Here is a 225615-nt window from a genome sequence, read left to right as displayed (position 1 = left end):
ATCGGTCTCGGCATGTGTATTCCCACCATGATGGCCTATGCGAAGCCGGAACAACTGGAACGTTTCGTACCGAAGGCGCTGCGTGGCGAGGAAGTATGGTGCCAGTTGTTCAGCGAGCCGGCCGGCGGATCGGACCTGGCGGCACTGCGCACCAGGGCCGAGAAGCAGGGTGATGAATGGGTCATCAACGGCCAGAAGATCTGGACCTCCGGCGCGCATCTGTCAGACTTCGGGATCATTGTCGTGCGCACCAACCCGAACGTCCCGAAACATGAAGGACTCAGCTTCTTCTTCCTGGACATGAAGTCTCCCGGCATCGAGATTCGGCCGATCCACCAGATGTCCGGCGCACGCCACTTCAACGAGGTGTTTTTCACTGATGTCCGCGTGCCGGACAGCCAGCGCCTGGGCGCGGTGGGGCAGGGGTGGCGGGTTTCCATCACCACGCTGATGAACGAACGCCTGGCCGTCGGCGACGTGCAGCGGCCGGATGTCGAGGACCTGGTGGAACTTGCCCGGCATCTGAAGATCGACGGCAAGCCGGCGATCCGCAGCGCGGCGGTGCGGGAGAAGATCGCGCATTGGTACGCCCAGCAGCAGGGGCTGAAATTCACCCGCTTCCGCACCATGACCGCGCTGTCTCGCGGTGAGACGCCGGGGCCGGAGAATTCCATCCACAAGCTGGTGAATGCTTCCAAGCTGCAGGACATTGCCAGTTACGGCCTCGATCTGATGGGCGACGGAGGGTTGGTGATGGATGAGGACCTCGCCGAGGCGTATGGCATGTTCCAATCGGCGCTGTTGTCCTCGCCCAGCTCCCGCATTGCCGGCGGATCGGACGAGATTCTGCGAAACATCATTGCAGAGCGGGTGCTGGGGCTGCCGGCGGATATCCGCGTGGACAAGAACGTGCCGTTCAATCAGGTGCCGACCGGCCAGCGGTCGTGACAAGGCTGGCCACCTCGATCGGTTCGTTTCCGCTGCGCAATCCGGTGATCTGCGCGTCGGGCGAACCGGTGATGACGGAGGCCGGGATCAGGGCGGCGTTGCGTGCCGGGGCGGCGGGCGTGATCGCCAAGTCGGTGAATGAGCAGCCGGCGGCGGCACGGCAGCTTGACAAGGCGGATTATGCGTTCCTGGACGCGGCAGGCATGGCGACGGCGGGACCGGCGGCCGTGTCGCTGTTCAACCGCTCCGGCCTGATCCAGCGGGATTGCGCCGACTGGTTCGCCGCCATCGCTGCGCTGGACCGGGAGGCGGCGCGGGAGGGCGCGTTTGTCGCGGCCAGCATCGTCTATGCCAGCACCGACGGAGCCGAAACGGTCGCGTCCCGGGCGCGGCGGGCCGGATTGCGTGTGTTCGAGCTGAATGTGGGCGCGCCGCATGCCTCCGAGGCAGCGGCCGGCGCCATCGTGCAGGAAACCGATCCGGACCGGCTGGAAGCGCTGGTGCGGCGAGTGCGCGGCGCGACCGAGGGAATGCAGCTCTGGGTCAAGCTGACCGGCCTGTCGTCGAACCTGCCGGCGCTGTCGATGGCGGCGCAACGGGGCGGCGCGGATGCGGTGGGAATGATGGGCCGCTTCATGGGTCTGGTGCCGGACCTGGAGACGTTCCGGCCGGTGTTGGGGACTTCGGCGGCCTATGGCGGCGGCTGGGCGCTACCGATCGTCTGCCGCTTCCTGGCGCTGACGCGGCGTGCCGCGGCTGGGTCGCTGCCGCTGATCGGCACCAACGGTGTGCGGTCGGGCGGAGACGTGGCGCGCATGGCGCTGTGCGGTGCCGGCGCGGTGGAGGTGCTGTCGGCGGTGATGCATGGCGGCTTCGGCGCGATCAGCCGGATCATCGCGGAGCTGGACACTTTCCTGGAACGGCGCGGCCTGGCGTTTTCCGACCTGGTCGGCGATCTTGCCGATCGGCTGGAAGGCTATGGCGACCAGTTGGAAACCCCGGGCCGCTGGCGCGATTTCGTGCCGCCCGAAACCTTGCAGTCGGAGTGATCCGGGATGGCCTGCTTCGTTCCGATTTGCGTGATGATCGAGCGGACCATGCCGGACGGATCGAAAACGTTCCTGCTGGCACCCGATCTGGACACGGCACTGGCCGATTGCGTGCAGGCTCAGGTCAGCGGGGAATGGACGGTGACGCGCCTGGTGCTGGGCCGTGAGTCGGTGCTGGAGGGTGACGCGCTGGCCCAGGCGCTGAAGGATGCGGGGTTGCCGGGGTTCTGAGTGCAGTGAGCGACAGGAACGCCGTCTTTCTGGCTTGGCTCGAACACTCCGAGCACACGCCTCATTGATGTTCAATAACCCAACCGTCTTTACAGGTCGCGATGGAACAGCAGAACTCATACCGGGCCCTTGTCAGAATCCCCGGGCTGACGCCGCTCATCGTTGCCGCGACCCTGTCGCGTCTGGCGGGTCGCATGTTCATTCTCACGTTGGTCCTGTTCGTGCTAGCGCAGTTCTCATCACCGGCACTGGCCGGCTGGCTGACTTTCGCAGCAATCGTCCCGGGCCTGCTGGTCAGCCCGGTCGCGGGTGTTCTGCTCGATCGCGTCGGGCCGACCATCGCCGTCAGGATCGACATGATTGCCAGTGCCATATTTATTGCCGCCATCGGCATTGTTGGCTGGCTCGACTGGACGACACCGCCGGTCCTGTTCTTCGTGGTAACACTGTTCTCGCTTGCCGGTCCATTGGGAGCGGCGGGTACGCGGACCCTGCTGCCTCGCCTGGTACCGTCCCATGACCTTGATCGTGCGAATGCGCTCGATACGGCGGTCTATGCCGTCGTTGATGTCGTCGGACCGGCGATGGCCGGCGTCATCGTCGCGTGGCTCGGGCCCGAAAGCGCGATGTCCATGATCGCCTTCTCCTACGCGACTGCCGCCATCTGCCTATCCTTCGTACCGCGTCTTCCCGGACTGGCGCCAAGACAGGCTTCGTTTCTGCATCAGATGATTGAAGGCATCCAGATCATGAGCCGGCAACCGACGCTGCGCGGTCTCGCTATCTCCTATTCGATGTACCAGATCACCTGGGGCGTGCTCTATGTCGCCGTTCCGGTTTTCGTGGCCAACCATTACGATACCGCTGTTGGCAGCTCCGTGACGGGATTTTTGTGGGCCGCGATGGGCATTGCCGGTGGCATAGGTGCGCTTTCCGCGGGACGCTTGCGGACGGCCGGGCGCGAGCGTCACGTCATGGCTATAGGCATGGTTGTCACCGCTTTGGCGGCTTGGCCTGTCGCAGCAGAATTCGGACTGGGTGGGCTGGCGATCGGGCTAATGCTTGCCGGCGTTATGTCTGGCCCGATCGACGTCGCCCTCCTGACGCTGCGCCAGCGCCGAACCGACACCCGACAACTCGGTCGCGTGATATCGATTTCAATGAGCCTGAACCTGGCCGGCTTCCCCCTTGGATCGGCCTTGGCGGGTATGGTGATTACGTCGTCTCTGTCGACCACATTCGTACTGGCGGGGATAGCCTCTGTGGTCGCTGCCATTGCAACCGTCTCAATTCCCTCTGATGCAAGAGCTGTTGCTTGACCCCCCGTTGCCAGTCGGAAACCAGCACGATGCCTTCTTATAGGTGAGGTTATTGCAGACATAACAGTGGTTGCCGATTTTGAATTGTCGGCAGAAGCAACCCTGCCATTCATGACGTTATCCACTGCCAGATACCAGACGCTCTCGTGTGGCAGGCTGGAGGACAAACGCTGTCATGGGGAACCGGTCGTAACGAGGCCGACCCGCGGCAGCTCAACCGCAGGCCGGCCAGCCGTCACCTGTTCACCTTCCGCATAAATTCCGCGATCTGATCCACCACCGGCAGCACCTTGTCAGCGGCCTCGGACTCCAGATTGAACACCACGCGTTCGACGCCCATATCCTCGTATCGTTTCATCAAATCCAGATCCTGCTTCGGGAACCAGACCGTGATGGCGATCTCATCCGGATTGCGCCCCGCTTGCGTACACATCTTCCGGAACTCGGGGATCAGCGCGCCGATCTCCTCGTAACTCGCGCGTCTCGCCTGCGGAATCCAACCGTCCCCGTACCGGATCGCCCGGCGGGCGGAGTAAGGGAAGGCACCGCCCACGATCACCGGGGGATGCGGCTTCTGCACCGGCTTCGGCCAGGTCATCATCGGATCGAAATTGACGAACTCGCCGTGATATTCCGGCTTCGACTTGGTCCAGATCACCTTCATCGCCTCTACCCGCTCCCGCGCGACCTTGTGGCGATCGGCGAATTTCACGCCGTGATCCTCCAGCTCATCCTGGTTCCAGCCATTGCCGATCCCAAACAGGAAGCGGCCACCGGAGACCTGGTCGATCGAGGCGACCAGCTTCGCCGTCTGGATCGGGTCGCGCTGCGCCACCAGGCAGACCCCGGTGCCGATCTTCAGCGTCCTGGTCGCCGCGGCGGCGGCTGTCAGGGTCACGAACGGGTCCATCGCGTCATAGTATTTTTTCGGCAGATCGCCACCGCCAGGGAAGGGCGATTTGCGCGTCAGCGGAATGTGCGAGTGCTCCGGTGCCCACACGGATTCGAAGCCACGCGCTTCCAGCGCCTGCCCCAGTTCGCCGGGCGCCATGGAATAGTCGGTGAAGAACATTGATACGCCGGCTTTCAGCACGGTATTTCCTCCTGTGGCTTGGACCCGCCGATGTTGCCCTGTTTCGGTACGCATGGCCAGGAACAGCGGTGACCGCGGCCGGGATCGCCGGCGCGATCCATATCGCGCGAGAGTTTATGAGATGCCTTCGTGACATCCCCTGGTCCTGGTGGAATGGGCAGGCTAGGCTCATGCAGGCCCATGAGAAGCAAAGCACCAGACCAGCCGGATCAACCGCCGGCAGACACCCCCCAGCCCAGGGCACCGGTCAAGATCACCGACGTTGCCGCCGCGGCCGGGGTGGCACCGATGACCGTATCCCGCGTCATCAATACCCCGGACCGTGTGTCGCCGGAAACGACGGCGCGCGTGCGCGCGGCCATCGACAAGCTGGGTTACGTGCCCAACCTGATCGCCGGCGGTCTGTCATCGCGAAAGTCCCGGATGGTGGCGGCCATCGTGCCGACCATTGCGCATCCGATGTTTTCTGGTGTGGTGCAGGCCTTCACCGACACGATGCGCCGTGCCGGGTATCAAGTGATGCTGTCCATCAGCGGCTATGAGGAGACGGACGATGAGACGCTGTTTCGGGCGATCCTGGGCCGGCGCCCGGATGCACTGCTGATCACCGGGTCCGCCTATACCCCCGGCGCGTTGCAAATGCTGATCGAAGCGCGCATCCCGGTGGTGGAGATCTGGGACGTCTCGGCGCGGCCGATCGACATGGTGATCGGCTTCGACCACCAGCGCGTCGGTGCCGATGTCGCGGCGTTCTTTCGGACCCGGGGCCACACGCGCTTCGCGGCGCTGATCGCCACCGATTCCCGCGCGGTAACACGAGGCCGTGGCTTCACCGTCGAGGCCGCGCGGGGTGGCGGCACGGTGGTGCTGGAGCAGGTGATGCCGGCCCCCAGCACGATCGCGGCGGGACGGGCGGGGCTCCGCGCGCTGCTGCCGCACCTGTCGGAGCCACTGGCCTTGTTCTGCAGTTCCGACTTGCTGGCCTTTGGCGCACTGACCGAGGCGCGGATGCATGGCATCGCTGTCCCCGACCGGCTCGCGGTCTGCGGCTTCGGCAATTTCGAACTCGGGGAGATGAACGAGCCATCGATCACCACGGTCAGCGTCGAGGGCGCGCAGACTGGTCGCAATGCCGCCTCGGTGCTGTTGCGTCGTCTCGCGGGCGAAAATGGCGGTCAGCCGGAACAGATCCAGGTACCCTACCGCATCATCGAGCGCGCTTCGACCTGATAGTCGGTACCGATCGCTGAATCAGGACCTTGCGGTCCGTTCCTGAGTCTTGACATCCTGCCAGCCGGCTTCCATCCGCTCCAGCGACAGCTCCGACAGACTTCTGCCCTCGGCCGTGAACTTTGCCTCCATCGCGTTGAAGCGGCGAGCGAATTTTTCGTTCGCATGGCGCAGGCAGGTTTCCGGGTCCAGCTTCAGTTTGCGGGCGAGATTGGCGAGCACGAACAGCAGGTCGCCGACCTCGTCCTGCAGCCTGGCCGGGTCGGCTGCCGGCAATTCGTCGCGCAATTCGCGTATCTCCTCATCCAGCTTGGCCAGCACCTGCTCCACGCTGTCCCAGTCGAAGCCGATATGGGCCGCGCGCCTGGTCAGTTTTACGGCGCGGATCAGGGCGGGCAGGGCGGTCGGAACACCATCCAGCGTCCCGGTCTGTTGTTTCGCGGCCCGTTCGGCGATTTTCTGCACCTCCCAGGCCGCTGTCTGGGTCTCGGCATCGCGCACCGCGGCGTCGCCAAACACATGGGGATGTCGACGGACCATCTTGTCGGCGATCTGCCGCGTGACCTCGGCAAAGTCGAAGCGGCCCTCTTCCTCGGCCATGCGCGCATGGAACACGACCTGGAACAACAGGTCGCCGAGCTCGTCAGGCAGCGCGGTGAAGTCGCGCGTCGCGATGGCGTCGGCCACCTCATAAGCCTCTTCTATGGTGTATGGCGCGATCGTATCGAAGGTCTGCACATGGTCCCAGGCGCAGCCGGTCACCGGATCGCGCAACCTGGCCATGATGTCGAGCAGGCGGCGGAGTTCGACTTCAGCCGGGGACGCGGCGGGATGGGGCATGACTCGCCGATAGTGAACCGGCGCTGATGGTGCAAGCGGGAAAGCGGCGGGGGCAGCCTGGTTTCACGGACGGTGGAGCGGTCCGACCTCGGACGAGTTCGGCGATGACGCTATAATTTTACCAAAAACAATTCCAAAATAGATATCCTGTCGACCAAATTGTCGCAGTTTTTTACACAATTTCTATTTTTGACATTATACCAGAATCCAGACCACTGGATTCATTGAAAAGACCATTTTGGCATTGTTCTTGCGTAGCGGGACGCGCAGATGCACGGATCTCCAAAAAGGGGGGTATAATGGTCCCACGTTTCGCATTGTCGGTATTGGCGGGCGTATCCGCTTGTGCGCTCATGGCCGCATCGTCGGCCAATGCGCACACCGTCACGATCTCTTCGATCACCGCCAGCTGGTTGAACGCGACGCCAACCGCCGTCGCTTCGTTCTACGGCAACACCACGGCGGACCCGTACGTGCGGTGGGGCACGGCGACGACCGGCAATGGCCGCAGCGGTTATGACTTCGACGCGACCACGTCAGCGATCGTCGCGAACGTGCCTCCAAGCCCTTCATCCAGCTTTACCCTCGGCACATTCACGCACGTGAACCAGCCGATCACCGGAAGCTCGATCACCGGCATTCAGCTGCAGGTGAATGCCCTGGTCTCGGTGGATGGCGGCACCGCGACGTCGCTGTCATTCCTGTTCGACTTCACCCACGATGAGACGTCCAACAGCGGCCCATGCCCGTACGGTGGCCAAAACAACCAGGGCGTGAACATCAACGGGTGCGCCGACCGGGTGACGGTATCCTATAATCTGGCGTCGCAGACCTTCATGGTCGGCTCCGACGAGTACACGCTGGCTCTGCAAGGCTTCCAGGTCGGCGGTGTGACTCAGACCCAGTTCCTCACGATCGAAAACCAGGACAACACCGCAAGCCTTGTTGGCGTGGTGGAGCTGCGCAGCATCGCGGCACCGGAACCCGTATCGATGGCATTGCTGGGCACCGGCCTGGTCGGGCTCGGCGCGTTACGCCGCCGCCGGTCGTAACCCGGGAGTCGCGTGCGCTGTTCTGGCGGCGCATGCATGGCCGGCACGGTATCCGCACGCCTGGTTGGGGGGAATACTGGCAGGCAAATAGGAGCGACCACATGGGCCCGCCGCCTGAAGCGGCACGGGCCCATGTGGTTATCGAACTGTGTGAAAATAGCGCTCATACGCCGAAGGACAGGGCCGCTGACAGTGGCCCAAGTGGAGTGGCGGATGCCACGCCAATTATCCGTATAATGAATATTATGTTAAAATAAGTGCCAGCCCGAGGATTTGTCCGCTTGAGATTTGCCGCCAAACTGTGGCAACGCACCAGCCGCAGCAACCCACGGCCGTCCCATGACCGACCGCTTCGTGATCGCCGCGCTGACGGACCGGTTGATCTACGATCACGACACCACCTTCAGTGCCGACGACGCTCGGCAGTTGCTGGCCGCGCTGCCGCGCAGACGCTCGCCATGGATCCAACTGGGTATCGCCGGCACGTTGTCCGGCGGCTCGACCCGAGGATATGCGCCGGGCGTTGGCGATGTCCGGATCAAGGACCCGAATGATCGCAGCTTCGAATACAACAGCGCCTCCGATGCCTTCACTCGCGCCGGCCAATGGAAGCTGCTGGTGCTGACGCGACGCGGCCGCTACTACGTGGAGATCGAACAGGTCATGGCGGACATGACCGACGAAGGCCGAGGAGCGCTGATCAGCTACGACAGCAGCGGGACACCGCTCGCCATGGATATCCGCATCAACCGGTCCTGGCGGCTGTTCTGGTCGCCGGTCGTCATCGTAATCCCGGGCTGGAAGCCTTGGAAAACGCCAGTCTGATACGAGGCGGCAGGCGACATCGGTACCGAGCGTTCCGTCGTCGATTCCCGCCATGATGACGCGGCCCGCGATGAGTCAACGCCGCGGCGGCCAGCATGCATCAATCCGAACTCCGACACGCCGCAAGCACCTCGCGGGCTGCGGCCTCCAGGTCCATCGCGTCCGTCAAACGCCAGTCTTGCGGGGGTTTTGACGTGTCCGCGGCTCGGCGCAGCACATCTATGGTGGCGTCGGAGGCATCATCGCGCCGCGCAGTGACGCGACGTTCGAGTTCTGCCAATGGCGCCTGCAGCCAGACGCCGACGAATGGCACCGAGGCCGCTTCCGCCGCGGCCCGGACTGCGTTCCGCAGGTCTGGATCGAGCAGCGTGGCATCGATAATGACCGAATGACCGCCGGCGATCGTCTCCTGCGCCAACGACACTAAGCCCGCATTGACCGCGCGGTTGGCATCCTCCGCATAGCCCTCGGGCGGCAGGCGATCCTCCGGCGCACGTCCGAACAGCCGCTTGCGGACCTCATCACTGCGCAGGATCACGGCGCCCGGCGAACAGCCAAGCGCCGGCGCCACGCGGCGGGCAAGGGTGGACTTGCCGGTGCCCTGCAAACCCCCGATCGCCAGCACGCGTGGTGGCGGTGGCGTCAGGTAGGCCTGGGCGGCCGCGAGGTAGGAGGCGGCATCCGCCCCCTTCCCCATGGCCGCGGCGATATGCGCTCGCACCATGGCCCGCAGCGAAAGGAACACGGGCAAACCGCGCATCATGCCGACATCTCCGGTGCGAGCCAATGCACGGTTCATGACCCGGTTGGCGGCGGGCCGGCTGACCCGATGTTCCAGATCCATCAGCAGAAAGGCGAGATCATAGCCGATATCGATGGTGGCCATCGCTTCGTCGAATTCCAGGGCGTCGAACGCGACCGGCTTTCCCTGCCATAGGCACAGATTACCCAGATGCAGGTCACCGTGGCAGCGGCGGACGCACCCCAGCGGCACCCGATCCGCCAGCCAACCCCGCAAGATGTCGATCGCCGCTTGAGTCCGGGTCAGCCAGACGGTTACCTCCGATCGCGGCAAGCCGGCGGACATGGCGGATTCAGCGTTTCCCGCGGCAATACGCGACAGCGCGGCCGCGCTGTCCCAGGTGGAGACGGCCGGCCGCAACGCCTGGTCTCGCACGACGGCATCCCCCAACGCATCGAGCAAGGCGGGCGTCAGGTCGCCGCGTGCGGCGATAGCTTCCAGGAAATCCGCGTCCGGCACGCGAGCCATGCGCAACACCCAGTCCACGGCGGGCTTCAGCCCCAGCGCGAGATGGCCATCAGGATCGCATCCAACTGGCACGACATCGCGGTACAGCCCGGGTGCCGCCGCGTGATTGATCTCCAGTTCGCGTCGCAGATAGTGTTCCCGGGCGGAAACTGTTGAAAAATCGAGAAAGGATAGCCGGACAGCCTTTTTCAGCTTCCATACCGTATCGGTGCCTATGAAGACCGCGGATATGTGCGTCTCATGCGCCGGTCGACCGGCAAGGCCGGCAAGGAATGCCGCAACATCAGCTTGTTCCGGCGGAATGCTCATTAATCGCTCCTACTCCGCCGAGTACCGCGGTCCAGCGGTGGTCTCCAGGCCGTCATCCGGCGACCGCAGCCCGCGCCGTCATTCGGTGACAATCAATTCCATGCCATCGTAACCGGCTTCGATCCCTGCCGGCAGGTTCGCCTGCAGCCAGGCCCAATCCATGTCGGTGCCCATGTGGGTCAGAATGGTGCGGCGCGGTTTCAACCTTGCGACCCAGGTCTGGACCGTATCAAGGTCGGCATGCGTCCAATGCGGTCCTTTGCGCAGGAAGCAACCGACCACCCAGGTGTTGACGCCCTCCAGCACCGCGAACGCCGCATCGTCCAGCTTCACCACATCGGTGGAGTAGCCGAAGCTGCCGATCCGCACGCCGAGCGTGTCGATGCGGCCGTGGTTCTGGTTGAAGAGTGACACCGCCATCCCGGCGATGGAGACGGTCTGATAGGGCTCGACGGCCTCTCCCACAAGAACAGGGCGGTAGAAGCCGGGCGGCGACCACGGTTTGAACGCATAGCCGAAGCGGCGACCCAGCTCCTCCAATGTCTGCCGCGTGGCATAGGCGGTCAGTGGGCGGTCGACGATGCGGTTCAGGATTCGCACGTCATCCATGCCGGTGATGTGGTCGGCATGCGAGTGGGTGAACAGGATCGCCTCGATGCTGGGGATACGGCAGGCCAGCAATTGGCTTCGCATGTCGGGTGACGTATCAACCAGAAGATGCTGATTATCATCGCTTTCGATCACGATGGACGACCGGCTGCGGCGGTTCCGAGGCTCATGCGGGTCGCATTCGCCCCAATCGCCGCTGCCATCGCGTCCGCCGATCATCGGCACGCCGGCCGAAGCACCGACCCCCAGCAGCGTGACTTTCATGCCGCCTTCCGGAACAGGCGGCGGAAATTCCCGGTGGTGAGGTCCGCCATCGCCTGCGGCGTCATGCCGCGCAGTTCAGCCAATACCTTGGCGGTGTGCGCGACCCAGGCCGGCTCGTTGCGCTTGCCACGATATGGCACGGGAGCGAGGTAGGGGGAGTCCGTCTCCACCAGCAGCCGATCGAGCGGCACATCGCACGCGATCTCCCGCAGCTCCGTTGAGCGTGGGAAGGTCACGATGCCGGAGAAGCTGACATAGCCGCCCATCGCCAGCGCCGCCTCGGCGAGTGCCCTGGTCGAGCTGAAGCAGTGCAGCAAGAAGGCGAAATCCCCTCCCCCTTCGCGTTCTTCCTGCAGAATCCGAGCGATATCGGCATCGGCGTCGCGGGCGTGAATGCAAAGCGGGACGCCGGCGAGCCGGGCACCGCGGATATGGGCGCGGAAATTCTCGGCCTGCACATCGCGCGGCGCCTTGTCGTAGAAATAGTCGAGGCCGGACTCGCCGATGCCGATCACGCGTGGGTTTCGCGTCATCGCCGCGAGTGTTTCCGGCGCCGGAACCGGTGCCTCGGCCGCGTGATGCGGGTGGACGCCGATCGTGCACCAGAGGTTCGGATGGTCCGCGATGAGTGCCGGCAGCTTTGCCGACTGGGCGACCGTGGTGCCGATCGTGACCATTTCGCCGACGCCAGCCTCCGCCGCCCGTTGCAGGATGGCGGGCAGTTCGTCGGGCGTGTAGTAGTCCAGGTGGCAGTGGCTATCGATCAGCATCAGGCCGCCGGCTCAACATAGCGGGGGAAGACGCCTTGCGGTGCGGGCAGAGGCGTGCCGTCGGAGAGCGGTGTGGCCAGTGCGGCAATGGTGCGGGCATCGGCGGGCACGCCGAGCTGATCCAGCATCTTCGCCATGCTGCCAGGCATGACCGGCTGCAGCAGCGTGGCAACCACGCGCACCGTGTCGGCCAGCACGCGCAAAACATGGCCCATGCGGACCTTGTCGGTCTTGTTCAGCGCCCAGGGAGCCTGGCGGTCGATATATCCGTTGGCCGCGCGCACCACCCTCCACACCTCCTCCAACGCATCGTGAAAGGTCTGACGTTCCATGTTGACGCGCACCAAATCGGGCAAAGCGGTGGCGCCATCCAGCAGGGCCGTATCGTCCTCGGTGCGCGGGCCGGTTGGCGGCAACGCTCCGCCACAATTGCGCGCGATCATCGACAGCGAGCGCTGCGCCAGGTTACCCAGATCGTTCGCCAGCTCAACGTTCATGCGGCTGATGATTGCCTGATGGCTGATCGAGCCATCCGCGCCGAACGGCTTCTCCCGCATCAGGAAGTAGCGGATCTGGTCCAGACCGAACGTCTCCACCAGCTTCCTGGGCTCGATGACGTTGCCAAGAGATTTCGACATCTTCTCTCCGTCGACCACCCACCAGCCGTTGGAGGTGATGCGCCTCGGCAGCGGCAGTCCCGCCGACATCAGGAATGCCGGCCAATAGACGGCGTGGAAGCGGATTATGTCCTTCCCGACGAAATGCACGTCCGCCGGCCAGTATTTCCAGCGCGGGGCGTTCGGATCAGGGAAGCCGCAACCGGTGACATAATTGGTCAGCGCGTCGAGCCACACATACATCACGTGACCGGGCGCATCCGGCACCGGGATGCCCCAGTTGAAGGTGGTGCGGCTGATCGACAGATCCATCAGCCCGCCCTTCACGAAACTGATGACCTCATTCCGGCGTGAGGTTGGGGCGATAAAGTCCGGATTCTTCTCGTAAAGCTGCAGCAGTCGATCCTGGAACGCGGACAGTCGGAAAAAATAGGATGGCTCCCTCACCCACTCCACCGGCGCTCCGCTCGGTGCGACGAAACTGCCATCCGGCTTCTTCGTCAGTTCCGACTCGTCGTAGAATGCCTCATCACGGACGGCGTACCAGCCCTCGTAATGGCCAAGGTACAGGTCGCCGGCCTTGTCGATCCGGCGCCACAGCTCCGCCGTCGAAAGCTTGTGCCGCGGTTCGGTTGTGCGGATGTAATCGTCGTACGAAATATCCATGGCGTCCGCCATCGCCTTGAAATCAGCGGAGACCTGGTCGGTGAAAGCCTGGGGATCGAGGCCGGCGTCGCGCGCCGCCTTCTCCACCTTCTGGCCATGCTCATCGGTACCGGTCAGGAAGAAGACGTCATACCCGTCCAGCCGCTTGAACCGCGCCATGACGTCGGCCGCGACCGAGGTATAGGCGTGGCCGATATGTGGCGCGCCATTCACATAGTAGATCGGGGTCGTGACGTAGTACGGTGTTTTCATGGAAAAGACTAACAAACTCCAGGCGGCTGCCCCTTCGCAGCGACGGACGGAAGGAGCTGAAAGGCTGCGGTAGATTTACCGCCGCGTCCGGTAAATCTACCGCGTCTGCGGCACGGACCATAGCCCGGCCTGGCAGATTGGTGGCCGGGACCCGTCGACGGAGGCAGATCTGCCGGTTTCCGCCATATTAAGGTCTTACCGCCCCCCCGTCAGCATCCCCACGGAAGTCACGATCGCCTGCCGCTTGTCCAGCGCGAACCGTTCCGTCTCGTCCTGCAACCGGGTCAGCCCGTGCCACAGCTCGCCCCAGGCATCCAGCGGGCGCAGCGCCACCAGCCGTTCCTGTTCCGGGTCCGCCTGCCCGCGTACGCTGTCCCGCACCGCCGCGGCAATTCCGGCGCGCACGAGATCCATGAACGTCGAGAAGCCGGTCTCACTGCGTCCCAGCACATCGGCGATTTCATAGCCGCGCAGCGGGCTTACCGCCGGCAACTCCCCCAGCAGCCGGTCCACCAGGGCCGCGATTGTCAAACCTTCCTCCCCGGCCAACCGCAGCGCATGGCCCGGGCACCCCTCGGCGATGGTCACCAGCCGGCCGCGCTCCGCCTCGGACAAGTCCGGCAGATAGTCGGCCAGCAGAAGGTGCATCGCCGCATCGGGAACTGGAGACAACCGCAGGCGCCGGCATCGGCTGCGGATGGTCGGCAACAGCCGGCCAGGCGCGGCACACACCAGCAGCAGGATTGCTCGCGGTGGCGGTTCCTCCAGGATTTTCAACAAGGCATTGGCGGAGTTCTGGTTCAGGTCCTCCGCTCCGTCGACAATCACCACCCGCCAGCCGCCCTCGGCCGGGGTCAGCGCCATGAAACCGGTGATGTCGCGCACGGCATCCACCGCGATCTGGGTGCGCATGCGGCCGGTCTTCTCGTTCCGTTCCCGTTCGATGGTCTTCAGATCGGCATGCGATCCCGCGGCGACGCGTCGGAAGATCGGGTGCGAGAGATCCATCGCCAGCGAATCGCCGGTTGGCACGCCCGCCAGCAGACGCCGGGCGAAACGGAAGGCCAGGGTTGCCTTTCCGACGCCCTCGGGGCCGGTGATCAGCCAGGCATGGTGCATCCGCCCCGCGCGAATGGCTTCCAGCAACGTCGCCTCGGCGGCTTCATGGCCGAGGAGGATGGGGTTGGCGCGAGGGTCTGGGGCGGACACGCGGCGAGTATAGAGGGCTGCTCCGCCGGAGCCAGGGGCTGGCGCCATTGCGCCTGGGACGGATGATGGCCCCCGGCTGGTGACCGCGCGGGTGTCGGCTGTCGCAGCGGCGCCGCACCCCCTAATGAATCTGCATCAGCGCCATGATCACCTCCGACAGGATCAGCAGCACCACGATCAGTTCAAGCACGGTCGCTCGGCTGTGCGATGCCTCGTCATACAGCGAGGTGTAAGTGTCGCGGATGATCGACAGCTTGCGGTCCACCGCCGCGCCCAGCACGCGCACACGGAACAGGTCCAGCGCGGCGGCGTAGACGCGGGCGAGGTAAACGTCGTCGATCACTTGCAGTGCGTTGTCCGCTTTCTCGGTCAGTTCCGTCACCTCGGCGACCAGCGTGTAGAGGCGGCGCGCGAGGTCGGCATACCGCCCTACTCCCGGCCAGAACCGCCTGCGGTGCATCGCCTGCACCAGATCGTACATGCGCGGCAGCTCCGCATCCAGCAGCTCGTCATAGTAGCGCATCTCCAGCAGCTGCGCGTTGGCGACCTCCAGGACGTCTACCACGTCCGTGTCGCCACGCGGCTCCAGGATGAAGGCGCGGTTCCAGGTCAGCGCCACCAGGTCGTCGGTGTAGTAGGAATAGTGATGCTGCAGCAGGTCGCGGCGCGCACCTTCGGACAGCGGGCGCTGTTCGCCGGACAGCAGGGTCACCAGATCCACCCGCTGCTGCAGGGCCTCGGCGGTCATCGGCTGGTCCAGGGCATGGACCAGGCCGATGAGGTAGTCTTCCTCCACGCAGTTTGTCGTCGGACGGATGATCGCCTCGGCGATGCCGTGCCGCACCTGCTCCAGCAGCTTGGCCCAGGGCGCGTTGGTGGCAATCCACTGGTCCACCGCGTTCATCCGGGTCACGAAGCCAGCCCAGCTCTGGTTCGCCACCGGTACCCTTAGTGCCAGGCTCACGACTCCAAAATCATACAGCCGCGCGACAACGCTCGCCTCGACCGGGCCGGTGGGCAGCATCACGGTCACCGGAGTCAGCGACAGCTGCACCGGAGGTACCCCGAAAGACATCGCCTTGGCCGGCGTCGCGGTCAGCCGCCCACGGGAAACGGCGGAGCGCACCGTGCGCGACCAGGCGACTTCGGCCTTGGTGAGGTCGATCTCATAGGCGATGTCGACCAGGCGATAGACCAGGATGGCGCCGGCGGTGACCGTCGGTTCCACACCCGTCATCGCATCAGCCTTGGTGTTTCAGAAAGGTCCGCGCCGCGTCCGGGTCGATCAGCGCATGCACGTCGAACCGTGCCGGAATGATGTCGGCCCAGGCATTCAGGTGCGCATGCAGCGCCTCATTGGACGGCACATCGAACAGCACGGCCGCGCCGCGGCCGACCTTCGCGTGAACCGAGCGGACCTCGCCACGGTCGATCAGCGGCTGGATCCATTGCCAGTAACGTTGACGCGACGCGACGACCGAGGATGGCGGCTCCGGCCGCGGCTCGCTGATGACCAGAAACAGCATGGAAGAACACTCCTAACGCCGGATGGCCGGCGGCCGGCGCAACGCCCAGAAGGCGACGGAGCCGCCGACATAGAACAGGATGGAAAGCCAGAACGCCACCCGGTAGCTGCCGGTCCAGTCGAACACGGCACCGGCGAGCCAGGATCCGCCGCCGGCGCCCAAGCCGGTGCCGATGGTGATCACGCCCAGGATCGCCCCCAGGTTCGGACCGGGGAACAGGTCGGCGGTCTTGGCGGTGATGGCCGGGCCGCGCGCGCCCCAGGTCAGGCCAAAGAAGCAGGAGTGCAGCCACAGCATCAGGTGCTGGTCCGGGCTATGGATCAGCAGCGCGCAGATCACGCCGATGATCGAGGTGCCATAGGTCACGATCGCCGACAACTCGCGGCCGACATAGTCGGACACCCAGCCGGTCAGGATGACGCCCGGCAGCGACAGAAACGCGCCCATCCCCAGCACATAGGCGGCATACAGCTTGTCGAACCCGATATCGACGGCAAACGCCAGTTGGTGCAGCGCCACCAGGAAGCTGCCCAGGCCGGTGAACATGTAGACGAGGAACAGCAGCCAGAAATGCGGCGTCCGGGTGGCCTGATGCAAAGTCCAACCCTCGCCGTGGACCGTTTCACCGCGCCGCCGCGGCGGCGGCTTGCCGACATTGCCGAACGATGCCGCCAGCGGCACCAGCACCGCTGCCATGAACACGCCTTGCCAGAGATAGGCGCCGCGCCAGCCCAGCCCGGCGATCATCATCGTCGCCACCGGTGCGGAAAACGCCCGCGCGAACCCGTTCGCGGACTGCACGACCGACACCGCCAGCCCTCGCTTCGTGGTGAACAGCCGCGACAGGAACGGCACAAAGACCACCAATCCCAGGCAGTTGGCGCCTATCGTCATCACCACGCCATAGACCAGGATCACCTGCCACAGCGCGTTCACATGGGCGCTGATCAGCAGGCCGGTCGTCAGAATGCAGCCGCCGATCAGGATCAGCCGCCGCGCGCCTAGGCGGTCCACCAACAAGCCGACCAGCGGTGAGGTAAGCCCGTTGACGAGCTGCGATACCGCATAGGCCACCGATACCTCGGCGCGGCTCCAGTTGAACACCGTCAGGAAGGTCACCAGGAAAACGGTGTAGCTGTGCATGAACGCCGCCCCGATCGAGAAGGTCAGGAACGCGGCCGCCAGCAGCAGCCAGGCGCGGCGGGGCGTGACTCGCGCCTCGGGAATGGCAATGTCAGACATGCGTGAAGCCTGCCCCGAGCGGCAGGGATTGACCAGGGTCAGGCCATCGGCGGCGAATGTAACGTCGGCGGGTTTACGGTAACTTCAGGTGAGTGTGCCTTGTCATGGCGCTAGCCTGCCCCTAATCGGCTTGCGACTCGCATGCACCATGAATGAAGGCGCCCAGCGGGTGCTGAAGGAAGACGACTGGAATGGATGAACAGGTCGAGCCGCTGGTCCGGACCGATCCTGCAGATCGGGCGTCCACGCCAGTCACGAAGCGTGGCACGCGGCTTGGCCGGGTGATTCTGCTGCTGGTTCTGGCTGCCGCTGCCGTGGGCGGTTGGTACTGGTGGACCCATCGGCACACCGACAGCAGCACGGCGGCGACGATCCAGGGGGGCAGCCGCCGCAGCGCGGCGGGACCGCAATCGGTCGGCGTCGCCACCGTGGGAAAGGGCGACATCCGCGTCGTGATCAATGCCTTGGGCACGGTGACGCCGCTGGCAACCGTCAATGTCAAGACCCAGTTGAACGGCTATCTGACCGAAGTCGGGTTCAAGGAAGGCCAGCTTGTCCAGAAGGGCGACTTCCTGGCGCAGATCGATCCACGCCCCTACCAGGTGGCGCTGGAGCAAGCCCAGGGTACATTGGCGCATGATACTGGCCTGCTGCAGCAGGCGCAGACCAACCTGAAACGATACCAGACGCTGGGTCGGCAGGACTCGATCGCGCAACAGCAGGTTGACGATCAGCGCTACCTGGTGGCGCAGTACACCGGCACCGTGCAGACCGATCAGGCAGCGATCGATGCTGCCAAGCTGAACCTGACCTATGCCCGCATCGTGGCACCCATCGCCGGGCGGGTCGGCCTGCGCAAGGTCGATCCGGGCAACTATGTCAGCACGAGTGACACCACGCCGATCGTCGTTATCACGCAGCTGCAGCCGATGTCCGTGCTGTTCGCCGTGCCTGAGGACAGCCTGCCGGCGATCCAGGCGGCCAGGAAGGATAGCGGCAAGCTGAGCGTGGACGCCTATGACCGCAACAATACCCGCCAGCTGGCGACAGGTGAGCTGACCACGCTGGACAACCAGATCGATACCACGACCGGAACAGTCACCTTGCGGGCGGTGTTCGATAATGGCGACACGGCACTGTATCCGAACCAGTTTGTCAATGTCCGCCTGCTGGTGAACACGCTGAAGGATGTCATCCGCGTTCCGGTCCAGGCGGTGCAGCGTGGTGAGCCGGGCACCTTCGTGTACGTGGTTGGGGCGGACAACAAGGTAACCGTCCGGAAGATCGTCGTCGGGCCGGTGGACGGCACCTATCAGCTGGTATCATCCGGCCTGGACGCCGGTGAGCGGGTCGTGACCGACGGCACCGACCGTCTACGGGACGGCGTCACGGTCACGGTCCCCGCGGCGGGCGGACGGGGACAAGGCCAGGGGGGACAAGGCCAGGGGGGACAGGGCCAGGCGTCGGACAAGGGCCAGAGGCAGCCACGCGGCACGCAGCATGCGCGCGACGGCGCGGCGCAGCCCTCCGACGCCGGTGACACCCGTCGGTCGAGCGTTGCCGGACAGGGTGGCGCGCCGGCGGCGGAACAGCGGCCGGCAGCACAGCAACCCGCGGCACAGCGGCCGAACGGGCAGTGACCGGCGCCATGAACCCGCACCGTCATCACGGCACGGCGTAACGGGATGGCGCGGCAGTGAACCCCTCCCGCATTTTCATCCTGCGCCCGGTGGCGACCACGCTGCTGATGTGCGCGATCATCCTGATTGGTATCGCCGCCTATCGGTTCCTGCCGATCTCCGCCCTTCCCGAGGTCGATTATCCCACCATCCAGGTGCAGACTTTTTACCCCGGTGCCAGCCCCGAGGTCATGACATCCTCCGTCACCTCGCCGCTGGAAGTGCAGTTTGGGCAGATGCCCAGCCTGAATCAGATGTTCTCGGTCAGCTCCGCCGGCGCCTCGCTGATCACCCTGCAGTTCAGTCTGGATGTCAGCCTGGATGTGGCGGAGCAGCAGGTGCAGGCGGCGATCAACGCGGCCGGCAATCTGCTGCCGTCGGACCTGCCGGCACCACCGATCTATGCCAAGGTGAACCCGGCAGACGCGCCGATCCTGACCCTGGCCTTGACGTCGAAGACGCTGAAGCTGACCGAACTGCACGACCTCGCGGAAACGCGGCTGGCGCAGAAGATCTCGCAGCAGCCGGGGGTCGGGCTGGTCAGCATCAGCGGCGGCCAGCGCCCGGCGGTGCGGGTGCAGGTCAATCCGATGGCGCTGGCGGCCCAGGGCCTGAATATCGACGACGTGCGCACCACGCTGGGCAATGCGAATGTCAATACACCGAAGGGATCGTTTGACGGGCCGCACCAGGCCAGCACGATCAACGCCAATGACCAGATCACCGACGCGTCGCAATACCTGGACCTGGTGATCGCCTACCGCAACGGTGCCCCGGTGCACCTGCGCGACGTTGCCAAGGTGGTGAACGGAGCCGAGAACAGCCGGCTGGCCGCCTGGGCGGATACCACGCCGGCGGTGATTCTGAACGTGCAGCGGCAGCCAGGCGCCAACGTCATCAAGGTGGTGGACGGCATCAAGGCCCTGCTGCCGCAATTGCAGACCTCCCTGCCCGCCGCTGTCGATGTCGCGGTGGTGACGGACCGCACGACGACGATCCGGGCATCGGTCGCGGATGTGACGTTTGAGCTGATGCTGGCGGTGGCGCTGGTCGTGCTGGTGATCTTCCTGTTCCTGCGCAACGTACCGGCAACGATCATCCCCAGCCTGTCGGTGCCGCTGTCGCTGGTCGGCACGCTGGCGGCCATGTACATGCTTGGTTTCAGCCTGAACAACCTGTCGCTGATGGCCCTTACTATCGCCACGGGCTTCGTGGTGGACGACGCCATCGTCGTGATCGAGAATATCGCCCGCTACATCGAGGCGGGCGAGGCGCCGCTGGCGGCGGCGCTGAAGGGCAGCCGGCAGATCGGCTTCACCATCATTTCGCTGACCGTCTCCCTGATCGCCGTGCTGATCCCGCTGCTGTTCATGAGCGACGTGGTCGGCCGTCTGTTCCATGAATTCGCCATTACCCTGGCGGTGACGATCATCATCTCCGCCTTCGTGTCGCTGACCCTGGTGCCGATGATGTGCGCCCGTCTGCTGCACCATCAGCCGGAGGCGACGCGGCCGCGCTGGGACCGCGCGGCCGAGCGCGGCTTCAACTGGGTGATCCACCGGTACGACAGGGCGCTGACCGTCGTGCTGGGCCATCAGGGGCTGACGCTGTTCGTGGCGGTGCTGACGCTGGCGGCCACCGTGGGGCTGTATTTCGTCGTGCCTAAGGGTTTCTTTCCGGTGCAGGATACCGGTCTGATCCAGGGCATTTCGGTCGCCGGGGAGACCGTGTCCTTTTCGGCCATGGCGGATAAGCAGCGTGCCCTGGCCGATGTGATCCTGAAGGATCCGGATGTCGAGAGCCTGAGTTCCTTCATCGGTGTCGACGGCAGCAACATGACGCTGAACACCGGCCGTTTCCTGATCAATCTAAAGCCGAAGAGCCGGCGCGGCCTGACCGCCACCGAAATCGGCCATCGGCTGCAACAGGAAGCGATGAAGGTGTCCGGCGTGACGTTATACCTGCAGCCGGTCCAGGACCTGACGGTCGATGCCGCGATCAGCCGCACGCAGTACCAACTCGTGCTGGAGAATCCTTACCAGACGGCATTGAACGAATGGGTGCCGAAGCTGGTCGCGGAGCTGGAAAAGCTTCCTGAACTGGCCAATGTCGCGAGCGATCTGCAGCAGCAGGGATTGACGGTCAATCTGGTGATCGATCGTTCCAACGCCGCGCGGTTCGGCATCACGCCGGCGACGGTGGACAATGCGTTGTATGACCTGTTCGGGCAACGCATCATCTCCACCATCTATTCACAGTCGAACCAGTACCGCGTCATCATGGAGGCGGACCCGTCGCTGGCCGCGTCGCTGGCAGTACTGAACACGATCTACCTGCCTTCCTCCTCATCCACCACCGGTCAGGTGCCATTGAGCGCGATCGTGCATGCCGAGCAGAAAGCCGGGCCGGTGCAGATCAGCCACCTGTCGCAGTTCCCGGCAACGACGATTTCATTTGATACCGCCCCTGGCTACTCGCTGGGCGCCGCGGTCACGGCCATCCGCCAGGCGGAGGTTCGGGTGGGCCTGCCGGACAGCTTTATCACCGCATTCCAGGGTGCGGCCGCGGCGCTGGAGAATTCGCTGTCGAATGAGCTGATGCTGGTGCTGGCGGCGATCGTCACCGTCTACATCGTGCTGGGCGTGCTGTACGAAAGCTTCATCCATCCGATCACCATCATCTCCACCCTGCCCTCGGCCGGTCTCGGTGCCCTGGCCGCGTTGTGGGTGACCGGGATGGAGATCGACGTGATTGCCATCATCGGTATCATCCTGCTGATCGGCATCGTGAAAAAGAATGCGATCATGATGATCGACTTCGCGCTGGAAGCGGAGCGTGAGGAAGGCAAATCGCCGCGGGAAGCCATTCATCAGGCCTGCCTGCTGCGGTTCCGGCCGATCATGATGACGACGATGGCGGCGCTGCTGGGCGCGGTGCCGCTGCTGATCGGCAGCGGCGTTGGGTCGGAACTGCGCCAGCCGCTGGGTGTGACGATCATTGGCGGCCTGCTGGTCAGCCAGGTGCTGACCCTGTTCACCACGCCGGTGGTCTATCTGTGGTTCGACCGCCTGGCCTGGCGCCTGCGCGGCAAGGACATCGCCGATCAGGGGGCGGCACCGTGAGCGCGAGGACGGGCCGGGCGGTCGCGATGACGGCTCGACCGCCCGGCTCTGTGCAGCAGCGGCCGGGCGGCCAAGCCGCGCAAAGAAGGGCCAGGTCGCCGGCTCGCCGATCGTGGCCGGGGACCGGCCGATGAACATCTCGGCTCCCTTCATCGCCCGGCCCGTTGCGACGACGCTGCTGACCATCGCCATAGCCCTGGCCGGCATCTTCGCCTTCTTCCAGCTTCCGGTGGCACCGCTGCCGCAGGTGGATTTTCCCACCATATCGATCAATGCCTCGCTGCCCGGCGCCAGCCCCGAGACGGTGGCGACATCCGTCGCGGCACCGCTGGAGCGGCATCTGGGCCAGATCGCCGATGTCACCGAAATGACTTCGATCAGCTCCTTGGGATCGGCACGGATCGTGATGCAGTTCGGGCTGAACCGCGATATCAACGGGGCGGCCCGCGACGTGCAAGCGGCGATCAACGCGGCCCGCGCCGACCTGCCGGCCAGCCTGCGCAGCAATCCGACCTACCGCAAGGTCAATCCCGCCGACGCGCCGATCCTGATCCTGGCCCTGACGTCGAAGACACTGACCAGAGCACAGATGTACGACGCGGCCACCAACGTGTTGTCGCAGAGCCTGTCGCAGATCCAGGGCATCGGCCAGGTCATCATCGGTGGCGCGGCGCTGCCCGCGGTCCGCGTCGACCTGAACCCGGATACATTGTTCAAGTACGGCATCGGCCTGGAAAGTGTGCGCGCCGCCCTTGCCTCGGCAAACGCCAACTCGCCCAAGGGTGCGATCGAAGCCAATGGCCTGCACTACCAGATCTACACCAATGACCAGGCTTCGAAGGCCGAGGACTACAAGCCGATCATCATCGCCTATCGCAATGGCGCGCCGGTAACGCTGTCCGACGTGGCCGATGTGACCAACTCGATGGAGAATGTTCGGAATCTCGCGCTGGCCAACGGCAAGCCGGCGGTGATCATGCTGCTGTTCCGTCAGCCCGGCGCCAACATCGTCTCCACGGTCGATTCAGTGAAGGCCGAAATTCCGCACCTGATGGCGGCGCTGCCCAGCGACATGGACCTGCTGGTTGCCAATGACCGATCGACCGAGATCAGACTGAGCCTGCAGGAAACCGAGACCACCCTGGTGATCTCGGTGGGACTGGTCACGCTGGTGGTGTTCGCTTTCCTGGGCAGCGCGCGGGCGACGCTGATCCCGGCGATCGCTGTTCCGGTCTCCATCATCGGCACCTTCGGTGCGATGTATCTGCTGGGCTACAGCCTGGACATGCTGTCCTTGATGGCACTGACCGTCGCCACCGGCTTCGTCGTGGACGATGCGATCGTGGTGCTGGAAAACATCTCGCGCCATCTGGAGGCCGGCAAGTCGCGGGTCGAGGCCGCGTTGATCGGCGCGCGGGAGGTCGGGTTCACCGTCATATCGATCAGCCTGTCGCTGATCGCCGTGTTCCTGCCCATCCTGATGATGGGCGGCATCGTGGGGCGCATCTTCCGCGAGTTCGGCATGACGTTGTCGCTGGCCATCCTGATTTCGATGGTGATCTCGCTGACCACGACACCCATGCTGTGCGCATTGTATCTGCGGTCGGAACCCCGCTCGGAGGAGGAGGAGCATGGTCGCCTGCTGAGGCGTATGGCCCGATGGTATGGCAAGACCCTGCACCTGGCGCTGCGCCATCCGCTGCTGGTGGTGATGGTGCTGCTGCTGACGATCGTGCTGAACGGCGTGCTGTACGTGGCGATACCGAAAGGATTTTTCCCGCAGCAGGACACTGGCCGCATGATGGGCGCGATCCAGGCGGATCAGAGTACCTCCTTCCAGGCGATGTCGCAGGTGCTGACGCAGATGATCGAGGCCATCCGGACGGATCCGGCAGTGGACTCGGTGGTCGGCTTCACCGGCCAGGGCGGCGGTGGCGGACCGGGCGGCGGCAGCAATAGCGCCCAGGTCTTCATCCAGCTGAAACCGCACGAGGACCGTGACGGCATAGAAACCGTACAGGGGCGGTTGCGGCGGAAACTGTCCTCGATCGCCGGCGCGCAGCTGTTCCTGATCCCGATCCAGGACTTCCGAGTCGGCGGCCGGCAAAGTAACGCCGCCTACCAGTACTCGTTGCAGGCGGATAGCAGCGCCCTATTGTACGAATGGCTGCCGAAGCTGGAGCGTGCCCTGCAGCAGAACCCGATATTGACCGATGTCAGCTCCGACGTTCAGCAAAAGGGCCTGGAAACCGATCTGGTCATCGACCGTCAGACCGCCAGCCGGCTGGGCATCACGCCGGCCATGATCGACAACACCCTGTACGACGCGTTCGGCCAACGTCAGGTCTCCACGATCTACAGCGCGCAGAACCAGTATCACGTCATCATGGGGGTGGCGCCCGAGTACTGGCAGTCTCCGCAGATCCTGAAGGACATCTATGTCAGCACCCAGGGCGGCGCGGCGTCGGGAACCCAGACGACAAACGCCGTGGTGGGGACGGTCGGCAGCGGTACCGCCGCGTCCAGCATTGCCACCAGTGCAGCGCGCAATGCAGCCACCAATGCCATCGCCAACAAGGGCAAGGGCAGCGCTTCCAGCGGTGCAGCCGTCTCTACCACAAAGGAAACGATGGTGCCGCTGGCGGCATTCTCCCATTTCCAGATGGGGAATACCCCGTTATCGGTCTCTCACCAGGGCTCCTTCGTTACGGGAACCATCTCCTTCAACCTGGCCGCCGGCAAGTCGCTCAGCGACGCGGCCGTGGCGGTCGACGATGCGATGCGGCAGATCGGCCTTCCCGCCTCCATCCACGGTACATTTGGCGGCACTGCCCAGGTCTTCCAGAGCACCACGTCCACCTTGCCGCTGTTGTTCCTGTCGGCGATCCTGGCGATCTACATCGTGCTGGGCATCCTTTATGAGAGCTATGTCCACCCGCTGACAATTCTGTCCACCCTGCCCTCGGCCGGCATCGGTGCGTTGCTGGCGCTGATGCTGTTTCATATCGAACTATCCCTGATCGCCTTTATCGGCATCGTCCTGCTGATCGGCATCGTGAAGAAGAACGCCATCCTGATGATTGATTTTGCCCTGGAGGCGGAGCGTGCCACCGGCATGAACCCGCGCGACGCCATTTACGAAGCCTGCCTGATGCGGTTCCGGCCGATCATGATGACCACGGTCGCGGCCATCCTGGGGGCAATGCCGTTGGCGCTGAGCTTCGGCGACGGCGCCGAGGTCCGCCGCCCGCTGGGTATCGCCATCGTTGGCGGCCTGGTGGTCAGCCAGATCCTGACCCTGTATACGACCCCGGTCGTCTATCTGTACCTGGATCGCTTCCGCCTGGCCGCACAGCGTGCCTGGGCCCACATTTTCCCCGGCCCCGCCGTTGCCCAAGGACCTGCCGCCAATGGAGCCGCAGAGTAATGCGGCGCCTGCTGCCGGGCCGCACTGGCCTGATTCTCGCTGGCCCAATTCTCGCTGGCCTCATTCTGGCCGGTTGCACCGTCGGACCGGACTATCAGCAACCCGCCGCCCCCGAGGCGCCGGCGTTTAAGGAGTTGCAAGGCTGGACACCGAGCCATCCGGCGGATGCGATCGACAAAGGTGCCTGGTGGTCCGTCTACAACGATCCGGAGCTGGATCGGCTGGAGCGGATGGTCGACATCTCCAACCAGACCATCAAATCCTACGAGGCGCAGTACCGCAACGCCGTCGCCCTGGTCGCCGAGGCTCGGGCCGGCCTGTTCCCCACCATCAGCGTCGGCGCGGACGCCACCCGCACGGGCTCCGGCGCGAAATACGGCGTCAATAGCAGCGGCAGCGGCAATGTCTCCCGCAACGGTGCCACTTACACGCTGTCCGGCAACGTGGACTGGGACCTGGACGTCTGGGGCCGCATTCGCCGGCAGATCGAAAGCAGCACGGCCTCGGCACAGGTCAGCGCCGCCGACCTGGCCAATGCCCGCCTATCGGCGCAGGCCACGCTGGCCGTGGATTATTTCAATCTGCGCGCGGAAGACGCATTGGCCAAACTGCTGACCGAGACCGTCGAGGCGTACAGGCAGTCGTTACGGATCACCGATAACCAATACAAGGCCGGAACGGCATCCAGCATCGATTACGTCACCGCGCTGACGCAGCTACAGTCCACGCAGGCGCAGTTGATCGCCGTCGGCGTGCAGCGGGCGCAGTATGAGCATGCGATCGCCGTGCTGACCGGCCAGCCGCCATCCAGCTTCTCTCTTTCGGTGGCGCCGCTGGCGACCGATGTACCCGTGGTGCCGGCTGGCATTCCCTCCACCCTGCTGCAGCGCCGCCCCGACATCGCGGCGGCGGAGCGGAACATGCAGGCGCTGAACGCGCAGATCGGCGTGGCGATCGCCGCCTATTACCCGGACATTTCGCTATCCGCCTTGGGCGAGGTCGCCGGTTCACCGGTCAGCCAGTTGTTCAACCTGGAGAACCGGTTCTGGTCGCTGGCCGCGACCGGAGCCGAGACGGTCTTCAATGGCGGGTTACGGTCGGCCGAGGTGGAAGCCGCCCGCACCAGCTATGAACAAGGCGTGGCGAATTATCGCCAGACCGTGCTGACCGCGTTCCAACAGGTGGAGGATGCGCTGTCCGCGCTGCGCGTGCTGCAGCTTCAGGCCGGCGCCCAGGACCTGGCCGTGGCGTCCGCCCGGCGGGCGGTGACGGCGACCCTGAACGCCTACAAGGCCGGAACCGTCGCCTACACCTCGGTGATCGTCGAGCAGGCGACGCTGCTGTCAAACGAGCAGTCGGCCCTGGCGGTACGGCAGAGCCGCTTGGTGCAGAGCGTCAACCTGATCCAGGCGCTGGGCGGCGGCTGGCAGGCCGGTGATCTGCCCAGCGTAGAACAGATGAACGTGCCCAGCCCGCTGCGGCCGTGACGCCGACGCACCGGTGACGATTGGCCGCCGGAAAACACGGCGCCGTCCCGGCGTACCGCCGCCTGGACCTATTTGATCAGCCCGGCGCTGCGCGGCAGCATCAGCGACAATTCGGGAATGCAGATGATCAGCATCAGCCCCACCAGCAGCGCCAGCATGTATGGTACATAGGCCCTGGCATGCTGGCCGACCGAGATATTCGCGAAGCGCAATGCCATCAGCAGGCCGACGCCCAACGGCGGAAGGAACAAGCCAATGCCCACGGCCGCGGTCTGCACGATGTCGAAATGCACGGGATGGATGCCGATCTTTGTCGCCAGCGGGAACACCACCGGGATTAGCACCACCGCTGCCGGCAGCCCTTCCAGCACCATGCCGAACATCATCGTCAGGATGGCGACGGCGGTCAGGAACAGCCAGGGGATTCCGGTCAGCGGACCCAAGGCCCAGCCCAGGAATTCCGGCGCGCCGGACAGGCCCATCAGGTACTGGAAGATCGTTGCCACTGCCAGCAGGAACACCACCACGCCGGTCATGACGCCGGCGTCGTAGGCCAGCAGGAACACCTCGGTCCAGCTGACGTTGCGGTAGTAGAATTTTGCCGCCAGCAACGAGTACAGGGCCACGATTGCGCCCGCCTCGGTCGCGGTGAAGGCGCCCATGTAGAAACCGCCCAGGATCACCACCGGGATCACCAGCGGCACCGCCGCGTTGCGCACCGCCCGTACCAGGCGCCCGAAGCTCGCGCGGGTGTCCTTGGGCCAGCCCAGCACATGCGCCTGGATCAGCACCAGCACGCACAGGCACACCGCCATCACCGCCGCCGGAATGAACCCGGCCAGGAACAGCGCCACCGCCGACTGGTTCGTCACCGCGCTGATCACGATCATGAAGATCGCCGGTGGTACCAGCATCCCCATCGCGGTGCCGGCGGCGATCAGCGACGCCCCATCCTCGGCGCGGTATCCGGCGCGCTTCAGCGATGGCATCAGCGCCGATCCCAGCGCCGATACCTCGGCCATTTTCGAACCGCAGATGTCGGAAAAGAAATACGATACCACGATCACCGACATGCCCAGCCCGCCGCGCAGCCAGCCGACCAAGGCTCGCGCCAGTTCCACCAGGGCGACCGACATGCCGGCACGCTCCATGAGGGAGCCGGCGAAGACGAAGGACGGGATCGCCAGCAGCACCCAGCTTTGAGAGGCCGCAACGATCGTCGAGCCGACCTGCTGTAGCGGCAGCCCATCGGCGGCCAGTCCGACAACCGCGGCGGCGCCCAGGCAAAATACGATCGGCAGGGATAGAACCAACAGCACCAGGAAGGTGATCAGCGTCGCCAGCAGCACCATGGCCGTTACTCCCGCACGTTGGCGAAGCTGTGTTCGGGACCATACGGCCGGCGCACTGCATCCAGCGCGTACAGCGCCATCAGAATGCCGCCTGCGACCAGGCATCCGTACAACCACCCCAGACTGATCTCGAGTGCCGGAGAGGTCAGGGAGATGTTCAGCTTCACCAGCCCCCAACCGACCCAGGCGATCAGGCCGCCGAACGCGGCGATGATGAGGTTATGCGCCGCGTGCAACACCGCGCGGGCATTCGCCGACATCCGGTGGGTCAGCACGTCCAGCGCGAAATGGCTGCGCTCCCGCACCGCGATCGCGGCACCGATCAGGGTCAGCCAGGCCAGCGTGGTTTCTCCTACCTCCTCCACCCAGAAGAAGTTGAACGGGTCCATGTCCAGCCAGTCGGTGATCGGCAGCATGATGTAGCGCATGAATACGCCCCACAGCATGACACCGATGGCGAACAGCACGAGGGCGCCCAACACCAGCTTGGGCAGCAAGCCAAGGATGCGCACGCGGTCAGACCTTGGTCGCGACGATCTGTTCCCAGAGGCCGCTGTATTGCTTTTCGTATTGCGGCCAGAGCTTCTTCCTGGCCAGGTCGATGAAGGGCGCGTGATCGGGCTGGTTCACCTCCATGCCGCGCGGCTCCAGCTGTTCCTTGGCGGTGGCCAATGTATCCACACTCTCGGTTACCTTGCGGGCGACGCCCTGTGCTTCCCGTCCGGCGTCCAGCACCAGCTTCTGTTGCGTGGGCGTCAGGTCGTTGAACATCCGCAGGTTCATGGCGATCAGCGTCGCGCCATAGTTATGGGCGGTCATCGAATAGTATTTCGACACCTCATAAGCCTTCAGAGGGACCATGTTGACGACCGGCAGGTCGGCGCCGTCTATCACACCCTGCTGCGCCGCCGTGATCACTTCGGCCCAGCCCATCGGCACCGCCACCCCGCCCAGGCTGTTGACGGTATCAGCGAACACTTTCGATGGCTGCGCGCGGATCTTCAGCCCGCGCAGGTCCTTGGGCACCGTGATCGGGTGCCGGTTGTTCCAGAAATGACGAAAGCCGTAGTCGAAGAAATACAGGACCTTGACGCCATATTTCTCCTGGAACGTCTTATCCAGCTGGTCGCCGACCGGGCCGTTCAGGATCTTGTAGGCCTGGTCGTAGCTGTTGATCAGATAGCCGGTCAGGAACACGCCCATTTCAGGGAACACGGTGGCCGAGGCGCCGCCAGGGTTGCCGATGGCGACGTTGCCCGCCTTCACCGCGTTCATGATATCGATTTCTTTGTTCAGCAGGGTGCCGCCGTGGAAGGTGACGTCCAGCTCGCCTCTGCTCCGTTCCGTCAGCGCCTTGGCGTACCAGGCCAGCGCGATGGCACCCGATTCCGGTTCCGGGTTGACCGCCGCGATCTGCAATTTCCGCGGCGTGGCCTGGGCAAAGGCAGGAGCCTTGCAGGTTGCCAAAATTCCGGCGAGCCCGCCGGCGGAACGCAGCAGAGTGCGGCGTGATGGTAGGATCGGCATGATGACGGCATCCCCTGGACGTTTGGTTTTGGTTGCCGACCTTGTACAGCAGTGGCAGGCTATGTCCAACCGCCAGGGAGGTACCGTTCCGATGCCGGACTTGATTCACAGTCACAGCCAGTGGGGCCCCGCCGACCAGATCGGTGCCGCCAATCTGCTGACCGTGGAAAAACGCCTGGCGGCGCTGGGATCGATCCGTAGCGGCCGTGTCTACGACGTCAGCTACGACGTGTATATGGGCGCGCCGTTCATGGCGCCGAACCAGACCCCGTTCCTGATGTCGATCTTCGGGTCCTGGCGCGACACCATCAAGCGCCGACGCAAGCTGGGCGCCACCAACGACGCCGGCACGAATCTGGAGCGGATCGAGATGACCGCCCATGTCGGCACCCATATCGATGCGCTGGGCCATTTCTCGAAGGGTGACATGCTGTACAATGGCACTCCCGCCGCCGATGTGGTCACCGATTGGGGGCTGGACCGGCTGGGGATCGAGCATGCGCCGCCGATGATCACCCGCGGCATCCTGTTCGACGTGGCGGGCATGACCGGCGGGGCGCACATGCTGCCGGGCCAGGCAGTGACGCCGGACCACCTGAAGCGTGCCGCCGACAGTGGCGGCTTTTCGGTCGAGCCCGGGGACATCGCCCTGATCCGCACCGGTTGGGGCCGCTATTTCGGCACCGACAACGCGAGATATCTGGAGGGCGAGCCCGGTCTGGACGTGCCGGCGGCGAAGTGGCTGATCGACCAGGGCATCACCGCCATCGGCGCCGACAACATGGCGGTGGAGGTACTGCCGAACCCGACAAAAGGCGTGCTGATGCCGGTACACCAATACAGCCTGGCGGAGTGCGGGGTGTATCTGATCGAGAACCTGGCGTTGGAGGAGCTGGCGGCGGACCGGGTCTATACGGCCTGTTTCATCCTGCTGGCGACCAAGATCCGCGGCGCCACGGGCGCACCGGTACGACCGGTCGCCATCGTCTGATATGATCGCTTGTGGCGCTGGCGCTCGATTTCGCGGAATGGTTGCATATTGGCGGCGGCCGCGACCAGGGCGGTCGTGTCACTGCGTTCGCCATCGCAAGTGCATCCATGACCGTATCGGCAGCCTCTCCTAACTTTCCTGTAACCTCCGACATCAAAACCACTGGCCGCCGCAACGTTTTCCAATCGCGGCGATCACCATGACCGGCTTTGTGCGGGGGAAAAGCCCAGCATAGCTCTTGACCTTCCCGACGCACGACTGCGCGGACCGGGCACCCTAGACGTCATCATCGCCGATGGGAGCTTCGGTCACCGGATGTGGCACGCACGTTACAGAAAGCGCCTGGCATGTTTCAGAAGGGGCTTTATCCACACGGCGAACCTCGCTAGCTTTGCCGCATCCCGTGAAAGAGACAGGCGGGAACAGGGAAGGAAGTCCAGATGCGTTTTAGATTCAGCAATATCCTGCTGTCGGTGCTGGCCGGCGGCGTCTTGTTGGGTGTTTCATTGGCTCACGCCGCCGACGCGACACAGGGCGTCAGCGACACGGAAATCGTCATCGGCAACATCACGGATCTGTCGGGCGTGACCGCCGTGCAGGGCGTAAACAACAGCGACGCCATTCGCATGGTGTTTGATGAAGTCAACGCCAAGGGCGGCATCAACGGCCGGAAGATCAAGTTCATTGCCGAGGACAGCCAGTACCAGGTTCCTCGCGCCGTGCAGGCGATGAACAAGCTGCTGAACAACGACCATGTTTTCCTGACAATCGGCAATGGTGGCACACCGATGAACGATGCCAACATGCCGGTCCAGTTCGCCAAGAACGTGCCGAACATGTTCCCGCTGACCGCGGCCCGTTCAATGTACGAACCCTACAATAAGCTGAAGTTCGCCCAGTTCGCCTCCTATTATGATCAGATGCGGGCTGCGGTGAAGTACTTCGCCGAAAAGCGCGGTCGTAAGAATTTCTGCGTGATGTACCAGGATTCGGACTTCGGCAAGGACGTGCTGGCCGGCGTCGTCGCCCAGACCCAGGCGATGGGCATGAAGGTCGTCGCAACCACGGCGCACCGTCCGACTGACACGGACTTCAACGCCAATGTCAACAAGCTGAAGGACGCCGGATGCGACGTCATCATGATGGGCACCATCGTCCGCGATACCAACATCATTATCCAGACGGTGCGCAAGCTGGGTTGGAACGTCGACCTCGTGGGCCAGTTCGCGTCCTATGACACCGCTGTTGCCTCGCTGGCCGGCGGTGCTACCGAAGGGTTCTTCTGCATGACCCCTGCCCTGTACGCCTATCCGGACGATCCGCGCCCAGAAGTCCAGGCGTTTGCCAAAAAGTACAAGGAACTTTACGGCCGCGATCCAAATTTCCACGGTGAGGTGGGCAATACCGCCGCCAAACTCGTCGTCCTGGGGCTGCAGCGTGCGGGCAAGGATCTAACGACGGAAAATTTCATCAAGGGCATGGAAAGCATCCATGGCTATAAGGACATCTTTGGTTCCGAACTGTCCTTCGGCCCGGACCAGCACCACGGTTCGACCAAGTCCTTCCTCACTGTCGTGAAGGATGGCCGTTGGGTTCCCGTGGAACAAGAAGCCCTGGGATACTGAGACGCGCAGGCCGGAGAGCGATCTCCGGCCTCACCCCGTCATAGCGGGTGATTTGCCCATCATCATTCCTCATGAACCCGCCACATGAACCGTGCCCGACCGCGGCCTTGCGGTCTTTTAATGCGTTCAACTCTGCCCAGGCAATTGATATCGCCGGTTATTTTGCCCACACTGCCGAGCATATTCTCATTCAAGGAGGGCGGTCATGCGAGCCATATTCAAAGCCATTCTCGCCGGTGCAGCCCTGATGACCGGTGTCGCGGCCCTTACCCCGGCCTTCGCTCAGGACAGCCAATCCCATGTCATGGACGTGCCCCTGCCGGATGGCAGCGTCGCGCGGATTCAATATTCGGGCAACGTGCCGCCGCGGGTTGCGGTTGAGCCTGGCTCGATGGCTTTCGTCGCGCCATCCCCCGTCTTTGACCAGAGCTTCGCGGCATTGGAGCAGGTGTCCGCAATGATGCAGCGGCAGGCCGCCGTGATGATGCATCAAATCGCCGAAATGCAGGCCGCGATGGCAGCCCCGATGGCTACAATGCCAGCCGGAGCCCGTATCTACGCGATGTCGTCGACACTAGGCGGCAATGGCGCCTGCATGCGCAGTGTTCAGGTTACCTATGACAGCTCCGGGAAGCCGAACGTGATCTCCCGGGTATCGGGCGATTGCAACCCATCCCACGGCTCGGCTGTCCCAATGGAGATGCGAGCCCCGGCACCGGCAGCGCACTCGCCTGGCCCCAGCGCCGGCCGCCTGATCGAGGCCCAGGCAGGGTCGCATCAGCCGGGGACCGCGCAGGATCCGCTCGTCGCGATGGCGGAACCGGTCAGCTTCCAACACTGACCGAGACGTTTCCGTCCGTCTGATCTGGAAACCCCTGCGCGGTACGTCCTCATGAGATGCATATCCACGTCACCCGCCCGCCTGGTTTCGTGCCAGGCGGGGTTCAGGTGACGCACCGAAGCGCGTCTGCCATGCCGGAGCTTTCGACGCAGGCGTGGATGCCGGCCTGCGTCCATCATGAGGGACACCAACGGCGGAGCCGCCACAATCGACGCCACCTGATATCACACTCCAGGCAATTAGAAGGCCAGCGGCGTGGCCTGCATGACAAGCGGCAGGGTTTGCACCATGTCCAGCACCGGCTGCGGGACCGGCTCATCCACCGACACCAGGCAGATGGCATCGCCACCCTGCTCCGCGCGGCCCAGGTGGAAGGTCGCGATGTTGATGCCGGCGCCGGCCAGGGTGGCGCCGAACCGGCCGATGAAGCCGGGTTTATCCTGATTGGTGACGTATAACATGTGCGGGGCGAAATCGGCCTCCACCTTGATGCCTTTGATCTCTACGATACGTGGCTTCGATCCGGCGAACAGCGTGCCCGAGACGCTGCGGACCATTTGATCCGTCTCGATCGTCAAACGGATCAGCGTCTGATACTCGGATGCCCGGTCATGCACCGTTTCGGCCACATCGATTCCGTGATCGCGGGCGATCACAGCGGCATTGACCATGTTCACGCCCTCCATCAACGGCGACATCAGCCCGGCCAGCGCAGCGGCGGTCAGCGGCCTGGTGTTCAATGCGGCAGCCTGGCCCTCGAACTCCACGGTCACCTTGCGCAGCATGCCTTCTCGTGCCTGGGTCAACTGGCCGGCGAAGGTGCCTAGCAGGCGGGCGAGTTCTAAATAGGGTTTCAGACGCGGCGCATCCTCGGCGGAGACGGACGCCATGTTGATTGCATTCGTCACCGCGCCGGTCAGCAGGAAGTCGCTCATCTGCTCCGCGACCTGCAGCGCCACATTCTCCTGCGCCTCGGCGGTGGAGGCACCCAGATGCGGCGTGCAGACCACGTTCTCCAGCGCGAACAGCGGGGATTCGATGGCCGGTTCGATCTCGAACACATCCAGCGCGGCGCCGGCGACGTGACCGGACTTGATCGCGTCGGCCAATGCCTTTTCATCCACCAGCCCGCCGCGGGCGCAGTTGATGACGCGGACACCCTTCTTGGTTTTGGCCAGCGCTGCAGCCGACAGGATGTTACGCGTGGCGTCCGTCAGCGGCGTGTGCAGGGTGATGAAATCGGCACGCGTCAGGACCGTATCCAGGTCGGCCTTTTCCACGCCCAGTTCCAGCGCCCGTTTCTCGGACAGGTACGGATCATAGGCCAGGACACGCATCTTCAGCCCGACCGCACGATCGGCGACAATGGAGCCGATATTGCCGCACCCGATCAGGCCCAGCGTCTTGGCGGTGACCTCCACCCCCATGAAGCGGTTCTTTTCCCACTTGCCGGCCTTGGTGGAAGCGGAGGCCTCCGGCAACTGGCGCGCCAGCGCGAACATCATGGCGATCGCATGTTCGGCCGTGGTGATGGTATTGCCGTGCGGCGTGTTCATCACGACCACACCGCGGGCGGTAGCGGATTTCACGTCGACATTGTCGACACCGATCCCGGCGCGGCCGACGACTTTCAGGTTGGTCGCGGCCTCCAGCAATTCTTTCGTCACCTTCGTGGCGGATCGGATGGCGAGCCCGTCATAGTCGGCGATGATGGCGCGCAGGTCGGCGGGCGACAGGCCCGGTTTCAGATCGACCTCGATACCGCGCTTGCGGAAGATCTCCACCGCGGCTGGGGACAGCTTGTCGCTGATCAAAACTTTCGGCATCTACAGAAACCCTGGGAGTGACGGAGCGGCGGGCCGCACCAGCGGCGCCATGCCGCTCCACAAAGAGAATGTCAGGCGTGGGCGAAGGATGCGGCGACCTGTGCCGCGGCCCAGTCGAGCCAGGGCAGCAGGGCCTGGATGTCGGACGGCTCCACCGTCGCGCCGGCCCAGACGCGGATGCCCGGCGGAGCGTCCCGATAGCTGCCGATATCATAGGCCACGTCTTGCTTTTCCAGCAGGGACGCGAGCTGCTTCGCCGCTTTCGCCTGGCCCTCGGCCGACAGGGCGGTGAACCAGGGCGCCACGATCTTCAAGCAGACAGAGGTGCAGGAGCGCGTGGCCGGCTCCTCCGCCAGGAAGGCTGCCCAATCGCTGCGTTCCACCCAGTCATTGATGAAGGCGAGGCTGGTCGAGCAGCGTTCCATCAGCGTCGGCAGGCCGCCAATGCGTTCCGCCCAGCGCAGGCCATCCAGCGCATCCTCGACGCACAGCATAGACGGCGTGTTGATCGTTTCGCCCTTGAACACGCCCTCGCTGAGCCTGCCCTTGGAGGTCAGGCGGAAGATCTTCGGCAACGGCCAGGGCGGCGTGTAGCTCTCCAGCCGCTCGACGGCGCGCGGCGACAGGGCCAGCATGCCGTGCGCGGCTTCCCCGCCCAACACTTTCTGCCAGGACCAGGTGACCACATCCAGCTTGTCCCAGGGCAGCGCCATGGCAAAGGCGGCCGAGGTAGCGTCGCAGATCATCAGCCCCTTGCGGTTGGCGGCGATCCAGTCGCCGTTGGGGATGCGCACGCCGGAGGTGGTGCCGTTCCAGGCGAACACGATGTCATTGTCGGCATTCACCGCGTTCAGGTCCGGCAGCCGGCCATAAGGCGCGGTCAACACGCGGGCATCCGGCAGCTTCAGGTGCTTGACGATGTCGGTCGCCCAGCCCTCGCTGAAACTTTCAAAGGCGAGGATATCGACGCCGCGGGCACCCAGCAGGGACCATAGCGCCATTTCCATGGCGCCGGTATCCGAAGCCGGAACGATGCCCAGGCGCCAGTCGGCGGGCATGCCCAGGATGGAACGCGATAGCGAAATGACTTCGGCCAGGCGTGCCTTGGGTTCCGCGGCGCGGTGGCTGCGGCCGAGCATGGCGTTCGCGAGGATGTCGGGGGTAAAGCCGGGGCGCTTGGCGCAGGGGCCGGACGAAAAGCACGGATTGACCGGACGCACATCCGGTGTGGCAACAGGCATGTTGCTCTCCCTCTCAGAAGAGAAGCGTCCCGGTGGGGGGACGTGACCCGCCGCGGGAGATAAGAGCGGGATCGAATGGCGTCAACAGAATTTCCGTCTACGGCGGGATGACAGGGATGTCGTGGACGCCGACACAAAGCAGGCGGATGCACCTAGCGAATGCACATCAATGAATGCCGGCTTGGCCGCTGCGGGGTCCGTTGACATGACGCGGAGCGAGGCGGACAAACCCTGGCCAACACGTCCCGGAAATCCAGATCATGGCGTCGCACGATACGATCCAGTCGATCCGCACGATCCCGGTGATCGCGCCTCTGCCGCGCCCGCTGCTGAACGCATCGGGTTGCATCAACGACTTCCCGCTCGTGCTCATCGATGTCCAAACGGGTGGCGGCGTCGTCGGACGGGCCTATTCGCATGTGTATTTTCCTGAACTCCTGCCGGCCCTCGATGCGACGATCCGCGGCATCGGCCGGATGATCGAGGGGCAGGCTCTGGCGCCGCGCGATGTCTACACGGTCCTGCAGCGCCGCCTGCGGTTGCTGGGTACGAAGAATCTGGTCGGGTCGGCACTGGGCGGACTCGACATGGCGCTCTGGGATGCCTTCGCGCGCGGCCGCAACGAACCGCTGGTGCGGGCACTGGGCTCGGTGCCACGACCGCTGCGCGCGTACTACAGCGTGGGGATGTATCGCGCCGATGAGGCCGAAGGCCTGGTTGAGGAGACGCTGTCCCAGGGCTTTACCGGCCTGAAAATCAAGCTGGGCTTTCCCACCTTGGCCGAAGACCTGGCGGTCGTGCGCGCTGTCCGGCGCGGCCTGGGGGACCGGTGCGCGCTGATGGTGGATTACAATCAAAGCCTGACCCCATCCGAGGGGCTGGCGCGCTGCCGCGCCCTGGATGACGAAGGACTTGTCTGGATCGAGGAACCGATCCCGGCCGACGATTTTCACGGCTGTGCGGCGATCGCGGCGGCTTGTAAAACTCCGATCCAGATCGGTGAGAACTTTCAGGGTCCCCCCGACATGCGGGCCGCCATCGCCGCCAAGGCGATGGACTACGTGATGCCGGACCCGCAATTCATCTGGGGTGTCAGCGGCTGGCTGGAAGCCGCCGCGCTGGCCGGGCAGGCCGGAATCGAGATGTCATCCCACGTCCATGTCGAAGCCAGCAGCCACCTGATGTGCGCCGCTCCGACCGCGCACTGGTTGGAATACATGGATGTGGCCGCCAAGCTGCGGCGCGAGCCGTATCCGCTGGAGAACGGCATGGTGACGCCGCCCGACCGTCCGGGGATCGGGCTGGAATGGGATGAAGCCGCGGTCGCACGCCACCGCGCCGGTTGAGCTACAGGCTCCGCAGCGCGGCACAGACCGCGTCTACCTGCTGATCCGTCAACTCGGGATACAGCGGCAGGCTGAGCACCTCGCGGCTGGCCCGCTCGGTTTCTGGACATCCGCCAGGTCCCAGGGCGATGCGGCCGGCATAGGCTGGCTGCAGGTGGACCGGCATCGGATAATGGATGCCAGTGCCGATACCTTTCTCCCGCAGCGCCGCCTGGACCGCGTCGCGGTCGGCGCTGCGCGTTACGTACAGGTGAAAGACATGATCGGCGTCCGGCCGCCGGCCGGGCGGCGTCAGGCGAGGGCTGAGCGCCCGATCATAGCGTCCGGCGATATCAGCCCGGCGCGCGTTCTGGGCATCCAGGTGCGGCAGCTTGGCACGCAGGATTGCGGCCTGCATCTCGTCCAGTCGGCTGTTCACGCCGATGAGGTCGCTGATGTAGTGGCGGTGCCAACCATATTGGCGCAGAGCGGCGATCCGGGCGGCACGATCGGCATCCGGAACGGCGACCGCGCCCCCGTCGCCCAGCCCACCCAGATTCTTGGTCGGATAGAAGCTGAAAGTCGCGGCGTCGCCGAAGCTGCCGACGCGCTGACCGTGCAGCCGCGCGCCGTGCGCCTGGGCACAGTCCTCGATGAGTGCCACGCCGTGCTTGCGACATAACGGAAGGATGCCGTCCAGGTCCGCCGGCTGTCCATATAGATGCACCACAATAACCGCCTTGATCGGCGGCAGACCAGGCGGCGGGTTCCGCAGCACAGTAGCCAGCGCGCCCGGGTCGAGTGTAAGATAGTCCGGCTCGATATCCACCAATAGCGGTGTGGCGCCCGCCATTTCGATGGCGGCGACGGTGGCAACGGCGGTATGGGAAACCGTAACGACCGTGCAACCAGGCCCGATATCCAGGCCGCGCAAGGCGAGCGCGAGGGCGTCGGTACCGTTGCCGCAGCCGATGACATGCGGCAGGCCGAGCCAGGCGGCGAACGCGGCTTCGAAGGCTTTGCCTTCGTTACCGAGGATGTACCAGCCGGATTGCAGCACGCGGGCGACGGCGGCGTCGATGTCTCCTTGCAGCGCCCGATAGCCGGCACCGGGATTGGCCTGTGGAATCATTACCAGCGTGCTCACAGATAGTCTTTCAAGCGCGGCCGGTACCAGTCCAGGGTCCGGCGAATCCCCTCCTCCAGCCCGACAAGCGGCTGCCAGCCGGAGGTTGCCCTGAACGCGCGGTCATCCGCGTGGTAGCTGCCGATGTCGATACGGGCGCGGTCGGCGGGAAACTCACGGGTCGTGTAGCGGGCGTTGCCGCCGGTGAGGCGCACCATCAGTTCGGCCAGGTCGTGCAGGGAAGCCGGAGGAAAGCCGCCGATATTATAGATCTGGCCATGGCATGCCGGGGTGGCCGCCGCGGCCAGGAATGCCTCGGTCACGTCATCCACATAGGTCAGGTCACGCAACTGCTCACCGCCCCAAACCTCGAACGGCTTTCCCTCCAGCACGCAACGAATCCAGATACCCAGGAAGGTCTGCCGGGCGTCACGGATGCGCAGCCGCGGACCGTAGCAGTTGGTCAGGCGCAAGGAGACGACCGGGCGCTGGCGGACGCGATGTTCCAGCATCCAATACTGCTCACCGGCGAACTTGGAGACGCCGTTGGCGTCGGGCGGAGCGACGGGCTGGGACTCATCGACTGGCAATTTATCGACACGGCCATAGAACTGGCGGGTGGAGGCATGCACGACGATGGCATCCGGCGCGGCTTCTCGTGCCGCCTGGATCAGGCGCACCTGGGCGACGGCGTTCACCGCGATGTCGGCCAGCGGGTCGGCCTGCCCGCCCATGTGGCTGGTCTGGGCGGCGAGGTTGAAGATGACCGAGGCACCCTCGCACACCGGACGCAGGTCGATATCGCGGATGTCACCGCGCACAAGTTCCACGTCGGCGCCGTCCAGGTTCCGAGGATTGGCGCCGCCGCCGAACAGGAAGCCGTCCAGCGCGATGACCTTTGCGCCGCGTTCGACCAATGCATGGCACAGATTGGCGCCGAGAAAGCCGGCGCCGCCTGTCACGAGAACTCTTTGTCCAGACCAGTCCATGGCTCCTCCTACGATGGTCCGGACTCTGACACCATATGGCGCCAGATTGAGCCAGCCTATTTGAGTATATTTTACTCATAAAATATGGTTAATGTACTGGCAAGTTAGGGTGGAAAGTGCTAAGACAAACTTGCCGCCGCCTGGTGATGATTTCTTAACCTCTCCGTCCGACAAACCCTGTGGGTCGGAGTAGATACGATGGACAAAGCGAACCGTGCCACACATCCCACTGATAAACCGTTCCAACCCGCGATCGGCCGCGACTTTGGATCGGTTGAGGAGGTGGATGCCAGAACGCGCGATTTCCTGGCGAAATCGATCACCGTCCTGGCGGGAACAGGCGTGTCGGTCGCCGGGATCTACGGCGTAGCTACGAAGGATTTCAGGCCACTGACCGCGGTCTGGTCGGTGATCGGGCCGGTGACCGGGGCGATCGTGGCGTATTACTTTGGACCCAGAAGGGATGGTGCAGGATGACCGCTCTGACAGTGGTGCCAGGCTTTGCCGGCACTGAATCCAAGACGGATGGCAAGACCAAACCGGTCAAGAAGGATCGCGTGCAACTCGATTTCGCGCCCCGCTCCATGGCCCGGTTGAATGAACTCAAGGCGAAGACCGAAGCCGCCTCCTATGCGGAAGTGGTGAAAAACGCGCTGCGCATCTACGAAGCACTGATCGAGGAAACCGAGGCCGGCAAGCAGTTCCTGATTCGCGACAAGGACGGCTCGATCGCGCCGTTTCGCTTGTTCCTTTAAGCGCGCCTATATGCTCGGCGCCGCGTGCCGCCACAGGCTGGCACGTGGGCCAGTTGCCATGCTGACGACCCATAAGGCCCCGGCAGTCAACACGATGGCGGGGCCGGCTGGCATGTTGACATAATAGGAGGCCATCAGCCCGCCATAAGACGATGCGACCGCGATCAACACTGCAGCCCGCGTCTGGCCGGCGAGCGATTCAGACCAATGCCGCGCGGCGATCGCCGGCACCATCATCAGTCCGACAGACATTAGTGTGCCGAGTGCGACGAAACCGGATACGACGCAAAGGACGACGAGGACGAGGAAGATCAGGTGCCAAAGGCCGCCGCGTCCGCCTGTCGCTGCCATGTAGCCCGGATCGAAGCTCTCCAGCACCAGCGGCCGCCAGATCACGGCGAGCGTCGGCAAGGTTACCGTGGCGACGCCGGCCATGCCGAACAAGGCCGGATCGTCCACCGCCAATACGTTGCCGAACAGGATATGCGTGAGGTCAATGCTGTGCTGGGCGGAGATCAGGGCGACGCCCGCCGCCAACGCCAGCAGGTACAGCCCAGCCAGCTGGCTGTCTTCCCGCCCGCCGGTGCGGCGCGACAGCCAGCCGGCGGTCAGCGCGATGGCCATGCCGGCGATCACCCCACCCAATCCCATTGTCCACAGTGACAAACCGGCAGCCATCGCGCCCAGGGCGATGCCGGGAAGGATGCCGTGCTGCAGCACATCGCTCATGAGGCTCATGCGCCGCAATACCAGGAACACGCCCAATGGCGGCCCGGCCACCGACAACGCCAGACATCCCGCCAGTGCACGGCGCATGAAGCCCATCGCGAAGGGCGATACCAACATGTCCAGCATGGAGTCAGGCAGCGAGGGATGGAGTGATTGAGGCGGTGGCGCCCCAGACGTTGCCGCCACCGCCGGTCAGCAGAAGAGTACGGGGGAAGTGGCGTCGCACGAGGTCCATGTCGTGCAGCACGACGATCAGGGTCCGGCCCTGCGCGTGCCACTCCTTGATCACCGACAGCAGTGTTTGGACGGTGGCAGTATCGACCGCGGTGAAGGGCTCGTCCAAAAGGATCATCGGCGCGTCACACAGCATGGCCCGGGCGAACAACAGGCGCTGGAACTGGCCGGCGGACAGGGCCTGGACCGGCCGTGCCTCCAGCCCCTCCAGCCCGACCCGGATCATCGCATCATGCGCCGCCTGGCGTTGCGCGGCGTCGGCCGGTCTGAACCAGCCCAGGCGTGGTGCTCCCAGCGCGACCACATCCTGGCAGCAAATGGGAAAACCGCGGTCCAGCTGGCTACCTTGCGGCAGCAGTGTCACGGCGCGCGGCCCGCCCCCCTGAATCCGGCCGCCGGCCAGCGGATGCAGGCCGGCGATCGCCCGCAGCAGCGTCGTTTTGCCGCTGCCGTTCGCGCCGATCAGCGCCGTCAAGCTGCCCGGCAGGAAAGCCCCGGACAGATCGTCGATCACCAGCCGGCCGCCCTGCAGCAGACGCACATGATCAAGCCGCACCTCCCGTCGCATCAGGGATGGCGCCAACGGCACGGTGCCAGTCACAGTGCCCATGCCACCGCCAGCCAGAGCATTGCGATCAACACCGCGGACAGAACGAGCCGCGCTGGAACGCCTGCGGTTGGAGCAAGGGGATCGAGCATAGATATAGTATAACATTACGACCGACCGGCGGGAAGCCTGATCACGGACCACGTATCCCGACTTCCCTTCACGCCGTCAGCGTCTAAACAGGCGGCAGCATGACAGACCCTGATCTTCTCGCTCGCCGAAGCCTTGCTCGGCATCGCCTGGTTGCTACTGGATTGCTGGTCCTGATGGCTGCTCTAACCTTGATCAGCTACCGTCTGCCTCCCGGATGGTGGAGCGCCTGCCTAGGCGCAGCGGCCAAAGCCGGTTTTGTCGGCGGCATCGCTGATTGGTTCGCCGTGACCGCCCTGTTCCGCCGCCCGCTGGGCCTGCCGATCCCGCATACCGCGATCATTCCGAACCAGCGGGAACGGCTGGGCCGTGCGCTGGGACGGTTCGTCGCAAATCACGTGGTGACGCCACAGGAAGTGGGATCGGTGCTCCGCCAGCTCGATCTGCCTGGCATCCTGCACCGCTTTCTTGCGGATCCCGCCTCTGCCCGGCCTGCCGCCCAAGCCTTGGCGAGCCTGCTACCACGACTGCTGGTCAGCCTGCAGGACGGCCGCGCCCGTCGGGTCGTCGCCCGGCTCGTACCGCGCGTCGTCGGTGGTCCGCAGGCCGGCGTGGTGGTCGCGCGGGCGCTGCACGGCATGGTGGATGGGGGGCGGCACCAGGACGTGTTCGGCTTCATCCTGGGGCAATTGCGCGCTGCCCTTGCCAGCCGGGAATCCGCTCTGCGCCAGGCGATCGAGGAGCGCGTGCGCGAACAGGGCGGCCGCCTGGTCGGCTGGGCGGTCGGCGCCGCGGTCGCGCGCCGGGTGCTCTCGGCGGTGAATGCTGAGCTGGACAAAATGAGCCCGGACGGGTCGGAACTGCGACTCGCCTTCGACGAGTGGATCCGGCGGGAAATCACCCGGATGGAAACGGAACCGCAGCGCGCGGCCGAGGTTGGTCAGGCGATCCGCCGGCTGGCGGCGCACGAGACGGTCCAGGCCTGGCTGTGGGATATCTGGGTGCGGCTGCGCCATTCGCTGGACGCCGATCTGGCACGTCCCAACAGCCGGACCGTGGCCGCGATCGAAGCCGCCTTGGCCAACCTGGGCGACGTTCTGGAAAATGACCCGGCGGCCCGCGCTCGCGTGGAGGCAGCGGCCGAAGCAATCATCGCCTCCATCCTGCCCAGCGCGCAGGTCCATATCGCCACCTTCATCGGCAACGTCGTCAGCCACTGGGACACGGCCACCATCGTGGACCGGCTGGAGCTGCGCGTCGGGCGGGACTTGCAATATATCCGCATGAACGGAACCATCGTCGGATTCCTGATCGGCGGCCTGCTCTACGCCGTGCTGGATACGGTGTTCGGCCAACCCGGCTTTTGAAGGAGGCGGCATGCTGCGCCTTTCCGTCCTGGACCAATCCACGGTCGTGACCGGGCGCTCCCCAGACACCTCGATCCGCGAGAGCATCCGCTTGGCCCAGCATTGCGAGGCACTGGGCTATCACCGCTACTGGTGCGCGGAGCACCACAACTCCGAAAGCCAGGCCGGCACCGCGCCGGAAATCCTGATCGCCGCCATCGCCGCGACAACGCGGTCGATCCGTGTCGGCTCCGCTGGAGTCATGCTGCCGCATTACGCGGCGTTGAAGGTGGCGGAACAGTTCCGCGTGCTGGACGCGATCGCGCCGGGGCGCATCGATCTGGGCCTGGGGCGCGCCCCTGGCTCCGACGGGCGCACCGCCTATGCGCTGAACCCGCGAGCCGACGCCGCGGCGGAGCAGTTTCCCGCTTCGGTGCGCGACCTGCTGGCCTGGGTATCCGGCATGCCGCTGGTCGAGGGGCACCCATTTCGAGAAATCCGAGCCCAGCCCGGCGGGCCGACGCAGCCCGAGGTGTGGATCCTGGGCAGCTCCGACTACGGCGCGCAGGTAGCGGCGTATTTCGGCCTGCCCTTCTGCTTCGCGCACTTCATCACTGACGGCCATGGAGCGGAGCAGGCGCTGGACATCTACCGGCAAGGTTATCGGCCGAGCGCAGCACACCCCGAACCGCATGCCGGCGTCTGCGTCTGGGCGATGGCCGCGCCCACGCAAGAGGAAGCCGCCTGGCTGTTCCGGTCCCGCGAACTTTGGCGATTGGGACGGGACCGCGGCGTGTTCAGTGCTCTGCCCTCGCCCGAGGAAGCCGCTGCCCGGACATACTCTGACGGTGAGACCGCCCGGATCGAACGGCTGCGGAGCAAGGCGCTGTTCGGCACACCAGAGGTCGTCGGCAGCAAGCTGCGGATGATGGCGGAAAGCTACGGCGTGCAGGAAATCGCCGTGTTGACGACGCTGCATGACCCGGAGGCACGGCGGCGATCCTATGCGCTGCTGGCAAAGGAATTCGGACTGGCGGCTCCGACGTAACCGGCGGCTCAGCGACCCGGCGGAGGTGTCCAGACCTGATATCGAGTTTGCCCCGGCTGACGCGCCCGCCACATCTTATAGCGAAACATGACATAGGCGACGATCGCCGCGCCGACTGCGATCGGCAGCACCAGCATCGCGATCCACAGCGCCAGGGCGGCGAACGTCAGGCCGCCGGCAATCAACGCGACGACCACAGACCAGAACAGGATTCGGCTGGACAGCGTGGGCGCCGGTGGCGAGGTGAACTCACCTTCCAGCGTCATGTCCAGTTGCGGCGGTTCCCGGCGTTTCATGCGCGTGATGTGGCCCATCGCCGTCCCTGGTTCAAGGATAAACCACCGTAACCCATACTGCGGTCGAGACGATAGGGGCGAACACCAGAGGCCGATTGTGGAAAGATCTGGACCGCTTCGGTGGATGACCGCTTCGGTGGACGAAAGAATCCCGAAGCATGATAGGCTCAGACGGTTTAGCCGCAGGAGGAAGCGCATGAAGGTCGGTCTTTTCATCAACACCCAGTACCCCGAAGGTACCGATGTACCGGCGCTGATCCCGGAACTGATCGAGCAGGTACGCGTATCGCGCGATGCCGGCTTCAAGTCGCTGTGGTTTCCACACCATTGGCTGACCGAACCGATGCAGATGTTGCAGATCATGCCTGCCATGGCATTCCTCGCGCATGAGGCGCAGGGGATGGCGATCGGGCCGAACATCCTGATCCTGCCGCTGCTGAATCCGATGCATGTCGCCGAGGAGGCCGCCACGCTGGATGTGTTGACAGGTGGCAACTACATCCTGGGCGCCGGACTGGGTTACCGAGAGCCTGAGTTCACCGCATTCGGCATTCCGCTATCCGAGCGCGCGGGCCGGTTCAGTGAGAGCGTGACGCTGATGCGGAAGCTGTGGGCCGGCGGCAAGATCACGCATGAAGGCAAGTTCTTTACCATCCGCGATGCCGGCATCAGCTTGAAGCCGGTTCGTCCTGGCGGACCGCCGATCTACATCGCCGGCCTGGTGGACTCAGCGGTGCGCCGAGCGGCGCGGATCGGCGACGCGTGGCTGATCGCGAACGCCTCGTCGATCCAGGAAATCTCCGGGCCGATGCAGGCCTATCGTTCGGCGCTGGCTGAATATTGCCGCACGCCGCTGGAATTCCCGATCGCGCGGGAATGCTATGTCGGCAGCAGCCACAAGACGGCATTCGAGGAATGCCGCGCGGCGATGATCTACAAGTATGAGGCCTACAAGGCCTGGGGAATGACCAGCCCGTTGGACGGCGTGTCATTCGATGATTTCGCTCGCGACCGTTTCATCATCGGCGACAAGGAATCAGTGAAGGATGAAATCCTGCGCTACAAGGAACTGCTGGGCGTGAACCACTTCATCATGCGCTGCCAATGGCCAGGGCTGGAGCAGGAGAAGGCGCTTGGCGCCATCCGCCGGTTGGGCGAGGTGTTCGCGACATTGCGGTAGGCGTGGCGTGCAGCGGGGGCCGCCGGTTTCGGCGGCCCCTGCCGTCTCTGCCGGTCATAGCAAATCCTTCACCGCGTCCTTGAACTTCGTGGCCGCGGCGATGTGATCGGCGACGGTGCGGCCGGCAATACGTTTATGGTGGGCCATTGCGTAAGTCGTGTGGCCGGTAATGTGCGTAACGCCGGCCTGCTTCCAGAACGTGAATTCCTTGCGCCACGCCTCCGGATCGTCGTTGCCCAGGGAGAGCCATACCTCCAGGCCGATCCTGGCCGGATCACGTCCCCCGGCCTTGGTCAGCACACGCAGCTTTTCAAACGCAGCCAGGGCGGAATCGTCGGCGGGATAGGCCAGCGGCATCCAGCCGTCGCCATATTTCGCTGTACGCTGTAAAGTCTGTTCCGCGTGGCCGCCGAACCAGACCGGGATGCGCCCGTTGGTGGGGCGCGGGTTGATGCCGGCATCATTGATCGTGTGATAGCGGCCTCTGAACGTGACATGAGGCGACGCCCACAGGGCCTGCATCACCTGCACCTGCTCCTCCGATCTGCGGCCGCGATTGGAAAACACCTCATTCAGGCCGTCGAATTCGATCTTGTTCCAGCCTACGCCAACGCCCAGGCGCAGCCTGCCGCCCGACAGGACATCCAGGCATGCCGCCTGCTTCGCCACCAGCGCCGCCTGGCGTTGTGCCAGGATCAGCACGCCGGGGGCAAAGCCCAGGCGCTGGGTAACCCCGGCCAGGAAGCCGAACAGCACGAACGGGTCGTGATAGGGGTTTTCGTTGGTGCCGACCCGCCCCTTGCCGGCCACAGTCGCCGGGTTGGCACCCAGCACATGATCGGGTGCCTGAAGATAGTCAAAGCCCAGACCTTCGATGGTCTGCGCGTACTCCTTGATGACGGATGGGTCCGGGCCGATATCGGCAACGGGAAGCGTAGCGCCGAGTTCCATGCGGGTCTCTCCGGGTCGCACTGTCACAGCAGATCGGCAATGGCGGCATGGTACCGCTTCAGCGCCGCCAGATGGTCGGCCAGCGTCTTGCCGGCAATACGCTTGTGGTGACGGCGGCCAAAGGTCGTCGTCACGCAGATATGGCTGACGCCGGCCTGTTTCCAGAATGCGGTTTCCTCGCGCCAGTCTGCTTCCTTGCCGTCGCCCAGGGATGTCCATACCTCGATGCCCACAGATGCGGGATCGCGTCCGGCCTCCTCGGTCATGCGGCGGAGCTGGCCAAAAATATCCAGCGCCGTCTGATCCGGCGGATAGGCATTTGGCATCCAGCCATCACCCCATTTGGCGATGCGCGGCAGTGTGTGCTCATGATGGCCGCCGAACCAGATCGGCACGGAACCGGATGCCGGGCGCGGATTGATGCCGGCATCGTCGATCGTGTGATACCGGCCCTTGAAGGTGATGTGCGGCTCCGCCCATAGCGCGCGCATGACCTGTACCTGCTCCTCCGACCGGCGCCCGCGATTATGAAAATCCTCGTTCAGGCCAACGAATTCCACCGGGTTCCAACCGACGCCGATACCCAGGCGGAAGCGGCCGCCACTCAGTACGTCGAGGCAGGCGGCCTGCTTCGCGACCAGCGCGGTCTGCCGCTGCGGCAGGATCAGCACGCCGGTGGAAAAACCCAGCGTCGTGGTGACGCCGGATAGATAGCCTAGAAGAACGAACGGATCATGGAACATCTCATCGGCGATCGTCTGGCCCGGCGTCGGTTTGCCGCCCAGGACATGATCGGGCGCTTCCAGAAAATCGTAGCCCACGGCTTCGATTGTCTGGGCAAAGTCGCGCACCAGCGATGGGTCGCCGCCAGTGTCGGTGAAGGGTACCAGGGCACCAAGTTCCATGCGCTTGCTCATGCTAACCGTCCTTTTCCATCACCGCCTTGATCTTGTCCGGCGCCACCTTGATGGGTTCGATGCCCGCCCGTTCCTGCTGCAGCAGCGCACCCACCCGGCTGTCACGTCCACCCCAGCCGCGATTCAGCGCCTCGGTCAGCTCCATCAGCGCCATGTTGGTCAGGCGCATGGGCACCTGGACCTCCCGCGCCAACTGGCAGGCCAGGGAGACATCCTTGTGCAGCAGGCGCAGGGCGAAATCCGGCGGATCATAGACGCCGGTCAGAAACTGGTTCGACAGGCGATCAAACATGCGTGCCCTGCCCGATGCGCCTTGGCGGATCGCCTGGAACAGCTGCAGCGGCTCGACGCCGGCCTTCACACCCATGGTGAACACCTCGGACAGCACGACATTCACCGCGGCCGAGGCGGCGTTGTGTGTCAGCTTGGCGATCGTTCCGGCGCCGATCGGGCCGATATAGGCGTTCTGGTCGCTGAACGAGTCCAGCACGGGCTTGTACTTATCATATACGGCCTTGTCGCCGCCCACCCAGACCGCGAGCTTGCCGCTGTTGGCGCCACGCGGGCCGCCGGAAACGGGCGCGTCCAGGAAGGATACGCCCTTGGCCTGGAACGCGTCGTGCAGCGCCCGCACGACATCAACGGCATTCGTGGACAGGTCGAAATAGGCTGATCCCGGCTTGAATCCCTCGATCAGCCCGTCCGGCCCGATGGCCACCTTCTGGACATCGGCCGGCGTCGGCAACGAGGTGAACACGATCTCGCATTGTTCCGCCACCGCTTTCGGACTGTTCGCCCATTCGGCGCCCGCCGCCAGGTGTTTCGAGGCCGCCTGCCGCGTCAGGTCATGCACGACGAGCTGATGACCGCCCTTCTGCAGGTTGGATGCCATGCCGGCGCCCATCATGCCCAGGCCGATAAATCCGACTTTCATGTCGTTTTCCTCCAATCCCCGGCACGACGATGCGCCGGGTCGGGCGTTTCCTCAAGCGATCGGGTTCGGCCAGTGTGGAGTCACCCAGTGTGGAGTTACCTAGTTCCCGGTGGGACCGCCTTGTGATCGAGCTGCCACTTCGGCTCCTTGGCGGGGATGCCGCCCGCGGGACACCGCCCATGGCGTTTCATCTCCTGCCTTGCGCCTTCGGTAGTCCGGATGCCGCGCGACAATGGTTCAGCGGTGCGGCCTTAAGGGTCGCGGACCCACGGTCTGTCGCAAAACTTTACATCTCAAATTTTCGATAGAGCCATTTCCACAACCATAACGTTGAGTGACAGAAGAGGCGCTCTATTTTTGGGAATATATACGGCGTGAATACCCGTTTGATAGAATTTATCACCGTACCATGTACCACAGATTGTATTCTTGCGGCAGTTCCTTCCATCCTCGACCGGCGGTGCAGAGAAGCGTCGGAGGATTTTACAATCGGACCCGCGTTTTGACATCGGACCATTCTAACGTTTGATTTATATCGCATTTTTATGTGGCATGGTAATTGCTTATCCTTGCCAGACGGCAATGAGAAAAGGTGTGTCAACCATGAAACTACTTCTCAGCACGGCCTCTACCCTGGCTTTGGCCATCGGCTTGACCGCCGCAGCCGGTAGCGCGCAGGCCGCGCCGGTTACGTTCTTCGGCGAGGATGGCAACCCGACCGGCAACGTCCCCATCGCGCATCCGAACTCGGACGCGGCGCAGGCCTCCTTCTTTACAAACCTGATCGGTATCGGCACCGACGGGTTCGACACCGTGGCAAACGGCACCGCCACCGTGCCGGTCACCTTCGGCAACGGGATTACCGCAACCCTGACCGGGGGAAACATCCAGAACACCGCCAGTGCCGGCCGGTTCGCGATCTCAAGCCCGAACTACTACAATACCTTCTCCTCGACGTTCGGGATCACCTTCAGCGGACCGATCGCCGCCTTCGGGTTCTACGCGACCGACATCGGTGACTTCGGCGGCCAGTTGACGGTGACCCTGACCGATACATCCAACGTCACCACCACGCTCACCGTCCCGAATCTGATCGGCAGCGGCGGATCGCAGCCGGAAAACGGCTCTGTACTGTATTTCGGATTCTACGATACGTCCGATACCTATACGTCGATCACGTTCGGTAACAGCAATACGAGCGATGGCTTCGGCTTCGACGATTTCTCCGTCGGCACCTTGGAGCAGGTGCAGCCTGCGCCGGAGCCGGGAACGTTGGCGTTGATCGGCAGCGGGCTTGCCGGCATGGCGGCATTGCGCCGTCAACGGAAGATGAAGCAATAGCCGTCCGGCACACGGCCGACAATAGAACGAGGCGGCGGGGTGAACATCCCGCCGCCTTTTCCGTTTCCTGACCACCCCGGACAGGCAGACGCACCCGGCGACCGGTCCGTCCGGCACGCCAATTTGCCAGAGCTACGCTGATCTTCCCATGGCCGCGTGCCGCGTAGTATCCGAAGATCCTCGGAAGGAAAGACGGTGGACGCATGGGCAGGGTTCCGACACGGACAATCGCCAGCACCGCGCGACAGGTCGCACCCGCGCTGCCTCGCCCCGAAATCGCTCGCGCCGGAAACCTGTTTCTTCAAAGACAGTTCGACGCAGCGGAAGGTATTCTGCAACCCGCGGTCGCGGCCGACCCGCGCGATCATGCCGCCCTTCACCTGTTGGGCGTCATAGCCCGGGAACGAGGCGACCACGCCCTTGCCGTCGAGTATCTGCGGCACGCAATTGCAATCAGCGGCAAGAACCCCGCCTATCATGGCAATCTGGGGCATGCATACCTCATGCTGGAGCGATTTGACGATGCCGCCGCCTGCTATCGTCGTGTCCTGGCACTTGAGCCCAGGATGCACCTCGCCCATTTCGGTCTCGGCATGGCTCGGCTGGGGCAGAAGAATTTTGCGGCTGCCGCCACCGAGCTGAAGAAGTTTGTCGCCATCGAACGCAACTCGGTTGATGGCCACGCCAACCTTGGCACGGCCCTGTCGGAAATGGACCGGCATGCCGAAGCCATACCGCATCTGGAACAGGCATTGGCATTGCGGCCGGGGCATGCGGTCATTCAGTTCAAATGCGGCATCGCGTATGCTCGAAAAGGCGACTATCTCGCGGCCGCGCGCCACTTGCAGCGCGCCGTGGCACTCGATCCCGCGATGGCTGATGCGTATTTCCAACTCGGGATCGTCCTTGGCCGGATCGATCGGCTCGACGAAGCCGTGCAGGCGCTTCGGGACGCGCTCAAGCTGCGGCCGGATATGGTTCCGGCACTCTACGAACTCGGACAGGCACTCAACAATTTGCAGGCGTTCGAGGAAGCGGAGCAGCAGTTCGAGAAAGGGCTGGCGCTGGATCCCGAATCTCCGGCGCTGTACCTGGGCTTAGCCCGGACCCGGCACCTGGAAGGCCGCTGCGCGGAAGCCCGAGCCCTGGTCGGGGAGGCTCTGGTTCGGAAGGCCGACGCAGCCGATTGCTACACCACGATTGGCCAGATTCATCAGTCGGAGGGTCATTTTGCAGAAGCAATAGCAGCCTTGCAGAAGGCGATCTCCATCCGGCCGACGCATGGGAACGCACAGCTCTGCCTGACGATGCTTCGCAAACCGGAAGGGCCGGAAGCACGTATTGCGGACTTACAACGAATCCGCCGCGCGGCATCGCTTGACAAGGATCAGCTTGCAACACTGAATTATGCTTTGGCGAAAGAGTACGAAAATCTGGGCGACCACGCGGCGGCATTTGAACACTACCGATCCGCCAACGACCTGCGGATGGCCATGTACCCGCCCGAGAGTTATTCATTCGATTGGATCGATGACCGTTTGATCAGGATGTTCGGCACGGCATTTCTGGCCGACAAGGCCGGCTGTGGAAATCCCTCCGAACGGCCGGTTTTCATTGTTGGCATGATGCGCTCCGGCACCACGCTCGTTGAACAGATCCTGTCCAGCCACCCGGCGGTGCATGGGCACGGCGAGCTGGACGATATCCGGCGGATCGTTCACGGACTGACGGCGAAGATGCCACCTTCTTCGGCGTATCCGGAAGGTCTGGCCGATCTGACCCCAGCCATGGCGCGGCCCCTTGCGGAAACGTATCTTGCCCGGCTGGAGCGGGAAGCACCATCCGCGACCCGCAGCATCGACAAGCGGCTGCATAATTTCGAATATCTCGGCATGATAGCGCTGCTTTTTCCGCACGCGCGAATCATCCATTGCACACGAGACCCGATCGACACATGCCTGTCGAATTACTTTCATGATTTCGGCTCACAGAACCGCGTGACCTGCGACCTGAAGAGTCTCGGACAATTCTTCCTGCATTATCAGAGACTGATGGCGCATTGGGAATCGGTGCTGCCCAATCCGATCCTCCGCATACCTTATGAAGACCTGATCGCCGACCAGGAGGGATGGAGCCGCAAAGCCATCGCATTCCTGGATCTGCCATGGGACGATCGCTGTCTTTCATTCTACGAGAATGACCGTCCGGTTTACACGTATAGTCTGTGGCAGGTGCGTCAGCCCATCTATCGGACATCGTTGCAGCGCTGGCGCCCCTATGCCCGATTTCTCGGACCGTTGTTCGATGCTTTGCAGCAAAACCCGACCTTGGAGCATTCAGACGCTGACTGTCTGTAACCGACATAGCGTTGCCGCACCTGTGGCGCGTGACTCGGTCGGCGGTGGCGCCGCGCCATGCTGACGCCTATCATCCTCCAGGCCGATCGATCCGGCTTTCGTGCCATTTTCTTCTGATCCCCATCGCGACGATGCACCGGGTCCGGCTTTCCTCAGGCGATCGGGTTCAGCCAGTGCTCCTCCACCACGAACAGCGCGCGGCTGGTCCCCACCCATGCGGTAGCGCTTTCCTCCATGTCGACGACGCTGTCGAACCAGGCCTGCGCCATGCGGCCGACCTGCACCGCCAGATGCGGCACCGTGCTGTTCGGCGCCGCGCCCTGGTCCCGCACGCGGTAGTGCACCAGGCCGCGCAAACGGGGTGCTGCCTCCAACCCCTCCGGATCGGCGGGGTCCATTACCAGCAGGCTGATGCGGCCGGCGGACGCGGCAGGAGGCATCACCTCCTCCACATCCGCCACGAGACGGGAAACGGCACCGACGAACAGGCGGGAGTCGATATTGCAGGCATCCATCTCGGGCGATCCCTGTGCCTTCGCCCGTTGCGCGTGGTCGTCGAAAAACAGGATTGGAAACCCATCGATCCGCAACGACCGCGCCGCGTCCGTGGTCAACGGCGAGTCCAGCACGTGGCATTGCACATAGCGGCGCAGTCCGGCAAACCGCTGGACCAGCGGGCCATGCACGTCCAGCCAGTGGCGGCGGAAGCGCGCCAGCGGCACCGCATCCTGCCGGCGCATCATGCTGATCGCGGCGATCATGCGCCTTCCCACTGCATGATATACAGCCCGGCGTCGTAGTCCGTTGCGTAGATCAAACCGTCGGCGGCGACGAACAGGTCGGCAGTGTGACGTATTTTGGCACGCCCTCGCATCGGCTCCATCCATTTTTTCGGCTGCGGCGGTACGAAAAAGCCGATCTCCTCGGGCCGGAAGGGGTTGGTGATGTCGAAGGCGCGCACGCCGGCACTTTGCCAGGTGGCGAAGATGATGCTGGAGCTTTGCCAGGATCCTGGCCGGTTCTCGTGCAGATTATGTGGGCCGAACTGGCCGCCCAGCTTGACGTAGTCCTGGTCGGATGGCGTCGGCATGGTGGCGATGCTGACCGGGTTTGATTTTTCGCGGATGTCGAAAACCCAGGTGTGCTTCATCTGCTGCTGGTCGATGTTCAGCGTGGCCTCATCCGCCACGACCAGCAGGTTACGGTCATGCAGTGGTACGGCATTGTGCGTGCCGCCGCCGAAGGGCGGGCACCAGTTGCGATGGGCGATCAGTTTCGGGGCGGACTTGTCCTTGACATCCAGGATCGTCAACCCGCCATCCCGCCAGGAGCCATACGCAAAATCATCCACAACGATGGCATGATGCAGCGCATAACGCTCCGTCCAGGTCGGCGTCTCCCCCGCGGCGGCGAACATGCCGGGAATCCACCAGCGCCCGACCTCGCGCGGTTGCGTCGGGTCCGCCATGTCGATGACGATCAGGATATGGTCGGTGAACCCGTCCAGCAGCGCCGAGGCGTAAGCGTAGCGCCCACCCACCCACCAGATGCGGTGGATACCCAGCCCTTCCACTTCCATGAAGCCGATCCGGCGGGGATTGGCGGGGTCCTTCACGTCGTAGACCGTCATGCCGGCGGCATAATCCTGCCCGCGCCTGCCGAAGCGCCGGCTGTCCACCTGGTTGGAGCCACCGTAGTACTCCTCGGCGGTCAACAAGGCTTTCTGATCCGCCTCCTGAATGTTCAGCAGCAGGTCTTCGGCAACCTGGAGGTGCATGCAGACCGAATTCGGGTGGGTCGGAACAAAATTCACCGGCTTCGGACTTCTCGGATCGCGGACATCGGTGACCATGATGCCGCGGCTGACATGGGTGCCGACATAGGCATGGCCGCGATGCACCATCACCTGCACGCCGTCGCCGCGCCCGCCCTGGTCGGTATGGCCGACGAAGCGGATGTTTCTGAACCCTTCCGGGACAATCATGACGCGGGCCTCCCCAGCCTGGTCCGACCAGCTTACCCCGCTCTGGAAAAAGAGGAAGCGTCACCGGTTTCGGATGAACTGATTGACAACAGCGAGGCCGATCGCCAGTCTTTTGCGCACTCTATTTGCTGCACTGCAATAGAAACATAACAAACAATGCACGACAACAAATGAAGGTGGGAGGTGTCATGTCTCAGAGTCGCCGGGTAACCCGTCGGGGCGCGCTGGCCCTTAGCGCGGGCGCCGCGGCGCTTCCGCTGGTCCATATCCGGACCGCGGGCGCCGCGGGCAAGATGACGGTCGGCCTGGTGGATCATTGGGTGCCGAACAGCAATGAGAAGATCAAGGAACAGGTCCTGTCCTGGGCCGACAAGAACAAGGTCGACGTGACCGTCGACCGTATCACCACGATCGGTGCCAAGCTGCAGATGACCGGCGTCGCCGAGGCCCAGGCGAAGACGGGCCATGACATGATGACATTCCTGGCTTGGGACGCGCATGCCAACGCGCCCTGGCTGGAGCGCATGGATGACGTAATGGGCCGGCTGGAAGCGAAATACGGGCCGCAGAACGAAGTCTGCCAGTACCTCGGCAGATCCGACGGGCATTGGGTCGTCATCCCGTCCAGCTTCAGCAGCCAGTACAAGGGTCCGTGCGGCCGGATCAGCCTGTTGAAGCAGCATGCCGGTCTCGATGTGGTCGAAATGTATCCCGCCGCGCCGGAACGCACCAAGCTGGCCGAGAACTGGACATACGACACCCATTTGAAGGCAGCCGAAGCCTGCCATAAGGCGGGCTATACCTTCGGTATCGGCTTGGGCACGACACCGGACTCGGTGGACACCGCCGGCGCGATTTTCCGTGCCTATGGCGCGGAGCTGGTGAATGCGAAGGGGGAGATCACCGTCAATTCGGATGCCACGCGGCAGGTGCTGGACTACGCGCAGCGTCTGGTCAAGGTTCTGCCCGCGCAGGCCACCAGCTATGACGACGCGTCCAACAACCGCGACCTGATCGGCGGCAAGTCTGCGCTGATCTGGAACCCGCCTTCGGCCTGGGCCGTCGCCAAGCACGACTCACCGGATGTCGCCAAGGATTGCTGGACCTTCCCGGCGCCGGCCGGTCCGAAGGGCAGCTTCACACCATTCCTGCCGTTCCATTGGGGTGTCTGGCAGTTCAGCCAGAACAAGGGCGCCGCCAAGGAGCTGGTGGAGTGGCTGATGCAGCGCGAGCAGATCGAGCCGCGCTGCTTCGCCGCCGAGGGGTATGACATCCCGCCCTTCCCCAGCATGTCGGACTTCAAGGTGTGGGAGGAGGTGTCGCCGCCGAAAGGCACCGTTTACAATTATATCCTGCGGCCGCATCACCATTCCGCGGCACATATCGCCGCCTTCCCCGCCCCGCCGGATATCGCGGTTCAGATCTATAATCGGGGCACGATGCCGACCATGTTCTCCAAGCTGCAAAGCGGCCAGTCGATCAACGACGTGATCGCCTGGGCGCAGGCAGAGCTTGAAGGTTTCGTCCGATAGCCTGGTGTCGGCTGTTTGCCGTCTGATGGCGGCCGCTGCTATCCTGGCTGGTAACGTCCAACCAGGGAAACGGTCGCCATGAACGACACTGCCTTCGACTACTCGCGTCTGTATAGCGCCGGGCTGCCGGACCCTGCGCCGAAATGGGCGCCGTTCCCCAAGTACTATTTCATCGGCGGCAACAACGACCCTGATCAGATTCCGATTCAGGGGCTGATAGACGCCGCGGCATCGGTGCTGCGGCGCGAAGGGGCGAAACTGGCGATCTACAATCTGGGCCTGGGTCCGCAGGGCTATCCCGGCCTGCGGCAGTTCGTCGCCGATAAATCGAAGCGGCACCGCGGGATCGAGGTGCCGATCGACGATGTGCTGATCACCACCGGATCAGGCCAGGGCCTGGACATGATCAGCAAGCTGCTGATCAATCCCGGCGACACGGTGCTGGCTGAGGAATATTGCTATCAGGGGGCGCTGAATCGCTTCCGGAAGCTGGGCGCGAAGATCGAGGGCATGAAGCTCGACGCCGATGGCATCGTCGTCGACGCGTTGGCGAAGCAACTCACTGAACTGAGAGCCAGGGGGATCACGCCGAAATTCATTTATACGATCCCGACGATCCAGAACCCCACCGCGTCGATCCTGCCGATGGACCGCCGCAAGGCGCTGATCCGGCTGGCGCGGGAATTCAACGTCGCGATCTTCGAGGATGAATGTTACGCCGATCTGATCTGGGAAGGGATCGAGGCGCCGCCGGCGCTGTATGCGCTGGCGCCAGACTGCGTGCTGCATATCGGGTCGTTCTCGAAGTGCCTCGCCCCTGCCCTGCGCCTGGGCTATCTGTTCGCACCCTGGGATCAGATGCGGCAGTTGCTGCCGCTGAAGGGCGACAGTGGCACCGGCGCCTTGGACCAGATGGTCGTCGCGGAATATTTCTCGAAGTCCTTCGATGGGCACCTCACGCACCTGAACACCGTGCTGCAGGAAAAGCTGCGGGTGATGACCGAAGCGGTGGAGAAGGAGTTCGGCGCGTCGGCGGAGTGCTGGACGCCGAAGGGTGGCATCTTCCTGTGGATCAAGCTACCCGAAGCGGTCGATGTACGGAAGCTGATCAAGCCCGCCGCCGATGCCGGCCTGGTATTCAATGCCGGCCCGGACTGGGCGGTCAGCGCGGACAATTCCTTCAACAGCCTGCGCCTGTGCTTCGCGATGCCGGACCACAAGACGATCCGTGACGGCGTCGCCGAGCTGGCTCGGATCTGTTACGAGCAGACCGGTATTCCGGTGCGCAGCGGGAACGTCCAACGCGGTTGAGGCTGGTATGGGACCGGCGGCCGCGCCGGTCCCTCGACCGCAGAGGTTGCCTTTCCCCGTGCTTTGCCGCAATCGAACCCCATGAACGCTCAGGCAAGCGACCAGGCAAAGGCTCGGGTAAACCGGATCCTCAACAGCGACGCGTTCCGCCAGGCAGCAGCCACGCTGGCAGCGGAGCATGACCGCACGGTCGAGGACATCATCACCCTGACCGAAATCCCTGCTCCGCCGTTCAAGGAGGCGGAGCGGGCGGCAAAATGGTTCGCCATGGCGCAGGCCCACGGCCTGACGGATATGACGATCGATGCCGAGGGCAATGTGACCGGCCTGCGTCGCGGCGCGGGCAACGGCAAGCTGATCTGCGTGGCCGCCCATCTGGATACGGTCTTCCCCGAAGGCACCGATGTAACCGTGCGGCGCGACGGCACCAAGCTGCTGGCGCCCGGCATCGGCGACGACACGCGCAGTCTGGCGGTGCTGCTGGCCTGGCTGCGCGCCCTGGACGCCGCCGCCATTCAAACACGGGCCGATATCCTGTTCGTCGCCGATGTCGGGGAAGAAGGGGCCGGCGACCTGCGAGGCATGCGCTATCTGTTCACCCAGGGCCGATACAAGGACCGGATCACCGCCTTCCTGACCATCGACAGCCCGGAGATGGAGCAGATCGTCACCGGCGGCGTGGGGTCGAAGCGCTATCGCGTCACCTTCCATGGACCGGGTGGCCATAGCTTCGGCGCATTCGGCGTCGTCAATCCGATGTTCGCCATGGCCGACGCGATCGCCAGGCTGGGCCGCATCAAGGTCCCCACCACGCCGAAGACGACCTTCAGCGCAAGCGTCACCGGTGGCGGCACCTCGATCAATGCCATCCCCAACGCGGTGTGGACCGAGTTTGACCTGCGATCGGAATCCGCTGCCTATCTGGACAATCTGGAGCAGGATTTCTTCGCCTTGTTGGCAGAGGCGACCGCGGCCGAAAATGCCGCCCGGTCAGTGGTCAACGGCAAGATCACTTACACCGTCACGCCGATCGGCAACCGGCCGGCCGGACAGACGGATCAGACCCAGGATGTGGTGCAGTCCGCTCGCGCGGCGATCGAGGCGCATGGCTATCGGGTGCATTACGACTATTCCTCGACGGACGCCAACATCCCCATGAGCCTGGGGATTCCGGCGATCCGCATCGGCTCCGGCGGGCGCGGCGGGCGGGCCCATTCGCTGGATGAATGGATCGATGTGGAACCGAGGGAGAGCATTCGCGGCATGACCGCCGGCCTGGCCGCCGTGCTGGCCGTGGCTGATATGATCTGACTGCGGATTCTCAGCAAAATCGGTGCTTGCGCGACGGGAGCTGCCGGCGTAAATGGGGCGACATGGTTGAGCAGTTGCCCACCTCGCGATTTTGGTACCGCTGGTACATCCCGGCGGCCTAGGATCGTGCATAGACGTTAAGGATCCCGAAGCCGCCCTCCCCGGCGGCTTTCGCGTTTCTGAACGACATTTCGTGAAATCCGCTGGTGAGACAAGGCCTCTCGGTATCCAAACCGACAGGAGCTTGCGATGCAACGTACCAGTTTCGATTTCGATGTGATCAGCGGTCCGGTGGAGCCGCGCCCGGCCCCGCGTCCCGCACCGAAACCGGCCTCTCAGCCCGCTTCGGCCGGCACGCAACGGCAGTCGCCGGCCAAATGACCGGCGGTTTGCGGCCTCGTTCCTGTTCGGTTAGCGTCTTCGGATACAGGAGCAGGGACGACGCCCATGAAATTGATGTGGTTCCATTTGATGCCGTACACGGAGCTGCCGGCGGACTTCAAGCAGAAGCATCCGTCGGTCTGGGTCGATATCCATTCCTCGCTGTTCGACCCGAAACGAGCGCACCTGATGTACAACGATTTCATGGACGAGTTGGAATTCGCGGCTGACTGCGGCTACGACGCCATCTGCGTCAACGAACATCATTCCAACGGCTATGGGCTGATGCCCTCACCGAACCTGATCGCCTCCTCGCTGGCGCGCCGGACGACGGATGCGACGATCTGCGTCATGGGCAATTCCATCGCGCTGTACAATCCGCCGACCCGCGTGGCGGAGGAATTCGCCATGCTGGACGTGATCTCCGGCGGCCGGCTGATCGCCGGCTTCCCGGTCGGCACGCCGATGGACGATTGCTACGCCTATGGAACGAATCCGAGCCAGCTGCGGGAACGCTATTATGAGGCGCACGACCTGGTGATGAAGGCCTGGCAGGAGAAGGAGACGTTCGCCTTCAACGGCCGCTACAACCAGCAGCGTTATGTGAATATCTGGCCGCGCCCGGTGCAGCAGCCGCATCCGCCGATCTGGATTCCCGGCGGCGGATCGGTGGAAACTTGGCAGTGGTGCGCCGAGATGGACTATGTCTACTGCTACCTGTCCTATTACGGTCACAAGGCCGGCAAGGTCACCATGGATGGATTCTGGGCGGAAATGGACCGGCTGGGCAAGGATCGCAATCCATACCGGGCGGGCTTCGCGCAGACAGTGGCTGTGGCCGAGAGCCACGACCAGGCGATGGAGATGTACACTGACGCCGCGGAATATTTCTTCGGCCGCTGCCTGCATATCGATCCGCGCTTTGCTGCGCCGCCCGGGTATTCGACGGAAGCCACCCAGCGGGCCGGCCTGTCCAGCCAGGTCAGTGCCGCCGCGCTGCGTTCCGTTGCGCGCCCGACCACGATGAAGGAGCTGGTCGATGCCGGCTATGTCGTGATCGGATCGCCCAAGGACGTCACGGAGCAGTTGATCGAGCTGGCCGAAAATCTGAACGTAGGCAACCTGATGCTGTTGATGCAGTTCGGCAACATGAACAAGGATCTGACTCGGTACAACACCAGGATGTTTGCCGAAAAAGTGATGCCGAAACTGAAGAAATTCTACGGGGAGTGGGAGCACCGGTGGTGGCCGAAGCCGATGGATACCACGCAGCGCGCGGATGTGCCGGCCTGGCAGCCGCAGGCGGCCGAATGATATCAGTCCGCTTCGTTTCGGTGGATGAAGGCTATTTTCCCTTGCCATGGCGGGTCACCACCCGCCGTGACCAGTGACACAATCAGGAAGGAGACCAAACCATGAAGCTGATGTGGTTCCATCTGATGCCTTATACCGAACTGCCGGAAAATTTCCGTGGCAAGCACCCGTCGGTCTGGGTGGATATCCACTCGTCGCTGTTCGATCCGAAGCGCGCGCATCTGATGTACAACGACTTCATGGACGAGCTGGAATACGCCGCCCAGGTCGGCTTCGACGCCGTCTGCGTCAATGAGCACCACTCCAACGGCTACGGCCTGATGCCGTCGCCGAACCTGATCGCCTCCTCCCTCGCCCGCCGCACCACGGACACCGCGCTGTGCGTGATGGGCAATTCGCTGGCGCTGTATAACCCGCCGACCCGCGTGGCCGAGGAATTCGCCATGATCGACGTGATTTCCGGCGGTCGGCTGATCGCCGGCTTTCCGGTCGGATCGCCGATGGACACGTGCTACGCCTATGGCCAGAACCCGTCGATGCTACGAGACCGGTATCATGAGGCGCATGACCTGATCGTGCGGGCCTGGACGGACAAGGAAACCTTCGCTTTCAACGGCCGCTACAACCAGCAGCGCTATGTGAATATCTGGCCGCGCCCGGTACAGCAGCCGCATCCGCCGATCTGGGTACCTGGCGGCGGATCGGTGGAGACGTGGCGCTGGTGCGCCGAGATGGACTATGTCTACTGCTACCTATCCTATTACGGCTACAAGATCGGCCAGGCCACGATGAACGGTTTCTGGGACGAAATGGCCAAGCTGGGCAAGGATCGCAACCCATATCGCGCCGGCTTCCTGCAATTCGTCGGTGTCGGCGAATCCCGTCAGCACGCCATGGACCTATACGCCGGAGCCGCGGAATATTTCTACGGCAACTGTCTGCATATCGATCCGCGCTTTGCCGCCCCGCCCGGCTACGCCACCGAAGCGACGCAACGCAAGGGACTGGAAAGCCAGGTCGTGAAAGCCTCGCAGTACAGCAACAAGTTCAATACGCTTGCTCGCGAGATGGATGCGATCGTGGATAATGGCTACGTCATCATCGGCTCACCGGATGAGGTCGCCGAACAGCTGCGCGAAGTGGCGACGGAGCTGAATGTCGGCAACCTGATGCTGCTGCTGCAGTTCGGCAACATGAGCAAGGACCTGACGAAGTACAACACGAAACTATTCGCGGAGCAGGTGAGGCCGAAGCTGGCGCAGCTGTTCAGCGAATGGGAGCATCGCTGGTGGCCCAGCCCCATGGATGCCACCCTCCGTGCCGACATCCCCGCTCGGATAGCCGCCGAGTAGTCGACAGGAACGTCATAACCGAATACCCGGCGGGGTGCTAGGCTGACATCATCATGGACGTCACAGCCTCACCCCGCCTGGTTCCGCCGGCTCCGCCCCGTCCCGCAGGGCAGTTGTCCCTGCTGCCCTTCCTGCGGGCGGTGCGGACCAACGCCATCACCATGTGGCCGGATGCGGCCTATGAGCAGCCGATATTGGTCGGCGGCATGGCCGGACGTACCAGCATCCTGCTGAACGCTCCGGATGCCATTCACCACGTGCTGGTGGCCAATCCGGGCAATTTTCGGCGTACCCCGGCATCCATCCGTATCCTGCGGCCGCTGACCGGCGAGGGATTGCTGCTGTCGGAGGGCGACACCTGGAAGCTGCAGCGCCGTACTGTCGCACCGGCTCTTGCGCCGCGGGTGATGCCGATGCTGGCCAGCCATATTGCCCGCAGCGCCGAAGCCACGCTGGACACCCTGCCGGCCGGTCGCCCGGTGAACCTGCTGGCCGCGATGCAGACCATGGCGCTGGACATCGCCGGGCGCTCGATGTTCTCGCTGGACATGCGGGGCCATCAGGACACGCTGCGCGAGCTGATGATGACCTTCGCGGAACGTCATGCGCATCCGCACATGATGGACATGGTGCTTCCCCCGTCGGTGCCGACCATGCGGGATATCGGACGGGCGCGATTTCGCAAGCGATGGACGCGGTTCGTCGACTTGCTGATCGCCAAGCGGCTGGCGGAGCCGCCGCCTGGGGCTCCGCGCGACCTGCTGGATCTGCTGCGGGCGGCACGCGATCCGGAAACCGGCATCGGCTTTACACCGGCACAGCTGCGCGATCAGGTAGCGACCCTGTTGCTGGCCGGGCATGAGACGACTGCGGTGACGTTGTTCTGGGCGCTGATCACCCTGGCCTCGGTGCCGGCGGAGCAGGACCGCATCGCCGCCGAGGCCGCGCCGCTGGACCTGTCGCCGGAAGGCGCGCACGCGGCGATGGCGTCGCTGGTACGGACCAAGGCTGTGGTGAATGAGACACTGCGCCTGTTCCCCGCTGCCTTCACCCTGGCACGCCAGGTCATTCACGCCGATCAGGCTGCGGGGATCGCCCTGCCCCGCGGCGCGCTGCTGCTGATCGCCCCCTGGGTGCTGCATCGCCACCGGACGCTGTGGGCCGATCCGGAGGTCTTCGATCCAGACCGGTTCATGCCGGAAGCCCCGACGCCGCCGCGTTTCGCCTTCATGCCCTTCGGCGCCGGCCCGCGAGTCTGTGTCGGCGCCCAGTTCGCGCTGGCCGAGGTGGTGCTGACCCTGGCCGCGCTGCTACGACGCTTCCAGGTGGAACGGGTGGACGACCGGCCGGTGATTCCGGTCGGGATTGTCACCACGCAGCCCGACCATCCGGCCGAGGTGCGGCTGGCCCCACGGTAGATTCAGAAAGGGCGAGAACGGTTCCCATCCGCGCCCTTGGCATCTGAAACAGCCGCCATTGAGTCTGACCGTCCCGCCTTGCCTGTCCCGTCACGGCGGGCGCAGGCCGGTCATCCTCACCCCGGGAAAAGACCCGCTCTCGGACCGGGACCTTTGCAACAAGGTGTCGGCGGTCGGCTTACCCGCCGACCATGACGAGCATGCTTGATCAGCTCTTTGATCCAAGGGCGCGATGCACGCCTTCCAACTGCCGGCTTCAGGCGATCGCACTCTAATATCCGGGGCGGCGGATATTACGCGCTCTTCTTCATGATCTCGTCCGCGACGTTGCGCGGCACCGGATCGTAGTGGTGGAACTGCATCGTGAAGGACGCGCGGCCCTTGGTCATGGACCGCAGGTGAGAGATGTAGCCGAACATCTCCTTCAGCGGCACATGCGCGCGCACGATCACGGTCGAGCCGGAGCTCTCCTGGTTCTGGATCATGCCGCGGCGACGGTTCAGGTCGCCAACGACATCACCCACGTGATCCTGCGGCGTGGTGATTTCCACGTCCATGATCGGCTCCAGGATGATCGGGCCGGCGTTCTTCATGCCCTCGCGGAAGCAGGCCTTGCCGGCGATTTCGAAGGCCAGCGCCGAGGAGTCGACGTCGTGGTACTTGCCGTCCACCAGGGTGTACTTGAAGTCCACCGTGGGGAAGCCAGCCAGCACGCCGGTGTCAGCCTGCACCCGGATGCCCTTCTCGACCGCGGGGATGTATTCCTTCGGCACCGCGCCGCCGACGATCTTGTTCTCGAACACGATGCCAGCGTTCCGCTCCAGCGGCTCGAAGATGATCCGCACCTCGGCGTACTGGCCCGACCCGCCGGACTGCTTCTTATGGGTATAGGTCTCGGTATGCGTGCGGCTGATCGTCTCGCGATAGGCAACCTGGGGCGCGCCGATATTGCAGTCCACGCCGTATTCGCGACGCAGCCGGTCGATGATGATCTCCAGGTGCAGCTCCCCCATGCCGGACAGGATCGTCTGGCCGGTTTCCTGGTCCGTGCGCAGACGCAGGGAGGGATCCTCGCCAGCCAGCTTCTGCAGGCCGATCGTCATCTTCTCGATGGCTTCCTTGGTGCGCGGCTCGACCGAGATGTCGATGACCGGCACCGGGAACGCCATGCGCTCCAGCACCACCTGATCGTCCTGAGCAGCGAGCGTGTCGCCCGTGCCGGTATCCTTCAGGCCGACGAAGGCGGCGATGTCGCCGGCCTCGACTTCCTTGATTTCCTCACGCTTGTCGGCGTGCATCTGGAACATCCGGCCGATGCGCTCGCGATGGCCCTTGGTCGTGTTCATCACCGTGTCGCCGGACTTCAACGTGCCGGAATAGACGCGCACGAAGGTCAGCGTGCCGTACTTGTCGTTGATGATCTTGAACGCGAGGCCGGCGAACGACCCCTTCGGATCGGCCTTGATGCGACGGCGTTTGGCGTGCACTTCCTTCAGCTGCTCATCGGTCAGCCCGTCTTCCTCGCCCTCTTCCGCGGCCACGGCGATGCCGGGCACGTCGACCGGCGAGGGCAGGTAATCGATGACCGCGTCCAGCAGCGGCTGCACGCCCTTGTTCTTGAACGCCGTGCCGCACAGCACCGGGCGGAATTCGCCGCTGATGGTACCCTTCTTGATGCAGCGCTTCAGGGTCTCGACCGAGACATCGCCCTTATCGAAATACTCCTCCATCGCCGTCTCATCGACCGACAGCGCGGTGTCCAGCAGGGCCTGGCGGTATTCGGCGGCCTTGTCGGCCAGGTCGGCGGGGATCGGCTCGTCGTGGTATTTCGCGCCCAATTCGCCGCCTTCCCAGACGATCGCCTTCATCTCCACCAGGTCGACGACGCCCAGGAACTGGTCCTCGATCCCGATCGGCAGCTGCAGCGGCAGCGCGACGATGTCGAGCTTCTCCTTCAGCGTGGCGAAGGCGCGATAGAAGTCGGCGCCCGTCCGGTCCAGCTTGTTGATGAAGATGATGCGCGGCACATTGTAGCGGTCGGCCAGGCGCCAGTTGGTCTCGGACTGCGGCTGCACGCCGGCCACACCCTCGATGATGAAGACCGCGCCGTCGAGCACACGCAGCGACCGGTTGACCTCGATGTTGAAGTCGATATGGCCGGGCGTGTCGATGATGTTGATGCGGTGGTCCTTCCACTCGCAGGTCACCGCCGCGGAGGTGATGGTGATCCCGCGTTCCCGCTCCTGCTCCATGTAGTCGGTCGTGGTGTTGCCGTCATGCACCTCGCCGATCTTATGTGACACACCCGTGTAGTACAGAATCCGCTCGGTCGTCGTCGTCTTGCCCGCGTCGATATGGGCGGTAATGCCGATATTCCTGATCTTCTCGAGCGCCTGACTGGCCACGGTCTGTCTCCTGCGTATTCGATTGTGCGGGCATATCAGAAAGGGCGCGTGATCCATCCCTGGATCCCAGAGGCGCCCTTCTCGGAACCACCTCTATCGCGCCCGCCCGCAGCCCAAGCCGAACCCTCGGCTGGTTATGGAGCACGGCATGTGCGCCACCATGTGCGGTTTTGCAAGTGCGAAAACCGAAAACCAGTATGCGTGCGCCGTTATGCCACCCGATAATTCCTTACGGTCAAGCACAATTTTTGCCGTTCGATAAGCGCTATGGACGCACACATGACACCGCGCCCTACCGAACAGACGGCGCGGCCAAGCCGCCAGCGTTCCGGCCGCGCCGGCACTGTCCCGAGAAAGGCCGGTCTGGTTCTGGGCGCCCCCACCAAGATCTTCCCGTGCCGCGATGCTTGCGCCGCGTTGCCGGCGCCGCCGTGGAAGAGGCGAATCCGTTCCTCCCGGACCGCCGCTTCCAGGACAAGCTGCTGGCGGCGATATGTCGATTCGGGCAGCCCTTGAAGATACCCGATGAAGATACCCGGTACGAAACCGGTGCGGACGGAAAGGCAGCCCTGCATCCCGGTCGCGACAGATACGTGGACTCCACAGCTTGTCTTGGCGTTCAGTTGCGAATAATTCTCATTCCACAGGCGCCGTATCAATAAAGGGTCTCCGGATGTTCAAGCTGACTGCCACTGCTGTTCTTCTCGCCGGGGTCATCGCCGCCGGTCCTGCCTCCGCGCGGGAGTATCCGATCGGCAAGCCCGTGCATCAGGCCGGAATGGAAATCGGCACCGTCTATCTGCAGCCGATCGAGATGGAGCCAGCTGGCATCATGCGCGCCGCAGCGGACAGCGATGTCCATCTGGAGGCCGATATCCACGGCGCCAAGGGTAACAAGAACGGCTTCGGTGAGGATGTGTGGATCCCGGCTCTGGTCGTCCATTATGAGGTCCAGAAGGTTGGCACCGATCAGAAGGTCGAGGGCATGATGATGCCGATGGTCGCCAATGACGGCCCGCATTACGGTGATAACGTCAAGCTGTTCGGTCCAGGCAAATACGTCCTGATCGTCGACATCGCCCCGCCGGGCCCCGACCAGCATTTCGGCCGCCACGTGGACAAGGAAACGGGTGTCGGTCCGTGGTTCAAACCATTCCAGGTGAAGCAGGAATTCACCTTCGCCGGCATCGGCAAGAAAGGCGCCTATTAGCCGCCATGATGGGGTTATCCTGCCAGACGCTGCCATGACCGGTATTGCCGTCCGCGCGCGCTGCCCATTGCGGCGTCTGGTGTGCGCTTTCGTGGTGGCGTTGCTGGTCTGCGTCCTGGTCGTCCGCAGCCCGGCCGCCGCGCCGGATGATGACATGCCGACCTTCCGTATCGAGATGAAGGACGGCGTCGTGAAGCCCGACCGGCTCAAGGTGCCGGCCAACAAGCCATTCCGGCTGGAGATCCACAACCAGGGCGAAACCCCTGCCGAGTTCGAAAGTCTCACCTTGCACAAGGAAAAGGTGCTGGCCGGCGGGGTCACGCTGAATATGGTGTTTCGCAGGCTCTCGCCCGGAGAATACGACTTCTTCGATGACTTCCATCCCGGCACCAAGGCAGTGCTGGTGGCGGAGTAGCCGATGCCGGATATCCTGACCCTGCCGGCGCTGAACAGACCGCCCAGCAAGGCGGCGCGGCGTGGTGCGCTGGCGGGTCTCGGGGACTGGATGGCGCGGCATCGCGGCGTGATCCAGGCAATCCAGTGGGTGGTCGTGCTGATCTACCTGGTGCTGGTGGCGATTCCGGCCTTCCTGCCGCTGCCGGACAATGCGGCGCATATCTGGACCAATCTGACATTGGCGGCCCAATTCGCCTTCTGGGGCGTCTGGTGGCCATTCGTGCTGCTCAGCATGGTGCTGATCGGGCGCACCTGGTGCGGGGTGTTTTGCCCTGAGGGTGCGTTGACCGAGTTCGCCAGTCGTAAAAGCCTGAACCGCGCGGTGCCGCGCTGGATCACGTGGCGAGGCTGGCCGTTCACCGCATTCGTCTGCACCACCGTCTATGGGCAGATGGTCAGCGTGTACCAGTACCCTGCGCCGGTGCTGGTGGTGCTTGGCGGCTCCACCATGGCCGCGATCGGCGTTGGTCTGGTGTACGGGCGCAATAAGCGCGTCTGGTGTCGCTATCTGTGCCCGGTGAACGGCGTGTTCAACCTGTTGTCGCGCCTGTCGCCGGTCCATTACCGCGTCGATCGGGACGCCTGGGCGGAATCGCAGCGCTTGGGTCAGCAGCCTGCCGCACCCGGCTGCGCGCCGCTGGTACCGATCCGCACCATGCGCGGCGCCGCCGAATGCCATATGTGTGGCCGCTGCAGCGGGTTCCGCGGCGCGATCAGCCTGGAACTGCGCCCGGCCGGCCAGGAAGTGGTGCATGAGCCAGTGCGGTCCAATCCTTGGGACACGGCGCTGATCTTGCTCGGCCTGTTGGGCGTCGCCTCCGGTGCGTTCCTCTGGTCCTCCAGCCCCTGGTATGTCGATATCAAGCAGGCATTGGCGACCTGGCTGATCGACCGGGGCTGGGATTGGCCGCTGAACCACTCGGCACCCTGGTTCGTCCTGACCAACTACCCGGCACAGAATGATGTGCTGACTTTGCTCGATGGCGCGCTGATGCTGGGTTTCATCGGCGCCGCGGCGGTGGGACTGGGGCTGGCCTTCTATGCCATTCTCGCCATCGGCGTCCGCCTCGCCGGCCCATGGTCCTCCGCTCGGTTTCACCATTTGGCGCTCAGCCTGATCCCGACGGCGGGGGCCGGGGTGTTTCTGGGGCTTTCCGCCAATACGGTGACCTTGCTGCACGCGGAACAGATCGATATCCCGATGCTGGTGCTGGCGGACCTGCGCGCGGCACTGATCGCAGGTGCCGCGGCGTGGTCGGTCGGTCTGGCCTGGCGGATTGCCGGGCGGTGGCAGGTGGGTCTCCGCCGGTTTTTCCCGCCCTTGTCGGTCGCCGCTTGCAGTGCCCTCGCCGCCTGCTGCTGGATACTGCTGTTCTGGCTCTGGTAGCACCGTCATCAGCAGCCCGAGCACGACCAAAGGCCTGTCAGGTCTCGACCGGGATCATGGCCAGGCTCATGACGTCATCTGGCCGGGCGGTGCGATCCGGCGGAGTGTCGGCCGGTCAGTGAGACTGATCGCCTGCTGTCAAGGAGCGAGCCTGCCCATGCGTCTCCCCAGCATGGCTGGCAGCGATAAAGTTCCGTGCCAGCGCGTGATACACCCCTTCCGGGCACACCAGCCGGGAAGCGCCGTAGGCGATCGCGGCCGCGACCATCAGCGGCAGGACCATCGCATGGTCGTTCGTCATCTCGGCCACGATGACCACCGCCGTGATCGGTGCCTGAACGACGCCGGTGAAGTAGGAGACCATGCCCAGCAGGATCAGCGCGTTCATCGGCACGCTGGTGAACAGCGACCCGAGGTTGAACCCGATCCCGGCGCCCACCGCCAGCGAGGGCGAGAAGATGCCGCCAGGCACGCCGCTGATAGACGCCAGCGTGGTGGCGGCGAACTTCAGAATGCTGAACGACTGGGGCAGCGAACGTCCGTAGTCCATCACGCCCCGCACCTGTGAGTAGCCGGTGCCGAATACGGTATTGCCGGACGCGATACCGGCAGTTGCGGCCAGCAGGCCGCATATCACGGCGAACCACACCGGATGACGTTTGATGGCCCGGCCGATCGTACCCGGCAGGCCTTTTCCGAAGATGATCAGGATCCGGCTGAACAGCCCTCCGGTCAGCCCACCCGTCACCGCGCACACCGGCAGCGCCATCCATCCCTCGATCCCGTGCAGCGCGACCGAGGTAGTGCCGAAATAGGTGTAGTCGCCGAGGAACATCACGGACGTCAGGCCCGCAACCACAATGCCGCCGATCATCAGGCCGGTGGCCTGCACCTCGAACGCCCGGCTCATTTCCTCGATACCGAAGATGATGCCGGCCAGCGGTGTGTTGAAGGCCGCCGCGATGCCGGCCGAAGCGCCGGCCAGGATCAGGCCTTTCTGCCGCCGTAACGACAAGCCCCCGATCGCGAACATGATGGAGGCGCCGACCTGCACGGTCGGTCCCTCGCGCCCGATCGACGCACCGCATAGCAGGCCGAACAGCGTCAGCAGGATCTTGCCGATGGCGATGCGGATCGAGACCAGTCGCCCGCGCGCCGCCTGGTTCTGCAGGTGCCGAGCGGCAATGGCCTGGGGAATGCCGCTGCCCTGGGAGTTGGGGAAGAACCGCCGGGTCATCCAGGCCGCGACACCCATGCCCAGAGGTGTCACGACAAGCGATGCGTAAGGCCACTGCGCGATCAGGCGGGCGAACAGACTTTGCGCCTGGTCTGCGAGGATCGCCAGGATCACCGCGGCGCCCCCGACCACCACGCCGCCCAGCAGAAAGATCACGCGCCGTTGTGTGCGGACGGACTGGATACGAAGATGCCGTCGGTTACCGAGAAATCGCTTCATCGCGTTCGCTGCCATGATCCTTGATGGCGGCGAGAGATACCGATCACAGATGGATCGGCAAAGGCTCCGGTCGGGAAGGTCAGGGCTGCTTCCCATTGGACGGCTCGTCCCGGATCACCGATGGTCTCGCTGCCGCCCGACCGCTGTCCGCCCCGTTGCGGGTTTCGCGTTGGCGGCGCAGTGTCCGCGCCGAAGCGAAAAGGGGAATTCGCATGCGGATAGCAGTAATCGGTGCCGGCGGCGTTGGTGGTGCATTCGGGGCTGCCCTGGCAAAGGCGGGCGCCGATGTCACCTTCGTGGCGCGCGGCGCGCATCTGGCCGCGATGCGGACGGCAGGATTGCGAATCGAGGGCGGGCGCGGCGAGACGATCATCAATCCCGCGCAGGCAACCGACGATCCTGCGGCGATCGGTGCCGTCGACGTGGTTATGTTCTGCGTCAAGCTATGGGATGTGGAAAGCGCGGGTGCGGCGATCCGCCCCCTCGTCGGTCCCAACACCGCAGTCATCCCGTTCCAAAACGGCATCGATGCGCCGGAGCGGCTGGTGCCGATCCTGGGCAAGCAGGCGGTCATGGGCGGTGTGGCGCAGATCAGCGCCACGATCACCGAACCGGGCGTGATCCGGCAGACCGGCACCTTCATGCGGCTGGTGTTTGGCGAATTGGACGGTGGCCTTAGCGCGCGCGGTGATGCCTTCCTGTCCCTGTGCAAGCAGGCCGGGTTCGACGCGACGCACAGCCCGCGTATCCAGACCGATCTGTGGCTGAAATTCATCCTGCTGGCGACCAATAGCGGCTTTACCGCGGCCACACGCTCCCCGCTTGGGAAGCTTCGCGATGATCCGGATATCGCACCGCTGATGCACCAGGCGATCGCCGAAGTGGCCGCCGTCGGCAAGGCACGCGGTGTGGCGCTGCCGGATGACGTGGTGGAGAGGACCATTGCCGGAACGGCCGCGCTGCCGCCACAGATGATGGCGTCCATGGCGCACGACCTGTTGCGCGGCGGCCGCCTGGAACTGCCCTGGCTGTCGGGCAAGGTCGCATCGCTGGGCCGTGCGCTGGGTGTCCCGACCCCGGTCCATGCGATGCTCTATGCAGTGCTGAAGCCATTCGCCGAGGGAAAGCCCGGTTAACAGTCGTTTGCCGCTATGGAAGCACCTGGCAGGTCAGTGGTGTGCCCGTCAGGAAGCGGTCCAGGTTGCCCCTCACCGTTTCGGCGATGCGCCGCCGGACCGCTTGGCTGCCGATACCGGCCACGTGCGGCGTGATGATGACGTTCGGGCAGGTCCATAGCGGGTGACCCGGCGGCAGTGGTTCCGGATCCGTGACGTCCAGACCCGCCCCGGCCAGGTGTCCGCTGTGCAGTGCCTGCATCAGCGCCCGCGTATCGACGAGGCCGCCGCGGGCGATGTTCACCAGCAGGCCGCCCGGCTTCATTGCCGCCAGCGCGGTGGCGTCGATCATGCCCCGGGTCTCCTCGGTCAGCGCCGCCGTGACGACCAGCGCATCCGCCCGCGCCAGCACGGCGTGCAGATCCGGTGACGCGACGACTGCATCGGCAAGGTCGTCCGCGCGAGCCGAGCGGGCTACGGCAATTACGCGGGCGCCGAAGGCCTTCAGGCGGCGAGCCGTTTCGCGGCCGATCCCGCCATAGCCCAGGACCACGACAGTGGCATCCTCCAGCGTCGCGAGCGGCTGCGGAATCTGCCGGTCGAAGGCATGCAAGATCTGCCGTTCCGCAAGCAGGTGCAAGCGCCGGGTCAGCGCACACAGCAACGTCACCGCATGTTCCGCCACCATCGGCGAGTGGCTGCGGCCGGCGTTGGTGACGACGACGCCGTCCGGCACGCCGTGGAATGAAAATCCGTCATAGCCGGCGGTTGTCAGCTGAATCCACCGCAGCCGCGTGGCCTTTTCCCGGACCAGGGCGGCGATATCGGCGGTGTAGAAGTGGCCGAGCATCACCATCCCGTCGGCCTCTGCCACCATCCCCGCCAAGTCCTGTTTCGAGGCGATGCGGCCGAAGCGGATGGCCGGAACCGCTGACAGCATCGCCGCCAGATAGTCGTCGAGCGGGCTCCACAGCAGGATCAAGGGCGGCATCGATGGACTCCCGGGTAAGGTTGGACGGACATTATGCCATCACGAGGAGGGACCGACATGACCCGGCAAGACCTGCGCGCCCGCGGCGAGGGAACGCTGCGCACGCTATTCGGCGACACGGCACAGACCAAAGGCTTCGCCAACCTGCTGACCGAGGCCGCGTATGGCGGCATCTGGACGCGCGGCGCGCTGGACATCCCCGACCGCCTGGTCTGCGCCATTGCGGCCCTGGCGACCGGCCCCCGGCTGAAGTCGCTGCGCCGGTACCTGAAAGCCGGGCTGGACCATGGCCTGACGACCGAGGCGATCCGCGAAATCCTGGTGCAGGCTTCGCTGTATGCGGGATTTTCAGCGGCCGAGGAGACGCTGGAACTCGCCGCCGAGGTCTTCAGCGCGCGCGGTCTGTCCTTTCCGCCCGATCCGCCCGAGGACGTCCCGCTGGAGGAATTGGACCGCCGCGGCGCGGCGCTGATGGCCCGCCTGCACGGCGCCAGGGCGACGCACGGCTACGCCGCGCCCGACAACAAGGTGACCGGCGCGCTGTATCCATCGGCGATCCGGTATGGCTATGGCGAAATCTGGTTCCGGCCCGGCCTGGATCACCGGCGGCGGGCCCTGGTCGCGGTCGCCGGCTTCACCGCCCTGCGCCTGCCTGAACAAGTCGCGAAGTTCGGCCAATCCGCCCTCAACATGGGCCTGACCACGGCGCAGGTGATCGAGGCCATCATCCAGACCGCTCCGCTGACCGGTTTTCCGCCGGCACTGAATGCGCTGGGGGCGATCGCGCCCCACTTCGGCCGAGGCCCATGAACGCGGAGGCACATGACCAGGGCCCTTGCGAACAAAGCGCCGGGCAGCGGGTGAAAAACCCGCCCGGTGCCGGCTTGTCGGCATTGCCAAGCCGCCGGCGGGTCGCCCATATGGGGGACGATGAACGAACGCCCCAAACGCAGCAGAGCCTACGCGCCGGACCCACGCGCACCCGGCCGCGCCTGCGATTCACCCGGCTGCACCGAGGCTGGCGAATATCGCGCGCCCAAGTCCCGCCGGAACCTGAACGACTATCATTGGTTCTGTCTGGAGCATGTCCGGGCCTACAACAGCGCCTGGGACTATTACAAAGGCATGTCGACGGCCGAGATGGAAGCGCAACTGCGTGCCGATACCTCCTGGCAGCGGCCCAGCTGGCCCCTGGGCCATCTGGGCGCGGCGGCCTGGGATGAGGATGTGCTGCGCGACCCGCTGCATATCCTGCGTGCCGGCCGGGTCAATCGGGCGAAGCAGGCGGAAGCGGAACGCCCGCCGCCCGACCTGCGCGAACCGTTGGCGACCTTGGGCTTGAGCTGGCCGACGACGATGGACGTGGTGAAAACCCGCTACAAGGAATTGGCGAAACGTCACCATCCTGATGCCAACGGGGGCAGCCGCGACGCCGAGGAACGCCTGAAAACCATCAACATCGCTTATGCCCGTGTGCGATCGAAGCTCGGCGCCGATGCGCGCGTCGCCGCCAGCGGATAGGTGACCCGCCTCCGCTCCCCTTGCGCGCTGCGGCGCGGCAGGTAGACTTTCCAGGAATTGTAACAGGAAACGCTGGACTATGAACACGGCCGTCGACATCGCCTCCCCGCGCCCGACCTCGGACATCAGCCTGCCCGACACGAAAGTTTCGGCTCGCGAGGTGTTCGAGCTCGATATCGACATGGAGGTGCCGGCCTTCTCGGTCCGCACGGAGCATGTGCCGGACCTTGATACGTCCTATAAGTTCGACCGGGAGACGACGCTCGCGATCCTGGCGGGGTTCGCATACAATCGCCGCGTGATGATCCAGGGCTACCACGGCACCGGCAAGTCCACGCATGTCGAGCAGGTGGCGTCGCGGCTGAACTGGCCTTGCATCCGCGTGAACCTGGACAGCCATATCAGCCGCATCGACCTGATCGGCAAGGATGCCATCGTTCTGAAGGACGGCAAGCAGGTCACCGAGTTCCGTGAGGGGATCCTGCCCTGGGCTCTGCAGCATGCCTGTGCGCTGGTGTTTGACGAATATGACGCCGGCCGCCCGGACGTGATGTTCGTGATCCAGCGCGTGTTGGAGGTCGAGGGCAAGCTGACCCTGCTGGACCAGAACCGCGTGATCCGTCCGCACCCGTCGTTCCGCCTGTTCTCGACGGCGAACACGGTCGGCCTGGGAGATACCACTGGTCTGTACCACGGCACGCAGCAGATCAATCAGGGCCAGATGGACCGCTGGAACATCGTCGCCACGTTGAACTACCTGCCGCACGCGACCGAAACGGCGATCGTGCTGGCGAAGATGGGTGTCGACGCGACCAAGGACGCGGCGACGAAGAAGCGTGTGGAGAGCATGGTGGCGCTCGCCGACCTGACCCGGGCAGGCTTCATCAACGGCGATATTTCCACCGTGATGTCGCCCCGCACCGTGATCACCTGGGCCGAGAATGCGCGCATCTTCGGCGATGTCGGTTTCGCCTTCCGTGTCACCTTCATGAACAAATGCGACGAGGCGGAACGCAGCACCGTGGCCGAGTATTATCAGCGCTGCTTCAACGAAGACATTCCGACCGGCGGGTTCACCACGCGGAAGTTCACCTGAGGCCGACATGAGCGGCAGCACCCAGAAGGACAACGCACGCGCCGAGGAGTTCAAGCGGGCAACCGCCGGCGTGCTGCGTGCGATCGCCGAACAGCCGGACGTCCAGGTCGCGTTCCAGCCCGGCCCATCCGGTGTGACCGGCAAGCGTGCCCGCCTGCCGCTGCCGACTCGCGCTCTCCCTGCTGCTGAGATGGCCAAGCTGCGCGGCCAATCGGATGCGATCGCCTTGCGCCTGCGCTACCACGACGATGCCGTGCATGCCCAGCGCATGCCGACGCGGCGAGAGGCGAAGGACGCCTACGATGCGCTGGAACAGGTCCGCGTCGAGGTCGTCGGCGCCCGGCACATGGCCGGTGTCAACGCCAACCTGCGCGCCAAGCTGTCCGAGGAGTGCGAGCAGGAAGGCTACGACCGCATGACGCGGAAGGACCAGTTGCCGATCGACAAGGCGCTGGCGCTGCTCGCGCGGGAGAAACTGTCGGGCGAGAAGCCGCCGGAAGCGGCGCAGCGCGTGCTGGACCTGTGGCGTGGCACGCTGGGCGATAATGCCGACCAGGCATTGGATGAGATGCTGGCGGCGCAGGAGGATCAGACCGCGTTTTCCCGTGCCGCCCGCAAGCTGTTGGCGGCGATGGATCTGGCGGAAGCCGAGGTCGATGCCGAACCGGATGACAATTCCGAGGACGGGGAGGACGGCAGCGAGCAATCCGGCCAGCAGGACAATTCTCAGGATGGTGAAGGCCAGTCCGACTCCGAACAGGAGTCCATGCTCGGCGCCCAGCCCGAGGAAATGGAAGGCGAAGCCGCCGACGATGATGGTGCCGACTCCGAGGATGAGGCGGCGGTGGCCGAGGGCGACGATCGTCCCGGCGGTCCGCAGCCGCGCCGCGAACGGCCGAACCCGGACAATGACGCGGTCTATCGCGCCTATACCCGCTCCTTCGATGAAGAGGTCGAGGCCGAGGATCTGTGCGATCCGGATGAGCTGACCCGGCTGCGTCAGCAACTCGATCAGCAGTTGCAACACCTGCAGGGCGTGATCTCCAAGTTGGCCAACCGGCTGCAGCGGCGCCTTTTGGCGCAGCAGACACGGTCCTGGGAGTTCGACCTGGAGGAAGGGCTGCTGGATGCCGGCCGCCTGTCGCGCGTCGTCGTCAACCCGATGCAGGCACTGTCCTACAAGCGGGAGCTGGATACCGAGTTCCGTGATACGGTGGTGACGCTGCTGATCGACAATTCCGGCTCGATGCGCGGCCGGCCGATCACCGTGGCGGCCATGTGCGGCGATATCCTGGCCCGCACCTTGGAACGCTGCGCGGTGAAGGTGGAGGTGCTGGGCTTCACGACGCGCGCCTGGAAAGGCGGCCAGAGCCGCGAAAAATGGGTGCAGGACGGCAAGCCCCGCAACCCAGGCCGGCTGAACGACTTGCGCCACATCGTCTATAAGGCAGCCGACGCACCCTGGCGGCGCGCGCGCAAGAACCTCGGACTGATGCTGCGCGAGGGACTGCTGAAGGAGAACATCGACGGCGAAGCGCTGCTATGGGCCTATCGCCGCCTGCTGGTCCGGCCGGAGCACCGGCGGATTCTGATGGTGATCTCCGACGGCGCGCCGGTGGATGATTCCACGCTGTCGGTGAACCCCGGCAACTACCTGGAGAAGCACCTGCGCGAGGTGATCCGGGATATCGAGAACCGGGACCAGGTCGAGTTGATCGCCATCGGCATCGGCCATGATGTCACCCGGTACTATCGCCGCGCCGTCACCATCGTGGATGCCGAGGAACTCGGCGGTACGATGATGAAGAAGCTGACCGAGCTGTTCGACGAGGATATGGAGGCGGCCTGGGTTCGCGCGGCGGGTGAGCGTGCGGCGCTGGTGATCTGATCGTTTCTTCTTTGTAGCGGGAGTCCGGACGGGCTTCCGCTATTTATTTCTTAGTCGGTCCATTTGACCCGCCCCTGCTGATTATCGCAATCATGTCAACGGTTCGGCCGCGGGCCCGAGGCATGACATTCCGAAAGACCTGTCCTACGCTTCTGTCCAGGCGGGCGCCATCGATCCGCCATGACAAACCGGAGGACACACAACTGTGACGGACCTGGAGAAAACCACGATCAGAAAGGTGGCAAAGCGCCTGCTGCCGTTCATCTTTCTGCTGTACGTCGTCTGCTTGATCGACCGCGTCAATCTCAGCTTCGCTGCTCTGACGATGAACCAGGATCTAGGCCTCAGCCCATACGCCTATGGTCTTGGAGCCTCCATCTTCTTCATTGGCTACTTCGTCTTCGAAGTTCCCAGCAACCTGCTTCTGGAGCGGTTCGGCGCGCGGATCTGGATCACCCGCATCATGATCTCCTGGGGCCTGGCTTCCGCCGCGATGGCGCTGGTCCGCGGCGAGACCAGCTTTCTGATCGTGCGTTTCCTGCTGGGCCTGTTCGAGGCCGGTTTCTTTCCCGGTATGATCCTGTACTTGACCTACTGGTTCCCGAACGCCTACCGGGCGCGGGTGATTGCCGCCTTCATGCTGGCCATTCCGGTTACTGGCGTCATTGGCGGTCCTCTGGCCACCAGCCTTCTTGAACTGCACGGATGGTTCGGACTCGCCGGCTGGCAGTGGATGTTCATCCTCGAAGGGCTGCCCTCGGTCGTTCTCGGCTTCGTCGTGCTCCGTCACATGACGGACCGGCCGTCCAAGGCAGCCTGGCTGACGGCCGAGGAGCGCGGCTGGCTGGAGTCCGTTCTTGAGAAGGAACGGCAGGAGGTGGAGGCCGCGCACAGCCGCCTGTCCCTGTGGCGGGCGCTGGTCGACCTGCGCGTCTTGACCCTGTCCGCCGTCTATATTGGCATCGGAACGGCAACCTATGGCGTGGTCTACTTCCTTCCGCAGATCGTCAAGGGTTGGGGCCTGACCAACCTGCAGACCGGCTTCGTGTCGTCGGTGCCAGATGTCGTTGGTACCGTCGGAATGCTCATCTGGGGTCATTTCTCTGACCGTTCCGCCGATCGGCGCTGGAATGCCGCGGCAGCACTGATGGTCTGCACCATCGGTTTGCTCGCATTGGCGATATTCAATGCGTCCCCCTGGTCGCTGCTGGCCTTGGCGGCCATCTCGGTGGGGCTGAACGCATCTCGGCCGTTGTTCTGGTCCCTGCCCTCGATGTTCCTGAGCCGCACGGCAGCGGCCGGCGGGATTGCGCTGATCAATGCCCTGGGCAATCTGGGCGGGATCGCCGGCCCGACGGCGCTGGGCTGGGTGAAGGAAGTTTCGGGCAGCTTCTCCGGCGGGCTCTATTTCCTGGGGGCCTGCACACTCGCCGCGTCGGTGCTGATCCCGCTGACATTAAGAAATCCCCGTCGAACGGCCCGCACCGTGCAACAGGACACCGTGCAACAGGACATGGCGTAGGCATCCGACACGACCCAGGATATTGCGAAAGGGGGCGTCGTTTCGCGGCGCCCCTTGACTTTTGGCGCATTCATGGCGAAATGCCCATCCATGAACGGGAAATCGCCACCACCTCTCACCGGCTTTCATGAGGCACAGGAGGTGTGGCTTGGCCCCGTACGCAAGGGCCTGCCGCTGGAAGTGGTGGACCGCGCCTTGGCCATGGGACGCGTGACGGTGGCGGAACTGGATCGCCTCGTGCTTCCCCGCAAGACCCTCGACTATCGCCGTAAGCTGGGTACCCTGACGCCGGACCAGTCCGACCGCGTCAGCCGCCTGCTGCGGGTGATCGAGGAAGCCGAGGAAACGTTCGGCGATCCGGCCAAGGCGCATCGCTGGCTACGCCGGCCAACACCGCTGCTGGACAATGAAACGCCTCTTGACCGGCTGGACACCGATATCGGGTCCCGGCAGGTGGAGACGATCCTCGGTCGCATCGCCCACGGCCTGGCGGCCTGATGCAGCTTTGGCGGCTGTGCCGCCGCCCTTACGCCGACCTGTCCGGCGAGGGCGCGCGCCGTTATGGCGGACGCTGGAACAGCCGCGGCCGTCCCGTGGTTTATCTGGCCGACCACCCGGCCCTGGCCGCGCTGGAAGTGCGCGTGCATCTGGACCTGCCCTATGAGCTGTTGCCGGACGACTACGCGCTGATGGGTGTTTCAATCCCGGACGCGCTGATCGAGGATGGCGTTCCCGGCGCCGATACCCAGGCCATCGGCGATGCCTGGCTGACCCAGATGCGCTCGGCGGCGCTACGGGTACCCTCGGTGCTGACGCCGAAGGCGTGGAACGTGCTGCTGAACCCGCGCCATGCCGATGCCGGGCAGGCTGTCGTTACCTCGGTCGAGCCCTTCGGCTTTGATCCGCGCTTATGGGGCCCTCTGGCGGGCAAGGGATAGAGCGCGATCCTCCACGGCGAACGGCGCGTCGACGTGAAATCATGCTCTCAACCGCGCCTAGTTCAGCAGTCTCCGCGCCTCCCGCGCATCCGCGGCGATCTGCGCCTTCAGCGCATCGAGACCGGAGAATTTCACCTCGGCGCGGATGTAGACGTGCAGTGCGACCGTAATCTCCTGGCCATACAGATCGCCGGAGAAATCGAACAGATTCACCTCAAGCCGGCTTTCCGGCCCGGCATTCACCGTGGGACGGCGGCCGATATTGGCGACGCCCTTGTGGTGCAGCCCGTCCTGTGTCCGCACCGTTACCGCGTAGACGCCGCGCGCCGGTTCCAGGTGGCGGCCCAGCGGGACATTCGCGGTCGGAAAGCCGATGGTGCGGCCGCGCTTGTCGCCATGCGTCACCGGTCCGCGGATCGTCCAGGGACGGCCCAACTCGGCGGTCGCCCGTTCCGGATAACCGTCCTGCAGCGCGCGGCGGATACGGGTGGAGGATAGTGGCCCTTGCGCGTCCGTCACCGGGGGCACCAGGGTGACGCCCATACCCAGCGCCTCGGCTCGCGCGGTCAGGAAGCCGGCATCGCCGCCGCGGCGATGACCGAAGGCAAAATCCTGCCCGGACGTCAGATGCCGAGCGCCAAGCCCCTCGTGCAGCACCCGGAATACGAAGTCTTCAGCGGTCATATGGCTGAAGGAGTCATCGAACGGCAGTTCGTAGAGCAGTCGGACACCCAGCGCGGCAAGGGCGTCGGCGCGTTCAGCGGAGAGAGTCAGGCGGAACGGCGGGTCGTCCGGCCGAAAGATCTCACGGGGATGCGGCTCGAAGGTCAGCACAGCCAGCGGCGCCTCCGGCCGGGCGACATGGGCGGCACGGATGACGCTGGCGTGGCCGAGATGGACGCCGTCGAAATTGCCCAGGGCGACGGTGGCGCCACGCGCGTCAGCCGGCAGATCCTGCCAGTGGCGGAAGATGCGCATCAGGCGTGGAACGGCGGCGGGACACAAGACGCGGCGTCGATCACCCGGATTCTCCCTTGCGATTCATCGGCGGCACAGAGTGGCGCGGTTTGGTACGGGCATCAATCGGGCGGGAAGACCGGCCCGGACGGCGCGGCCGAGCGCCGTCTTGGCATTCACGACCTCATGCTATCGAAATACGCCGCCTCTCGAAATGTGCCGCCAACCGCGAGCAGAGTCGGGCATTCAATCAGGCGATCATCCGCGCCGGGCTGGTCCCCGACCGGGAACGCGCCGCATTGCTGCGGACGATGCCGGTGGAGACGATGCCGGTAGAGATGAGACGAAACGCAACATCGCGGCGTGCGTCAAGGCAGCCTACGAGCGGCAGAAGTCCCTTCCCGCCGCCCGCGCAACAACCCCTAAGCCACCCGCACCAACCGCGGCGTGGCCCCCTTCCCCCGAACCTCGGCCTCCTCGTACTCGGCGGCGGCAATGGCGCGGTCGAGCGCCGTACGCAGTTCCTTCGCCGTCTCCAGCGTCAGCTCCACGCCCGCCCGTGCCCCGGCCCCCAGCGCCGTGTTCAGGAAATCCAGCGTGATCACATCCCCCAGCGGGGCGTGGCGTGCATGATCATAGGCCACCACGGTCTGCGTCAGCGGAAACCAATCGTCCCCGCGTTTCGCCATGCCCTCAGCCCGAGCGATCTCGATGATGGAGGTGCACATCGCTCAAATCCTCTCGTTATTTCGCCAGGGTCTTGCCGAAGAAGGCAAAGACCCTTGCCCAGCCATCCATCGCCTGCTCCGGCCGGTACAGCGGGCGATGCCAATAGAAGAAGCCATGGCCGGCCCCGTCATAGCGATGGAATTCATACGACTTGCCAGCCGCCTTCAACGCCGCCTCATGCTGGTTCACCTGTTCCGGGCTCGGCGCGCGGTCGTCATTGCCGAACAGGCCCAGCAGCGGGCAGCTCAGATCCTTCGTCATGTCGATCGGCGCGACGGGCTTCTTGGCGTTCAGCTCGTCCTTGCCCATCACCACGCCGCCGCCCCACAGTTCGACGCAGGCATCCACATCCTTCTTCTGGCAGGCGTAGAGGAAGGCATGCCGCCCACCGGAGCAGGAGCCGAACAGCCCGACCTTGCCGTTGCACTCCGGCTGCGCGCGCATCCATTTCACCGCCGCCTCGGTATCGCCCACCATCTGCGCGTCGGCGATGCCGCCCTCGCCCCGCACCTTGGCGGCGACGTCGTCGGGATTGGCATCGCTGCCGCCACCTTCGCGCTCATACAGGTTGGCGCAGATCGCCATATAGCCGTGATGGGCGAAACGGCGGGTCGTCTCGATGTAGAACTCGCTCCAGCCGGGCAGATGGTGAATCAGAACCACGCCGGGAAACGGGCCGGGTCCGGCGGGCTTTGCCGTGTAAGCCGTGATTTTGGCGCCACCGGCGCCGGTCAGGGTCACGTTCTCACAAGTCATGCCGCGATAGAATGACATGGGTCGTCCTCCAATTCCCTGCGTGTTGGGCCGTCACCGGCCGCCGGCGCCCTCTGGCCGGATACGGGGCCAGTATTGGCCGATCACGCGCCAGGTGCAACGCAGGGAGGGCCGAGCCGTCCTGGACGAGCGCTTCCATGCCGCGGCGGAGACCGGACTGCGGCCGGTCGAAACGATATCCGACGCAACCATGTCATCTGAAAATCAGGCGGCGCGGAAATTCATTCCGCCGCCAGCTTCACTGTCGCCGGGTTGGTCAGTTGCTCGCGCAACTGTACCCGCCGCGCCTCGGCTTTCTGGCGGTTCGCCTCCTTGATGTGCCCGAAGCCTCGGACCTGATCCGGCCATTCCGCCAGCGCGACCGCGGCCGAGACCGTCTCGGGCCGCAGCGCGGCCAGTGCAGCGCGCATATCGCCGATATAGGCGTCGATCATTGCACGCTCCTGCCGCCTCTCCTGCTGATAGCCGAACGGATCCAACGGCGTGCCCCGCAGTGCTTTGAGGCCGCGCAGCACACGGAACAGCGGAAGGGCAACAGAACCGGAGATCTCGATCTTGCCCCGCTGCCCGGTTGCCTTGTCGTGGCGCCAGATCAGCGGCGGAGACATATGGAAGACCGGCTTCGCCCCATATGTGGCGGCGGCGTGCAGGCGGGCGACCTCGTATTCGTCCTTGTAGGCCATTACCCGGAACAGGTTCTCCGCCACCGCGCGCGCGAATGGTCCGGGCTTGCCGAAAACAGCGGTCTCACGTTCGATCGCTTCCTGTACCATTGCCTGATAGCGCCTGGCATAGCGGGCGGACTGATACGCGGTCAGCGAGGCGACCCGGTCGGCGATCAGCGCGTCCAGCTCCTTCGGCTCACCCTCCACCACGCCGTCCAGAATTTGGGCCACCAGCTCCGGCTTCTCGGCCAGGATGCGACCCCACAGGAAGGCGCGCTTGTTCAGCCCGACCGAAGCGCCGTTCAGTTCGACGGCGCGCAGGATCGAGGCTTCCGACACCGGCACCAGCCCGCGCTGCCAGGCCAGGCCCAACATCATCGTGTTCATCGCCTGGGCGTTGCCGAACAGCCGCTCTGCCAGGCGCTGGCCGTGCAGCCAGACGGACCGGCCGGCATCGGTCACCTTCTCGATCGTGCGGCGGTGACGTTCGGCATCGATCGACAGCAGCGCGTTGCGCTTGAACTCGGCGGTGGCGGCCAGGTCCAGGTTGCCGATCACCACGGAGGTCTTGGCATTCCGCTCCAGCACGCCGGCCGAGCAGCTCACCGCCAGGTCCGCCGCCAGCATCAGGTCGGCGGTGCCTATCGGGATACGCACCACGTCCAGGTCGGTCTCTTCGGCGGCAATCTGCACATGGGCGACGACGGCGCCATTCTTTTGCGCCAGGCCGGTGAAGTCCAGCGTCTTGACCGCCCGGCCCTCCAGATGCGCCGCCATCGCCAAAACCGCGCCGGCGGTGACGATGCCGCCGCCACCGATGCCGGCGAACAGGCCGCGCCAGACGCCCAGCGGAGGCAGGAGCGGTTCCGGCAGACCGTTGCCCAATTCGGTTTCCCGCCCCTGCCACGTCATATCCGCGTCCGGCGCCGCCGGCGGTCCGTCGACCGTCACGAAGCTCGGACAGAATCCCTTCAGGCAGGACAGGTCGACATTGCAGCTGGTCGGGTTGATCCGGCGTTTGCGACCCAGCGTGGTCTCAACGGGCTCGATGGCGATGCAGTTGGATTTCGCGGAGCAATCGCCGCAATTTTCGCACACCGCCTCATTGATCACGACGTGACGCGTTGGCTGTGCCATGCTGCCCCGCTTGCGGCGGCGACGCTTTTCGGTGGCACAGACCTGATCGTAGATCAGCACCGAGGGACCTTCATAGGCCGCCAGGGACTTCTGTACCGTTTCCAGCTCATCGCGGGTATGCCGGGTTACCCCGGCGGGCAGCGCGGATGGCGCCGGCAGGCGATCTGCCTCATCGGCGACGATGGCGATACGCTTGACCCCTTCGGCGGCCAGCTGCGCTGCCAGCATCGGCACCGTGGCACCGCCCTCGGCGGGCTGGCCGCCGGTCATCGCCACCGCGTCATTATACAGCAGCTTATAAGTGATGCGGGTGCCCGCCGCGACGGCCTGGCGGATCGCCAGGCTGCCGGAATGCTGATAGGTGCCGTCGCCCAGATTGGCGAACATGTGCTTCATGTCGGTGAAGCTGGACAGGCCGACGAAGGGTGCGCCTTCCCCGCCCATATGGGTGAAGGTGCGCGTCTGCGGTCCGTCATCCATCGCCATGAAATGGCAACCGATGCCGGCACTGGCAAAGCTGCCCGCGGGCAGTTTTGTCGACGTGGCATGCGGGCAGCCGGCGCAGAAAGCAGGAATGCGGCGCAATAGCCCATCCGGGCGGTCGATCTTGACCGGTGCCGGGGGTGCCGGCAGGTTCAGACCGGCGCCACCCAGGAAAGTGGACAGCCCGCCGGCCACCGCCTCCGGTGACAGTTCCATCAGCGCCGATAGCAGGGGCGCGCCATTCGGCAGCGTCTTACCGCTGACCTCCGGCCGCTCATCCGCCGGCAAATGATACAGCGCGTCCCGGATCTGGCTTTCGACGAAGCCTCGCTTTTCCTCGATGACCAGGATCGCGCGCTTGCCGCGGGCAAACTCTTTCAGGCCCTGCGTTTCCAGCGGCCACGTCATGGCCACCTTGTAGACGCCGAGTTGCGGATGCCGTTCCAGCCCCAGCCGCCGCAGCGCGTGCAGCGTGTCCTCATGCGTCTTGCCGATGGTAATCAGGCCATACGGCGCATCGGGGGTGCCGCTGATCAGGCGATCCAGCCGGTTGGCGCGTGCCCACGCCAGGGCGGCGGGCATGCGCTCCTCGATCATCCGCCGCTCCAGCTCCGCGCGATCACCGGGGAAATGCAGCGTGGGGTCGAAATTCAGCCCGTGCGGCGGCAGCGGGAAATCCGGGAGCGCGAAATGCCGCTGGGAATGGACGACGGCGGTCGAAGCCTGCTCCATCGTCTCGGCGGTGGTCTTCATCGACACCCAAAGCCCGGAATAGCGCGACAACGCCCAGCCAGCGAGGCCGAGATCCAGCACATCCTGCACCGACGCCGGGTTCAGCACCGGGATGAAACAGTTCTGGAAGACGTATTCGGTCTGATGCGGATAGGTAGACGAATGCGCGCCGTGGTCATCACCGGCGATGGCGAGAACGCCGCCGTACTTGTGCGTGCCGCTCATATTGGCGCATTTCAACGCGTCACCACTGCGATCGACACCCGGCCCCTTGCCGTACCACATGCCGTAGACGCCATCGACTTTCTTGCCTGGGAACGCGTCGAGTTCCTGTGTGCCGTACAGCATGGTGGCGGCGAGGTCCTCGTTCAGACCAGGCTCGAACCGGACACCATGTGCGCTCATCAGCTTTGCGTGCGCCCACAGCTCTCTGTCCAGCATCCCCAGCGGGGAGCCCCGATAGCCGGACACCAGGGAGGCGGTGCTCAGGCCGGCGGCCTCGTCCAGCCGCTTCTGTTCCAGCAGCAACCGCAGCAGGGACTGGATTCCGGTCAGCAGGACAGGCTGATCCAGGTCGACGAAACGCGACTCCAACGTGACGGCGGTACGGCCGAGACCGATGTCCATGGGCGTTGTCCCTGTGCGGCAGATCGACAGTTAATAGGAGATTCGATCTGTTGGGGAAGTATTCCAGGGGTGCGCCGGTTGAGCGGTGACCAGGGCAAGACGGCTCGAACCCCATCCAGCATACATTTCATTGCGCCGGCCAACGTGATCAGACGTGTTTGGCCACGCATACCGATGAAAAAAAGACCGAAGATTAATGGTCAAAACTCTGATTCCCGGTTCATCGAGACCGCTGCAGATCGCCTGCAAACCGGCGCGCTTCCTTCCCTCATGTCAGCGGGCGAGCAGGCTCCGCCGGAGGCCAGGATCAGGCCCCGCGGTCGCGCGGCGGGACAGGCCGGTGCTCATGGGGGGCTGGTACGTGTCCGCTGCATCACCGGAGATGTCAGCGGGCCAGGGCCGAACGATAGCACCGGCCGTATTTGATAGCTGTATGTCGAAGCCGGCTTCAGGCCACTATCGCCGAAACTCAGGCCGGTGACGGTAGCGATGTTCACGGTCGCGGCATCGCCCGGCGCGCTCCGGAACACCTCATAGGCCTGGGCGTCCGGCACTCGCGTCCACGCCAGCGCGATAGCGGTATCCGAGGCATCGGTCGCCACCAGGGTCTGCGCGGCTGGCGCGGTGGCGCGCTCCGGCGGCTTGGCGGCGCTCGTCAGCCGGTCGATCATGCGTTTGAACGCGGCGATCTGCGGTCCTGTTTTGGTCAGGAAGCGCGGCGTCGTGGTCGGATCCGGATCCAGGTAGCCCCACCAATCCCAGCACCCGTCGGGGTTGGTGATGCCGAAGAAAGGCGCGATGCCGTTGCTGGGTGTGGTCTGCGGATACAGGACGACAATATGGTTCGTGTCGGCCCACTCGTTGTATCCAGCATGACGCACGAACGCATCGCCGATCGTGTCATAGGACTGCTTGCATCCATGCAGCGCCACATGCACGCGGCAGGCAGCACCGGCGGCGCAATCCGCCGGAACGAAGAGGAAGCCCTTGGCCCCCATGCTTTCATCCGCCGGTTTCGCCGGTGCGGTATAGGCGCCCTGGTCGAACGAGATCAGCGTGCCGATCAAGGTTCCCCGGTTCGGCGGGTTCAGAGCACCATAGATATGCTGCAAGAGGATGCCGGCCTGGTCGTAGTGGCATCTGTTGATATAGTCGCCGCCGTTCTCGGAGCAGGCACCGCCGAAATCCAGTGTGACCTGTGCATGTCCCGCACCGATCGCGGTCTGATAGAACAGATTTCCGGCATGGCCGGCGAGACGCTTCTCATAGAGCGCTTGCAGCCAATCGGTGACCGACCGATTTACAACCGCGTCGTTATAGCCGCTGAACAGGTAGATCTTCTGGGTGGCGATATGGGTGGGGCTGTCGATCTGGCCCTTGGCTGCCAGCCGGTCGGGCAGTTTCGACAAGGCGGACATGTTGGCGGCCGGCTGACCGTCCATGCACGTACTAAGCGCGGTCGCCGCCGATCCGCCAGAGCAGCCATACGGTCCGCCGGCGATCACGCCGACGCCCTTGACGAAGGAAGACCATGCGGTGGCGAATTGCACCGCCATATAGGCACCGGAGGAAATGCCGGAAATCGACGTCTCGGTCAGCGCCGCGTCATAGGCTCCAAGCGTCTGCGCCCGGACGGGTGCGGACAGCCAGACGATGATCGCCAGAGTCCAGGCCAGGATGGTTCGCGGGGATATGTCGCGTGCCTCGGTCGTCATGAGCGGCAGTCTGGCAGGGCGCCCGTACGGCAGCAGTGAAATCGTTCAGCTGGCGCGACGAGCCATCGATCAGGCGGCCGCGCCCAGGATCGCTTTCCCCATCGCGGCAAGGGGCTACGCGGTAAGTTGCGCATCCCCCTCCATCAGCGCCGCCACCACCGCATGCAGCAACGTCGGATCCCCGACCGCGATCACCCTTCCGTCCCCGTCGCTGCGCAAGGTCTGTCCCGACCAATCCGTAATCCGCCCGCCGGCGCCCTCGACGACGGGCACGAGCGCCGCCCAGTCCCAGGGTTTCAGGCCGCACTCCGCAACGACGTCGATATGCCCCAGCGCCAGCAGTCCATACGCGTAGCAGTCGCCGCCCCAGTAGTTGCGGCGGGTCTGCCCCGCCAGACGCTGAAAATGCGGCAGGGCGGCGCCGAACATTTCCGGACTGGTAGCGGACAATTCCGCCTGTGCCAGCGCGGGGCAGGCTCGCGTGCCGGACCGGCCACCCAGAAAACCGGTGAAAACGGTCGGTCGGCCACGCACGCCGACCCAGCGTTCCCCGGTGACCGGTTGGTCGATGATTCCCAGTACCGGTGTCTCCCCCTCAAGGAGGCCGATCAGTGAACCGAACGTCGGCCGCCCGGTGATGAATGCCCGCGTGCCGTCGATCGGGTCCAGCACCCAGCGCAGCGCCGCGCGGGGGCGTTCCAGCCCGAACTCCTCACCCAGGATGCCATGGCCGGGGCAGCGCTGGTTCAGCACCGCGCGCATCGCCATCTCGGCATTGCGATCGGCGATCGTCACCGGCGACTGGTCCGCCTTCTGGTCGGCTGGCACCGCGGTCCGGAAGAACGGGCGGATCACGTCCCGCGCGGCGTCCGCGGCGGCCAGCGCCGCCGCGAGCCAAATGTCGATATCGTCGTCCACAACCGTCCCTTTCCGCCACAAGGCCGGCCAGGCGGCGTTGCGCCCATGCGACCGCATTCGTAGACTGCGCCGACCATAGGGGCCGGTCACCCGCCCTTCAACCGCCGCTCGGCCTGCCACCGCCGCCCAGGAACCGTCCCCGTGAACCCGATCGTCGTCATTCCCGCCCGCATGGCTTCCACGCGGCTGCCGAACAAGCCGCTCGCCGATATCTGCGGCAAACCGATGGTCGTCCATATGCTGGATCGTGGCCGGGAGGCGGGTATCGGCCCCGTCGCCGTCGCCTGCGGCGATCCGGAGATCGCCGAGGCGGTTCGCGCCTATGGCGGCCGGGCCGTGCTGACCGATCCGGCGCTGCCGTCGGGGTCGGATCGCGTGCACGCGGCGCTGGCAGAGTTGGACCCCGATGGCAAACACGACGTCGTGGTCAACCTGCAGGGCGATTTCCCAACGCTCGACCCCGCCGGCCTGCGCCTTGTGGTGACGCCGCTGCACGATCCGGGCATCGATATCGGCACGCTGGTGGTGCCGATCCGTGACGAGATCGAGGCCACGACAGTCTCCTTCGTCAAGGCAGCCTGCGCGTTCAAGGAGGGCGAAACCGTCGCGCCGGCGCTGTATTTCTCCCGCGTCGCGATCCCCTGGGGCCTGGGCCCGCGCTGGCACCATGTCGGCATCTATGCCTATCGCCGTGCCGCACTGGATCGCTTCGTCTCGCTGCCGCCAAGCCCGCTGGAGCAACGCGAGAGCTTGGAACAGCTGCGGGCCCTGGAGAATGGCATGCGGATCGCCTGCGCGCGCATGGAGCACGGCCCGTTCGGGGTCGATACGGCCGAGGACCTGGAACGAGCGCGTGCCCTGATGGCGCCCGGCGCGGCGGTATCCCGCACATGAGCAAGGTGATCGCGTTCCAGGGCGTCCCTGGCGCTTATTCGGATCTGGCCTGCCGTGCCGCATATCCGGAAATGACCACCCTGCCCTGCGCCTCGTTCGAGGCGGCGATCGATGCCGTCCGAGACGGCACCGCCGCGTTGGGCATGCTGCCGTGTGAGAACAGCCTGGCCGGACGGGTCTCCGACATCCATTATCTGCTGCCGGGCTCCGGCCTGTACATCATCGGTGAATGGTTTCAGCGCGTGGAGCATTGCCTGCTGGGCGTACCCGGCGCCGTGATCCCCGATATCAAGCGCATCCACTCCCACCCCGTCGCCCTGGGGCAGGTCCGCCGGCTGCTGGCGGAACTGAATGTCTCCGCCGTGGTGGAGGCCGATACCGCCGGATCGGCACAGCTCGTGGCGCAATGGGGGAAGAAGGAGGATGCGGCGGTCGCCTCCGCCCTGGCCGCGGAAACCTATGGGCTGGATATCCTGCGCGAGAATGTCGAGGACGCGGCGCACAACACCACCCGTTTTTATGTGGTCGCGCCGAACCGGCAGGAGCCGAACCCGCGCATGCCGAACCTGATGACGACGTTTGTCTTTCGGGTCCGTAACGTTCCGGCCGCCCTGTACAAGGCGCTGGGCGGCTTCGCCACCAACGGCGTGAACATGACGAAGCTGGAAAGCTACATGATCAACGGTCATTTCGCCGCCACACAGTTCCTGTGTGACGTGGAAGGCCACCCGGAACAGCCGCCGCTGCGCCGCGCGCTGGAGGAGCTGTCGTTCTTCTCCACCGAGGTGAAGGTGTTGGGCGTCTATCCGCAGGCGGCGTTCCGACTGGCCCAGGGAAATGGCGACTGATGGACGATATTCTGGTCGAGACGCATGATGGCTGGCGCAAGATCGTCCTGAACCGGCCGGCGATGATGAATGCCCTGGCGCCGGCGATGATCGATCGCCTGATCTCCGCGATCGACGCCGCCGAGGCGGATTCGGCCATTCGCGCCGTGGTGCTCACGGGCGCCGGGCGAGGTTTCTGCGCGGGACAGGAGCTTGGCGCCGATGTGATGCCGACCGAGGCTGGGCCGCCTGATTTGCGGCAGCTGGCGGATACCTGGCATCACGAGGCGGTGCGGCGCATCCGCGCCTCCCGCCTGCCATTCATCGCGGCGGTGAATGGCGTGGCGGCGGGGGCCGGCGCGAGCTTCGCGCTGGCCTGTGATTTTGTGCTGGCGGCGAAGTCGGCCAGCTTCGTGCAGGCCTTCGTGCGGATCGGGCTGGTGCCGGACAGCGGCGCCAGCTGGTTCCTGTCGCGCAGCGTCGGCGATGTGCGCGGCCGGGCATTGGCGCTGCTGGGCGATGCGGTTCCGGCGGAGCAGGCCGCGGCGTGGGGAATGATCTGGCGAGCCGTCGATGACACGGACCTGATGGCGGAGGCCGAGGTGCTGGCGCTGCGGATGGTGGCCGCGCCGGCTGAAGCGATAGCCGGGATCAAGACGCTGTTCGCCGCCGCGCCCAGCAATACGTTGCATCAGCAACTGGACCTCGAGGCACGACTCCAGGGTGAAGCCGGGCGGTCGGCCGATTTCGCCGAGGGTGTCCAGGCGTTTCGGGAGAAACGGGTGCCACGCTATCGGCCGCATTGACCGGCGTTCTCACGTCAGCAGCCGGCGGTTGGCAAAGACGGCAAGATATCTGCGCCCTGACGCGTAGGCGGACGGCGAGGCATCGTGGATTTCGCAGCCGCGTCAAGCAGATCGCTCCACAAACCGCTTCTCCGATCGGCGCATTGCCGGCCGAGATCACACCTTTCCCGGCCCGTAGGCAGGCAGGTTGGCCGACCGGCGTCGGCTCGCTCTACCGCCCGCTCAAAATCGCCTTGCACGCGGCCGGCAGCGGCAGCGGTTTCGGCGGCCGGCCGGGCTTTGCAGGTGGCCGATCCAGTTGCGTGAACCACCAGGCCAAGGTCTCGTCGCACCCGTCGCCGGCCGGGATCGGGGTGATGTCCTGACACTCGGACTGGCCGGGCGGGCAGCGGAAATGAATATGCATATGGGCCGCGTGGCCCCACCAGGGGCGGATCATGCGCAGCCATGTCCGGTCCCCGCTGACATCGCGACACAACGCCTGCTTGATTGCCGGGTTGACAAGCACGCGGTCGACGCCTGGCACGGCCGTTGCCAACCGCAGCAACGTAATCACGCGCGCCGACCAGACCGACGGATCGATATCCCGTCCATCCGGTCGCACCATGCTGGCCAATTCGACGGTCTCCAGCTGCGCAGCCTGGATCGGCGGGCGCGGACGCATGTCCAGACCGACGTCGGCATCGACACCGATCTGGTGGCTGATATGGCCGCCCTGCATCGGTCCGCCTCGGGGATGGGAAATGTCCTCGATCAGCAAGCTGGGCAGCCCGGCCGCGCTTGCCTGCCGCGCCAGCATCTCCAGCCCAGCGATGGTGCCCGGCGCGCCCCAGAAGTCGCTGCGGCTCATGTGGATGGTCTGAAAGCCGGTGCCCTGCGCTGGAAGCTCGACAGCCCCCGCGATACAGCCGCCACCCTTGCCACCGCCGATGACGCGCAGCGGACCAGGCGCCGGCCCGTAGCCCGCCAGGGCCGAAACCGTGGACAACATCAGAACGAGGCAACCGGCAACCAGATGATGGATCAAAATCTGCGTTCCAGGACCGTGACCACGTCCCCAGGCTGGATGAAGCTTTGCCGGTAGGCCTTGCCTTCTATCGCGACTCCGTCCTGGGTGCGCACCACCGCAGCATAGTCGTCCACCGCCCGGTAGGTGAACCCGCCGGCGACGGCCGCCGCTGTCACCACGGTCATGCCGGGCTGGTAGGGATACTGGCCTGGCTTGCTGACCTCTCCGAGGATGAAGATCGGGCGATACGCGATGATCTCGACAGACACCGATGGCGACTTTAGCAGGTTGGCTTTCATCAACGCCTGGCTGACCTGCTGGCCGAGCTGGTCCGTGGACAGGCTGGCGGCGTGGACGGGGCCGAGCAGCGGCAGGGCGATGGTGCCGCTGTCGCTGACGCGGAATTCGCCGGTCAGCGAGTCCTCGCCGAAGGTGATCAGCCTCACCACGTCCCCGGGGCCCAGACGGTAGGCTCCCGGTTGCGTGGTTGGCAGGTCCGGCAGGCTGCCGCCTGGGGAACAGGCGGACAGCACCAGGCACAACAGCACGGCAGCGCGAACCAGCACCGGGGGCAAACCCTGTTTTAGGGTTGACGTCACGTCACCGGAATTCCCGGCGAGGTCCGAATACACGCAGCTCCTTAAGATTTGGTTAATCGGCGGACGTATCCCGCCTTTTTAGCAGGCGACTTTGGCTTAACTGATCCCAATGGGGCCGATCCTGACGGGGCCGATCCTGACGAGGCCGATGCAAGCGACACCGGGTGTTTAGTCACCGGCGCCACAGGTTCCGATCCGGGCTTGTGCAGCTGTTGCCAGATCGCCGCGTCCCGGCTGTAGAAATCCGGCCGGAACTGCAGCGTTCCGTCCGTGTCGGCAAACGCGGTCTGATAGACGACGAACACGGGCACCGGCTTCGGCAGTTCATGTCTCGTGGTGCTGGCCTTCGCGATCCCTTGCGCGATCCCTTGATTGACCGAGCCGATCGGCTGCCGCAGCAGCAATGCCGCGAACTGAAGCGGATTCTGCACCCGGATGCAGCCATGGCTGATGCGGCGGTTGTCGCGGTTGAAAATTTGTCGATCCGGTGTGTCGTGCAGGTAAACATCGAACCGGTTCGGCATGTCGAACATGACCAGTCCCAACCCCGCCTCGGGGCTCGGCAGCTGTTCAACCTCGCCGCTGGCCAGCATCACCATCCTGTTCCGGGTCAGGTAGTCCGGGTCGCTGCTGATCTTCGGCAGGATCTCGGCAATGACAATGTCGCGCGGTACGACCCATGGCGGGTTGAAGAAACTCGCGTCGATCGTCGCGCGGAACTCGGGGCTCTGATTGTGCCGGGAGTCCTGACCGACCACGACGCGGGATGAAAAGACCGGCTGGTCGTCGCGATACAGCACCAGCCGTTCATCGGCGATATTGACCCATGCACGATCGGGCGGCAGTGGTCGCGGCAGCCAACGTTGGCGTTCGAGGTTGACTTCTATCATGCGTACGCGGTCGATCGCGGCCTTGTCGCCGGCTAGGGCGGCCGGCCGGTATTTCTGCAAGGCCTGACGCAGCGCCTGGTAGGTCGGTGTGGTCGGCGCCAGCGCCTCGATCACAGACGCCGGATCGCGGCTGTCGATTGCATCGTCCAATACGGCCGCGACATTGATTGGTTCCGGGGCCAACGTCTCGTCGTCTCTGCGGCGTTCGACCGGCACAGCCCCCCGCGCAAGCGCATCCGCATAAGACAGGAAAGCATCCGACAACAACAATTCGCGATCGATCGGTGGCAAGGCTGCCCGGTGCTGCAACAAGGTTGCGTGAAACAATTCCGGATCGAGGCCCTGATCGCCAGCCCGGAGCACGGCGTCCACCAGCGCATTCGCCTGTGCTTGCCGGGTCGTCCAGACAGGCTCAAAGCCGTGGCGCGCGTAGAAGCGCTGGAGCAGCTCTGCGTGCAGGCGCTCACCGCCAATGACGGGTGCCGACCGGCCATAGGCCAAGGTGGCAAGCTGAGTTTTCGGATGCAGCGCCGGCATGGCGACCGCTTCCGGGGGATGGTTTGAGCCGCACCCGGCCAACGCGCACAGCGCGGCGAGCGCGACCGCGCCAATCACCGTTCTGGCGCACCGGAGCGATTGAGCCAGGGCGGGCATCAACGGCTTCCGACCATCCAAGCCCACCTCGCGCGCCGGCGTGGGCACCCGTACCACTCTTCGACTGCCACTGTTCGACCCTCGCCGGCTTACGCAACTTGCAGTTTGACTCTCCACCAAGAATTGGCCTTAAATTTTTCTCGTGTCTACGAGCAACTCGATAGAGGAGTACCGGATGGTTACCGCTTCCGAAACAGTGCGTCGTCACGGATTGATCCGCCGTGTAGCGATGGCTGCCGTTGTGATTCCTGCGGCACTCCTCGCCGCATGCTCGCACCCGGCACCTCCGCCGCCGCCCCCGCCGACCCCCGCCCCTGCCCCGGCGCCGCCGCCCCCGCCGCCGGTTCCGCCAGCCCGCGGCTAACAACCGATCACCGTGAAGCGTGAGTCATGGACGACCACGCTTCGCCGGTGATTGATGTGTTGTCCTTGAGCGGCCGAAAGGTTGTATTACGCGAAAGTGATGGGAAACCATCTGCGTCCAGGCCGCATGTGGACGCGATCCAACTGATGTCTGTTTCCTGTTCCGGCAGCTGGTCGGGGTTTCGGCCACGAAGCTGAACAGCAGACGATTTCGCCGTCTCCGGAACCCGGAGGCGGCGAAATCGTTTCCGCCCCTGTCCATCGTTGGGATTTTCGAACCGGACCATGATCCGAAGCCCGATCGCGTCCGGGCTCCTCGTTAGCCTTTTCTTAACAAATACGACCGTAAACCCATCCCCGACCAAAACGGCGCGCCCGACTTCCACGCGCAGGAGCAAGAGGCTCGCAGTCGCGGATGCTGGACAATCCGACCCGGTATCAAGGCCTGCCAGCAGGCGCTGACCCAGGCATCGTCCGGGACGCCGACAAGGCGCGGCTGACCATTCCCGCCTTTCTGGCGGCCCTGCGGCAGCGCCGCCCGATCCTGGCCGCGACCGTCATTCTGATCCCCCTTACCGCCTGGATCATGCTCCGCCAGGTGACGCCGCTCTACACCGCGTCCGGCTCGCTCATCTACGAACCGGCCGTGTTCACCCTGCGGGAGATGCAAAGCATCCTGCGCACCGATCCGACCACCGACGCGATCATGGCCAGCCAGGCGGAGTTGCTGCAAAGCCTGCACATCGCCCAAAGCGTCGCGGAGCGCGGCAATCTTTATACGTCGGCCGAATTCAACCCGGCTCTCCGCCGACCGGGCACGCTGGCCCGGTTGAAGCGAAGCCTAGGCGATCTGCTGGGCATGGACACCGAACCGATCCCAGAACAACCGGTCTATGGCCCGACCCTGGATCGCGCGCGGGAGCAGACGATGATGGCGGTTCGCACCGCTCTGCACGCCACGCCGATCCACGCCTCCCACGTCATCGAGGTCAGTTTCACCGCCCAGGATCCGCTAACGGCCGCCGCCGCGGTGAACAATGCGATGGACGTCTACATCAAGGATCAGTACCGCGCGAAACACATCCTGGTCGACCGGGCCAGCCGCCTGCTGGATGAGCAGGCCAGAATCCTGCGTGACAATGTGCAGAAGCTGGAAAGCGACGTTGCCGCCTACCGTAGCCGGCACGGGTTGTCACGCGGCATGCATGCCAGCTCCGATAGCGAGGAAATCACCCATCTGACGGAGGATCTGGTGAAGGCCCGCAGCGATCTGGCCAGCGCCAACGGCCGCCTGGATGCCGCTCGTGGCAACGCTGGCGCCGCCGCCCTCGCCGCCATCTCCCCTTCCGTCGTGTCGCTCCGGACGCAGCTCGAACGCCTCGCTGCCCAGATCCAGTCGCAGCAGACCCGGCTCGGCGGCGCGCATCCCGAAGCACAGGGTCTCAGCCGCCAATACGCGGAAGCGGATCGTGCCTTGAAAGCCGAGACGGCACGCGTCATCGCCGCAACAGAGGCGGAACAGCACACCGCGGCGGAGCGTGTCGCGGCCCTGGAAGCGCAGTTCCGCATGGCTCAGGAAGAAGAAGCACGAACCGCGCGCGAGGAGATTCCTCTCGACGCCATGAGCCGCGACCTCTCGGCAGAACGCGCACAGTTGCAGGCGGTATTAGAGCGGCAGCAGCAGACCGCGCAGCAGGCGGCCGTGGAAAGCTCCGAGGCCCATGAAATTTCCCAGGCACTGCCGCCGACCCAGCCCAGCTCCCCCCGTACGGTGCCGGTCATGGCGGCAGCGTCCGCAGGCGGGGTGTTCCTCGGCTTGATGCTGGTCTACGTGCTGCACCTGGCGGACAGCACGCTGCGCAGCGGCGACGAGATCCGGACCGTAACCGGGCTCCCCTGCTTCGCCCGTCTGCCGGAGGTCAGCCGGCGAGCACTGGGACATGTCACGATCCAGGACTATGCGGCGCGGCGGCCCTTGTCTCCGTTTGCAGAGCAGGTGCGCGCCTTGCGCGCCGGCCTGCGCTTCATGGGCGCCAACCCCGGGCGCGTGCAGCCGCGCATTCTGGCGGTTACCGCCGCGCGGCCGGCCGAAGGCAAATCCATCGTTACCCTGGCGCTGGGGCGGGAAGCGCAACTGCGTGGGGAACGGGTGCTCGCGATCGAGTGCGATCTGCGGCGGCCGTCCTTCATCCGCCGGCTCACCGGCCGGGTGGCGCCCTCACCGCCGCCTGGTCTGGCAGAAATCCTGCGTGGCGACGCGGATTGGCGCGACTGCGTGCAGGAGGATCCATTAACAGGGATGGGCTTCGTTCCCTCCGGCCGACCCAGCGGCGATGTGCTGGGCCTTTTCCTATCGGAGCGGTTCGGTGCCCTGTTATCCGGCGTCCGTGCCGAATACGACCTGGTGCTGCTGGACGCCCCACCGGCCCAGGCGATGACGGAAGCGCGGGTGGTGGCCGCAGCGGCGGATGCGACGCTGCTGTGCGTGCGCTGGCGGTCGACGCCGCGCGCCAGCCTGTTGAATGCGCTGGAGCTGCTGGCCGACGCGCACGCCAATGTCGTTGGCGCCGTGCTGACGCGGCTTGATCCACGGACGCACCGGCGTTCGGGCTATGCCGATGGCGAGGTATATCATCACCGCTACAAGGCTTATTATGAAGGATAGCGGTGCATGACCGGATCGATCCTGGTGACCGGAGGGGCCGGTTTCGTGGGCAGCCATCTGGTGAAGGAGCTGGTGCGCCAGGGATCGGCGGTCACGGTTCTGGACAACCTGCGAACCGGCCATCGTGCCGCCGTGCCGCCGCAGGTTCGGTTTGTTCAAGCGGATCTGGCCGATGTCGGCGTGCTGGAGGAGGTGTTCTCCCTCGGGCGGTTCGACGCGGTCTTCCATTTCGCCGCCCTGTCGCAGGTCGGCGAAAGCATGCGGATGCCGATGCGCTACCTGATCGACAATGTCGGCAACGGCATGCGCCTGATCGATGCCTGCCTCCGCCACGGCGTGCCACGTTTCGTGCTGTCCTCGACCGCTGCGCTGTTCAACGTCGTCGACGATGCGCCCATTCCCGAAACCGCGCCGATCGATCCGCAATCGGTTTACGGCGACACCAAATGGATGATCGAGCGCACATTGCGCTGGGCCGGCGAGGTGCATGGGCTGCGCCATGCCTGCCTGCGCTACTTCAACGCCGCCGGCGCCGACCCCGAAGGGGAACTGGGCGAGGATCATCGCCCGGAGTCGCATCTGATCCCGCTGGTGATTGATGCCGCGCTGGAACGGCGGCCTGCGCTGGATGTGTTCGGCGATGACTACGACACGCCGGACGGCACCTGCATTCGGGATTATGTGCATGTCTCGGATCTGGCACAGGCCCATCTGCTGGCCCTGCGGCAGCTTGATAATGGCTCCCTGGTCTGGAACCTGGGGAACGGCAATGGCCAGTCCGTTCGCGCGGTCATCGCGGCGGTCGAGCGGGCATCCGGCCTGCGCGTGCCTTATCGGATCGCACCGCGACGCAGCGGCGATGCCGCGGTGCTGGTGGCCGCATGCGACCGCGCCAAGGCGGCGGGCTGGCGACCGGCGCTGAGCGATCTGGATACGATCGTGCGAACCGCGCTCGCGTGGCGAAAAGCACATCCGGAGGGCTATGGCGACTGACCCCCCTGCCGCTGCGCGTCATCGTTGCGATCTCGCTTCGCCATTGCGAGGTGCCACACCGCCGTGGTGGGTCCTGACCGGCGCGGTGCTGCTCTGGCCGGCACTGTGGAACCGCTATCCGATCGTATTTGCCGACACGGGCACCTATCTGTCGCAAGCGGTCCATCACTATGCGGGATGGGACCGGCCGGTCTTCTACAGCCTGTTTATTCTGCCGCTGCATGCCACCGTCACGTTGTGGCCGGTCGTTGCGGTGCAGGCGCTTATCGCGGTCTATGTCCTGGCATTGACGTGCCGGGTTTTCCTGTGCGGGCCGCTATCGGCGGCCGATCCGGCTGAACCGCCACCGCCTTCCCCATTATGGCGGAAGCGGGCCCGCCATCCGCGCTTTCCGCTCGCGCATCCCTGTTCAACACATTGCTTTTTTAAAAAAGGCATCGGTCGCTGGCCGGCGCCTAGTACGCCGGCAGCGGATGACGATCCGCGCGGAAAGCACGATCGGCGGGTCTCCGCCGGCGGATATCCGTGCAGATCAGCGTATCTAAGCGGCCTTCTTGGCATCGCGCTCCTCACCGCACTCACATGGCTGCCCTTCCTGGTCAGCGAGGTGATGCCCGACCTCTTCACCCCTCTTCTGATATTGCTGATGACCGTCCTGGCCTGGACACCGGACCGGATCAGCGCGCGGGAGCGGTGGCTGCTGGTGCCGGTCGCCGCCTTCATGACCGCATCCCAGCAATCAAGCCTGCCGCTGGCGCTGGTGCTGGCCGCCGGTCTTGCCGCGCTTGCCGTGCGGTTGCGGCATCTGCGCCCCGCCTTGCTGCTGCCGGCGCTTCTCGTGCCGATGCTGGCCGCGCTGGCGCTATGCGGGATGAATCTGGCCGCCCATCACCGGTTTTCGCTGTCGCCTTATGGCAGCGTCTTCTACCTCGCTCGCCTGATCGCGGACGGGCCGGTCAGCACGGAACTGGCGCACGCCTGCCCCGAAGCGGGCTGGCGGCTTTGCGCATATCAAGATCGTCTGCCGATGGATTCGGACCGCTTTCTGTGGACATCGGACAGCCCACTGAACCAAGCCGGCGGCCCGAAAGCCATGGCCGCCGAAGCCGGTCGGATTCTTGCCGAAACCCTGCGGCACCAGCCGGGCCGGGTTCTCGCGGCGGCGCTGGCCGATACCGGGCGACAGCTTGGCCAGTTCGACAGCGGGGACGGTCTGGAACCGTGGGCGAAGCAGGTTACACCATGGATGACCGACGATTTTCCGGTGAGGGAGGTGGAGCGATACGACCGGGCGCGGCAGCAACAAGGACAATTGGCGTTGCCGGCCTGGCTGATGATCACGCACAGGATCACCGCGCTGGCCGGCGTGGCCGCGTGCGTGATCCTGCTGCCGATCGCCTGGCGACGACGCTCGCTGACGCTGGGACTGTTGATCGCCGTACTATGCGTGTTGCCTTTGTCGGCCGCCGTCACCGGTGTGCTGTCAGGTCCGCATGGCCGCTACCAGAGCCGGATCATGTGGCTGCCGGTGTTCGCCACTCTCCTGACGGTTGGATCAATGGCGCCCTTCCGCGCGATCCTGCCGCACCCCGCCGCCGGAAAGCACGCACCATGAGGCAAGGCGCCTACTGGTCCGGATTGGAAGCGGCCGTCTCCGGCGCCTTGTCCCTGCTGACCTCGATCCTGGTCGCTCGGATCATCGGACCGTCGGAAATGGGAATCGGCGCATCGGCCGTGGCCCTGCACGTTGTCTTGTGGGTCGTGGTCAATGCCCTGTTCGCCGATGCGGTCGTGCAACGCGCGTCGATCGACCAGGCGGTCCTGTCATCCGCGTTCTGGGCTTCCGTGGCGACCGGCTGTGCGGCGCTGATTCTACAGATGGCGGGTGGCTGGGGCCTCGCAAGTTTGCTCGACGACTCCCGCCTGGTGCCGATGGGCCTGGTGCTGGCGGTGCCGCTGCCGGTTGTCGGCGCGGCGGGCACGGTTCAAGGTCTGCTGACTCGGGAACGCGCCTATCGAAGCCTGGCACTGCGCACGCTGATCGGCCAGGGCCTTGGCACCTGCACGGGTATCGTGGCTGCGGCAGCCGGCGCGGGCGCCTGGGCAGTGGTCAGCCAACAGGCGATCGTATCCCTGGTCGGTGCGGTGACCTTGCTGATCGGACGCGGTTGGCGGCCGGACTGGATTTTACGTTGGACCGATGTGCGGCCGCTGCTGCGGGTCGGGCTCCCGCTGGCGGCCTCGACCATCGTGCTGATCGCGCGCTACAGGGTCTTTGCCGTTCTGATCGGGGGTACCGCGGGCGCGACCGTCCTTGGCCAGGTTCATATCGCGTTCCGGCTGGTGGATACGGTGCGGGAACTCGTTTTCACGGCAATGTGGCGGCTGATGCTGCCGGCCTTGTCGGAGCACCAGAACGACCGGCGCAGCATGCTGGCGCAGGTAGATCGCTGGCTGCGCTGGGCGGTGAGTTTCATGTTCCCGCTGTGTATCATTCTGGCCCTGATTCTGACCGAGGTGGTGGCCCTGCTGCTGGGACCGGACTGGGTGGCAGGCGGCCAGGCTGCCATGCCGCTGGTAGGCCTGATGGCGGTGTCGACGCTGGTGTTTCCGTCCGGCGTCGCCCTGGTCGCGTTGGGCCAGACGCGGTTCACGCTGTACAGCAACATTGCCAGCCTGATGCTGGTCTGCGGCGGGGTTCTGCTGGTCCGGCCAGCCGATCCCTGGCATGCCGTGGCAGTATGGACCGTGAGCCAGATGCTGATCCTGCCATACGTGATGTGGGTCAACGCCAGGGCGCTGGGTGTACCGATTGTCCGACCTGTCAGCGGCGGGCTGATCCGCGCGGATGGATAATGCCGCATTCGCGGCCGGAACTCCGCTTTCATGCCGCGTCGAGGGACGGTAGCGTCACCCGTGGACTCACGGAGGAAACAGCATGGCGCAACGCCGCCGCGTGTCGGTCAGGTACGGGACTGTCCGGATCGACGTGATCGGGGACAACCCGGCATCGCCCACCACCCTGGTCATGCTGCCATCCGCCGCCCGTGATTCCGAGGATTTCGACGACATAGCCGAGCGCTTCGCGGCGCAAGGGCTCCGGGTGCTGCGCCCGCAGCCGCGCGGTATGGGGGCCAGCGTCGGACCAATGGCAGGGCTGACGTTGCATGACTACGCCCGCGACGTTGCCGCAACGATCGAGCAATACGGCAGTGGTCCGGCCTTCGTACTGGGTCACGCCTTCGGCCAATGGGTTGCGCGCTGCCTGGCTGCCGATCATCCCCACCGGGTGCGTGGTGTGATCCTGGCCGCCGCCGCGGCTCGAACCCTGGCCCCGGATCTGCGGGAAGCGCTGGCGATCGCCGGCGACCCCACCCAACCGCGGCAGGCCCGATTATCGGCCTTGCGGAAGGCGTTCTTCGCGCCAGGCCATGATCCATCTCCCTGGCTGCACAACTGGCACCCGGCCGCCGCACGCAGCCAGCGCGCCGCCGGCGCCGCAACCCCCATCGAGGATTGGTGGCATGCCGGCACCGCACCGATCCTTGATCTGCAGGCGGAGCACGATCCCTGGCGGCCCCCGGAAACCCGCGATGACATCCGTGTCAAGCTGGGCGCCGATCGGGTGACGGTGGTGCTGATCGATGGCGCCAGCCACGCGCTGATTCCGGAGCAGCCGGCGGCGGTGGTAAAAGCCGTAACCGACTGGATGACCGCGTCGCGGCCCTGATGCCGCATGGGAGGCACCGATGTTTCACGCGAACGATACACCCCCCTTCCGGGCCGACCATGTCGGCAGCCTGCTGCGGCCGAAGGAGCTGCAGGTCGCCCGATCCGCCTGGAAGGCGGGGACGTTGTCCGCCCCGGCGCTGCGGGAGATCGAGGATCGCTGCATCACCGCGGCAATCGCCAGGCAGGAATCGATCGGCCTGCGCGCGGTAACGGACGGCGAATACCGGCGCGCCTATTGGCATTATGATTTCGTTTCAGGTCTGGATGGCGTCGAGATCTACGAGCCCGAGGAAAAGATTCAGTTCAAGGGCGGCATCCCGTTGACACACAAATTGCGGGTGGACGGGCGCATCGGGTGGTCGAAGCCCGTCATGATCGACGATTTCCGCTTCGTGGCCAGCCATGTCCGGAACGCCGTGCCCAAGCAGACCATTCCCTCCCCGTCCGTCGTACATTTCCGAGGCGGCCGTGATGCGATCGATCGCCAAGCCTATCCGACGCTGGAGCCATTCTTCGACGACCTGGGCGAAGCCTATCACGCCGCAGTGGCGGCCTTTGGCGCTGCGGGCTGCCGTTATCTGCAACTGGACGAGGTCAACATCGCCTATCTCTGCGACCCGGAGCAGATCGCAAACCTGCGCGCGCGGGGCGAGCATGTCGAGGGTCTGCTGAGCATTTACGCTCGGATGCTCAATCGGGCGATCGCCGGAAAACCACCGGGGATGACGATCTCCATGCACCTGTGCCGAGGCAATTTCCGGTCGACCTGGGTTGCCTCGGGTGGCTATGAGCCGGTAGCGGAGGTCTTGTTCAATCAAATCGATTCGGATGCGTATTTCATGGAATACGATTCCGATCGCGCCGGCGGGTTTGAACCGCTCCGCTTCGTGCCGCGCGGCCGGAAGATCGTCGTACTGGGTCTGGTGACCAGCAAGACCGGAACACTGGAGAGCAAGGACGACCTGAAACGCCGGATCGATGAGGCTGCGAAATATCTGCCGCTGGAACAGCTGGCCCTGTCGCCGCAATGCGGTTTCGCCTCCACCGAGGAAGGCAACACGCTGACCGAGGACGAACAATGGGCCAAGCTGGCCCTGTGCGTCGACGTGGCGCGGGAGGTCTGGGGCGGGATCTAGCGCGCGATCGCCTGAAGCCGGCGGTGAGAAGGCGTGAATCGCGCTCTTGGATCAAAGAGTTGATCAGGCATGCTAGGGCCAACCTGACCCTGGCATGCTTTCGCCGCCCCAGCGCGTCGTGGCACCAGATAGTCAACGCCGCCCCGCTGTCGCCCCGTCGCGATCAGGCCGGGATAGTCACGTCACCGGCGGCAGGCCGTAGAAGCGCTGCGCCGTACGATGGAACAGCGCCGCCTTTTCATCGGCGGAACAGCCAGCAGCCAGGCGCTTGAAGGCATTCCACAGTACCGGATAGCTGCACATCCCCTTGTCCACGGGGAAATTGCTTTCGAACATGCAGCGGTTCACCCCGAACAGCTCGATCGCCGTCTCGACGTAAGGGCGCCAGGCATTCGCTATTTCCCCTGACGATGGCGGCAGCATCTGATGGTGCCAGCCGAACCCGTTCACATTCATGGCAAGGCCGCCGAGTTTCACGTGCAGGTTCTGGAACCGCGCGAGATTCCGCAGGCTGTCCCGCCAGCGGTTCAGGATCTCGGCCCGCTTGTCTTCATAAGGGCCGACGCCCAACGGACCGCCCAGGTGGTTCAGCACGACCTTCTGATCGGGAAACGCGCGCATCAGGTCGATCAGGTCGCTCAACTGCGGGTGATAGAGCCAGGCCTCAAAGGTCAGGCCGAAGCGTGCGAGCCGGGCGAAACCCGCGCGAAACCCAGGTTCTCGATACAGGCCCGGCGGCGCACCCGGCGGTGCCGTCGGCTCGATCGCGGGATCGAAGGTGCCACTATGCCGGATGCCTTTGAAGCGGCCCTCCCCGGCAAGGATATGGGCCTCCAGAACGGCATCGATCCGCTCTCCCAGCCGGCAATCGGCGTGACCGACGATGCCGGCGCAAGCCCGTAGCGCACCAAAGCGGCCGGATTCGCAGACCCGCGCCGCCTCCGCAACAAAGACGGTTTCGCCGACCGGCCGCAGTTCCACCGGGCCGTGGGGGTAATAGTCGGAGCCGCATTGGATGAAAACAGTTGCTCGAACGTTGTGGCCGGTGCGCAGATCGGCGACGAGATCATCCAGCAAATATCGATCGGGCCGCGCGCGCCAGAGATGGTGGTGCGGATCGATGATCGGCAGGTCGGGCTCCAGCACCGCCTCGTTCAGTTTGGCCAGCCAATCGGGGCGTACGCGGGGGTGATGGAACGGCTTTCGCTCGACGGTCTGGCTGGCCATTGCGTTTCTCTCCCGCGCGACACATTGGCGCCATCCAGCCACGTGGTAGCGTTGCTGGCAAACCAGGCAGGACAGATGGTCAGTTCCGGGCCACGAGGCTGAAAGCATTCAATGTGCCCGGCAAAGGACGAACCCGCACAGCTCGGGCTTTTCGACGGTTGGCGGCTAGGCGGCCATCGTGCGGGCCGAACCGGCTGCATCCGCCAGGGCGGACAGCAACGATTCCGCCATCGCCGATTCGGTGAATCGGGCACAGGCGAAGTCCTGCTGCAGAATGGACCGGCGTGTCCATTCGGCGTCATCCGTCATCAGCCGTACCACGGCGGCGGCAAAGGCCTCAGCATCCGTTTCGATTGCCGCTACTTGCCATAAGCCGCTCAAACCCTGCGCGCCGGTGGGAGTCGTCACCAGCGGCAGTCCTTCCCGCAGCGCCTCCACCACCTTCATCTTCACACCGGCCCCGCAGCGCAGCGGCACGACGGCGACCCGCGCTCGCGCATAGACCGCGTCCAGCGCCGTGTCGGATAGATTGGCCTTGATGGTCACGGCCTCCTGCCGCGCCAGCGCCCGGACTGTCCCGGTCGGGTTGGAACCGACGATCGACAGATGTGCCTGCGGAACACGCTGACGCACCAGCGGCAGAACCTCGTGGACGAACCAGGCCGCGGCATCCGCGTTGGGCGGATGGGCAAAGCCGCCGACGAAGATGATCTCCTGACCCGGTGCCGGCTTCCGGCGGGGCCGGAACGTATCGAAGCCGTATGGGACCACCGCCCCGAACCGGCGGTCCGGCTGCAAGGCCCGGGCAATGTCCGCTTCCTCGGCCGAGGGATAGAGCGACAGATCGACCTGCTGCCACACGCGACGTTCACGTTCCTCCATGCGGTCCGCATCATCCGACAAGGCGGCGTCACCGCTGGCCCGCGCCTGAAGGCGCATGCGCCTGAAATGCAGATCGTGCCCGTAATAGACGACCGGTCCGGCATAGTACCGGCGAACCACGGGCACCGTCTCCTCCGCGAGGGTCGGCCGGCTCAGCAACACGCAGTCGATCTCGGCGCCATTCTCTCGCATCCAGGTTTCGAAACTGGGCAGGCCGGGACCATAAAGGATCTCGATGCCCATCTGCTGCAGTGGTCTCGCGTAGCCGCCGCTGTCACGGCCGTTTTGTGGCCAAAACTTTACCACCTTGCCGGCGGCGACCAGAATGCGCAGGAAGCCCATCATGGTGCGCGAACCGGCATCGCGATCTGGCTCCGGCAAAAGATGGTCGACGACCAGAACGACCTCGCGATGCATCGCCCGATCCCGAGCGCGCATCACGTGCTGTCCACTGGGATAATGGCCAGCAGCCAGCACGTCATGCCAGCGCTGCATGAACCGCACACGATTTCGCACCTGGCATGCCTTGATGCCGCTTGTGGTGTCGCGGCCATGCGACAGGCCCTCAAAATGGATGACGCGGGAGGCGGGCTGATACAGCGTCTTCAGTCCAAGCTCCCGCAGACGGAACGACAGATCGGAATCCTCGCAATAGGCCGGTGCATAGCGTTCGTCGTAGCCGCCCACCCGCAGGAACAGATCGCGCTCGATCAGAAGCGCGGCACCGGAACAGTAATCAACCTCCCGCACATAATTATAGACGGCCTGTACGGGATCCTCATGCCTGCCGTAGTTCCAACCGGAGGCGTCGCGCCAGAGAATGCCCCCCGCCTCCTGCAACGATCCGTCGGGGAACAGCAATTTGGCGCCGACCAGCCCCGCGTCGGGACGCGCGCATAGCAGGGTCAGCATCGGGTCGAGCCAGCCGGGCAGCACCTGCGTGTCATTGTTGAGCAGATACAGATATTGGCCTCGCGCGGCCCGGGCGGCATTATTGCAGCTTCGCAGATAGCCGAGATTCGTCTCATTGCGGATCAGGCGGATACCACGCACCGGATGCAGCGGCGTTGACGGCTCATCGCGCCGCGGTGGCGGAAACGGATAGGCGTCGTCGATCACCAGGACCTCGATCGGCACCTCCGGCAAGGCGGAGGCGATCGACGCCAGGCAACGCAGAGTATAGCCCACCTGCCCATAGGTCGGGATGATGACGGATACCACCGGCGTTTCGGACAGCGGCAGCGTCAGGGAGGCAGGATCGATAACACCCAGCACTGGATCGGACGGTATGGACGCGGCTTGTCGCCGGAGCCGCTGAGCGCGCAGCCAGTAGCGGGCGTGGGTGTGCAGTTGGAAGGTGACAGTCCACCACAGCACCATTGCGACGCGTCGTCCCTGCCGGCGCATCCATGGATGGCGCGTCCCACAGGCGGCCGCGGTGACCGATAGGCGCCACCACAACGATCCGATCAGTCCCGTCAACCGATCGGATGGACGTTGCAGCGCCTGGCTCATCGGAGGGGGCCTCCCAAGGGATGCCCCCCTCCTACGTGCGAATGCTTAAGAAGCGCTTAACGGCCCTGGAAGTTTGGCAACCGGCGTTCACCCATCGCCTTGATGCCCTCCCGGAAGTCAGCCGTGTCGCGAAGCCACGCCTGCTCCTCAAACTCGCGCTCCGTCGCGGCGGCTACGGCGTCCGCCAGGCCGCGCCGCATGGTCTCCCGCGTTGCGACGATGGCCAGCGGACCCGCCTCGGCGATCTCCTTCGCCAGTTCGATTGCCTTGGCGCGCACCTGATCCGACGGCACGCAGTCATCGACGAGGCCGATCGTCAATGCCTCATTGCCCGATAACCGTCGGCCGGTATACATCATCATGGTGGCCTGCTGCAGCCCGATCAGCCGCGGCAGAGTGCAGGTCAGGCCGAAACCGGGATGGTAGTTCATCCGTGTAAAATTGGCGGACAGCCGCGCCTCCGGACAGGCGACGCGGAAATCGGCCATGACGGCCAGTCCCAGGCCCGCGCCGATGGCGGCCCCATGCACCGCCGCGACGATCGGCTTGCCGGTCCGCCACAGACGCTGCGCCTCCTTATAGAGGTGCCGGCCGCGCTTGGCCGCTTTGGCCACACCATCGGGCCCGCGACTGCTGAAATCCGCCCCGGCGCAGAAATGCTTGCCTTCGGCACACAGCACGATCGAACGCACCGCGGGCGTGCGATCATAGACCTCCAGCGCGTCGGCGATCTCACCCACCATGTCGGTATCGACGAAATTGTTCGGCCCCCGCCGAACCTCGATAATCGCGACGTGACCCTGCGTGTCGACGCCAATATGCTCGTAATGACCGTGCTGCATTCTGCATTCCCTCCGTCGGACCCCTTTAGGCCATCCCCTGGCCTCGCGAAAGATGCACGCAACCCAGCTTCCCCTCAGGCCGGCTATCGACGCGAATCAGGGTGCGGTAAATGCCAGGCAATCGTTTGATGGGACGTGAGTTGGTGAGACGCAGGGGCGCCGCCCCTGCACCCCGCTAAGGGCGTAACGCCCTTAGAACCCATTTATTGGGGGGAAAGAGGGAGGGGCGACACGGACCTTGCAACCGGCACGGTCGCCCCTCCCTCTTTCCCCCCAATGGACGGGGATCCAAAGGGGCGTGCCCCTTTGCGGGGGTTCAGGGGGTAGCGCCCCCTGGAATGTCCCCTGGGGACCTCTCCACTCACCCCGCCAAACCATGGACTCGGAGTCTGCATGACCGCGCCGTTTTCAATGGCCTCGCTAGGGCCGGAGCTGACATCGCCGCTGATCCTGGCGCTGCCGAAAGGACGCATTCTGGCCGAATGCGGACCGCTGCTGGCCAGGGCTGGCGTGGTGCCGGCGGCGGATTATGAGGATGAGGACAGCCGCCGCCTGCGGTTCCCAACCGATGATCCGATGCTGGACGTGGTCCGCGTGCGGCCGTTCGATGTCGCCACCTTCGTGGCCTTCGGGGCTGCGCATATCGGCATATGCGGCGCCGACGTGCTGATGGAATTCGACTATCCCGAGGTGTACGCACCGCTGGACCTGGGCATCGGCAAGTGCCGCGTATCGGTCGCGGAGCCGCGGGAGACGGCAGGATCCGACGATCCGTCCCGCTGGTCGCGTGTGCGGGTGGCGACCAAATATCCGAATATCGCGCGGCGCCATTATGCCGGCCGCGGCATCCATGCCGAGGTCGTGCACCTGAACGGCGCCATGGAGTTGGCGCCAGGGCTAGGACTCTGCCGGCTGATCGTCGACCTGGTGCAGACAGGATCCACCTTGCGAGCGAATGGCCTCGTGGAAACCGAGGTGATCGCCGATGTCACCAGCCGACTGATCGTCAACCGGACGGCGCTGAAGACCCAACCTGAAGCCGTGGGGGCCTGGATCGCTCGGTTCCGCAAGGCGCTCGACAACGGCCCGGCCGCCTGACCCAATCACCCGCGACGGCACCGCCGCGGCGTGGAGACTAGAATCGATCCGGCCAGCACCGCCAGGATGGCCGCGAGCGGCGCGGCGGACCGTCCGTTCGTCCCGGATCGCTTTCCCACCCATCGCCTGGACAAGCCGTTTCGCTGCATGGCACCATCGCTGCCCTTGAGCGGAGAATGAGGATGCACCGGTGGGGAAGGCCGAGGATTTGGCGGCCCTGATCAGCCAGTCCACGCAACGCCTCGCCACCAGGGCCTCGACTGCCGGATGACCGGCCCTCACCCGCTGGATGAAATGGCCGATGGCAACGGCGGCGTGAAGCCGCATTGGCGCGGGTTGTTGTCATCGATGTTCAGCTTGGGACACGAAGTCCTGGCCCAGCGCGCGCGCCTGCTGGACGAGACCTTCGCCGAAGAGGGAATCACCGCGATCCTGCCCGGGGAACGCGCGGTGAATTGGCGGTGTGATCCGATCCCCCTCCCCTTGTCCGCCGCCGAGTTCAACGCGCTGGAAACCGGCCTGGCACAACGTGCCGCGTTGCTGGAGCTGATACTGGCCGACCTGTACGGCCCACGGACCCTGCTGACAGACGGGCGAATTCCGGTCGACATCGTCTACCCGAACCAGGACTTCCTGCGGGCTTGCTGCGACCTGACCGGCACGCGGCGCGACCGGTATCTGTTCTTCTACGCCGCCGACCTGCTACGCGGCGGCGACGGCATCTGGCGGGTCCTGGCCGACCGCACCGACGAGGCGCAAGGCATCGCCTATGCACTGGAAAACCGCCGCATCCTGGGGCGCGTGGTGCCGGAGCTGTTCCGCAACCAGCGCGTCCACCAGTTCCGCCCGTTCATGGACATTATCGGCGAATCGCTGCAGGCGCTGTTACCCGGCGATAGCGCGGCGGTGGCGCTGCTCAGCGCTGGGCACGCCGATCCGATGTGGTTCGAACATGTGCTGCTGGCACGGGAGCTGTCGATCAGCCTGGTGGAAAGCGGCGATCTGACGCTGCGCAACGGGCAGGTCTATCTGAAGACGCTGCGCGGCTTGCAGCGGATCGGCGTGCTGCTGCGGCGCAAGTCCGGCAGGCTGATCGATTCGCTGGAACTGGCGCCCGGCATCGGCGTGCCGGGCCTGATGGAGGCGATCCGCGGCGGTGCGCTGCGGATCATCAACGACCCGGGCTCCGCCGTGGTGGAGGCGCCGGGTCTGGCTGCCTTCCTGCCGCAGCTCGCCCGCCATCTGCTGGGCGAGGATCTGCTGGTGCCCAGCCAGGCGACGCTGTGGCTGGGCGAGCAGGCCATGGTGCGGACCGTGCTGCGTGACCTGGAAGGCTGGGTGATCCGTCCGGCGACCGAGGGCGATGCGGTTCCGGTGGTGCCGATGCAGTTACCAGCCGAGGAGCGAGAGAGGCTGGCCGCGCGGATCGCTGCCCGGCCGACGGAGTACGCCGCCTCGGTGGCGCCGCATCCGTCGGTGGCACCGTGCGCCGGGCCGAGCGGGCTGGAGCCAAGGCCGGTGGCGCTGCGGATGTTCCTGGCCTTCGACGGGCAGCGTTGGCGCGCCTTCCCGGGCGGCCTGGCACGCGCATTGTCCGAGGAGGACGGGCTGGCCGGGCGGCTACCGCGCAACGCCGTGTCCAAGGATGTGTGGGTGCTGGCCGATGACAGCGATGCCGTCGAGGGGGCGCTGGGCCTGTTCACGCCAACCCTGGCGATCCGCCGCACCTCGGGCGACCTCCCATCCCGCGTCGCCGACAATTTCTACTGGCTCGGCCGCTACCTGGAGCGGCTGGAGGAAGGGGCGCGCCTGCTGCGGGCGATGATCGCGCGGGTGTTGCGGCCGTCCCCCACCGCGCGCGAGATGGCCGAGATGCATGTGCTGATGGCCAGCCTGTCGAGCGTGGGCATGGCGGACCCCGAGGAAAACGGCGCCGTCGGCGTCGGCATGCTGGCCTCCGGCGTGCTACGCGCGTTCCGGGCGAATGGGCGCATGCGACTGCTGCTGGACAGCGTGGCCGGTCAGGTGGACCAACTGCGTGACCGGCTGACCGGGGAATTGTACTCCGTGCTGACCCGCTCGCTGCGCGACATGACCGATGCGATGCGCAGGCTGCCGGCGGATACCGATCCACGCGCGCTGGAACGCGCCGCCATGCTGACGACGGAGATTCTCGAATTCTCGGCAACGGTCGCGGGCCTGGCCGCCGAGAACATGGTCCGCGGCGGCGGCCGCCTGTTCCTGGATTTCGGCCGCCGGACGGAACGGGCACAGGCGATCGCGACGGAGCTGGCGGAAGTGCTGGACCAGCCGCAGGCGGCGACCCAACCCGGCCGGGTGGAGGCGGCGCTGCGGCTGGCGCTGGAACTGCGCGATTCAGTGATCACCTACCGCGCACGCTACCTGGCAGTGCTGCAGCCGGCACCGGCGCTGGACCTGATCCTGGCCGATGACGGCAATCCGCGCGGGCTAGCCTTCCAGCTGTCGGCGCTGCGGCTGCTGCTGCACCAGATCGTCGAAGAAGGCGACCCCCTGGTCCGGGCGATCGATCCGATGCTGCAGGAAACCAGCGATATCGTGCAGGACGTGATGCAGTCGCCCGACCAGATGGCGACGACGGCGCGGCTGCCGCCCCGCTTGCGCCAGCTGTCACAATCGATCAGCGAGGTGGCGGACCAGGTATCGCGACGCTATTTCACACTGTTGCCGATTGCACACAGCCTGGGGCTGGAAAATGAGGAATTCCGCGGCGCGGCCTGAACCGGTGCCATGGCCTCATGCAGATTCGGCGTCGCGGCACGTTCCGTGCCGAGCGGCCCTGCCCTATATCCGGCGGTCTCGGTGGACAGGTGGGATGCGATACCGCGTTCGTCATATCTCACGCTATGGCTATGGCACGCCGGTCGATCTGGCGGCGCACATGGTGCACCTGCGCCCCCGCCCGCGATCGTTCCAGTCCGTCGTCTCCGAGAAGCTGGTCACCTCGCCGATGGCCGCCCGGCGCCGCGACGGCGTGGACTATTTCGGCAACCCGGTGACATGGCTGTTCCTCGACCAGCCGCATGCGGATTTCGAGGTGACGGCGGAATCGGTGGTGGATGTGGAATTTCCAACGCCGCCCCCGTCGGGCGAGACCCTGCCGTGGGAGGATGTGGCGCAGGCTGCGCGCCTGCCCGTGGCCTGGCAGGAAGCGGAATTTCGCTTCGGCACGCCGATGGCGCCGCTGAACGACAGCACGCGGGATTTCGCGCGGCCCAGCTTCGCGCCTGGACGGCCGGTACTGGAGGCGCTGGTCGACCTGACGAGCCGGATTTTCAAGGAGTTCCGGTTCAAGGCCGGGGTGACGTCGATCTCCACGCCCGTATCGCAGGTGATGCACCGGCGCGAGGGGGTCTGCCAGGATTTCACCCATGTGATGATCAGCGCCTTGCGCGGATTGGGGCTGCCGGCACGCTATACATCCGGTTACATCCGCACGCGGCCACCACCGGGGCAGCCACGCCGGCAAGGCGCCGACCAGTCGCACGCCTGGGTCGGCGCATGGCTTGGACCGGCGCATGGCTGGGTGGACCTGGACCCAACCAACGGCGTGGTGGTGAAGGATGAGCACGTCCTGCTGGGCTGGGGCCGCGACTACAGCGATGTCAGCCCGGTGCGGGGCGTGATCCTCGGAGGCGGTGGCGACCACTGGTTGTCTGTCAGCGTCGATCTGGAACCCGAGCCGGTGGGCTGAGAGCGGAGCGGGCGGTAAGCCGGATGAGCCCGCCCGCGCGGAATTCCGCTCGGTGCCGCTTCATCCGCCGCTCTTGATCCTGCGAGCTCATGCTTCTGGCGAAGTGTCTTCCCATATGGGAAACTGCCAGCTCCGATCGCCGACAGGACCGAACGACCCATGGATCCGGACCAGATTGACGCCGCCGCCATGCTGCTGGCCGAGGCGCGACGCCAAGGCACCCGCATCAACCGCCTGCCGGAACCGTGCACCCCGCACAGCGTCGCCGACGCGCATGCCATCCAGGATGCAGTGACCGGCCTGCTGGGCCTCGCGGTCAGCGGCTACAAGGCGAACGGCCCACGGGCCGGCGGGACCAGCGCCCAGCCCTTCGCGGTCGAAGCGACCAGGGCACCGATCTATGCGCCGCTGACCTTCGCCTCACCCGTGCAGGTCACCGGCAAGGACGCGCCGCAGCGGGGTGTGGAGGCCGAGGTCGCCTTCATTTTCCACCGCGACCTCGGGCCCCGCGAGGAGCCGTACACCCGGCAGGAGGTCGCCGCCGCGGTCGATGCCTGCGCCGCCATCGAGCTGGTCAGCGACCGGTTCACCGACTCCGGCCTGGCGACCTTCTTCGAGCGTCTGGCCGACTGCGTCAGCAATGCCGGCTTCGTCCATGCCCCGGCGGTCACGGCGTGGCAGCACCTGGATTTCACGTCGATCCATGTGCGGCTGGCCGTCAACGACAAGGTGGTGGTCGATCAGAAAGGTGGCCATCCCACCGGTGACCCGCTGGGCGTCGCCGTCGAACTGGCCAACATGATGCGGACCAGCATCGGCGTGCGGGCCGGCCAATTCGTGACCTGCGGGTCTTATACTGGCCTGCGCTACCTGGACCCGGGCGACCGCTGCACCGTCAGCTTCGACGGGCTGGGCACCGTGAGCGTGACATTTGCCGGCGAAACATAAGGCCACCGCCCGGGAAGCGCCTTCAGACATTCGCCCCCTCGATGATCTCGCCGAACCGGTCCCATGTCTTGCCGTTCCATTTCATCAGCTGCAGCTGCCGCAGCGGCCGGTAGTTCGTCGGACTGGTCGACAGCGTGATTCCAGGCAGCAGGATCGGGTTCTTCACATGGTCCATGCTGGTGGCCTGCCGCATGATGTTGTCCCGCGACAGGTCGCTGCCGCAGGCGCGCAGCACATGCTCCATCGTCTTCGCCAGCCCGTAACCATACACATTGCCGGCGTCGTTCAGATCGCCATCAGGATAATATTTCGCCATGAACGCCCGCCATGTCACCATGTCCGGATCGCTGTTCCAGGCCGGATCGGTCGGATCCTTCATATAGGTGGAGCTGATCACGCCGACGCCGTTCTGCGGTCCGGCCGGGATCATCACGCCACCGACCGATACCGAGACATTGCTTTGCAGGTGCAGCGGATGCCAGTCCAGTTCGCGCACCTTGCGGATCACCAGCGCGCCGAACTTGATCGAGGCCGCGGCGATCAGCGTGTCCACGCCGGCGGCCTTCAGGCTGACCAGTTGTGAATCCACCGTCGGATCGGTCAGCTCATAGGACACTGTCTTCACCGACTTCATCGCCTCGGGCCCGATCACGTCCTGCAGGCCGTAGATATAGTCACGGCCGAAATCATCATTCTGATAGATGATGCCGATCCGGGCGTCCGGCTTGTTCTTCTGAATGTACTTTCCGTAGATCTGCGCCTCGGTCCGGTAGCTGGGCTGCCAGCCGATCGTCCACGGATGCTCCTTGTAGTTGCCCCACTGGTCGGCGCCGGTGGCCAGGAACAAATGCGGCACCTTCTTCATGTTCACATACTTCACGATCGCCGTGTTCGACGCGGTGCCCAGCGGGTTGAACAGGAAGGCCACCTGCTCCTGCTCGATCAGCCGGCGGGTCTGCTCCACCGTCTTCGGCGGGCTCGCCGCGTCATCCAGCGACAGGAAATTCAGTTTTCTGCCATTGATCCCGCCCTGGTCGTTCAGCATCCGGAAATACGCCGCTTCCGCCTTGGCATTGGTGGCGTAGCCCGAGGCCGGACCGCTATAGGGGTATGTGTTGCCGAAGGTGATCTCAGTATCGGTGATCCCTGGCGCCTGGGCGGCCTGAGCATGGATGGCGGGTGCGGTCAGCGCGGCGGCGATGCCGGACAGGACGGTTCTGCGGTGCAACATCGGTGGACTGCCTCCCTGATCTCATGGTTCTTCGACCATGTGCGGGCAGCCTAGCGCTGTTGGCCCCGTGCTGCGAAGCCCGAAGCGCCATCCCGCATCTCAACCGGTTTGACACCGGCGAGCGCCGATCCGCATAGTCCAGGGCGGAGACGCGCCAATGCAAACCGCGATCGATTGCGACATCCATCCGGGTGTGCCGGACATCCATGCCCTGCTGCCGTACATGGAGCCGTTCTGGCAGGACGCGTTCGTCCAGCGCGGGCTCGATGGATTCGACATGATGTCCTACCCGCTGAATGCCCCGCTCACCTGCCGGCCCGACTGGCGGGTGAAGGGCCAGCGGCCTGGCGCCAGCCTGGACGCGATGCGTGCGCAGGCGCTGGACGCGTTCGATATCGGCATCGCCATCTGCAACCCGCTGACCGGCGGCCAGGTCGCGCTGAGCGAAACCATGGGCGCGGCGATCTGCTCCGCCGTCAACGACTGGGTGCGGGACCATTGGCTGAACCAGGAGCCGAGGCTGCGCGCCTCCATCGTCGTGCCGGCCCAGGCGCCGCTGCTGGCCGCCGAGGAAATCCACCGCTGCGCCGCCGACCACCGGTTCGTCCAAATCCTCCTTCCGGTCGCGTGCGAAATGATGCTCGGCCGCTCCTATTACTGGCCGATCTATGAAGCCGCCGCGCGATACGACCTGCCGATCGGCATCCACGCCGGCAGCCTTTATCGCTATGCCCCCACCGCCACTGGCTGGCCGTCCCATTTCGTGCACGACTATGTGGCCCAGTCGCAAACCTTCGAGGCGCAGATCCTCAGCCTGATTTCCAACGGCGTGGTCAACAGATTCCCCACCCTGCGCTTCGTGCTGCTGGAATCCGGCGTGTCCTGGCTGCCTGGCTTCATCTGGCGCGCGATCAAGACCTGGCGCGGCGTGCGGGGCGAGGTGCCCTGGGTAAACCGTTCCCCTGGCGACATCATCCGCGACCATTTCCGCCTCAGCATCCAGCCCTTCGATGCCGCCGACACCCACGCCGTACAGCGCACGGTGGAGCAGATCGACGCCGACCATATGCTGCTGTTCGCCTCGGACTATCCGCACTGGCAGTTCGAGGGCGATGCCGTCATGCCCCCGGGCCTTCCGGAATCGTTACGGCGTCGCATCCGCCTGGACAACCCGCTGGCCACCTATCCCCGCTTGCAGGAGGAAGCCGCATGAACGCGCCCGTTTCCGTCGCCGCGCGCGACGCATCCAGCCTGCTGGGCCTGATCGACTGCGACATCCATCCCTACCCCAAGGCCGGTGCGCTGAACCGGTACCTGTCGGAACGCTGGCGCAACCACGTGTTCCAGTACGGAAAGTTCAACTGCGGGCCCTATGCCGATCGCGGCTCCTATCCGCGGTTTTCGCCCAATACATCGCGGCGGGACTCCTGGCCGCCGAATGGCGGGTTGCCGGGATCGGACGTGGATTTCATCCGCACTCAGCTGCTGGATCCCTACAACATCGAATACGGCGTACTGGAACCGCTGCTAGGCGGCAACACGTCCCGCAACCTCGATGAGGCGGCGGCGCTGTGCGCGGCGATGAATGACTGGCAGGCGCATGATTTCGTCGATGTCGACCGGCGGTTGCGTGCCTCCATCCTGGTGCCGCAGGACGATCCCGAAGCCTCGGTGAAGGAGATCGAGAAACGGGCCGGCGACTGGCGGTTCTGCCAGGTCCAGCTTGGCTCGAAGACGTCGGAGCCGCTGGGCCGCCGCCGCTACTGGCCGATCTTCGCTGCCGCGCAGGCGAACGGACTGTCGATCGGGCTGCATATCGGCGGTACCCAGGCCAATGCACCGTCCGCCAGCGGCTGGCCGCAATATTATATCGAGGACCACCAGGTCCTGTCGCACTCCATGCAGAACCAGGCGGCGAGCCTGATCCTGGAAGGCGTCTTCGATGCGTTTCCGAATTTGAAAATCGTGCTGATCGAGGGCGGCTTCGCCTGGGTGCCGCAGCTTGCCTGGCGGCTGGACGCGCACTGGATGAAGATGCGCGACGAGGCGCCGCTGAAGCAGAAGCCCTCGGACTACATGAAGACCAATCTGTGGTTCGCCACCCAGCCGGTGGAGGAGCCGGAACGGCCCGACGATCTGCGACAGGTCTTTGAATGGATCGGCTGGGACCGGATGGTCTATTCCAGCGACTATCCGCACTGGGATTTCGACGACCCGCACCTGGCCTTCCGCTTCCAGATGACGGAGCGGGAGAGGCGCATGCTGTTCCACGATAATGCGCTGGCGGTCTATACGTTCCGCTGACGGATTATCCCAAGCGGCATCGGCGCCGCATATTGGAATGTGGCGGACCAAGGTGTGATGGATCAGCGTGCCCGGCTGATCGCGAGGGCAATGTCCTGTCGGATCAGCGCCAGTTGCGCCGGCGTGATGCGCGAGGTGGGCGGCCTGACCCGGGACATTGCGGTTGCCGTCACCAGATGCGCGACCGTGCAGCACGGTTTGGAGCAGCCATTTTCGGCCGAGGGTCCGATCAGCACCGAAAGATCGGGAATGGCGAAAGCTTCGTCGGTGGTTGGCGGCACCAGGATGACATTTACGTGGCCTGGCGCGAATACGTGGCCTGGCGCGAACAGCCCGCCATCTCGATGACCACCGCGGGCCGGAGCGGGTTCGCCGCCTCCGGCAAGGGACAGCCCTGATCCGGGCGCATTTGCAATGCCACCCCTACCGGTCTGCTTCCACGCCGACGGCCGCCGTCTCCTCCTCCGCCAGCGCGGCCGGCACCCGCACGCCGGTTACCGCGACCAGTGCTACCAGGAAGGCTAGCGCCGAGACCAGGAACGGCGCCCCCGGCAACCGCACCATCGCGTCCGGTCCGGCGAAATGCGCGAACACCAGCCCCGCCACGACCGGTGAGATGATCGCCGTCAGTCCCTGCACCGAGGTCAGCGCCCCTTGTGTCTCTCCCTGCCGTTCCGGTCCTACGCTGGCCGAGACCATGCCCTGCACGGCCGGCCCGGTGAAGGCGCCGGCCGCCTGCAGCAGGATGCCCAGGATCACCACCCATGACACCGGCGCGAGGGCGATCAGGACATAAGCGGTGGCGGTCATCACCGTCCCGGTCATCGCCGCTCGGCGTTCGCTCAGCGCGGCAATGATCCGACGTACCAGCAGCCCCTGCACCAGCGCCGATCCCAGCCCGGCCACCGCCAAGGCCAACCCGTTGTGCCGCGTGTCCCAGCCGAAGCGAATCTCATTCGCCAGCACGAAGCTGGTCTGCAGCGCCCCCAGTGCGAACCAGGAACAGCCCCAGGCGATCGCCAGCCGTCCCAGGTTCGGGTTGTGCGTCAGCGCCCGCAGCGATCCAACAGGATTGGCCCGCTTCCAGTCGAAGCGGCGGCGCAGCGATGGCGGCAGGCTCTCGGGCAGGACGAAGGCGCCGTACAGCAGGTTACACCCTGCCAATACGGCGGCCGCCAGGAACGGCACGCGCAGGCCATAGGCCCCCAGCAGCCCACCGACCGCCGGCCCGATGACGAAGCCCAGGCCGAAGCTGGCCCCGACCAGCCCGAAGCTGGCGGCGCGTTTGTGCGGCGGTGTCACGTCGGCGATGTAGGCTGTGGCGGTCGAGGCGTTGGCTGCGGTCGCGCCCGCGATGCAGCGCCCCAGCATCAGCCAGGCCAGCGACGGTGCCCAGGCCAGAAGCAGGTAGTTCGTGCCAATCCCCGCCAGGGACAGCAGCAGCACCGGGCGCCGGCCGAAGCGGTCCGACAACCCGCCGATGATCGGCGCGCAGGCGAACTGCATCACCGCGAAGCCGGTCAAGGTCAGCCCGACCCACAGCGACGCCTCCGAGGGTGTCGACCCGGCAAGCTGCTGGATCAGCAGCGGCATGATCGGCACCACCAGGCCGAAGCCCAGCGCGTCGATCGCCAGGGTGACGACGATGAAGCCGACAGAGGCGGATCGGCGACGACGCCCACCCGGCCGCGATGGCGGGCCGCTCAGGCTGGGGGTGGGGTCGGTCATCCCCGCAGATGTGCACCGGCGGCGGCAAATGCCAAGTCCGGCCAGCCGAGGCGGACGCGCGGCGGTCTGCCTCATCCCGCGCAGCGAGCAGAAGACAAACGCCTACTGGACGAGATTCAGAGGATGAATTTTCCCGCATAAGCCCCACCTTGCCAGCACGGAAAAACTTTGCCTTCAATGGCGCGATGACAGCGCCTGGCGCCCCCATCCGCATCGAGGCAAGAGAGAACACGTCATGGCAACCGAACAGAAGCCGCTGACCCTGGACCGCCCCCTGCGCGGTCGCATCTATGACAACATCGCCGAGACCATCGGCAACACCCCCCTGGTCCGCATCCCCAAGATCACCGCCGAGGAAGGCATCACCGCCGACATCGTCCTGAAGCTGGAGTTCTTCAATCCGCTGGGCAGCGTGAAGGACCGGATCGGCGTCAACATGATCCTCGACCTGGAGGAATCCGGCAAATTGAAGCCCGGCGGCACGATCATCGAACCGACTTCGGGCAATACCGGCATCGGCCTGGCCTTCGTCGCCGCCGCGCGCGGCTACCGGCTGATCCTGACGATGCCGGAATCGGTGTCGATCGAGCGGCGGAAGATGCTGGCTTATCTGGGCGCGGAACTGGAACTGACTCCGCGCGAAAAGGGCATGGGCGGCGCCGTGGCCAGAGCGAAGGAGTTGCTGGCATCGACGCCCGGATCGGTCGCCGCCAACCAGTTCGGCAGCCCGGCCAACCCGGCGATCCATGTGAAGACCACGGCCGAGGAAATCTGGTACGATACCGCCGGGGAAGTAGATGCGATCATCTCCGGTGTCGGCACCGGCGGCACGCTGACCGGCGTTTCCCATGCCCTGAAACCCCGTCGTCCCAGCCTGCGCATCTTCGCGGTGGAGCCGGAAGTCAGCGCGGTGCTGTCCGGTGGCCCCCCCGGCCCGCACCCGATCCAGGGCCTCGGCGCCGGCTTCGTGCCGGAAGTGCTGGACACCAAGGCCTATGACGAGGTCATCAAGGTCGGTAACGAGGAAACCTTGACCTGGTCGCGCAAGCTCGCGCGGGTGGAAGGCATTCCGGGCGGCATCTCCTCGGGCGCGGCATTGGCGGCGGCCATCAAGGTCGCCAAGCGGCCGGACTTCGCCGGCAAGCGGATCGTGGTGATCATCCCGTCCTTCGCGGAACGCTATATCAGTACCGTGCTGTTCGAAGGGGTCTGATACCGGGCACCGTTGATGCCGGCGGTTTCACTGTCCCTTCCCGTGTCGGGGCAGGCGCGTCGTTGACATCTGTGTCGAACGCGCGCGGTCGCGCACGGGGCTGCCGCACGGGGCTGCCACATGGGGCTGCCCACGGGGCAGGCGGCGGCGAGGCGTGGGTGCCCTGCCTCCATCCAGGATGGCGGATCGGCATTCCCTACGGGTTGACAGGTCTGCCTGGCACAAGCCGGTCGTCAGGCGGCATCGTGGAAGATGATGCCCAGCGTGTGGCGCCGGCCGCTGTGGATGCGGCTGACGCCATGCCGCATGGTCAGGCGATACGGCCCGCGTGAGCCCATGCCCGGCCGGTGGTGGCAGGGGAACATGATCACCTGCCCCTGCCCGACCGGTACCACCGCGGCGCGGGACTGGGCACGCGGACGTTGCTCGACCAGGACGAACTCGCCGCCGGTAAAATCCTCGCCAGGCGCATCCAGCAGGACCACCGCCTGCAGCGGAAAGACCAGGTCGCCATACAGATCCTGGTGCAGGCAGTTATAGTCGCCCGGCTCATAGCGCAGCAGCAATGGCGTCGGCCGTGTCTGGCCGGCGGCATGACAGTGCGCCAGATAGGCCTCCAGCGTGTCCGGAAACGGCTCTCCGCCCAGCAGGCGGCGCCATTCGTTGGCGACGGCGGCCAGCGGGGGATACAGGGCCGCCCGCAAGGACCCGATCAGTGATGGCAGCGGATAGCGGAAATACTGGTATTCGCCGCGGCCATAGGCGTGCTTCTCCATCACGATACGCTTACGGAACAGGTCCGGCTGCCCGTACAGTGCCGCCAGATCGCGGCAGGTCCCTGGCGGCAGCAGGTCCCGCACGGCATAGCCGTCTTCGGTCAGATCCCGCAGAAGCGTCGCCGAATCCAGAGCTGGAATGGTTTCAGGCTGCATGGGGTTCCTGATCTCTTGTGGCGGCATCCCTTGTGACCGCGTCCTACAGGGCGCAGCGGTGTGCGGCCTTCCGGTTGTTGCGGCCGTCACCGGTCATCCCGCGGGTTTCGCGGCGCCATATTGCGCGCGCAGATAATGCACCAGCGGGTTATGCTGCTCCGGCCGCAGCAGCCTGGCAAACCCCCGGCTGGGACGGCCCATATGCGTGCGTCGGTACAGGGCTGCGTTGAAACCGGGGCTGGGATCGATGTTCTGCGTCATCCCCGCCTGCAGGTAATGCGCGAACGGATCGCGGCTGGGACCAAGCGCCGCACCGAACCGGCTGACATACCATGCCACGTCGAACAGCGGCGTCGGACTGACGGTCTGGCTGCGGCGATGAGCCAGGAAATGCGCCAAGGCCACCTGACCGTCGGGGACTGCATATTGCGCCCGATACCAGCCCGGATCGAAGAACGGCACCGGCCGGCGATCCGCGGCTTCGCCCAGGACGATATAATGAAGCAGCGGATTGATACCGATCCGCGTCACCTCGGGGTTGGTCTGCTCATACCAGACTGGGTCGAAATAGAGATTCGGCTTGCGATGCTCCCGCCAGCCATAGCGGCAGTAGTGATCGACCGGATCGACCTTCGCCTCATGCACGTCGGCAGCATTGATCAGGTAGTAATTATCCTCCACGAGGCCCGAGGCGGCGACGATATCGGGATCGGGAAACGGTTCCAGCCCCCGTGCTTCCCGGTCATCCAGATAATGCTCGACCGGATCACGCCTGCTGGCGAGCGCGTCGCGCCAGGGCGGGATGAGCGGGACCGCCCACAGCGCGGCGCCGGGTGAGGCAGGCTGGCGGGTGCGGTGCGCCAGGAAATGCGTCAGCACGCCGATTTCCGGCGGCACCGCATAGGCGGCGCGATACCAGGCCGGATCGAAGGCCGGATGCGGCGGCCGCTCCTCGGCCTGGCCGTGGCGCAGATAATGCAGCAGCGGATCAATCCCGGCGGCGGCTAGGTCGGCATTGGCGAGTCGATACCAGGCGGGATCAAAATAGCGGTTGGGCCACCGTCCCTCCTGCCATCCCCAGCGGACGAAGTGCTCCAGCGGGTCCAGCCCGGCGGCGGTGACGTCGCTGTTCCGACGTGCGTAGAAGTCGCGATCGAACAGGCCGGAGCGTGACAGCTCCAACGCAAGATCGGCCTCTTCCCGCGTGTCAGCCGCCGACATCGGCGGTGATCGGGAGCGGCATGGCCGCCACGAGATCCTGCCGAAGCGCCGTGACCAGGCGATCCAGGGGCTCTTCCCACGCGCCGGGCTTTTGCTGGCGGAACAGCCGAGCGGTAGGATACCAGGGACTGTCCTCGCGATCGAGCAGCCAGCGCCAGTCGGCGGCTTTCGGGATCAGGATCCAGACCGGCTTGCCCAGCGCGCCGGCCAGGTGGCCCATCGAGGTGTCGACGGTCACCACCAGGTCCAGATTCTCGATCAGCGCGGCTGTCTCACCAAAATCGGTCAGGTCCGCCGAGATGTCGGTCAGGTAGGGGAACAGGCCCATCGCCTCGACATCCCCCGCGGGAAACGGTTTCTGTAGCGAGACGAAGGCGGCAGGCCCCGCCTGGCCGATCGGCGCCAGAGTGGAGAGCGGCATGGAGCGGCGGCGATCGTTCGGATGGGTGGGGCGGCCGGTCCAGGCGACGCCGATACGCTTCAACCCGGGCGGCAGCATCGCGTCCAGCCGCTCGCGCCAATGGGCGATGCGGGCGGGATCGGCCTTCAGGTAGGGAATCCGGGCCGGAATGGTGTCCATCCGGGTGCGGAACAGGTACGGCAGGCTGGACAGCCGGACATGGGCGGCGTGGCCAGGCACGTCGTTCCAGCGGTGGCAGTATTGCGTCACGCCCGGAATGGTCGACAGCAGCGGACCCATTTCGGCGCTGCAACCCAGGATCAGCTCCTGGCAGCGATCGACCACCATGGGGATATAGCGGGCGAACTGGATCGTATCGCCGTAACCCTGGTCGCCGACCAGCAGCAGCCGCCCGTTCGGGATGCGCATGCCGTTCCACGGCGCCGAGGTCATCGGCGGCATCGTCGCCTTGCCGGCCTCGGTCAAGTTGCGCCACTCATATTCCATCCAGCCGGCATCGAAATCACCCTGGGCCAGCAGGGTCTGCGCCATCGCCAGGTGGCCGTCGGCATGGTCATGCTTCAGGCCGAGTGCGCGCAGCAGGCAGGCGGTCGCCCGTTCCCGATCATCGGCATCGACGAAGATCAACGACAGGTTGACCAGGTGTTCCGCATTGTTGGGATCCAGCCGGATCGCTTCCTGGCCCATGGCCAGACCTTCCTCGATCCGGTAGGTCATGCGGCATAGCGAGCTGAGATGCGCGTACCAGGAGGCATTGCCCGGCCGCAGACTGATCGCCTTGCGCAACAGCACGACGCCTTTTTCCGGATCGCCGGCCATGGCCGAGACAATGCCCTGCAGCGCCAGGGCCGCCGGATGATCAGGTGCGGTGGCCAGGACGTCCTGGCAGATACCCAGCGCCTCATTCAGCCGCTTCGCCTGCGCAGCAGCTTGCGCTCGGGTCAGCGCCTGTTCCGGCGTTTCCCCGCTGGCGGTCAGGGGTTGTGCCGCCTGCTGAGCCGATGGGGCGGCCATTGGGGCAAGCGGTGTGCCGGCTGCGGCCGCTTGTTGCGGTTGCTGGGCGGGGATGGTCGCGCTCATGGCCGCGAAGGTGCCTTTTGGCAGCGGCGGGAGCAAGCGGGATCTCTATCGCATGACAACCTGCCCACGCTCCTGGTAACCTGCGGCGGCCATGGCACGCATCCTGGTCCAAACCGAGGATTTCGACATTGGCGCGGAGATTGCCGCGCTGACCGCCGGCCGGCCGGATATCGGCGGCATCGGCTGCTTCATCGGCACCGTGCGGAACCATGCCTCCGGCCACGCGGAGCAGGTCACCGGGATGACGCTGGAGCACTATCCCGGCATGACCGAACGTGCGATCGCCCGCATCGTCGCGGAGGCAGAGGCGCGCTGGCCATTGAAGGGCGTCACCGTGATCCACCGGGTCGGGCCGTTGCGGACCGGGGACAATATCGTGCTGGTCATCGCCGCCTCGGCGCATCGGCAGGCAGCGCTGGATGCCACATCCTTCCTGATCGACTGGCTGAAGACCAAGGCACCGTTCTGGAAGCGCGAGGATCTGGCCGGCGGCGCCGGCGCCTGGGTCGACGCTCGAGAGGAAGATGACACGGCTGCCGCGCGGTGGGGCAACAGCGCGTGACCTTCGCGCCTACCATGCTCCCGGCAGTTTCACCGCCAACCATTTCGCCAGCGCCGCATTGACCTCCAACGGCCGCTCCTGCGCCATCCAATGGCCAGAGCGCACCACCACCTCGGTCAGGTCGGAACAGGCGGCGCGCATCGGTTCCGCCAGCCGGGACTCCACCGTTTCACACGTGTAGTCGAAGGCGCCGTGCAGGAACAGTACCGGCATGTCCAGCCTGCCGCCGTTCGCCGCCTGGCTCGCGTATGCCCGATTCCACTCCCCGTTCATGTACCAGGAATCGGGCCCGAAGAACCCGTTTCGCTTCAGGGACGCGACATAGGCGCACAGATCCGCCTCGCTCAGCACATCGGTATCGGCCGGTACGTCCGGCGCCACGCCGGCGCCGCCGAACCAGCCGCCATCACGGCGCACCAAGGCGGTGCGTGACGGCTGTCCCTTCGCCGCGGCGTTTCCTTTTCGGAACAGCGCCTTTACCGTCGCGTCCACGTTCGCCTCGAAGGCGGACCGGGCGGCATCAAAATTCTCCCGGTAGAACAGTTGGTATTCCCACTGACCGGCGGGGAACTGGTCTTCCGGGTAGATATCGCGGTCCACCAGAGGCAGCAACGATTCAACGGCGAATCCATCCGGGATATAGGGCACGCATAGATTGGCGACGCCCAGGCAGTGTGCCGGATGGTGGCTGGCAATGGACCACGCCACCGGGCTGCCCCAGTCATGGCCGATCCATATCGCCTTGTCATGCGGCACCGCCTCTTCCAGCAGCTCCAGCATGTCGCGGACCATATGCTCCACCGCATAGTCGCGGTGCGTGGTATAGAGGCTGGATCGGCCGTAGCCGCGCATGTCGGGCGCCAGGCAGTAGAAACCCAGCGCGGCGAAGACCGGCAACTGGTGGCGCCAGCTGATCGACAGCTCCGGCCAGCCATGCAGGAAGATCAGTGGCGTGGCGTCCGGCCGCCCGCACGCCAGATAGAATGTGGTGTGGCGGCTGGTCCTGACGACGTGTTCTGTGATGGGGAACGGCATGGCTCACGCGCCTCCAAGCTGCATCCGCAGTGTCGGCTTATGCACCTTGCCCGCCGCGTTACGCGGCAGCGCCTCGGTGAACACCACGGAATGAGGCAGTTTGTACCGAGCGAGTTTGCCGGCGCAATGCGCGACGACGTCATCCTCGGTCAGCGTTCTCCCGCTCTTGACGACCACCACCGCTCGGCCCACCTCGCCCCAGCGTGTGTCGCTGACGCCGATCACGGCGGCCTCGGCGATGGCGTCATGCTGGTACAGCACGTTCTCCACCTCGGCCGGATAGACGTTCTCCCCGCCCGAGATATACCTGTCCATCCAGCGGTCGACGATGTAGTAGAAACCTTCGTCATCGACGCGGGCGGCATCGCCGGTGCGCAGCCAGCCATCGGTGATGGTGGCGGCCGTGGTCTCGGGCTGGTTTCCGTCATGCCGGATGCCTGCTGCAGCACCAGGCCGCCCGCTTCCCTGGCGCCCAGGCGAACTGCACATCGAACGTATCGGTGCCGTTCGGCGCCAACACCGCCACGCGGTCGCCACGCGCGATCCCAAAACGGGCACGCAACGTCCCCGCCAGCCCATTGATGCGGTCGTGGAACACCCGGTAGCTATGGCGCCGCCCGGTTGCCAGGTCTCGGGTGGCCAGCGCATCGGGCTGGCGCATCGCGTGGTGCGGGATGGCGTCGAAATACGGGATCGCCATGAGCTGCCTCCGCGTCAGGCCGGGATGCGCACAGGCAGGCTGGAGATCGAGCGCAGGAGGTTGGAATAGGTCCGCACCGGCGGCCCCATCACTTCGATCATCTTCCAGTCGCGCCGCAGAATCTCTTCCCACAGGATCATCAGCTGCATCTCGGCCAGGCGATTGCCGACACAGCGATGGATACCGAACCCGAACGACAGATGCTGGCGCGGGCGTGGCCGGTCGATGATGAAATCATCCGGCCGCTCGATCGCGTCCTCATCGCGGTTGCCCGAGATGTACCACATCGCCACCTTGTCACCCGCGCGGATGGTCTTGCCGGCCAGCTCCACGTCGCGTGTGGCGGTGCGGCGCATATGGATCACCGGGGTCTGCCAGCGGATGACTTCGGGCACCATGCTGGGAATCAGCCCCGGATTGTCCTTCAACTTTCGGAACTCGTCGGGAAACTGGTTCATCGCCAGCAGGCTGCCGGACATCGAGTTGCGGGTGGTGTCGTTGCCGCCGACGACCAGCAGCAGCAAGTTGCCCATGAACTCATGCGGGCGGGTCGGCAGGTCGCGCGTCGCCTCTCCGTGCGCAAGCATGGAGATCAGGTCGGGCCGCGGGTCCTGCTTCGCCCGCTCCTCCCACAGCGCCCGAAATTCGGCCATCGCGACATCGAGGATCTCGTTACGCTTCTCCTCGGAGTCCACCTCGGTGCCGGCACGCGTGTTCACCGTGGCGACGTTGGACCAATAGGTGAGTTTCCGCCGTTCCTCGAACGGGAAGTCGAACAGCGTGGCCAGCATCATCGTGGTCAGCTCGACCGCAACGAGGTCTACCCAATCGAAAGTCTCACCGCGCGGCAAGGAGTCCAGCACTTTGTTGGTGCGCTCCCGGATCGTGTCCGCCATGCGGGCCAGGTTGCCCGGCGCGACGATGGGGGAGACGGTCTTGCGCTGCTCGTCATGCTTCGGCGGATCCATCGAGATAAAGCTGGGCCGCCTTTTGTCCACCGGCAGGTCCCGCAGGACGATGCCGCCCATGTAGGCGTCAGAGGAAAACGCCTCATGATTCGTGTCCACCGCCATGATGTCGCGGTAGCGGGTGACGGACCAGTAGGCGCCGTACATGCCGTTTTCGCAGCGATGTACCGGGTCTTCCCGCCGCAGGCGTTCGAACCATGGGCGCCAGGTATCGTCCTGGTACAGGTGCGGATCGCTGACATCGATCTGGCTCAGTGGAACGGACTGCGCGTCGGCGCGCGGGTCCGCCTGGACCGGAGCATTCATGGTTCGCCTCCCTCGCGTCGCTGACGCGCGACACGTCGTTCTTGTTTGGTCGTGTCGACCTTGATCGTGCCTGGTTTGGTCATATCCGGGACCGGCCGCCTTCGGCCAGCTCCGCGTTGAACCATTATAACGCAGATCAAACGCGCTTGGGGAAGAACCGGTTCAATGCCGGCGGGGCAGCAACGGCACCGCCGCCAGGGAGGGCGCGGCGACGACGCGCCAGGCGGTGAACGGCGCCGGGGCGCCGGGCCGGTCGATCTCGCCCAGCTTCTCGGCACGGTTCCATAGCGCCGGGTCCGGCGGCCCGGCGCGGCGGGCATCGCGCAGCAACAGGCCGATACGGCCGGCGATGTCGGTGCGCCGCAGGTCGAACAGCACCCAGCGCGGGTCGACGCCGACCATCGGCACCGTGGCGGACAGGGTCCAGGCGAGCTGGGAATCGGTGTCATAGCCGTCCGCCGCCACGAAGCTGGCGCGCATGGCCGCCGCCTCGACCGCGGCATCCCGCGCCAGCACGTCCCAGCCGCGCAGCCGCATGGCGATCGGGTCCAGGCGGGGCGGCAGTGGGACAAGCCCAAACACTGCCTGCAGATAGACAGCCGCGGTGATCGCGAAGCCCAGCGCGCTGGCACCGACCCAGTCGCGACGGCCGCGCGCGGTCAACCAGCCGGCAGCAGCCAGCGACAGGGCTGGATAGATGACCGCCGGCCAATTGCCCTGCACCCGATCGCCCAGCGCGTGCTGCAGGAACACCAGCACCGGCGGCAGCGACAGCGCCGCCAGCAGCGCCCAGTTCGCCGCGCGGCGCATGCGGCGCAGCGCCGCCGCCAACCCGATCAGGCACAGGATGAAGATCCAGGGCGTCACCAATCCCGCTTGACTGCCCACCAACTCCGCCAAAAACCCGACCGCTCGGCCGGGCTGCCAGTCGGTGACCCGCCCACCCTGCTTCAGGAACCCGGCCCACTGATGCGCCGCGTTCCACGCCACGACCGGCGCGAACATGGCGGCGCCGATCGCGATTCCGACCCAGGGCTGCCAGCGCCGCAGCCAGGCACGACCGGCCGGTACCAACAGGGCCCACAGGCCGATCCCCACCCAAAGGAACAGTGCGGTGTATTTGCTCAGGCTGGCGAGCCCGGCGAGCACGCCCGCCGCCAGCCACCAGATGCCCCTGCCCGTGGCCAGCAATCGTGCCATCGTCCAAAGCGTCGCGGTCCAGAACACCAGCAGCGGCGAGTCGGGTGTCATGATGATCGAGCCGACGCCCACCACCAGCGTCGCGTTCAGCAGCGACGTCGCAATCAGGCCTGCCCGGGTGCCGGGAAACAGGCACCGCCCCGCGTCGTACAGCAGCGTCGAAGCCACCGCCGCCGCCAGGGGCCCCAGCAGCCGCACACCCAACGGTGTTGCGCCGATCAGGCCCGTGCCTGTCCTGATCCACAGCGCGACCATCGGCGGATGGTCGAAATACCCTCCGGCCAAGGCCCGGGACCAGACCCAGTAGTATGCCTCGTCCGCCGACAGTGGCACCACGGCGGCGACGGCCAGCCGGATCAGCGTCGCCGCCGCCATGATGGCGGCAACCCCCATCACCGCGCGCTCATCCGAAGGAGGCGTGGATCGTCACCGGGCGCGCCAGACCAGCGTGGCGGAGACCGCGTAATTCCACACCACGCCGATCACCGCACCGACGGCGCCGGCGGCGGTCCACACGGTGTGCTGCTCATATAGCGCCTGGGCGATGCCAATATTGGCGATGGCGCCGAAACCACACACCACCATGAACAGCAGAAGCCCGCGCCATAGCCGCGGACCCTTCAATTTCCGGTCGGCATAGGTGATGGCGTTGTTGAGCTGGAAGTTGAACGCCATGGCAGCGATCGTGGCGACGGTCTGCGCCGCCTCGAAGCTGAGTGGCGCGCCCAGCCGCAGCAGCACCAGCACCGCCATGTGCACCACCACGCCCAGCGCGCCGACCAGCGCGAAGGAGAAGAAGCGCAGCGGCAGCATGCCGCCGAACAGCTTGTCCAGCAGCAGGCCGGCGAACTGGACCATCACCAGCGCATCCAATTTGGACTCCCCGGCAACCCGTTCGCGGAAGCCGGCGGGAATTTCCGTCACCCGCAACGGCTTCGGGCTGGTCAGCACGAGGTCCAGCAGGATCTTGAACCCCTGCCCGTTCAGGCCTTTTGCCAGGTCCTCGAACAGTGTGCGCGGCAGCATGAAAAAACCGCTCATCGGATCGGTCAGGCGCACCGGCAGGAAGGTCTGCGCCAATCTGATGCCGCCATCGGACAGGGCATGCCGCCAGGCATTGGCCAGACCGGCATTGTCGCCGCCTGCGATATGCCGACTGGCCACCACCAGGTCACAGTTCCCCTCGCGCAGCGTGTGCAGCATGACCGGCAGCCGGGTCTCATCGTGCTGCAGGTCGCCGTCGATCACCGCAACGTAATCGGCGGAGGAGGACAGCGCCCCTTCGATCACCGCCGAGGCCAGACCACGCCGTCCGACACGCCGGATACAGCGCACGCGCGGGTCTTGTCGGGCGATCGCCCGCACCGCGGCGGCGGTGCCGTCGGGGCTGTTGTCGTCGACGTAGATGACTTCCCAATCGATGCCGGAAAGCGCCGAGCGCAGTTTGTCGATCATCGGTGCGACATTCGGCCGCTCATTGTAGCAGGGCACGATGACGCTCAGCACGGGGGTGCGAAGCGGCCTGCTGTCGCGCTGGTCGGGGAGCGTGGCCACGGCGTCGGGCATGGGCGGCAGGCTGATACAGGCTCCGACCCGAAGGTCAAGCCGCCCCAAGATCACAGGGGCGGATGATCGGCTCCGGTCAGGCCAGGGCGTATTCGACCTCGGCGGTGTAGACCGAGGCTTCCTTGCCCAGTTGTGAGCTGAACAGGGTGAAATGCTCCACCGGGACGGGATCGGCCCGGAACAGGTTGTGCGCCTGGACGAAGGAGACCAGCTTGCCCTCGGCGACATTATCGAGCCGAGCGAGAGTGAGATGGGGTTGGAAGCGGCGGCGTTCGGGTTCGAGGCCGATGCGCTGCAGCGCCGTCTCGATCTTGGTCTGCAGGTGATCGAGCTGCGGATTGCGCTCCACTCCCACCCATAGCGCGGTGCTGCGTCCGCCGCGCGTAAAGGTGCCCAGGCCCGCCAGGGTCAGGGAGAAACCGCGGGCGCGCAGCCCGGCAAGGGCCACGTCGATTTCCTCGGCGCGGTGGCCCGGGGTCTCACCGATGAAGCGCAGGGTGACATGGTAGTTCTCCGGCGGTACCCAGCGAGCACCGGGGATGCCGGCGCCGGCCAGGGTGGCGATGCGCTGCCGAAGCTCCCAGGGCAGGTCGAGGGCAACGAAGAGTCTCATGCGCGGGCCCTCACGATGTTCTCGCTTCCGCGAGGAGTTTTTCCACGAGCGGCAGGAGTCGGGCAACGATCCGCTTCACGCCTTCCGGGTTCGGGTGCATCCCGTCCGCCTGATTGAGCGACGGGATCGCCGCCACGCCGTCCAGGAAGAACGGATCATACAGCACGCCCTGTCGCTGGCCGAGACGCTCATAGACCGCATGGAATGCCTCGCTGTAGTCAGGGCCCAGATTGGGCGGCGGATACATGCCGGTCAGGAGTACCGGGATATGCCGAGCGGCCAGCATGTCCAGGATGGCGGACAGATTGGCCTCCAGTTCCTTGGGATCGACCCCGCGCAGGCCGTCATTGCCGCCGAACTCGACGATCGCCGCATTCACCCCGTCGGCCAGCACCCAGTCCAGCCTGGCGCGGCCGCCGGCGGAGGTATCGCCGGACACCGCGCCGTCGACGATCGTGACGTCATGGCCGGCGGCCTTCAATGCGGCCTGCAGCTGTGCCTCGAATCCGTCCGGATGGGCCAGGCCGTAGCCGGCGGAAAGGGAATCGCCGAACACCAGCAGGCGCAACCTGGCTTCGCGAGGGACCGCTCCCGCCGGGCCGGCCGGCGCATCCTTGCGCGTGTCCCTGGGCGAATCGGCAGCGCTCGCGGGTTGTGTGGCGGCGCTGGTTAACAAGGACATAATCAGCAAGAGCGGAGACATGGCCTTCCGAACGTCCTCCAGAGCCCGATATATCGCGCCGATGGATGCCATTCCGCCTGCTCCGCCTGCCACCGACCCGCTGGTACGGGTCAAGGGCCTCACCCTGACCGTGCCGTCGGCCGCCGGGCCGGTCAACATATTGCGCGGCATCGACCTGGAGCTCGGCCGCGGCGAGGCGGTGGGACTGATCGGACCCTCCGGATCCGGCAAGACCAGCCTGCTGATGGTCCTGGCGGGGCTGGAACGCGCCAGTTCCGGCAGCGTGGTGCTGGACGGGCAGGAGGTCACCGGGCTGAGTGAGGACGCACTGGCGGCGCTGCGCCGGCGACGGGTCGGCATCGTGTTCCAGGCGTTTCACCTGATCCCGACGATGACGGCACTGGAGAATGTCTGCGTGCCGCTGGAACTCGTTGGCGTGCGCGATGCCGCCGCGCGGGCACGCGCGGCGCTGGAGGCGGTCGGGCTGAGTCACCGGCTGACCCACCTGCCTGGCCAGCTGTCGGGCGGCGAACAGCAGCGCGTCGCCCTGGCCCGCGCCTTTGCTCCGGCGCCGGCCTTGCTTCTGGCAGACGAGCCGACCGGCAATCTGGATCATGCAACGGGTGCGGCGGTGATCGACCTGCTGTTCGCGCTGCGCCGCCGGCACGGCACGACGCTGCTGCTGATCACGCATGACCGGGACCTGGCCGCGCGCTGCGACCGGCAGGTGCACCTGTCGGACGGGCAGGTGGACACGGCGGTCGTGGTTTGAGGGCTACGCCATCCGCGGCCGATAGCAATATCCATGGCCGGTGCTGCCGGTCACTGCCGTCCCGGGATCGAGACATGTCGGGCCACAAAAATGGGGTCGATCCACCACGTCCTGGTCTACCACGCCCTGGCGGCCTGTTGCCGCCGCGTCACCCCCTCGGTCAGGATGCGGCCCATGAACCCGTCCCTTCTCCGCCTGGCCTTCACCCTCGCCCGGCGGGACCTGCGCGGTGGGGTGCGGGGGCTGTGGGTGGTACTGCTGTGCCTGGCGCTGGGGGTCGGCGTCATCACCGCGGTCGGCAGCCTGCGCGCGGCAGTGGATGCCGGGCTTGCGGCGGACGGGCGCGCCCTGCTCGGCGGCGACCTGGACATCGAAGGCGGCAATCAGCCGCTGCCCGACACCCTGCGCGGCTGGCTGCACGACCGCGGGGCGACGACATCGGACGTCGTGCAGATGCGCTCCCTGCTCGTCGCCCCGTCCGGTGAGCGGCAACTGATTGAGCTGAAAGCGGTCGACGGCGCGTGGCCGCTGGTTGGAGCCGTGCGAACCGATCCGCCACAGGACCTGGCCGCGGCGCTGGCGGAACGCGACGGACGCTTCGGCCTGCTGGCCGATCCGGTGGTGCTGGACCGGCTGGGCCTGAAGCCTGGCGATCCCGCGCGTATCGGCACCGAGACCTTCCGTGTCGCCGGCGCCCTGATCGCGGAGCCAGACCGGGTGGCGGCGACGTCCTTCTTCGGGGCCCGCGTGCTGATCGCCGCGGCGGCGTTGCCGCGGACCGGGCTGGTCGTGCCGGGCGCCATGCTGCGCTACCAGCTTCGTATCACCGTGCCGGATGCCGCCGGCCTGCCTGACGCGATTAGGACGGCGTTTCCCAACCAGCCCTGGCGGCTGCGCACCACGGCCGAGGCGGCCCCCGGCGTTGGCCGCTTCATCGATCAAATCGCGCTGTTCCTGACGCTGGTCGGACTGACCTCGCTGCTGGTCGGCGGCATCGGAGTCGCCAACGGCGTGCGAGCCTGGCTGGACGCCCGGACCCCCACCATCGCAACCCTCCGCTGTCTTGGCGCCACCGCCCGGCTGGTGTTCGCCACCTGCCTGATCCAGGTGATGACCTTGGCACTCGTCGGCATTCTGGCCGGCCTGGTGCTGGGCGCGGCGCTGCCCTGGCTGGCGGGTTCCCTGCTGTCCGGCCTGCTGCCAGTGCCGCCCCGCGCCGGGCTGTATCCGGAACCGCTGCTGCTGGCGGTGGCGTACGGGGTGCTGATCGCGCTGAGCTTCGCGCTGTGGCCGTTGGCGCGCGCGGCGCGGATTCCGGGCGGCGCGCTGTTCCGGGATGCGCTGCTGCCGGAGCGGACCCGGCCGTCGCTGCCGGTGGTCCTGCTGAATGTCGTGCTGGTGGGGACGCTGGTCGCGGTGACCATCGCCACCGCCGCCGACAGGCGGCTGGCGCTCTATTTCTGTATCGCCGCTGGAGCCACGCTGGCCCTGTTCCAGGGCGGCGGACTGCTGCTGATGGCCGCGGCGCGACGGCTGCCGCCGGTCCGCTGGCCGGCGGTGCGGGTGGGACTCGCCAACCTGCATCGCCCTGGCGCGCCGACGCCGCTGGTGCTGCTGTCAGCGGGCCTCGGCCTGTCCACCCTGGCTGCGGTGGCGCTGATCCAGGGCAACATGCAGCGGCAGATCCAGGCGCAAATCCCGGCCAATGCGCCCAGCTTCTTCTTTATCGACATCCAGAACGACCAGCTGGCGCGGTTTGAATCACTGGTGCGGTCGCAGCCCGGCGTGACCGCGCTGAAGCAGGTGCCGTCCCTGCGCGCGCGCATCGTCGCGGTGAAGGGCGTGCCGGCGCAGGACGCGGTGACCACGCCCGACACCGCCTGGGCGCTACGCGGCGATCGAGGTCTGACCTATGCCGCGGAACCGCCGGAAGGGTCGCGCATCACCGCCGGATCGTGGTGGCCGGCCGACTACGACGGAAAGCCGCTGGTGTCGCTGGATGCCGCCATCGCCAAGGGCTGGCATGTCGGGATCGGGGACGTGATCCGGGTGAACGTGCTGGGGCGCGACCTGGACCTGACAGTCGCCAATCTGCGTGACATTCAGTGGCAATCGCTGGGTATCAATTTCTTCATGGTCGCCAGCCCGGGCTTGCTATCGCATGCACCGCACACCCATATCGCCACCGTCCGTGTCGATCCGGCCGAACAGGGCAGGCTGTTGCGCCTGGTAACCGATGCCTTGCCGAATGTCACCGGTATCCGGGTCGAGGACGTGCTGTCGGCGATTGCGGGCCTGCTGGGCCAGATCGCCGCGGCGTTGACCGCCACGGGGGCGCTGACCTTGGTGGCCGGGGCCCTGGTGCTGGTCAGCGCGATCGCCGCCGGCCAGCGCCGCCGGGTGCGGGAGGCGGTGATCCTGAAGACGCTGGGCGCCACGCGCCGGCAGCTTCGGATCGCCTGGCTGGCCGAGTTCGGCGTGCTGGGCCTGGTTGCCGGAAGCATCGCCGCCCTGATCGGGACGGCGGCGAGCTACGGCGTCATGAATTACATTTTGCACACGCACTGGCTTTTCCTGCCCGGCGCCCTTATGTCGGTGCTTGCGGGAGCCATCGCAATCATGTTGCTGTTCGGCTATGCTGGAACAGCAGCGTCGTTGCGGGCCAGGCCGGCGCCACTCCTGAGGAATGAGTAGCGCTCGACATTCGTCCGTCCGGCCCGCTGACGGAGCACTGAGCGGTCCGACCCGTGGGGGAACAACGTCGATGGGGAAAAACCCCAATGCCGTCTTCGCGCCACCGGGACGATCGAGTATACTGAACCTGAGCACCCGCTCGAAAGGAACAGGGAAACATGGCTTATAGTCCGGATTTCCGGGCCTATCCAAGGGCATCCGCCGCCACGACGGCCGCCGTACTTGACGCCGGTCTTCGGGCTTACATGCTGCGCGTGTACAACTGGATGGCGTCCGGCCTGCTGCTGACCGGCGTGGTCGCCTACGTGATCGCCAACACCAGTCTGATCAATGCGTTCTACCCGCTGGTGCAGACACCGTTCGGCTATACCCATCAGCCGACCGCGCTGGCGATGATCGCGATGTTCGCGCCGCTGGCCTTCGTGCTGGTGCTGTCGCTGGGGGTCAACAAACTGTCGACAAGCGCGGCGCAGACCCTGTTCTGGGTGTTCTGCGCGGCCATGGGCGCCAGCCTGACCAACATCTTCCTGGTCTACACCAGTGAATCGATCGTCCGCGTCTTCTTCATCACTGCCGGCACCTTCGCGGCCACCAGCCTGTTCGGCTACACGACGAAGACCGACCTGACGAAGATGGGCGGGTTCATGATGATGGGCCTGATCGGCATCATCATCGCCAGCCTGGTGAATCTGTTCCTGCACAGCTCCGGCCTGCAGTTCGCGATCAGCATCATCGGTGTCGTGGTCTTCACTGGGCTGACCGCCTATGACACGCAACGCATCAAGGCCGACTACGTACAGTTCGCCTATGCGATGGGCACCGACGGCGCGGCGAAGCGCAGCGTCTACGATGCGCTGAGCCTGTACCTGAACTTCATCAACCTGTTCATGCTGCTGCTGCAGCTACTGGGCAATCGCAACAACAACTGATCGCCGATCAGCGTTGTCTCACAAAGGCGGGGACCGGTTCCCCGCCTTTTTCGTTTCTATCAATACTGTCTATCGTCATGCCTCCGGAGCCGGTGCCGGACGTTCCAGCCCAGGCGCCGCCGGTTTATACAAATGTCCGAACCAGCAGACGGGAGCGCGCCTCGTGGCCTTCGCATGCACCATCCCCGCCGTCCCCACCGTGCAGCAGGATGACGAGGAGGTGCGGATCACGCGCTGGGATTTCCCGCCGGGCGCCGTCACCGGACAGCACATCCATGGCTGGCCGTACGTCATCGTCATGCTGACCGACGCGATCATGCGCGTCGACAACGGCAGCTCGGTCACCGACGTGCCGCTGAAGGCCGGCCAGGCCTATCATCGGCCCGCCGGTGTGGAGCACGACGTCATGAACGGAGGTGACCAACCGATGGCCTTCGTGGAGGTCGAAATCAAACGCCCCGAAGCCCTGCGCTTCGCCTGACGAAGCGGGGCGAAGGCCGGGATTTTCATCCGCAAGCAAGAGCCGGCATGCGTCACGCCCCAGCCGCGCGATGCGCTTCGGCGTTCTCGGGCGTACCCATGGCAGGCTTCCGCCAGCGCGACCACAGGACACGCCGACCCGCGGCACCCCAGATACGCCGACACCGCGGCGAGGGCTGAGCGTTTCTACACGCCCGCGCTGTGGCGCGCGGCGGATTTCCCCAGGTAGCTGTCGAACACGGCGGCGATCGAGCGGACAAACGGGCGTCCGGCCTCGGTGACCGACAGGGACATGCCGTCCCGTTCCAGCAGCGCATCATCGATGAAGGGTTGCAACCGGCTCAGCTCGGTCCGCAGATGATCGCCCGCCAGATCGGGATGGTCGGCGTACCTGCCCAGGTCGACGCGGAAGCCGCACATCAGCTGCTCGATGATCGCGCCGCGCAGGCGGTCGTCGCCGGTCAGCGCAATGCCACGCGCCACCGGCAGCCGTCCGGCGTCAATGGCGGCGCGCCACCCGGCGACATTGGACAGGTTCTGCACATAGCCGCCCGGCAGCCGGCCGATTGAGGAGGCGCCGAAGCCGATCAGCGTATCCGCCGCATCCGTGGTGTAGCCCTGGAAGTTCCGGTGCACGGTGCCGGCCGCCACGGCACGGGCCATCGCATCGCCCGGCCGGGCGAAATGGTCCAGGCCGATGCGCTGGTAACCAGCCGCCCGCAGCATGCCGGCGGCCGCGGTCTGCTGCGCATGACGCGCCTCGGTGTCCGGCAGCGCATCCTGCGGCAACAGCTTCTGCGCCGGCTTCATCCACGGCACGTGAGCGTAACCGAACAGGGCGATCCGGTCGGGCCGCAGGGCGATCATCCGCGCCAGGGTTTCCCGCACCGAATCGACCGTCTGATAGGGCAATCCGTACAACAGGTCGACATTGACCGACGGCACGCCGGCATCACGCAGCATGCGTATCGCGGCCTCGGTCACCGCCCAGGGCTGTTCGCGGTTGATGGCGGCCTGTACCGCTCCCTCAATATCCTGCACACCGACACTGGCGCGGTTCAGGCCATTGCGCCGCGCCGCCGTCACGAAGTCGGGCGTCAGCTCACGCGGATCGATCTCCGCGGCGACCTCGGCATCCGGGGTGAAGACCGCCACGTCGCGCAGCGCGGCGAAGATGCGGTCCAGGTCGTCCGCCGCCAGAATGTTCGGCGTGCCGCCGCCCAGGTGCAAAGCCGAGGCCGCCAGCCTGTCCACCCGCCCGGCCCTGAGTGCCTCCCGCGTCAGCGCGATCTCCTGCAGCAGAGTCTCCACATAGGCGGCGACTGGCGCGCGTTGACGGGCCACCTGGGTATGGCATCCGCAATACCAGCATAGCGTGCGGCAGAACGGCACATGCACGTATAAGGAGACGGGACGCACCGGATCTATCGTGGTGAGCCATTGCCGATACTCGGCCTCGCCGATGCCTTGATGGAAATGCGGCGCGGTCGGATAGCTGGTGTAGCGCGGCACATTGGCGCCGTACTTGGCCGCCAGCGCCGCCGCGGGCCGGCGCGCGGCCGCCTGGGAGCTCGCACCCATCTGTCTGCCTTCCGCGATCGCGCCGGATCAGGAATTGAGGGCCCGCAGCTCATCCATGTCGGTCAGGGTGACCCGCCGAGCGCCGGCGAGACGGATCACGCCTTCGCGCTCGAACTGGGACAGGGTGCGGGAGACCGTCTCGATGGTCAGACCCAGGTAGTCGGCGATGTCCTGCCGGGTCATCGCCAGATCGATGAAGGCGCCGCCCGGGGCACGGGCGGCCATTTCCAGCAGGAAGGCGGCCAGCTTCTGCGCCGCACTGCGGCGGCCCAGCAGCAGGGAATGGTCCTGCGACCGTTCCAGGCAGCGCATCACATAGGAGAACATCTGGCCGGCGACGCGCTCGTCGCGGCCGGCCAACATCTCGAAGCCGCGGCGGCGATAGGGGATCAGGACGCAGTCGGACACTGCCTCGGCGGACAACCGATGCTCGGCGCCGGCCTCGAAGCCGAAGATCTCGCCCTCGCCGTAGAACGCATCGATCTGGCGGCGGCCGTCGCTGAGGAACTTGCAGGTGCGGACCACGCCACGCACGACCTTGAAGAAGGTGTTGGCGGCGTCGCCCTCGGCGTAGATTTCCTGGTCGGCGACGAAATGAATAGTGCCGCCCGCGACACCCTGATCGGGAAACGCGTCCATCGCCCACCCGGTCGGGGAAACCCCCGCCTGGGCGATTCCTGTTTGGGCGATTCCTGTTTGGGCCAGCCCGGCCTGGACTGCGGTGAAACGGTTGTCGCCATGATGGGTAAGGGTGATGGACATCGGGGGCTCCGGTTCACAGGCGTAAGTCGGTGAACAGGGTGTAATCCGCCTCCTGCCGTGCCGATATTCGGTTATCTCCTACGGGATTCTACGTACCCGGCAGGCAGTCCGGCGCGCCCAGGATCGTCTGGATCGAGGCTGCCAGCGCATTCTCCAGGAACGGTTTTTCCAGCACCACCTGCACGCCGGCCACCGCGGCCTGTGCCTGCAGCCGATCGGTGACGTGGCTGGTCATCAGGATGGCCGGGACCGGAATGGCACGCCGCCGCAATTGATCGATCAGCTCCAAGCCATCCATGTCCGGCATCCTGTCATCGACGATCACGCAGCCGGCCGTGTCCAGATCGCCGCCGGCCAGCAGCTCCTGGCCACCGCTGTAGACGCGGACGCAAAACCCCTGCAGGCGCAGCGCGAATTCCAGCGCCTCCCGCACCGCCTTGTCGTCGTCGACGATCAAGACGCGCTGGTGGTGACCTGGCATGCAATGACTCCGGGCGCCAAGGCAGAGAATGCTCGGCGATCGTGCCCAGACTAGGTGCGTAAGATCGATAGCGGTTTGATCTGGCGCAACCCCGTCCGCGACCAGGGCGCCCCTGCCCGTCATCATCTTGCCCCGTCATCACCTTGCCCCGTCATCACGCTGTCTGGGACTGCCCTTCGTGGCATCGCCGTTGAGGGGCATTGCCCTGGCCAGCGCCGCCGCGGCCGCGACCGCGCCGGATCAGGAATTGAGGGCCGCGGCGTCTCCCCCGGCCCTCAGGCCGGCGCCTCGCCGGCGCGGGCGACGAAGACCATGCGCAGCAGATCGGACAGGGTGGCGGCACCCATCTTGGTCATCACATTGGCGCGATGCACCTCCACCGTGCGGGCGCTGATCTGCAGGTCGTAGGCGATGGTCTTGTTGGCATGACCCTGCACAAGGCCCTCCAGCACCTCCACCTCACGCGGTGACAGCGTGGCCAGGCGCGCCTTGATCGCCGCGACTTCCTGTGCGCGGGCACTGTCGACGGCCTGGCGGGAAACGGCGACGCGGATCGCGGTCAGCAGCGTTTCGTCACCGAACGGCTTTTCGATGAAATCGACGGCGCCGGCCTTCATCGCCTGGACCGCCAGCGGCACGTCGGCGTGGCCGGTGATGACGATCACCGGCATCTCCACGTCCAGCGCCTTCAGCCGCTGCTGCAATTCCAGCCCGTCGATCCCCGGCATGCGGACATCGGTGACGATGCAGCCGGGCTGCAGGGTCGGCACCGCGTCCAGAAAGACCTGGGCCGATTCGTAGACGCGCACCGCATAGCCCGAGGCCGTCAGCATGAAGGCCAATGACTGGCGGACCGCGTCGTCGTCATCGATCAGATGCACCACCGCATCATGCGCCATGCGCCGCGTCCCCTTCTGCCTCCGCCCCTTCGGTCAGTTCGTTCGCGCCGATCGCCTTCACCGTCAGCCGGAAGATCGTGCCCCCCTCGGGGTTCGGCTCGACCCATAGCCGCCCGCCATGCGCCTCCACGATGGTGCGCGAGATCGACAGGCCGACGCCCATGCCGTGCGGCTTGGTGGTGACGAAGGGTTGGAACAGCCGATGCGCCACCTCCGGCGCGATGCCCGGCCCCGTATCGGTAACGCTGATCTCCACCATCTCCCCCGGCCGCACGCTCGTCGCAACCAGCAGTTCACGCCTCTCGGTTTCCTGCATCGCCTCGATCGCGTTGCGCATCAGGTTCAGGATGACCTGCTGGATCTGCACCTTGTCGACGACAACGAAGCGCGCCCGCCGATCGAGGTCGTAGCGCACGCGCACGCCGGTCTCCCGGATACCGACCAGGGCCAGCGCGCTGGCCTCCTCGATCAGCTTGCTCAAGCCCTCCACCTGGCGCTCGCTTTCCCCGCGGGAGACGAACTGACGCATGCGGCGGATGATCTGGCCGGCCCTCAGCGCCTGGTCGGCGGCGCGCTCGATCGCCTCGCGGACCATCACCGACTCGGGCTCCGTCTTGCCGTCCAGCAGGCGGCGGCAGCCATTCAGGTAGCTGGCGACGGCAGTCAGCGGCTGATTCAGCTCATGCGCCAAGGTCGAGGCCATCTCGCCCATCGCGGTGAACCGCCCCATATGGATCAGCTCTGTTTGCAGGTCCTGCAGCCGCCGCTGGGTTTCCTGCCGCTCCGTCAGGTCACGGATGAACCCGGTGAAGGAACGGGCGCCGCCGGATTGCATCTCACCCACCGACAGTTCCAGCGGAAAGGTGGAGCCGTCGCGGCGCAGGCCGACGACGACGCGGCCGATGCCGATGATCCGCTTCTCCTCGGTGCGCAGGTAACGCTCGATATAGCCGTCATGTTGTTCACGGTAGGGCGACGGCATCAGGACGGACACATTGCGGCCCACCAGCTCTGCCTCGGCATAGCCGAACAGGCGCTCGGCGGCGGCGCTGAAGGACTGGATATGGCCCACGCTATCGATGACGATCATGGCGTCGGGCACGGTATCCAGGACCGAGCGTAGATGGGCTTCCCGCTGCTCCAGCGCGATTTGCGCCCGCCGGGCGGCGGTCACGTCGCGGGCGACGGTGGACACGCCGGCCAGCGCGCCGGCGGCATTCCACAGTGGCGAGATGGTCAGCGATACGTCGATGACCGCGCCATCCTTCCGCCGGCGGCGAGTCAGCTCGTGTTCGATGCGTTCGCCGCGGCCAATGCGGCCCAGGATGTTCCGGGCGTCATCGGTCTGGCCGTCCGGCAACAGAATCGCCATCGGGCGGCCGATGATCTCGGCAGAGGCATAGCCGAAGATGCCTTCGGCACCGCGATTCCAGTCGGTGATGGTGCCGTCCAGCGTCTCCGCGATGATCGCGTCATCCGAGGACGTGACGATGGCGGCCAGGCGGCGGTTCACTTCCTCGGCGGTGGGGCCGACAGGAAGATCCGTCAGGATGCCATCCGCCGTGGCGGACCGCTCGGAGTCCGCGCCCGGCGCCGCCACGGCGCGGCCGCGCAAACGCAGGCAGCGTGATCCGGAAGTCGCCTGGCTGCCCGTGCCCCGATTGCCCGTGCCCCGATTGCCCGTGCTCTGGTTGCGGGTGGTATGCAGGTTCAAGTCGAACGCACCGGGATGCACGGCGATGTCCTGCACCGGCTGGCGGCTGTCCGGATGCAGCCGGTCCAGAAACGCGCCGATCGGCATCCGCCCATCCGCCATGTCGGCGACACCCAGCATCGCCGCAGCGCGGGTGGACAGCCGCACGAAGCCGCCGCCAATATCCCAGTGCCAGGCGCCGATATCGGCTGCCTCCATGGCGCGCATGGCGTCCTCGAGCCGCGTATCGTCGGACGGGCCGCTGGTGACCGCAGACATCTGGAATCCGAGCCATGGTGTGCAAAGGGGCTTGCATCATAATCCCGGCCGCGTTGACTGCCATCCCCGATTATTGGCCCTGTTGTTGGTCAGGACGATTGGCCGCGTTCTTGCCTGCTGGCCAGGAGGGTTGGAGATGAAGATCAAGACGGCGACCTATCGCGTCGCGGAAAGGACCGCAATCGACCTGCGGGAATGGCCGACGCGCGGCGAGGCGCTGGCCGGTTCGAAGGCGGCTTACAAGAAGCTGCTGCAGATGCATGTCGAACGGCTGAGTGAACTGCAACGGCTGCTGTACGCGTCCGATCGCCACGCCCTGTTGGTGATCTTTCAGGCGATGGACGCTGCCGGCAAGGACGGGGCGATCGCGCATGTGATGTCGGGCGTGAACCCGCAGGGCTGCCAGGTGTTCAGCTTCAAGCACCCCAGCGCGGAAGAGCTGCGGCACGACTTCCTGTGGCGGACAACGCGCAACCTGCCGGAACGCGGCCGGATCGGCATCTTCAACCGCTCCTATTACGAGGAAGTGCTGATCACCCGTGTGCACAGCGACCTGTTGGACGCCGAAGGCCTGGCCGATCGCCCGGCAAAGGACGCGGCGCTGTGGGAAAGCCGCTACCGCTCGATCCGCGACCTGGAACGCCACCTGTCGGCGAACGGCACCCGGATCGTGAAGTTCTTCCTGCATCTGTCGAAGGATGAGCAGCGGAGGCGGTTTCTTGCCCGTATCGATGAGCCGGAAAAGAACTGGAAGTTCAGCATGGGCGATATTGAGGAGCGGCAATACTGGAACGCTTACATGCATGCCTATGAGCAGTGCCTGAGCGAGACCAGTTCGCACGATGCCCCCTGGTACATCGTCCCGGCCGACAGCAAGCACGACGCTCGGCTGATCATTTCCCATGTGATCGTGAAGACGCTGGAACGGCTGAAAATGTCCTATCCCACAGTGAGCGATGCGCGGAAGGCGGAGCTGAAGGCGATCAGGGATCGGCTGGCGATGGAATAGATCGCCGCCACCGCGGCAGATCGTGGGCACCGATCGTGATCTCGTCATCCAGGCCGCCCCCGATGACGCGACTGACGAGGCCGTCCGGCAGCTTCATCGTCGAGAGCGCGGCTCGCGCCCCGCGCCGGCCGTCAGGGAAGACAACCCACGATCTCCTGCAACACCACGTGGTGGTCATCCAGCGGCATCGCATCGATGGTCGCTCCCCGCCGGCCGGTGACGCCGTCCACCGCCGGGCCATCCCGCACCATCGCCGCCAGCACCACACGGTCCAGAGCGGGGTCGAGGCACACCCGCAGATGGCCGGCCCAATCCGGCCGCAGCATCGACAGCGCCGCTGCCAGCGCATAGGCGCCCCAGTGCGACACGCCGGCCGCGATCAGGTGATCTGCCGGCACGACACAGGCGATGCGATCGCCGAATGGGATATGCTGCCCGACCAGGCTGCGCGGCAGGCTGCCCATGCCGATCTCATTGCCGCCGTCGCCGATCGCGATGGTGTGCCATGGCCCTGCGGTGAACAGGCGATCCAGTGCCGCGGTGTGGTCGCTGATATCCAGTCCCCGCATGTTGCGTGGACGTCCATCGGCGGCGGGACCACAGCGTTCGATCGCCAGCGCCCAGGTGACGCCGTCGCGCCGCCAGGCATCGATGATGCCATCGACTGCAAGGCCCGGCGGTGCGGCGTCCACCGCCACCTCCGCCACCCCTGCCCCGGCCAGCGCCGCTCGGGTGGCCGCCGCGCAGACCGTGTCCGTGGCCACCCGGCAGGTCAGCCCGGCGTCACGGAAGGCGCGAGCCAGCAGCGCGGCGGCGGCCGGTCCGTCGGTCTCGGCGGCGGGCGGCGTGCCGCCTGGGACGAAGAAACCTGTCAGCAGGCCGATCCGCGGTGCCCGTTCCCGCGCCAGCGCCGATGCGGCTGCGTGCAAGCCGCCCCGAGCGGCGGCAAAGACCGGCTGCATGCCGCGGCCGACATCGCGGTGAATGATGGCTTCGATCCGATCGATCACTGCGATCCGGCTGGTCATTGGGCGCACAGGCTCATGATGACACCGATGGCGGCACGACCCGGACCAGAGCCGGGATGCGCCGGCCCGGATCGGGACGGCGCCGCATCGGTCAGAGGGCCGACAGGCTGGTGTTCCGCAGGTCGGTGATCAGCATGCAGCCGGGCGCGTGGGTAATGCAGAACGCCGGCTTGGCCTGGGCGATGACCGCCTGAGGCGTGACGCCGCAGGCCCAGAACACCGGCAACTCGTCCGCCGCGATCGGTACCGCGTCGCCGTAGTCCGGCTTGGCGATGTCGGCGATGCCGATCATTTCGGGCAACCCCAGATGCACCGGCGCGCCGTGCACCGACGGAAAGCGGGAGGTGATCTGTACCGCGCGGATCGCATCCTTCGGCTTCAGCGGCCGCATGGAAACGACCAGAGGACCGTGGAAGACGCCGGCCGGCACGCAGGGGATAGTGGTGCGATACATCGGCACATTGCTGCCGCAGGCGATATGACGGACTTCGATCCCATCCTCGACCAGCGCCTCTTCGAAGGAGAAGGAGCAGCCGATGGCGAAGCTGACCAGGTCCTCGCGCCAGACATCCCGCACATCGGTGGGCTCCGATACAAGTTCGCCGTTCCGCCAGACGCGATAGCGCGGGATGTCGGTGCGAACGTCCAGATCGGCGCCCAGCGTGGGAAAGCCGGGATCCCCTGCCTCGGAGACCGCCAGGACCGGACACGGCTTAGGGTTGGCCTGGGCGAAGCGCAGGAAATCGTGTGCCAGGGCCTTGGGCAGGATCACCAGATTGGCCTGCACGTTGCCCGGCGCCAGCCCGGCGGTGGGCCCGGTGAAGGCACCGGAGCGGATACGCCGCCGCTCCTGCTCGCCGGCCTGGGGACGCAGATCGGTGATGGCGTTCATCCTGGCTCTCCGTCAAACTTTCCGTCAGGCTTATATCGCGCATCGCCGATGGACGATATGTCGCCGTTGGCCGGGCGTATCCAATCGACGCGGACCCGACGTTCCATGACCGGATACGGCGCGGCCGGCCAAAAGAAGCCGCAGGCTCTCGCAGAGGAGGAAGCACCCATGTCAGACATGTCACCCCACCCACCCTTCACGATGACCAAGATCGGCCATGTCGCGCTGCATGTGGCCGATATCGACCGGTCGCGGCGCTTCTATACCGAGGTACTGGGGTTCGAGGTGTCGGATGTCTACCCCGAGGAGATGCAGCCGAGCGGGGCGGTGTTTCTGCGGTTGAACCGGGACCATCACGGGGTGGCGCTGTTCAAGGCGACCGGGACCTGCCCGCCCGGTGCCGGGATGCATCACATGGCGTTTGAGGTTCCCACGCTGGATGACGTTTTCCGCGCCCGCGCCCATCTGCGCGCACACAATGTACCGATCGATTTCGACGGGCGGCGCCGCGCCGGCGTGCAGATCGCGGTGGAGTTCCGCGATCCGGACGGGTACCGGCTGGAGGTCTACTGGGGTATCGACCAGATCGGCCGCGGCGAGGCATCTCGTCCTGCCGACCAGTGGAAGGGTGCCCGCAGCCTGGAGGATGCGATCGCCGATCCGATGCTGGGCCAGGATACGCGGCTGGCTGACCCCTCCCTGGCTGATCCCTCCCTGACTGGCCGTTCCCCGGCTGATCCCTTCTCGGCGGGCAGCTGAACGGATACGCGTTCGTGCTTTGCGGCGCGATCGGCCGGCGTGGTAGCGTCGGCCAATGGGTTATTGGGGTAAGGTGATCGGCAGCACGGCCGGTTTCTTCATGGCGGGGCCGGCCGGCGCGGTGATCGGCGCTGCCCTGGGCCACGCCGCGGATTCCGGAGCGATCGGCGGGTTCAAGCTGCCGTTCGGCGCGGATGGGACGTTGAACCCGATCCGCGTCGCCGGCCTGATGGGGCGGCGGGATGAGGTGTTCGCCATCGCCGTTACCGTCCTGGCCGCCAAGCTCAGCAAGGTGGATGGTCCGGTCAAGCGCGGCGAGATCGACGCGTTCAAGGCCAGCTTTCGCATCCCCCCGGATTCCGCGCGCAATATCGCCAGGCTGTTCGACAACGCGCGCGATACGGCCGAATCCTTCGAGCCCTATGCCGCCCAGCTTGGCGAGAGTTTCGCCGATAATCGCGGATTGCTGGAAGACGTGCTGCGGGCGCTGTTCGTCATCGCCCGCGCGGACGGACCCCTGAACGGCAAGGAGCAGGCGTTTTTACGTCAGGTGCACCGGCACATGGGGCTGGACGCCGTGGCGTGGGAACGGGCGGCGGGCGGGCAATCCCGCGCCGCGCCCGGCCTGGACGAGCCCGACCCCTATCGCGAACTGGGCGTCAGCCGCTCGGCCAGCGGTGAGGAATTGCGGGCGGCCTGGAAGACGCTGATGCGGGAGAACCATCCGGATTCCCTGGCCGCGCGCGGCGTGCCGGCGGATTTCGTCGCGCGCGCCAGCCAGAAGGTGGCGCGGATCAACGCGGCCTGGGACCGGATCAAGCGCGAACGGGGATTGTAGGAAGCGGTTGACGGCGGAGCGGGCTGGCGGTATGTCGCCGCCTCCCGACTGGATGGCGGCGTAGCTCAGCGGTAGAGCAGGGGAATCATAATCCCTTGGTCGGCGGTTCAAATCCGTCCGCCGCTACCATCTTTGCAGTGGGTTGGCCCGGCCGCTTTCAGGCGTTTGGCACTTTGCCTTCCCTTCGTTTGGCGGTCGGCGTTTTCCACCACGCTGCCCCAGGCGGCACGATCGCCTCGACCGTGGTGACCTTTTGACGGACTTCACGGGACAGCGGTGTTGCTTTGAATCTGGCAGTGCCGCGCAGATCCGTGCGGGTATGGTCATCGGCGCCACCCTTGCCCAGCTCGCGGCGGCGTTTCAGTTCGCGCCACACAAACAACCCTCCAGCCCGGCTTCAGGATGCAGAGGACTGTCAGCACAGCACCGCCCGGCGGATAGTGAGGACGCGTTGGGCTTTTGTCTTTGGCACTCTTCGCATCGCGCCGCGCATGCTTATCCCGGAAACAGCGGCCGACGACGCCGCCCGCGGCGTAGCGCGATGAGTCCCAGACATCCGCCGATGACCAAGCTCAGTGAAGTCGGCTCCGGCGCGGAGACAAATGAGACTGAAACGTAGCCACCATTGTTCAGTTGGAAGGCTCCGCCCGACGTTTCGAAATGGCCGTCGGATGGCGAGTTTATGACCACACCGTCGAAAGTGACATCGATCGGACTGACGAGGTCATAGGCCTGAACCGCCGTTCCAGGAAGAAAGATTGATGCTCCGTCAAGGCTGCCGCCGCCGCTCCCTATGATGGCGATGGCTTCGAAATTAAACGTTTCTGTATATTGGGCACCTGTTTCGATCGAGATACCATAAAGCTCGACCGGGGCGAAGCCATCGATACTGAGCGTGGCGGTGATTTGGGTATTTTGAAACCCGCTGCCGTCGGCCGTCACGTTCGACGTATCGCCCTGCAGGGTTATGGTCAGCGTCTTGTTGGTGAAAGACGTCGCGCCCAACGTACCGCTGCCGATTCCCGTCTCCGTGTAGGTGATTGGCACCGCTTCCGCGCCGCCGGCGACCATCAGCGAGCCCAGCATGGCGACGAGATACACGGCAGCGCGTTTCATGGGTCGGTTCCTGTGAATAACGTCGGTTGGTCCAGGTGCCGCAGCATGCCCACCGGCCGATGAGGCGGGCAATCCTTTCACCAGCGGGCAAGGTACAGATTGCGCGGACGCGGTACGGATTCAGCGGAAAAAGCGTCGGAACCGCCCGAACCCTTGTACGAGACATGGCAAAAGGCGGCAGAAAGCACCTGTTCTTGGGATGATCCCCGATACGGAGGCGACCATGACCGTTCGCGATCCTGACAAACCGCCGCCGCCCGACGCCTTGCGGACCCCGGACCTTCACGATTTTTCCGATCTGGGCGGCAACCATGGCTACCTGACCGGCTCGCTGGCGGTGGGCGTTGTCATCGCCCTGGCGCTTCTCGCATGGCACGTCTCCCCTCACCCGCTCGGTGCCGCGCCTGATGCCGTGGCGAGCCGACCGGACGTCCTGGTGGTCACGCGTTGAACCCGCTCTCTCACCAGAGTGTGGTTCACCGAAATCATTTCGCTGGATCGCCGCATTCTGCCCAGGCGTAATGTCGTTGAGCTTGACCGGAGTGACGGCCGAGAGGCGCGAATTGCGTGATGGCGGCCGAAGGCGGAGATTGACCCGGCCAGCTCCGTCCCATGATACTGCCGGAATGAAAAACGCCCGCCTCCTGCTCTCTTCACTCGCCCCCTTTGGCCTCGCCCCTTTCGGCCTCGCCGTCCTCGGTTCTGCCGTCCCCGCCTCCGCGCAGGTGGCACTGGGTCCCGACTGCCGGCCGCTGCCGGTACCCGGCTACATGATGCAGCCGCAGCCGCCCGACCCAAGCTGTCTCGCTGCCCAGGCGCGCGCCGCCGAAGCCTATCGCAGGCGCCAGGCCGCCGAGGCGGAAGCTGCCCGCAAGCGCGCCGAGGCCAAGGCCGCCGCCGATCAGGAACGCCTGGCACAGGAAGAGAGTCAGTGCGCCGCCACCACGCCGGATGATGTGCGCGCGACGTTGGAGCAGGACCCCGGATCGCACGGGCTCCGATCCAAGATCCTGGACGTGGCGGCACCGCATTTCACCGCCAACGCCTGCCGCACCGAGGTCATGACCAGTACCGGCGTCATGCTCGGGCAGATCAGGTTCCGTGACTTCAACGGCAAGACCTATCTGCTGATCCATCTGCAGCCAGACAAGCGGTCCTGATCCCTATCCCAGCACCGACGACAGCGCCCCCTCGGCCAGGGCCGGCGCGTCTGCGCGCAAAAAGCAGGCGGCGGCGTGGTCCGGTGCGACCTGGAACAGCGAAGGCGCGGCGGACAGGCAGTGATCCATCGCCGATGGGCAGCGATCGGCGAAATGGCACCCCGCACCACCAGGGCGGCCAGCCGCGGGCTTGTCCTCGACCCAGCTTCGTTCCGTACTGACCAGCGGGATCGAACCGATCAGCAACTGGGTATATGGGTGCAGCGGCGCCTTCACCACCCGTTCGACATGGCCGGCCTCGGCGACGGCGGCGCGATACAGCACGATGATCGAGTCCGCCACCTGATACGCGGTGGCCAGGTCATGGGTGATGTACAGGATCGAGATCCGCATCTCCTCATGCAACCGGCGCAGGCTGCTCAGGATCGTTGCCCGTAACGACGCGTCCACCATCGAAACGGGTTCGTCCGCCACGATCAACCGCGGCCGCAGCAGCAGCGCCCGCGCCACCATGATACGCTGCCGCTGCCCGCCGGAGAGCTGGTGCGGATAGCGGCCCAGGATTTCCTCCGGCCGCAGGCCGACGGAGCGCAGCGCGGCCTCGATCAGCCCCCTGCCCTCGGTCCGGGTCGCTGCCAGGCGGAACTTCCGCACCGGCGTGGTCAATACGTGATCGACACGGTAGAACGGGTTGTAGACCTCGTACGGGTCCTGGAACACCGCCTGCACCTCGCGTCGAAACGCGTTGCGGCGCGCACCTGACAGGCCGGCCAGGTCCTCGCCACGATAGCGTACCGTTCCGGTGGTCGGCTCGATCATGCCCAGCAGCAGGCGGGCCAGCGTTGTCTTGCCGCTGCCGCTTTCCCCCACCACGGCGATGAAACGCGGCTGGTCCTCCTGCAACGCCAGAGAAACGTCTTCCAGCGCCACCTTGCCACCGGAAAAGGTTTTCCCGACCGTCCGCAGCTCGATCAAGGCGCTCATGCCGCGTGGTCCGTCATGCGAGATGACATGCGACAGTGGCGTCCGGTCCCATCGGCCTGACAGCCGGCTTCTCGGTCCGGCAGCGCTCCACCGCTTGCGGGCAGCGCGGATGGAACGCGCAGCCGGCGGGCAGTTCACGCAGCAGCGGCGCCAGGCCGGGAATGCCGCGCAAGCCGCCGCGATGGTCCAGGGAAGGCAGGCTGTCGATCAGCATCCGCGTATAAGGATGGCGTGGCGCGGTGATGATGGTGCGGATCGGCGCCACCTCCACCAGCCGGCCGGCGTACATGATGCCCAGGCGATCGACGAACTGCGCCATCAGGCCCATGTCGTGGCCCACCAGGATGATCGCCGCCCCCAGATCCTGCTGTACCCGGCCCAGGGTCTGCATCACCTGCTTCTGCACCACGACATCAAGCGCGCTGGTCGGCTCATCGGCAATGATCACCTTCGGACGCAGGCAGATGGCGATGGCGATGCAGGCGCGCTGCTTCATCCCGCCGGACAGCTCATGCGGATATTTCCCCGCCACATCCGCCGGCAACCCGACCTGGGTCAACAACCCCGCCACCCGTTCGTCCAGTGCCCGCCGGCCCGGTGTCAGGCCATGATCGGCGAGAGCGTCGCGGATCTGGTCGCGAATGCGCACCACCGGGTTCAGCGAGTTCATCGAGCCCTGCGGCACCATTGCGATCCCGGCCAGGCGCAGCGCGCGCATCGCGTCGGCGGAGAGGGTGGACAGGGCGATGTCGCCCAGCCAGACTTCCCCGCCCTCGATCCGGCCGGGTGGCTTGATCATGCGCAGGATTGCCAGCGACATGGTGGACTTGCCCGATCCGGACTCGCCGGCCAGGCCGAACCGCTCATGCGGGCGGAGGGAGAAGCTCACCTCATCCACCGCGCGCACCGCACCCAGCGGATGGTCATAGGCGACGCGCAGCCGGTCTACGCGCAGGATCGTGTCGTTCATATCGCGCGCCGCAACGGTCATGCCGCCCGCCGCAACCGGGGATTGGCGATCTCGTCCAGGCCGACGGTCAGGAAGAACAGACCCAGGAACACGACGAGGATCACCACCAGCGGCGCAAGCCACCACCACCACCAGCCGTTGATGATCGCCGCATTGAAGTTCACCCAATACAAGGTCATGCCCAGGGTCGGTGCCTCCACCGGCCCCAGGCCGAGCACTTCCAGCCCGACCGAGGCGAGGATGGCCGAGGACACGCTGGCCACCAGGGTCGCCGCCAGATAGGGCAGCAGGTTCGGCATCAGCTCCTGGAAGATGATTTCGGGGCCGGACAGGCCGTTCAGGCGGGCAATCTCCACGAAGCCGCGTTCGCGTAACGTCAGGACCTGGGAACGGATGGTGCGCGTCGGGTTCAGCCAGGCCAGCGAAGCGACGATCAGCGCCATCTCATTCACCGTCAGCAGGCTTTTGATCGACACGGCGATGATGATCAGCACTAGCAGGCCCGGCACCGTCAGGCCGATATCGGCGACGCCGCGAATCACGGTGTCCACCCAGCCACGGTAATAGGCGGCGGTGAAGGCCAGCACCGCGCCGATGCCGACGCCGAAGAAGCCGGCAATGAAGCCGATGCGCAGGGTCAACGGCGTGCCGGCGACCATCACCGCCAGCAAGTCCCGTCCCTGGCGGTCCGTGCCGAACGGGTAGTCCCAGGACGGTGGCTGCAATGCCGGGACCGAGAGGGCCTGTGCGTTCGACGTATCGACCGTCAATGCGCCGACGATCATGAACAGCGCCAGCAGGCCCAGCAGCACCAGCCCGACCATCAGCGACGTGTTGCGGCGAAGATAGCGTCGCATCGCCTAGCCCCGCCGGTAGGAAATGCGCGGGTCGAGCCACGGATACAGGATGTCCAGCAGGAAGGTCGCGAAACCCAGCCCGACGATCACGGTGAAGACGATACCCTGGATCAGAAAAAAATCATTCTCCTGGATGGCCTGAAACAGCAGCGCGCCCAGGCCGGGATAGCCGAAGATCACCTCCACCAGCACCGCGCCGGACAGGATCTGCCCAAGCGCCAAGGCCAGCGCCGTGGTCTGCGGCAGGATGGCATTGCGCATGCAGTAGCGGGTGAAAATGCTCAGGCTGCGCAGCCCTTTCGCCTCGGCGAAGGTGACGTAGTCCTCGCCCATCGTCGTCACCATCATGCCGCGCATCGCCAGTGCCCAGCCGCCGACCGAGACCAGGATGATCGACAGCGACGGCAGCACCGCATGGCGCAGCACATCCAGGATGAAGCCGGGCGTCCAGCCGGGTTTGGCGCCGGGGCTGTAGCCGCCGAAGATCGGCAGGATCTGCGCCTGGAAGGCCAGCAGCCACATCAGCACGAGACCCAGCAGGAAGAACGGGATGGCGTGCAGCGCCCAGAGTGGCGGCATGACCCATTGCAACCAGCGCGGTGCTCCGGGCCAGGCCAGCAACGCGCCCAGGAACGTGCCCAAGGCGAAGGATATCACCGTGGTCAGGCCCAGCAGGCCGATGGTCCAGGGTAGCGCCTCGCCAATCATCGCCACCACGGTGCGGGGGTAATTGGCGATGGAGTAATTCAGATCGCCGTGCGCAACATTTTCGATATAGGTCAGGTATTGTTCATACAGCGGCCGGTCCAGGCCAAACTGCTTCTGGTAGACCTTCACCATATCCTCGATACCTGCCTGCGCGTAACCGCCGAGCGATGCCTGTTCGAGGAGTTTGTTGCGGACCGGATCGTCGCCGGACAGGCGTGGCAGGAAGAAGTTCAGCGTGGCCGCCAGCCAGATGATGACCAGCAACACGCCGAAACGCCTGGCGATGTAGAGCAGGCTCATACGCTCAGGCCGGCTTCAGGTTCCACAGGACCAGCGGGAAGGTCAGGTGCCAGGACGCGGTGTTGATATAGGCGTTGTCGGTACCGGGCCAGTTGGTCCAGCGCATGGTGTTCAGCGGGATACGGTGATAGTTCTGCACCAGTTGCACATCCGGCAGGTCGGGCAGCCAGATCTCCATCGCCGCGCGGAACAGGTCCTTCAGCTTCGGCACATTGGTCGGATCGGTGATGTAGACCTCATCGACGATCTTATCGAAGTCGGTGTTCCGCCAGCGGCTGAAATTCACCAGATGCGCGCCCGGCACGGCGATGCTCTTGCCCTGGTACAGGCGCAGCGTGTCGTACGGTTCCCGGATGCTGCCGCCATGGCCGTAGATCGCGCCAGTGTACTGGCCCTTCTGGAACCGGTCGTCGAAGTTCGGTGGCAGCCCGATCGAGGCGGCGACGCCGCGGCGCTTCAGCATCTGCGACAGCACCGGCCCGATCGCGGGACCGGAGCCGCCGAAGCCGATGATCTCCAGCGTCAGCGGCGAACCGTCCGGCTTCATCCAGGCGTCGCCGCTCTTTTTGAAGCCTTTTGCCTCCAGCAGGGCATCGCCCTTCTTCGGGTCAAAGGCGAGCGTATCATGTTTCGCCAGCAGGTCCTTAACGACATCGAAATAAGGCTGCAGCGGCGGATAGGGGGGCATCGGCAGCGACGACACCGAGGCCGCGCCCAGATAGCCGACATCGACGATCTGCTTGCGGTCGATGTAATGGCTGATCGCCCAGCGCACGTCCCGGTCGTCGTAGGGTTTGTCCTCGTTGTTGAGGTACAGGGAGATCGGCCACCAATCGACATAGCCATAGGGCGGCTGCTGGCCGGTATAGGTGGTGATCTTGGCGTTCTGCCGGATCACGGTGGGGAAGGTCGCCGGCTGGATGACGCCGCCCATGTCCACCTGATTGGTGATCATCGCCTGCGCCGATTGCTGTTCCGCCACGAAGGGCAGCCAGATACTCCGCAGAATCTCGGGCATCGGCGCCAGCTTCCGCTCCGCCGCCCACCATCTGTCGCGCCGGTCGAATACTTTCTGCTGCAACGATGCCTCGGCGACCTTCCACGGGCCCGTGGTGACTGGCCAGCCCTTGGCGGCGTCAAAATGCTTGAAGCTAGGCCAGTCCTGGCCCTGGAAGATATGTTTCGGAACGATCGGCACGCCGATGTCGAATTTATAGGTGGTGAAGAAGAAGAAGCGCGGCGAAGGAATCTTGAACGTCATCACAACGGTGTTGGGGTCCGTCGCCACAGCCTCCTGCAGGGCCTGGTTGACATCGATGCCCCATTTCGCCTTCGGCCCAAGGTCGCGCAGCGTATTGAAGGTATAGGCAACGTCCTCGGCACTGAACGGCGTCCCGTCGCTCCAGGTGATGCCGGGGCGGGTCTTGATGGTCAGCTTCTTGAAGTCGGGCGCGTATTCATAGCCTTCCGCCAGCCACATATACATCTTGTTGGCGAAGGCCGAGTAGTAGGCCAGCGGCTCATAGATCAGGTTGATGCCGTTCTGGTGGTTGGAGCCGATGGCATAGGGATTCCACAGCTCATAATCGACCCAGCGTCCGTCGCGCGCGTTGATGCCGATCAGCACCATGGTCTTTTCGCGGGGGATCTGCGGCAGGTCGGCCAGCGCCGGCGCGGGAATGACAGTGGCTGGCAACATCACGCTGGCGGCGGTGGCCAAGCCGCCGGTCAAAACCGTCCGCCGGTCCACCGGCAGCCCGTCCTTCGTCATCCCGCTTCCTCCGATTCGGCAGCGCGCTACGGAGCACCGCCTTCATTTGTTTGATCGGGACTGCAGCGCTTTCGGATGCGGAGTGTCAAGCGGGGTTTGTGGTATCCGTTCGGGATTTCCGCTCCCAAGCCGGGGCAGGCATCGCGGTGCAACGCGACGAGGCGCGGGAGCCGGGAGTCGGTTTGCAAACAACGGACGCACGGACTCCGGCGCGACGGTACCCGCGTTGCGCTATTGCGGGATATCGGGCTCGACCAGCCTCGCGAGGTTGCGCAGCGATTCCTGCCAGCCGAGATAGCAAGCCTCCTGCGGAATGATGTCCGGGATTCCTGCCTGGACAATATCCAGCTCCGTGCCGACGGATACTTTCTTCAGCACCACGGTCACCACGATCTCGCCGGGCAGAGCCGGGTCGTCGAACCTGTCCGTGTATCGCAGGCGCTCGCCCGGGACGAGTTCGAGATAGTCGCCGCTGAAGGCGTGGCTGTTGCCCGTCGTGAAGTTGCGGAAGGACATCTTGAACGTGCCGCCGACCTTGGGTTCCAGGTGATGGACCGAGGCGGCGAACCCATCCGGCGGCAGCCACTTGGACAGCGCGTCCGCTTCCAGAAATGCGCGGTAGACCTTCTCCGGACTGGTGCGGAGCACGCGGTGCAGACGAACGGTGCTTGGCATAATGCTGTTTCCCTTCATTGTGTGACACGGGCAGCCGCCGGTCAGATGCCCGGGATGGGCAGGACCGGCATGATCTCCACCGCTTCTCCAGGAAAGATCGAGAAATGCGGGTGGTTCTCGAACAGCTTCGCAGCGGCGTCGTGCGAATCAGCCCGCACCACGACAAAGCCCCCCATCTGGTTGCTCACGTCCTCGATGCCGCCTGCCGACGCCTTCTTCGTCTTGCCCAGCGGGCCACCCATGACGGCGATCGCGCCTTCATGCCGTTTGGCCCAGGCGTGCCAGGCGGCCAGGCCCTCACGCTCCCTGACGCGGCGCTTGTCTTCGGGTAGTGCCATCCAGGCCTGCATGGCCGGGCTGCTCCTGCTGCCCGTGAAGATGGCCAGATAGGTGTTGATCGTGGTCATTCTGTTTCTTTCCCATATCGGATTTCATGGAAACGCGATCGGACCGGACGCCCCGCGACGCTCAGCCCGGCATCATCCCCGGCGAAGGCGTCACTTCAGGCGAAAAGGAGCGATATGCCGCAACGTCGAGTGCGCGCACCGGACGGACTTCGATGCTGCCGTATTTTGCCGGTGGAATCCGGGTGGCAATGGTCAGCGCCTCGTTGAGATCCTTCGCGTCCACAAGATAGAAGCCCGCCAACAACTCCTTCGTCTCGGCAAAGGGTCCGTCATACATCGTGGCCCGGCCGTTGCGGACCCGCACGGTCGTCGCCGTGTGCGGCGGATGCAGCGGCTCCGCGGCCACCAGCCGCCCGCTCTCCGCCAGCCCGCTGGCGAAGGCAAAGCAATCCTGATCGGGGCATGCGCTCCAATGCGCTTCATCAAGATAAACCAGGCAGAGATACTTCATGGTCCTTGATCCTCCGTTCGTTCCGGACAGTCCGGGATTACGCGGAATGCGGCGGTGCCGCGGCGGGATTCATCCACATCACCTCCCAGATGTGGCCGTCAGGATCCTCAAAACTGCGGCCGTACATGAAATCGAACGCCTGTACAGGTGTCGGGTCCGCCTTGCCGCCGGCCTTCACCGCCTTGTCGATCACGGCTGAAACGGCATCACGACTGTTTTCCGACAGGCATAACATGACCTGCGCACTTGCATGGGCGTCAACGATGGGTCTGGCGGTAAACTGGCGCCATTTGTCGTGCGTAAGCAGCATGACATGGATTGTTTCGGAAAATACCATGCAGGCCGCCGTGTCGTCGGTGAATTGCGGATTGTTCGTGGCGCCTACCGCCTCATAAAACGTGATCGACCGTTTCAGGTCGGTCACCGGCAGGTTGACGAAAATCAGCTTGCCCATCGTCCATGTCCCCTCTGGAAGTGCCGGCGGTCATGCCTGGCACTTCTGGTCGAACGGCACGCCGGGTTTTCGACAGCGTCGGCAAATTTTTTCCCGGGGCGCGGGGCGCGGGCTCAACCGCCAGGCACGGGCAGGCGATCCAGCTGCTGCTGGAAGTAGCGGATCGCCGGCTGTTGGTCGGACAGGGCCAGGGCCTTGCGGTAGGCATCCCGCGCCTCGTCATAGCGCGCCGCGCGCCGGCACAGATCGGCGCGCGCGGCATGGCCCGGCACGTACTGCGCAAGCTCCGGAAGGCGCATCAGCTCATCGATCAGCGCCAGTCCCGTCACGGCCCCGTCCCGCATGGCGACCGCGACCGCCCGGTTCAGCGCGATCACGGGCGACGGCTCCAGGCGCAGCAGCGCGTCGTACAGTCCAACGATCTGCGTCCAGTCGGTGTCGGCCCAGGACCGCGCGTCACCATGCACGGCGGCGATCGCAGCCTGCAGCGTATAGCTGCCGATACGGCCGGAACGCAGCGCCTGTTCGACCAGAGCCTGGCCCTCGGCGATCGCGGCACGATCCCACAGTGTCCGATCCTGCTCCTCCAGGCTGATGAAAGCGCCCGCCGCCGCCTCGCGCGCCATCCGTCGGGACTCCTGGAGCAGCATAAGCCCGAGCAGACCGGCCACCTCTGGTTCCGGCAGCAGGGTCCGCAGCAGGCGCGCCAACCGGATCGCTTCCCGCGAAAGCGTCGGGTTGGTGGCCCTCTCTCCCGACGATGGCGCATACCCTTCGTTGAAGATCAGATAGATCACCCGCAGCACGCTCGGCAGCCGTTCCGGCAGCTCATCCGCATCCGGAACGTGATAGGGAATCCGCGCATCGCGGATCTTCGCCTTTGCCCGCACGATCCGCTGGGCCAGCGCCGACTGTGTTACGAGGACGGCACGCGCGATCGCCTCGGTCGCCAGCCCGCATACCTCCCGCAAGGTCAAGGCAATGCGCGCTTCCTCGGCGAGGCTTGGGTGGCAGCAGGTGAAGATCAGGCGCAGCTGATCGTCTTCCAGGCCATCCTGCTCCCCGGGCAAGGCCGCCGGATCGGGTTCCGCCTCAACCGCGTCGACCGCGTCGTCCAGCGATACGAGCCGCCGCTCTCGGCGCATCCGGTCGATCGCCCGGAACCGGCCGGCCGAGACAAGCCAGGCGACCGGGTTGCGCGGCACACCCTCGGTCGGCCAGCGATCGGCGGCGATGCGGAACGCATCATGCAGCGCCTCCTCGGCCGGATCGAAACCACCCAGCAGTCGAACCAGCGTGGCGAAGACCTTTCGGCCATCGCGGCGATAGATATCCTCAAGCGCGTCGCTAACCGGCATGTATCGGCCACTCCGCGAACCGGCTGTAACCCCGTGGCGAATGGATAGAGCAGGTCCCGAACCGGACAGGTGCGGACCTGCCGGCGACAGGCATGATATGTTGGAGCGCCATCCCGCCATTCCCTGTCATTGCCCTGCCTCCGCGACCGCGCTACGCCTGCCCCATGGCTCGTCTCAGCGTCAACCTCAACAAGATTGCCCTCCTGCGGAACAGCCGCCACACCGGTGTGCCCGACGTCAAACGCTTCGGTCACCTGGCGCTGGAATTCGGAGCCCAGGGCCTGACCATCCATCCCCGCCCGGATGAGCGGCATATCAGAGCCTCCGACGTGCCGATGCTGGCGGAGCTGCTGAAACCGCACCGCCCTGCCATCGAGTTCAACATCGAGGGCTATCCTGACGACCGCCTGTTCGGTCTCCTGCAACAGGTGACGCCGGAGCAGACCACCCTGGTTCCCGATGCCCCCGACGCCTTCACCTCCGACCAGGGCTGGCAACTCGATGATAGACAGATGGCGCTGGTGAAGCCGTACATCGCCCGGGTGAAGGCCCTGGGCGGGCGCGTGATCCTGTTCGTCGACGCCAATCCCACGGTGATCCCACGCGTCCAGGCCAGCGGCGCCGATGGGATCGAGATCTACACCGGCCCCTATGCCGAGGCGTTCCGGCAGGGTACCCACGCACCGGTCCTGCAGGCCATCGCTGCCACCGGCGCGGCGGCGCGGCAAGCCGGCCTGATGGTGAATGCCGGCCATGACCTGAACCTGCACAATCTCCCGCCGCTGTGCGAGGCGCTGCCGCACCTGCACGAGGCCTCGATCGGGCACGAGCTGACGGCGGATGCCCTGGAGCGCGGCTTCGGCGCCGCAGTGGCGGCTTATGTGGAGGCGCTGCGGGACTGAAGCATGATAGGGTCGGCGATCGCGCTCTATCGCCAGTCCAAGAGCACGATTCACGCCTTCCAACCGCCGGCTTCGGGCGATCGCGCTCTATCGCCAGTCCAAGAGCGCGATTCACGCCCTCCAACCGCCGGCTTCAGGCGATCGCGCTCTATCGCCATTCAAGAGCGCGATTCACGCCCTCCAACCGCCGGCTTCAGGCGATCGCGCTCTATCGCCACGTGATTTTGATGCTGAGCAATCGCCATTGCTGTCCGTCGCGGCGAGTGCGGACTCCGCCGCCGGCGACACCTTGCCGCATCGAAACACACCCCGAGCTACGACCTTCGGCGGCAAGGCGTGGGTGCTGGGGCCTTCGCCAATGATGACGACGGGGATCAGTACCCCGGCAGCTCGTTCACACAGACCACGCGCCAGCCCTCGGGGGTGTGTTCCAGCCGGGTCAGGCCCAGGTTCTGGACCGCCATGTGCAGCGCGTTATCCGGGCCGATGCCCAGCGCATGCGCCACCGCGCCGCGGATCGCGCCGCCATGGCTGATGATCACGACGTCCCGCCCCGCGTGATCCACCGCCAGCCGCTCCATCGCCTCGCCGACCCGCGCGATCACCTCCGCCATGCTTTCGCCCCCTGGCGGCTTCTCGTGCCCCGCCAACGGCCAGAATGCGTGTTTCGGCAACGCCAGCCGAGGCGGCAGCTCGGCATGGGGCAGGCCCTGCCATTCGCCCAGGGACTGCTCGATCAGGCCGGCCTCCACCTGCAAGGGCTGGGCGGGATAGCCATGCGCGAAGATGGTCTCGGCGGTGCGGCGGGTGCGACTCAGCGGGGTAACCAGCCACGTCGCCGGGCGCGGCAGCCTGGCAGCCAGCGCCCGGTACATCGGCGCCTGTTCCAGCAGCGTGGGCTCGCACAGGGGCACGTCCATCACGCCGTACAGGAAGGCCCGAGCATTCTCATCCACCAGGGCGTGGCGGATCAGCCAGAAATTCGTTTCCATCATTCCCCCATGCTGACCAGCGCGCCGCTGATCCTGGCCTGGCGGAACTGCCAGTTGAACAGGGCCACGGCGCCGCACAGCCACACGATGTTCAAGGCGAAGGCCGCTGCCAGGTGAGCCCACAGCACCTCCTGGTGCATCAGCACGCCGCGCATGCCTTCGAACACATGGCTGGTGGGCAGGAGCCAGGCGATCCAGCGCACCGCCATCGGCAGGACCGAGACGGGGTAGAACACCGCCGAGAACGGTGCCAGCCCGAACAGCACGCCCCAGGCCAGAGGCTCCGCCCCTGCGCCATGACGCAGCACCAGCGACACGACGCTCAGCGCCACCGCCCAGCCGAAGATCATCAGGTTGGCGAAGAACAGCACCAGCACCGGCCCCAGGGCGAACAGGTTGAAGGCATAGAACGCCCAGGCCAGCAGGATCGCCGGCACCACGCCCAGCAGCATGCGGATGATCGACATGCCGATCAGCGCGACGATCATCTCGGACGGGCGAAGCGGACTGACGAAGATGTGGCCCAGGTTGCGCGACCAGATCTCCTCCAGGAAGGAGATCGACATGCCCATCTGGCTGCGCAGCGTCACCTCCCACAGCAGCACGCCGCCCAGCAGCGCGGCGGCGGCCAGCGCACCGGTGCCGGAGCCCATGCGGCTGGCCAGGAAGCTGGCCGTGAAGCCCCAGATGCACATCTGCAGGATCGGCCAGTACGCCAGCTCCAGCAGTCGGGGCCACGAGGAGCGGTACAGCGCCAGATGCCGATACATCAGGCCCCAGACGCGGCGGGCGGCAGCGGTCATGCGTCCACCGCCTGGCGGCGATCACGAGCGATGTCGAGGAAAACCTCCTCCAGATCCTCGCGTTCATAGCGCGCCAGCAGCGCCTCGGGGCTGCCGCTATCCACCACCCGCCCTTTCTTCAGCATCAGCACATGCGAACACAGCCGCGCCACCTCCGCCATGTTGTGGCTCGCCAGCAGGATCGTGCAGCCGGTCTCCGTCCGGTAACGCTCCAGCCAGGAGCGCACGAGATCGCCGGTGTCGGGGTCAAGGCTGGCGGTGGGTTCGTCCAGCAGCAGCACCTCGGGCCGGTTGATCAGCGCCTTGGCCAGGGCGACCCGGGTCTTCTGCCCGGCCGAGAGCTGGCCGGCCGGGCGGTCCAGGATCGCACCCAGGTCCAGTTCCGCCGACAGCTCCGCAATGCGCCGGTCCAGACCGCGAACGTTGTACAGGTTGCCGTAGACACGCATGTTCTGCCGCACGGTCAGCCGGTGCGGCAGGGAAACATAGGGCGAGGAAAAATTCATCCGAGCCAGGGCGGCAAAGCGATTGGTTGCCATGTCATGGCCCAGGATGCGGATGCGCCCGGCCGTCGGGATCAGCAAACCCAGCAGCATGGCGATGGTGGTGGTTTTGCCGGCGCCGTTGCCGCCCAACAGGCCGACGGTCTGGCCCTGGGCGACAGTGAAATCGATGCCGTCCACCGCCAGTACATCGCCGTACCGCTTCGTCAGTTGCTCGACCTGAATGACGCTCATGGCGCCTGCAATAAGGGGCGACGGGGCGTCAGCCAAGAGAGCGCCGCGGCAAGCGTGCCGGGAATGATCCCGGGATGCCTTGCAGAGCGCCGGTAAGGCGGCGGAAGATTCTTTGGACCGGCCGCGACTTCGTTTGGCTGCCGCCCCGCGCTGGATTAGACAAATGGCATGACCGACTTCCTCCCGGCCCCTGCTGCACTGCCCGCCGGCCAGCGGATTTATGCCATCGGTGACATCCATGGCTGCGTTGATCGCCTGGTCGCGATGCATGAGGCGATCGCCGAGGATATGGACGAGCGGCCGTGCGACGATGTCACGCTGGTGCACCTCGGTGATTACATCGATCGTGGGACCGACAGCGCGCAGGTCGTCGATTGGCTGCTGGCGGGACCGCCGGTGCCGGCCAGCCGCATCGTCAATCTGATGGGCAACCATGAAGACATGATGCTGGCCGCGCTGGACGGCACGCCAGAGGCCGCGTCCCAATGGCTGGCCAACGGTGGAGCGGATTCGTTAATGAGTTGGGGCATCCCCCGCTCCGTCGCGCCGGCCGAATGGGGCGCGCGCATTCCAGAGCATCACCAGGCCTTCCTGCGGACTCTGGATCTCCGGCTGATGGTGCCTCCCTATCTGTTTGTCCATGCCGGCATCCGCCCCGGTCTGCCCCTGCAGCGTCAGACGAAGCAGGACATGCTGTGGATCCGCGAACCGTTCCTGTCATCGGGCGCCGATCACGGCTTCGTTGTCGTGCACGGTCACACGCCGAAGCGGGAGCCGATCGTGTTGCGCAACCGTATTGCCATCGACACCGGTGCCGTCCTGGGCGGAGCGCTGACCTGCGCGGTGCTGGAGGAGGACCGTCTGGGCTTCATCCAGACGTGATCAGCGTCACCGAGTGTTGACAGAATGTGTTGACCGCTATCATCGGGTCCGCCGCACTATTTTACGAAACTGCAAGGTCTTTTCTTGCGCCTCGACAGGGACGCACGCGAAGATGGGTTGCACCTTGACGACAGCCTTGTTACGGCGGGTTTAATGAATCAGATCACCCCGGGTACCGGGCCTCGAACGGATGAGACGCAGCCTGATCTCGCGGCGGCCGTCCGGCGGTTGTCGCATACCAATGTGCTGGTGATCGGCGACGTCATGCTGGACCGCTACACCTATGGGGAGGTGACGCGGATCAGCCAGGAAGCGCCGGTGCCGATCCTGGCGATCGACCGAGAGGTCGCGCTGCCGGGCGGCGCCGGCAATGTCGTGCGCAACCTGACGGCGCTGGGCGCGGCGACGGCATTCATCTCGGTGGTTGGCGACGACCAGGCCGGTTCCGACCTCACCGGGCTGATCGGCGGACAGCCGAATGTGGAACCCTGGCTGCTGGTGCAAGGGGGCCGCACGACCACGCTGAAGACGCGGCTGATCGCATCCGGCCAGCAATTGCTGCGCGCGGACAGGGAGCAAACGGACCCGATCCATCCCAAGCTGGCCGACCGCATGCTGCGTATCGCGCTGGATGCGATGGCCGCAACGACGGTGACGATCCTCTCCGACTACGGCAAGGGCGTGCTGGCGGCCGATGTTCCGCCACGCCTGGTGGAAGCGGCACGCAAGGCCGGCCGGAAGCTGATCGTGGACCCGCGCGGCAGCGACTTCGCCCGCTACGCGGGCGCTGACATCGTGATGCCGAACCGGCAGGAGCTTGCCGCTGCCTCCCGCATGCCAGTCGACAGCGAGGCAGCCATCGTCGCCGCCGCCCAGCACCTGCGGGTGGCGCATGGCTTCGGCGCCGTGGTGGTGACGCGGGGCAATGACGGCATGACGCTGGTGGAAGCGAGCCGGGTGACCCATTTCCCCGCCGAAGCCGCCGACGTCTATGACGTCTCCGGCGCCGGCGATACCGCGCTGGCGGCACTTGGTGCCGCCCTGGCAGCCAACCTGGAACTGCCTGTGGCGGTGCGGCTGGCAAATCTCGCGGCCGGCATTTCGGTCGGCAAGGTCGGGCCGTCGGTGGTGCGGGAATCCGACCTGCTGTCGGCCTTGAGTCCGCAGAACAGTGCACTTCGGAAAATCGTCACCCGCGATGAGGCGGTGGAACAGGCCGAGCGCTGGCGGCACCGCGGCTGGCGCGTCGGCTTTACCAACGGCTTCTTCGACCTGCTTCACCAGGGCCATATCCACCTGTTGGAAGAGGCTCGGGCCCGGTGCGACCGCCTGGTCGTCGGCCTGAACAGCGATGCCAGCGTCCGCCGGCTGCGCGGTCTGCCGCACCCGGTACAGCCCGAGGCCGCGCGCGCCGCCGTGCTGGCCGGTTTCGCCTGCGTCGATGAGGTCTGCCTGTTCGATGAGGACTCCCCCGAAGCGCTGATCGAGGCGCTGCGCCCCGACGTGCTGATCAAGGGCGGCAAGCAATCGATCGAGGAGGTCGAGGGTGCCGACCTCGTCCGCTCCTGGGGCGGCCGCGTCCAACTGGTGGACTGGATCGCGGATCATCTGCCGCCGGCGGACCTGACCCCGGTCAAGGCGTGACGCCCGCCGGGGCGGCCGGTTTCCGGCCCGGTCCCCTGTCCGGTCCCCTGCCCTACGCCTTGCGGCGCACGTTCCAGAACTTGGGCACGCCGCCCAGAACCCCCTCCAGGTCCGCGCGCCAGCCCGCCGGCTGCAGCGTGATGCCGGCAGGCGCCAGCGGCACGCTCTGCAGGCATTCCAGTTGCAACGCATCGTTCAGCCGTGCCCGATCCGACGGGGTCGCCGCGACCAGCCATTCATCGCGCAACGCCTCATAGCGCGGGCTGGTGTACCAGCCGGACTCCTCGGCCCCGGTGCCACGCAGCCGCGAATTCACCAGCGCGGAGCCCAGCGACAGCGATGGCACATTCAGCGCATGGATATGGAAGCCACTGGTCTCGGGCGGCCCCTTGTTGATCACGCGCTGTGTCATCGATGACCAATCCATGCTGATGTAGTCGAGGTTGATACCGATCCGCGTCAGCAGGTCGGCCAGTACTTCATTGGCCGTCTTCACGTTCGGGTAGTCGCCGGGCGAGATCTGCACGATCTTCTCCCCGCCATAGCCGGCCGCCGCCAGCGCCGCCTTCGCCTCGGCGTCGCTGAACCGCGGCTGCAGCGTATTCAGGCCGGCCTGTGTCGAGTCCGGCATGCCCAACGGAAAGAAGCCGGTGCCCGGCCGTTGCAGTTCCGGATTGCCACCGCCCAGCGCCGCGGTGAAGTCCTCCTGGTTCAGCGCGCGCAGGATGACGCGCCGCATCTCCGGCCGGTTGAACGGCGGCTGCAAATGGTTGAACCGCACGAAGGCCATGTTGCCCTCGGTCTCCAGCACCTCACCGCGCAGGTTTGCATCGCGGCGGATCAGCGGCAGCAGGTCCGGCGAGGCATATTCCCACCAGTCCTGCTCGCCCGTCTGCAACGCCGCCAGCGCGACGCCCTGGTCGGGCATGGTGGTCCACACCACCCGCTCGAAATGCACGATCTTCGGCCCTGCCGCCCGGTCCGGCACGCCGCTCGGGCGCGGCACGTAGCCATCGAACCTGGCGTATACGTTGCGCACGCCCTGCAGCCGTTCCGAGGCCACATAGCGGAACGGGCCGCTGCCGATGATTTCCGCAATCGGCTTATAGGGATCAGTCAGCGCCAGCCGCTCCGGCATCATGGCCGGCATGAAGGCACCCGGCTTGCCCAGGGCTTCCGGCAACTTCGGAAAGGGCTGGCGGAAGCGGAACACCAGGGTACGATCGTCGGTCGCGGTCATCTCGTCGCTGATCCGCAGCAGTTCGACGCCCAGCACGTCGCGGCGCCCCCAACGCCGGATGCTGGCCACACAATCGCGCGCCAGCACGGGCTCACCGTCGTGGAAGCGCAGCCCCTCCCGCAGGGTCAGCGTCCAGCGACGGCCGCCATCCTCCATGACATGACCCTCGACCATCTGCGGCTGGGCCTGCTGCTTCGAGTCCGTGCCATAGAGCTGATCGAAGACCAGCCCGGCATGATTGCGGGTCACGTTGGTCATGCTGAAATGCGGATCGAGCGAGACCAGGTCGACCTGCGGCATGAACCGGAGCACCCGGTCGCGATCGTTCGCCGTGACAGCGGGGGCGGCCAAGGCGGAGGTTCCCAAGGTGGGCATATTGAGCGCGACGATGCCCGCGCCCGTGCCGGCAAGCAGCCGGCGGCGTCCGACCGATTTCATGCTGGAACGTCCTCCTGGTCCGGAGTTTTTGCCGAACTTCCACGCCCTGTCCACACCCGCGCCAGGGGGCCGTCCGTCCGGGGTACCTGCGGCAATGCCCCCCCTTTGATCGTCAATTGTCATATGTCAATTTCATGCGAGCTGGAATCCAGATACGGAATGCGCTTGTGACGCGGCGTCCCCTCTCGGGCGATCGAGAGCGAGGCCCTGCAAGCCGGTTCGGAGGTCCCCGCCGCCCCATCACGATTGCGGCACCTTGCCGAATCCCGGATCTGATCCCTATGCCGTCGGCCACAATTTTGCCCATATCCCGTCCAGCGTCACGGCTGCTTCGCCTTGTCGGCAATGGACGCGAGAGCCCGGGGGACTTCGGTAACGCGACCTCGGTTCGGAAACAGTGCGGGCCACAAGAGGCCCATCCGTCGCCACGACCCGCCGCGCACGCCTCCGCGACGGCGATATCGTTACGGTATTTTATTGAAGGGAGCGGAGCGATGACGATTCTTTCCATCAAAGCCCGCAGATGCATTGAAGCCGGCGTGAGTGCGCTGGCTGACCCGGCGCGACAGGCGACATGGCGCATCTGGGCTCGGAACCACCGGGCCAGCAGTCATCCCCCGGTGATTCCATGCGTCGTGCTGGACGTGGCCCTGGCCGGGCTGACGATGCGCATCCAGGCGCTGCAAGCGAAGGTCGCAACCGGCACCGCCTCGCCCTCGATCGAGGCCGAGCTCACCTTTGCGACCGCCATCCACCACCGCCTGCTTTGCGCCCGGCGGGAGGCGATGATGGAGCCGCTGCTATCCCGTACAGGCGCTCATCTGGCACATCATCCGCGCCATCCGCTTTGAGGCACCCGATCCAGCGGGAGGAATACCGGGCGGCAAGGGAGACCGGGCGACAGGGCGGCCCGTCGAGGGTATCAGCCGCCGGAACCGCTGGTTTTGTGACAACCTCTGGTCTTATGAGCGCGAGCCGCTCCCTTCGCGTCGTCATGACCGTCATCACCTTCGGGCGGCTCATCGCCCGCCCTCACGCCGGTGATCGGGGAGGTCGGCAAAGGATCACTGGCCGGGAAGCTCTCTTCCAACGCCTCATCCAGGTCCGCGTCGCGCGGCTTCCCCGCCGGAGGCCGTCGCTGCTTGTTCTGTCGGTCGGCCATGGTCTCTCCATACGGCATCCTCATAGCTTTCAACGTCCCTCGAACCGCCCGGTTTCGCGCCTGACCCGTATTCAGGCTCGGACATCTTCCCGCTTCACCGTCAACAATCAGGTACCGGGTGCATGGCGGCGGGGTGTCACGGTCATCACTTTGGATCATCCTTTCGGCATTCACCCGCGGACGAGGTTCCACCGTGTCCATCTTCGGCCGATCGCTTGCAGACCCCCTCGCCATGACCGTGGCTTCGTTGGCCTTCGCCATCACGCTGCTGGTCGCCGGCTGCGACAAGGATCGATGCGACGCCTCTCCGGCCCAGACAGCCACGTCACCAGACCCGTTCGCGGAGATCCGCAAGGCGGCCGAAGCCAGTATTCGGGTTTCTGCCAGCAATCCGGATTCCGTGCGTTTCCGCGGCGAGCAGGTATGGCCGCAGGCCATCCGGAACCAGTTCGCCGTGTGCGGCCAGGCCAACGTGTTCGGCCCGTCAAGCAACACCTTCGTGCTGTTCGTCGCCGTGGTGACGCGCGACGAGTTCAATCAAGACCCCGCCCGTAGATACAAGGTGGAGCCGCGGGTTGGCAGCACGGTCAATGAGGCGACGCGAAGCTATATCGACACGCTGGGCCGGTGCTTCGAAAATGGCGGGCCGCTGAACACGCGGCGAGAGACCGTCACGCCGGTGCCGCCCCTTCCGGATGACATGAAAGCCGTCCTGGCCCCGCCGCCGGCAGAGCCGCCCCCGGTGGCACCCGCGGCCGCTGCCGCCGTTGGTGCACTCCCGCCGGCCACGCAGGCCGCAGCGGCCTCATCGCCCGCCGCGGGCACCACCGTGATCGTGCGGCAAAACGCCAACATCCGCAGCTCGCCGCAGGGCGGAGTCCTGCGGGTCGAGCACCAGGGAACGGAACTGCATGTGTTCGGTGAGGCGCCGGGTGGATGGCTACAGGTCGGCGACGGCGCCGCCGAGGGCTGGATCCACAGCAGCATGGTGCAGCGCCGATAAGCACGACAGGGTCGGGTTGACCCAATTATGCTTTATCAACCCTTTGATTCAAAAGCGCAATTCACGCCCTCCAGCCGCCGGCTTCAGGCGATCGCACACCGAGACCAATCCCGGCCCGACCGGGTCAGCCGGCGGCGCGGGCCGGTTCCATCATCGGGCGGCGGGCGTGCATGACATCCAGGTTCACCAGGATGGGCCGGTGATCCGAAGCCTCCCGCAGCAGGGCCCTGGCGCCCAGGCAGCCGATGCCCCGCACCAGGCAGCGGTCGATGCGCAGTGGCACGACGTCACCGGCGATATGGGTCGGCTCCCGCGGGCCGACATCGCGGAAGCCTGGAAGCAGGGCCGGCCCGACCAGGTTGTAGTCACCCACGATCACGGCATGGTGGGGCAATTCCCGCGCGATGCAGCGCAGTTGACGCCGGTTCAGCAGTTGGCCATGCGAGAGATGCACGTTGGCGACCGACACCGCGCCCAGATCGACCACCTGCCCGATCCGGTCGAACATGGCACCTGACGGCAGCGTGACGATGCGCGGCGGTCTCGCCAGCTTTCCGGGGGTCCAGACCGCCAGGCCATGAATCCGGTTGGGCAGCAGCGTCCGCCGGAAGTCGCCGCCGACCCGCAAGGGCAATCCATCCATCGCCACGGTGGCTTCCTGCATCAGCAGGATATCGGGCTCTTCCCGCTCGATCAGCCGAGCGACATCGTCCAGAGACGCCCCGGTCAGGCGGAGCAGATTCCAACTGATCAGCTTCATCAAGCTCGCCTTGCTGTCCCGTGCAACGCCAACGACCCAAGCCTCGACCCGCGTCGCTGGCGCACCCGTTCGGGAGAGCCGGAGGCGGGAAACATATCGCGTGCCCAGACAGCCACGCATGCTCAAGGCAGGCCCGATCCGTTGGATTCGGCAGTGAGTCCGGTCGTTCTGTCCGAGTGTCCCCCATGTGGCGGAGAGCCGGCACGAAATCAACTGCAATCCGCGCGGCCCAGCCCTACGCGAGCCTCTGCCACGCCAGCACCAACAGCAGACAGCCATTCAGGGCCATCACCGCCGGCGCCGCCATCGTCACCGCGCGACTCCACCGTCGGCCCGCCGCCTGGCCGGCTACGCCGACCACCATCAGGCTGGGTGCCGTGCCCAGGCCGAATGCCAGCATCGCGGCGGCTCCCAGCCAGGGCCTGCCGCTGGCCGCCGCGGCGGCGATCGCGGCATATAGGAACCCGCAAGGCAGGAAACCCAGCACCAGGCCCAGCAGGAACTCCCCGCGGACCGAACCACGCGGGATCCGGCGGGACAACCGCCCCAGCCATCGCGTCCACCAGGCCGGCGCCCGGTCGCTCCAACCCAGGCCGGCCAGTCGCCCGGCGGCATGGCTGATGAACAGCGCCGCCGCCAGCAGCAGCAGGACGGCCGACACATGCCGCAGGATGCCGCTGGTCGCCAGCAGGGACACCGATCCGGCCGTGGCGGCGCCCAGCGCGGCATAGGTGGTCAACCTTCCCAGGTGATAGGGCAGCAGCAGGCCATTTCTGATGCGGTTCGACTCGCACATCAGACGCTGCGGCAGGCGAGCCATGCGGTCCGCGACCTGCCCCAGCACGAACACGCCGCACATTGGCGCGCAATGCATCACGCTGCCGGCCGCGCCGGCCAGGAACAAGCCGACCAGCAGGCCGCCGCGCACAGAGCCCTCGGTCGAGCAAATGGCCGCGAGAGCCTGAAAGTGATCCATCATCCACACCCTGCCAGGAAAGCGCCCGGCGCCCGTTGATCTGCATCAAGGTAGCCTTGTTAACATCTCGTCAGGTTGCGCCCGCTAGCAAGAGAGGTGTCCATGCGAACCGAGGTGGGGGACTGGATCGTCGGCCCGATGATGGCGATTTTCGGCCTGATCGGTCTGTACGTGTTCGGCAAGGCCAACGATGGCGAAATGGCCGTGTTCGGCGCGTCGCTCGCGGCGTTCGCCGTCGTGTTCGTTTTCGGATTGATCAGGCGTCATTACGACAACGTCGACGCGGCGCGGGCCGCGGCAAAGGATGACAGACATGGCTGAGGCAGCCGCGGCGTCACCGCCGATCGAATACAACATGGATGTGGTGAAGAAATTCATCATCGCCTCCATCTTCTGGGCCATCGTCGCCTTCCTGGTCGGCGTCTATATTGCCGCCGAACTGACCTGGCCGTGGCTCAATCCCGGTTCGTGGCTGAATTTCGGCCGCCTGCGCCCGGTTCACACCTCGGCAGCGATCTTCGCCTTCGGCGGCTCCGCCCTGCTGGGAACCTCCTTCTTCGTCGTGCAGCGCACCTGCCGCGCCCGCCTGTTCGGCGGCAAGGCGCTGGCCGACTTCGTATTCTGGGGCTACCAGTTCTTCATCGTGATGGCCGCCCTCAGCTACGTGATGGGCTATAGCCAGAGCAGGGAATATGCTGAACCCGAGTGGCACATCGACCTGTGGCTGACCATCGTATGGGTCGCCTATCTGGTGGTGTTCCTGGGCACCATCATGAAGCGCCAGGAAGAGCACATCTATGTGGCGAACTGGTTCTACCTGGCCTTCATCGTCACCGTGGCGATGCTGCACATCGGCAACAATATCGCGCTGCCGATCAGCCTGTTCTCGGCCAAGAGCTATTCCGTCTATGCGGGCGTCCAGGATGCCATCGTGCAATGGTGGTATGGCCATAACGCGGTCGGCTTCTTCCTGACCGCGGGCTTCCTGGGGATGATGTACTACTTCATCCCCAAGGCGGCGAACCGGCCGGTCTATTCCTACCGTCTGTCGGTGGTGCATTTCTGGACGCTGATCTTTCTGTACATCTGGGCCGGCCCGCACCACCTGCACTGGACCGCGCTGCCGGACTGGACCCAGACGCTGGGCATGGCGTTCTCCATCATGCTGTGGATGCCGTCCTGGGGCGGCATGATCAATGGCATCATGACCCTGTCGGGTGCCTGGGATAAGCTGCGCACCGATCCTGGCCTGCGCTTCTCGGTCACCGCCGTCGGCTTCTATGGCATGTCCACCTTCGAAGGCCCGGTGATGTCGATCCGGCAGGTGAACGCCCTGTCGCACTATACCGACTGGACGATCGGCCACGTGCATTCCGGTGCGTTGGGCTGGGTGGCGTTCATCACCTTCGGCGCGATCTACTACATCGTTCCGGTGCTGTGGAACCGCAAGGCGCTGTATTCCACGCGGCTGGCGTCCTGGCACTTCTGGATCGCCACGCTGGGCATCGTGCTCTACATCGTCTCGATGTGGGTGGCGGGCATCATGCAGGGCCTGATGTGGCGTGCCTACGACCAGTACGGCTTCCTGCAATACTCGTTCGTCGAATCGGTCGTCGCCGTGCACCCGTACTACGTGGTGCGCCTGCTGGGCGGCCTCTTCTTCCTCTCCGGGGCCCTGATCATGGTCTACAACCTGATCCAGACCGTCCGCAGCCCGACCACCGAGCTGCCGCGCGAACCCCTCATCTCCACCCGTCCCGCCGTCGCGGTCGCCGTTCCGGTCGCAGGGGAGTGATCCGTCATGACGTTCCGTAACGAGTTCTTCGAGAAGAACGCCATCTTCCTGCTGATCGGCACGCTGATCACGGTGGCGATTGGCGGCATCATCGAGGTGCTGCCGGTGTTCACGATCGAAACCACCGTGGAGCATGTGGAAGGCATGCGTCCCTATACGCCGCTGGAGCTGCGGGGACGCGACATCTACATCCGCGAGGGCTGCTATCTGTGTCACAGCCAGCAGATCCGGGCGCTGCGTGACGAGGTGGAGCGATATGGTCATTACTCGATCGCCGCCGAGAGCATGTATGACCATCCGTTCCAGTGGGGTTCGAAGCGCATCGGCCCCGACCTGGCGCGCGTGGGCGGCAAGTATTCCAACGACTGGCAGTACGCCCACCTGAAGAACCCGGAGGAGATGGTGCCGGAATCACTGATGCCGCGCTATGCCTTCCTGCAGGAAACGCCCTTGCAGATCTTCGACATCGCCGACCGGATGAAGACGATGCGCGACATCGGCGTGCCCTACACGGACGAGGACATCGCCAACGCACAGGTCGATCTGCTGGCGCAGGCCAATCCGAACGCCGATCAGACGAAGCTGCTGGCCCGCTATCCGAAGGCGGTCACCGTGTCGGGCAACGGTGAGCCGACCGAGATGGACGCGCTGGTCGCTTACCTGCAGATGATGGGCACATTGGTGAACTTCGCCGACACCAACACCGAGAGACTGCGGCAATGAGCGAATACCTGCCGCTGATCCATTGGATCGACCATCACCTGATGATCGTCATGATGGTGCTATTCGTGGCGATCGTCGTTTTCACCTACTGGCCAAGCCGTAAGAAGAACGTCGAGCGCCAGGGCCAGATTCCGTTCAAGGATGACGTGTAGTGCCGACCAAGATCGAAAAGGACGCCATCACCGGTCGCGAGACGACCGGCCACGAATGGGACGGCCTCAAGGAGCTGAACACGCCGTTGCCGAAATGGTGGCTGTATGTGTTCCTGGCCACCATCGTCTTCGCGATCGGCCAGTTCGTCCTGTATCCGTCGGTGCCCTACTTCACCGGATATTTTCCGGGGGTGCTGGGCTATTCGCAGCGCAGGGCGGTGGACCAGGCGGTCGAGCAGGTGATCGCGCAGCGCAAGGCCGAGATGGACCGCATCGCCGCGCTGTCATTCGCCCAGATCCAGGCGGATCCGAAGCTGCTTGAACTGGCGCTGGTCGACGGCCGCCAGGCGTTCGCCAACAACTGCCAGCCCTGCCATGGCGCGGGCGGCGGCGGGCGACCCGGCTATCCGGCGCTGGCCGCCGGTGCCTGGATGTGGGGCGGCACGCTGCAGGAGATTCAGCAGACCATCACCTACGGCATCCGCTCCGGCGATGCGGACGCACGGAACAGCGCAATGCCGGAATTCGGTGCCGGCATGCTGACGCCGGCGCAGATCCAGCAAGTGGCGGATTATGTCTGGGCGTCCTTTTACGGCAACAAGGACGAGGGTGCGCCCAAGGATGTTCCCAAGGATGTCGCGGAAGGGGCGAAGCTGTTCGCCGATAACTGCGCCGTCTGCCACGGTGCGCAAGGCCAGGGAGGCCGGGAAGTCGGTGCTCCGCGACTGGCGAGCCAGGTGCACCTCTACGGCAACAGCCGGGAGGCGATCGTCGCGCAGATAACCCATCCGCACATGGGGGTGATGCCGGCGTGGCATGCGCGTCTGGATCCCGCAACGATCAAGGCGGTGGCGCTGTATGTCCACTCGCTGGGCGGCGGCGAATAGCGCCGGCAAGCGTCTGAAGGGGCGGACTATCAGGCCGCCGGCACCGTGTCCGGCGGCCTGGCTCGGAGCATCGGCCCTGGGAGCATCGGCCCTGGGAGCATTGGCCCTGGGAGCATCGGCGGCGCGATCCGTCCCGTGACGCTGCCCCCCGCGTTGATGCCTCCCTCGCCCGCCCCTGCCTTGATACTGATCGAAATCAAAGACCCCGCCTCCAGGTCCGGCCAATGTCCGCGGGCCAGATTCGCGGGCGCCGGATTCGCGGGCGTTCGTCTTCGCGAACCGGCTCCGTCGATCCATCCGCACAGGCCGTGACCGGTGAGCCGGCGGCGCAGGAGCGAAACCACCGTGTCCCGAATGAGCAAGTCCGACCGGAACATGCAGCAGCAGCGGGAGACGCCGAAGCAGAGCCTGTATGCGACCCGCGTACGGATTTATCCGCGGACGGTACACGGGCGGGTGCGCACGGCGAAATGGGCGATCCTGATCGCCTGCCTGGCGGTCTATTACATCCTGCCCTGGATTCGCTGGCATCGCGGCCAGGGCCAGCCGGATCAGGCCGTGCTGCTGGATATCTCGGCGGAGCGCTTCTACTTCTTCGGCCTGGAGCTGTGGCCGCAGGACATGTGGGTGCTGGCCGGCCTGATGATCATGGGGGCGGTGACGCTGTTCCTGGTGACCAGCATCGTCGGCCGCGTCTGGTGCGGCTATGCCTGCCCGCAAACCGTGTGGACCGACCTGTTCATGTGGGTGGAACGCGCGATCGAGGGTGATCGGGCGGAACGCATGGCCCGCGACGCCGCGCCGCTGACGGCCGACACGATCTGGAAAAAGGCCCTGAAACATTGGATCTGGCTGGGCATCGCCTTCTGGACCGGCGGCGCGTGGATCATGTACTTCACGGACGCGCCGACCGTCGTGGTGGATTTCTGGACGCTGCAGGCGCCCATGCCGGTCTACTTCTTCACCGGCCTGTTCACCCTCACCACCTACCTGCTCGCCGGCTGGGCCCGAGAGCAGGTGTGTACCTACATGTGCCCGTGGCCGCGCTTCCAGTCGGCGATGCTGGACGACCAGAGCATCACCGTCACCTATCAGGCGTGGCGGGGCGAGCCGCGCCGGCGTGGTCGGAACCGCGGCCCAAGCCAGGATATGGCCGGATCACAGGCCAAGGCCGGCGACTGTGTCGATTGCGGTGTCTGCGTGCAGGCTTGCCCCACCGGCATCGACATCCGCGACGGGATCCAGCTGGAGTGCATCAACTGCGGCCTGTGCATGGATGCCTGCGACACCGTGATGAAGCGGATCAACCGGCCGACGGGCTTGATCACCTGGGACACGCTGGCCGGCCAGAAGGCGAAGGAGGCCGGGCGGCACGAGGCGCTGAAGCTGTTCCGAGCCCGGACCATGATCTATGTTGGCGTCCTGTCCCTGGCCGCGGTCGTCCTGCTCGGGTCGTTGGTCGGGCGCGCCACCGTCAATCTGTCGGTGCAGCGCGATCGGGCGCCGCTGTTTGTCCGCGCGCCGGACGGCAGCCTGCGCAACGGCTTTACCGTGAAGGTGGTCAACAAGGCGGCGCTCAACCGCGTCTTCAACCTGCGGATCGAGGGCCTGCCGGGCGCGAAGCTGGCGAACGCCAGCGGCAATGCCCAGCCTGAAACAACCCTGCCCATCCTGGCCCCGGCGGATCAGGTCGAGACCGTCCGCGTGCTGGTCACCGCACGCCCCGCCAGACTGGAGGATGGTTCCATTCCCGTGACCTTCGTCCTGCGTGACACGGCGAGCGGCGTGGAAACCGTCTATCACTCGATCTTCATGGGACCGCCCGGCTATGGTGCCGGTCCGCAGGCGGGCACTCATCCGTGAATCGGAGCAATATCATGAGCACGTCCCCTTCCTCGGCCTGGCGCTGGTTTCCCGCCGGACTGATCGCCTCGCTGGGTATCGTGATCGCCGTCAACGGCGTGATGATCTTCGACGCCCTGAAAACGTTCCCCGGTGAGGCCGGTACCGACGGCTTCGACCTCAGCAACCAGTATGGCCGCGTGATCGCGGCCGAACGTCAGCAGGCCGCTTTGGGCTGGCACGTGGAAACCGGTGTCGACCAGCAGCGCCGCCCTGTGGTGCTGGTGACCGATCGGGACGGCCAGGCACTCGCCGGCGCGGCGGTCGAGGCGGCCGCGGAACGGCCGGTCGGCCCCGAGGATTATACCAGGCTGGCGCTGCGCGACCTGGGCGGCGGCCGGCTGCAATCCGATACCCACTTGTTCTCCGGTCAATGGGACCTGCTGGTGACGGTACGCAGTGGCAACCATGTCTACACCACGACGCGGCGGGTCGTGGTGCGGTAGGTGCCGTGGCCCAATCGCTGACCCTGGAGCAGAGCCGGGCCGCCGCGCGGCCGGTCGGCCGGTCGGTCTGCGCCCATTGCGGCCAGGAAGCGCCGCCAGGGCGGCCGTTCTGCTGCACCGGCTGCGCCGCCGCGCATGACCTGATCGAGGGGCTGGGCCTGGGCCGCTATTACGAGCAGCGGGTCCTGGACGCGCGGGAACGCGCGCCGCGGCCGGAACCGGTCCAGAGCGGCCCCCAAGGCGGGGGTCGCCGGGACCTGGCTCGCCACGTCGTCGCCAGACCAGATGGCGCGTACGAGCTGACGCTTGCCGTGGACGGGCTGCAATGCGGCGCCTGCGTCTGGCTGATCGAATCGGTGCTGGCCAGGGAACCCGACGTCACGATCGGCCGCGTCAACATGACGACCCGCCGCCTGCGCCTGGGCTGGCGCGGCACCATTCAGGATGCCGGACACCTGGTCGGACGCATCGAGGCACTGGGCTACCGCCTGGTCCCGTTCGACGCGCGCGCCTTGAGCGCGGCGCAGGACCGCACCGGCCGGGCGCTCCTGCGCGCCCTGGCTGTTGCTGGCTTCGCCGCCGGCAACGTCATGTTCATCTCCATCGGCATCTGGGCCGGCCAGATCAACGGCGCCGACCCGATCGGCGCGGCCACGCTGGCGCTGCTGCATTGGGTATCGGCCGCAATCGCCATGCCGGCCATCGCCTATGCCGGCCGCCCGTTCTTCACGTCGGCGCTGGCGGCGCTGCGGCACGGCCGCACCAATATGGATGTACCGATCAGCCTGGGCGTGCTGCTGGTCACCGGCATGAGCCTGGTGGCCACCATCCACCACGGCGAGCATACCTATTTCGATTCCGCCGTCGCTCTGTTGTTCTTCCTGTTGATCGGCCGCTACCTGGACCACATCGCCCGCGGCCGCGCTCGGGCGACGGCCGAACAGCTGCTGACACTGCGCGGCACCGACGTCGCGGTCCTGCTGGACGACGGATCGGTGCAGCGCCGAGGACAGGAACAGGTGGCCGAAGGCGACCGGATTCTGATCGCGACCGGCGAGCGCATCGGCGTGGACGGCGTGGTGGAGCGGGGTGAGTCCATGCTGGATACCAGCCTGGTGACCGGCGAAAGCCTGCCCGCCAGCATCTCGCCCGGCAGCAAGGTCTTTGCCGGCACGTTGAACCTGGGCGCCGTGCTGACCGTCCGCGCGGTGGCGACCGGCGAGACCACCTTGCTGGCCGAGTGCGTCCGGCTGATCGAGGCCGCGGAGGCTCGGCGCAGCCGCTTCGTGGTCATCGCCGACCGCGTCGCCCGTCGCTATGCACCCGCCGTTCACCTGTGTTCGCTGCTCACGTTCCTGGGCTGGTATGCGTGGCTGGGCGCCCCGGTCGGCCAGTCGCTGCTGGTCGCCGCCTCGGTCCTGATCGTCACCTGCCCATGCGCCCTGGCGCTGGCCGTGCCGGCCGTGCAGGTAATCGCCACCGGCATGCTGTTCCGCGGCGGCATGCTGCTGAAATCGCCCACCGCCCTGGAACGCCTCGCGCAGGTTGACACGGTGGTGTTCGATAAGACCGGCACCCTGACAGACCCGTTGCTGGCGCTGTCCGAGGTGGAGGACGACGGCGCGCTGCGCCTGGCCGCGGCCATGGCGGCGACCAGCCGCCACCCGCTGTCCCGTTCCCTGGCCCAAGCCGCCGGCGTGGTGGCGCCGGCCGATGGCGTGATCGAGCATCAGGGCCAGGGGCTGGCCCTGGCCACGCCGGATGGCGACATCCGACTCGGGAGCCGCTCCTTCTGCGGCATGCTACCCGATCCGACACCCCGACCCACCAGCGGCCCGGAGCTCTGGCTGACGCGCCCAGGCATGAAGCCGGTCCGCTTTACATTCGAGGAGCGGCTGCGAGAGGACGCCTTGAACACCGTCGCGGCGCTGCGCGACATGGGGCTGCGCCTGCGCCTGATCTCGGGGGATCAACCGGCGCAGGTGGCATCGGTGGCCGAAGCATTGGGACTTCAAGACTGGCGGGCGGCCTGCTCGCCGGTGGAGAAGGTGGCGCTGATAGAGGCGGGTGCCAAGGCGGGTGAAAAGGTCCTGATGGTCGGCGACGGGTTGAACGACTCCCCCGCCCTCGCGGCGGCCCTGGTATCGGCGTCCCCGGCCTCGGCGGCGGATGTCAGCCAGACGGTCGCCGATCTGGTGTTTCAAGGGGCGAAACTGGCGCCGGTGGTGATCGCTCTGCGCACCGCGCGCCGAGCCCGGCGCGCGATGGTGCAGAACCTGGCGCTGTCGATCGGCTACAATGCCGTAATGGTCCCCCTCGCGGTTGCCGGGCTGGTCACGCCTTGGCTGGCGGCCGCCGCGATGTCCAGTTCATCGCTGCTGGTGATGGGCAACAGCCTGCGCCTGCGCCGGGGCGGGCGGATCGAGAAGAACACGACATGGGAGAGCAAGCCATGACGGTCATCCTGTATCTGCTGATCGTCAGCCTGATATTTGGTGCCTGCGGCCTGGGGATTTTCCTCTGGTCCCTGCGCAGCGGCCAGTTTGACGACATGGACGGCGCGGCCAACCGGATCCTGTACGACAAGGACTGACTCGGATCGGGCAGAGAAGGCGTGCCCGGATCGATGGCCATCATATCATTAATGAAGCAGCGGGCGCATCCGTATCGGCTTTTGTTGTCAATCCGGCTGCCATGCTGTGACAAAAACAGTCACACGTATCACATACTCACGATCGCGTGAATGTGAGTTTTTTCGTTTGAAAGTAAGTGGCGAACTCTCCGGGACAACCAAGGGGAGTGGTTTTGGCCCTATATTCTATATCGACGTATCCTGTGCCGCCGGTCCGCTGGTCACACCCATGCGCATCCCGCGATAGCGAACCAATCCTGCGCCTGACACCGGCACGTTCTTCCGCCGGCGTGCCGGGCGGTGGACCGCGAAGACGGCGTTCCCGGCGAGCGGTGGCGTGAGCACGGGCCGCATGCGTCAGACCCCGGTCGCCAGCGCGTCTCGGCCTTCCGATGCGCCAGGTCGGATGAAACGCGTGAACTGGTATTTCGTCCTGTCGCTGGTGCTGAGCCTCGTCCTCTGGGCACTGATCGCCTGGTCGTGCATGGCCTTATATGGCTTCGTCGTCGGATAGAGCATGACAGGGTCAGGTTGGCCCTGCCATGCTCTGTCAACTTTTTGATTCAACAGCGCGATTCATACCCTCTGGTCGCCGGCTTCAGGCGATCGCGCTCCAAAAGCATGATAGGACAGTCGCGGTGCCCCCGTCCTATTCGACCGCCTGCTCCGGAAACGCCAGCTCGTGGCGTGACCGCCACTCAGGTTTGACATAGTTCACGATCAGCGATCGACGCACGCCCTTGATCGGCCGCCGTTCCACCCCATGCCAGGTATCCGGTCCCGGAATGAAGATCAGGCCCGCATTGCGCGCGTATGGCGTGGTGCCGACCCAGGTCCGGTCCGCGTCATACAGATCGGTGCCCCAAGCCTCGGAACCCGGGTCCTCGGACAAATAGATCAGCATGGTGAACAGCTTGGCGCCGATATCGGTGTGCGGCTCCAGCCAGAATCCATCGGTGTCCAGGCAGTATTCGATCCGCAAGGAACTGCCGGACAGACAGACACCGCAGGTCTGTTCCAACCGCCGCACCACGCCACGGCCCTGAAAGGCATGCGCGATGTCATTGCACACCGCGTGCGCGGCCCGCTGCCGAACCCCGAAGAACAGCCGGGAACTGTTATGCGTCTCCCGCTTGCCCAGCGTGTCGCCGATCGGCGGCGGGGCCACATCCAGCGCATCGACGGCGGCGCAGCTGGAAGGCGGCAGCATGCGGGTCAGCAGCCAGTGGCGGAATGGGTAGGTCCCGGCCACGGCCTGGCCCAGGCTGCGCAGGAAAGTGTCGGCGATCGCCTCGGCGGACGGCATGGCCGTGGCGGGCACGCCTGGGCTTCGCATCGCCGGGTCCGGAGTGGCCGGCTCAGACATGGCCGGCCGCCGGCCTGAAGGTGCGCTTGGCGACCGAAGATACGTGGTGGCGGAACAACTCCCGCTTCGCCGCGAAGGTGCTGGCCATCCAGTTGATCATCACATAGCGGCGAACACCGACGAAGGGTTCATGGCCGTGCCATGACTTGTCGGATCTCTGGAATGCGACCAACGTACCGGCGTCGGGTGGCACCTCGGCCAGCATGTCATCCAGGTCGTCCGGGCGCCGAAGCAGGCGCAGCCGGCCTCCATCCGCGTCCCAGGTATCGTTGAAATACAGCAGCGCGGTGGCGAGCTTGCAGATGCTGTCGGTGTGGATGCGCCCGTCGCGTTCGGCACAGCGTCCGCGCACGGTGATCATCAGCGAGCGGTCGACCAGGTCGAGACCGAACTTCTCCGACAGAGCGCGGGAGAACGCGGGTGCGCGCAGCGCCTGGATCAGCGCGTCGAAGGCCGGTCCACCCGCCACCGCGGCGACAGGCAGCAGCCCGGCATGGGCGATTCTCGGGAACGCATCGCGGATCGCGCTGGCGTCCCGCGGCGTGACGAAATCCCGGACCACGGTGAACTGAAACGGATCCCGCGTCAGCGGCGCCTCCTGCAAGGCGTCCAGGCGAAGCAGCGGCATTCGGCCCCCTTCAGAAGCGGGATCGGGGCAGAGGCCGCACGGCCCGGTCCGATCGATCCCGTGATCAAGCAAAGAACGCCGCGGAGCCGGGTCAGGCAGTCTCCATGGATGGTTCGGCTCCGCGCGACCATGGGTCCGATCCGCCGCCGGACGGCGTCGCCCGCGTGGCCACCCCGGTGGTGACCCCGCGTGGCGACAAGGCATCGCGATCCTGACGGCAAGTGCCGGACCCGGGTGTCGGGTAGACCCGGGCGCGGAGTCACCCTTTGATCCGGATCAAGCCTGCGCCGAATTACACACGGCGTGGCGCGCGCATCCACCGTTTGCCCTGCCGGTTGCTCTGCCGGGACCATATCCCCAACCGCAAGCGACAGGCGGTGTCAGAGGATTTCCCAGTAGCCGGTCTCCTCATCGTGGCGCGCTCGCTCCAAGCCATTGAAGTCACCTTGTGAAACGATGCCGATGATCTTGTTCCCCTCTACCACCGGCAGATGGCGATAGCCGCCGTCACGCATCATGCGCTGCGCCTCGTTCGCCTTGACAAACGGCCCCAGCGTGTCGGGTTGGCCGGTCATCACCACGCCCAGAAGCGTGGTGGCCGGGTCCAGCGCCTCGGCCAGCACGCGGCCCACCGCATCACGTCCGGTGAAGATGCCCACCAGTTGATCACCTCCGCCGGTCACCAGAATGGCGCCGATCTTTCGTTCTCGCATCAGTTGGCAGGCTTGCTGGACGGTGGCCGAAATCGGCAGCGTCACAGGACGCTGCCGCCGGATGATCTCGCTCATGGTTCGGTTCGTCATGTCGTGGCCTCGCTGCAACCTCGGTCAGGAGAAGCCGGAACGGAGAGTGCCGTTTTAACTCAATGCGTCGCGGGAACCGGCGATCGCCCGGATCAGGTCGTGGCGGCTGACGATGCCGACCAGCTTGCCGTCCTTTACCACCGGCAGCCGGCGCACCCCCTTCTGAACGGCCAGTTCGGCCAGTTGCGGGATCGTCATCCGGTGATCCGCGGTCACCACATCGGACACCATCACATCCGCCGCGACGTGCCGGTCCTGCCGCAAATATTCCAGGAAGTCTTTCGGCATCTCCTCCCCCTCCGCTATCAGGTCGAGCCACCAGGCTCGGCGGGCGAGGATGGATTCGCGGTAGGGTTTCAGCACGTCCGCCTCACTGATGATTCCAAGAATCCGGTCGGCGGAATCCACCACCACCACCGCGCTGATCCGATGCTTCGACATCAGCCTGGCGACCTCCCCAACCGTGGTGTTCGGCCGCACCGTGATGACGGGGGACGACATGATGTCGGCGGCAATGATCGTCACGAAGATTTCCTCCACTGGATCGAAACATTTTTGGCCGCGGCAGAAAACGCGTCATTGATCGCGCTCAACCGGCCGGAACGCCCCGCGCGGGCTGTGGTTGCCCGTTGCCGGAAACGCCGTGCGACAAGCTCGAACAGTAGTAGCGGGGATGCACCATGTCACGCTCCAAGCACCGCGCCGGCATGGGACGCGAGGTAGACGCCCTGGCGCTCGATCCCGGCCCTCGATCAATGGCTGTCGCATCATGGCCGGATCCGCGAAGAGCGCGGCGACCGGTACCGAATCGTGCCGAGCGCATTCGACGCGGAGCCTTGACGCATGGAGCGGGCGACCGCACTTCTGCCGGGCGCGCGCTGCATGGAGGCTTCGATGACCCTGAACATGCCGGACCCCGCGGCACCGGACACCACGGCACCGGACACCGCGACATGAGCGGCGGCCCGATCATCGCGCCGTCAATCCTGTCCGCCGACTTTGCTCGGCTGGGCGAGGAGGTGAAGGCGATCGACGCCGCCGGCGCCGATTGGATCCATCTGGACGTGATGGACGGCCACTATGTGCCGAACATCACCTTCGGTCCCGACATCATCAAGGCGCTGCGGCCGGTGACGAAGAAATTCTTCGACACGCATCTGATGATCAGTCCGGTCGACCCGTACCTGGAGGCATTCGCCAAGGCCGGTTGCGACCGCTTGACGGTGCATGCCGAGGCGGTGACGCATCTGGATCGGACACTGCAGGAGATCGGGGCCCAGGGGAAGAAGGCCGGCGTGGCGATCAACCCGGCGACACCGGAAAGCGTCGTGGAATACGTGCTGGACCGGATCGACCTCGTGCTGGTGATGTCGGTGAATCCGGGCTTCGGCGGTCAGTCCTTCATTCCGGCGGTGGTCGACAAGATTCGCCGGGTCAAGGCGCTGATCGGTCCCCGCCCCATCACCATCGAGGTGGACGGCGGCATCACGCCCGATACCGCGCCGCTGGTGACGAAGGCCGGGGCCTCGGCCTTGGTGGCGGGGTCGGCGGTGTTCCACCGGCCGCCCTACGACCGGGCGATCGCCGCCCTGCGCGGATTGCCGGCGGCCGCCTGACAATCCGCCTCGGCATGCCGGACAGGCAGCGCTATTTGCGCTTGGCCGCCGGCTTCGCCTTCACCGGCTTTGCAAGCTTCGGCCGCGGCTTGCCGGCGCGCAGATCGGCAATGGTCTGTCGCGTGGTGATCTGCTCCGGGTTCACGCGCAGCTCGATCAGTGCGGGCTGGCCGCTCTCCACCGCTCTGCGGAAAGCCGGGGCGAAGGCATCCGTTTCGGATACGACCTCCCCGTGGCCGCCATAGGCCTCGATCAGCCGCGCGAAATCGGGGTTGGTGACCTCGGTGCCGGAGACGCGCCAGGGATAGGCGCGTTCCTGGTGCATGCGGATCGTGCCGTACATGCCATTGTTGAACACCAGCACGATCGGTGCGATGCCATGATGGAAGGCCGTCGCGATCTCCTGCCCTGTCATCATGAAGCCGCCATCGCCGACCAGGCTGACCACCATGCGTTCGGGAAAGGTGATCTTGGCGCCGATCGCCGCCGGCACGCTGTAGCCCATCGCCCCGTTGGTCGGACCGATATAGCGCTGATTTTCCGAAAAATTCAGAAACCGCGTCGCCCATCCGGCAAAGTTTCCGGCATCCGTGGTGACGATCGCGTCGGGCGTCAGCAGCCCTTCAAGCTCCCGCATCACCGTGCCCAGGTTCAGGGCGCCCTGGTAATTCGGCACGGCTCGCTGCGCTTCCCGCAATGAGCGGAGTTCCTGCGTCCATTTCCCCCAGCGCGCCGTCACCGGCTCCAACGCCGCGGCAGCCAGGGCGAAGGTGTTCAGGTCCGACACGATTCCCAGGGCGGTATGGAAGACGCGCGCGATCTCACCGCCATCGGGCAGCACCTGGATGATCGGCACGCTGCCTGCCATGTCCAGCAAGCTGTAGCCCTGCGTCACCGCATCGCCGAGGCGGGAGCCGATCGCCAGGATCAGGTCGGCTTCCTTGAATTTTCCGATCAGGCCGGGATCCGATCCGACGCCAAGGTCGCCGGCGAAATTATCCAGCGTGCCGTCGTAATGCGCCTGCCGCCGAAAGCCGACGGTGACCGGGATATTGTTAGCCAGTAGGAATGAACGCAGGGCCGCCCGTCCTGCTTCCGTCCAGCAGGAACCGCCGACCACCGCGACCGGCTTCCGCGCCTTGGCCAGCATCGCCCGCATCCGGTCCAGCGCCGCCGGATCAGGAAAGGCGGGGGAAATCACGCGCCGGGGGATGTCGGGTATGGTGATCCGGTCCTTCTGCATTTCCTCCGACAGCGCGATGACCACCGGGCCGGGCCGGCCGGTGGTGGCGACATCCACCGCATGCGCAACGACCTCCGGAATGCGCTTCGCGTGGTCGATCTGGGTCACCCATTTCGCCAGCGGGCCGAACATCTGACGGTAATCGACTTCCTGGAACGCGTCGCGGCCGGTGTCCTCATGCGCGATCTGGCCGACGAACAACACCATCGGCGTGCTGTCCTGGAAGGCGACGTGCACGCCGATGGCGCCGTGGCAGGCGCCCGGCCCGCGCGTCACAAAGGCGGCGGCTGGCCGGCCTGTCAGCTTGCCATAGGCCTCGGCCATGTTCACCGCCCCGGCTTCGAACCGGCAGGTGACCATCTTCAGCGCCTGCCGCCGGTCATACAGCCCGTCCAGCGTGTCGAGGAAACTTTCACCCGGCACCTCAAAGATGTGATGGATGCCCTGGGCCACCAGCGCGTCGGCCAGGACGCGCCCGCCATGGCGCGGTTCCGGTTGCAGTGACTGGCGTGTCTTGCGGGCGAGAGCGAGTTCCATGGACGTCCGTTCCTGCGGGTTGCGATTCCCGAGGATAAGGCTGGCTGCGGCTGACGTCACGGTCTCAGCGGTCCGGCGAGGGGCGCGGCCCGGCTTGCATCCGGGGGGCATCGCCGCCACTGTGCCGGCGACAGCAGGGAAAGGTCCAGGCAATGCCCCATTTCGAAAAGCGCCAGGTCGGGCGAACGAAACTGCAGGTCACGGTGCTGGGCCTGGGAACCGCGACCATGGGAGCCAGCCGCATTCCGATCAGCCGGCAGGACGGCGAGGCGATCGTGCAAGCCGCCTGGGATGCCGGCGTGCGCTATGTCGATACCGCACCGTTCTATGGCGTCGGCGCGGCGGAACACCGGGTCGGCGACGCGCTGCGGGAAAAGGATCGGAATGCGTGGGTGCTGTCCACCAAGGTCGGTCGTCTGCTGAAGCCGAAGACGGACACCACACCCTCCCCGGACGGGCGGCTGTCGCCGATGCCGTTCCAGGTCGTCTACGACTATTCCTATGACGGCATCATGCGCTCTGTCGACGACAGCTACCAGCGCCTCGGCCTCGCTCGTATCGACATCCTGTATGTGCATGATATCGGCGTCTACCAGCACGGCGAGGCGGAGAACGCGAAGCACATGAAGGTGCTGCGCGAGAGCGGCTACAAGGCGCTGGACGAGCTGCGCCGCACCGGCACGGTCAGCGCCATCGGCATCGGCGTGAACGAAAAGCAGGTGCTGCTGGATGCGATGGAATTCGGTGATTGGGACGCCTTCCTGCTGGCCGGCCGCTATACGCTGCTGGAACAGGCGCCGCTGGACGACCTGCTGCCGCGCTGCCAGGAACGCGGCACCTCGATCGTGGTGGGCGGGCCGCTGAATTCCGGCATCCTCGCCGGCCGCGACACCTGGAACTACGCGAAGGCGCCGGCCGACGTCGCCGCCCGCGTGGAAAAGATCGCCCGTGTATGCGAGGCGCACAACGTGCCGCTGCCGGCGGCGGCGTTGCAGTTCCCGCTGGCCCACCCGGTGGTGTGCTCCGTCATTCCCGGCCCGCGCAGCGCGGCGGAGTTCAACGAGAACCTGCCGCTGTTCTCGATGCCGATCCCCGCCTCGCTCTGGTCCGACCTGCGCAATGAGGGCCTGCTGCACCCGAACGCGCCCGTCCCCGCCGCCTAGGCGCTTCAGCCATGCCGATCATCGCGCCGAAACCCTGGCGGCGGCAGTTCTTCGATCACGTCGCCTGCCCGGACGACGTGATGATCCCGTTGGCTGATACCGATGCCTGGACGCTGTGCGCCGATCACCGCTGGATCTACGACAAGCTGGCGGTGGCGCTGTCGCAGGGGCTGCAGGCCGCGCCGCACGGGGTGATGCCGCCGGGTTATCCGGTGTTCTCCAAGCCGATGATGAATCTCCGCAGCATGGGCACCGGCAGCCGCGCCATCGCGTCCCAGGCGGAGTATGAGGCGGCGATGGCGCCTGGCCATTTCTGGTGCACGCTGCTGACCGGCGCGCATGTCAGCAGCGACGCCGCGCTGGTGGATGGCAAGGCACGGTGGTGGCGGCATGCGACGGGGATCACCCGCCCTGGCGGCACTTTCGATTACTGGCATGTGCATAGCGAGGCGTTCCCCGAGATCGAGGACTGGTGCGGCGCCTGGGCCGAGCGGACTCTGGGCGGCTACACGGGGATGATCAACTTCGAAACGATCGGCGGCCGCATCATCGAGGCACATCTGCGCTTTGCCGATCAATGGCCGGACCTGTATGGCCCGGGCTGGGTGGAGGCGCTGGTGGCGCTGTATGCCAGCCGGCGCTGGACCTATGACGATACGGCCCGGACCGATGGCTACAGCGTCGTGCTGTTCGGCCCGCACGGGCCACGCTACCGCCATCCACCGGCCGAAGCGATCGCCGCCGCCGCGGCGCTGCCCGGCGTGCTGAGCGTGCAGATCCCTTTCTATGAGGACCGGGATCCGGCGCACCACCCGATGCCACCCGGCGGTTTTCGGCTGGCAACGATCAACGCGGTCTCGCTGCGCGCGGGCATGGCGGCGCGGGAGATGCTGCGCGACAAGTTCACATAGGCCGGTCAGGTTTCAAAGGGGGCTTTCACTGGGGGCTTTCACTGGCGGCTTTCACTGGCGGGCTCCACTGGCGGCCGTCAAATGGAGCAGGACACCTCGTCATCGCGCTGGCGCCGCTTCGGGCGGATCGGCATAATGCGACCTATGGTTGTAAATTACGCAATCCGGTCGAGCTTGGCCGCCTCCTGGGTACATCCGCTGAAAGCCGCGCTGCTGGCTTGCGTGCTGGCCGCGCTGATGACCCCTCGTCCGATCCTGGCCCAGGATCTGAAAGTCGCGACCTGGAACCTGGACTGGCTGACCACCCGCCCCGCCAGCGCCCGCTATCTGCCGCCCGATGTAACAGTGCGGCAGGACGCCGAGATGGCACGCCTTGCCGCCTATGCGCGGGAGCTCAATGCCGACGTCATCGCCCTGGAGGAAGTCGACAACCACGAGGCCGTCGCGACGCTGTTTCCGCCCGACGCCTACAGCGTCCACATGACCCGCGATCATGTCATGCAGCGCGTCGGCATCGCCGTGCGGCGCGGCATCCCTTATGACATCCATCCGGACCTGACCGCCCTGGCACAGGAACACCTCCGCAGTGGCGCCGATATCACCCTGCACCTGCGCAACCATGACTTGCGGCTTCTCGCCGTTCACTTGAAGAAAGGTTGCAGCCATCGGTCGCTGACGCGCACGCCCAGCGGTGCCTGCCGGGAGCTCGCCGCCCAGATCGACCCGCTGCGGCAATGGATTCGTGATCGCACGCACGCCAACGAAGCCTTCCTGATCCTGGGCGATTTCAACCGCTGGATGGACGGCCGCGACCCGTTCCTGCAGTCCCTCAATTCGGCCGCGCCACTGGCCAGAGCCACCGAAGGCCATAGCTCGCCTTGCTGGGGCGGCGAAAATTTCATCGACCATATCCTCGCCGGCGGCCCTGCCATCACCTGGATGCAGCCCGATAGCCTGAAGGTCCTGGTCTACCGCGAAACCGACCCCTCGCTAAAAGACCGACTGTCCGACCACTGCCCGGTATCCGTGCAAATCGTGGTGCCCGAGTAGGCGGGGTTTCCACCCCGAACCCGACCAGGCGGCTCCGCCCCTTGAAACCCCGCCAAAGGCCGAAGACCCTCGGAGCCCGTTCATCTGGCATGGGGATGAGGGGTCTACGGCAAGCCCCCTCATTCTCATACCAAAACAGACGCCCGGGCTCGGCCCGGCTCGGAGTCCCGAAGGCCCACTGGGGGCGGACGGCCCCTGATCAGGATCCCGGCCCGGAACCTCCTGCCACCTCCGCCGTCGCGGTTTCGGTCTCGGGGCGGGTCTCCGGCATGGCCAGCCACAGCAAAGCCGTGGCGCAGGCGCCGGCGGCGGCCAGCACGGTGAAGGCGGCGGCGGGGCCGGCGCTATCGGCGATCCAGCCGGCAACGGTCGTGCTGAATGTGGCACCCAGGCCGCCGGCGAGGCCCAGCGATCCGATAGCGAGATTCATGTAGCCGCTGTTCTTCGTCACGTCGGCGGCGATCAGCGGCAGCATCAATCCCAGAACGGTTGCGCTGATCCCGTCCAGAGTCTGGATCAGGGTCAACGGCACCGCGCCGGGCGACAGGGCGAACAGCAGCGCGCGCAGGGGCAGCATCGCGAAGCCGACCAACAGCACCGGCCGCCGTCCGATGCGCTGGGCCAGGGTGCCGGCCCAGGGGGACAGGGCGGCGGTGATGAGTTGCGGCAATACGATGGTAGCCGACAGCACCCAGCCCGGCGTCCCCTCCTGCCGGGTGAGGTGACCGAGCGCCAGTGGCAGCATGCCGGCATTGGCGAACTGGAACAGCAGCACGGCGACCGCGAAGATGTGCAGGGCGGGCACGGCAAAGATGTTCCAGTCGCGTTGCGTCCGGCTGTGCGGCGGTGTCAGGGCCATGTGCTCGCCGCCGCCGATGACGCAGTCGCTGGGACGGATCAGCAACAGGCTTGCCAGCGCCGGCAAGGTCAGGGCCGCGGTTGCCATGAACACCGCGCGCACCGACACCACCTCGGCGACCAGCCCCAGCAACGCGGCCGCGCCGGCGGACCCCAGCGCGGCATAGCGGGCATTGATGCCCAGCCTTTGGCTGAAAGCGGCATGGCCGCACAGGCTCAGCGTCAATGCGGCGATGGCGGGGGTCAGGACGCTGCTGGCCAGCGCGTGCTCGATCTGCGATGCCCAGACGACCAGGGGCGCGGCGGAGACGGCCATCAAGGCGGCCCCGGCGCCCAGGGCGACCAGGGCAATGGCGGTCAGCTCACGCTTCCGGGATACATGATCGACCAGGCCACCGCCAGGAAGCTGCGCGGCCAGCCCGGCAACGGTGCCCAGGCTGAGCGCGAAGCCGATGTCGACGAACCGCCAACCTTGCTGGGTCAGCCAGACGGCGATGAACGGCCCGAAACCGGTCTGGATCGCGGCGGTGGAGAGGTTCAGGAGATTGAGGCCAATCGCGACTCGCGGGGCGCAATGATCCCCGACCCGTCGGGTGCCCGGCATTGGCCGGGAGGGCGTGGTGCGGCCGTTCATGCGTCCTGATGTGGCACGGGCCGGACAATCGAGCCAGCCGACCCGCCCAAAAAGGCCGCTCGGATCACCGTATCGTGGACGCGGCGGTATCGTGGACGCGGCGGCGCGATAGTGCGCAGCCGAGCCGGTGGCCCGCCCTGCAAGAGGGCGAGCCGTCACGAAGGAGGGCGTATCGAGCCGATCGACCCGGAAGGTCAGGCGCCGACGGCGCGCAGCAGGGGCTTCGGCTTCCTGATCAGGCTTTCGTAAACGCTGACGTAATCCTCGGCCATGCGGCGCGCGGTCCAGCGGCGATCGAACGTGGCGCGGACCCTGGCACGGTCCAGCGTATCGACCTTGGCCAGGGCCTTCACCGCCTGGTCGATATTATTGACGATGAAACCGGTGACGCCATCATCCATCACCTCTGGGACGGAGCCGCAGTTGAAGGCGATCACCGGCGTACCGCAGGCCATGGACTCGATCATCACCAGGCCGAACGGTTCCGGCCAGTCGATCGGAAACAACAGCGCGTGGGCACCGGACAGAAATGCCGGCTTCTGCGCGTCGTTGATCTCACCGATGAACTCCACGTCGGGGTTGCCGACGATCAGCGGCTTGATTTTGGTGTCGTAGTATTCCTTGTCGGCGTTATCGACCTTGGCGGCGATCTTCAGCTTCATGCCGGCCTTGGCGGCGATGGCGATGGCCCGGTCGGCGCCCTTTTCCGGGGAGATGCGGCCCAGGAAGGCGGCGTATTCCTGCTTCACCGGCAGCGGCGTCAGGATCTGCGACGGCATGCCGTGCAGCACCGTGCGTACCCAGTTCAGGTTCGGAATGGGCCGGCGCTGGCTGTCGGAGATCGACACGAACGGGCAATCGGCGAAGGTGGAGTAGGTCTCGATGAATTCCCGCACGTCCAGCCGGCCATGGATCGTCGTCAGGTAGGGTACGGTCTGGCGGCTGAACAGCTGCAAGGGGAAGTAGTCGATGTGGAAGTGGATCACATCGAACTCGTCCTTCTGGCGATAGATCAGCTCGACCATCCGGTAGTAGGTGGCGACCCAGTCCTTGACGGTGGGGTCAAGGCGCAGCGCCTGCTCCCGCATCGGGGCGAGCCTGGCGGAGGTGACGGAATCGCCACTGGCGAACAGCGTGACATCGTGGCCCATCGCCACGAGTTCCTCGGTCAGCGAGTAGACGACGCGTTCGGTGCCGCCGTACAGCTTGGGCGGAACGGCCTCGAACAGAGGAGACACTTGCGCAATACGCATGAAGAACTGATCCCAGTTTTTACTTTGGGTTGAGTGCCGCTAGGCGCCGTCGTTTCTGTGAGGGAGGTTGGATAACTTAGCCTTGACTTCACAAACTCGTTGCGTCTATCAATTATCGGTTATAGATTTCGAATGTGGCGAAAAGTCGGCGTGCTGGTCGCAATCCGGGGGCATTTTTCGTAATCCCGCGGCGGCGACCATTTCACGACGGAACCAAGCCGCAGGGGAACCAAGCCCCCAGGGGAACCAAGCTCCTGGGGAACCAAGCCCCAGGCAGATCGAAGCGGTCCGGGTCCGCAACTCTCATCCCGGCAGGAGTTTGCCGCCGCCATGGGGCATATTGAGGGGGCGATCGCCCCGCCGTCACTCGGGCCCGTCTCCTTGACCGGGATGCGGCCGCCGACCGCCGCCGGCCGTCCTGTCACCGGCCCGGTAGCCCGCGGGACTGGCAACGACACCGGTCCGCGTCATCAGGATTTTCCTGCCCTGCGCGGCCGGCCGCTGGCGTTTCTGTTCGCATATATAAGGACTCACTCCGCCGGCCATCTGACGGTGCTGCTGTCGGTGATCGTCGGCGTCACCTGCAGCGTTTCCAGCCAATATGGCCTGAAGCACCTGATCGACATCGTCTCTCGCGGGCCGGCTGGCGCCGGGCAGGCGGTCTGGGGCGCGTTCGCCCTGCTGTGCGGCCTGATCGCGGCCGACAACCTGTCCTGGCGCGTCGGCGGCTATGCCGCCCACCGTACCTTCGTCGCGGTCACCGGCGATATCCGGCGCGACCTGTTCCACCACCTGTCCGGCCATGCGCCGTCCTATTTCGCGGAACGCCTGCCGGGCGCGCTGGCCAGCCGGATCAGCGCCACAGCCAACGCCAGTTTCACGCTGGAGAATACTGGGGTGTGGAACGTGCTGCCGCCGATCATTGCGGTCGCGCTGTCGATCGCCTTCATCGGTTCGGTCAACCTCACCCTGGCGCTGACCCTGGTCGCCATCGCCGGCGCCATGGGCGTGGTGGTCTTCCACCTCGCCCGCCGCGGTGCGCCGCTGCACCGCGACTATGCCGGCAAGGCCGCCGCCGTCGATGGTGAACTAGTTGATATCATCGGCAATTTCAGTGTTGTGCGGGCGTTTGGTGCGACATTGCGTGAGCAACGCCGGATTGACGCTGCCATGCACACCGAGATGGCGGCGCGCCGCCGCAGCCTGTATTACATGGAGCATATACGGCTGGTCCACGCGGTGCTGACCGCGGTGCTGACCGCCGGCGTCGTCGCCTGGGGCCTGCTTCTGTGGCAGCACGGCCAGGCATCCGTCGGCGACGTCGTGCTGTTGACCACCCTTGCTTTCGGCATCCTGCACGGCACCCGCGACCTCGCGGTGGCGCTGGTGGACCTGACCCAACACATCGCGCGGCTGGAGGAAGCGATGGGCACCCTGCTGGTGCCGCACGCCCTGCCCGACCATGCCGACGCACAGCGCCTGCACGCCGGACCCGGTGGCGTGGAGTTCGACCATGCCAGCTTCGCCTACCCCGGTCGCCCGGCGGTGCTGAAGGATTTCAACCTGACGATCCGCCCCGGGGAACGGGTCGGCCTGGTCGGCTATTCCGGCGCCGGCAAGTCGACGGTGCTGGCGCTGCTACAGAGATTCTACGACGTGGCCGACGGCAGCGTGCGCATCGACGGGCAGGATATCCGCACGGTCACGCAGGACAGCCTGCGTGACGCCATGGCGATCGTGCCGCAGGATATCTCCCTGTTCCACCGCACGGTGCTGGACAACATCCGCTATGCCCGTCCCGACGCGAGCGAGCCGGAGGTGCTGGCCGCCGCCGAGATGGCGCATTGCCGCGACTTCATCGAGGCGCTGCCGGAAGGCTTCAACACCATGGTCGGTGACCGCGGGGTGAAACTGTCCGGCGGTCAGCGTCAACGCCTGGCGATCGCCCGCGCGCTGCTGAAGGACGCACCGATCCTGCTGCTGGATGAGGCGACCAGTGCGCTTGACACGGAATCGGAACAGGCCATCCAGGCGGCGCTGGACCGCTTGATGGCCGGCCGCACCGTCATCGCCATCGCGCACCGGTTGTCGACCTTGCAGAGCTTCGACCGCATCATCGTCATGGATCACGGCCGCATCGTCGACGACGGATCCCCCGCGACTCTCGCCGCCCGGCCCGGCCCCTACCGGGATCTGCTGCGCAGGCAGCGGATGGAGGCGATCCTGGCGCCCGAGCCGGAGGTGAAAGCGGCCTGATGCGGGCCGGCCGGCCGAGACGGGCCATCCGGGCGGCCACCCATCGGCGGCCCACCCATCATCGGCCCACCCATCGGCGGGCGCCTTGCCGGTCAGCGCGCCAAGGGGGCTTCGTCACGCGATCGGAGGATCTGGTCCGCCTCCCGCGACAGGGAAGCGGCGAGGTCCCAGCATTGCCGGACATCGCCGTCCGATTCCATCGACAGCCGCAGGTGGTCCACCGCGGACATGCGCAGCCCGATGATCCGCCCGATCCGCAGCAGATCCGGGACCGAACGCGGTCCATAGCCCTCGATCCGGTCACGGACCATGGCTGCGGCGAGCTGGGGGTCGCCGCCCGCCGGCCCCAGGAACAGCGGCAGCAGCACGTCAACCATCGTCTCGGTGACAGAGGCCAGCGCGTTGCCGGCGGATGGGGAAGCGCCCATAGGATAGCTCTTCATAGTTGCTTACAATAGACATATACTATTACAGGTTGTGGTATATGGCAAGACCGGGCGAGACTGCGAGGCGTCAGCCGGGTGCCCTCTTTGAGGGCGCGCGCCACGGTGCGGGCCGACGATCCGTGCGGAAACGAGCATGGAATTTCCCCGCCCATGCTGGGGCTGCGCAAGACAAGGACGGGATTTGGCCTGGAAGCCCAGGACGTGCCGGGCCCTGGCCCGGTCGGCCCCGGCCAGGTCCGTATCCAGATGGAGGCCGTGGGAATCTGCGGCAGCGATGTTCACGCCTATGAATGGGCAGATGGCTATGACTTCATGGTGCCGCATCTGCCGGTCACCATGGGGCGCGAATTCCCGGCCGGGTGATTGCCGTCGGCCCGGGCACCGCGGTGACCGCGGGCACGCGCTGGCCTCCACCCGGCGCCGCTGACCCTGCCGCTGACCCCGTTCGTGCGGAATAGGCACCAGTTGCGTGCCTCGCATGGGCGGGAACCGCGCACCGGGGAGCGGGTCATCGCGCTGCTGGGCCGCGACCCCGAAGGCTATCGGCCGATGATCACTCATCGCCTGCCGCTGGAGCGCGGATTGGAAGGGCTCGAACTTGCCCGTCAGCGCGCCGCCAGCGAGGTGATCTTGAGACCATGACCGCCATGCCGGGCGGACGGCGCGGCCGGTCCGGCTGGCATGGCGGTCACTCCCCGGCGAAGGCCTCGTCGGCGATATCCCGCACATCGCCCGGCGCCGCCGGCAGGATCAGCGCCGCCGCGCCGGCAGCGCCTACCGGGCTGGTCATCCGCCATGCCCGCAATCCGGCCGCGAAGGTATTGCAGGCTCGGCTCCAGAGCTCACCGATACCGATATCGGCGTGCAACGGACCGTCGGGCACCCCGGTCACGTCGCTGCCGCTGTTCGGCGCCAGGTAGACTGCCATCGCCACCGCGCCTTGCGGATCGCGCAGCTTCACGACAGCGGGCTGCACCGAATGGTTCTCGATCCTTAATGACCGGGCGCCCTGGCCGCGGCGTTCCAGGATCTCGCCGTCATAGGGGACGGGGCCGGCATTGTAGGCGCAATAGGCGCGCCGCGCGGCGTCGGCGTCACCCGGCGCCAGATGCCGCCCTTCGACGAACGCGGTCGCCGTGGCGTCGGTACGGATCTCCACGAGGCCGGTCTTCTTGTCGACATGCAGCGCTTGAACGGAGCTGAACGGCGGCAACTGGCCGATGGCGGTCATGCGGTCGGAATCCTGTTCCCGTCGCCACAACGTGGTGGGGCCCGCCGAGGGGACCACGAAGAAATTGGGTGCGCCGGCCAGCCGGACCGGCGTCGGTCCCAGCAGGGCGGCGCGCTGCGCCGATTCGGGTTGCGGCGCAACCGGCGGCGCGGTCGCGGTGATACCCGCGGAGGTGATGGCGGGCTCGCCGCGCAGGTGCAACGCCACCTCGACGACACCCACGCACAGGATCGCGGCCACCGCCACGCCCGACATGATCGGCATGATCGGAAACGCAACGGCGTCCTGCGGTCCGGCGGTCCCGGTTGCCGACGAGCGCGGGGTGAAGCCGGGCGGCGTGTAGCCCGCGGCCGCGGGGTGGCCCGGCGCCAGCAGATCGTCATCCAGCCAGGACGGCGTGGCGACGTTGGGCCGGAAATCATGCGCCCCGTGCGCCGCCGGCGCGACGGGGGGAACCGGCGGCGGCTCCGGCCGGTTGGCCGACTCGTCATAGGCGCGGCGGCGATCGGGGTGCGACAGCACGTCATAGGCCGAGCGCAATATCAGAAACGCCTCCTTGTTGCCGGTCTTCGGCACATCCGGATGCAGCTTCAGTGCCCTGCGGCGGAAGGCGTGCATGATCGCTTCTTGCGTTGCCGCCGGCTCCACGCCGAGCGCCGCGTAATAGCCCTGCGGATCGCGGGCGAGATCACGGGCGTTGGGGGAATCGTGGCGGCGAAGCGGGGTCATCGGGGGCCGTCCCATCCATCCGCACGGCCGTCATGGCGTGACCATCCGACACAGGCAGGGTATACGCGAATCCTCAAGGTATCTGGCGCCCGCCGCCGGTTGCCGCGCAAGGACGCGGGGACGGCGCCGCGGCCAGACAGGGCGTTCAGGACCGACAGATTTCCAACGGACATCGCAGCATGGCTATAGCAGAACGTCCCCTTCCGGCGGGACCGGTTTTTCGTCCTGGCGCGCGCGATCCGGCACCATCCGCCGAGGCCGGCGCGCCGGACGGCTACCGGCTGCGCTGGGTCGCCCTGGTGGTGCTGCTGGCGGGCGGCTTCCTGCCGCCGGTGGACTTCTTCATCGTCAACGTCGCGCTGTCATCGATCCATGAAAGCCTGAATGCGACGCCCGCGCAGGTGCAGTTCGTCATCTCCGGCTATGCGTCGGGGTACGCGGTCTTCCTGATCACCGGCGGCCGACTGGGCGACCTTTATGGCCGGCGCCGTTGCTTCCTGTTGGGCATGGCCGCCTTCTCATTGGCAAGCCTGGCTTGCGGCATCGCCACCTCGCCGTTGCAGCTGGTGGCGGCACGCATCGCGCAAGGGGCCTCGGCCGCCGTGTTGCTGCCGCAGGTGCTCGGCTCGATCCGGGCAATGTTCCTGAACGAGCGCGAGCTGGCTCGGGCGATGAGTTGCTATGCCATCATGATGGGCCTCGCCGCGGTCACCGGCCAGTTCTTCGGCGGCGCGTTGATCCAATGGAACCCGTTCGGACTGGGCTGGCGCGCGGTGTTCCTGCTGACCCTGCCGGTCTGCGCGGCGACGCTTGTATTGGGCGCGACCGTCGTGCCGCGCACCGGCGGCGGCGCCCGGGTGCGGCTGGACCTGGGCGGGGCGCTGCTGGTGTCGGCGATGCTGGCGGCGGTGGTGGTGCCGCTGTCCGAGGGGCGGGAGCACGGCTGGCCGCCATGGGTATTCGCAACCCTGGCACTGGCGCCCGCGCTGGCACTGGCGTTCGTCTGGTATGAGGGCCGGCTGGCGCGGGTCGGCGGCATGCCGCTGGTGGACATGAGCCTGTTTCGAATCCCCAGCTTCCGCCGCGGCGTTCTGGTGGCGGCGCTGTTCTTCTTCACCACCAGCTTCTACCTGCTGTTCGGCCTGTATCAGCAGGAAGGCCGTGGCGTGGAACCCTTGCATACCGGCCTCGCGATCGTCCCGTACGGTATTGGCCTGTTCCTCGGACCGCTGGCTACCGCGCCGCTGGTGCGGCTGCGGCCCCGGCTGCTGACCATCGGCATGGCGATCCAGGTGACTTTCTATGTGCTGATCGGCCTTGCGGTCGCCCGCGGCCTGGCCGGCTGGTCATTGTCAACGCTGGTGCTGCTGGCCGGCTTCGGCCAGGGCATCGCCTTTCCGCGCCTGTTCGCCACAGTGATGGGCGACGTTCCGCCCGCCCAGGGCGGCGTCGCCGCCGGCATCACCAACAGCGCCCTGCAGATCGGCGCCGCGGTCAGCGTCGCCGCGATCGGCAGCCTGTTCTTCGCGGCACTGGGCGACGCCAGTGACGAACGCAGCTACGCGCATGCCTTCGCCATTGCGCAATGGACACTGTCGGCGGGTCTCTTTTTTGCTATGCTGCTTTCGATTCCATCACGGAGCCGAGCGGGCGCGGCTGGGTCGTAGAGTGTCGGCATGCTTGCCGCGCTGCGCGCTCGTGGCTAAGGAACACGCCATGCCGATTGCCCCGTCCCGCCCACGTTCCTCCCTTCCGTCCCAGGCGCTGCCCGCCGCGGCCGCCTGTGGCCTGCTGCTGCTGCTGTCCGGCTGCAGCGGCATGAATTCGCTCTATCGCACCTTCGGACTGACCCGCGACGCCCCGGATGAATTCACCGTCACCACGCGCGCGCCGTTGTCGATGCCGCCGGATTTCACGTTGCGCCCGCCGCGGCCCGGCGCCCCGCGTCCGCAGGAGCAGTCGGAGCGCCAGGCGGCGGAGGAGGCCCTGGTGCCGCAATTGGCGCTGAACCAGCCGCAAGCGGGCGCCAGCGCGGGACAGGATGCGCTATTGGCGGAGACAGGGCCGGCGGCACCGGCGGATATCCGCCAGAAGGTCAACCAGGATGCGCGCTACGCCGCCGACGATCAGAGCCTGATCGACAAGATCCTGTATTGGCGCAAGCCCGGCACGGAAGGCGCCCAGGTCGACGCGCAGAAAGAGGCGCAACGCCTGCGGCAGAATGCCGCGCTGGGGCAGCCCCCCGATGTCGGCGAAACCCCGATCATCCAGCAGAAGCCGAAGGGCTGGCTCAGCTGGCTGCCCTGGATGTAGGTCCTTTCCGCCTTGTCCGAACCGGCGCGATCCGACCAGGCCGAGGACGGCGCGGTCGTCCATTTCATCCAGGCGTTCGACGGACCCGTATTCCAGGGCGTCGGCCAGGGTGTGCTGGAGTGTGCCGCCTGCGGCAACCGGCTGATCGACGCATATGATCCCGCCTATTTCATCGATATCGGCCTGCAATGCGGACGCTGCGCCGCGGTCACCACCACCCTGCGCCTGGCGGACCCGGCGCGGCCGCCCTTCGCGGTGATCATCGCCGAGCCGGTGGCCGAATCACGCCGCTTCACCGCGACGCTGAACCCGAGTGCCTTCATCATCAGCCGCGCCGAGATCGACCGGGTGGCGGCGCTGTTTCAGCCGCGCACGCCCGACTGGCGGTACCAGATCACTGCCACGCTGCTGGAGGAGGCCGTCGCCACGCATCGGCGGATCACCGGTCGCGATCTGCCCTCGATCCCCGCCGATCCGGCAAGAGGATTGCCGCAGCATGCGCTGGCCTGGGCAATCGCGCATCTGCAGGCGCGCGTGGCGGCTGGACCATGGCGTGCGGACGATGGCATCCCGACGCCGATCGCGGTGGTGACCGTTGCCGGCTTCCTGCATTTCGTGGGCGCCTGGTCGCATCATCCCGGCTTCCCGGCCATGGTGGCGGGGGCGGCGTCGCGAGGCTTTTCCTCGCATGGGCTAGCGCCTTTCGTGGCTGCCTATTGCGCGGCGATGATGGGCAACCGCGTCAGCTTCCCCGCCAGGACCGAGGCGCCGGCGGCGGCCACCGGTTTCGATCTGGCCGTCGGCCCCACCGAGAAGGTGCCCATGGTGCTGGACGTCTTCGACCGGTTCGAGGTGCCGTTCGGCCAACCATGGACTCCTGCCGCGCTGCGCACCGCCGTTGCGGAACGGGTGGCCGCGACGGCCGGACGCATCAATCCGCGGCACCATGGCCTGTTGCTGCTGTCACCCGGGCCCGCGCTGCTTGGTTTCGATGAGGCGCTGATCGCCGCGATCCAGGACGTCGTCCAGGGCCAGGGCCGCCGCCATCGCGGTCTGATGGCGGTCGCTCCGGTGGTGCTGCGCCTGCAGCAGATGCCGGAACCGGACACGGTGCGCCTGTGTTACGGCTTCTTTCCGGTCCCGAACCGGCATTACGAAGGCGACACCGCGCTGCAGGCCGCGCGCTGACCGCCCGGCCGCGCGGCGCGCGGAGTCAGCCGTCCATACCGCTTGCCGAAAGATTCCGATCATGGCCGGGGGACATGCCGCCGGTGATCACCGCGACGTGTCCAGGTTCGGGTCCGGATGGATGGTCGTGCTCAGTACTGTTCCGGCACGTACAGCTCTGGCGGCAAGGTCCGCCGCTCGTAATGCGGATCGAAGACCCGTTCCGGCAGCAGCACAGGATCGTGTGGCACATCCGCGTACGGGATCAGCGACAGCAGGTGGGCGATGCAGTTGAGCCGGGCGCGCTTCTTGTCGTTGCCCTCGACGATATACCAGGGCGCTTCCGGAATGTTCGTGCGGTCGAACATCTCTTCCTTGGCCTTGGTGTATTGCTCCCACCGAACCCGCGACTGCAGGTCCATCGGCGACAGTTTCCACTGCTTGATCGGGTCGTGGATGCGCATCAGGAACCGGTACTGCTGCTCCTGGTCGGTGATGGAGAACCAGTATTTCACCAGGATGATGCCGGACCGGACCAGCATCCGCTCGAACGCCGGCACGTCGCGGAAGAACGATTCCACCTCGGCTTCCGAAGCGAAACCCATCACCCGTTCCACGCCGGCACGGTTGTACCAGCTCCGGTCGAACAGGACCATTTCACCGGCGGCGGGCAGATGCGGAACGTAGCGCTGGAAATACCACTGGGTCTTCTCGCGGTCCGACGGCGCCGGCAGCGCCACGACACGGCAGACGCGCGGATTGACGCGCTGGGTGATCCGCTTGATCACGCCGCCCTTGCCGGCACTGTCCCGGCCCTCGAACAGTACGACGATCTTCAGGCCCTTGTAGCTGACCCAGTCCTGCAGCCGGACCAGCTCCGACTGCAGCCGCAGCAGTTCACGGAAATAGACACCGCGGTCGATCGCTCCTTTCCGATGCACGTCCCGCAGCTTGCGCAGCGCCTCCGGGACCCGGATATCATCGATCTCCTGCTCCAGCTCCTCGTCGAAATCGTCCTCCAGCTCAAGTTCCAGCCAGGATTTATCTTCCAGCTTGGCGGGTCCGCTCGGCATGTACCCTGTTCTCCCGTTCGAGGGGCCCTCGTAGCGCACATCGATGACAGCGAAATGACGGTTTGATGGCCGTTCGATGGGGCGTCCCCATGGGCCCGTGCGTCCCGCCTCCCCATGGGCCCTGACTCCCCGTGGGTCCTCACTCTCCGTAGGCCCGGGCTCCCCGCGGGCCGGCTCCCCGCGGGCCCTGGCACACAGGATCCGTCACGGGCGCATCCCTCCGCCCGCGACGGACCGCCTGCGTTATGGCATCGACGCGGTGCTGCCGCCGTCGACGATGATTTCGGTCGCGGTGATGAACCGCGCCTCGTCCGAGGCGAGGAACAGCACCGCATGCGCGACGTCCCACGCATCGCCCATATGGCCCATCGGCACCGCCGCGTTGCGGGCATCGATCAGCTTCTGCGCGTCATTGCCGCCGACCGTGCGCGCCAGGCGATACTCCACCAGCGGCGTGTGCATCAGGCCCGGCACCACCGTATTCACGCGGATGCCCTTCTTGGCGTAGGTGCCGGCGACGGAGCGCGACAACTGGATGACGCCGGCCTTGGAGGCGCTGTATCCGACATGCGACCGCCCGGACAGGAAGTCATTCCGCATGCCGGCGACTGAGGCGATGTTGACGATGGCGCCCTTGCCCTGCTCCAGCATCACCGGGATCACATATTTGCAGCCCAGGAAGGCGGTCTTCAGGTTGAAGTCGATCTGCCGGTCCCAGACCTCCTCGGACATCGACACCGGATCGCCCGGCGCGGAGCCGCCGACATTGTTCACCAGGATGTCGATCCGCTTGAACCGGCTGACGCAGGCCTGCACCATTTCCTGCACATCCGCCGCCACCATCAGGTCGCAGACATGGGTGGCGCAGGTACCGCCCTCGGCCTCGATCAGCGCCTTGGTCTCGTTCACCGCGGCCTCGTTGATGTCCACCAGGAACACCGACGCCCCCTGCCGCGCCATCAGCACCGCCGTGGCCTTGCCGTTGCCATAGATCTTGCTGCCGGCATCGCCGACCGATCCGGCCCCCGCGACGATGGCGACTTTCCCGTTCAAGCTGAGCATCGATGTTTCCTCCTGCGAACCCGCCTCAGATAGCTCCCCTGCCCGCTCGGGCCAAGGCGCGCACCATTGCGTCCCTTGCCACACCTCGGGTTCCCGCCATGCTGCCGGGTCCGAACCGATCCTGCCGCGCCAACTGGCGGACCAAGCCCCGGCATGCACCCTCGCCGGCTTCCGGCCTGGTCATCGGCCGGGCCCCAGCGTCCTGCTGCTGAAACACGCGGGCCGGGTTATCGCGCACCGATCGGGTTGCGGAACGGCTAACCGCAGCGCCCGGCGGTCCCTACCACTCGATGGGCGCGGCGGTCGGTCCTGGCGCCGGCATGGGGACGTCCATCTCGGCGACCGCCATCGGCATGGCGGCGACCCCCGTCAGCAGCAGGATCATGCCGCCCTCGGCGACCGGCAGCCCACGCAGGTAGCGGTCCTGCTGGCCCAGCGCGACCTGCGCGACCGCTTCCTCACCGGTACGCAATGCGAGTGCCCGCCGAGCGATCTCGGCCTCGGGGTCTGCGGGGGGCGGATCGAACAGTCCTAGCGCCGCCTGCTGGCGCAGCATTGCGTCGATCGGTTGATTCTCTTCCAGCGGCACACCGATCCCCTGCTCGAACCGCCGGTTCCAGCGAATCAGGCGCTGCTCCGGGTCCACCAGCGCGACACCATCGGACACGTGCTCCAACAATGTCCGCAGCCGCGCTGATTGCAACTGGCTCCGTTCCGCCAGCCGCGCCTCATCCTGGCGCAGCCGCTCCAGCTCGGCGGAGTCGCGCAAATAGGCCCGCTCCCGCCGCTGATTGGCCCTGTTGCGATAGAAGGCCCAGGCGACGATCCCGGCGATGACCAGTAGGGTGCCGCTGGCCAGCAGGCCGACCATCCGCGCGTTGCTGGCGAAGCTGGCGGCGGGTGCCAGCGCCTCGGCCTCGGTGGTGCCGACAAGGATCATCATGTCCTGGTTCGGTATCCGGTAGAATGCCATGATGCGGGGAACGTCGTCGATCGGACTGACCCCGCCCCAGACCCCGCTATCGGTCTTCTGCATGTTCGCAAACAGCGGTGTCTTCGCGAGGTTGCGTTCGGGCCGGCGCGCGGCCGGTCCGATGATCGTCTGGAGACCGCCATTCTTCATGTCGACGATCCCGGCCAGCGCATTGGTGCCGAACCAGTTCGAGGAGAACAGCTTCACCAGCTGGCCCGTGCGGTAGGAGGCGCCGATGATCCAGCCAGGCGGCCGTTCGAGGGGACGAGCGACATACATGATAAAGCGCCGCGCCTCGACGATGCGCTCCGACGAGGTATCGCCTTCCACCAGCACGCCGGTCTGGGGCGGACGGGTATCGATGCGCTCGAGCGACCCGTGCGGCCACGATACGTAGCCGGACGCGATATTTTGTCCCACCGCCTGCGGCAGGATGTCCTGACGGATCACCCGCTTGTTATCGGCAATGAACAGGTCATCGCTCACCGCCGTCAGCGCGGGCAGCCTGTCCTTCCACTTGGCGAGGTCGAACTGGCCGGAATCGGTGTCCCAGGCCTGCTGCAGGACCGTGAGGCTCTGATCGATCATCAGCAGTTCATAGCCGACGGTCTTGGCCATGATCGCCGCCTGGCCCAGCAGGTTGCGCTGGACCGAGTCGCGGACCTGATCGCGCTGATCCTGGATGGTGCGGCTGGTGACCATCCATACCAGGACCACCAGCACGGCGCCGATGGCGAAGGACACAACCGCCCCGGCGATCTCCATGCCACCGATCGAACGCCTGACACGGTCCGCGCGAACGGCCTGCGCGGGTGTATACCGGCGTGCCGAGGACCCGGTTCGATTCCGCCTGGACTTCCTGCTCGGCATGCTGCTTCAACTCGTTTGAACAAGACTTGATCAAGACCAGGACTGACGACTGGCCGCGTCCCGCCGCGCAGCGGGCCGGAGGCAATCGGCCGCCGCGATCGCGCGACCCTACCGGCCGGCCTCGGCCTCGGCAACGATTGCAGAGAGGCGCCCGCACAATCGCCGGAAGGCCGGACCGCCGCGCGCGCTGGGCGCATAGGTGGATCAGTACGGCAAATCCCTGCTGATCCTTGACTTTTCCGGTCGCAATCCCGATACCCCGCGCGTCGCGTGAGTGGAAGCCGCGTGCGTCTTGCGCAGCGGGATGCGCCCCGCGCCCCCGCCGGGCCGGCATCCGCACGCACCAGCCAAGGAACCGACTGGATCCGTTTTGACCGAAATAACAACCGCCTCACCGGGACCGAACGGCGTGCACGATGACACGCCGAAACACGAGGCCAACGTGACCGAGCACGCTGAAACCGTACACGCCGACACCGCCCGACCGGACAAGGACGACGCACGGAAGACTGCGGCCACTGCCGCCGGACCGGCGGAACACCTGCCGGAGGCCGACATGTCCGCATCGGATACGCGCCGATCCGGCACGCTGGCAGCCGACATGCCCACGGCGGAGGCGAGCCCGCCCGCCGCGGTGATCAGGCACGCGGAGACCGAGGCGGCAACACCCTCTACCGTGGCGGAACCGGGCATGAGCGCCCCGCCGGCCGACACTCCGCACGCCGAGGCCGTATCCGGCGATAGTGCCGCGGCCGAGGATGCTGCTGTTGAGGATGCCGCTGTCGAGGATGTCGGGCCGGCCGAGACCGCGCCGGTCCCGATCCTTGAAGGACCGCCGCCGGAACCCCAACGGACCACGTTCGCCGATCTCGGCCTGTCCGAGGATGTGCTGCGGGCTATCGACGACATGGGCTACCGGCACCCGACGCCGATCCAGGAGCAGGCGGTTCCCCAGGTCCTGATGGGCCGTGACGTGCTGGGCATCGCGCAAACCGGCACCGGCAAGACCGCCAGCTTCACCCTGCCGATGCTGGATATCCTGACCGGACGACGGGCCCGGGCGCGCATGCCACGCAGCCTGATCCTGGAACCGACGCGCGAACTGGCGCTGCAGGTGGCCGAGAATTTCGTCAATTACGGCAAATACCTGAAACTGACCCACGCGCTGATCATCGGCGGCGAGAGCATGACCGATCAGCGGGAAGTACTGAATCGCGGCGTCGATGTGCTGATCGCCACGCCCGGCCGGCTGCTGGACATGTTCGACCGCGGATCGGTCCTGATGTCCGACACCGGCATTCTGGTGATCGACGAAGCCGACCGCATGCTGGACATGGGCTTCATTCCGGACGTCGAGCGCATCGTCTCCCTGCTGCCGGCAAGCCGGCAGACGCTGTTCTTCTCGGCGACCATGGGGCCGGAGATCCGCCGCCTGGCGGACGCGTTCCTGCGGAACCCGAGGGAGATCACGGTCGCCCGAGCGGCGTCGGTGGCGACGACCATCACCGAGGGCCTGGCCCTGGTGGCGGAACATGACAAGCGGGAGGCGCTGCGCCGGCTGATCCGGTCGCAGAACGTGCAGAACGCGCTGATCTTCTGCAACCGCAAGGTCGACGTGGACATCCTGTACAAGTCGCTGACCAAGCACCAGTTCAGCGCCGGCGCGCTGCACGGTGACCTGTCACAGACGATCCGCTTCCAGACACTGGAAAAATTCAAGGCCGGCGATCTGAAGCTGCTGGTATGCAGCGACGTCGCCGCGCGCGGGTTGGACATCGGCGGACTGTCGCACGTGTTCAATTTTGACGTGCCGATCCATGCCGAGGACTACGTGCACCGCATCGGCCGCACCGGCCGCGCCGGCTTGTCGGGCAACGCCTTCACCATCGCCGCGCCCGATGACCGTTATGCGGTCGAGCAGATCGAGAAACTGATCGGCCACGCGATCCCGCCGGTGATCGTCGAGGGGCTGGACCCGGTCGACTGGGCCGAGGGTGCCGGCCGCAAGCGCCGGGGCCGCGGTGCCAGGGCGGAGCCGAAGAAGCCCGCCGCCCGCAAGGCCACCGAACCGAAGACGCGCACCCCGAAGAGCCGCCGCGACGCGCCCGCCGAGGACCGCCCGGTCACGAGCCGCACCAAGCGGGATGAAAGCCGCCAGGGGGAGGCTCGACGCGGAGAAGCCCAGCGTCAGGAAGCCCAGCGTGGCGAGGCTCATCGGGACGAGCCAAGGCGGGACGAGCCAAGGCGGGACGAGCCGCGAAGGGAAGCCGCTCGGCGGGAGGAGAGCCGCCGCGATGACACGCGTTGGGGAGAACCGCGCCGCGATGAGGGCCGCCGGGATGAAGGCCGGCGCGAACGCTACCGGCGGGACGACGACCTCGGCCCGGCGGTTGTCGGCTTCGGCGACGATGTGCCAGCCTTCATGCTGCTGCGTCCCCGGCGTCCCCGTTCCACCGACATTAATGAGACAGACGCATGAACGACACCTCTGCCCGGCCCTCCAGCCCCTTCACCCCGTTCGCCTGGGACGATGCGCTGCGCCTGGACGCCGCGCTGACCGAGGATGAGCGGGCCATCCGCGACGCCGCCCAAGCGTTCTGCCAGGAGAAGCTGTTTCCTCGCGTGCTGATGGCCAACCGGCAGGAGCATTTCGACCGGGAGATCATGAACGAGTACGGGGAAATGGGTTTCCTCGGCGCCACGCTGCAGGGCTATGGCTGCGCCGGCGTGAACTATGTCAGCTACGGCCTGATCTCCCGCGAAGTGGAGCGTGTCGATTCCGGCTATCGCTCGGCGTTTTCCGTCCAGTCCTCGCTGGTGATGTTCCCGATCTACACGTTCGGGTCGGAGGAGCAGCGCCAGAAGTTCATCCCCAAGCTGCGCAGCGGTGCGTTCGTCGGCTGTTTCGGCCTGACGGAGCCGGATGCCGGGTCGGACCCGGCCTCGATGCGCACGCGCGCGAAGAAGGTCGATGGCGGCTTCGTGCTGAACGGATCGAAGACCTGGATCACCAATGCGCCGATCGCCGACGTGCTGGTGGTATGGGCGAAGGACGACGCCGGCGACATCCGCGGCTTCATCCTGGAACGCGGCATGGCCGGGCTGACAACGCCGAAGATCGAAGGGAAGTTCTCGCTGCGGGCATCGGTCACCGGGATGATCATGATGCAGGACGTGTTCGTCCCCGCCGAGAACCAGCTGCCGAACGTGAAGGGGCTGCGCGGCCCGTTCTCCTGCCTCAACAACGCGCGCTACGGCATTGCCTGGGGCGCGCTGGGCGCCGCCGAGTTCTGCTGGCACGCCGCCCGCGACTATACGCTGCAGCGGATGATGTTCGGCCGGCCGCTGGCGGCGACGCAGCTGATCCAGAAGAAGCTGGCGGACATGCAGACCGAGATCACACTGGGCCTGCATGGCGTGCTGCGGCTGGGCCGGCTGATGGAGGAGCACAACGCCGCGCCCGAGATGATCAGCCTGATGAAGCGCAACAACTGCGGCAAGGCATTGGAGATCGCGCGCGTCGCGCGCGACATGCACGGCGGCAACGGCATCGTCGATGAGTATCACGTGATCCGCCACGTGATGAACCTGGAGACGGTGAACACCTACGAAGGGACCCATGACGTGCATGCCCTGATCCTGGGCCGTGCCCAGACGGGCATTTCGGCGTTCGGCGCCGCCTGACATCGGGGTTTCGGGCACCGGCCGGTTCGGAGCTTGGCCCGTCGCGGACTCGTCCTGACCGGCGCCTTGGCTTTCTGTCGACAATTGCGGTCCGCCACCCGCGCCCTTTTTGACCAGGGCGCGGTGGCGGGCCTGTGGCCGCCATGACGGAAGCCCGGTCGTTATGGGAAGTCAGGGCCGGCCGGTCGGCCGTTACCGCGAGCCCGGGTTAGCCGACACGCTGTGATGGGAAGCCTCGGTGGGTCGTTACGGGAAGTCCCGGTCAGGCGGCCCTGTCATGATGGACGGCGCGGGTTGTTCGAGACCTGCCGGGGTCGCTCTACAAATATATCAACATCATCCTATAGTAATTTGATTAATTGAGTCTTTTACCAACAGCAGGATCGGCCCGGACCGATAAACCATGATAGGGTCGGGTTGACCCGGTCATGCTTTGTCCACCGCTTTGCTTCAAGGGGTGCGATTCACGCCCTCTCACCGCCGGCTTCAGGCGGTCGCGCTCTCTAATGCGGTAGCAGAGCCCGCAACGCCTCAAGCTCCGTCAGCGCCTCGTGCAACAGGGCCTTCAGCTTCTCCACCTCACCTGAATCAGTCTTCGGCCGTGGGGCGGACCGAGCGGCGGGCGGCGCCGGGGACGGTAGCAATTCCAGGCCGGGAATCAGTGCGCTGTCATCCGGCTGAAGGCTGGCCTTTTCGGCATCCGCGGCAGCCCGCTCATCCGCGCTGGGCGGCGGGATATCGTCGGACAGATGGCCTCCGCCTTCACGCAGCAACCGCTGGACCCCCTTGATGGTGTAGCCCTGCGTATACAGCAGATCGGCGATTCGCCGCAGCAGGCCGATATCGTCCGGCCGGTAATAGCGCCGGCCGCCGCCACGCTTCAGCGGCCGGACCTGCGGAAACCTCGTCTCCCAGAAGCGGAGGACGTGCTGCGGAATGTGAAGCTCGTCCGCCACCTCGCTGATCGTGCGGAAAGCGTTGGGCGCTTTCTTAGGGCGCGGCCGCTGCCCGGCGTCCAGGCCCGCATCCTTGACGTCCTCGGTCACGCCGCCCGGCCGAGGCTATCGTGCGTCAGCTCACTCATCCTCGTCCCCTTCGCCCGGCGGGGTGCCGTTGACATGCGCCTTCAGCACGTGGCTGGGCCGGAACACCAGCACCCGGCGCGGCAGGATCGGTACTTCCTCTCCGGTTTTCGGGTTGCGGCCGATGCGCCGCCCTTTCTGGCGTACCGAAAACGTGCCGAACCCACTGATCTTGACGGTTTCTCCCTGCTCCAGCCGCGCCGCGATGCGGTCGAGGACGTCTTCCAGCAGATCGGCTGATTCGTTCCGCGATAGGCCGACCTGGGTGTAGATCATTTCGGCGATATGGGCGCGGGTGATGGTGAGCATTCATGAATGCTATGGACGCGTTTATGCACCGTCAAGTTTTTGGCGGTGAAAAACCCTCAGTTTCAGAGGCTTGCGGGAAGGCACCGTGCCGCTGTGTCATTTCCGCCGCGTTCGCCCCTGATCTTGAGGCAGAACGCGGGATCTACATGCGGACCAACGCGGATCCCCAGGTCAGACCGCCGCCCAGCGCCTCTAGCAGCACCAGCTGCCCGTCGCGGATCCGGCCGTCCTGCCGAGCCTCGGCCAACGCCAGGGGTACCGAGGCCGCGGAGGTGTTGGCGTGCCGGTCCACCGTCACGACCACCCGTTCCGGCGGCAGGCTCAGCTTGCGGCCCATCGCGTCGATGATGCGCCGGTTGGCCTGGTGCGGCACCAGCCAGTCGATGTCGGCATGCGTCAATCCGTTGGCCGCCATCGCCTCGTCCACCGCCTCGGCCAGGCGGGTCACCGCATGGCGGAACACTTCGCGGCCGTTCATGACCAGATGTCCGGGATGGTCGGGCTGACCGACCGCGCCGTCGACATACAGGATGTCGCCCAAGGTGCCCTGGGCGTGGATATGGGTGGACAGGATGCCGCGCCGGTCGACCTCGCCGTCCGATGCGGCGGCACGCAGGAACACCGCGCCGGCACCGTCGCCGAACAGCACGCAGGTGCCGCGGTCCTGCCAGTTCAGGATGCGGGAATAGACCTCGCTGCCGATCACCAGCACGCCGGTCGCCTGGCGCGCCTTGATCAGCCCATCGGCGACGGACAGGCCATAGATGAACCCGGCGCAGGCGGCCGACAGGTCGAAGCCGAAGCCGCGCTTGACCCCCAGCGCCGCCTGCACGCGCAGCGCGGTGGCGGGAAACGCCTGGTCGGGGGTGCTGGTGGCCAGGATGATCGCGTCCACGTCGTCGACCGTGGCACCGGCATCGGCCAGGGCCGCCCGTGCCGCGGCGGTGCCCATGAACGCCGTCGTTTCATGATGCGCGGCGAAATGCCGCTGGCGGATGCCGGTCCGCTCCCGGATCCATTCATCCGAGGTGTCGACGGTACGCGCCAGCTCGTCATTGCTGACGATCCGCTCAGGCAAGTAGCCGCCGCAACCGGCGAGAATGGAACAGGGCTGCATGACGGGTCCTGATCAGGCGGTGGCCAACTGGTTGTCGTCGGTCGCGCTCAACGGCGGCGCGTCGCCTCCGGCGTTGGCCTCTGCCGCCGGCAGCTTGTTCTTGTCGGTGCCGCCCCGCTTGTCCAGCCCCAGCCTGGCCAGATCGTCACGGATGCGGTCATTGAAGCGGTGCACGACCATGTCCATCGCGACATCGACGGCATGGGCGAAACCCTGGGCGTCGGTGCCGCCATGCGACTTCACCACGACACCGTTCAGCCCGACCATCACCGCGCCGTTGTAACGCCGTGGATCGAGCCATTCGCGCAGCCGGTCCAGGCCCGGTCGCACCAACAGATAGGCTATCTTGGCGATGAGGCCGCTCGTGAAGACCATCTTCATGAACTCGCCCATCAGCTTCAGCGCGCCCTCGCCCGTCTTCAACGCGACGTTGCCGGTGAAGCCATCGGTGACGACGACATCGACGGTGCCGCCGGCGATGTCATGGCCTTCGACGAAGCCGTGGAATTGCGGAGCCAGATGGCTGGCGCGCAATACCTCGGCGGCGTCGCGGACGGTGTCGACACCCTTCAGATCCTCGGAGCCGACATTCAGCAGGCCGATGGTCGGCGCGGTCAGGCCCAGTACGGTGCGGGCGAACACGTCACCCATGACGGCGAATTCCACCAGATTGCGCACGTCGCATTGCACGTTGGCACCCAGATCCAGCATCACCACGTCGCCACGCCGGGAGGGCGCGATGGCGGCCATCGCCGGCCGGTCGATGCCGGGCAGGGATTTCAGCACGATCTTCGACAGCGTCAGCAGCGCGCCGGTATTGCCGGCCGACACGACGCCGGCGGCATCCCCGGCCACCACCGCGTCGATCGCCACCCGCATGGAGGATTTCCGCAGCCGCAGCGCCGCGGTCGGCTTCATGTCCCCGGTTACCACCTCGGTGGCGTGCAGCACGGTACAGACGGCCTGGGCCCGCCGCCGCTTCCGCAGCAGCGCGGTCAGTTTCGGCTCATCGCCGATCAGCAGGAAACGGGCCTCCGGGTGCCTCTCGGCGGCAAGCTCCAACCCGTCGATCACCATGTCCGGCGCCTGATCGCCGCCCATGGCGTCGATGGCGAGGGCATACCGCGCGCGGGACGGATCGCTCACCGCCGGACGGGGCGCTTGCCGCGAATCAGGCTCTGACGGAGCCTCGCAGCGACTTGCCGGCCGCGACGACTTCGCGTCCGTCATAGTGGCCGCAATGGCTGCAGATATGGTGCGGCCGCTTCAGCTCGCCGCAATTCCCACACTCGGCATACGCCTCGCGGTTCAGCGCCTCGTGGCTGCGCCGCATGCCACGGCGGGAGGGGGAGGTCTTTCTCTTCGGTACGGCCATGGAACCGGCTCTTTCTAAAACAAGTCAGCGCCCGCGGCGCGGCAAGGCCGGCTTTCAGACGCCATGAGAGGAACGCGTGAGCGGCGCCCTCTAGCAGAGCGGCCCCCTCGCCGCAATGGTTGTTCCGGCCAAAATGCACCATGTCCCAAAATGCACCATGTCAATGCAATGCTGCCAGCGCCTGGTGATTCGCGCGAATCACCAGCATGCGCCTGATCTTCTGAGACGGCGTCAGCAACCCGTTCTCGATGGTGAACGGCGCCACCAGCGCGTGACGGCGAATCCGCTCCGTCACCGACAGGCGCTTGTTGGCCCGGGCGACGGCCAGCGCCACCGACTCCTCCGTCATGCCATCCGCCGGCACGATCAGCGCGCTGAGCCCGGCCTTACCGTCACCGGTGACCACGGCCTGGGCGATCTCGGGTTCCGCCATCAGCCGGCCCTCGACCTTTGCGGGAGAGACGTTTTCTCCGCCCGACAGCACGATCATGTCCTTCTTCCGGTCGGTGATGCGCAGATAGCCCCGGTCCAGCTCCCCGATATCGCCGGTGTGCAGCCAGCCGTCGACGATCACCGCCTGGGTATCCCGCGGACGGTCCCAGTAGCCATCCATCACCAGGTCGCCGCGCACCAGGATCTCACCGTCCTCGGCCAGGCGCAGATCGACGCCTTGCAGCGGCACGCCGACCGTATCGATGCGGATCGCATCGGGAGGATTGGCCGAGATCACCGGTCCGGCCTCGGTCTGGCCGTAGCCCTGCATGATCGTCATGCCCATGGCCAGGAAGAAGCGGCCGACGGCGGGCTCCAGCCGGGCGCCGCCGGAGATGGCGGCAACGAGGCGGCCGCCGAAGCGGGCGCGCACCTTGGCCCGTACGAGCCGGTCAAGCACCGCGTCCTGCAACCGCTCCAGCGGGTTCAGCCGCCCGCCCTCGGCCTTCTTCTCCCCCAGGCGCACGGCGGCGTGGAACAGGCGCTGGCGCAACGGGGTCTCCCGCGCGACCTGCCCCAGGATGCGCCCGCGGATGACATCCAGGACGCGTGGCACGGCGGTCAGCACGGTTGGCCGGACCGACAGCAGATCGGCGGCCAGATGCTCCACGCCGCGGGAATAGACGATCTCGGAGCCGATGCTGGCGAGAAAGAACTGGCCCACCGTGTGCTCATACGCATGGGCGAGCGGCAGGTAGGACAGGTAGGTCTCGTCCTTCAGATGCAGCGGGCGCACCAGCTCGAACGCGCCGGCGCAGTTCGACAGCATGCAGCGATGCGGCAGCATCACCCCGCGCGGCGCCCCGCCGGTGCCCGAGGTGTAGATGATGCAGGCCATCGCGGTCGGCGGGATCAGCGCCGCCTCGGCGGCGATGTCGGTGGGCGGACGGTGATCCGCCACCAATGCGCGCCAGGGCACCACCGGCGGCTGGGCGTCCCTCGGTGCGTCCATCACCACCAGCATATCCAGGCCACCATGGCCGGCGGCCGCTCGGCGCACCCGGTCCGCCAGCCCCGGCGTCGACACGATGGCGCAGCGCGCGCCCGAGTCGCGCAGCAGGTGCGCGTGATCCTCGACGGTGTTGGTGACATAGGCCGGCACCGGCACGGCGCGGATCGCCATCAGCGCGGTCTCGACGATCGGGTATTCCGGGCGGTTCTCGGCGCAGATCAGCACCCGGTCGCCGGCCGCGATCCCCGCCGCCCGCAGCGCCCGGGCGCAGGACGCCGCCATGCGCGCGAACTCGCCCCAACTGGTGCTGTGCCAGGCACCGTCCCGCCAATCCCGCAGCATCGGCTTGTCGGGCCACGCGCGGGCCCGGTCGAACATCATCGCCGCCAGGTTCGGCCAGGTCGGATAGATCTCCACGCTTCCTCCGCGCATCCGCTCGCGCCATCCGTCGGATCGCGGCGCTCTTTGCGGTATCGACCGGCTATCCTACATGAATGGTCACGCATCCGTTAAGGACACCAGTACCGCGATGAACGACGCGCACCCGGCAATCAATGACCCGATGAGCGACCAGACGAACGATCCCTTGCCGACCTGGGACTTGAGCGATCTGTACGCTTCGATGGACGATCCCGCGATCGACGCGGATTTCCGGCGGGCGGAAACCATGGCGAGGGAATTCGCCGCGACCTACGCGGGCAAACTGGCGGATGCCTCCGGCGCCACCGTGGCCGCCGCGATCAAGACCTACGAGACGCTGCAGGAGGTGCAGGGGCGGCTGCTGTCCTATGCCCAGCTTCTGTTCGCCGGCGATTCCACCGACCCCGCGATCGGCCGTTTCTATCAGTCGGTGCGGGAGCGGGCGACGGCGATCAGCAGCGATTTGATCTTCTTCACGCTGGAGCTGAACCGGCTGAGCGACGCGCTGCTGGAGGCCAAGCTGGCGGAGCCGCAACTGGCGCAGTACCGTCCCTGGCTGCGTGACCTGCGTGGCTTTCGCCCGCACCAATTGTCGGATGAGCTGGAGAAGCTGGCGCATGAGCGGGACCTGACCGCCAATGGCGCCTGGGTACGGCTGTTCGATGAGACGATCGCCGCCATGCGCGTGACCGTGAACGACCAGAAGCTGACGGTCAGCGACGCGCTGAACAAGCTGTCCGATCCCGACCGGTCGGTGCGCGAGGCCGCCGGCAAGGGCATCGGCGCCGCGTTCCAGGACAATGGACGGCTGTTCTGCCTGATCACCAACACATTGGCGAAGGACAAGGAGATCGAGGATACGTGGCGCCACTATCCTCGTCCCGGCAGCGCCCGCAATCGCGCCAACATGGTGGAGGACGAGGTCGTCGACGCGCTGGTGACGGCGGTCCGCGCCTCCTACCCTCGCCTGGCCCACCGCTACTACCTGATGAAGGCAAAATGGCTCGGCCTGCCGAAGCTGCAGCACTGGGATCGCAACGCGCCGCTGCCGGATGATGACGACCGGCACATTGCCTGGCGGGAGGCGCGAGACCGGGTGTTGACCGCCTATGGCACGTTCAGCCCGGAGATGGCCGAGGTGGGCCGCCGCTTCTTCGACGGCCCGTGGATCGACGCCGAGCTGCGGCCCGGCAAGTCGGGCGGGGCCTTCGCGCATCCGACGGTTCCCAGCGCGCACCCGTACCTGCTGCTGAACTATCATGGCAAGACGCGCGACGTGATGACCCTGGCGCATGAGCTGGGGCACGGCGTGCACCAGGTGGTGGCGGCAAACCAAGGCTACCTGATGTCCGGCACGCCGCTGACCCTGGCGGAAACGGCCAGCGTGTTCGGGGAGATGCTGACATTCCGGTCGCTGCTGGATTCCGCCACGCCGCAGCAGCGGCGGATCATGCTGGCCGCGAAGACCGAGGACATGCTGAACACGGTGGTTCGCCAGATCGCCTTCTACGAGTTCGAGACGCGGCTGCATGATGAACGCCGCAAGGGTGAGTTGTTGCCGGAACGGATCGGCGAGATCTGGTTGCAGGTACAGACCGAAAGCCTGGGGCCGGCGTTCGAGTTTTCTCCGGAATACAGCGTGTTCTGGTCATATGTGCCGCATTTCATTCACTCGCCGTTCTATGTTTACGCGTATGCGTTCGGCGACTGCCTGGTGAATGCGCTGTACGCGGTGTTCCAAACGGGGCATCCCGGCTTCCAGAGGAAATACATGGAGATGCTGAAGGCCGGGGGCACCAAGCGGCATCAGGAATTGCTGGCACCGTTCGGACTGGATGCCTCCGACCCCGCATTCTGGAACAAGGGGCTGGATGTGATTTCCGGCTTCATCGATGAGCTGGAGGGGACTGGAGGGTAGACGGTGCCGGCGCTGGTGCTGGCGATCGGGCCCTGGTGCTGCGGCCCCGTCACCGGTCCGGACCCATCATGCAGGCACTGATCCGCATACTGCCTCCACCGATCCGCCGAGCGGCGACGCCGTCCCGGGTGGCGGTGGCCGAGGAATTTTTCCGGTTCGGCATCGTCGGCGCCATCGGCTTCGCGATCGATACGGCCACGGTCTACAGTCTGCGCGGCTCGTTGGGACTGTACGGTGCGGGCGCCGCCGCCTACTTGACCGCCGCCACCAGCAATTGGCTGCTGAACCGGGTCTGGACATTCCGGGGCCGCGGATCGGGACCGGCGCACCGGCAATGGCTGAAATTCCTGCTGGCCAACCTGGTGGGATTCGTCCTGAACCGCGGCACCTACGCGGTGCTCGTCACGGTCTGTGCGCTTGCCGCCGCCCAGCCGGTGATCGCCATCGCCGCCGGCACAGCGGTGGGGATGTTCGTGAATTTCGGCCTGTCGAAGCGCCTGGTATTTCGGTAGCGCTTTCGCCGTGCCTCGCGGCGGCCTGCGTCGGGCGTATCGAAGCAGCCGGCGCCAGCGCTGCATCCACCGGCGCGGCATCCACCTGGGGCGATCCTCCAGGTTCGTTGTGTGTTCCCGCGATTTCTCGCTGATTTTCAAAAATAATCCCGTCCGCCCGCAGCCGCGTGCGGCATTAACGAAACAGTAAAGCAGCGAAACCAATCGTCGGCCCGCTTCAAAAATTGCGGTCGCGGCGATGTTTGTATCGAAATCTCCTGAATTCCGGCACCCCGAACTCCGGCACCTGGCCTTCACCAACGGCCATCCGACCTTCGCACCCATCTCGGTTTCCACGCCCGTCACCTGGCGCGGCGCCAGTTGGCGGCCGCTGGCGCGCGGGCTGAAGCGGGTTTTCGACCTGGCCGCCTCGGCCGGCATCCTGCTGGTCTTCAGCCCGGCCCTGCTGGCAATCGCGCTGCTGATCCGGCTGGAAAGCCCGGGCCCCGCCTTCTTCCGGCAGGAACGCATCGGCCTGCACGGCCGGCGGTTCCGCATGTGGAAGTTCCGTACGATGTATCACCAGGCCGAGCGCGGGGCCGCCCTGCGCCAGGCCACCCGCCACGACCCGCGGGTGACCCGGATCGGCGGCTTCCTCCGGCGCACCTCGCTGGATGAGATTCCCCAATGCATCAACGTGCTGCTGGGCGACATGTCGGTGGTGGGTCCGCGTCCCCATGCGCCCGGCACCTGCGCCGGCGGGCGCCCGTTCGAGCACATCACCCATCGCTATGCCGACCGCCATTGCGTGAAGCCCGGCATGACCGGGCTGGCGCAGGTGCGCGGCTGGCGCGGTGAGACGGATACCGAGGAGAAGCTGCTGCGCCGCCTGGAATCCGACCTGGAATACATCGAAAGCTGGAACCCGCTGGTCGACCTCAAGATCGTGGGGCGCACGATCTGGGCCGTGCTGGCCGCCCGCAACGCGTATTGACGGAGCCGTCATGACCCTGCTGTTTCCGCGCGCCCTGGTCGACACGAAGGATCCGCGCCTGTCGCTGGGTGCACAGGCGGAGCCGGGCTTCGCCGGAGCGGACGTCGCGGTGCTGATCCCGTGCCGGAACGAGGCCGCATCCATCGCGCGGGTGGTCCGCGACTTCCGCCGCGCCCTGCCGGATGCCACGGTCTACGTCTACGACAACAATTCCACGGACGACACGATCCCGCGTGCGTTGTCCGCCGGGGCGGTGGTGCGGCAGGAGAAGCTGCAGGGTAAAGGTCATGTGGTGCGGCGGATGTTCGCCGATATCGACGCCGACATCTATGTACTGGTCGACGGCGACGACACCTATGACGCGGCGGCGGCACCGCGGATGGTGGAGCTGCTGATGGACCGCCAGCTGGACATGGTCAGCGCCGCACGCAACGGCGCCGAACCCGACACCTATCGGCGTGGCCACCGGCTGGGCAACGCAGTGTTGACGGCGCTGGTGCGCTGGGCCTTCGGGGCCGGGATCAGCGACATGCTGTCAGGCTATCGCGCGCTCAGCCGCCGCTTCGTGAAGTCCTTCCCGGCGCTGTCCGCCGGTTTTGAGACCGAGACGGAACTCACCGTCCACGCCCTGGCATTGCACATGCCGCTGATGGAAACCCAGGCGACCTACCGGGCGCGTGGCGCGGGGTCGGCGTCGAAACTCAACACGGTCCGGGACGGCGTGCGGATCCTGCGCGCCATCGTCGCGCTGATCCAGCAGGAGCGGCCGTTGCAGGTGTTCTCGCTGGCCGCGCTGCTGCTATGCGCGCTGGGCATCGGCCTGGGCGTGCCGGTGGTGCTGACATTCCTCGATACCGGCCTGGTGCCGCGACTGCCCACCGCGCTGCTGTCCACCGGCCTGGTGCTGCTGGCCTTTCTGTCGCTGGCCTGCGGCCTGATCCTGGACGCGGTGTCGCGCGGCCGGAAGGAGCTGAAACGGCTGATCTACCTGTCGCTGACCCCGCCGGACTACGCGCGATGACCGACGGCACGGTCCGCTGGATCGCCGGTGCCCGGACCGCACCCGCGGGGACCTATGACGCGGACATCGTCATCCTGGCACTGGACCGGATGGAGGAAACGCTGGCGGCGATCGGATCGGCGCTGGCGCAGACCGGAGTGTCGGCGCATGTCTTCGTGCTCGACCAGGGCTCGCGGCACGACACGCTGCGCCGCTTGGCCGCCGCAGTGCAGGGGCAGCCGCGCGCCACGCTGGTGGCCGCCGCACGCAACCTGGGCGTGGCCGGCGGGCGCAACGCGGCCAGCGCGCTGGGCCATGGACGGATCATCGTGGCGCTGGACAATGACGCCGAATTCGCCGCCGCCGACAGCGTGGCGCGCATGGCCGCGGCACTGGACACGGAGCCGAACCTGGCGGCACTGGGCTGCCGGATCGTCCGATATTCCGACGGCCGCGACGACGCGCTGTCATGGGGCTATCCGCCGGCGCTCCGCCCCTGCGCGGCGGACTGCTTCGACGCCGTTACCTTCGTCGGCGCCGGCCACGCGATCCGCCGCAGCGCGTGGGAAGCGGTCGGCGGCTACGATCCCGCGTTGTTCTTCTGCTGGGAGGAATTCGATTTCTGCCGCCGCGCCATCGCCGCCGGTTGGCGCATCCGGTATCGCGGCGACCTGGAAATCCGCCACAAGGTCAGCGCGGAGCGCCGGATCGCGTGGTCATCCGACCGCTGGTACCATTTTGTACGCAACCGGCTGTACATCGAACGCAAGTTCGGCGCCGGCTGGCCATCCCTGGCACCGCGAATCCTGGGCTACCTGCTGAAGTCGCTGCGCCATGGCCTGGCGGGACAGACCGTCGGCGCGGTCCTGGCCGCCGCCCGGATGGCCCCTGCCCGGATGACCTCCACCCGCCCGGTCGCGACCGAACCACCGGCGGCGCGCCTCTATCTGCTGCGCAATGACCGCCTGCATCGCGGCTCCTGGCTGGCACGGTTCAGATATGAGGTGCTGGGTCGCCTGGCCGCCGCGCCGCCAGCAGGCGAATGATCTTCGGGCTGTCCACCAGATAGCGGCGGGCGAACCGGCGCGGGTCGCCGGCCAGCCGGAACAGCCACTCCAGCCCCGCGCGCTGCATCGCCACCGGCGCCCGGCGTTGCGCACCGGCGAGAAAATCCAGGCTGGCACCGACACATAGCGCGGTACCGTGCGCCCCGCCCGCCCGGGCGATCGCCGCCGCCAGACGCTCCTGCCGCGGTGAGCCGACCGCAAGAAAGATGAACCGCGCCGGATGCGAACGGACGAACGCCGCCGCCGCCGCCAGCATGGCCGGATCGCGGTCGAACCCCAGCGGCGGATCGAAATGCGCCGGCGGCGCCAGGCCGAATCGCGCCACCAGCTCGGGCAGGAAGCGCGGGGCCAGGCCGACGATGGTGATCCGCTCCCGCGGCCGCAGGTGCCGGCGCAGCAGCGTCTCGGTCAGGTCGCTGCCGGGCACCACCGGCGGAGCCGGGAGTCCGCACAGCCGCGCGAGGCGCGCCACCACCCGCGAATCCAGCAGGCACAGCGCGGCATCGCGGTAGATCCCGGCCAGGGCCGGATCACCTGCGAGACGAACCAGGTGATCGGCATTCGGCGTCACCACATAGGCGAATGACTGGTCCGCGCCACGTGCCGCCACCCAGTCCGCCGCTCGCGGCAGGTCCAGCGGATCGAACCCGGTGCCAGCCAGGACCAGCCGCCCCGTCATAGCCCGAAATGCAGGGACAGCAGCGACAGGCCCCGCGTATAGCCGGTGGACAGGCTGCCGGCGCTGTTCTGACCGCCGCGCAGATCGGTCTGGTCATAGGTGACCGACAACCGCATCGACCGGTTCAACGCCCAGACCAGCCCTGCCCCGGCGGCGTATCCGGTCTGCTGGCCGCCGCCGAAATAGGCCGCCTGCTGCCAGGCGGCATAGACATTCAGGATCAGGTTGCGCCGCAGCTCATGATCGATGGAGAGCCGAGCGGCGGTGTAGACGAGGCCGGCGACACCTTCCTGGGCGGCGTCCTGGGTATCGCGCCCCAGCGCCAGATGCAGCGTGGTGAGCTGGGTCGGAAACCATGTGACCTCGGCTTCCGCGATCAGCGTATTGCGGGCCTTGTAGGCGGCGGCGCTGAACTGGCGCGACTCGCCGCCGGCCAGCAGGCGCAGCCGCCACAGCGCGTCGATGTCGTAGTCCAGCCCAGCCAGCGCCTGATAGGCCTGCGAATCGGCGCTGGGCTGACCGGCCGGGACGTTGGTGTAGGACTGGCCAAGGGCGCGCATCACGAACAGCAGGTTGCGCAGCGGCGCCAGCTGATAGCGCAAGGCCAGGCTGCCATCGGCGACCATCCGGTCCCGGTAGCCCTGGCTGGCCGGCTGGCCGTTGATCGTCGCGTCGCCATAGTGCCAACCGGCCAGGTCCAGCGCGGGCGTCAGCGACCAGCGCCCACGGTTCACCGCGTAGGACGCGCGGAGATCGTTCACCTGCACCGAGATCGGCAGCGTGCTGGCCAGCGTGTTGATTGCGCCAGCCTGCTCGTGACGGGCCACGTGGGCGGCGGCGATGGTCAGTTGGTCCTGGCCGATATCCAGCCGCGCGCCAGCCGCGGCGGTGCCGTTGGTCTGGTTCTGCGCCGGCATGCCCGGATACTGCGTGCTATCCAAATTGACCGAGGCGCCGACCTGGTCCCGCGACCAGTCGGTGGCGGCGGTGATGCCGGGCGACGTGGTGACCTGCCAGCCGCCGCGCCCGCCGCCGGCATTGCCCTGGATGTTGCTGTCATAGCCGGTGACGACATCCAGGGTCGGGAAGATCCGCAGCGCGCCCGCGCGGACGCCCTGCGGCGTCCAGTCCGGATGCAGGCGCGACCGCACGGTGACGCCGGGCGCCGTGTCGTAGCCGGGCACGCCTTCGGGGAACAGCGACGGCAGCATCTGGCGCTGCGCGGCGGCCTGGTACGGAACCGCCGCAGACAGCGCCGCGACGATGCTCCATCGAATGGAGGCACGCACGCGCATGCCGCTGAGACTGCGGCGGAAAGCCTAACGAATGATTAACGCCGCGGCAGGTTCCCGTGCCGCGCCGTCACGGCGCGGCCGCGAGCTTCTGCTCCGGCGGGGCCTGCGCCGCGTCGGCCTGTTGCAGCGGCAGGTCGTTCTCCCACCCGCCGCCGAGCGCCTTGTAGAGAACGACGAGGTTGTCGGAGACCTGGGTGGTGCTGCGCTGCAATTCCTGCTGGGTCTGCAACAGGCTGCGCTGCGCGGTCAGCACATCGAGGAAGCCGGACACGCCCTGGGCGTAGCGGTCCTGCGCCAGGGCCAGCGCCTTGCGGTTGTCCGCCACGGCCTGAACCAGCTGCTCCCGCCGTGCCTGCTGCGCCTGGTAGGCGGTCAGCGCGTCATCGACCTCCCGCCAGGCCTGCAGCACCGTCTTCTGATAGGTCAGCGCCGCCTCCTCCTGCTGGGCTTCCCGCAGGTGCAGCGTGGCGCGCAGGCGGCCGCCCTCGAACAGCGGGATCGTCAGCCCGGGGCCGAAGGCATATTGCCGGGAGTTCAGGTCGAAGGCGTGGGACCATTGCAGGGACTGCAGCCCGACGGAGCCGTTGAATGTCACGGTCGGATAGAAATCCGCCTGGGCGACGCCGATATCGGCGGTCGCGGCGTGCAGCTTCGCCTCCGCCTCGCGGATATCGGGCCGCCGCCGGGCGAGCTCCGAGGGAACGCCGACCGGCACGTCCCGCGGCACCGGCGGCACCGGGTTCGGCACCTCCAGTTCGGCGCGCAGCGCGTTGGGCGGCTGGCCCAGCAGGAAGCTCATGGCGTTGATCAACTCGGCTTCCTGCTGCTGCAGCACCGGGATTTCGGCGACGGTGGCGCGCAGCTGGGCCGAGGCGTTGGCCACGTCGAGGTCGGTGGTCACGCCGCCGGCCGCGCGCTGCTGGGTCAGCGACAGGCTCTGCTGGGCGATCTTCACGTTGTCGCGGGCGATCTGCAGCTGTGCCTGGACGCCGCGGAGCTGGATGTAGTCGCGGGCGACCTCGGCCATCATGGACAGCAGGACGCCGCGCTGCGCGTCCTCGGCGGCGGTGCTGGAAGCGGTGGCGGATTCCACGCCACGGCGGATGCGGCCCCACAGATCGATCTCCCACGACGCGTCGAAGCCGCCCTGGTAGATGTCGAAGGCGTTCACACCCTTGCCCTGGACGCCGCCGGTGGTGGCGCCCGAGGCGCCGCTGGCGCCGGCCGCGCTGGGGATGGCGACGAAGATGCCGTTGTCGCTGGCCTTCTGGCGGACATAGGAGGCGTTGCCGTCCAGCGTGGGAAACTGCGCGGACTGGACGATGCCGAGCTGGTCGCGCGACTGGGCGACGCGGGCGGCGGCGATCTTCACGTCCAGGTTTTCCGCAGCGACGCGGTGCTCCAGGGCGGTGAGCTTGGGGTCGCCGAACAGCGCCCACCAATTGACGTCGACGGGGGTTTCCCGGGTGGTGGAGGCGGCTCGGGTCGAGACCTTCATCACGTCCTGGCGCGGGCCGGCGAACCAGGACGTGGGGGCGGCCCAGGTTGGTTTCTGGAAGTCCGGGCCGACCGTGCAGGCGGTGAGGGTGAGGAGGGCTGCGATGGGCGCTAACGCACTGGTTCTCGCTCGTATGAACGGGGGGTGTTTTTGAGTGGCATCGGCGCGCATCTGAACCGGGGATTCTTTCACTGTCTGGGTCTGCCCGCATGGGCGGTATGGACCCGCCCCGGCGTTGCACAGTGCTTGCACCAGCGGGGGATTGAGGGCAAGGGTCGGCGGCCGCAGCCTTCTGTCCGTTTGATTCGGACCATCGGCCTCAATAGGGCTGTTCCAGCAACCACGTTAGAGCTGACGGCGACGTGTCAGGCAGATTCATCACGACCCAGTCTGGCTTGTGCTGGATAGCGAACGGCACCAAGGAGATGTGGCCGAAGGGGATGCCAGATGCCATCGCTTGATGCAGATATCTGTGTAGACGTGCGATGACCTGGGCTTGGGTTTCGCCCGGTTTCGGTGTCGTGTTGATGTTTACCGCAACATCGAGTCCGGCCGTGCGAAACGCTTCGGTTTTTGGCGCAAACGCAAGCCGTTCCAGTTCATCGCATCGTCCTCTTCCAACGTTGCTTTTGACTCGTGGCGGACCTCTCAGCGAGACGGAAGCGCTTCGAGAATGCTGCCGTCCAGCGTGGGAAACTGCGCGGACTGGACGATGCCGAGCTGGTCGCGGGACTGGGCGACCCGGGCGGCGGCGATCTTCACGTCCAGGTTTTCCGCGGCGACGCGGTGTTCCAGGGCGGTGAGCTTGGGGTTGCCGAACAGCACCCACCAATTGACGTCGACGGGGGTTTCCCGAGTTGTGGACGCAACTCGGGCCGACTACGCAGCCAATATGGCACCGCTTTCTCGACAGAGTGCTTGCACCACCTAACCACAGAGGGCAAAGGTTAAAAGTAACCTTAAAACGCTGTCGACGCCTAACCAAGTCGACAGTTCGGCGACTTTTGTACCGAGCAGGCTGGTCCGACCAGCAGCCATGCTAAATTGGCTTGACGCTTTATGGAGTGAATAGATGCAATTGTATGCAAAAACCTTTGCTCGATATTTAATTGGGGTGGATCGCCGATCTGGTGGCTTCGTGCAGCTCAGGTCGCTGCGGCCTCAACCAAACATAGAGATTTTGGCACTAGATGAAGGCCTTCTAGCCGAAGCAGATCATGTCGGTCGGTTGGATTTAACCAGTGGTCCTGCGACAGGTTGCCAACTGGTGCGTGGTCACAAAGTTGGCACATATTACCTTTCCAAAGGAGCCTATTTGTGCGCACCGCCAGCAAGATTTCAAGAGGGCGTAGAGGCCCTTCCGATCAAGTTCAATCGGCCACAGGCCGGTGCCTGGGAAGCCCTCAGCTTCATTAGCCCGAGTGAAGCGACTTTCCATGCATCACAAGATTACACGAATGAGACGGCCATGAAGGCAGCCGTCGAGAAATTAGTCGCCGAGAAGAAGCCGATGTGTTTGCATTTTGGTGTAGGTGGCGTGATTCACGCTGGATATATTAATGTAGATAAGTGGCCGTACTTTGGCCCATTCGAGAATTTAAAGAATTATTTTGTTTACGATTTTACAGAGAAAACCTGGCCAATTCCAAGCGAAAGTGTTGACTATATTTATAGTGAAGATTTCATTGAGCATATAACACAGCGTAATCAAGTGATCTTTCTAGCTGAAGCTTATCGTACACTAAAGCCCGGCGGAATCCACCGGATCAGCACTCCCGACTTAGCAAGTGCCATGCGTTATAATTCAAACTTTAAACTCGGTATGGAAGGTACTTACCTTTATGAGTTCGACCAGTGGCGCCATGTCGCCTTATTTACCAGGGGTTTCATTGAGGATCTGGGCTCGGCTATCGGCTACAGCAAAGTGTTATTTACTGAGAAAAACGGGGGTTCATCACCATATGCTGTAAAGGATAGACGACCAGGGCCCGACCGAACGTGGCCGGATGGCAATTTGTTTATTGATCTCGTAAGGTAGAGTGCTTTTTTCTATCCGTGTGAGCAACAGGTATGCCCTGCTGTTCACACGCTTGTCTGTTGCAAGGCGGGTGCGTTCAGATGCGTACCACTAAATCATATAATGTAGGTAAAACAGGAGCCCATTTTTGCAGCCGCCCTGCTGCACTTTCATTTTCTATTTTGTCAAGAAAACGAACAGGGTCTTCCACTGGAAACTCATCGAGATCTGGTGCGGCATAATCCCACCATTGAACCCGCTGAAATCGACTAATAAGATCCTCGGAAAACCGAAATCGTATAATTCGTGCTGGAACGCCTCCAACGATCGCGTAAGACGGCACATTCGACATCACAAAGGCTCCTGCCGCCACTACAGCTCCATTCCCGATTACTACCCCACGCTTTATCCGGACGTCTTGGCTGATCCAAACATCATTACCTACCATTGGAGCTGGTCCAAAGTTCTCGAATTTCTTCCGCGGACCGTTAGGCTTGTTCCAGTCACTGCGCGCAATTTCCGCAGGAGCGTGGACCTGATACGTTAGATTAGCAGTCGTTGCCCACTGCCATGGATGTTCCGGGCCCAAAATCAACGTATTCCATGCCAGAGAACAATACCGACCAATTGTCATCTTACAATCGAGAGGCGAACTTGTATAGGAGAACGATCCGATACGAGGAATGTCAGATCCTCCCCCAATTTGAACGTAGGGACTTACATGCCAATCTTTGGCAGCTGTCCACTGTGAGCCCTGAACTGCGTGTGGAAGAAATATTCTATTCTCTTTTAAGATGCTCAAAACATTTGATGTTAATTTGAATCGAAACATGTCATCAGTTTCCCATTCTATCATCTGCAATCTCTCACACTTCGTTTATAAACTTTGCCATATGACTGCGCACCACCGTATGAGGTTGATGAAAAGGCCTATACTGGCTCACCTTCTGACCTTAAAATCCAACCATTAGCTACATCAATAACCTGACGAACGCCACAACCAGGCTCCGATCCTTCGGTGATACCGGACAAAACGGCGACCCCATCGCAGGTAGCAGCGTAATTTAAGGTGGTATGTTAAGGCAGCGAGACGACTTTAAGGTCTGAGGTATGCCATAGAGGCTCCTTACGGAGTAGCATGATCTTTCACATACTGCATCAGCACATAAGTCACTGTATCGGGCGATGTCTCCGGCAAAAATCGGGATGGCAGGCGATTCCAGGCACTTACTTCGATCATGTAAGGCTTTATGGGTATAATTCTTTCATATTCTTTATATGATTCAACTGCAGCTTTGGTCCATTCCTCATTTGAGCTAAGATGTAGAAGATTACCGTTAATATAATAGCCGACTTTAACACCGCTTGCTTGTACCGCCTTGGCCATCGCAACAGCTTGCGCGTGCCAATCCGTATTCTTGTTGATATCCAGCATAACAACATCTATTGGCCTGCCGGCATGATTGCGAAACGCCGACAACCACTGCTTCATGGCCGACACCCATCCAGCTGTGTTAAATAGGGCTCCATTTATCGCTTCGGAATCAGAAATTTTAATTTCCGGATAGTAGTCAAATGAATCCTTAGCGACTTCGGCATCCATGATGGCAATTTCTTCTGGACTATAGCGGCACGCCTTTTGATGGCCGCCCTCAGCAAGCGGTACTTGGATGGTTTGATTACCAAACGTCATAGGCTCGTCAAACGCGAGGTATTCGACATTTGCTCCCAGTGCCTTGAGACGTCTCAAGGTTCCAGCGTTTCCTTGAGGGCTCCAATGATAGCTTTCAATGCCACGGCCGCAACCATCCGCGCCAACCTTTACCCCAGCAGCATGGAGAGCGATGGTGATATGGTGACGGTTCAGAAACTCCACGATCCGGCGTACATCTGCCAGTGGTGCATGATCAACATAGGCGTTATCGAGTTCAAACACCTTAGTCGCCGCTAGACCAATTGGCCATTTTGATGGGCTGGCAAATAACTCGCCAAAATCTGGCCGAGTCGGTGGCGTCCGGCCAAAGCCACTGCCAGCGCCGCCAAATACCACGACCGGGAGATCAGCCGCGTTCGCAGTCTGCCAAAAGATAGTTAATGCTGCAAGTATAGCAAATGCCAAGTGGCTTACTCGTGAAGCGCGCGATTGCGACACGCTCCGCTTAATAGTTTGCCATATTAGCCCGGTACGTTTTTCTGTCATGAACAAGCCTGTGGGGTATATACAGCAGCATATTCAAAGCATAAGCCAAGTTCGCGTTGATCCCTACCGGCGCCTACAGCAGCCGGTTTGGTGGCATCGGGAAGATCGAATATAATTTCCAACTCCCTCTGGTTACCTATTGCGTTCATATCTAATTCAAATTCAATCGCGCTAAAATCCTTGAGTGTTGCTGAACCGATCACATGTCCGTTCACCGCCACGCTAAGCCGTTGTGCGTTCAGGCTTGGTGGCGATGTAAAAGGCCTCGCGACAAGCAGCACGCGGCAATTATCATTCCCGTCAGGGCGCAAAAGCCTCAGCGTCGTTTTCTTACCATTAGTCCACTGAAATTTAGGCTCAGGCTTAGACCAACCCAAACCTATTGTTTCGCCATTGCCGGCATCGGTGCCGAAATATGCTTTCGTTGCCGGACCGATCGCCTGATTGCCAGCCTCTTGGCGCGTTATGTGGGATGATAAATAGTCAGTTGCATCCGCTCCTTCAATAATGGTCAACCCACGCAAACGACTGGACCGCATTGCACGCAGCACGTCACCGGACTGAGCTGTCGATATAGCAAGCTCACTAATTCTCTGATGGATAGTAGCCAGAATGGTTGTAACGTCGGGTTGCAATAGGAAGTCGGGGCGAATGTACTTGATCGTCCCACGATATGGCTCGAATATTACCTGCTCCCCCTTTATTTTTATCAGTCGGGAAGAATATTTTTGATTCAGCTTCGTGAACAATGTTCCGAAGTGCGCTATGTCATCACCGAGAGTGAGTTCTCCCTGGTATGGGGACATGGCACTTTCTACATCTCGAACAAGGGATTTTACATCAAATCGATTCCGATACGTCTCGAATTTCCGAAAATTGTCGACGTCCGCAGTTGAACCTTTGTCTACCTCAAAGAAATTCAGACATCGAACCAGTTCTGCCGTGGTCATGCCGATCGACGGGTGGATTGTCTCTGCGACCGGCGGTAGGTCGATCGATACACCTAGCACCTCGCGGAACATGACGCCCGCAATGTCAATTTTCTGATCCATAATATTACTATAAGATAATACTCTTAGACTCGCCTCTCCAAATACGTCAGCAAACTCGTTGAGGATCAGATCAAAATTGATCGGCGGAATGACATCTGCGCGCGTTAGCACATCACACAAAAATTCAGGAAAAATTTGTGTACTTCCCTGCTTGACGTTCTGCTGCCATGCCGATGGAATCCAATCACTCCACCGTCGGCAGAAGAAAACGATCTCTACCTCGGCATCACCAATAAGACGCTTCAAAAGCATGCATTCATTGTGCGTTAGGCCGCTGAACCCCTCGCATGACAACAAAATCCGATCGACGGCTAACTCATGAAGCCCTTGAAACTTCGCGGTTAGTGCATCTAGGTTATGTTCTCTCAGCTCTTGAAGAAGCGTATCATGATTGACATCAGTTTCCAATGCCCACCATTCCGTAGGATAGTATATCCCATGACTCCGTAGCTCTTGGCTATACCGGCGGAAAAGGCTTTGAAGATATTTTGTGCCTGTCTTTGGAAGACCAATGTGAACGACAAATTTTGTCATATCAAAAACTAACTTTCGAGGTCGGATAAATCGGGCCGGTTGCCCAAACGTCCGCCTCCAAAATACCACTGACGGCCGCCAGCCAACAAGCGGGCCTTGCACTATAAGAATACATTGTCTATATTTTGTCAATAGGCAATTTAAAATTGCGGACGGCCTCGATCCCCTACTACCCACCCCCAATCTTCGGAATCAACACAATCTCGCTCTCCGGCCGCAGCTCCACGCCATAGCAGTCCTGGTGAATCTCCCCATCCACCGCCACCGCCATCCCTTCCTCCACCTGCCGGCCCAGTCCCGGAAACCGTCT

200 protein-coding genes, 1 tRNA gene and 1 pseudogene are annotated in these 225615 nt (G+C 65.5%); 98 read left to right on the top strand and 104 right to left on the bottom strand.

The window, feature by feature from the left end:
• From VHC04_RS10355 to VHC04_RS10340, 4 genes are all read left to right on the top strand, one after another.
• The coding region (locus tag VHC04_RS10355) for an acyl-CoA dehydrogenase family protein (RefSeq protein WP_325680767.1) at positions 1–948 on the top strand (948 nt) is incomplete at its 5' end.
• The gene (locus VHC04_RS10350) at positions 945–1997 is read left to right on the top strand and encodes a dihydroorotate dehydrogenase (RefSeq protein WP_325680765.1); all 1053 of its coding nucleotides are present in this window, start codon (positions 945–947) and stop codon (positions 1995–1997) included. The genes VHC04_RS10355 and VHC04_RS10350, both read left to right, overlap by 4 nt.
• A gap of 6 nt (positions 1998–2003) precedes the next feature.
• Positions 2004–2228 (top strand): hypothetical protein, encoded by a 225-nt coding sequence (locus VHC04_RS10345; protein WP_325680763.1) that lies wholly within the window; start codon positions 2004–2006, stop codon positions 2226–2228.
• A 101-nt stretch (positions 2229–2329) separates the two neighbouring features.
• A complete protein-coding gene (locus tag VHC04_RS10340; RefSeq protein ID WP_325680761.1) occupies positions 2330–3547 on the top strand; it encodes an MFS transporter in 1218 nt (405 codons plus the stop codon).
• Between the two features lie 235 nt (positions 3548–3782).
• Here VHC04_RS10340 and VHC04_RS10335 read toward each other — a convergent pair whose 3' ends face one another.
• On the bottom strand, positions 3783–4640 hold the full coding sequence (locus VHC04_RS10335) for an LLM class F420-dependent oxidoreductase (protein WP_325680759.1): 858 nt from the start codon (positions 4638–4640) through the stop codon (positions 3783–3785).
• A gap of 153 nt (positions 4641–4793) precedes the next feature.
• Between VHC04_RS10335 and VHC04_RS10330 the strand changes: the two genes are divergently transcribed.
• On the top strand, positions 4794–5870 hold the full coding sequence (locus VHC04_RS10330) for a LacI family DNA-binding transcriptional regulator (protein ID WP_325680778.1): 1077 nt from the start codon (positions 4794–4796) through the stop codon (positions 5868–5870).
• Between the two features lie 21 nt (positions 5871–5891).
• Here VHC04_RS10330 and mazG read toward each other — a convergent pair whose 3' ends face one another.
• Positions 5892–6710, bottom strand: coding sequence for a nucleoside triphosphate pyrophosphohydrolase (gene mazG, locus VHC04_RS10325; protein WP_325680757.1), 819 nt, complete (start codon positions 6708–6710; stop codon positions 5892–5894).
• A 299-nt stretch (positions 6711–7009) separates the two neighbouring features.
• Here mazG and VHC04_RS10320 point away from each other — a divergent pair, with 299 nt between their 5' ends.
• Positions 7010–7762, top strand: a complete 753-nt coding sequence (locus VHC04_RS10320) for a THxN family PEP-CTERM protein (protein WP_325680755.1) — start codon at positions 7010–7012, stop codon at positions 7760–7762.
• A gap of 339 nt (positions 7763–8101) precedes the next feature.
• The gene (locus tag VHC04_RS10315) at positions 8102–8587 is read left to right on the top strand and encodes a hypothetical protein (protein WP_325680753.1); all 486 of its coding nucleotides are present in this window, start codon (positions 8102–8104) and stop codon (positions 8585–8587) included.
• Positions 8588–8687: 100 nt separating this feature from the next.
• On the opposite strand, the gene VHC04_RS10310 is transcribed toward VHC04_RS10315, so the two are convergent.
• The 8 genes from VHC04_RS10310 to VHC04_RS10275 form a co-directional block, all read right to left on the bottom strand.
• Positions 8688–10166: an AAA family ATPase gene (locus VHC04_RS10310; protein WP_325680751.1), complete on the bottom strand. Its 1479-nt coding sequence runs from the start codon at positions 10164–10166 to the stop codon at positions 8688–8690.
• A gap of 78 nt (positions 10167–10244) precedes the next feature.
• A complete protein-coding gene (locus tag VHC04_RS10305) occupies positions 10245–11039 on the bottom strand; it encodes an MBL fold metallo-hydrolase (protein ID WP_325680749.1) in 795 nt (264 codons plus the stop codon).
• Positions 11036–11809 (bottom strand): TatD family hydrolase, encoded by a 774-nt coding sequence (locus tag VHC04_RS10300; RefSeq protein ID WP_325680747.1) that lies wholly within the window; start codon positions 11807–11809, stop codon positions 11036–11038. Before VHC04_RS10300 ends, VHC04_RS10305 begins: the two co-directional genes overlap by 4 nt.
• The gene (metG, locus tag VHC04_RS10295) at positions 11809–13344 is read right to left on the bottom strand and encodes a methionine--tRNA ligase (protein WP_325680745.1); all 1536 of its coding nucleotides are present in this window, start codon (positions 13342–13344) and stop codon (positions 11809–11811) included. The genes VHC04_RS10300 and metG overlap by 1 nt, the downstream gene beginning before the upstream one ends.
• 195 nt (positions 13345–13539) lie before the next feature.
• Positions 13540–14553: a DNA polymerase III subunit delta' gene (locus VHC04_RS10290; protein WP_325680743.1), complete on the bottom strand. Its 1014-nt coding sequence runs from the start codon at positions 14551–14553 to the stop codon at positions 13540–13542.
• A 121-nt stretch (positions 14554–14674) separates the two neighbouring features.
• On the bottom strand, positions 14675–15790 hold the full coding sequence (locus VHC04_RS10285; protein ID WP_325680741.1) for a hypothetical protein: 1116 nt from the start codon (positions 15788–15790) through the stop codon (positions 14675–14677).
• 4 nt (positions 15791–15794) lie between these two features.
• Positions 15795–16079 (bottom strand): DUF3303 family protein, encoded by a 285-nt coding sequence (locus VHC04_RS10280; protein WP_325680739.1) that lies wholly within the window; start codon positions 16077–16079, stop codon positions 15795–15797.
• Positions 16080–16091: 12 nt separating this feature from the next.
• Positions 16092–17321: an MFS transporter gene (locus VHC04_RS10275; RefSeq protein ID WP_325680737.1), complete on the bottom strand. Its 1230-nt coding sequence runs from the start codon at positions 17319–17321 to the stop codon at positions 16092–16094.
• A 191-nt stretch (positions 17322–17512) separates the two neighbouring features.
• Here VHC04_RS10275 and VHC04_RS10270 point away from each other — a divergent pair, with 191 nt between their 5' ends.
• The 4 genes from VHC04_RS10270 to VHC04_RS10255 all read left to right on the top strand — a co-directional run bounded on the left by VHC04_RS10270 (position 17513) and on the right by VHC04_RS10255 (position 27036).
• Complete coding sequence (locus VHC04_RS10270; protein WP_325680735.1) at positions 17513–18961, top strand: MdtA/MuxA family multidrug efflux RND transporter periplasmic adaptor subunit; 1449 nt, start codon at positions 17513–17515, stop codon at positions 18959–18961.
• A gap of 56 nt (positions 18962–19017) precedes the next feature.
• The gene (locus VHC04_RS10265; protein ID WP_325680733.1) at positions 19018–22122 is read left to right on the top strand and encodes an MdtB/MuxB family multidrug efflux RND transporter permease subunit; all 3105 of its coding nucleotides are present in this window, start codon (positions 19018–19020) and stop codon (positions 22120–22122) included.
• Positions 22123–22252: 130 nt separating this feature from the next.
• Positions 22253–25549, top strand: coding sequence for an efflux RND transporter permease subunit (locus tag VHC04_RS10260; RefSeq protein WP_325680731.1), 3297 nt, complete (start codon positions 22253–22255; stop codon positions 25547–25549).
• Positions 25549–27036 carry an efflux transporter outer membrane subunit gene (locus tag VHC04_RS10255; protein ID WP_325680729.1) on the top strand — a complete coding sequence of 496 codons (1488 nt, stop codon included), beginning with the start codon at positions 25549–25551 and terminating at the stop codon, positions 27034–27036. The genes VHC04_RS10260 and VHC04_RS10255 overlap by 1 nt, the downstream gene beginning before the upstream one ends.
• Before the next feature lie 68 nt (positions 27037–27104).
• Here VHC04_RS10255 and VHC04_RS10250 read toward each other — a convergent pair whose 3' ends face one another.
• Genes VHC04_RS10250 through VHC04_RS10240 form a run of 3 tightly spaced genes read right to left on the bottom strand, consistent with a single transcriptional unit; the run spans position 27105 to position 29915 of the window.
• Positions 27105–28388: a TRAP transporter large permease gene (locus VHC04_RS10250; RefSeq protein ID WP_325680727.1), complete on the bottom strand. Its 1284-nt coding sequence runs from the start codon at positions 28386–28388 to the stop codon at positions 27105–27107.
• Positions 28389–28393: 5 nt separating this feature from the next.
• On the bottom strand, positions 28394–28900 hold the full coding sequence (locus tag VHC04_RS10245) for a TRAP transporter small permease (RefSeq protein ID WP_325680725.1): 507 nt from the start codon (positions 28898–28900) through the stop codon (positions 28394–28396).
• A gap of 4 nt (positions 28901–28904) precedes the next feature.
• Positions 28905–29915 carry a TRAP transporter substrate-binding protein gene (locus VHC04_RS10240; protein ID WP_325680723.1) on the bottom strand — a complete coding sequence of 337 codons (1011 nt, stop codon included), beginning with the start codon at positions 29913–29915 and terminating at the stop codon, positions 28905–28907.
• Positions 29916–30006: 91 nt separating this feature from the next.
• Here VHC04_RS10240 and VHC04_RS10235 point away from each other — a divergent pair, with 91 nt between their 5' ends.
• The 3 genes from VHC04_RS10235 to VHC04_RS10225 all read left to right on the top strand — a co-directional run bounded on the left by VHC04_RS10235 (position 30007) and on the right by VHC04_RS10225 (position 33372).
• Positions 30007–30906, top strand: a complete 900-nt coding sequence (locus VHC04_RS10235) for a cyclase family protein (RefSeq protein ID WP_325680721.1) — start codon at positions 30007–30009, stop codon at positions 30904–30906.
• Positions 30907–31346: 440 nt separating this feature from the next.
• Entirely contained in the window at positions 31347–32531 is a 1185-nt protein-coding gene (locus tag VHC04_RS10230) for an ABC transporter substrate-binding protein (RefSeq protein ID WP_325680719.1), read from the top strand.
• 205 nt (positions 32532–32736) lie between these two features.
• Entirely contained in the window at positions 32737–33372 is a 636-nt protein-coding gene (locus VHC04_RS10225; RefSeq protein WP_325680717.1) for a hypothetical protein, read from the top strand.
• Between the two features lie 239 nt (positions 33373–33611).
• Here VHC04_RS10225 and serA read toward each other — a convergent pair whose 3' ends face one another.
• Both serA and VHC04_RS10215 read right to left on the bottom strand, forming a co-directional pair.
• Positions 33612–35198 (bottom strand): phosphoglycerate dehydrogenase, encoded by a 1587-nt coding sequence (serA, locus tag VHC04_RS10220; RefSeq protein WP_325680715.1) that lies wholly within the window; start codon positions 35196–35198, stop codon positions 33612–33614.
• 71 nt (positions 35199–35269) lie between these two features.
• On the bottom strand, positions 35270–36439 hold the full coding sequence (locus VHC04_RS10215) for a phosphoserine transaminase (protein ID WP_325680713.1): 1170 nt from the start codon (positions 36437–36439) through the stop codon (positions 35270–35272).
• Positions 36440–36699: 260 nt separating this feature from the next.
• Between VHC04_RS10215 and VHC04_RS10210 the strand changes: the two genes are divergently transcribed.
• On the top strand, positions 36700–37785 hold the full coding sequence (locus VHC04_RS10210; protein WP_325680711.1) for an enolase C-terminal domain-like protein: 1086 nt from the start codon (positions 36700–36702) through the stop codon (positions 37783–37785).
• Position 37786: 1 nt separating this feature from the next.
• On the opposite strand, the gene VHC04_RS10205 is transcribed toward VHC04_RS10210, so the two are convergent.
• Positions 37787–38911 carry a DegT/DnrJ/EryC1/StrS family aminotransferase gene (locus tag VHC04_RS10205; RefSeq protein ID WP_325680709.1) on the bottom strand — a complete coding sequence of 375 codons (1125 nt, stop codon included), beginning with the start codon at positions 38909–38911 and terminating at the stop codon, positions 37787–37789.
• The gene (locus tag VHC04_RS10200; protein WP_325680707.1) at positions 38908–39879 is read right to left on the bottom strand and encodes an NAD-dependent epimerase/dehydratase family protein; all 972 of its coding nucleotides are present in this window, start codon (positions 39877–39879) and stop codon (positions 38908–38910) included. The genes VHC04_RS10205 and VHC04_RS10200 overlap by 4 nt, the downstream gene beginning before the upstream one ends.
• Positions 39880–40077: 198 nt before the next feature.
• Here VHC04_RS10200 and VHC04_RS10195 point away from each other — a divergent pair, with 198 nt between their 5' ends.
• Together VHC04_RS10195 and VHC04_RS10190 are read left to right on the top strand one after the other, a co-directional pair.
• Positions 40078–40356, top strand: a complete 279-nt coding sequence (locus VHC04_RS10195; protein WP_325680705.1) for a hypothetical protein — start codon at positions 40078–40080, stop codon at positions 40354–40356.
• Positions 40353–40634 (top strand): hypothetical protein, encoded by a 282-nt coding sequence (locus VHC04_RS10190; RefSeq protein WP_325680703.1) that lies wholly within the window; start codon positions 40353–40355, stop codon positions 40632–40634. The genes VHC04_RS10195 and VHC04_RS10190 overlap by 4 nt, the downstream gene beginning before the upstream one ends.
• A gap of 6 nt (positions 40635–40640) precedes the next feature.
• Here VHC04_RS10190 and VHC04_RS10185 read toward each other — a convergent pair whose 3' ends face one another.
• Entirely contained in the window at positions 40641–41489 is an 849-nt protein-coding gene (locus VHC04_RS10185) for a metal ABC transporter permease (RefSeq protein ID WP_325680700.1), read from the bottom strand.
• A gap of 4 nt (positions 41490–41493) precedes the next feature.
• The gene (locus VHC04_RS10180) at positions 41494–42207 is read right to left on the bottom strand and encodes a metal ABC transporter ATP-binding protein (protein WP_325680698.1); all 714 of its coding nucleotides are present in this window, start codon (positions 42205–42207) and stop codon (positions 41494–41496) included.
• A gap of 188 nt (positions 42208–42395) precedes the next feature.
• On the opposite strand from VHC04_RS10180, the gene VHC04_RS10175 reads away from it, so the two are divergent.
• Positions 42396–43661: a DUF445 domain-containing protein gene (locus tag VHC04_RS10175; protein ID WP_325680696.1), complete on the top strand. Its 1266-nt coding sequence runs from the start codon at positions 42396–42398 to the stop codon at positions 43659–43661.
• 10 nt (positions 43662–43671) lie between these two features.
• A complete protein-coding gene (locus VHC04_RS10170) occupies positions 43672–44688 on the top strand; it encodes an LLM class flavin-dependent oxidoreductase (RefSeq protein ID WP_325680694.1) in 1017 nt (338 codons plus the stop codon).
• A gap of 8 nt (positions 44689–44696) precedes the next feature.
• On the opposite strand, the gene VHC04_RS10165 is transcribed toward VHC04_RS10170, so the two are convergent.
• Positions 44697–44954 (bottom strand): hypothetical protein, encoded by a 258-nt coding sequence (locus VHC04_RS10165; protein WP_325680692.1) that lies wholly within the window; start codon positions 44952–44954, stop codon positions 44697–44699.
• Positions 44955–45180: 226 nt separating this feature from the next.
• Here VHC04_RS10165 and VHC04_RS10160 point away from each other — a divergent pair, with 226 nt between their 5' ends.
• Positions 45181–46164, top strand: a complete 984-nt coding sequence (locus tag VHC04_RS10160) for an LLM class flavin-dependent oxidoreductase (protein ID WP_325680690.1) — start codon at positions 45181–45183, stop codon at positions 46162–46164.
• A 54-nt stretch (positions 46165–46218) separates the two neighbouring features.
• Here the strand turns inward: VHC04_RS10160 and VHC04_RS10155 are convergent, their stop codons facing one another.
• Genes VHC04_RS10155 through VHC04_RS10145 form a run of 3 tightly spaced genes read right to left on the bottom strand, consistent with a single transcriptional unit; the run spans position 46219 to position 48981 of the window.
• Positions 46219–47115, bottom strand: coding sequence for an LLM class F420-dependent oxidoreductase (locus VHC04_RS10155; protein WP_325680688.1), 897 nt, complete (start codon positions 47113–47115; stop codon positions 46219–46221).
• Between the two features lie 23 nt (positions 47116–47138).
• Positions 47139–48032, bottom strand: a complete 894-nt coding sequence (locus VHC04_RS10150) for an LLM class F420-dependent oxidoreductase (RefSeq protein WP_325680686.1) — start codon at positions 48030–48032, stop codon at positions 47139–47141.
• A 1-nt stretch (position 48033) separates the two neighbouring features.
• Positions 48034–48981: an NAD(P)-dependent oxidoreductase gene (locus tag VHC04_RS10145; RefSeq protein WP_325680684.1), complete on the bottom strand. Its 948-nt coding sequence runs from the start codon at positions 48979–48981 to the stop codon at positions 48034–48036.
• Between the two features lie 510 nt (positions 48982–49491).
• On the opposite strand from VHC04_RS10145, the gene VHC04_RS10140 reads away from it, so the two are divergent.
• Both VHC04_RS10140 and VHC04_RS10135 read left to right on the top strand, forming a co-directional pair.
• Entirely contained in the window at positions 49492–50307 is an 816-nt protein-coding gene (locus VHC04_RS10140; RefSeq protein WP_325680682.1) for a PEP-CTERM sorting domain-containing protein, read from the top strand.
• Positions 50308–50510: 203 nt separating this feature from the next.
• On the top strand, positions 50511–52664 hold the full coding sequence (locus VHC04_RS10135) for a tetratricopeptide repeat-containing sulfotransferase family protein (protein WP_325680681.1): 2154 nt from the start codon (positions 50511–50513) through the stop codon (positions 52662–52664).
• A gap of 152 nt (positions 52665–52816) precedes the next feature.
• Here the strand turns inward: VHC04_RS10135 and VHC04_RS10130 are convergent, their stop codons facing one another.
• Together VHC04_RS10130 and VHC04_RS10125 are read right to left on the bottom strand one after the other, a co-directional pair.
• Positions 52817–53425, bottom strand: coding sequence for an EthD family reductase (locus VHC04_RS10130; RefSeq protein WP_325680679.1), 609 nt, complete (start codon positions 53423–53425; stop codon positions 52817–52819).
• Entirely contained in the window at positions 53422–54648 is a 1227-nt protein-coding gene (locus VHC04_RS10125) for an LVIVD repeat-containing protein (protein ID WP_325680677.1), read from the bottom strand. Before VHC04_RS10125 ends, VHC04_RS10130 begins: the two co-directional genes overlap by 4 nt.
• A gap of 188 nt (positions 54649–54836) precedes the next feature.
• Between VHC04_RS10125 and VHC04_RS10120 the strand changes: the two genes are divergently transcribed.
• From VHC04_RS10120 to VHC04_RS10095, 6 genes are all read left to right on the top strand, one after another.
• Positions 54837–56180: an ABC transporter substrate-binding protein gene (locus VHC04_RS10120; protein ID WP_325680675.1), complete on the top strand. Its 1344-nt coding sequence runs from the start codon at positions 54837–54839 to the stop codon at positions 56178–56180.
• 78 nt (positions 56181–56258) lie between these two features.
• Complete coding sequence (locus VHC04_RS10115) at positions 56259–57491, top strand: PLP-dependent aminotransferase family protein (protein ID WP_325680673.1); 1233 nt, start codon at positions 56259–56261, stop codon at positions 57489–57491.
• 81 nt (positions 57492–57572) lie between these two features.
• Positions 57573–58802 carry a M20/M25/M40 family metallo-hydrolase gene (locus VHC04_RS10110; RefSeq protein ID WP_325680671.1) on the top strand — a complete coding sequence of 410 codons (1230 nt, stop codon included), beginning with the start codon at positions 57573–57575 and terminating at the stop codon, positions 58800–58802.
• Between the two features lie 447 nt (positions 58803–59249).
• Complete coding sequence (locus VHC04_RS10105; protein ID WP_325680669.1) at positions 59250–60497, top strand: LLM class flavin-dependent oxidoreductase; 1248 nt, start codon at positions 59250–59252, stop codon at positions 60495–60497.
• Between the two features lie 101 nt (positions 60498–60598).
• Entirely contained in the window at positions 60599–61849 is a 1251-nt protein-coding gene (locus VHC04_RS10100; RefSeq protein WP_325680667.1) for an LLM class flavin-dependent oxidoreductase, read from the top strand.
• A gap of 53 nt (positions 61850–61902) precedes the next feature.
• Positions 61903–63267: a cytochrome P450 gene (locus tag VHC04_RS10095; RefSeq protein WP_325680665.1), complete on the top strand. Its 1365-nt coding sequence runs from the start codon at positions 61903–61905 to the stop codon at positions 63265–63267.
• A 293-nt stretch (positions 63268–63560) separates the two neighbouring features.
• Here the strand turns inward: VHC04_RS10095 and fusA are convergent, their stop codons facing one another.
• Positions 63561–65672, bottom strand: coding sequence for an elongation factor G (gene fusA, locus VHC04_RS10090; RefSeq protein WP_325680663.1), 2112 nt, complete (start codon positions 65670–65672; stop codon positions 63561–63563).
• 673 nt (positions 65673–66345) lie between these two features.
• Here fusA and VHC04_RS10085 point away from each other — a divergent pair.
• Genes VHC04_RS10085 through VHC04_RS10075 form a run of 3 tightly spaced genes read left to right on the top strand, consistent with a single transcriptional unit; the run spans position 66346 to position 68725 of the window.
• The gene (locus VHC04_RS10085) at positions 66346–66882 is read left to right on the top strand and encodes an iron transporter (RefSeq protein ID WP_325680661.1); all 537 of its coding nucleotides are present in this window, start codon (positions 66346–66348) and stop codon (positions 66880–66882) included.
• Positions 66883–66916: 34 nt separating this feature from the next.
• Positions 66917–67297 carry a cupredoxin domain-containing protein gene (locus VHC04_RS10080; RefSeq protein WP_325680658.1) on the top strand — a complete coding sequence of 127 codons (381 nt, stop codon included), beginning with the start codon at positions 66917–66919 and terminating at the stop codon, positions 67295–67297.
• 3 nt (positions 67298–67300) lie between these two features.
• Positions 67301–68725, top strand: a complete 1425-nt coding sequence (locus tag VHC04_RS10075; RefSeq protein ID WP_325680656.1) for a 4Fe-4S binding protein — start codon at positions 67301–67303, stop codon at positions 68723–68725.
• Between the two features lie 115 nt (positions 68726–68840).
• On the opposite strand, the gene VHC04_RS10070 is transcribed toward VHC04_RS10075, so the two are convergent.
• Positions 68841–70118, bottom strand: a complete 1278-nt coding sequence (locus VHC04_RS10070) for a chloride channel protein (protein WP_325680654.1) — start codon at positions 70116–70118, stop codon at positions 68841–68843.
• Between the two features lie 275 nt (positions 70119–70393).
• Here VHC04_RS10070 and VHC04_RS10065 point away from each other — a divergent pair, with 275 nt between their 5' ends.
• Positions 70394–71317, top strand: coding sequence for a 2-dehydropantoate 2-reductase (locus VHC04_RS10065; protein WP_325680652.1), 924 nt, complete (start codon positions 70394–70396; stop codon positions 71315–71317).
• A gap of 13 nt (positions 71318–71330) precedes the next feature.
• Here VHC04_RS10065 and VHC04_RS10060 read toward each other — a convergent pair whose 3' ends face one another.
• The gene (locus tag VHC04_RS10060) at positions 71331–72287 is read right to left on the bottom strand and encodes a D-2-hydroxyacid dehydrogenase (protein ID WP_325680650.1); all 957 of its coding nucleotides are present in this window, start codon (positions 72285–72287) and stop codon (positions 71331–71333) included.
• A gap of 57 nt (positions 72288–72344) precedes the next feature.
• Here VHC04_RS10060 and VHC04_RS10055 point away from each other — a divergent pair, with 57 nt between their 5' ends.
• The 7 genes from VHC04_RS10055 (at position 72345) to VHC04_RS10025 (ending at position 79252) form a co-directional block, all read left to right on the top strand.
• Positions 72345–73097 (top strand): carboxymuconolactone decarboxylase family protein, encoded by a 753-nt coding sequence (locus VHC04_RS10055; protein WP_325680648.1) that lies wholly within the window; start codon positions 72345–72347, stop codon positions 73095–73097.
• 120 nt (positions 73098–73217) lie between these two features.
• Positions 73218–73808, top strand: a complete 591-nt coding sequence (locus tag VHC04_RS10050; RefSeq protein ID WP_325680646.1) for a J domain-containing protein — start codon at positions 73218–73220, stop codon at positions 73806–73808.
• Between the two features lie 79 nt (positions 73809–73887).
• On the top strand, positions 73888–74904 hold the full coding sequence (cobS, locus tag VHC04_RS10045; RefSeq protein ID WP_325680644.1) for a cobaltochelatase subunit CobS: 1017 nt from the start codon (positions 73888–73890) through the stop codon (positions 74902–74904).
• A gap of 7 nt (positions 74905–74911) precedes the next feature.
• Positions 74912–76792: a cobaltochelatase subunit CobT gene (cobT, locus tag VHC04_RS10040; RefSeq protein ID WP_325680642.1), complete on the top strand. Its 1881-nt coding sequence runs from the start codon at positions 74912–74914 to the stop codon at positions 76790–76792.
• A gap of 205 nt (positions 76793–76997) precedes the next feature.
• Complete coding sequence (locus VHC04_RS10035; protein WP_325680640.1) at positions 76998–78314, top strand: MFS transporter; 1317 nt, start codon at positions 76998–77000, stop codon at positions 78312–78314.
• Between the two features lie 90 nt (positions 78315–78404).
• Positions 78405–78812, top strand: coding sequence for a type II toxin-antitoxin system Xre/ParS family antitoxin (gene parS / locus VHC04_RS10030; protein ID WP_325680638.1), 408 nt, complete (start codon positions 78405–78407; stop codon positions 78810–78812).
• Positions 78812–79252, top strand: a complete 441-nt coding sequence (locus VHC04_RS10025) for an RES family NAD+ phosphorylase (protein ID WP_325680636.1) — start codon at positions 78812–78814, stop codon at positions 79250–79252. Before parS ends, VHC04_RS10025 begins: the two co-directional genes overlap by 1 nt.
• A 57-nt stretch (positions 79253–79309) precedes the next feature.
• Here the strand turns inward: VHC04_RS10025 and VHC04_RS10020 are convergent, their stop codons facing one another.
• From VHC04_RS10020 to VHC04_RS09995, 6 genes are all read right to left on the bottom strand, one after another.
• Positions 79310–80230, bottom strand: a complete 921-nt coding sequence (locus VHC04_RS10020; RefSeq protein WP_325680634.1) for a bifunctional riboflavin kinase/FAD synthetase — start codon at positions 80228–80230, stop codon at positions 79310–79312.
• A gap of 401 nt (positions 80231–80631) precedes the next feature.
• A complete protein-coding gene (locus tag VHC04_RS10015) occupies positions 80632–80937 on the bottom strand; it encodes a DUF6295 family protein (protein WP_325680632.1) in 306 nt (101 codons plus the stop codon).
• Positions 80938–80953: 16 nt separating this feature from the next.
• Positions 80954–81712 (bottom strand): dienelactone hydrolase family protein, encoded by a 759-nt coding sequence (locus VHC04_RS10010; protein WP_325680630.1) that lies wholly within the window; start codon positions 81710–81712, stop codon positions 80954–80956.
• Between the two features lie 221 nt (positions 81713–81933).
• Positions 81934–85356: an indolepyruvate ferredoxin oxidoreductase family protein gene (locus VHC04_RS10005; protein ID WP_325680629.1), complete on the bottom strand. Its 3423-nt coding sequence runs from the start codon at positions 85354–85356 to the stop codon at positions 81934–81936.
• Between the two features lie 344 nt (positions 85357–85700).
• Positions 85701–87071, bottom strand: coding sequence for a plasmid partitioning protein (locus VHC04_RS10000; RefSeq protein WP_325680627.1), 1371 nt, complete (start codon positions 87069–87071; stop codon positions 85701–85703).
• Positions 87072–87185: 114 nt separating this feature from the next.
• Positions 87186–87989 (bottom strand): inositol monophosphatase family protein, encoded by an 804-nt coding sequence (locus tag VHC04_RS09995; RefSeq protein WP_325680625.1) that lies wholly within the window; start codon positions 87987–87989, stop codon positions 87186–87188.
• 141 nt (positions 87990–88130) lie between these two features.
• Between VHC04_RS09995 and VHC04_RS09990 the strand changes: the two genes are divergently transcribed.
• Genes VHC04_RS09990 through VHC04_RS09980 form a run of 3 tightly spaced genes read left to right on the top strand, consistent with a single transcriptional unit; the run spans position 88131 to position 90516 of the window.
• The gene (locus VHC04_RS09990; RefSeq protein ID WP_325680623.1) at positions 88131–88883 is read left to right on the top strand and encodes a 3-deoxy-manno-octulosonate cytidylyltransferase; all 753 of its coding nucleotides are present in this window, start codon (positions 88131–88133) and stop codon (positions 88881–88883) included.
• On the top strand, positions 88880–89731 hold the full coding sequence (locus tag VHC04_RS09985) for a prephenate dehydratase (protein WP_325680621.1): 852 nt from the start codon (positions 88880–88882) through the stop codon (positions 89729–89731). Before VHC04_RS09990 ends, VHC04_RS09985 begins: the two co-directional genes overlap by 4 nt.
• The gene (locus VHC04_RS09980; RefSeq protein ID WP_325680619.1) at positions 89731–90516 is read left to right on the top strand and encodes an enoyl-CoA hydratase-related protein; all 786 of its coding nucleotides are present in this window, start codon (positions 89731–89733) and stop codon (positions 90514–90516) included. Before VHC04_RS09985 ends, VHC04_RS09980 begins: the two co-directional genes overlap by 1 nt.
• Positions 90517–90727: 211 nt before the next feature.
• On the opposite strand, the gene VHC04_RS09975 is transcribed toward VHC04_RS09980, so the two are convergent.
• Genes VHC04_RS09975 through VHC04_RS09965 form a run of 3 tightly spaced genes read right to left on the bottom strand, consistent with a single transcriptional unit; the run spans position 90728 to position 93668 of the window.
• Complete coding sequence (locus VHC04_RS09975) at positions 90728–91507, bottom strand: penicillin-insensitive murein endopeptidase (RefSeq protein ID WP_325680617.1); 780 nt, start codon at positions 91505–91507, stop codon at positions 90728–90730.
• Positions 91508–91539: 32 nt separating this feature from the next.
• Entirely contained in the window at positions 91540–92124 is a 585-nt protein-coding gene (locus VHC04_RS09970) for a polysaccharide biosynthesis/export family protein (protein ID WP_325680615.1), read from the bottom strand.
• Positions 92125–92165: 41 nt separating this feature from the next.
• Positions 92166–93668 carry a L,D-transpeptidase family protein gene (locus tag VHC04_RS09965; RefSeq protein ID WP_325680612.1) on the bottom strand — a complete coding sequence of 501 codons (1503 nt, stop codon included), beginning with the start codon at positions 93666–93668 and terminating at the stop codon, positions 92166–92168.
• 778 nt (positions 93669–94446) lie between these two features.
• Between VHC04_RS09965 and VHC04_RS09960 the strand changes: the two genes are divergently transcribed.
• The 6 genes from VHC04_RS09960 (at position 94447) to VHC04_RS09935 (ending at position 102557) form a co-directional block, all read left to right on the top strand.
• Positions 94447–96696 (top strand): GumC family protein, encoded by a 2250-nt coding sequence (locus tag VHC04_RS09960; protein ID WP_325680610.1) that lies wholly within the window; start codon positions 94447–94449, stop codon positions 96694–96696.
• 6 nt (positions 96697–96702) lie between these two features.
• Positions 96703–97689, top strand: a complete 987-nt coding sequence (gene galE, locus VHC04_RS09955) for a UDP-glucose 4-epimerase GalE (protein WP_325680608.1) — start codon at positions 96703–96705, stop codon at positions 97687–97689.
• Positions 97679–99304 carry a hypothetical protein gene (locus VHC04_RS09950; RefSeq protein WP_325680606.1) on the top strand — a complete coding sequence of 542 codons (1626 nt, stop codon included), beginning with the start codon at positions 97679–97681 and terminating at the stop codon, positions 99302–99304. The genes galE and VHC04_RS09950 overlap by 11 nt, the downstream gene beginning before the upstream one ends.
• Complete coding sequence (locus VHC04_RS09945) at positions 99301–100545, top strand: oligosaccharide flippase family protein (protein WP_325680604.1); 1245 nt, start codon at positions 99301–99303, stop codon at positions 100543–100545. Before VHC04_RS09950 ends, VHC04_RS09945 begins: the two co-directional genes overlap by 4 nt.
• Before the next feature lie 82 nt (positions 100546–100627).
• Complete coding sequence (locus VHC04_RS09940; RefSeq protein ID WP_325680602.1) at positions 100628–101419, top strand: alpha/beta fold hydrolase; 792 nt, start codon at positions 100628–100630, stop codon at positions 101417–101419.
• 19 nt (positions 101420–101438) lie between these two features.
• Positions 101439–102557 (top strand): 5-methyltetrahydropteroyltriglutamate--homocysteine S-methyltransferase, encoded by a 1119-nt coding sequence (locus VHC04_RS09935; protein ID WP_325680600.1) that lies wholly within the window; start codon positions 101439–101441, stop codon positions 102555–102557.
• A 177-nt stretch (positions 102558–102734) separates the two neighbouring features.
• Here VHC04_RS09935 and VHC04_RS09930 read toward each other — a convergent pair whose 3' ends face one another.
• The 3 genes from VHC04_RS09930 to VHC04_RS09920 form a co-directional block, all read right to left on the bottom strand.
• Positions 102735–103784 (bottom strand): amidohydrolase family protein, encoded by a 1050-nt coding sequence (locus VHC04_RS09930; protein WP_325680597.1) that lies wholly within the window; start codon positions 103782–103784, stop codon positions 102735–102737.
• A gap of 165 nt (positions 103785–103949) precedes the next feature.
• Positions 103950–106181, bottom strand: a complete 2232-nt coding sequence (locus VHC04_RS09925) for a glycosyltransferase (RefSeq protein WP_325680595.1) — start codon at positions 106179–106181, stop codon at positions 103950–103952.
• A 56-nt stretch (positions 106182–106237) separates the two neighbouring features.
• Entirely contained in the window at positions 106238–107023 is a 786-nt protein-coding gene (locus tag VHC04_RS09920; RefSeq protein WP_325680594.1) for an enoyl-CoA hydratase/isomerase family protein, read from the bottom strand.
• 393 nt (positions 107024–107416) lie between these two features.
• Between VHC04_RS09920 and hisG the strand changes: the two genes are divergently transcribed.
• From hisG to VHC04_RS09900, 4 genes are all read left to right on the top strand, one after another.
• Entirely contained in the window at positions 107417–108121 is a 705-nt protein-coding gene (gene hisG, locus VHC04_RS09915; RefSeq protein ID WP_325680592.1) for an ATP phosphoribosyltransferase, read from the top strand.
• Between the two features lie 267 nt (positions 108122–108388).
• A complete protein-coding gene (locus VHC04_RS09910) occupies positions 108389–110881 on the top strand; it encodes a circularly permuted type 2 ATP-grasp protein (RefSeq protein WP_325680590.1) in 2493 nt (830 codons plus the stop codon).
• Positions 110882–110975: 94 nt separating this feature from the next.
• The gene (locus tag VHC04_RS09905; RefSeq protein WP_325680588.1) at positions 110976–111854 is read left to right on the top strand and encodes a transglutaminase family protein; all 879 of its coding nucleotides are present in this window, start codon (positions 110976–110978) and stop codon (positions 111852–111854) included.
• Between the two features lie 159 nt (positions 111855–112013).
• On the top strand, positions 112014–112802 hold the full coding sequence (locus VHC04_RS09900; protein WP_325680585.1) for a 2-keto-4-pentenoate hydratase: 789 nt from the start codon (positions 112014–112016) through the stop codon (positions 112800–112802).
• A gap of 22 nt (positions 112803–112824) precedes the next feature.
• On the opposite strand, the gene VHC04_RS09895 is transcribed toward VHC04_RS09900, so the two are convergent.
• Positions 112825–114033 carry an ABC transporter substrate-binding protein gene (locus tag VHC04_RS09895; RefSeq protein WP_325680583.1) on the bottom strand — a complete coding sequence of 403 codons (1209 nt, stop codon included), beginning with the start codon at positions 114031–114033 and terminating at the stop codon, positions 112825–112827.
• 157 nt (positions 114034–114190) lie between these two features.
• On the opposite strand from VHC04_RS09895, the gene VHC04_RS09890 reads away from it, so the two are divergent.
• A complete protein-coding gene (locus tag VHC04_RS09890; RefSeq protein ID WP_325680581.1) occupies positions 114191–115246 on the top strand; it encodes an amidohydrolase family protein in 1056 nt (351 codons plus the stop codon).
• A complete protein-coding gene (locus VHC04_RS09885; RefSeq protein ID WP_325680579.1) occupies positions 115243–116337 on the top strand; it encodes an amidohydrolase family protein in 1095 nt (364 codons plus the stop codon). The genes VHC04_RS09890 and VHC04_RS09885 overlap by 4 nt, the downstream gene beginning before the upstream one ends.
• A 62-nt stretch (positions 116338–116399) precedes the next feature.
• On the opposite strand, the gene VHC04_RS09880 is transcribed toward VHC04_RS09885, so the two are convergent.
• Together VHC04_RS09880 and VHC04_RS09875 are read right to left on the bottom strand one after the other, a co-directional pair.
• Complete coding sequence (locus VHC04_RS09880; RefSeq protein WP_325680577.1) at positions 116400–116618, bottom strand: hypothetical protein; 219 nt, start codon at positions 116616–116618, stop codon at positions 116400–116402.
• Between the two features lie 142 nt (positions 116619–116760).
• Positions 116761–118065, bottom strand: coding sequence for a TCR/Tet family MFS transporter (locus tag VHC04_RS09875; RefSeq protein WP_325680575.1), 1305 nt, complete (start codon positions 118063–118065; stop codon positions 116761–116763).
• Between the two features lie 235 nt (positions 118066–118300).
• On the opposite strand from VHC04_RS09875, the gene cysK reads away from it, so the two are divergent.
• Positions 118301–119278, top strand: a complete 978-nt coding sequence (gene cysK / locus VHC04_RS09870) for a cysteine synthase A (RefSeq protein WP_325680573.1) — start codon at positions 118301–118303, stop codon at positions 119276–119278.
• A gap of 233 nt (positions 119279–119511) precedes the next feature.
• Here cysK and VHC04_RS09865 read toward each other — a convergent pair whose 3' ends face one another.
• The 3 genes from VHC04_RS09865 to VHC04_RS09855 all read right to left on the bottom strand — a co-directional run bounded on the left by VHC04_RS09865 (position 119512) and on the right by VHC04_RS09855 (position 122932).
• On the bottom strand, positions 119512–120210 hold the full coding sequence (locus VHC04_RS09865) for a 2OG-Fe(II) oxygenase (protein ID WP_325680571.1): 699 nt from the start codon (positions 120208–120210) through the stop codon (positions 119512–119514).
• A gap of 93 nt (positions 120211–120303) precedes the next feature.
• Positions 120304–121431 carry a hypothetical protein gene (locus VHC04_RS09860; RefSeq protein WP_325680569.1) on the bottom strand — a complete coding sequence of 376 codons (1128 nt, stop codon included), beginning with the start codon at positions 121429–121431 and terminating at the stop codon, positions 120304–120306.
• Positions 121418–122932, bottom strand: coding sequence for a glycosyltransferase family 9 protein (locus tag VHC04_RS09855; RefSeq protein ID WP_325680567.1), 1515 nt, complete (start codon positions 122930–122932; stop codon positions 121418–121420). Before VHC04_RS09855 ends, VHC04_RS09860 begins: the two co-directional genes overlap by 14 nt.
• A gap of 91 nt (positions 122933–123023) precedes the next feature.
• Between VHC04_RS09855 and VHC04_RS09850 the strand changes: the two genes are divergently transcribed.
• Positions 123024–123494 (top strand): molybdenum cofactor biosynthesis protein MoaE, encoded by a 471-nt coding sequence (locus VHC04_RS09850; RefSeq protein WP_325680565.1) that lies wholly within the window; start codon positions 123024–123026, stop codon positions 123492–123494.
• 9 nt (positions 123495–123503) lie between these two features.
• Here the strand turns inward: VHC04_RS09850 and VHC04_RS09845 are convergent, their stop codons facing one another.
• From VHC04_RS09845 to VHC04_RS09810, 8 genes are all read right to left on the bottom strand, one after another.
• Positions 123504–124529 carry an alpha/beta fold hydrolase gene (locus VHC04_RS09845; protein ID WP_325680563.1) on the bottom strand — a complete coding sequence of 342 codons (1026 nt, stop codon included), beginning with the start codon at positions 124527–124529 and terminating at the stop codon, positions 123504–123506.
• 3 nt (positions 124530–124532) lie between these two features.
• A complete protein-coding gene (locus VHC04_RS09840; RefSeq protein WP_325680562.1) occupies positions 124533–125018 on the bottom strand; it encodes an AMP-binding enzyme in 486 nt (161 codons plus the stop codon).
• A complete protein-coding gene (locus VHC04_RS09835) occupies positions 124954–125229 on the bottom strand; it encodes an AMP-binding protein (protein ID WP_325680560.1) in 276 nt (91 codons plus the stop codon). The genes VHC04_RS09840 and VHC04_RS09835 overlap by 65 nt, the downstream gene beginning before the upstream one ends.
• A 14-nt stretch (positions 125230–125243) precedes the next feature.
• A complete protein-coding gene (locus VHC04_RS09830) occupies positions 125244–126503 on the bottom strand; it encodes a cytochrome P450 (protein ID WP_325680558.1) in 1260 nt (419 codons plus the stop codon).
• 162 nt (positions 126504–126665) lie between these two features.
• Entirely contained in the window at positions 126666–128096 is a 1431-nt protein-coding gene (locus VHC04_RS09825) for a glycosyltransferase family 39 protein (RefSeq protein ID WP_325680556.1), read from the bottom strand.
• Between the two features lie 33 nt (positions 128097–128129).
• Entirely contained in the window at positions 128130–129269 is a 1140-nt protein-coding gene (locus VHC04_RS09820; protein ID WP_325680554.1) for a glycosyltransferase family 2 protein, read from the bottom strand.
• A 76-nt stretch (positions 129270–129345) separates the two neighbouring features.
• On the bottom strand, positions 129346–129882 hold the full coding sequence (thpR, locus tag VHC04_RS09815; protein ID WP_325680552.1) for an RNA 2',3'-cyclic phosphodiesterase: 537 nt from the start codon (positions 129880–129882) through the stop codon (positions 129346–129348).
• 10 nt (positions 129883–129892) lie between these two features.
• Positions 129893–130438, bottom strand: coding sequence for an arylesterase (locus VHC04_RS09810; protein ID WP_325680550.1), 546 nt, complete (start codon positions 130436–130438; stop codon positions 129893–129895).
• 187 nt (positions 130439–130625) lie between these two features.
• Between VHC04_RS09810 and VHC04_RS09805 the strand changes: the two genes are divergently transcribed.
• The 4 genes from VHC04_RS09805 to VHC04_RS09790 all read left to right on the top strand — a co-directional run bounded on the left by VHC04_RS09805 (position 130626) and on the right by VHC04_RS09790 (position 135440).
• Positions 130626–131336: an ABC transporter ATP-binding protein gene (locus tag VHC04_RS09805; protein ID WP_325680776.1), complete on the top strand. Its 711-nt coding sequence runs from the start codon at positions 130626–130628 to the stop codon at positions 131334–131336.
• Positions 131337–131510: 174 nt separating this feature from the next.
• Entirely contained in the window at positions 131511–134030 is a 2520-nt protein-coding gene (locus tag VHC04_RS09800; RefSeq protein ID WP_325680548.1) for an ABC transporter permease, read from the top strand.
• A gap of 158 nt (positions 134031–134188) precedes the next feature.
• Entirely contained in the window at positions 134189–134959 is a 771-nt protein-coding gene (locus VHC04_RS09795; RefSeq protein WP_325680546.1) for a Bax inhibitor-1/YccA family protein, read from the top strand.
• A gap of 199 nt (positions 134960–135158) precedes the next feature.
• On the top strand, positions 135159–135440 hold the full coding sequence (locus VHC04_RS09790; protein ID WP_325680544.1) for a cupin domain-containing protein: 282 nt from the start codon (positions 135159–135161) through the stop codon (positions 135438–135440).
• Between the two features lie 185 nt (positions 135441–135625).
• Here the strand turns inward: VHC04_RS09790 and hemN are convergent, their stop codons facing one another.
• The 5 genes from hemN to VHC04_RS09765 all read right to left on the bottom strand — a co-directional run bounded on the left by hemN (position 135626) and on the right by VHC04_RS09765 (position 141134).
• The gene (gene hemN, locus VHC04_RS09785) at positions 135626–137020 is read right to left on the bottom strand and encodes an oxygen-independent coproporphyrinogen III oxidase (protein ID WP_325680542.1); all 1395 of its coding nucleotides are present in this window, start codon (positions 137018–137020) and stop codon (positions 135626–135628) included.
• Between the two features lie 27 nt (positions 137021–137047).
• A complete protein-coding gene (locus VHC04_RS09780) occupies positions 137048–137782 on the bottom strand; it encodes a helix-turn-helix domain-containing protein (RefSeq protein WP_325680540.1) in 735 nt (244 codons plus the stop codon).
• Between the two features lie 88 nt (positions 137783–137870).
• The gene (locus VHC04_RS09775; RefSeq protein WP_325680538.1) at positions 137871–138263 is read right to left on the bottom strand and encodes a response regulator transcription factor; all 393 of its coding nucleotides are present in this window, start codon (positions 138261–138263) and stop codon (positions 137871–137873) included.
• A 275-nt stretch (positions 138264–138538) separates the two neighbouring features.
• Positions 138539–139162, bottom strand: a complete 624-nt coding sequence (gene fixJ, locus VHC04_RS09770; protein WP_325680536.1) for a response regulator FixJ — start codon at positions 139160–139162, stop codon at positions 138539–138541.
• Positions 139152–141134, bottom strand: coding sequence for a PAS domain-containing sensor histidine kinase (locus VHC04_RS09765; protein ID WP_325680534.1), 1983 nt, complete (start codon positions 141132–141134; stop codon positions 139152–139154). The genes fixJ and VHC04_RS09765 overlap by 11 nt, the downstream gene beginning before the upstream one ends.
• A 136-nt stretch (positions 141135–141270) precedes the next feature.
• On the opposite strand from VHC04_RS09765, the gene VHC04_RS09760 reads away from it, so the two are divergent.
• Positions 141271–142143 carry an ADP-polyphosphate phosphotransferase gene (locus VHC04_RS09760; RefSeq protein WP_325680532.1) on the top strand — a complete coding sequence of 291 codons (873 nt, stop codon included), beginning with the start codon at positions 141271–141273 and terminating at the stop codon, positions 142141–142143.
• A gap of 131 nt (positions 142144–142274) precedes the next feature.
• Here VHC04_RS09760 and VHC04_RS09755 read toward each other — a convergent pair whose 3' ends face one another.
• Positions 142275–143171, bottom strand: a complete 897-nt coding sequence (locus tag VHC04_RS09755) for a glutamate cyclase domain-containing protein (protein WP_325680530.1) — start codon at positions 143169–143171, stop codon at positions 142275–142277.
• Positions 143172–143262: 91 nt separating this feature from the next.
• Positions 143263–144063 (bottom strand): putative hydro-lyase, encoded by an 801-nt coding sequence (locus tag VHC04_RS09750; RefSeq protein WP_325680528.1) that lies wholly within the window; start codon positions 144061–144063, stop codon positions 143263–143265.
• Between the two features lie 168 nt (positions 144064–144231).
• On the opposite strand from VHC04_RS09750, the gene VHC04_RS09745 reads away from it, so the two are divergent.
• From VHC04_RS09745 to VHC04_RS09735, 3 genes are all read left to right on the top strand, one after another.
• Positions 144232–144822: a VOC family protein gene (locus VHC04_RS09745; RefSeq protein WP_325680526.1), complete on the top strand. Its 591-nt coding sequence runs from the start codon at positions 144232–144234 to the stop codon at positions 144820–144822.
• Between the two features lie 55 nt (positions 144823–144877).
• The gene (locus VHC04_RS09740; RefSeq protein WP_325680524.1) at positions 144878–145660 is read left to right on the top strand and encodes a TerB family tellurite resistance protein; all 783 of its coding nucleotides are present in this window, start codon (positions 144878–144880) and stop codon (positions 145658–145660) included.
• Positions 145661–145714: 54 nt separating this feature from the next.
• A tRNA-Met gene (locus VHC04_RS09735) sits at positions 145715–145789 on the top strand.
• Between the two features lie 28 nt (positions 145790–145817).
• Here VHC04_RS09735 and VHC04_RS09730 read toward each other — a convergent pair.
• Positions 145818–146036, bottom strand: coding sequence for a hypothetical protein (locus VHC04_RS09730; protein ID WP_325680522.1), 219 nt, complete (start codon positions 146034–146036; stop codon positions 145818–145820).
• A gap of 119 nt (positions 146037–146155) precedes the next feature.
• Complete coding sequence (locus VHC04_RS09725) at positions 146156–146776, bottom strand: PEP-CTERM sorting domain-containing protein (protein ID WP_325680520.1); 621 nt, start codon at positions 146774–146776, stop codon at positions 146156–146158.
• 223 nt (positions 146777–146999) lie between these two features.
• Here VHC04_RS09725 and VHC04_RS09720 point away from each other — a divergent pair, with 223 nt between their 5' ends.
• The gene (locus VHC04_RS09720) at positions 147000–147227 is read left to right on the top strand and encodes a hypothetical protein (RefSeq protein ID WP_325680518.1); all 228 of its coding nucleotides are present in this window, start codon (positions 147000–147002) and stop codon (positions 147225–147227) included.
• Between the two features lie 175 nt (positions 147228–147402).
• A complete protein-coding gene (locus VHC04_RS09715; RefSeq protein WP_325680516.1) occupies positions 147403–147936 on the top strand; it encodes a hypothetical protein in 534 nt (177 codons plus the stop codon).
• Between the two features lie 3 nt (positions 147937–147939).
• Here the strand turns inward: VHC04_RS09715 and VHC04_RS09710 are convergent, their stop codons facing one another.
• The 10 genes from VHC04_RS09710 to VHC04_RS09665 all read right to left on the bottom strand — a co-directional run bounded on the left by VHC04_RS09710 (position 147940) and on the right by VHC04_RS09665 (position 156871).
• Positions 147940–148920 carry an ABC transporter ATP-binding protein gene (locus VHC04_RS09710; RefSeq protein WP_325680514.1) on the bottom strand — a complete coding sequence of 327 codons (981 nt, stop codon included), beginning with the start codon at positions 148918–148920 and terminating at the stop codon, positions 147940–147942.
• Positions 148921–148933: 13 nt separating this feature from the next.
• Entirely contained in the window at positions 148934–149911 is a 978-nt protein-coding gene (locus tag VHC04_RS09705) for an ABC transporter ATP-binding protein (protein ID WP_325680512.1), read from the bottom strand.
• A complete protein-coding gene (locus VHC04_RS09700; protein WP_325680510.1) occupies positions 149908–150747 on the bottom strand; it encodes an ABC transporter permease in 840 nt (279 codons plus the stop codon). Before VHC04_RS09700 ends, VHC04_RS09705 begins: the two co-directional genes overlap by 4 nt.
• A 3-nt stretch (positions 150748–150750) precedes the next feature.
• On the bottom strand, positions 150751–151755 hold the full coding sequence (locus VHC04_RS09695; RefSeq protein ID WP_325680508.1) for an ABC transporter permease: 1005 nt from the start codon (positions 151753–151755) through the stop codon (positions 150751–150753).
• Between the two features lie 4 nt (positions 151756–151759).
• The gene (locus VHC04_RS09690; protein ID WP_325680506.1) at positions 151760–153526 is read right to left on the bottom strand and encodes an ABC transporter substrate-binding protein; all 1767 of its coding nucleotides are present in this window, start codon (positions 153524–153526) and stop codon (positions 151760–151762) included.
• A gap of 231 nt (positions 153527–153757) precedes the next feature.
• Positions 153758–154201, bottom strand: a complete 444-nt coding sequence (locus VHC04_RS09685; protein ID WP_325680504.1) for an SRPBCC family protein — start codon at positions 154199–154201, stop codon at positions 153758–153760.
• A 41-nt stretch (positions 154202–154242) separates the two neighbouring features.
• Positions 154243–154608 (bottom strand): YciI family protein, encoded by a 366-nt coding sequence (locus VHC04_RS09680; RefSeq protein WP_325680501.1) that lies wholly within the window; start codon positions 154606–154608, stop codon positions 154243–154245.
• 61 nt (positions 154609–154669) lie between these two features.
• A complete protein-coding gene (locus VHC04_RS09675; RefSeq protein ID WP_325680499.1) occupies positions 154670–155059 on the bottom strand; it encodes a YciI family protein in 390 nt (129 codons plus the stop codon).
• A 37-nt stretch (positions 155060–155096) separates the two neighbouring features.
• Positions 155097–155513: a VOC family protein gene (locus VHC04_RS09670; protein WP_325680497.1), complete on the bottom strand. Its 417-nt coding sequence runs from the start codon at positions 155511–155513 to the stop codon at positions 155097–155099.
• A 113-nt stretch (positions 155514–155626) separates the two neighbouring features.
• Positions 155627–156871 carry an RNA polymerase sigma factor gene (locus tag VHC04_RS09665; protein ID WP_325680495.1) on the bottom strand — a complete coding sequence of 415 codons (1245 nt, stop codon included), beginning with the start codon at positions 156869–156871 and terminating at the stop codon, positions 155627–155629.
• Positions 156872–157035: 164 nt separating this feature from the next.
• Between VHC04_RS09665 and VHC04_RS09660 the strand changes: the two genes are divergently transcribed.
• Positions 157036–157773 carry a pyridoxine 5'-phosphate synthase gene (locus tag VHC04_RS09660; protein WP_325680493.1) on the top strand — a complete coding sequence of 246 codons (738 nt, stop codon included), beginning with the start codon at positions 157036–157038 and terminating at the stop codon, positions 157771–157773.
• Positions 157774–158147: 374 nt separating this feature from the next.
• Here VHC04_RS09660 and VHC04_RS09655 read toward each other — a convergent pair whose 3' ends face one another.
• From VHC04_RS09655 to VHC04_RS09645, 3 genes are read right to left on the bottom strand one after another with little or no spacing between them, the layout of a single operon-like run.
• The gene (locus tag VHC04_RS09655) at positions 158148–158768 is read right to left on the bottom strand and encodes a histidine phosphatase family protein (protein WP_325680491.1); all 621 of its coding nucleotides are present in this window, start codon (positions 158766–158768) and stop codon (positions 158148–158150) included.
• A complete protein-coding gene (locus VHC04_RS09650) occupies positions 158765–159568 on the bottom strand; it encodes an ABC transporter permease (protein ID WP_325680489.1) in 804 nt (267 codons plus the stop codon). The genes VHC04_RS09655 and VHC04_RS09650 overlap by 4 nt, the downstream gene beginning before the upstream one ends.
• Complete coding sequence (locus VHC04_RS09645; protein ID WP_325680487.1) at positions 159565–160305, bottom strand: ABC transporter ATP-binding protein; 741 nt, start codon at positions 160303–160305, stop codon at positions 159565–159567. Before VHC04_RS09645 ends, VHC04_RS09650 begins: the two co-directional genes overlap by 4 nt.
• Before the next feature lie 168 nt (positions 160306–160473).
• Between VHC04_RS09645 and VHC04_RS09640 the strand changes: the two genes are divergently transcribed.
• Positions 160474–161187, top strand: coding sequence for a metallophosphoesterase family protein (locus tag VHC04_RS09640; protein WP_325680485.1), 714 nt, complete (start codon positions 160474–160476; stop codon positions 161185–161187).
• Between the two features lie 153 nt (positions 161188–161340).
• Positions 161341–162831: a bifunctional heptose 7-phosphate kinase/heptose 1-phosphate adenyltransferase gene (locus tag VHC04_RS09635; RefSeq protein ID WP_325680483.1), complete on the top strand. Its 1491-nt coding sequence runs from the start codon at positions 161341–161343 to the stop codon at positions 162829–162831.
• Between the two features lie 52 nt (positions 162832–162883).
• On the opposite strand, the gene VHC04_RS09630 is transcribed toward VHC04_RS09635, so the two are convergent.
• Positions 162884–164509 carry an ABC transporter substrate-binding protein gene (locus VHC04_RS09630; protein ID WP_325680481.1) on the bottom strand — a complete coding sequence of 542 codons (1626 nt, stop codon included), beginning with the start codon at positions 164507–164509 and terminating at the stop codon, positions 162884–162886.
• 539 nt (positions 164510–165048) lie between these two features.
• Here VHC04_RS09630 and VHC04_RS09625 point away from each other — a divergent pair.
• Together VHC04_RS09625 and VHC04_RS09620 are read left to right on the top strand one after the other, a co-directional pair.
• On the top strand, positions 165049–165360 hold the full coding sequence (locus VHC04_RS09625; protein ID WP_325680479.1) for a hypothetical protein: 312 nt from the start codon (positions 165049–165051) through the stop codon (positions 165358–165360).
• Positions 165361–165789: 429 nt separating this feature from the next.
• Entirely contained in the window at positions 165790–166674 is an 885-nt protein-coding gene (locus VHC04_RS09620; RefSeq protein WP_325680477.1) for a hypothetical protein, read from the top strand.
• Positions 166675–166798: 124 nt separating this feature from the next.
• On the opposite strand, the gene VHC04_RS09615 is transcribed toward VHC04_RS09620, so the two are convergent.
• Together VHC04_RS09615 and VHC04_RS09610 are read right to left on the bottom strand one after the other, a co-directional pair.
• Entirely contained in the window at positions 166799–167434 is a 636-nt protein-coding gene (locus VHC04_RS09615; RefSeq protein ID WP_325680475.1) for an endonuclease/exonuclease/phosphatase family protein, read from the bottom strand.
• A gap of 235 nt (positions 167435–167669) precedes the next feature.
• Positions 167670–168413: a sulfite exporter TauE/SafE family protein gene (locus VHC04_RS09610; protein ID WP_325680473.1), complete on the bottom strand. Its 744-nt coding sequence runs from the start codon at positions 168411–168413 to the stop codon at positions 167670–167672.
• A 99-nt stretch (positions 168414–168512) separates the two neighbouring features.
• Between VHC04_RS09610 and VHC04_RS09605 the strand changes: the two genes are divergently transcribed.
• The 9 genes from VHC04_RS09605 to ccoS all read left to right on the top strand — a co-directional run bounded on the left by VHC04_RS09605 (position 168513) and on the right by ccoS (position 176908).
• The gene (locus VHC04_RS09605) at positions 168513–168731 is read left to right on the top strand and encodes a hypothetical protein (protein WP_325680471.1); all 219 of its coding nucleotides are present in this window, start codon (positions 168513–168515) and stop codon (positions 168729–168731) included.
• The gene (gene ccoN / locus VHC04_RS09600) at positions 168724–170205 is read left to right on the top strand and encodes a cytochrome-c oxidase, cbb3-type subunit I (protein ID WP_325680469.1); all 1482 of its coding nucleotides are present in this window, start codon (positions 168724–168726) and stop codon (positions 170203–170205) included. The genes VHC04_RS09605 and ccoN overlap by 8 nt, the downstream gene beginning before the upstream one ends.
• A gap of 6 nt (positions 170206–170211) precedes the next feature.
• Complete coding sequence (gene ccoO / locus VHC04_RS09595; RefSeq protein WP_325680467.1) at positions 170212–170928, top strand: cytochrome-c oxidase, cbb3-type subunit II; 717 nt, start codon at positions 170212–170214, stop codon at positions 170926–170928.
• Positions 170925–171080, top strand: a complete 156-nt coding sequence (locus VHC04_RS09590) for a cbb3-type cytochrome oxidase subunit 3 (protein ID WP_325680465.1) — start codon at positions 170925–170927, stop codon at positions 171078–171080. Before ccoO ends, VHC04_RS09590 begins: the two co-directional genes overlap by 4 nt.
• On the top strand, positions 171080–171967 hold the full coding sequence (ccoP, locus tag VHC04_RS09585) for a cytochrome-c oxidase, cbb3-type subunit III (protein WP_325680463.1): 888 nt from the start codon (positions 171080–171082) through the stop codon (positions 171965–171967). Before VHC04_RS09590 ends, ccoP begins: the two co-directional genes overlap by 1 nt.
• A 354-nt stretch (positions 171968–172321) precedes the next feature.
• Positions 172322–173830: a cytochrome c oxidase accessory protein CcoG gene (gene ccoG / locus VHC04_RS09580; protein ID WP_325680774.1), complete on the top strand. Its 1509-nt coding sequence runs from the start codon at positions 172322–172324 to the stop codon at positions 173828–173830.
• A 14-nt stretch (positions 173831–173844) separates the two neighbouring features.
• Entirely contained in the window at positions 173845–174315 is a 471-nt protein-coding gene (locus VHC04_RS09575) for a FixH family protein (protein WP_325680461.1), read from the top strand.
• Positions 174316–174320: 5 nt separating this feature from the next.
• Positions 174321–176771, top strand: coding sequence for a heavy metal translocating P-type ATPase (locus VHC04_RS09570; protein WP_325680460.1), 2451 nt, complete (start codon positions 174321–174323; stop codon positions 176769–176771).
• On the top strand, positions 176768–176908 hold the full coding sequence (ccoS, locus tag VHC04_RS09565; protein WP_325680458.1) for a cbb3-type cytochrome oxidase assembly protein CcoS: 141 nt from the start codon (positions 176768–176770) through the stop codon (positions 176906–176908). Before VHC04_RS09570 ends, ccoS begins: the two co-directional genes overlap by 4 nt.
• A gap of 688 nt (positions 176909–177596) precedes the next feature.
• Here the strand turns inward: ccoS and VHC04_RS09560 are convergent.
• The 4 genes from VHC04_RS09560 to VHC04_RS09545 form a co-directional block, all read right to left on the bottom strand.
• Positions 177597–178283: a 2OG-Fe(II) oxygenase gene (locus VHC04_RS09560; RefSeq protein WP_325680456.1), complete on the bottom strand. Its 687-nt coding sequence runs from the start codon at positions 178281–178283 to the stop codon at positions 177597–177599.
• A 22-nt stretch (positions 178284–178305) separates the two neighbouring features.
• Positions 178306–178941 carry a 2OG-Fe(II) oxygenase family protein gene (locus VHC04_RS09555; protein WP_325680454.1) on the bottom strand — a complete coding sequence of 212 codons (636 nt, stop codon included), beginning with the start codon at positions 178939–178941 and terminating at the stop codon, positions 178306–178308.
• Positions 178942–179321: 380 nt separating this feature from the next.
• A complete protein-coding gene (locus tag VHC04_RS09550; RefSeq protein WP_325680452.1) occupies positions 179322–179729 on the bottom strand; it encodes a cyclic nucleotide-binding/CBS domain-containing protein in 408 nt (135 codons plus the stop codon).
• Positions 179730–179798: 69 nt separating this feature from the next.
• Positions 179799–180269 (bottom strand): CBS domain-containing protein, encoded by a 471-nt coding sequence (locus tag VHC04_RS09545; RefSeq protein ID WP_325680450.1) that lies wholly within the window; start codon positions 180267–180269, stop codon positions 179799–179801.
• Between the two features lie 428 nt (positions 180270–180697).
• Here VHC04_RS09545 and rpe point away from each other — a divergent pair, with 428 nt between their 5' ends.
• Positions 180698–181360 carry a ribulose-phosphate 3-epimerase gene (gene rpe, locus VHC04_RS09540; RefSeq protein ID WP_325680449.1) on the top strand — a complete coding sequence of 221 codons (663 nt, stop codon included), beginning with the start codon at positions 180698–180700 and terminating at the stop codon, positions 181358–181360.
• Positions 181361–181391: 31 nt separating this feature from the next.
• Here rpe and VHC04_RS09535 read toward each other — a convergent pair whose 3' ends face one another.
• Positions 181392–183140 carry a thiamine pyrophosphate-dependent enzyme gene (locus tag VHC04_RS09535; RefSeq protein WP_325680447.1) on the bottom strand — a complete coding sequence of 583 codons (1749 nt, stop codon included), beginning with the start codon at positions 183138–183140 and terminating at the stop codon, positions 181392–181394.
• A 152-nt stretch (positions 183141–183292) separates the two neighbouring features.
• Between VHC04_RS09535 and VHC04_RS09530 the strand changes: the two genes are divergently transcribed.
• The 3 genes from VHC04_RS09530 to VHC04_RS09520 all read left to right on the top strand — a co-directional run bounded on the left by VHC04_RS09530 (position 183293) and on the right by VHC04_RS09520 (position 186264).
• Complete coding sequence (locus tag VHC04_RS09530; protein ID WP_325680445.1) at positions 183293–184303, top strand: aldo/keto reductase; 1011 nt, start codon at positions 183293–183295, stop codon at positions 184301–184303.
• Positions 184304–184314: 11 nt separating this feature from the next.
• Complete coding sequence (locus VHC04_RS09525; protein ID WP_325680443.1) at positions 184315–185214, top strand: hypothetical protein; 900 nt, start codon at positions 184315–184317, stop codon at positions 185212–185214.
• Positions 185215–185349: 135 nt separating this feature from the next.
• On the top strand, positions 185350–186264 hold the full coding sequence (locus tag VHC04_RS09520) for an endonuclease/exonuclease/phosphatase family protein (RefSeq protein WP_325680440.1): 915 nt from the start codon (positions 185350–185352) through the stop codon (positions 186262–186264).
• Positions 186265–186463: 199 nt separating this feature from the next.
• On the opposite strand, the gene VHC04_RS09515 is transcribed toward VHC04_RS09520, so the two are convergent.
• Together VHC04_RS09515 and VHC04_RS09510 are read right to left on the bottom strand one after the other, a co-directional pair.
• The gene (locus tag VHC04_RS09515) at positions 186464–187756 is read right to left on the bottom strand and encodes an MFS transporter (RefSeq protein ID WP_325680438.1); all 1293 of its coding nucleotides are present in this window, start codon (positions 187754–187756) and stop codon (positions 186464–186466) included.
• 194 nt (positions 187757–187950) lie between these two features.
• Positions 187951–189009 carry a glycosyltransferase family 4 protein gene (locus tag VHC04_RS09510; protein WP_325680436.1) on the bottom strand — a complete coding sequence of 353 codons (1059 nt, stop codon included), beginning with the start codon at positions 189007–189009 and terminating at the stop codon, positions 187951–187953.
• 330 nt (positions 189010–189339) lie between these two features.
• Here VHC04_RS09510 and VHC04_RS09505 point away from each other — a divergent pair, with 330 nt between their 5' ends.
• Positions 189340–191265: an ABC transporter ATP-binding protein gene (locus VHC04_RS09505; RefSeq protein WP_325680434.1), complete on the top strand. Its 1926-nt coding sequence runs from the start codon at positions 189340–189342 to the stop codon at positions 191263–191265.
• 92 nt (positions 191266–191357) lie between these two features.
• On the opposite strand, the gene VHC04_RS09500 is transcribed toward VHC04_RS09505, so the two are convergent.
• Positions 191358–191708, bottom strand: coding sequence for a hypothetical protein (locus VHC04_RS09500; protein ID WP_325680432.1), 351 nt, complete (start codon positions 191706–191708; stop codon positions 191358–191360).
• A 153-nt stretch (positions 191709–191861) separates the two neighbouring features.
• Between VHC04_RS09500 and VHC04_RS09495 the strand changes: the two genes are divergently transcribed.
• On the top strand, positions 191862–192074 hold the full coding sequence (locus VHC04_RS09495; protein WP_325680430.1) for an alcohol dehydrogenase catalytic domain-containing protein: 213 nt from the start codon (positions 191862–191864) through the stop codon (positions 192072–192074).
• Between the two features lie 84 nt (positions 192075–192158).
• Entirely contained in the window at positions 192159–192353 is a 195-nt protein-coding gene (locus VHC04_RS09490) for a hypothetical protein (RefSeq protein WP_325680428.1), read from the top strand.
• 46 nt (positions 192354–192399) lie between these two features.
• Here VHC04_RS09490 and VHC04_RS09485 read toward each other — a convergent pair whose 3' ends face one another.
• The gene (locus VHC04_RS09485; RefSeq protein ID WP_325680426.1) at positions 192400–193671 is read right to left on the bottom strand and encodes a J domain-containing protein; all 1272 of its coding nucleotides are present in this window, start codon (positions 193669–193671) and stop codon (positions 192400–192402) included.
• 179 nt (positions 193672–193850) lie between these two features.
• Here VHC04_RS09485 and VHC04_RS09480 point away from each other — a divergent pair, with 179 nt between their 5' ends.
• Genes VHC04_RS09480 through VHC04_RS09470 form a run of 3 tightly spaced genes read left to right on the top strand, consistent with a single transcriptional unit; the run spans position 193851 to position 197172 of the window.
• Positions 193851–195338: an MFS transporter gene (locus tag VHC04_RS09480; RefSeq protein WP_325680424.1), complete on the top strand. Its 1488-nt coding sequence runs from the start codon at positions 193851–193853 to the stop codon at positions 195336–195338.
• Between the two features lie 49 nt (positions 195339–195387).
• Positions 195388–195984, top strand: a complete 597-nt coding sequence (locus VHC04_RS09475) for a DUF3035 domain-containing protein (RefSeq protein WP_325680422.1) — start codon at positions 195388–195390, stop codon at positions 195982–195984.
• Between the two features lie 12 nt (positions 195985–195996).
• Positions 195997–197172: a hypothetical protein gene (locus tag VHC04_RS09470; RefSeq protein WP_325680420.1), complete on the top strand. Its 1176-nt coding sequence runs from the start codon at positions 195997–195999 to the stop codon at positions 197170–197172.
• 131 nt (positions 197173–197303) lie between these two features.
• On the opposite strand, the gene ppk2 is transcribed toward VHC04_RS09470, so the two are convergent.
• From ppk2 to VHC04_RS09455, 3 genes are all read right to left on the bottom strand, one after another.
• The gene (ppk2, locus tag VHC04_RS09465) at positions 197304–198224 is read right to left on the bottom strand and encodes a polyphosphate kinase 2 (RefSeq protein ID WP_325680418.1); all 921 of its coding nucleotides are present in this window, start codon (positions 198222–198224) and stop codon (positions 197304–197306) included.
• 243 nt (positions 198225–198467) lie between these two features.
• Positions 198468–199286, bottom strand: coding sequence for an SDR family NAD(P)-dependent oxidoreductase (locus VHC04_RS09460; RefSeq protein WP_325680416.1), 819 nt, complete (start codon positions 199284–199286; stop codon positions 198468–198470).
• 280 nt (positions 199287–199566) lie between these two features.
• Complete coding sequence (locus VHC04_RS09455; RefSeq protein ID WP_325680414.1) at positions 199567–201024, bottom strand: PAS-domain containing protein; 1458 nt, start codon at positions 201022–201024, stop codon at positions 199567–199569.
• Positions 201025–201820: 796 nt separating this feature from the next.
• On the opposite strand from VHC04_RS09455, the gene VHC04_RS09450 reads away from it, so the two are divergent.
• Positions 201821–203608: a DEAD/DEAH box helicase gene (locus tag VHC04_RS09450; protein WP_408903800.1), complete on the top strand. Its 1788-nt coding sequence runs from the start codon at positions 201821–201823 to the stop codon at positions 203606–203608.
• A complete protein-coding gene (locus VHC04_RS09445; protein WP_325680412.1) occupies positions 203605–204813 on the top strand; it encodes an acyl-CoA dehydrogenase in 1209 nt (402 codons plus the stop codon). Before VHC04_RS09450 ends, VHC04_RS09445 begins: the two co-directional genes overlap by 4 nt.
• 755 nt (positions 204814–205568) lie before the next feature.
• On the opposite strand, the pseudogene VHC04_RS23145 reads toward VHC04_RS09445, so the two are convergent.
• From VHC04_RS23145 to VHC04_RS09415, 6 genes and pseudogenes are all read right to left on the bottom strand, one after another.
• Positions 205569–205805, bottom strand: a pseudogene (locus tag VHC04_RS23145) (MerR family transcriptional regulator); the annotation flags it as partial.
• Positions 205806–205889: 84 nt separating this feature from the next.
• Positions 205890–206204, bottom strand: coding sequence for an integration host factor subunit alpha (locus tag VHC04_RS09435; RefSeq protein WP_325680408.1), 315 nt, complete (start codon positions 206202–206204; stop codon positions 205890–205892).
• 142 nt (positions 206205–206346) lie between these two features.
• A complete protein-coding gene (locus tag VHC04_RS09430; protein WP_325680406.1) occupies positions 206347–207321 on the bottom strand; it encodes a beta-ketoacyl-ACP synthase III in 975 nt (324 codons plus the stop codon).
• Positions 207322–207333: 12 nt separating this feature from the next.
• Complete coding sequence (gene plsX, locus VHC04_RS09425; RefSeq protein ID WP_325680404.1) at positions 207334–208467, bottom strand: phosphate acyltransferase PlsX; 1134 nt, start codon at positions 208465–208467, stop codon at positions 207334–207336.
• Positions 208468–208492: 25 nt separating this feature from the next.
• Positions 208493–208696 (bottom strand): 50S ribosomal protein L32, encoded by a 204-nt coding sequence (gene rpmF / locus VHC04_RS09420; protein WP_325680402.1) that lies wholly within the window; start codon positions 208694–208696, stop codon positions 208493–208495.
• A gap of 160 nt (positions 208697–208856) precedes the next feature.
• On the bottom strand, positions 208857–210572 hold the full coding sequence (locus tag VHC04_RS09415; protein WP_325680400.1) for an AMP-dependent synthetase/ligase: 1716 nt from the start codon (positions 210570–210572) through the stop codon (positions 208857–208859).
• 97 nt (positions 210573–210669) lie between these two features.
• Between VHC04_RS09415 and VHC04_RS09410 the strand changes: the two genes are divergently transcribed.
• The 5 genes from VHC04_RS09410 to VHC04_RS09390 all read left to right on the top strand — a co-directional run bounded on the left by VHC04_RS09410 (position 210670) and on the right by VHC04_RS09390 (position 216009).
• The gene (locus tag VHC04_RS09410) at positions 210670–212478 is read left to right on the top strand and encodes a M3 family oligoendopeptidase (protein WP_325680398.1); all 1809 of its coding nucleotides are present in this window, start codon (positions 210670–210672) and stop codon (positions 212476–212478) included.
• Positions 212479–212546: 68 nt separating this feature from the next.
• Complete coding sequence (locus VHC04_RS09405) at positions 212547–212990, top strand: GtrA family protein (protein WP_325680396.1); 444 nt, start codon at positions 212547–212549, stop codon at positions 212988–212990.
• A 238-nt stretch (positions 212991–213228) separates the two neighbouring features.
• Positions 213229–213963, top strand: coding sequence for a sugar transferase (locus VHC04_RS09400; protein ID WP_325680394.1), 735 nt, complete (start codon positions 213229–213231; stop codon positions 213961–213963).
• A 10-nt stretch (positions 213964–213973) separates the two neighbouring features.
• Complete coding sequence (locus VHC04_RS09395) at positions 213974–214984, top strand: glycosyltransferase family 2 protein (protein WP_325680392.1); 1011 nt, start codon at positions 213974–213976, stop codon at positions 214982–214984.
• Positions 214981–216009, top strand: a complete 1029-nt coding sequence (locus VHC04_RS09390; protein WP_325680390.1) for a glycosyltransferase family 2 protein — start codon at positions 214981–214983, stop codon at positions 216007–216009. The genes VHC04_RS09395 and VHC04_RS09390 overlap by 4 nt, the downstream gene beginning before the upstream one ends.
• Here the strand turns inward: VHC04_RS09390 and VHC04_RS09385 are convergent.
• The 4 genes from VHC04_RS09385 to VHC04_RS09370 form a co-directional block, all read right to left on the bottom strand.
• Entirely contained in the window at positions 215957–216709 is a 753-nt protein-coding gene (locus VHC04_RS09385; RefSeq protein WP_325680388.1) for a WecB/TagA/CpsF family glycosyltransferase, read from the bottom strand. The genes VHC04_RS09390 and VHC04_RS09385 overlap by 53 nt on opposite strands.
• Complete coding sequence (locus VHC04_RS09380; protein WP_325680386.1) at positions 216706–218004, bottom strand: outer membrane beta-barrel protein; 1299 nt, start codon at positions 218002–218004, stop codon at positions 216706–216708. The genes VHC04_RS09385 and VHC04_RS09380 overlap by 4 nt, the downstream gene beginning before the upstream one ends.
• 67 nt (positions 218005–218071) lie before the next feature.
• The gene (locus tag VHC04_RS09375; protein ID WP_408903799.1) at positions 218072–219673 is read right to left on the bottom strand and encodes an efflux transporter outer membrane subunit; all 1602 of its coding nucleotides are present in this window, start codon (positions 219671–219673) and stop codon (positions 218072–218074) included.
• Positions 219674–220150: 477 nt separating this feature from the next.
• A complete protein-coding gene (locus tag VHC04_RS09370; protein WP_325680384.1) occupies positions 220151–220327 on the bottom strand; it encodes a hypothetical protein in 177 nt (58 codons plus the stop codon).
• A gap of 247 nt (positions 220328–220574) precedes the next feature.
• On the opposite strand from VHC04_RS09370, the gene VHC04_RS09365 reads away from it, so the two are divergent.
• The gene (locus tag VHC04_RS09365; RefSeq protein ID WP_325680382.1) at positions 220575–221540 is read left to right on the top strand and encodes a class I SAM-dependent methyltransferase; all 966 of its coding nucleotides are present in this window, start codon (positions 220575–220577) and stop codon (positions 221538–221540) included.
• Between the two features lie 76 nt (positions 221541–221616).
• Here the strand turns inward: VHC04_RS09365 and VHC04_RS09360 are convergent, their stop codons facing one another.
• The 3 genes from VHC04_RS09360 to VHC04_RS09350 form a co-directional block, all read right to left on the bottom strand.
• Positions 221617–222351, bottom strand: coding sequence for a CatB-related O-acetyltransferase (locus tag VHC04_RS09360; protein WP_325680380.1), 735 nt, complete (start codon positions 222349–222351; stop codon positions 221617–221619).
• Between the two features lie 294 nt (positions 222352–222645).
• Complete coding sequence (locus tag VHC04_RS09355; protein WP_325680378.1) at positions 222646–223719, bottom strand: hypothetical protein; 1074 nt, start codon at positions 223717–223719, stop codon at positions 222646–222648.
• Positions 223716–225179: a hypothetical protein gene (locus VHC04_RS09350; protein ID WP_325680376.1), complete on the bottom strand. Its 1464-nt coding sequence runs from the start codon at positions 225177–225179 to the stop codon at positions 223716–223718. The genes VHC04_RS09355 and VHC04_RS09350 overlap by 4 nt, the downstream gene beginning before the upstream one ends.
• Positions 225180–225615: the final 436 nt, after the last annotated feature.

The organism is Rhodopila sp. (assembly GCF_035548095.1).
GTDB lineage: Bacteria > Pseudomonadota > Alphaproteobacteria > Acetobacterales > Acetobacteraceae > Rhodopila.
The sequence above is the reverse complement of the archived record's forward strand: the minus strand, read 5'-3'. Positions and strand labels throughout refer to the sequence as shown.

Excerpts from the sequence above, each read along its gene's own strand:
- mazG (WP_325680757.1), bottom strand. The coding sequence starts at position 6,710 with ATGCCCCATCCCGCCGCGTCCCCGGCTGAAGTCGAACTCCGCCGCCTG.
- VHC04_RS09495 (WP_325680430.1), top strand. The coding sequence starts at position 191,862 with ATGCTGGGGCTGCGCAAGACAAGGACGGGATTTGGCCTGGAAGCCCAG.
- VHC04_RS09355 (WP_325680378.1), bottom strand. The coding sequence starts at position 223,719 with ATGACAGAAAAACGTACCGGGCTAATATGGCAAACTATTAAGCGGAGC.
- VHC04_RS09985 (WP_325680621.1), top strand. The coding sequence starts at position 88,880 with ATGAGCAAGGTGATCGCGTTCCAGGGCGTCCCTGGCGCTTATTCGGAT.
- VHC04_RS09635 (WP_325680483.1), top strand. The coding sequence starts at position 161,341 with ATGAATCAGATCACCCCGGGTACCGGGCCTCGAACGGATGAGACGCAG.
- VHC04_RS10260 (WP_325680731.1), top strand. The coding sequence starts at position 22,253 with ATGAACATCTCGGCTCCCTTCATCGCCCGGCCCGTTGCGACGACGCTG.
- VHC04_RS10125 (WP_325680677.1), bottom strand. The coding sequence starts at position 54,648 with ATGATTGTCCCGGAAGGGTTCAGAAACATCCGCTTCGTCGGCCATACC.
- VHC04_RS10310 (WP_325680751.1), bottom strand. The coding sequence starts at position 10,166 with ATGAGCATTCCGCCGGAACAAGCTGATGTTGCGGCATTCCTTGCCGGC.
- VHC04_RS09710 (WP_325680514.1), bottom strand. The coding sequence starts at position 148,920 with ATGAGCGCCTTGATCGAGCTGCGGACGGTCGGGAAAACCTTTTCCGGT.
- VHC04_RS09390 (WP_325680390.1), top strand. The coding sequence starts at position 214,981 with ATGACCGACGGCACGGTCCGCTGGATCGCCGGTGCCCGGACCGCACCC.
- VHC04_RS09760 (WP_325680532.1), top strand. The coding sequence starts at position 141,271 with ATGAAGATCAAGACGGCGACCTATCGCGTCGCGGAAAGGACCGCAATC.
- rpmF (WP_325680402.1), bottom strand. The coding sequence starts at position 208,696 with ATGGCCGTACCGAAGAGAAAGACCTCCCCCTCCCGCCGTGGCATGCGG.
- VHC04_RS09850 (WP_325680565.1), top strand. The coding sequence starts at position 123,024 with ATGGCACGCATCCTGGTCCAAACCGAGGATTTCGACATTGGCGCGGAG.
- VHC04_RS10015 (WP_325680632.1), bottom strand. The coding sequence starts at position 80,937 with ATGTGCACCTCCATCATCGAGATCGCTCGGGCTGAGGGCATGGCGAAA.
- VHC04_RS10200 (WP_325680707.1), bottom strand. The coding sequence starts at position 39,879 with ATGGACTGGTCTGGACAAAGAGTTCTCGTGACAGGCGGCGCCGGCTTT.
- VHC04_RS09745 (WP_325680526.1), top strand. The coding sequence starts at position 144,232 with ATGTCAGACATGTCACCCCACCCACCCTTCACGATGACCAAGATCGGC.
- VHC04_RS09800 (WP_325680548.1), top strand. The coding sequence starts at position 131,511 with ATGAACCCGTCCCTTCTCCGCCTGGCCTTCACCCTCGCCCGGCGGGAC.
- VHC04_RS09640 (WP_325680485.1), top strand. The coding sequence starts at position 160,474 with ATGACCGACTTCCTCCCGGCCCCTGCTGCACTGCCCGCCGGCCAGCGG.
- VHC04_RS09950 (WP_325680606.1), top strand. The coding sequence starts at position 97,679 with ATGGCGACTGACCCCCCTGCCGCTGCGCGTCATCGTTGCGATCTCGCT.
- VHC04_RS09665 (WP_325680495.1), bottom strand. The coding sequence starts at position 156,871 with ATGCCGGTTAGCGACGCGCTTGAGGATATCTATCGCCGCGATGGCCGA.
- VHC04_RS10105 (WP_325680669.1), top strand. The coding sequence starts at position 59,250 with ATGAAATTGATGTGGTTCCATTTGATGCCGTACACGGAGCTGCCGGCG.
- VHC04_RS09360 (WP_325680380.1), bottom strand. The coding sequence starts at position 222,351 with ATGTTTCGATTCAAATTAACATCAAATGTTTTGAGCATCTTAAAAGAG.
- ccoO (WP_325680467.1), top strand. The coding sequence starts at position 170,212 with ATGACGTTCCGTAACGAGTTCTTCGAGAAGAACGCCATCTTCCTGCTG.
- VHC04_RS09910 (WP_325680590.1), top strand. The coding sequence starts at position 108,389 with ATGACCGGCCCTCACCCGCTGGATGAAATGGCCGATGGCAACGGCGGC.
- VHC04_RS09660 (WP_325680493.1), top strand. The coding sequence starts at position 157,036 with ATGGCTCGTCTCAGCGTCAACCTCAACAAGATTGCCCTCCTGCGGAAC.
- cobS (WP_325680644.1), top strand. The coding sequence starts at position 73,888 with ATGAACACGGCCGTCGACATCGCCTCCCCGCGCCCGACCTCGGACATC.
- VHC04_RS10255 (WP_325680729.1), top strand. The coding sequence starts at position 25,549 with ATGCGGCGCCTGCTGCCGGGCCGCACTGGCCTGATTCTCGCTGGCCCA.
- VHC04_RS10340 (WP_325680761.1), top strand. The coding sequence starts at position 2,330 with ATGGAACAGCAGAACTCATACCGGGCCCTTGTCAGAATCCCCGGGCTG.
- VHC04_RS09505 (WP_325680434.1), top strand. The coding sequence starts at position 189,340 with ATGGGGCATATTGAGGGGGCGATCGCCCCGCCGTCACTCGGGCCCGTC.
- VHC04_RS10120 (WP_325680675.1), top strand. The coding sequence starts at position 54,837 with ATGTCTCAGAGTCGCCGGGTAACCCGTCGGGGCGCGCTGGCCCTTAGC.
- VHC04_RS09695 (WP_325680508.1), bottom strand. The coding sequence starts at position 151,755 with ATGAGCCTGCTCTACATCGCCAGGCGTTTCGGCGTGTTGCTGGTCATC.
- VHC04_RS09510 (WP_325680436.1), bottom strand. The coding sequence starts at position 189,009 with ATGCGTATTGCGCAAGTGTCTCCTCTGTTCGAGGCCGTTCCGCCCAAG.
- VHC04_RS09610 (WP_325680473.1), bottom strand. The coding sequence starts at position 168,413 with ATGATGGATCACTTTCAGGCTCTCGCGGCCATTTGCTCGACCGAGGGC.
- VHC04_RS09960 (WP_325680610.1), top strand. The coding sequence starts at position 94,447 with ATGCTGGACAATCCGACCCGGTATCAAGGCCTGCCAGCAGGCGCTGAC.
- VHC04_RS10320 (WP_325680755.1), top strand. The coding sequence starts at position 7,010 with ATGGTCCCACGTTTCGCATTGTCGGTATTGGCGGGCGTATCCGCTTGT.
- VHC04_RS09930 (WP_325680597.1), bottom strand. The coding sequence starts at position 103,784 with ATGGCCAGCCAGACCGTCGAGCGAAAGCCGTTCCATCACCCCCGCGTA.
- VHC04_RS10060 (WP_325680650.1), bottom strand. The coding sequence starts at position 72,287 with ATGCCGCCCTTGATCCTGCTGTGGAGCCCGCTCGACGACTATCTGGCG.
- VHC04_RS10180 (WP_325680698.1), bottom strand. The coding sequence starts at position 42,207 with ATGGGCACTGTGACTGGCACCGTGCCGTTGGCGCCATCCCTGATGCGA.
- VHC04_RS10170 (WP_325680694.1), top strand. The coding sequence starts at position 43,672 with ATGCTGCGCCTTTCCGTCCTGGACCAATCCACGGTCGTGACCGGGCGC.
- VHC04_RS09725 (WP_325680520.1), bottom strand. The coding sequence starts at position 146,776 with ATGAAACGCGCTGCCGTGTATCTCGTCGCCATGCTGGGCTCGCTGATG.
- VHC04_RS10345 (WP_325680763.1), top strand. The coding sequence starts at position 2,004 with ATGGCCTGCTTCGTTCCGATTTGCGTGATGATCGAGCGGACCATGCCG.
- VHC04_RS09765 (WP_325680534.1), bottom strand. The coding sequence starts at position 141,134 with ATGTCTGCGGTCACCAGCGGCCCGTCCGACGATACGCGGCTCGAGGAC.
- VHC04_RS09740 (WP_325680524.1), top strand. The coding sequence starts at position 144,878 with ATGGGTTATTGGGGTAAGGTGATCGGCAGCACGGCCGGTTTCTTCATG.
- VHC04_RS09670 (WP_325680497.1), bottom strand. The coding sequence starts at position 155,513 with ATGGGCAAGCTGATTTTCGTCAACCTGCCGGTGACCGACCTGAAACGG.
- VHC04_RS09450 (WP_408903800.1), top strand. The coding sequence starts at position 201,821 with ATGAGCGCCCCGCCGGCCGACACTCCGCACGCCGAGGCCGTATCCGGC.
- VHC04_RS09940 (WP_325680602.1), top strand. The coding sequence starts at position 100,628 with ATGGCGCAACGCCGCCGCGTGTCGGTCAGGTACGGGACTGTCCGGATC.
- VHC04_RS09900 (WP_325680585.1), top strand. The coding sequence starts at position 112,014 with ATGGATCCGGACCAGATTGACGCCGCCGCCATGCTGCTGGCCGAGGCG.
- VHC04_RS10315 (WP_325680753.1), top strand. The coding sequence starts at position 8,102 with ATGACCGACCGCTTCGTGATCGCCGCGCTGACGGACCGGTTGATCTAC.
- VHC04_RS10285 (WP_325680741.1), bottom strand. The coding sequence starts at position 15,790 with ATGACGGGTGTGGAACCGACGGTCACCGCCGGCGCCATCCTGGTCTAT.
- hisG (WP_325680592.1), top strand. The coding sequence starts at position 107,417 with ATGACCGCGCCGTTTTCAATGGCCTCGCTAGGGCCGGAGCTGACATCG.
- VHC04_RS09895 (WP_325680583.1), bottom strand. The coding sequence starts at position 114,033 with ATGTTGCACCGCAGAACCGTCCTGTCCGGCATCGCCGCCGCGCTGACC.
- VHC04_RS09690 (WP_325680506.1), bottom strand. The coding sequence starts at position 153,526 with ATGACGAAGGACGGGCTGCCGGTGGACCGGCGGACGGTTTTGACCGGC.
- VHC04_RS09515 (WP_325680438.1), bottom strand. The coding sequence starts at position 187,756 with ATGAACGGCCGCACCACGCCCTCCCGGCCAATGCCGGGCACCCGACGG.
- VHC04_RS09715 (WP_325680516.1), top strand. The coding sequence starts at position 147,403 with ATGAAAAACGCCCGCCTCCTGCTCTCTTCACTCGCCCCCTTTGGCCTC.
- VHC04_RS09480 (WP_325680424.1), top strand. The coding sequence starts at position 193,851 with ATGGCTATAGCAGAACGTCCCCTTCCGGCGGGACCGGTTTTTCGTCCT.
- VHC04_RS10080 (WP_325680658.1), top strand. The coding sequence starts at position 66,917 with ATGACCGGTATTGCCGTCCGCGCGCGCTGCCCATTGCGGCGTCTGGTG.
- VHC04_RS10085 (WP_325680661.1), top strand. The coding sequence starts at position 66,346 with ATGTTCAAGCTGACTGCCACTGCTGTTCTTCTCGCCGGGGTCATCGCC.
- VHC04_RS09680 (WP_325680501.1), bottom strand. The coding sequence starts at position 154,608 with ATGACCACGATCAACACCTATCTGGCCATCTTCACGGGCAGCAGGAGC.
- VHC04_RS09720 (WP_325680518.1), top strand. The coding sequence starts at position 147,000 with ATGACCGTTCGCGATCCTGACAAACCGCCGCCGCCCGACGCCTTGCGG.
- VHC04_RS09750 (WP_325680528.1), bottom strand. The coding sequence starts at position 144,063 with ATGAACGCCATCACCGATCTGCGTCCCCAGGCCGGCGAGCAGGAGCGG.
- VHC04_RS09385 (WP_325680388.1), bottom strand. The coding sequence starts at position 216,709 with ATGACGGGGCGGCTGGTCCTGGCTGGCACCGGGTTCGATCCGCTGGAC.
- VHC04_RS10100 (WP_325680667.1), top strand. The coding sequence starts at position 60,599 with ATGAAGCTGATGTGGTTCCATCTGATGCCTTATACCGAACTGCCGGAA.
- VHC04_RS09755 (WP_325680530.1), bottom strand. The coding sequence starts at position 143,171 with ATGACCAGCCGGATCGCAGTGATCGATCGGATCGAAGCCATCATTCAC.
- VHC04_RS09645 (WP_325680487.1), bottom strand. The coding sequence starts at position 160,305 with ATGAGCGTCATTCAGGTCGAGCAACTGACGAAGCGGTACGGCGATGTA.
- VHC04_RS10115 (WP_325680673.1), top strand. The coding sequence starts at position 56,259 with ATGAACGACACTGCCTTCGACTACTCGCGTCTGTATAGCGCCGGGCTG.
- VHC04_RS10275 (WP_325680737.1), bottom strand. The coding sequence starts at position 17,321 with ATGTCTGACATTGCCATTCCCGAGGCGCGAGTCACGCCCCGCCGCGCC.
- VHC04_RS09460 (WP_325680416.1), bottom strand. The coding sequence starts at position 199,286 with ATGCTCAGCTTGAACGGGAAAGTCGCCATCGTCGCGGGGGCCGGATCG.
- VHC04_RS10270 (WP_325680735.1), top strand. The coding sequence starts at position 17,513 with ATGGATGAACAGGTCGAGCCGCTGGTCCGGACCGATCCTGCAGATCGG.
- VHC04_RS09825 (WP_325680556.1), bottom strand. The coding sequence starts at position 128,096 with ATGGGGGTTGCCGCCATCATGGCGGCGGCGACGCTGATCCGGCTGGCC.
- parS (WP_325680638.1), top strand. The coding sequence starts at position 78,405 with ATGAACGGGAAATCGCCACCACCTCTCACCGGCTTTCATGAGGCACAG.
- VHC04_RS10305 (WP_325680749.1), bottom strand. The coding sequence starts at position 11,039 with ATGAAAGTCACGCTGCTGGGGGTCGGTGCTTCGGCCGGCGTGCCGATG.
- VHC04_RS09675 (WP_325680499.1), bottom strand. The coding sequence starts at position 155,059 with ATGAAGTATCTCTGCCTGGTTTATCTTGATGAAGCGCATTGGAGCGCA.
- VHC04_RS10065 (WP_325680652.1), top strand. The coding sequence starts at position 70,394 with ATGCGGATAGCAGTAATCGGTGCCGGCGGCGTTGGTGGTGCATTCGGG.
- VHC04_RS09430 (WP_325680406.1), bottom strand. The coding sequence starts at position 207,321 with ATGCAGCCCTGTTCCATTCTCGCCGGTTGCGGCGGCTACTTGCCTGAG.
- VHC04_RS09435 (WP_325680408.1), bottom strand. The coding sequence starts at position 206,204 with ATGCTCACCATCACCCGCGCCCATATCGCCGAAATGATCTACACCCAG.
- VHC04_RS09830 (WP_325680558.1), bottom strand. The coding sequence starts at position 126,503 with ATGAATGCTCCGGTCCAGGCGGACCCGCGCGCCGACGCGCAGTCCGTT.
- VHC04_RS09920 (WP_325680594.1), bottom strand. The coding sequence starts at position 107,023 with ATGCAGCACGGTCATTACGAGCATATTGGCGTCGACACGCAGGGTCAC.
- VHC04_RS09405 (WP_325680396.1), top strand. The coding sequence starts at position 212,547 with ATGCAGGCACTGATCCGCATACTGCCTCCACCGATCCGCCGAGCGGCG.
- VHC04_RS10055 (WP_325680648.1), top strand. The coding sequence starts at position 72,345 with ATGACCCGGCAAGACCTGCGCGCCCGCGGCGAGGGAACGCTGCGCACG.
- VHC04_RS09780 (WP_325680540.1), bottom strand. The coding sequence starts at position 137,782 with ATGTCCATCACCCTTACCCATCATGGCGACAACCGTTTCACCGCAGTC.
- VHC04_RS09835 (WP_325680560.1), bottom strand. The coding sequence starts at position 125,229 with ATGGCGATCCCGTATTTCGACGCCATCCCGCACCACGCGATGCGCCAG.
- rpe (WP_325680449.1), top strand. The coding sequence starts at position 180,698 with ATGAGCGGCGGCCCGATCATCGCGCCGTCAATCCTGTCCGCCGACTTT.
- hemN (WP_325680542.1), bottom strand. The coding sequence starts at position 137,020 with ATGGGTGCGAGCTCCCAGGCGGCCGCGCGCCGGCCCGCGGCGGCGCTG.
- VHC04_RS10280 (WP_325680739.1), bottom strand. The coding sequence starts at position 16,079 with ATGCTGTTTCTGGTCATCAGCGAGCCGCGGCCGGAGCCGCCATCCTCG.
- VHC04_RS09365 (WP_325680382.1), top strand. The coding sequence starts at position 220,575 with ATGCAATTGTATGCAAAAACCTTTGCTCGATATTTAATTGGGGTGGAT.
- cysK (WP_325680573.1), top strand. The coding sequence starts at position 118,301 with ATGGCAACCGAACAGAAGCCGCTGACCCTGGACCGCCCCCTGCGCGGT.
- VHC04_RS10215 (WP_325680713.1), bottom strand. The coding sequence starts at position 36,439 with ATGCCTGTTGCCACACCGGATGTGCGTCCGGTCAATCCGTGCTTTTCG.
- VHC04_RS09475 (WP_325680422.1), top strand. The coding sequence starts at position 195,388 with ATGCCGATTGCCCCGTCCCGCCCACGTTCCTCCCTTCCGTCCCAGGCG.
- VHC04_RS10110 (WP_325680671.1), top strand. The coding sequence starts at position 57,573 with ATGAACGCTCAGGCAAGCGACCAGGCAAAGGCTCGGGTAAACCGGATC.
- VHC04_RS10190 (WP_325680703.1), top strand. The coding sequence starts at position 40,353 with ATGACCGCTCTGACAGTGGTGCCAGGCTTTGCCGGCACTGAATCCAAG.
- VHC04_RS09775 (WP_325680538.1), bottom strand. The coding sequence starts at position 138,263 with ATGCCAGGTCACCACCAGCGCGTCTTGATCGTCGACGACGACAAGGCG.
- ppk2 (WP_325680418.1), bottom strand. The coding sequence starts at position 198,224 with ATGCCGAGCGGACCCGCCAAGCTGGAAGATAAATCCTGGCTGGAACTT.
- VHC04_RS10150 (WP_325680686.1), bottom strand. The coding sequence starts at position 48,032 with ATGAGCAAGCGCATGGAACTTGGTGCCCTGGTACCCTTCACCGACACT.
- VHC04_RS10175 (WP_325680696.1), top strand. The coding sequence starts at position 42,396 with ATGACAGACCCTGATCTTCTCGCTCGCCGAAGCCTTGCTCGGCATCGC.
- VHC04_RS09840 (WP_325680562.1), bottom strand. The coding sequence starts at position 125,018 with ATGTGCAGTTCGCCTGGGCGCCAGGGAAGCGGGCGGCCTGGTGCTGCA.
- VHC04_RS10240 (WP_325680723.1), bottom strand. The coding sequence starts at position 29,915 with ATGCCGATCCTACCATCACGCCGCACTCTGCTGCGTTCCGCCGGCGGG.
- VHC04_RS10235 (WP_325680721.1), top strand. The coding sequence starts at position 30,007 with ATGCCGGACTTGATTCACAGTCACAGCCAGTGGGGCCCCGCCGACCAG.
- VHC04_RS10300 (WP_325680747.1), bottom strand. The coding sequence starts at position 11,809 with ATGCTGATCGATAGCCACTGCCACCTGGACTACTACACGCCCGACGAA.
- VHC04_RS09605 (WP_325680471.1), top strand. The coding sequence starts at position 168,513 with ATGCGAACCGAGGTGGGGGACTGGATCGTCGGCCCGATGATGGCGATT.
- VHC04_RS10025 (WP_325680636.1), top strand. The coding sequence starts at position 78,812 with ATGCAGCTTTGGCGGCTGTGCCGCCGCCCTTACGCCGACCTGTCCGGC.
- VHC04_RS09550 (WP_325680452.1), bottom strand. The coding sequence starts at position 179,729 with ATGAGCGAGATCATCCGGCGGCAGCGTCCTGTGACGCTGCCGATTTCG.
- VHC04_RS09525 (WP_325680443.1), top strand. The coding sequence starts at position 184,315 with ATGCCGATCATCGCGCCGAAACCCTGGCGGCGGCAGTTCTTCGATCAC.
- VHC04_RS09655 (WP_325680491.1), bottom strand. The coding sequence starts at position 158,768 with ATGATGGAAACGAATTTCTGGCTGATCCGCCACGCCCTGGTGGATGAG.
- VHC04_RS10165 (WP_325680692.1), bottom strand. The coding sequence starts at position 44,954 with ATGACGCTGGAAGGTGAGTTCACCTCGCCACCGGCGCCCACGCTGTCC.
- VHC04_RS09980 (WP_325680619.1), top strand. The coding sequence starts at position 89,731 with ATGGACGATATTCTGGTCGAGACGCATGATGGCTGGCGCAAGATCGTC.
- VHC04_RS09650 (WP_325680489.1), bottom strand. The coding sequence starts at position 159,568 with ATGACCGCTGCCGCCCGCCGCGTCTGGGGCCTGATGTATCGGCATCTG.
- metG (WP_325680745.1), bottom strand. The coding sequence starts at position 13,344 with ATGAAAACACCGTACTACGTCACGACCCCGATCTACTATGTGAATGGC.
- VHC04_RS09975 (WP_325680617.1), bottom strand. The coding sequence starts at position 91,507 with ATGTTGTCCACGGTTTCGGCCCTGGCGGGCTACGGGCCGGCGCCTGGT.
- VHC04_RS09905 (WP_325680588.1), top strand. The coding sequence starts at position 110,976 with ATGCGATACCGCGTTCGTCATATCTCACGCTATGGCTATGGCACGCCG.
- VHC04_RS09805 (WP_325680776.1), top strand. The coding sequence starts at position 130,626 with ATGGATGCCATTCCGCCTGCTCCGCCTGCCACCGACCCGCTGGTACGG.
- VHC04_RS10010 (WP_325680630.1), bottom strand. The coding sequence starts at position 81,712 with ATGTCATTCTATCGCGGCATGACTTGTGAGAACGTGACCCTGACCGGC.
- VHC04_RS10155 (WP_325680688.1), bottom strand. The coding sequence starts at position 47,115 with ATGGAACTCGGCGCTACGCTTCCCGTTGCCGATATCGGCCCGGACCCA.
- VHC04_RS09590 (WP_325680465.1), top strand. The coding sequence starts at position 170,925 with ATGAGCGAATACCTGCCGCTGATCCATTGGATCGACCATCACCTGATG.
- VHC04_RS09555 (WP_325680454.1), bottom strand. The coding sequence starts at position 178,941 with ATGCCGCTGCTTCGCCTGGACGCCTTGCAGGAGGCGCCGCTGACGCGG.
- VHC04_RS09865 (WP_325680571.1), bottom strand. The coding sequence starts at position 120,210 with ATGCAGCCTGAAACCATTCCAGCTCTGGATTCGGCGACGCTTCTGCGG.
- VHC04_RS09935 (WP_325680600.1), top strand. The coding sequence starts at position 101,439 with ATGTTTCACGCGAACGATACACCCCCCTTCCGGGCCGACCATGTCGGC.
- VHC04_RS09415 (WP_325680400.1), bottom strand. The coding sequence starts at position 210,572 with ATGCGCGGAGGAAGCGTGGAGATCTATCCGACCTGGCCGAACCTGGCG.
- VHC04_RS09410 (WP_325680398.1), top strand. The coding sequence starts at position 210,670 with ATGAACGACGCGCACCCGGCAATCAATGACCCGATGAGCGACCAGACG.
- ccoS (WP_325680458.1), top strand. The coding sequence starts at position 176,768 with ATGACGGTCATCCTGTATCTGCTGATCGTCAGCCTGATATTTGGTGCC.
- VHC04_RS09845 (WP_325680563.1), bottom strand. The coding sequence starts at position 124,529 with ATGCCGTTCCCCATCACAGAACACGTCGTCAGGACCAGCCGCCACACC.
- VHC04_RS09685 (WP_325680504.1), bottom strand. The coding sequence starts at position 154,201 with ATGCCAAGCACCGTTCGTCTGCACCGCGTGCTCCGCACCAGTCCGGAG.
- VHC04_RS10210 (WP_325680711.1), top strand. The coding sequence starts at position 36,700 with ATGGCGTCGCACGATACGATCCAGTCGATCCGCACGATCCCGGTGATC.
- VHC04_RS09945 (WP_325680604.1), top strand. The coding sequence starts at position 99,301 with ATGAGGCAAGGCGCCTACTGGTCCGGATTGGAAGCGGCCGTCTCCGGC.
- VHC04_RS09575 (WP_325680461.1), top strand. The coding sequence starts at position 173,845 with ATGAGCACGTCCCCTTCCTCGGCCTGGCGCTGGTTTCCCGCCGGACTG.
- VHC04_RS09500 (WP_325680432.1), bottom strand. The coding sequence starts at position 191,708 with ATGAAGAGCTATCCTATGGGCGCTTCCCCATCCGCCGGCAACGCGCTG.
- VHC04_RS10095 (WP_325680665.1), top strand. The coding sequence starts at position 61,903 with ATGGACGTCACAGCCTCACCCCGCCTGGTTCCGCCGGCTCCGCCCCGT.
- VHC04_RS09560 (WP_325680456.1), bottom strand. The coding sequence starts at position 178,283 with ATGCGAAGCCCAGGCGTGCCCGCCACGGCCATGCCGTCCGCCGAGGCG.
- galE (WP_325680608.1), top strand. The coding sequence starts at position 96,703 with ATGACCGGATCGATCCTGGTGACCGGAGGGGCCGGTTTCGTGGGCAGC.
- VHC04_RS10130 (WP_325680679.1), bottom strand. The coding sequence starts at position 53,425 with ATGATCGCCGCGATCAGCATGATGCGCCGGCAGGATGCGGTGCCGCTG.
- VHC04_RS09860 (WP_325680569.1), bottom strand. The coding sequence starts at position 121,431 with ATGTCGGCGGCTGACACGCGGGAAGAGGCCGATCTTGCGTTGGAGCTG.
- VHC04_RS09485 (WP_325680426.1), bottom strand. The coding sequence starts at position 193,671 with ATGACCCCGCTTCGCCGCCACGATTCCCCCAACGCCCGTGATCTCGCC.
- VHC04_RS10135 (WP_325680681.1), top strand. The coding sequence starts at position 50,511 with ATGGGCAGGGTTCCGACACGGACAATCGCCAGCACCGCGCGACAGGTC.
- VHC04_RS09965 (WP_325680612.1), bottom strand. The coding sequence starts at position 93,668 with ATGCCCGCCCTGGCTCAATCGCTCCGGTGCGCCAGAACGGTGATTGGC.
- VHC04_RS10020 (WP_325680634.1), bottom strand. The coding sequence starts at position 80,230 with ATGCGCATCTTCCGCCACTGGCAGGATCTGCCGGCTGACGCGCGTGGC.
- VHC04_RS10160 (WP_325680690.1), top strand. The coding sequence starts at position 45,181 with ATGAAGGTCGGTCTTTTCATCAACACCCAGTACCCCGAAGGTACCGAT.
- VHC04_RS10225 (WP_325680717.1), top strand. The coding sequence starts at position 32,737 with ATGCGAGCCATATTCAAAGCCATTCTCGCCGGTGCAGCCCTGATGACC.
- VHC04_RS09875 (WP_325680575.1), bottom strand. The coding sequence starts at position 118,065 with ATGACCGACCCCACCCCCAGCCTGAGCGGCCCGCCATCGCGGCCGGGT.
- thpR (WP_325680552.1), bottom strand. The coding sequence starts at position 129,882 with ATGAGACTCTTCGTTGCCCTCGACCTGCCCTGGGAGCTTCGGCAGCGC.
- VHC04_RS09520 (WP_325680440.1), top strand. The coding sequence starts at position 185,350 with ATGCGACCTATGGTTGTAAATTACGCAATCCGGTCGAGCTTGGCCGCC.
- VHC04_RS09885 (WP_325680579.1), top strand. The coding sequence starts at position 115,243 with ATGAACGCGCCCGTTTCCGTCGCCGCGCGCGACGCATCCAGCCTGCTG.
- VHC04_RS10000 (WP_325680627.1), bottom strand. The coding sequence starts at position 87,071 with ATGACGACCGAGGCACGCGACATATCCCCGCGAACCATCCTGGCCTGG.
- ccoN (WP_325680469.1), top strand. The coding sequence starts at position 168,724 with ATGGCTGAGGCAGCCGCGGCGTCACCGCCGATCGAATACAACATGGAT.
- VHC04_RS10050 (WP_325680646.1), top strand. The coding sequence starts at position 73,218 with ATGAACGAACGCCCCAAACGCAGCAGAGCCTACGCGCCGGACCCACGC.
- VHC04_RS09445 (WP_325680412.1), top strand. The coding sequence starts at position 203,605 with ATGAACGACACCTCTGCCCGGCCCTCCAGCCCCTTCACCCCGTTCGCC.
- VHC04_RS09400 (WP_325680394.1), top strand. The coding sequence starts at position 213,229 with ATGTTTGTATCGAAATCTCCTGAATTCCGGCACCCCGAACTCCGGCAC.
- VHC04_RS09455 (WP_325680414.1), bottom strand. The coding sequence starts at position 201,024 with ATGGAGATCGCCGGGGCGGTTGTGTCCTTCGCCATCGGCGCCGTGCTG.
- VHC04_RS09615 (WP_325680475.1), bottom strand. The coding sequence starts at position 167,434 with ATGAAGCTGATCAGTTGGAATCTGCTCCGCCTGACCGGGGCGTCTCTG.
- serA (WP_325680715.1), bottom strand. The coding sequence starts at position 35,198 with ATGCCGAAAGTTTTGATCAGCGACAAGCTGTCCCCAGCCGCGGTGGAG.
- VHC04_RS10195 (WP_325680705.1), top strand. The coding sequence starts at position 40,078 with ATGGACAAAGCGAACCGTGCCACACATCCCACTGATAAACCGTTCCAA.
- VHC04_RS09630 (WP_325680481.1), bottom strand. The coding sequence starts at position 164,509 with ATGAAATCGGTCGGACGCCGCCGGCTGCTTGCCGGCACGGGCGCGGGC.
- VHC04_RS09705 (WP_325680512.1), bottom strand. The coding sequence starts at position 149,911 with ATGACCGTTGCGGCGCGCGATATGAACGACACGATCCTGCGCGTAGAC.
- cobT (WP_325680642.1), top strand. The coding sequence starts at position 74,912 with ATGAGCGGCAGCACCCAGAAGGACAACGCACGCGCCGAGGAGTTCAAG.
- VHC04_RS09795 (WP_325680546.1), top strand. The coding sequence starts at position 134,189 with ATGGCTTATAGTCCGGATTTCCGGGCCTATCCAAGGGCATCCGCCGCC.
- VHC04_RS10230 (WP_325680719.1), top strand. The coding sequence starts at position 31,347 with ATGCGTTTTAGATTCAGCAATATCCTGCTGTCGGTGCTGGCCGGCGGC.
- VHC04_RS09925 (WP_325680595.1), bottom strand. The coding sequence starts at position 106,181 with ATGAGCCAGGCGCTGCAACGTCCATCCGATCGGTTGACGGGACTGATC.
- VHC04_RS09375 (WP_408903799.1), bottom strand. The coding sequence starts at position 219,673 with ATGCGCGCCGATGCCACTCAAAAACACCCCCCGTTCATACGAGCGAGA.
- VHC04_RS09395 (WP_325680392.1), top strand. The coding sequence starts at position 213,974 with ATGACCCTGCTGTTTCCGCGCGCCCTGGTCGACACGAAGGATCCGCGC.
- VHC04_RS09855 (WP_325680567.1), bottom strand. The coding sequence starts at position 122,932 with ATGAGCGCGACCATCCCCGCCCAGCAACCGCAACAAGCGGCCGCAGCC.
- VHC04_RS09890 (WP_325680581.1), top strand. The coding sequence starts at position 114,191 with ATGCAAACCGCGATCGATTGCGACATCCATCCGGGTGTGCCGGACATC.
- fixJ (WP_325680536.1), bottom strand. The coding sequence starts at position 139,162 with ATGGCGCATGATGCGGTGGTGCATCTGATCGATGACGACGACGCGGTC.
- VHC04_RS10005 (WP_325680629.1), bottom strand. The coding sequence starts at position 85,356 with ATGGACATCGGTCTCGGCCGTACCGCCGTCACGTTGGAGTCGCGTTTC.
- VHC04_RS09700 (WP_325680510.1), bottom strand. The coding sequence starts at position 150,747 with ATGCGACGCTATCTTCGCCGCAACACGTCGCTGATGGTCGGGCTGGTG.
- VHC04_RS09535 (WP_325680447.1), bottom strand. The coding sequence starts at position 183,140 with ATGGAACTCGCTCTCGCCCGCAAGACACGCCAGTCACTGCAACCGGAA.
- VHC04_RS09380 (WP_325680386.1), bottom strand. The coding sequence starts at position 218,004 with ATGCGCGTGCGTGCCTCCATTCGATGGAGCATCGTCGCGGCGCTGTCT.
- VHC04_RS09530 (WP_325680445.1), top strand. The coding sequence starts at position 183,293 with ATGCCCCATTTCGAAAAGCGCCAGGTCGGGCGAACGAAACTGCAGGTC.
- VHC04_RS10075 (WP_325680656.1), top strand. The coding sequence starts at position 67,301 with ATGCCGGATATCCTGACCCTGCCGGCGCTGAACAGACCGCCCAGCAAG.
- ccoG (WP_325680774.1), top strand. The coding sequence starts at position 172,322 with ATGAGCAAGTCCGACCGGAACATGCAGCAGCAGCGGGAGACGCCGAAG.
- VHC04_RS10250 (WP_325680727.1), bottom strand. The coding sequence starts at position 28,388 with ATGGTGCTGCTGGCGACGCTGATCACCTTCCTGGTGCTGTTGGTTCTA.
- VHC04_RS10185 (WP_325680700.1), bottom strand. The coding sequence starts at position 41,489 with ATGCTGGACATGTTGGTATCGCCCTTCGCGATGGGCTTCATGCGCCGT.
- VHC04_RS09820 (WP_325680554.1), bottom strand. The coding sequence starts at position 129,269 with ATGCCCGACGCCGTGGCCACGCTCCCCGACCAGCGCGACAGCAGGCCG.
- VHC04_RS10330 (WP_325680778.1), top strand. The coding sequence starts at position 4,794 with ATGGGCAGGCTAGGCTCATGCAGGCCCATGAGAAGCAAAGCACCAGAC.